Below are 228,722 nucleotides of genomic sequence, written 5' to 3'. Positions count from 1 at the left end.
ACCCCAGCTACCGTTGATCGCGATCAACACCACCGCCGGCACTGCCAGCGAGATGACCCGTTTTTGCATCATCACGGATGAATCGCGCCACGTAAAAATGGCCATCGTCGACCGCAACGTTACGCCGCTGCTGTCAGTCAACGACCCGGAGCTGATGGTCGCCATGCCCAAGGGCCTGACCGCCGCCACCGGCATGGACGCATTGACCCATGCCGTCGAAGCCTACGTCTCCACGGCAGCCAACCCGATTACCGATGCCTGTGCGCTGAAAGCCATCACGTTGATCAGCGACAACCTGCGCCAGGCCGTGCGGGACGGCAGTGACATGATCGCGCGGGAGAACATGGCCTACGCGCAATTTATGGCGGGCATGGCGTTCAACAATGCGTCCCTGGGCTACGTTCACGCGATGGCCCATCAGTTAGGCGGGTTCTACGACTTGCCCCATGGTGTGTGTAACGCGGTGCTGCTACCTCACGTGCAGAGCTTCAACGCGCTGGTGTGCGCCCCTCGCCTGACCGACGTTGCCCACGCGATGGGGGCCGACATTCGCGGGCTCAGTCCGGAAGAGGGCGCGCAGGCGGCGATCGCGGCGATCCGCAGCCTGGCCAGGGATGTGGACATTCCCGCCGGTTTGCGTGAGCTCGGTGCCAGGCTCAATGATATCCCGGTCCTTGCCAGCAATGCCCTGAAAGACGCCTGTGGACTGACCAACCCACGGGCAGCGGATCAGCGGCAGATCGAGGAGATTTTCCGCAGCGCGTTCTAAGCGGTTCGACGGCCGGGCGCGAGCACTACGCAAAGCAGCGCGCCCAAGGCCAGCAAGGTGCATAACAGCGATAACGGCTGGTTTGATCTTCCCTGGATTTCAGCTGTCGATGTCCCGGCCGTGAGCACGTAAAAGCTCGGTGATGAGTCCACAGAAATGGCGGATCAGCGTCGTCCCCATGTCGGCGCGCAGGGTGATTCTGATGGCTGCCTTGCCTTGTGCAACCACCGGGAAAAAGACTGCCGAGGTGAAGAATCCGTGATTGGCCAGTTCAATGGCGATGTGGTTGGCCAGCGATGCCTCACCGCAATTGACCAGTCGAATCGCCATGTTGCTGTTGTGTTGTGCGGTTCGTATGAGGCTGTCAAAGAGGCGGATATTAACCTGAAGCTTTTCCTGCAGCTCGGCGAATTCCAGGGTGTGGTGTAGCTGGATGGATGCCCGGCCCGCGCCAATGGCTGCACTGTTCAGGCTTTGCGACCAGTTGCTGGGGCCGCCGTAACGCGCAATGAGCTTCTTCTGCCGTTCACTGCCCAGCATCACCAGACCGCCGCTGGCGCCGAACGACTTGGCCAGCGAGGCGACGATGAGGCAGTCATCATCCAGGGTATGCAGCCTGGGACGCACAAGACCGGCGCCGAATGTTCCTACAGAGGAAAGCGCGTGGGAGTCGTCCAGATAGAGAAACAGCCCATAGCGGTCCTTCAGATACAAAAGGCTGTCCATGTCCGCAACCCCGCCCATGCTGTAGGCGCCGTCGGCGACATACGCGACCCTGGTGTGCTGTTGACACAGCGTCTCGAGGAAGTCCATGTCGTTATGCGGGCACGTCACGACCTTCGTTTCATCGGCACAGGCGGCTTTGAGGTGGCTCATCGAGTAATGCGCCAACCGGTCGAAAGCCATCACCGGAGGGCTATTTTCCGTGAATACGCCGCTGGCCAGCAGTGGCAGGATCCCGGCACTCGCCGCGCTGCACGACAGAGTGCTCAGGCAACTGGTGCCGAACAACTCGGACAGTTCGGTTTCGTATTGGTCCAGAATCGCCAGCTTGCAGCGGTTCCTGGAATTGGCGATGCGAAGTGTGCCGGTTTCCCACAGCGTGGTCATGGCGCCGTCGAGAATATCGGGATGGTGATCCAGCCCCAGGTATGACGTCGTACAGAAATCATGAAACGCTCTCCCGTACTGATCGAGCATGCGGTTGGCACTTTTTATCTCAACGTTGAGCCCCGCGATTTTTCCGGTTTCGGCGGCCTCCCAATCATGGTCAGCCAATGAAACGAGTTTGCGGTAGTTGGTGAAGGTGTGCGCCGTGTACGGTATCTGGCTCATGTGTAAGTGACATTCCTTGAATGAATCTATCCGTGGGTTTGTTGCAGTTTGTGTGTGTTGCCAGACTTTACAGAGAGTCCCGATGGGCTTTGAATCGGCTGTTTCCGGTAGTACTGAGAGTTGTAAGAGAATTAGTTGTAGGGCGATGCCCTGGGGTGCTGTGGGTAATTGGATGGCGGGCACGAATCGAATCCGGGCTATCCTGCCGACTCAGTCGAACCGAAATCATCGAGCCCTGCCATGCTGCAAAAAAGCCTGATCCGCCGCCTCGACCTGATCACTCTCCAGCTGTTTGTGGCCGTTCACGAAGAGGGCACCTTGACCCGTGCTGCCGCCCGCGAAGCGATCGCGGTGTCGGCGGCCAGCAAGCGGTTGATGGAGCTGGAGGAGGCGCTGGGCATCAGCCTGTTCGTACGCCAGGCCAAGGGCATGACGCTGACACCGGCCGGTGAAACCCTGCTGCACCATGCCCGGCAGATGCTGTTCAACGTCGAGAAAATGGGCCTCGAACTGGGCGAACACAGCCACGGTGTACGCGGTTATGTGCGGATGCTCGCCAACCTGTCGGCGATCATTCAATTCCTGCCCGAAGACCTGCGGGACTTTTCCGCGCGCCATCCGCAGGTCAAGACCGACCTCGAAGAACGCCCCAGCAGCGGGGTGATCCAAGGCGTGCTCGATGGCGTGGCGGACCTCGGGATCTGCTCCAGCGACAGCGACGTCAAGGGGCTGCACAGTGTTGTTTATCGTCAGGACAAACTGGTCGTCCTGATGCCGGCCGATCATCCGCTGGCGAGTCGTTCGGCCTTGGCGTTTGCCGACACGCTGGACAGCGATTACGTCGGTCTGCATTCGGCCAGCTCCATCAACATGCGTACCCATGCGGCCGCGCGCAAGGCCGGCAAGGTGCTGAGGTTGCGGATCCATGTGCCGGGGTTCGACGCCATGTGCCGGATGGTCCAGGCCAACATGGGCATCGGCATCCTGCCGCTAAAGGCCTACGAACTGTTTGGCCGGGCGCTGGGGTTGCACGCGGTGCCGCTGACGGATGACTGGTCGGATCGTGCGTTGATTCTGGTGGTGCGTGATGAAGCGGCGCTGTCGCCGGTGAGCCGGATGTTGTTTGAGCATTTGCGCGGCCAGGCCTGACAGTTCTCGACTACATGGACGGGCCTCTTCTGACTTGAGGTCGCGGTAATCTCCAGCCAGGCATTCGCGTTTCGCGAACGGTCGTTGCCAACAGAAGGTTGGATTCCATGCCACTCGGTCCTCTAGCCTTGGCGCATATTCCAAGAACAAGAGGTACCCCCGCGATGACTGCCCCCTTGAGTGCAATCAAAGTGATCGAGATCGGCACGCTGATCGCCGCGCCGTTTGCCGCGCGCATGCTGGCCGAGTTCGGCGCCGAAGTGATCAAGATCGAAGCCATGGGCCAGGGCGATCCCCTGCGTAAATGGCGCAAGCTGCACGAGGGCACTTCGTTGTGGTGGTACCTGCAATCGCGAAACAAGAAGTCCCTGGCGCTGAATCTGAAATCCCCTGAAGGCATCGAACTGGTCAAGCAACTGGCGAGCGACGCCGATGTGCTGATCGAAAACCTGCGCCCCGGCGCCCTGGAGAAACTCGGCCTGGGCTGGGACGTGTTGCATGCCCTCAATCCCAACCTGACGCTGGTGCGCATTTCCGGTTACGGCCAGACCGGCCCGTACCGTGATCGTCCGGGTTTCGGGGCGATCGGCGAGGCGATGGGCGGGATTCGCTATACCACCGGTACTCCCGGTTCGCCGCCGGCCCGAGTGGGGGTGAGTCTGGGGGATTCCCTGGCTTCGCTGCACGCGGTCATCGGTGCCTTGATGTCGCTGCTGCGGGTCAAGACCGGGCAGGGCGGCGGGCAAGTGGTCGATGTGTCGTTGGCCGAAAGCGTGTTCAACGTCATGGAAAGCCTGGTGCCGGAATACGACATGCTCGGTCATGTGCGTGAGCGCAGCGGCGGGGCGTTACCGGGTATTGCGCCGTCCAATACCTACCTGACTGCCGACGGTGCCTACGTGGTGATCGCCGGCAACAGCGACCCGATCTACAAGCGTCTGATGGCGGTGATTGGCCGGGCCGACCTGGCCGAAGCGCCGGAGTTTGCGCATAACGATGGCCGCGCCGCCAAAAGTAATGTGCTCGACGCAGCCATTACTCACTGGACCAGCAGCCTGCCCATCGATCAGGTGTTGGCGGCTCTGGAAGCTGCCGAAGTCCCGGCCGGGCGCATCTATTCGGTGGCCGACATCGTTGCCGATCCTCACTATCAAGCGCGGGGCATGCTGCTCAACGCCGAACTGCCGGGTGGTGCCTCGGTGAAGATGCCGGGCATCGTTCCGAAAATGTCCGAGACCCCCGGTGGCGTGAACTGGTCGGGGCCGAGTCTGGGTCAGCACACCGACGGCATCCTCGCGGGGCTGGGCCTGACTGACCAGGACATCGAACGGTTGAAAGCTCAAGGGGTGGTGCAATGATCGCTGATTATTCCCAGACGCTGATCGTTCAGGAGGTTTCCCCGCGTGACGGCTTGCAGATCGAGCCGACCTGGGTCGAAACCGCCGACAAGATTGCGTTGATCGATCAGTTGTCGCTGGCGGGTTTCAGCCGCATCGAAGCCGGTTCGTTCGTGTCGCCCAAGGCGATTCCGGCGCTGCGCGATGGCGAGCCAGTGTTCAAGGGCATCGCCCGAAAGCCAGGCGTGATCTATGTCGCGTTGATCCCTAACCTCAAAGGCGCACAACGGGCACTGGACTCGGGGGCTGACGAGCTGAACCTGGTGATGTCCGCCAGCCAGACCCATAACCTGGCAAACATGCGGATGCGTTGCGAGGCGTCATTGGCCGCGTTTGGCGAGATCGTCGAGTTCGTTCGCGGCACGCCGGTGCGGCTCAACGGCAGCATCGCCACGACCTTCGGATGCCCGTTTGAAGGCACGATCGATGAGGATCGCGTGCTGCAGATTGTCGAGGCTTATCAGGAGCTCGGCATTACGGGCATTACCCTGGCCGACACCACCGGCATGGCCAATCCACGCCAGGTCGACCGCTTGGTGCGACGGGTGTTGCAACGGGTTTCACCGGCTGATCTGACCCTGCATTTCCACAACACGCGCGGCCTCGGTCTGTGCAACGTGCTGGCAGCTTACGAGGCCGGAGCCCGGCGCTTTGACGCAGCCCTCGGTGGTCTTGGCGGTTGCCCGTTTGCACCGGGTGCCTCGGGCAATATCTGCACCGAAGATTTGGTCAACTTGTGCGATGAAGTCGGCATTCACACCGGCATCGACTTGCCGTTGTTGCTGCGATTGTCGCGAGGCTTGCCCGCGTTGCTGGGCCATGAAGTGCCCGGGCAGCTCGCCAAGGCCGGACGTAACTGCGACCTGCACCCGACACCGTCCTGAACCCAGCGAACAAACTCCTACAAAAAGCCATAACGAACCAGACAACAAAAACAATCGGACGCCCACGGGACGTCTGCCTGGAGAAACCACGATGAGCCTCAATGTTCTGGAGGCGGGTGTGAGCCCGTCCGTTAGTCACGACGCCGAAAAAGCCCTGGTCCGCAAAGTCGCCTGGCGACTGATGCCGCTGATCATGGTCTGCTACCTGTTCGCGTTTTTCGACCGCATCAACATCAGCTTCGCCAAATTCCAGTTGCAGGCCGACCTGAGCCTGAGCGATACCGCTTACGGCCTCGGCGCCGGGCTGTTTGTAGTCGGTTATGTGATCTTTGAAGTGCCGAGCAACATGATGCTTTACAAGGTGGGTGCCCGGCGCTGGATCGCCCGGATCATGATGTCGTGGGGGCTCGCGACGGCGGCCATGGTTTTCGTCAACAGCGAATGGCAGTTCTACGCCCTGCGTTTCGTGATCGGTGCGATGGAGGCGGGTTTTGCTCCGGGCGTGTTGTATTACCTGACGCTGTGGTTCCCGCAGCACTATCGGGGGCGCATCACCTCGATGCTGTTTCTCGCGTCGGCATTTGCCGGGCTGGTTGGCGCACCGTTCTCCGGGTTGGTGCTGCAACACCTTGATGGCTTCCTCGATATGCGCGGCTGGCACTGGCTGTTTCTGCTCGGTGGCGTGCCTTGCATCGGCCTTGGTTTGTTGGTGCTGACCGTGCTCAAGGACCGCATCGAAGATGCCCATTGGTTGAGCCCGTCGGAGAAGACACTGCTCGCCAGCCGTATCGCGCACCACGAACCCCACAAGAGCGGCGGCTCCTTGCTGGCCGCACTCCGGATTCCGGGTTTCCTGATGCTGGGGCTGATCTACTTTCTGATTCAGGTGGCGTCTTACGGCTTGAATTTCTGGGCGCCGCAACTGATCCGCAGTGCCGGCACCGAGAGCCCGGTGATGATCGGCTTGCTGACCGCCATTCCCTACATCTGCGGCGCCATCAGCATGGTGGTGATCGGGCGGTTATCAGACGCCACCGGTGAGCGGCGCAAGTTTGTCGCGGGTCTGGTGGCGGCAGGTGCGGTGGGTTTCTTCTGCGCAGGAATTTTCGCCAACCACACGACTTTCCTGATTGTTGCCCTGGGCTTGCTCGGTGCCGGGATCATCGCGTCCATCCCGAGCTTCTGGACCCTGCCACCGAAACTGCTGGCCGGTGCCGGGGCAGGCGCCGCTGGCGGGATCGCGGTGATCAATACCCTTGGCCAGTTCGGTGGGATCGTCAGCCCGGTCATGGTCGGGCGGATCAAAGACCTGACCGGCAGCACCACCCCCGCGTTGTACGTCATCGGTGTCGCCGCGCTGATCGCCGCTGCGTTGTTGCTGTGGGGGTTGCCGCAGAAGCTGCGCACGCTCGACAAGTACTAAGTCGATTGTGTGGGCTTTCACGAGCAAACGAACTGCTGGGAATCAGGTGTGAACGGCTTGAGTAGGGGATAGGGCTCGGTTGATGTTCCACCCAGTGCTACAACGTAGTGGGTGGAAGGCGTCGTGTATGGAAGACTCGTAGTACCTGTAAACGCCCTTGGCGAACTCGATAGGGAATCAGATAGGGCCGGTCTGGCAAGACCCATTCCCGAGTGCCAGGTAGTCGGCCTTCGCGGCCTGTAGCCGGGAAGCGAGCAAGGTGATCGACGGTGGTGAGAATGGCCTTGACGAAGTCTGCTGCGGCTTTTGGATTTTCCATTGCTATGTAGGCGGCTTCGTCATCCAGATTCTTTAATGCGGTACGCAACCACTCAACGCGCATTGGTTGTCCACTTGTCGGCGATTGCTTTCACTTCCTCTGGCGTTGCGAAGTCACCCGCGTCGGCTTCTTTCAGAGCTTTCTGAATCTCTTCGATTTGCCAGGCTTCCCGTGCCAGATATTCACGCAGCGCATCCACGGCCAGAAATGACTTACTGCGGCCTGTCGCTTTGGCAAGATGGGCTAGGGTATCGGCGATTTCGTCTGGCAAACGCAGCGACATGATGGACATGACAATCTCGATGTAGTGGTTTGTAATACAACATACTACAACGTAATAAGAGGGTAGAGACCAGCCCGTTCGTCTGTCGTAACAATTGATTGAGCGGTCAAAAGCCGCGTCAGGCTCACTCTGAGCAGGCATCGTTGCAGAAGCACTTATCGAGTATCAAACCCATGCTAACCGGCCTCAACCACCTGACCCTTGCCGTCACTGACCTGGACCGCAGCGTGGGGTTCTATCGCGATCTTTTGCAACTTCAGCTTTCAGCCGCTTGGGACACCGGCGCCTATCTCTCGCTACCCGGGCTGTGGCTGTGCCTTTCTCTCGATCCACTGCGCACCTGCGCGCCAGCCGCCGACTACACCCATTACGCCTTCAGCCTCGAAGCTGTGGACTTCCTGCCGTTCGTCGAACGTCTGCGATCCGCCAACGTGCGGGAATGGCGGGACAACCGCAGCGAAGGTGCGTCGTTCTATTTTCTCGACCCGGACGGGCACAAGCTCGAGGCGCATGTCGGGTCTCTGGCGTCGCGGCTGGCGGCTTGTCGGCAGCGACCCTATGCGGGGATGAAGTTCTTCGACGATCAGTGAGTCGATGTTCGGCGTCCTGAGATAGAATTGCGCCCCTTGTCCAGCCGTGCAGAGTTGCTGCATTGGTCCATGTTGCCCTGGTTGATCATCTTGAGCTTCATTGGTGGCCTTTTGGCCTACGCTATTCTCATTGGCATCGTCGGTGCGCGTCAGGTGCGCACGTTGTATCAGCGTCATGAACTGGCGATTACCCGCTTGTGCGGGGTCATGTTCATCGGTTTCGCCATCAATGCCCTGGTGCATGCGCTGCCGGGGCTGGTGACGAACAAGGCTTGAGGCTGAACGCAGGGAAGCGTCGGCTGCACAGTCATCGCTCGGGCGTATGACCGGTCAGGGAGGGTTCTTCAATGTTGCATTGTCCGGACATGCTCTCTGCATCATGGAAACCAGAAATTCCGCGCCAACGGCGAGTTACATCGATCTCTTGCTGGACGCCGTCTGTGCGGTGGACAAACAAGGTCGCTTCGTATTTGTCAGCGCGGCCTGCGAGCGCATTTTCGGTTACACCCCCGACGAGCTGATCGGCCAGTCGATGATCGACCTGGTTCACCCTGCCGACCGACAGCGTACCCTCGACGCCGCGCGCGAGATCATGGGGGGCGAACCCAAGCTCAACTTTGAAAATCGTTACCTGCGCAAGGACGGCCGGGTGGTGCACATTCTCTGGTCGGCACGCTGGTCGGAGGTCGATCAGTTGCGTATCGCCGTGGCGCGTGACATCACCGAGCGCAAACAGGCCGAGTCCCGACAAGCGGCGCTGTATGCGATCTCCGAAGCGGCCCATGCGGCGGAAGATTTGCTGGCGCTGTTCAAACGCATCCATTCGATCATCGGCGAATGGCTGCCAGCGTTGAATTTCTCCGTGGCACTGTATGACGAGCACTGCGCGCGGCTGAATTTCCCCTATCACGTCGACGACCATGAGCTGCAACCCGAGGATCCCGGGACTGTTACCGGGCGTTTGTGCGCAGAAGTGATTCGCAGTGGCTTGCCGATTCTGCTGACCCCGGATCAGGACAATCTGCCGGAAGGGTTTGCGGCATTGGTCAAGGGCCAGGACTCACCCTGCTGGCTGGGCGTGCCGTTGAGTTCGCAAAACGGCACCATCGGCGCTCTGATCGTCAAAAGCGTGCCGGGCGGCGAGCGCTACACCGAGCAAGACAAGGAGTTGCTGCAGTATGTTTGCGCTCAGGTCGCGACCGCGATCGAGCGTAAGCAATTGCACGCCCGGCTCCAGCGCATGGCCCAGTACGATCAACTGACTCAGCTGCCCAATCGCGAATTGCTGCGCGAACGCCTGAAAGCTTCGCTGGCGCTGGCCCGGGCAGACTCCGGTCGAATGGCGTTGCTCTATGTCGACCTTGACCGCTTCAAGCAAGTCAACGACACCCTCGGTCATGCGGTCGGCGACATGTTGCTGCAAGCGGTCGCCAATCGGCTCAAGGGCTGCGTGCGCGAAACCGACACGGTGGCGCGCATTGGTGGTGATGAATTTGTCGTGTTGTTGCACAACATCCACGCCGCCGAAGATGCCGAGAATGTGGCGGGGAAAATCCGCCAGGTGCTGGTTCAGCCCCTGCGCCTGGACGGGCACAACCTGACGATCCAGCCGAGCATCGGCGTCGCGCGATACCCCGAACATGGCACCGAAGAAAAGCAGCTGTTCAGGCATGCCGATGAGGCAATGTACGCCGCCAAGCGCCAGCACCATTCACGTCTCGGGGTCTGAAAATCCGTCACCGTTCGTCGCGATGCTGCCAGGTTTTCTAAACCTTTTCAGGTATGGAAATTCATATCCTATGCGGGCGTCTGCTCGCTGTGATCATCACCAAGAGGATGAGAACCATGCCTACTTCAAAACATCCGACCCCGGGTAGCGCCATCGATCGAACGAAGGCGTCTGAAGCCGGTCGCAAAGGTGGGAAAACTACCACGACGACTGTTGATAAAGACCCTGCCAAAGGCGGCATGGGCCGCAAAGGCGGTCAGAAAACTCCGTAATAGGTGAAGGTAGTTTTGTTTAATGGACGGGGGCGCAAGCTCCCGTTTGAATTTTCAGGAAGGAGGGCGCGACCATGAGCCGGATGGCCACCCGTTTACGCAATGCCGGTTTTGCCACGTTACTGGGCCTGTGCGCCAGCAGTGCCTTTGCCCAGTCTCCCGCCGAATTCGTCAATGAGGCGTCGGCCCAAGGCATGGCCGACATCGAAGCCAGCCGCCTGGCGCACCAGAAAACCGCATCCAAAGAGGTCAAGGATTACACCATCGTGGTGATCAACGATCGCACCACCGCCAACCAGCATCTGGCGAAAATTGCCAAGCAACTCGATTTACCGGTCGCACCACGCGAAGAGGTGGTCGACAAGGCCAAAGCCTTGATACCGGAGATTAAGGACGATACCTCTTTCGATCAGGCGTACGTCGACAGTCAGGTAAAAACCACCCAGGAAGCCATCGAGCAACTTCAACAACAAGCGCAGACCACGGACGTGCCGCAAATCAAAGCGTTCGCCGAAGAAACCCTGCCCAAGCTGCAAAACCATCTGCAAATGGCCAGGGCGCTGCAAGCCAGTCGTTAGTCAGTCTGTTGCGCGGGTGACGTCGGTCACCCGCTGCCGGGATCAATCCTGATTCGAATCCTTCTTGGTTTCCTCGACGACCGTGCCGTCCAGGGAAATCGTTTCCCCCTCGCCGAGGGTGCGATATTTCTTTCTCAACGCTTCCAGCTGTTTGAGGTCCAGGGACTCGAGCCCCAGCATCGCGTTCTGCGCGTCCTTGGTCACCCGCAATAACTCATCGATCTTCAGGTGCAAAATGTCCGTGTCACGGTTCTGGGTGTTCTGGATCAGGAACACCATCAGGAAGGTGATGATCGTGGTCGAGGTGTTGATGATCAGTTGCCAGGTATCGTTGAAATGAAAAATCGGCCCACTCATGCCCCAAAGGACAATCAGAATGATCGCCCCCATAAATGTCCGGGGTTGGCCCGCCCATAGGGAGAGTTTCTGTGCGATTTTCGCGAATTTCATTGCCGTGCTCCTTACAGGGATGCGCCTGATTTTCAGACCGCACGGGTGTCATGAAAATTCTGTTTGAAAGCCCCGTGGTTGATGAAAAGCCGGGGCTTTGAAAGGCACTTGCTGCGTTTGGAATCTTTAGAGGTATAGAGGCCTGACGTTTGACATGAGAGCCTTGGCCAGGCTTGCCAGAACAGCCTTACGATGGGCGGGTTAGACCTTAGGGACAGGTAGCCAGAGGCCAACCGATGCGCGCGGCACGGAGGAGGCTGGCCTTAACAACCAAGCGGTGAAATGGGGCAATAACGAAGATGTAGGCCCGGCCTAGACGGTTGTGGCACTGGACCACGGTTGAAAAAACGAGTTGGCGACTGCCTTCTGGCTCTGCCTCTCCAGAACATAGGATCGATATCCGGAAGTCGAGGTGTTTGTCGTCCTCTCCCAACACGATTTCAGTCTGGTTCGTGCTGTAGACCTTGAAGATTCCAATCCGATTAGCAAGTGATGCCAGATGTTTGGTGGTTTTGAGACCAAAACAGGCAACGATAGTGTCTCGGACTTTCATGAGCCATCCGATCCAGGATGGCTGGTGGGAAAGGATGAATCGAGCTAGCAAATCTGGATTGCTGGATGTGCCCGCAGGGAGCCGAATCGCAAAAGCGTCCGCCAGGTTCATTGACTTGTAAAGGTGGGTGATGCCGGACCTCGAGGGGACTGGCACGGACATAATGAGCTCAAATTCTCGGGGCATCGGGGATCTCTCCTGAGTTCTAACTACCAATTAGACGACATGCCATGTCGCGTTTCTTGTTGCGATGGTTTGTCGTGTAACGCTCCTTGTCGCCCTGTAAGTGCTTGTCGGATACTGAGCCCGATCAAGGCATCATAGAGCTCTTGCTGCCCGGCTGGCAGAACAGGGAGCAACGTCGCACGGCGCTTGTCGACATCGAACCAGGATTCAACCAACCATCCCACCAGATAGAGCGCCGAAAGGCATCCGCCAGCGGTCGCAACGTTCCCCTGGCATACAAGAGGCTGGTCCAGGGACTCAAGTCCCAGAGCTTGCAAGCTCGATCGTGCATCCGGGTGTGTAGTTGCTTGGCCGCTGAGTAGCCCAAGCCGTTCGAGAATGAAAGCTCCGGCGCATATGGAGCCGATTCGCTGGCGTCTGGAGTCAAGTTCAAACGACGGCAGGAAATCTGGGGCGGCAAGTGCAGCGGGTATCCCTTCCTTGCCGCTGACGAACAATACCGCGTCGGCGCTATTGGCCTCGGAAAGCGGACCGTGCACCGAAACAGGCAGGCCGTGCGCCGATCGCACTATAGAGCTGGAAGCCAATATTCGGACGTGCCAGTCCTCGGTGTTGCGGCCTAAGATGTCCCACATCAGGAATAGGTCGATATCAGTGAATTGGTCGAAAGCAACCAGAACGATTTTCTTCAAGGCGAGCTCCATGAAAAGTGCTGGCGTGCAAAACGCAACGGCCATCTTTGCTGGTGTTCGCAGCGTATCAATCGGTTGCGCACCATACACAGTCTGTATGGCGCTAAACATGGAGCGAAATAACGGGTGAGAAAACTAACTCGTAACCATTGGATCGCGGCTGGTTTTGAGGCTCTCGACCAAATCGGGCACATTGGCGTTTCGGCCGAGAGTCTATCGCGCCGATTGAATGTGACCCGCGGATCGTTTTATCACCATTTCCGCAATCGCGAAGACTTTGTCCGCACCTTGCTGGCCGCTTGGGAAGAAGACTACACGGAGCGCATGCTCGCTTATGCGGCGCAGGGTCGTAGCGCGGGCGAAACCTTGAAACGCTACTTGAGTATTGCCGCTGAGAAACAACCTGGGCGGGAAATTTCCATCCGAGCCTGGTCGCTGCATGATCCGTTGGTAGGCGAGTTTCAGCAGCGTGTTGATACAAGACGACTGGACTTCGCGATACGCACGTGCCGCCGCTTGGTCCATATGCCAGGCCAAGCAGAAGTGATTGGTCAGGTGGCCCATCTGTGCCTGATTGGTGGTCAACAGGCAGGGCTGCGGCGTGATGCTGCTCGCTTCAACGGTTTCCTGCATCGAGCCTTTTCACTTTTCGAAGGGGCTCTTCCACCGTGGCGGGCCTAAGTCATGAGTTAAATGGGGTAACTGAATAAATAGAGTTCGCGTGCCACTGCAAATGCGCGCCACTGGTCTCCTAGGGCTAAAAACAGGACAAATGAGGTGAGGATTGACAGGCGAATGTAATCAGGTGCGCAACTGGAATGCAGTTTCGCACCTGAAAACTATTGGAGGTTGATTGATACTCCAGACCTGACGAAATGCTGGATTAATGCAATAACGAGCGGCGCCTCGCATAGGCAAAGTAGATCACCAGGCCAATGGCCAACCACGCCCCAAATGCCAGCCAGGTCGTCTGCTTGAGGAAGGTCATCAAGGTTACGCAGAACGCGATGGCGAGCAATGGAACAATGGGCACGCCCGGGCATCTGAATGCGCGAGGAAGATCAGGTCGGGTCTTGCGCAATACGATCACTGCCACCGAGATCAGACTGAATGCAGCCAACGTACCGATGTTGATCAGCTCGGCGAGGACGTTCAGCGGAATCAGTGCCGAGATCAGCCCGAAGACTATTCCGACCATCCAGGTGGCGAAAAATGGGGTGCCGAATCGTGTATGAACCCTGGAAAGGCGCTGGGGAAGCAGTCCGTCGCGCGACATCGCGTAGATGATCCTGGTTTGACCGTAAGCCATCACCAGAATGACAGTCGTCATGCCAACGATTGCGCCTAAATCAACGAACCCGGCAACCCAGCTTTCACCGGCATGTTGCAACGCCAATGAAACCGGATGATCAACGCCAAGGAATTGGGCATAGGGCACGATGCCGGTCATGATCATTGAAACGGCAACGTACAACACCGCACAAACGGCCAAGGAACCGATAATACCGATGGGGAGGTCACGCGCCGGTTTTTTCACTTCTTCGGCGGCAGAGGAAACCGCATCGAAACCAATGAAAGCAAAAAAAACCAAGGCAGAAGCACTCAAAATGCCATTGACGCCGAAGGGAGAGAAAGGTTGCCAGTTAGCCGGCTGAACATGTCTCACACCAACGGCGATGAAGAGCAGCACCACGGCGATTTTGATGATCACCATCACGTTGTTTACGCGCGCGGATTCCTTGATGCCTATAGAAAGCATCCAGGTAATCGCCAGCATAATCACCAGCGCGGGTAGGTTGAACCAGGTTTCCACGCCAGGCAAAGAGCCTGGCGCCGCCGTAAGCACAACCGGAAGATTCAGCCCGAATCCGCTCAGCAGGGACTGGAAGTAACCCGACCACCCAACAGACACAGCCGAGCTGGCCAGTCCGTATTCGAGCATCAGATCCCAGCCGATCATCCATGCCACCAACTCTCCCAGCGTCGCGTAGCTGTAGGTGTAAATCGAGCCTGCTACCGGTACAGATGAGGCGAACTCGGCATAACAGAGCGCTGCAAATGCACAGGCCAACGCTGCTAACAGGAATGAAACCGTGAGGGCTGGTCCCGCAGTCAATGCGCCGGTTCCGGTCAATACAAAGATGCCCGTCCCCACGATTGCACCGATACCAATCAGGACCAAATCCATCGGCCCCAGCACTTTTTTCAACCCGGCAGGCGCTCGGGCAGCAGCAATCATTGCGTCCAGGTCTTTTGTTCTGAAAATGCTCAATATTGCCTCCGTTGTTACTTATTTTTATTGTCAGAGCCAGTGGCTTGGGTGTCGGAAACGACAAGAAATTGTATTTCAGCGCCTCGAAAATTAGCTTTCGAAACGGCTCTGTATTTGATTTTTTTTCAGTCGTTAATTATCCAAAACGTGCTCTTTATGTAATTTTCTTTCTAATATTTGTAGTTTCTGGAAATGGATGCTTGATCAAGGACCTGCGGGATGGGGCCAATCGCCCTACCGCGTACGCATTGTTAAAGGGAGAGAACACATGGCGGAAATGGATAAGGTTGATCGTTCAATTCTGGAAATTCTGCAAATGAATGGTCGCCTGACGAACGCCGAGATCGCCGCTCGTGTTTGCCTGTCAGCGCCAGCCTGCTGGAAGCGCCTGAAGCGCCTGGAAGAGGAGGTGATTGTCGGGTATCACGCGCACTTGAACCCGAAGACCATAGGGCTGGGACTTTTCGCTTTCATCAGCGTCACCCTCGATAGTCACTCCGAGCAAGCCATGGAACATTTCGAAGCGGGCGTTCTGGCGCTGCCCAACATTATTGCCTGTCACAAAGTGTCGGGGAAATACGACTACCTCCTGCAGGTAGTCGTCAAAGACATGGAGGCATTCCATGAAGTCGCCATGCATCGCATACGTACGCTCGGCAATATCAAGGAAATGTACACCGGTTTTTCGCTCAAGGAGATCAAGCACTGCAATACCTTGCCACTGTAAATGCCTGGACTTGCTTGTTTCTGTACCTACGGTGGTGTGAGAGGACGACGGCTGTGAAGCCGCCTCCTACTCGATAATCTTTATTCACGCCGACAGCGTCACCTCAGTCTTCCAGCTGAAATACCCGAGCGCTTCGCAGCGCTGGTTGATCAGCATGAAGCTCAGTTCGCAAGTTGCCACGCCCGTGCTCAGTTGCGAGCACTCCCAATAATGATCATCGGCCTTGTGGCTGCCCGGCTGGTTCGGGTTGGCGGGGTCGGGCGCGGGGACGGTCTGGTCGCCGTGGACGATCAGCTTGGGCGGAGAAAGGATCCCGGTATCGTCCACCGTGATGTTGTGGAATACCACGCTGTGTTCGGCCAGCAAACTGACGGTCCTGCCGCGAATATGAAAGACTTTTCCGTTGTGGGTGGTCAGTGTAATTTTGCTGTCATTTTTAACATTTTTCGTTTTTGGTGTAGCGCTGATGCCGAAGATGAAACCATCTTCAATCACGGTCGGCTTTTGCGGGTCAAGGCTGGGTTGCGCATAGCGCGAAAGCAGCGATTCGGCATCGACGACCAGCAGCACGCTATTGGCGGTCAGGGTACTCGCTGAAGGGGGGGTAATCGGTTCGGAAGTCATCATGGATTCCTTTCATGATGTTGACGCAAAACGGTAACCGCTTCGGTTTCAAGCAAGACATCCTGTTCCAGCCGAGGCGGCAACGGACTGGGGTGACCCCTCGTTGCCGAGGGGCCAGGCCATCGTCAATTACGGATGGTAATGAACGGATCCCACGAGCAGCAGCCGACAATCTGGCAGTTGCGATCCACGATCAGGAAGTTGAAGTGATAGGTCACGCTGCCGCAGGCAAGAGTCTCCGAAGACCAATAATAGTTATCGACTTTCTGGCAACTGGGCACCGACGGGTTGCTGGTATTCGGAACGGCGACGCAGGCGGTAGCCTTGCGTGGCGTGGGCGTGGAGATCAACTCGTTGCCGGCGTTACCGATGAACTTGTAGAAAACCACTGCAGTCTCGAAGCTCTGCGACAGGCTGGTTTCACGCCAGCGAATCAAGTCGCCTACCTGGGCTTTCAAGTTGAGCTCGCCACCGGCCTGGCCACTCACCACGTTGTTCTGATTGGTCACCATGTACACATGATTGACGTCGATCATCGTCGGTGAAGCAGGGTTTTTGCTGATGTTCGGGTAGTTTTTCAGAATGGTTTCAGTGTCGATGGAAACAAGTACATCCGTGACTCGAGACATAGTGAAGCTCCTTTTAACATAGTGATTGTCTGGCTACTTACCAGGCACGACAACGCTTGCTTGCCTTGTGGCCGTTGCGAACACACTACTGGGGAACCCACTCGATCACGGGGACGAGCTGGCCTTGCTCCTTGCCTTGAAATGACGGGTTGGGTTCCTTCCAACAGGCCGCGATAGGACTATAGATGCCATTTTTATACTGTCAAAACTGCTTTGCTGGTCGGTCGACGAACGGTCATTTAGGTTATGACTTCCTACGATTTGGCGATAAAAAAGGCTCATCCAGATCCTCTGTGTTTTCCGATCGTCAAGTGATCCGGGTTCAGGCAATAGACAGACAAGACCTGTTAAAAAAGCAGTGAGCCAGGCAGGAGCATGGTGGAAAAGGGGGCGTTTTTTTGCTGGTTCACTCAACTTGGCTTTCAAGCCAGAGGAGGCGGCATGTTGTTACGTTACATGGTGTTGCTGGCAGTGGTGGTTACCGCAGCGGGTTGTGTGCAGGAACGGGTCGTTCATGACCGGCGTCCGGTGGAGCGTGAATATGTTGAGGTCATCGCACCGCAGCCGCCGCCGGAACGCGTTGTCGAGGTAGAGCCCGCGGGGCGACCGGGTTACCTCTGGTCCAGGGGGTACTGGCGTTGGGAAGGCGGGCGTTATGTCGCGGTTCATGGCCATTGGGTCCCGGAGCGACCGGGGTATCGTTATGTGCATCCGCACTGGGAGCAACGTAACGATGGCTGGCATTGGCGGGTGGGGGCGTGGGTTAACTGACGCGGACGATGTATCGTAGCCAACCGGTTGTCTGCCCCTGGCGACAACAATGCACCCGACAGGAGAGCGATATGAGTTGGTCCGCCAAACAATACGTAGCTTTCGAAGATGAGCGCACGCGCCCGGCGCGTGACTTGCTGGCCGCCATCCCTGCGGACGTCCGTTCGGCCATCGATATCGGTTGTGGCCCCGGTAATTCGACCGAGTTGCTGGTCCAGCGTTTTCCCGATGCCGCGGTGCGTGGGTTGGACAGTTCGACCGATATGATCGAGGCCGCCCGCAAGCGTTTGCCTCAGGTACGTTTCGACGTCGCTGACATTGATACCTGGAGCGACACCGGCCCGTTTGACGTGATCTTCGCCAATGCGGTGCTGCAGTGGGTGCCGGATCACGCCAGGCTGCTGCCGTCGCTGGTAAACAGGCTCACACCCGGCGGCAGCCTGGCGATCCAGATGCCCGATAACCTCAACGAACCGTCCCACCGGTTGATGCGCGAGGTCGCAGCGAACGGCCCTTGGGCTGACAAGCTGGCAAGGGCTGCCGGCCTGCGAACGGAAATGGAGGGTGCAAGCGGCTACTACTCAATGCTGCGTGGCCACTGCACTCGCGTCGATGTATGGCGCACCACTTACTATCATCCGCTCGCGGACGGCGCATCGGGCGTGGTCGAGTGGTTCAAAGGTTCCGGTTTGCGGCCTTTTCTCGAACCATTGGATGACGTGGAACGGGCGCACTATCTCAAGCAGTATCAGACGGCAATCGAGCGGGCCTATCCGGCGCTGAGCGATGGTTCGGTGCTGCTGCCGTTTCCGCGGTTGTTCATGGTGGCAACGCGCTGACGAATCAAAGGGGACACATTTGTCCCCTTGATTGACCCGATTTTCAGGCTATCAACTTTGCTGCAAGACCTTGAGCGCCGCCGAGGCCAGAAACCCGGAGCGACTTTTCTCTTCCGGATGGTGCAATACGTACTCATCGATGCGGTTGAGCAGATAGCCGGGCAGGGTGATGTTGAGTTTCTGCGCCTTGCCCAGGTATTTGGTGACATCGATATCCACCACGGCCCACGTGCACCCTGCGTACTGTGGATTAGCCGCATGCAGGGTCACTTTGTTGGCGGGCGGAATCGGTGATCCGTCTTCGGCCAGAATCTCGAAATGACCTTCGATGGCTTCGCGAGCCATGGCCATGGCGTCATCCAGATCTTCCCCGGCGGAGAAGCAACCTGGAATATCCGGAACTTCTACGCCCCAGGCGTGTTCGTCATCACCCGTGGAAATCGCGATGGGGTAAAGCATGTTCGTTATCCTCCGAGGGCGCAGTCCATCGGTTCGTCAGAGCAGCGCCTGTTGCAAAATACTAATGGCCGTTTTCTTGAGCAGGTCCTTTTTCGGGTGAGGAACCGTCACCAGTCCAGGCTTGGTCGGATGCTTGAAGTGGTGATGACTCCCCCTGATTCGTACCAGATACCAGCCGTCCGCGACGATTTGGCTTATCAAAAACCGGCTATTCACATCACCTCCCTGTGGTGTGCTTGTGGTTACTATACCTACTGAAAATCACTAATCAACACTATAACCACCAATACACTCTGGATACGGATGGAAGAGCGGCCTGAAACGAGTCTAGGAGGGTGTGTCGCGATGGTTTGGGTAGAACCCGTTTTCTGTATTGCAGGGTTTTGCCGCAGCGCTGAAGCGCCAGGAATGCTCAAATTTCAGGCATAAAAAACCGGCCGCTACGGACCGGTTTTTTGCGTTCCCGCGCATCATGCGGCGTTTCTAAAGCAACTGATCAATCATAACCGCGTTGGTATAGATCACGCTGCCATCGCTCGCTCGATGCCCGACCAAATGGAACTGACCTCGCTCGTAATCGTGTTCTTTATGTATATAGACGCGCATTTGGCAATCGGACAAGGGGCCGCATCCCTCTGGCAAGACCAAATCCATTGTGCTCATGTCGACGTCGACCATGGCTTCACGCTCATGGGTCTTCTGCAGGCGTTCTTCAGCTTCCTCCAGACGCAGATGGAGGGGGCCGTCGACGTAAAAATGGATCTCACCGACCGGGATGGACTTCTGGTCGGGACTGGGCTTGCACCAGCCTTCGAGCGTCAGGGCACTCATGACAAAACCTCCATCGTGGACTGCTGGGCTACTGGACTCGGTGGCTATTGTCCCTTCTCAATGCCATCACTTGTCTGACTGCTACGCATAGGCAGGGTTCGTTTTTTGGGGTCGCTGCTGGCCGATCCCTGCCGTCCGTAATCTGAAATTGAGTATAGCTGGCAACCGGGCCTCGCTTGCCCGCCTCACGGTACAGCCCGATGGCTCTATACTTCTTACTGGCTTTGCCACCGGGATGGGTGGCAGTTGTCTGCCCTGCTTGGACGTCAGTGGCGATGCTTTGGCATAACCAATGAGCAACAGGAACAGGATGAAGAGAACATGGCAATAGCAATTATCTTGATACTAATCGTTATTGCATCAGTACTCTTCCATATACTCGCGCCTTGGCATGCAACACCGGCAGCTTCCAACTGGGGATCCATAGACACCACCCTGTTTATCACCCTGATCATTAGCGGAATATTTTTCATCGCCATCACGGTTTTTATGGCGGTGGCGGTGATGCGTTATCGTCACAAGGAGGGATCCAGGGCGCACTACCAACCAGAAAGTAAAAAACTGGAACTATGGTTAATTATCGTTACTTCGGTAGGTATTGTCGCCATGTTGGCGCCAGGCCTGGTTGTTTACGATGATTTTATCCGGGTACCGAAAAATGCCTATGAGCTTGAAGTGATCGCCCAGCAGTGGCAGTGGGCCTTTCGCTTCCCTGGCCAAGACGGGAAGTTGGGTAAGTCAGATATCAAATTTGTTGATTCCACCAACCCCCTCGGCCTTGATCCCAATGATCCTGCCGGGCAGGACGATGTACTGATAAAAAGCAATGAAGTTCGTCTTCCGCTCGATAAACCGGTGAAAGTTTTACTGCGATCCAAAGATGTGCTGCACGATTTCTATGTTCCGCAAATCCGCAGCAAGATGGACATGGTGCCGGGGATGGTGTCGTACTTTTGGTTTACTCCGACCAAAACCGGAAAGTATGAAATTCTTTGCGCTGAATATTGTGGTGTCGGTCATTACAACATGCGCGGCCAGATGATCGTGGAAGAGCAGGGCGCCTTCGATCAATGGCTGAAAAGCCAACCGACGTTTGCACAGACATTAGCCGCGGCTGCCAAGCCCAGTCAGGACAGCGTGCTGGAAAAAGGCCGCCAGTTGGTCGAAAAATACGGTTGCGGGGCCTGCCATAGCCAGGATGGCAGTGCCAGTCTCGGCCCGGGATGGAAGGGCTTGTATGGCCGCACTGAACAGCTTGCCGATGGCACCAGCGTGCAGGTCGATGAGGCTTACCTGAAAGAGTCGATCCTCGATCCGAAGGCCCGCCTGGTACAAGGCTACCCGCCGGTCATGGTGACCTATACTCTCAATGACGATGAATTGGGTGCACTCATCGCCCTGATCAAATCACTGGGTGCTGCGCGACAAGGCGACGAATCTGCTGCCGGCCAAGCGCCGGGCCCAGGTGAGGACCTGGCGGCGCAGGGACAGCAGTTGGCCGAATCGCTCGGCTGCCTGGCCTGCCACAGTGTCGATGGCAGCAAGGGCATCGGTCCCAGCTGGCAGGGTCTGTACGGCAAGACCGAAACCCTTGCCGACGGTACGAGCATCAAGGTCGATGAGGGCTATATAAAAGACTCGGTTCTTAATCCCGCTGCCAAAATCGTCAAGGGATATGCACCCGTCATGCCGGTCTTTGCTCCCAGCGATAAGGAGTTGAATGCACTGATCGCTTTTATCAAATCCAAAGCGAATGCCGACGCTGATACGAGCAAGGCGCAGCCAGGGAAATAGCCGTAAGCAGCCAGCAGTACACCGAAACTTCGACAGGAGGATGACGTGATGGCCTATGCGGAGCAAGCCGAAACAGAAGCACTGCACGAGCCTAAAAGTTTCCTGACCAAATACATCTGGAGTCAGGACCACAAGGTCATAGCCATTCAATACTCCTTGACGGCTCTGTTCGTGGGGCTTATCGCCGTGGTGTTGTCCGACTTGATGCGCTTACAGATAGGCTTCCCCGGCAGTTTGGCGTTCATGGACGCCAATACTTACTATCAGGCGATGACCATGCACGGCATGATCATGGTCATTTATTTGCTGACGGCCCTGTTTCTGGGTGGCTTCGGTAACTATCTGATCCCACTGATGGTGGGCGCCCGCGACATGGTCTTCCCCTACGTCAACATGCTGAGCTACTGGTTCTACCTGGTGGCGGTACTGGTATTGCTCGCCGGTTTCTTTGTGCCGGGCGGTCCCACCGGTTCGGGCTGGACGCTCTATCCGCCGCAGTCCATCACCAAGGGGACACCGGGGGTCGAGTGGGGCATTGTCCTGATGCTCATCTCACTGGCGATTTTTATTGTCGCCGCCACCATGGGCGGTTTGAACTACGTCACCACGGTGTTGCAGGCGCGCACGCACGGCATGACCTTGTTTCGCATGCCGCTCTCCGTATGGGGAATCTTCATGGCCTCGATCATGGCCTTGCTGGCCTTCCCGGCGCTGTTTGTCAGCGCGGTCATGATGCTGTTCGACAAACTATTGGGCACCAGCTTCTTTATGCCGGCGATCATCTCGCTGGGGCAGCAGCTCAATCATCAGGGCGGCAGCCCGATATTATTCCAGCACCTGTTCTGGTTCTTCGGCCACCCGGAAGTCTACATCGTGGCTCTTCCCGCATTTGGCCTGGTCTCCGACTTGATCAGCACCCATGCGCGTAAAAATATCTTCGGCTACCGAATGATGGTGTGGGCGATTATCGCGATTGGCGTGCTCAGCTTTGTGGTCTGGGCGCACCATATGTATGTCAGCGGGATGAACCCGTACTTTGGCTTTTTCTTCGCCGTCACCACCTTGATCATCGCGGTACCGACTGCACTGAAAGTCTACAACTGGGTGTTGACCCTGTGGCGGGGCGACATTCATCTGACCGTGCCGATGCTGTTTGCCCTGGCCTTTATTGTCACCTTCCTGGTGGGCGGTCTGACCGGGTTGTTTCTCGGCAATGTGATCGTGGACATTCCGCTCTCGGACACCTATTTCGTCGTCGCCCATTTCCATATGGTCATGGGGGTCGCACCGGTACTGGTGGTGTTCGGCGGCATCTATCATTGGTTCCCGAAAGTCACCGGGCGAATGTTTAACGACACCCTGGGCAAGCTGCATTTCTGGATTACCTTTCTGGGTACCTACGCCATTTTCTTCCCCATGCACTACTTGGGTTTCCAGGGTATGCCGCGCCGTTACTACGCCTATGAAAACTACGCGTTCATCCCGCAGTCGGCGCAAGAGTTGAATGCCTTCATTACGGTGGTCGCATTGACCGTCGGCGTTTCCCAGTTGCTGTTCGTGTTCAACATGGCCTGGAGTGTATTTAAAGGCAAACCCGCGGGCAGTAACCCTTGGGGGGCGGCCAGTCTGGAATGGCAAACGCCGAACACCCCACCGGTACATGGTAACTGGGGAGCGAAACTGCCGGTGGTGCATCGCTGGGCCTATGACTACAGCGTGCCGGGGATAGAGCAGGATTTCGTGCCGCAAACGGTCTCTGCCGAGGAGCTGGAGCAAATGCGGCAACTCAGTGCCGGAACCAAGATAGCGGACGTTAAAACATGAACAGACTGCTATTGAGAAATGCCGACGACGCTGACCCCGGCGGCAGCTGGAATCGCGATCCTGAAGGTATTCAGGCCGACGCCGATAGAAGCCAAACCGCAAGGGTAGGCCTGCGCTTGTTTCTGGCTGTGGTGAGTTCGTTATTCTTTCTCTTCCTGCTCGCCTTCATTGCCCGCTCACAAATGGCCGACTGGCTACCCCTGACAGACCCCTTGGCGCCTTTAGCCAACCCATGGCCGTTGTGGGTGAATTCGGCTTTTCTGGTACTGAGTTGCATCGCACTGCAGTGGTCGCGCATGGCCGCCCGACAGGCTCGACTGGACGCAACGGTCATGGGCTTTGTGGTGGGGGGGGTATTTGCAATTGCTTTTCTGACGGGACAAGTCTGGGTCTGGCAGCAGTTTGTCGCCTGGGGCTACTTTGTCGCCAGCAATCCGGCCAACAGTTTTTTCTACCTGTTGACCGGTGTGCATGGCCTTCACCTGCTGGGCGGGTTGATTGCCTGGGGCATAACCGTCGTTAAATTCCTGCGTCACGTGCCGTTGCCGCAACTGCGCGTCAGCGTAGAGCTCTGTACCACCTATTGGCACTACTTATTGGGTCTTTGGTTCGTGCTCTTCGCACTGCTGACCAGCACGCCGCAAACCTATGAAGCCATCGCCAGATTCTGCGGCCTGAGGTGAAAAGCCATGGCATCGCACCCATTAGCACCGGCCGAGTCAAGTTCATCCAATCCACCAAGCCCGCCGCCTGCCCCGGGATGGCAGGGTATCGCCAGCGACTGGGCCTCGGATAGGGAGGCTTTCAGGCAGGTCCCCTGGGGCAAGGCGATGATGTGGATATTCCTGCTCAGCGACACGTTTATATTCACCTGTTTTTTAACCGGCTACATGTCGGTCCGCATGACCATCACCGCCCCTTGGCCGAACCCCAGTGAAGTGTTCGCATTGACGATCGGCGGCAGAGAAATCCCGCTTATTCTGATTGCCATCATGACCTTTGTGCTGATCAGCAGCAGCGGCACCATGGCCATGGCCGTTAACTTCGCCTATCGCCGTGATCGCGCGAAAACCACGGCCCTGATGCTGGCGACCGCGGCCTTGGGCGTGACCTTCGTCAGCATGCAGGCATTTGAATGGAGCAAGCTTATCGCCGAAGGCGTGCGTCCCTGGGGGAACCCCATGGGCGCGGCGCAATTTGGGGCCAGCTTCTTCATGATTACCGGTTTTCACGGACTGCATGTGTCAATCGGCGCCATCTACCTCAGCATTGTGGCGATGAAAGTCATGCGAGGAGATTATGAGCGCTCCGGAAACTATCAGAACGTCGAAATAGCCGGGCTTTACTGGCACTTCGTGGACTTGGTGTGGGTGTTTATTTTTGCTTTCTTCTATTTATGGTAGAGGAGCACGGGTGATGGCGCATGCTCAGGGTCAGCAACATCCAATCAGTTTGTACCTGAAAATCTGGGGGCTGTTATTCGTCCTCAGCACGATGTCGTATCTGGTCGACTATTTTCACTTCCATGGCTACCTTCGGTGGGCCCTGATTATCACGTTCATGTTGTTGAAGGCAGGTTTAATTGTCTCCATCTTCATGCACATGGCCTGGGAGCGGTTGGCCATGGTCTACGCCATATTGGTGCCACCGTTGTGTTTGCTGGTGCTCGTCGGGCTGATGGCCACCGAGGCGGATTACGTTTTCCTCAGTCGGGTCGTTTTCTTCGGTCAATAAGCAGCCAACGGACGGCTTTGAGCCTCCGGGGTCAACCCGCAATAAATGGCGTTATATCGTTCGCTTGAACTGATGCCATTTGTGCAGCCAGGCGACTGTCCAGTGAGGGGATGCCGTACCCGTGCCGGCGATCTTCAGTTTTGGATGATGTTCAATGACCCGATCCAATACCGGCTCCTGATTCGGATCAACATCCACGAAGAAGATATGTTTGCCGTCTTCCACCATCTGTTTAAAGTTGCGGAAGTGCGCGTTAGGTACCTGAATACCAAAAAAGCCGCCTTCCCAGATGCAGAAGCCAAATATAACAATGGCAAGGAAGATAAAAGGTACCCAGCCTGCGGCGGTTTCGGTCCAGCCCAGCCAATAGGCACCGCCAAGGATCAGCGCTGCGAGTGGCACACCAACCACTGCACCAATCTCGCCAGAGTGAACAACATCCTGTTTCATCAACGAGTTGACCTCGTGGAGATGATGTTCTTCAACATCAGCCACTTGTTCGCTGAGCACATGAATTTGTTCGGTATTGATGCCGTTGGCTTCCAGTTCGGTTTCAAGGGCTTCGAGATCGTCGAGATTGTCACTGATGTAATAGTGTCGGTTCATGCCACACCTCCCATCTCGTGTTGGCCGTAGGCCTCCTCTGTCCCGCAGCCGTAAACTGAGATTTGCAGTCGGTATCTGCGCCCGTGGGGAACGTTGCACACTTCATGCAATCCGTAGGAAGTATAGCATTCGCTAGTATGCGGGGCCGGAGGCGTCAAGGACTGGAGGGCCCCCAAATCCCAGGCACAAAAAAACCGGCCATCAAGGCCGGTTTTTTCTTTACCTGCATCCCCCGTCAAGAAACGACGTGAGACTGAAATCTGATTGGAGCGGGTGAAGGGAATCGAACCCTCGTTATCAGCTTGGGAAGCTGGAGTAATGCCATTATACGACACCCGCTCAGAGCGGCTGACTTTGTACCAGATGTGAGCGCGGATTTGAAGTTTTTCTTTATGCACGATGGCTTTAGCGCCGGGTGAAACACAAACAGGGACCGCTTGGCGGTCATTCGCGGGCAAGCCTCGCGCCTACGGGAGTGCGTTCAACACAGTAGGGCGGGGCTTGCTCGCGATGACTCTGTTTCAGATTGCAAATGCATGGTGGTCCTGGACGTACTGGTAACGCGGTCGGCTTTCGAGTTGCGTCGGTTTCAGGAAGCCCAGCAGTGCGTTACGGCTGTCTTGGCAAGCGGTTTTGTGTTCCATGTCGAGGAAGTGGCCGGTGGCCTGAAGGGTGCTGAAGGTGCTGTGTTGCACATGGCCGGCGAACAGCCTGGCATCGGCGGGGGCGGTGTACTCGTCCCATTCGCCGTTCATGAACAGCACTGGCACATTGATTTTCTTTGCCGCGTTCAGGTAGCAGTTGCGGTCGCTGTTGAGCACGTCGCTGATGTGGAAGTGCATCTGCCCGTATTCGTGTTCGGCCAACGAGCTGACGTGGCGGTGGTTGAAGCGCTTGAACAGCGAAGGCAGGTGTTTGCCGATGGTGCTGTTCACCAGATGGCCGACGCGGTCACCGTCCCGGTTGCCGAGGTAATCGACACCGCGCTGAAGGTAGTCGAGCATGTGCTCGTTGACCACCGGCGAGAACGAACTGATCACAGCCTTTTCGATGCGCCGTGGCCGGTGGGCGAGGGCGACGAGCGTGGCGGCGCCACCAAAGGAGAACGACAGCACGTGTTCGGCGGCGAAGTGGTCGATCAGCTCCAGGAGGATCTGCCCTTCGATTTCCTTGGTCAGCATTTTCTCATGCAGGTTGTGAGCCTTGGACTTGCCCGCGTAGGGCTGGTCGTAGCACACCACATTGAACTGCGGATAAAGGTTTTTCACGGTTTGGGCAAACGACGCAGTCGTGGACATCGAGCCGTTGACCAGAATGATGGTCTTTTCTGCGGCGTCTGCGCGATAGAACTCCGTGTAAACCCGATACTGACCCTGTATATCCAGCACAGCGATTTCTGGCCTCATGACATAAGACTCCTGGCAAGCGGGTATGCGCGCAAATCAGATTGCACGAGCTTTGTGACAGGTAGGCATACGCCTGGAATTTTTGAAGGCCCATGTCGATCCATTGCACGCCGGTCGACGGGTATTGTTATAAGCGGGCAGTTTGCCGGGGGAAGGCGGAACCTGAGGGTTCTCTGCCGGCAAAAAGTTTCTTAGAGTAGTTTTGGTGACTCGCCGGTCACATTTCGCGCCGACGTCCTGATTCAAGCAGGGGTCACGTCATCGCGCAAGTATCTTTCGAAAAATGTTCGACAACTTCTGCTGAGCGGTCGTCGGCTTAGATCAATCGGATCTCTTCGACGCTCAACGGCCGGTATTCGCCGGGCTTCAGCGCGTCGTCGAGCAGCAGCGGCCCCATGCGTTCGCGGTGCAGGCGCAATACCTTGTTGTCGAAGTGGCCGAACATCCGTTTTACCTGATGATAACGGCCCTCGACGATGCTCAGGCGCGCCGATTTTGCCCCGAGCAAGACCAGTTCGGCAGGCTGGGTTGTGAGGTCTTCGAAGGCGAAGTACAGGCCTTTGGCGAACGTGATCGCGTAGTCGGCAGTGATCTCCTGCTCCGTCTCGACGTAGTACACCTTGGGCAGTTTGGTCTGTGGCTGGGTCAGGCGTCGCGACCAGGTGCCGTCGTTGGTGATCAGCATCAGGCCGGTGGTGTTGAAGTCCAGGCGACCGGCGATGTGCAGGTCATCCTTGTCCGCTTCATGGATCAGGTCGAGCACCGTCGGGTGTTGCGGGTCGCGGGTGGCGCTGACGCAGCCGGGCGGTTTGTGCAGCATGAAGTAGCGGGCCGGTTTACCGACCTGCAGCACTTCGTCGTCGACTTCCACGCGGCTGAACTCGAAAACCTCGGCGTGGGGGTCGCTGACGATAGTTCCGTCGACCCTGACGCGCTTTTCCACCAGCAACAGGCGTACCTGCTTGCGGTTGAAGCGGGGCAGGTTGCTGAGGAAACGGTCAACGCGCATGGCCAGGGATTGGTGGGAAAAGGGCTGCGTATGTTACGTGATCGGCCAGGCGGCTGCTTGCAACTGCGCCTCGACCCGGGCGCAGGCCGGGCACAGGCAGGACTTGTCGCGCAGCTCGGCCGGCAGCATTTCGAACACCGCCGGGTCGATGCTGACGCCGTAGCACCAGCAGGCACGATCGACGGTTCGTGGGTCGGCCAGGCTGCAGTCGTTGGAAGCGCCACAGGCCGGGCAGAGGTCTGGCTTAATCATGAAAGGGTCATTTGGTAATGGCCGGTTTGCTTGGCCCGAGCTGCGCATGATCGTCCCGCAAGCCGCCATGTGCAAGCTAACGCTCGCACATTCCTGAAGGAGTCTTGCCGGTGATCAGGCGATCAACCCAGGCTTTTCAAATACGCCCGCCACCCGCCCAAATGACTGATTTCCACCGCCCCGTCCAGCCCATACGGCTCACAGATAAACCCGCTCTCCCAACGCCCATCCGCCAGTTGCACCTTGCCCAGTCCCAGTGGAGCAGGAATCCCGGTGAGGAACGACCCCAGCTCACTGCTCGGCAATTCCCAGACTTCCACCGCAATCGCCACGCCGCCCTCTTTAACGCGGACCATGCCGGGGCGATACGGTGGGCCGCCGGCCAAGGCATACAGCTGATAATCGGGAGAACTCTGAGTTGTTTCTACCAGCCGCGCTCCACGCTGTTTGAGTTGCCAGTTCAGCGCCAGCCCCTCCAGGTGCGCGCCGCAGACCACCAGTCGTGCCCGGTCATTGCGCGCGATGGCGGCCGGTGCGGGTGACGCCAGGCCCTGCTGACGTTGCAGGGCATCTGCCACGCTCAACAGATACTGATCGGTAAACGCGCGACCAAACAAGGTCACGCCCCATGGCAAACCATTGCCCATCAATCCGCTGGGCACGGCGACGGCAGCGTAATCGAGCAGGTTCATGAAGTTGGTGTAGTAGCCCAGTTCCGAGTTGCGCAGTACCGGTTCGGCGGCAAGTTCCGCCAATGTCACCGGACGGCCAATGGTTGGCGTCAGCACGCAGTCGAGGCCCACCAATGCTCTGTCGCACAGCGCCTTCAAGGCTTGCAGTCGGTAGTGGGCGCGGAAGGTTTGCACGCCGGTCACCGCCGGGGCCTTGGCCAGCACGGCACGAATCACTGGCAACACGGCTTGAAGATTTTGCTCCATCAATTTGCCGGCCACGCTGTAACGCTCGGCCACCCATGGCCCTTCGTAGAGCAACCGCGCCGCTTCCAGGAAGGGTGACAAATCCAGTTCGACCGCTTCACCGCCCAGGGCTTTGAGTTGGTCGATGGCGTCGCCAAACAACAACGGGCCTTCAGGGCAGCCGAAGAACGCCAGGTCCTGCGCACGGGGCACACCGAAACGAAACGCGCGCGGCGTGCCGAAGGCCGAGCCGTCATTCCACAGCGGATTGCTGCGGCTGTATTCATCCCGTGGGTCGAGATGAGCGGTCAGTGCCAACAACTGACTGGCTTCCCGAGCCGTGGCCGTAAAGGTCGTGACGCAATCGAGCGTGCGACAGGCCGGAACCACCCCGGCCGTGGAGATCAGCCCTTTGGTGGCTTTCAAACCGACCAGATTGTTCAGCGCCGCCGGTACGCGCCCGGAACCTGCGGTGTCGGTGCCCAGGGCAAAACTCGCCACGCCGAGCGCCACCGCCAGTGAAGAGCCGGCGCTGGAACCGCCCGACGGATATTCCGGCAACACGCTGTTCGGGCAAGCGCCATACGGCGAGCGGCTGCCGTTGAGGCCGGTGGCGAACTGGTCGAGATTGGTCTTGCCCAGCGGGATCGCGCCCAGCGCCAGCAGTTGCTCGACGATGGTCGCCGAACGTTCCGGCACGTAGGCAAACGCCGGGCACGCCGCCGTGGTCGGAATGCCCGCCAGATCGATATTGTCCTTGATCGCGAACGGCACGCCGTACAGCGGCAGGCTGCCTGGGTCACGACCATCGAGGGCGGCGAGGTACGGTTCCAGTTCCTCGGCGCTGAGTAAATGGATGAACAAGTGATAGTCCGGGTTCAGCGCCGCGGCTTTTTCCCGCAGGCTCGGCAGCAGTTGCCGAGGCGTGATGTGGCCGTCACGGTAAGCGTTGCGCAGGGCGTCGAGTTGCAGATTGATGTTCATGGTTCAGATCCTTGTTGAAATGGCTTCAGTCGAGTTCCAGCACCACGACGCGCTGTCCGGCGCGCACTGGCGAGCCTGGTTGCACACGAATCTCGCGCACCACACCGGCCATGGGCGCGAGCAGCGGGATTTCCATCTTCATCGACTCCAGAATCACTAGCACATCTCCGGCGACCACTTGGCTGCCGACCTCCACCTGAACCTGCCAGAGGTTGCCGGCAATGTGGCTGTCGATGCTCTGCTGACCGTCGGCCAACAGTGCCTCTTCGGTCACTTGCGGCGCCGGTTCTTCACTGTCGAAATGCGCCTGACCGCTGGCGATCCAGCGCTCGCGCTCGGCGTTGAACGCACCTTTTTGCTGATCTCGAAACGCCGCAATGCTGTTGGCTTCCTTCGCCAGAAACGCCTGGTAATCCGCCAGGTTCAACTGACTGTGCTCGATGTTCAGCGCGAAGCGCCCGAGCGGGAAATCCCGTCGAATGCGCAGCAGTTCATCGGCGCTTACCGGGTAGAAGCGGATTTGATCGAAGAACCGCAGCAGCCACGGTTTGCCATCGAACGCGGCGACCTCGCGGTAGCGATTCCACATCTGCAAGGTCCGGCCGACGAATTGATAACCACCGGGGCCTTCCATGCCGTATACGCACATATAGGCGCCACCGATGCCCACCGAGTTTTCAGCGGTCCAGGTGCGGGCCGGGTTGTATTTGGTGGTGACCAGACGATGCCGTGGGTCGAGCGGGGTGGCGACCGGAGCGCCGAGGTAGACATCGCCCAGCCCCATCACCAGATAGCGGGCGTCGAACACCGTGCGCTGCACTTCGTCGAGGTTCGGCAGGTCGTTGATGCGCCGGATGAACTCCAGATTGCTCGGGCACCATGGGGCGTCCTTGCGCACGGTGGTCATGTATTTCTCGATGGCCAACTGGCAAGCCGGGTCATCCCAGGACAGCGGCAGGTGCACGATGCGCGAGGGAACCTGCAAGTCTTTGGCGGCGCACACGGCGTCCCACTCACCGGCGACGATGCCCAGCAGATCGGCGAGCGGCAGTTGCTCCGGTTGGTAATGCACCTGCAGCGAACGGATGCCCGGCGTCAGGTCGATCACCCCGTGCAGCTGTTTGCTTTCCAATGCCTGCATCAGCGCGTGGGCGCGGAAGCGCAGGACCAGGTCCAGTTCCGGTGCGCCGATTTCCAGTAACAGGTGAGTATCCCCCGACAACCGGGCGACCAACCGTGTATCTCCCTGGCCGATATCCAGCATCACAGGCGACACAACCCCCTGTGGGAGCTGGCTTGCCTGCGATGAAGTTGATGCGGTGTCTGATCGGGCCTCATCGCAGGCAAGCCAGCTCCCACAGGAATCCCATTTCAAGGCGAGGTTACGGGCGGTCTCGAGATCGACTGGTTGGAACTGCACCTTGTCTCCAGCCTTGAGCTGCCCGAGCTGCCAAAGATCCGCTTCGATCACCGTCACCGGGCAGACGAACCCACCGAGGCTCGGACCATCGGGACCGAGGATCACCGGCATATCACCGGTGAAATCCACCGCGCCAATGGCGTACGGATTGTCGTGAATGTTCGACGGATGCAACCCGGCTTCGCCACCGTCGGCCCGTACCCATTCCGGCTTCGGCCCGATCAGCCGCACACCGGTGCGGCTGGAGTTGAAATGCACTTCCCATTGAGTGGCGAAGAAGGTGCCGATGTAGTGTTCGGTGAAGTATTCCGGCGCGCCATGGGGGCCGTAGATCACCCGAATTTGCCGCACGGCCGGCAACTCGGTGACCTGCTCATCAGGCAATTGAACACCCGCGCTACGGTCGATCAAGGCTGGCACATGCAACACGTCCCCGGCACGCAACGCACGACCGCCATGGCCACCGAACTGACCGAGGGTGAAGGTACTTTTGCTGCCCAGGTAATCCGGCACTTGCAGGCCACCGCGCAGGCACAGATAGCTGCGAGCGCCTGCACCGGCGATTGTGCCGAGATGCACTGTGGCCCCGGCCGGAATCAGCAGCGCGGTGTTCATCGGTGCCGCTTCACCGTTCAGCGTCAATGGAATCTGCGCACCGGTCACTGCCACAACCGCATCACAATTGAAGCGCAGCATCGGCCCGCTCATGGTGATTTCCAGGGCCGCTGCGCCTTCATCGTTACCCAGTAAAAGATTACCCAAACGCAATGCACGACTGTCCATCGGCCCCGACGGCGGCACACCCACCGCCCAGTAACCGAGACGCCCCGGATAGTCCTGAACGCTGGTCTGGGTGCCGGCGCTGATCACCTCGAAGGTGTTGGCCTGGTAGACCAGCGCTTCCAGGCAACGGGTCCATGGCTGGCCGCTGGCAAAGGGCACATCGAGCAGAATCTGTCGCAGGTAATCGCGGTTGGTTTCCACGCCGTACAGCAGGCTGTCGCCCAAGGTTTGGAGCAGATCAGCGCGGGCCTCTTCGCGAGTCGGCGCCCAGCGGATGACCTTGGCAATCATCGGGTCGAAGTACGGCGGGATCTCGCAACCGGCCTTGACCCACGTGTCGATGCGCAGGTGTTTGCCATCGGCGACGGGGAAACTTACCGCCGTCAGCAGGCCGGGGCTCGGTTGAAAATCGCGCCCCGGATCTTCGGCGTAGAGCCTTGCCTGGATCGCGTGGCCGTTAGCTTTCAAGCCTTGGCTCAATGCGTTCAATGGCGGTAAATCCCCGGCCGCCAGTTCCACCATCCAGCGCACCAGATCCACGCCCCACACTTGCTCGGTGACACCGTGCTCCACCTGCAAACGGGTGTTCACTTCAAGAAAATAGAAACGCTGGGCGTCACTGTCGAAGACGAACTCCACGGTGCCGGCGCTGCGGTAATTCACTGCCTTGGCGAGTTTGATCGCGGCAAGGCAGAGCGCTTCGGCCATGCCGTCGGGCAGGTTGGGTGCCGGGGTTTCTTCAAGGACTTTCTGGTTGCGCCGCTGCACCGAACAGTCGCGCACGCCGAGGGCAATCACCTCGCCCTGGCCGTCGCCGAACACCTGCACTTCCAGATGTCGCGCGCGCTGGATGTACTTTTCGATGAACACACCGGCGTCGCTGAAGTTGTTCTGCCCGAGGCGTTTGACCGCTTCGAAGGATTCGCCCAATTCGGCGGCGCTGCGGCACACGCGCATACCGATGCCGCCACCGCCGGCGGTGCTTTTGAGCATCACCGGGTAGCCGACCTGTTCGCCGGCGATCAATGCCGCGTCAAGGCTGTCGAGCAGTTCGGTGCCTTCGAGCATCGGCACACCGTGTTGTTTGGCCAAGGCGCGGGCGGTGTGTTTGAGGCCAAACACGCGCAGTTGCTCAGGCGTGGGGCCGATGAAGGCGATATCGGCTGCTTCGCAGGCCTCGGCGAACGCGGCGTTTTCCGAGAGGAATCCGTAGCCGGGATGGATCGCCGTAGCGCCGGTGGATTTGGCGATGGCGAGGATTTTGTCCACGGCAAGGTAAGTGCCGACCGCGGCGCCTTCACCCAGGCTGTGAGCTTCATCGGCTTGCAGGATATGCAGGCTGGCGGCGTCGGCTTCGGAGTAAACGGCGACGCCCTTGACCTGCAACTCTCGCAGGGTCCGCAGAATGCGGCAGGCAATGGCGCCACGGTTGGCGATGAGGACTTTTTCGAACATGGCATAACCCCTGGAGGCGATAGCGCATCAGCCTCGACCTGGGATGCGGGCCGTCCCGCAGTTTTTCGAGATGCACCCGGGCCGTCCCGGATGAACAAAATTCACGCTTTTTTGTGGCGAGGGAGCTTGTCGGATCGCCGCACCGTCCCGCTCGGCTGTGCAGCAGTCGCAAAACCTGCTGCTGTGGTCCGTCAGACATAGCGCGATAGCAGGGTTTGGGGCCGCTTCGCGACCCAGCGGGAGCAAGCTCCCTCGCCACAGGGATCAGCGTTGTTTGAGGCACTGGCCGGAGCGGGCCTGACACAGGGCAAACAACCACCGCCGCAAACGCGCAAGTTTCAGTTCCATACCAAAAGCTCCGCAGGCGTGGGGTTGTAGGCGTTGCACGGGTTGTTCAGTTGCGGGCAGTTGGAGATCAGCACGATCACGTCCATCTCGGCGCGCAGGTCGACGTATTTGCCGGGCGCTGAAATCCCGTCTTCAAACGTCAGCCCGCCATCGGCCGTCACCGGCACATTCATGAAGAAATTGATGTTCGGCCCGATGTCGCCCTTACCCAGGCGCCCGTCGTGGGCGCAGGCGCGCAGGTAGTTGTCGCGGCAGCTGTGCATGTAGCGTTTTTCCAGGGCGTAACGCACGGTGTTGCTCTCTTGTGCACAGGCACCGCCGAGGGTGTCGTGACGCCCGCAGGTGTCTTCGACGATGGTCAGCATTGGCTTGCCGAGGTTGGAATAGAGCACGCTGCCGGTGCTCAGGTAGACACTGTTCTGCCGACGCAACGTGCGTTGCACGTCATAGCGCTCCTTGGGATTGGCGAGGCTGTAGAACAAGGTGTCGACCGCCTGATTGCCTTCCAGGTCGAGGATACGCAGGGTCTGGCCGGCCTTGACCTCCATCAACCAGGGTTCGCCGGCCGGGATGGTGGCGCGGTAGACCGCTGTTTCTGGTTGCTTGTGAGCGGTGGCGATAGCGAGTGACATGGCAGCGATCCTCAGGCGAACAGACGGTCGGTGTTGATGAAGCCGCGCTCGTTTTCCGGGCGCGAGGTGCGGCAGTGTTCGGCGACGCTGGCATCGGCGTTCATCCAGCTCAGCTTCAGCGGTTTCGGTGCGTATTCCGGCGACGGATCCATCGGGTGTTGCAACGCGGTGAGTACCACCAGGGTGTCCATCGGCGCGTACAACTCGATGTAATCACCGGCCTTGGAATTGCCTTCGACGAAGTGGAAACGGCCGGCCTCATCGACGTTCACACGGCTGAATAGATTGAGCGTCATCAGCAGGTCGGACAGGCCCAGTCCCCACTTGCCCAGCTCCACCAACAAGTTGTCGGTGCCGTTGCGGAAGAAACCGTTGCGCAGTTCCTGATAGCGGCCCTGGCCATATTTTTGTGCGACTTCTTCAGCGCAGAGCACGCCGCCGAGGCTGTCGCTCCAGCCACAGGTGTCGGCGGTGATGGCCGCCAGCACGCGGCCCATGTCCGAGTACAGGCAATGGCCGGTGGTGAGCTTGGCGGTGTGTTGGCATTTGAGGCTGTCGGGCAGATTCAGGCGTTCGGTTTTTTCGTTGGCGTTGAGCAACGTCAGGCTGACGTTGGCACCGCCGCGCAGGTCGGTCAGGCGCAGCAATTGGCCGCGTCTGAGGACGAATGAACGATGGCCGCCGCCGGGGAGCATTTCTTCGGCGAACGGCGGGAACAGTTGGGTCGAATCAGTCATGTGCAGATTCCTCTAAGCGATACGAAGCGTGCCTGCCAACTGAGCTGGCAGGGCGTCGACGGCGGCGCGGTTGGCGCGGCGGTCGCTGTTCAAAGGGATGTCGTAGGTGGTGCGTGCGCCATAGGCGCCGGGGGCGTGCGGGTCGACACGGACCTTGTCGAACACCAGCAAGCGGGTGCCGAGACTGAAACCTTCGGACAGGTCGTGGGTGACCATGAACACCGTCAGTTGCGTCTCGCGCCACAGCTCCAGCAGCAGGCTGTGCATGTCTTTGCGGATGCCCGGATCGAGGGCGCCGAACGGTTCGTCGAGGAGCAACACGCGAGGTTTCATGATCAGCGCCTGGGCAATCGCCAGTCGTTGCTGCATACCACCTGAGAGCTGCGCCGGGTACTTGTCCAGTGAATGTCCAAGGCCGACTTTGTGCAGCAACACCGAGGCGTGATCGCGTGCCTCTTTCTTAGTGCTGCCGAACAACCGCCCCAGTAATGGCGAGCGCGGCAGTTCGAGGCCGAGGGCGACGTTGTCCAGCACGGTCAGGTGCGGGAACACCGAATAGCGCTGGAACACCACGCCACGGCTCGAATCCGGTTCGCCAGCCAATGCCTGACCGTCCAACAGAATCTCGCCACGACTGGCGCGTTCCTGGCCGAGCAATAGCCGCAGGAAGGTCGATTTGCCGCAACCCGACGCGCCGACCAAGGTGCAGAACTCACCTTCGTTGACGCTCAGGTTCAGCCCTTCAAGCACCACCTGATCGGCGTATTGCTGCCAGACGTTTTTCACTGTGATGAAGCTCATGCCCGCGCCCCTTCATAACTCATTTGGAGGCACCTTGGTGCCAGGGAAAGGCCCGTTGGGTCAGGCGCTTGAGGCCCCAGTCCATCAGCCAGGCGAGCAGGGTGATCCACGCCACGTAGGGCAGAATCACGTCCATCGCCAGGTAGCGGCGCACCAGGAAGATCCGGTAACCCAAACCGTCCGTGGAGGCGATGGCTTCGGCGGCGATCAAAAACAACCACGCCGAGCCGAGCATCAGTCGCAACGAGATCAGCAGGCGCGGCAGCAATTGCGGCAGCACCACGCGCAGCATCAGAGTCCAGGTTGAAGCACCGAGGGTCTGCGCCTTGATCAGCAATTCCAGCGGAATTTCCCGGGCGCGCTGTTCCAGATCACGGGCCAGGCATGGGGTGATGCCGATCACGATCAGCATCACTTTCGACAACTCCCCCAACCCGAACACGATGAACAGAATCGGCAGGATCGCCAGCGGCGGCACCATCGACAGCACTGTCAGCACGGGCGATAACGGTGTGCCAAACAGCGGTAGCGTACCGGCGGCGATGCCCAGGCACAGCCCGGCCAACGCACTGATGCCAAGGCCGATGGCCAACCGCCGCAGGCTGGAGGCGGTGTCTTGCCAGAGCAGGTATTCACCAGTGCGGGCGTCGGCGGTGAAGGCCAGGCGTTTCACCGCGTCGGTCATCTGCACGGCACTGGGCAGCAGTTTGTCGTTGGGGTTGTCCATCAGCCGTTCGGTCGAGCCCATGAAGTAGGCGAACAGCACCAGGGCGAACGGCAGGATCACCAACAGCAGGCGACTCGGGCGATCCGGGTGGCGATTGATCAGGCGCATGGCCAGCTCCTCCTGTCTTACAGCTTGGCGTCGGCGGCCATCTGCACGTAAGTCGGGTCGAAGCGCAGCTTGAGGTTGCCTTTATCGCCGCTGGTCACGCCATTGGCGAAGGCCATGCCGATGGCGCTGGTGTCCTTGGCGCCTTCACCCAGCAAGCCGTGCTGGAACGAGAACTCGGCGACCTTGCGCATGGTGTCGGGCAGTTGCTTGCTGGTGGAGAACGCCAGGGCTTCTTTGGGCGTGGCGAACAGTTTGGTGGTGTCGAGTTGCGCCTGGAAACCGGCCAGGTCGGTGCCCGAAGCTTTGGCCATGTGTTCGAGGGCGGCCTGGCTGGTGGCGTTTTTCGCGTTCATCAACGCGACCACTTCGAACCAGGCGCCGGTCAGGGCTTTGCCCAGGGCCGGGTTGTCTTTGAGGGTGGCGCTGTTGACCACCATCATGTCCATGATTTCGCCGGGGATCTGGCTGGAATTGAACACTTCGGTCACCGCAGGCTTGGCCTTGATGTCCGAGAGCATCGGGTTCCAGGTGGTGACGGCGTGAACCTGTTCGGTGTTGAAGGCAGCCGAGATATCGGCATCGGAGGTGTTGATTACTTTCAGGTCTTTCTCGGTAAGGTCTACCGAGTCCAGAGCACGGGCCAACAGATAATGGGAGACGGACAGCTCCACCAGATTGACGTCCATGCCCTTGAGGTCGGTGACTTTCTTGCCTTCGCCTTTGAGCACGATGCCGTCGTTGCCGTTGGAGAAGTCGCTGACGATCAGCGCCGTACTGTCGACGCCACCGGCAGCCGGAATGGTCAGCGCGTCCATGTTGGTCATGGTGCAGCCGTCGAACTGGCCGGCGGTGTATTGGTTGATGGATTCGACGTAGTCGTTGAGCTGCACCACATCGATCTTGATGCCGTACTTTTTCGCCCATTTGTCGACGATGCCCTGGCTGCCGGCATATTCCCAGGGCATCCAGCCGGCATAAATCGTCCAGCAGACGCTGAAATGGTCTTTCTGTGCGGCGTGGGACGAGACGCTCACGAGGGCTGCAAAAGCAGCGGCGAGCAGGGCGGGTAAACGAAGTCGGGACATGGGATGGTTCTCCAGTTGATCAAGGGCGGACAGGAAGGCAGCGGCACCGCGAACGGTGGCTTGTCTCCCGGGCTTTTGTCCCGCCGTGTAACCTCAACTGGAGGTCGCCAACTCTCGGACCAGTCACTCGCGATTGCGAGCCGGAACCCTAGTCAGCCATTGCAAATTGTGGTGCCGCGAACCTGTGATGACTCCTGCACGTCTTTGGTTAAGCGAGAGCCGTGCCAAGTCGGCTTGAGCGCTCTGGCTGGGGGCATGGAAGGGAGGGCGAGACAACCAGGGGAGGGCGCTTTGCCTTGTCATGGTGCGCAGCGCATGGGTATGCACCGTAGAAGGACAGCTAGCCGCTGATCTGAAGGTCGATGCGATCAGGCACTCGGTGCCTGTTTTAAAGTCAAAACAGGTGTGACTCGACTGCCGTTGCAGGTCTTTCAGGAGGCCTCCATGTTCTGTCAGAAAAAGCTCCGCCAAATACTGCTCAGTGTGTTTTTTGGTTTGGGTCTGTCCGGGTGTTACTACTATGTAGGGGGCGCCGATGTTTATCCGGCACCTTATTACTACCCCGGCTATTACTACTCACCTTACTACTACGGTGGCCCACGCTTTTACGGGGGTTATCGTTACTACTATTTCAGTGGGCCTCGCTATTACCATGGTGATCACGATCGCGGGCATCGCTAAACGGCTCATGAGCACAACGGCGCCTGCGGCTTACGCAGGCGCCGTTTTCTTTTGCGCAGGATGAAAAACCTTTCATCGGCTACTTGTATCGGCGTGTTACAGAAACGCACCAGATCCCGATTTCACTGTCTGATCTTTCGACAGTCGCCGAACAATTGACTGTCGCCTGCCAGCGTCGCTGGTGTGGCTCACTCGCGGTCCAGGAGGCCGCCATGCTCTGTCGAAAACAGCTCCGCCATATTCTGCTGATCGTTCTATCGGGATTGTTTCTTGGTGCGTGCGTGCCCTATTCCGATGGCGACAGCTACTACCGCTCGGATGTCTACACGTCCCCAGCGCCGTATTACTCCGATGGTGGTTACTACACAGCTCCGCGCAGGTATTACTCGCCGCCTGCACGGTATTACCAGCCATCGCCACGTTATTACTACCAGCCGCGGGTTTATCAACCGGCACCGCGCTATTACGACTACCGCGGCAACCAGAGTCGCGGATGGGACCGTCATGACCGCGGTGGTTGGGATGGTCGTCGCGACGGTTGGGATGGTCGTAGTCGCGGCAACTGGAACGACGATTCCCGGGGCCACAGTGGACGGGATCACCATGGCGGAAGAGGCGATCATGGCGATAACGATGGCCGAGGCGGCCGTCGCTAACTCCTCAATAAAAAGCGGCGCATGAAGCGCCGCTTTTTTGTGCCCGGATTTCAGTATTCCGACAGATCGGCCAACGGATGCCGACCTTCCCAGACCTTGTGAAAATGCGCTTCCACCGCCGCCTCCGGCACCGTGTTGATATCCGGCCAGTGCCAGTGAGGTTTCTGGTCCTTGTCGATCAACCGCGCGCGCACGCCCTCGCTGAATTCCGGATGACGGCAGCAATTGAGGCTCATGGTGTATTCCATCTGAAAGACTTGAGCCAGCGACAGGTACCGGGCGCGGGCGATCTGTTCCCACACCAGATGAGCGGTCAGGGGCGAGCCTTCAATCATGGTGCAGGCCGCACGACTGAGCAGCGGGTCTTTATGAACGCGTAGCGCACTGATGGCCTTCCAGGCACAACGAACGTCGCTGACATCCAGCAACTCGTCGATCTGCTGGCGTCGCGGCAGCCACTGCGCTTCGGGCATTTTTACGAGCGCTTCTTGTTGCAAGGCCTTGAGCAGGCTGTTGAGCTGCATGGCGGTCTGTTCCTGCCAGTTCAATTGCAGCAAACCTTCGATCAGCTCCGGCTGTTGTTGATCGAGCAAAAAGCGGTCCGCGAGGTCCAGATCGATTGCATCGCGACCGTTCATCCGGGCGCCGGTCAAGCCGAGAAACAACCCGAGCTTGCCGGGCAGCCGCGACAGAAACCAGCTGGCGCCGACGTCCGGGTACAAACCGATACTGATCTCCGGCATCGCCAATCGGCTGCTCGGCGTGACAACCCGAATGCCCGCCCCTTGCAGCAGCCCCATGCCGCCGCCCAGCACGTAACCATGACCCCAGCAGATCAACGGTTTCGGGTAGGTGTGCAACTTGAAGTCGAGGCGATATTCTGCCGCGAAGAAGTGCGCAGCCAAGGGCGGTACTTCCCCGGGATGGGCGCGACACGCTTCCACCAGACTGCGCACTTCACCGCCGGCGCAAAAGGCCTTGTCGCCATTGCCGCGCAGCAGTACACAAACGATCTGTGGTTCCTTGGCCCAGGCGTCCAGTTGATCGCGCAAGGCGTTGATCATCGGCAAGGAGAGGGCGTTGAGGGACTTTTCGGCATCCAGGCTGGCGATGCCGATGCGTGCGCCGTCGGTGCCGGTGAGTTCTTCGAAGTGCAGATTCATCATGACCTCGATCGGGAATTTGAGCGTTCAGTATGATCGCTCTATAGGAAAATGCCGGATCTGCGTCAGATCAATTGACAAGCGTGATGGGCTTTCCTAGGGTTCGCCCCATTGTTTTTGCCGGATGTAACCATGACTGCTGACGACCGTATCAAACTCGAACCGAGCTGGAAGGAGGCCCTGCGTGCCGAATTCGACCAGCCTTACATGGCAGAGTTGCGCACTTTCCTGCAACAGGAACGCGCGGCGGGCAAGGAGATCTATCCGCCGGGACCGTTGATTTTCAATGCGCTCAATTCCACGCCGCTGGACAAGGTCAAGGTGGTCATCCTCGGGCAGGATCCATACCACGGCCCGGGTCAGGCCCATGGGCTGTGCTTCTCGGTGCAACCGGGTGTACCGGCGCCGCCGTCGCTGGTGAACATCTATAAAGAGTTGAAACGCGACCTGAACATCGACATCCCCAACCATGGCTACCTGCAGAGTTGGGCAGAGCAGGGCGTGTTGATGCTCAATACCACCATGACCGTGGAGCGGGCGAATGCCAACGCCCACGCGGGCAAGGGCTGGCAGCACTTTACCGACCGGATTATCGAAGTGGTCAGCGAGCACCAGCCGCATCTGGTGTTTTTGCTGTGGGGCGCGCATGCCCAGAGCAAGCAGAAACTCATCGACGCCACCAAGCATTTGGTATTGACGTCGGTTCACCCGTCACCGCTGTCCGCTTATCGCGGCTTCCTCGGGTGCGGGCATTTCAGCCGGGCGAACAAGTTTCTGGAACAGAATGGCGAGACGCCGATCGAGTGGCGGTTGCCGCCGGTGTGAAGAGTGTGAAGAGTGTGGCGAGGGGGCTCATATCAGACGGAATCCGGCTCCCGGTTCCAATACCTGAACAACGGCTCTGCCAAAAACAACACGAACAACAGCCGCATCACCTGCATCGCCGTCACCAGCGGCACTGACAATTGCAGGGTCTCAGCCGTCAAACTCATCTCGGCAATCCCGCCGGGCATCATGCCCAGCGTCAGCGAACGCAGATCCAGATGGGTCAATACACTCAAACCCAGCGCCGCCAGCGTGGCGATCAACATGGTCAAGACCGTGCCGATCAGGGTCCGGCCCATGAAGGACGGTGCCCGTCGGAAGAATTGTCGATTGAAGTGGCAGCCCAACCCGCTGCCGATCAGCCACTGGCCGATCTGACTGCCGCCGTTGGGCAAGCCGATGTGCAGGTCCCAACCAATGCTCACTGCCGCACTCACCAGCAACGGCCCGAACAGCCAGGGGTTGGGTTGCCGCAGGCGCTCCCAGATCCAGGCGGCCAGGGCGCCCGCCGGGAACAGAAGGGCCAGCCACCACCAGTTGACGGTCGCTGCATGCAAGGCCGGCGCACCGTCGCCCAACAGATACTTGAACGCCGCTGGCACACACAGCACCACCACCAGCACCCGCAAGCTTTGTCCCGCCGCGACACGGCTGAGCACCGCGCCATTGCGGGCGCCGAGGTTGACCATCTCCCCGGAGCCACCGGGCATGCTGGAAAAGAACGCCGTGGCGCGATCTTCGCCGGTACGCCGCATCAACCAGACCCCGACCACCGCGGACAGGCTGGTGACCAACGCACCGAAGAAGATCAGACCGAAGTGGCTCAGCACCTGCTCCATCACCACCGGGGTGAAGTGCAGGCCGATGCCGATGCCGACAACCCACTGGCCGCACTTGCGCCCGCCAGGGATTTCCGCCAGTTGCCAGGGTGTCAGGCAGCGCACGAGGATGATCGCCAGTAACGAGCCGACCATCCACGGCAGTGGCCAGCCGATCTGGCTGGCGAGGTAACCGCCCAGCAGACCGACCAGCGGTGTTCCCCACCAGGCTTTGAAGGGTGTTCGATCAGGCATCGGCGATAGCGCGCCGGGCGACCGAACGTTTGCGCCAGATGCGCAGCAGCGGCATCAGCAACATGATGGCAGTCAGCACCCAGCAACCGAACGTGATCGGGCTCGACCAGAGGATTTCCAGTGCACCGTTGGAAATCGACAGCGCGCGACGCAGGTTCTGTTCCATCAGACCACCGAGGATGAAGCCCAGCAGTACCGGCGACAACGGGAAGTCCAGCTTGCGCAGGATGTAGCCGAAGATGCCGATGCCGATCATCAGGAACAGGTCGAAGGTGGTGGCGTGTACGGCGTAGACGCCGATCCCGGTGATGATCGCGATCACCGGCACCAGTGCCCAGTTCGGCACGGCGAGGATGCGGGTGAAGATGCGGATCATCGGGATGTTGAGGATCACCAGCATCACGTTGGCGACGAACAACGACGCGATCAGGCCCCAGACGATGTCCGGTTGTTGCTGGAACAGCAGCGGGCCCGGGGTGATGTTGTACAGCGACAGTGCGCCGATCATCACCGCCGTGGTACCCGAGCCTGGAACACCGAGGGTCAGCATCGGCACCAGGGCACCGCAGGCTGCGCCACCGATGGCGGTTTCCGGAGCCGCGAGGCCACGCATGTCGCCTTGGCCGAAAGTGCCCTTGGCACCGGCGATACGTTTCTCGGTCATGTAGGCCACCGCGCTGGCCAGCGTCGCGCCGGCACCCGGCAACACGCCCATGATGAAGCCCAGCAAACCGCAACGGACGTTCACCACGAACACCGCCGAAGCTTCCTTGAAGTTGAACATCATGCGCCCGGTGGCTTTCACCGCTTCCTGGCCACGGTGGGTTTTTTCCAGCAGCAAGAGGATTTCGCTGATGGAGAACAGGCCCAATACCAGCACGACGAACTGAATGCCGTCTGTCAGATGAATGTTATCCCCGGTGAAGCGGTATACGCCGCTGTTGGCATCGATGCCGACGCTCGACAGAAACAGACCGATCAGCGCTGCAATGAAGGTCTTCAGCGGTCGATCACCGGCCATGCCGCCGAGACAGACAATCGCAAACACCATCAGCACGAAATACTCCGCCGGTCCGAAGGCAATCGCCCATTTCGCCAGCAGCGGGGCGAACAGCACCATGCCGCAAGTCGCGATGAAGGCACCGATGAACGAACTCCACGCCGACAGCGACAGCGCTACACCGGCCAGACCCTTGCGGGCCATCGGGTAACCGTCGAGGGTGGTCATGACGGTGGAGGCTTCGCCCGGAATGTTCAGCAGGATGGAGCTGATCCGGCCGCCGTATTCGCAACCCAGGTACACCGCCGCCAGCAGGATCAACGCCGACTCCGGTGGCAGGCCGAGGGCGAACGCGATCGGAATCAGCAACGCCACGCCGTTGATCGGCCCCAGCCCCGGCAGCAGCCCGACGACGGTCCCGATCAAGGTGCCGCACAGTGCGGTCACCAGGTTGTACGGGCTCAGCGCAACGCCGAAGCCCTGACCCAAATAGCCAAGAGTATCCATATCAGTTCTCCAGAACGTCGAGCACGCCCAACGGCAGTGGCACGTCCATCAACTTGTCGAACAGCAGATAAAGACCGATGGCCATCAGGCTGATGATCACCGCGCTGGGCAGCCAGCGGCCGCCATACAGGCGTGCCATCGGGACCCCGATCAGAATGCTGGCGACGATGAAACCAAGGGGTTCGAAGGCCCCGGCGAACACCAGCAACAGCGCCACGCAGATGCCGATCTTGATCAGGGTTTCGCGGTCCAGTTTCGGGTCGTCATCGCTGTGCACGATCGGCGCCGGCCGAAACACCATGTACAGCAAAGCCAGGCCCATCAGGCCGAGCATCAGCAGGGGGAAGGCGCGAGGCCCGACCGGTTCGTAGGAAAAAGCCGCTTGATACGGCCACGCCATCAGCGCCAGGCCGACACAGGCCAGCAACAGCACCGAAGCAAAAATGCGTTGTATGAGCATGGGGAACTCCTGGGCCACGCCCCCGAGAACCGGGGCCGCAGCCGCTAGACAGAGGCGATCACTGGATCAGGCCGAACTCTTTGGCCAGCACTTTGTAGTCCGCGACCTGCTTCTTCACGTAGGTGTCGAGCTCCGGGCCGGTCATGGCGAACGGGAACAGTTCACGCTGATCGCGCAGCTTGGCGAAATCCTCGGAGGCCAGCAGTTTGTCGAAGGCGTTTTTCCACCAGGCGTAGTCTTCGTCGCTGACTTTTGGCCCGAGGTAGAAGCCGCGAACCACCGGCCAGACGATGTTGTAGCCTTGCTCTTTAGCGGTCGGAATGTCTTTCATTTCCGGCTCGTCCAGACGCTTCTCGGAGAACACCGCCAGCAGACGCATGTCACCGCTCAGGATGTGTGGCATGGAGTCGGAGATGTCGGTGCTGCCAACCTGGATGTGGCCGCCGAGCAGGGCGGTGGCGATTTCACCGCCGCCTTCGAGGGCGACGTAACGCAGGTCGCGCGGGTTGATCCCGGCTGCCTTGGCGATCAGGGCGGTTTGCATCCAGTCCTGGCTGCCGACGGTGCCGCCGGAACCGATCACCACCGAGCTTGGGTCTTTCTTCAGGGCTTTGACCAGATCGTCCAGGGTCTTGTAGGGCGAATCGCTTTTCACCGCGATGGCGCCATAACTGGTGCCAACCGCCGCCAACCAGCGCACGGCGCTTTCATCGAAACGCCCGAATTTGCCTTGCGCCAGGTTCAGCAGCGAACCGCTGGACCAGGCCACCAGCGTACCGGCATCGGCCGGGCGCTGAGCGACCACAGCGTTGTACGCCACCGCGCCGACACCGCCGGGCATGTAGGTCACGCGCATCGGTTTGGTCAGCAGTTTTTCGTTGACCAGCGCGCTTTGCGCCAGTTTGCAGGTGAGGTCGAAACCGCCGCCCGGCGAGGCCGGGGCGATGCATTCCGGGCGTTTGGGTTCGGCCAGCAATTGGCCGGCGAACAGCATGATGCCGGTGGCCAGAGCAACTTTACGCAGTGACAGGTTCATTCAAGTCTCCTTAAGAGTTTTTGTTATGGACGTACTGAATTACCAAAGGGCAACGCTATAGCTCACCAGCAGACGCACTTCATCGGCATCGCGAGCGGAGTAGTTGGAACGGTAGGTGGCATTACGCAGGCGTACGGCAACGTCCTTGAGGGCGCCGCTTTGTACGACGTATTTGATCTCGGTGTTGCGTTCCCACTCTTTGCCTTCATCACCGTTCTTGAGCTTGATGTTGTCGCCGCTCACGTAACGGCTCATGAAGCTCAGGCCGGGAACGCCGAGTTTGGCGAAATCATAGTCGTAACGTGCCTGCCAGGAGTGTTCTTCGGCGCCGGCAAAGTCATTGATCTGCACGAAGTTGACCAGGTACGGATCGCTGCCATCGACGTAGGGGAAGGCGCTGTCACCGGACATGCGCTGATAGCCGGCGCTGAGTTTATGCCCGCTCAAGGCGTAGCTCACCAGCCCGTTCAGGGACTTGTTGTCGATTTTGCCGCCACGGGCCGCGCCCTCGTCGTCACTGATGGCAAACCGCAGATCGGTACCGAAAGTACCGGGGCCGAACGGTTGCGAAGCGACAACACCGAGGAAGTGCTGGTTGTAGACTTCATCGAGTTGAGCGAAGTGGTAGCTGCCGGTGATCTTGTCGGTGAACTTGTAGTCCACGCCGCCAAAGTCAAAATGCTTGCCTGCCACGGTGCCGGCGAAGCGGCTGTTCTTGTTGTTGAGGGCGATGTCTTCGAAGTCGGTGCTGTCGCGGTCCTTGGCTTTCTCCAGACGCCCGCCGGTGAAGGTCAGGTTCTTGATCTCTTTGGAGGTCAGCATTCCGCCTTCAAAGGTCTGCGGCAGAATGCGACCGTCGTTGGGCTTGAGGATCGGCAGTTCCGGAATCAGGCTGCCGATTTTCAGTTCCGTGGCGGAGATCTTCACTTTGCCGGTCAGGCCGAGCTTGGAATACTCGTTCGCCGCGCGCCCGTCGTCATGGGTTGGCAGCAGGCCGGTACCGGTGCGGTCCGGACTCGAATCGAGTTTGACCCCCAGCATGCCCAGCGCATCGACACCAAACCCCACGGTGCCGTCGGTGTAACCCGATTGCAGATTGAGCATGAACCCCTGGGCCCATTCGTCCCGCTTGGATTGCTGGGCGCTGGTGCCATCGCGAAAGTCGCGGTTGAAATACATGTTGCGGGTTTCGAAGGTTGCCTTACTGTCTTCGAAGAAGGCAGCCTGGCTCAACGGCGAAAAGCCGGCGAGGGCGGCGGCACTGACAAGGGCGGTGTGGTTGAGGCGGGAAAAACGAACAGGCGGGCGAGCCTGAAGCTGCATGGACAGCATGGTGACATACTCCGTTTATTATTCTTATTGGCGAAAACGCTTCGGGGCGTTTTTCGTATCGCTATGTGCTCTGACTACGGCAGTGAAAGCTGTCCGTAGCGGGACTCTAACCGGCCAACCTTTCGCTAACCTTTCAGCTGACTTTCACGGTTTTCGGGCTTCACAGCGACGGATGCGGCTGTAAACTCCGCGCCAAAGAATGGCGTCGACCATCCCTGAATGAGGTAAAGATCCATGCGTGTTCTGCTCGTCGAAGACCATCTGCAGCTTGCCGAAAGTGTCGCTCAGGCGCTCAAGAGCACCGGGCTGACCGTGGATGTGCTGCACGACGGTGTGGCGGCCGACCTGGCCTTGAGCAGCGAGGAATACGCCATGGCGATCCTCGATGTCGGCCTGCCGCGCATGGACGGTTTCGAAGTGCTGGCGCGCTTGCGGGCCCGGGGCAAGAACCTGCCGGTGCTGATGTTGACCGCCCGCAGCGACGTCAAGGATCGGGTCCATGGCCTGAACCTGGGGGCTGACGATTATCTGGCCAAACCTTTCGAACTGACCGAACTCGAAGCCCGGGTCAAAGCCTTGCTGCGCCGGAGTGTGCTCGGCGGTGAACGCCAGCAGCGCTGTGGCGTGCTGGCTTACGATCTGGACACCCGGCGCTTCACCCTCGGCGAAGAATTACTGACCCTGACCTCCCGCGAGCAGGCAGTGCTCGAAGCCCTGATCGCCCGTCCCGGCCGGGTGATGAGCAAGGAGCAATTGGCGGCTCAGGTCTTCGGCCTGGATGAGGAGGCCAGTCCCGATGCCATCGAGATCTACGTCCACCGCTTGCGCAAAAAGCTCGACGGCCAACCGGTGGCCATCGTGACCTTCCGTGGCCTTGGCTATTTGCTGGAAAGCCGCGATGCATAAGCTCAGCAGCCTGCGTTGGCGGTTGCTGTGGAACCTCGCGCTGCTGCTGGTGGTGTTGATGCTTGCCAGTGGTTTGAGTGCGTATTGGAACGGTCGCGAAGCCGCCGACACCGCGTATGACCGGACCTTGCTGGCCTCGGCGCGGACCATCGCCGCCGGCCTGTCCCAGCGCGACGGCAGCCTCAGCGCCAACGTGCCTTACGTGGCCCTCGACACGTTTGCCTACGACAGCGCCGGGCGGATTTTTTACTTGGTCAACGACATCAATCAGAAGCTGATTTCGGGCTACGAAAACCTGCCGCCACCACCACCGGGAACGCCGCGCACCGATGACTATCCGGCGATGGCGCGTTTCTACAATGCTACCTATCAAGGGCAGAACGTGCGGGTGGTCAGCCTGCTCAAAGCGGTCAGCGAACCGAACATGAACGGCATGGCGGAGATCCGCGTGGCGGAAACCGATGAGGCGCGGGTCCGCATGGCGCGCAGCCTGATGGCCGACACCTTGTTGCGGCTGGGCATGCTGGCGATCGGTGCGTTGTTGCTGGTGTGGTTTGCGGTCAGTGCGGCGCTGCGTCCACTGGAGCGCTTGCGTACCGCGGTGGAAGAGCGTCAACCCGATGACTTGCGCCCCTTGCCGCTGGTGGAAGTGCAGCACGAGCTGGGGCCGCTGGTGCGTGCGCTCAATCACTTTACCGAGCGGTTGCGCGGGCAGTTCGAGCGCCAGGCGCAATTCATCGCCGATGCCGCCCATGAACTGCGCACGCCGCTGGCGGCGCTCAAGGCTCGCCTCGAACTGGGCTTGCGCTCGAACGAACCCGAAACCTGGCGCAGTACCCTGGAAGCCGCCGCCCAGAGCACGGATCGCCTGACCCACCTGGCCAATCAATTGCTCTCGCTGGCACGGGTCGAGAATGGCGCCCGGGCCATCGCCGAGGGCGGTGCGCAATTGCTCGACCTCAGTCAGTTGGCCCGTGAACTGGGCATGGCCATGGCGCCGCTGGCCCATGCACGTGGCGTGGCACTGGCGTTGGAAGCTGACGAGCCGGTGTGGATGCGTGGTGAGCCGACGCTGCTGAACGAGCTGTTGAGCAATCTGGTGGACAACGCACTGGCCCACACGCCACCGGGCGGCAATGTGATTCTGCGGGTCACGGCGCCGGCGGTGCTGGAGGTCGAGGACGATGGTCCGGGAATTCCCCTTGAAGAGCGGGAACGGGTGTTCGAGCGCTTTTACCGGCGCAATCAGCAGGTGGCTGGGTCGGGATTGGGGCTGGCGATTGTCGGCGAGATCTGCCGCGCCCATCTGGCGCAGATCAGCCTGCACGATGGCGAGTTTGCGGGGCTGAAAGTGCGGGTAAGTTTTATTGCGGGGGAGTGAACACACTCATACCTGCGGAGAGAGGCTTGTTGTGGCGAGGGAGCTTGCTCCCGTTGGGCTGCGAAGCGGCCCCAAGAAGGGACTGCTGCGCAGTCCAACGGGGGCAAGCCCCCTCGCCACAGAAATCAGTAAAACATCGACCGCGACTCTTCCAGATCCTTGCACATCGCTTCGTTCTCCGGATCGATCCCCAGCTTCTCGAAGGCAGGCACACTGACCGGGTCGATGCGAGCCAGGGGATGATCGGTGTCCTTGTGGCAATACAGGCTGGCCACTTGCACCAGATCGACATAGTCGACCCGCGCCGATTGCCGCTTGAAATCCAGATACAGCCCCGGCAATTGCACCAGCATTTCCGGAAAATCCCAGACCCTGAGCAATTTATCGCCGAGCAGCGGATGGATGCGTTCGATCACATGGTTGAGGCTGACCGGGTCTGACAGCAATTCATAGTGATCTTCGGCGTAGGTCAGGATCGGCAGCACGCCAATCTGATGCACGAGCCCGCCGAGCGCCGCTTGATCAGGCTTGAGTTGTGTGTAGCTGCGGCACAACGCATAGCTGACGCCGGCGATTTCCAGGCTTTTGCGCCAGACCTCGCGCATTTTCTGTTCCACTACTTCGGAACGGGCATTGAAAATCTGTTCCATCACCAGGCCGATGGCCAGGTTGCTGCTGTAATTGACGCCCAGCCGGGTGATGGCCGTGTGCAAGTCAGTCACTTCCTGGGTCGCGCGCAGCAACGGGCTATTGACCACTTTGATCAGGCGCGCCGACAGCGCGGTGTCACGGCCGATCACTTTGCTCAGGGTGCTGACACTGATTTCCGGGTCTTCGGCGGCCTTGCGAATCTGCAGGGCCACTTCCGGTAATGTTGGCAGAACCAGGTCATCATTATCGATGGCCTCAACCAAATCCTGTTGGACCTTATCCGCCAGCTCACTCATTTCTTTTCTCTAGGGTATTGCGACAAGTGCTGCTGTTAACGCTGGATTTCGCGATCACGATCCAGTTGGTAAGGCAGGTCGAGCAAATGCAGGCCCGGACCTTCGAGTGCGCCAAGGTGCAGGTTGCCATCTTCTGCAGCTTCGGCTTGCAGCACGGCCAGGAGTTCAATGTTTTGCTCGGTGCGAGCAGCGATCACCACTTCACCAATCGAACTGCCGTGAGTCGGGGAAAACAGTGGCGTGCCGGGTTCAGGCAGTTCACTACCTTCCAGTTGCAAGCGATACAGACGACGCTTGAGTTTGCCCAGGTATTGCATGCGCGCAACGATTTCCTGGCCAGTGTAGCAACCCTTCTTGAAGCTCACGCCGCCGACGGCTTGCAGATTGAGCATCTGCGGGATGAACAGCTCGCGGGTGCTTGGCATGACCTGGCCGATCCCAGCGCGGATCTGGCCCAGCAGCCATTGATTCAGATCGCCTTCGGTCAGCAGGGCGGACAGCTTGCCCTTGATGGTGTCGGCTTGATCGGCGCCCACCCAGAGTTCAGCGCGCTCAGGCGAGACACGAAGGGCGATCAGGCCGTCATTGCGCACGACGCTGTCGGTGTCGACCGGTAGCGCCAGGCCCAGGCTGGCCAGTGCCGCATCGCCATGCTCAAGGCCAAAACGAACCCAGCCGGCACTTTCGTCGGTCAGTTTCGATTTGGAGAACACCGCGTACTTTTTCAGGTCCGCCAGTTGCGGCTCCAGCAGCTCGCTGGCCATCGCCATGAGCACTCCGTCGCCTTCCAGCAGAATGCGGAAACTCGACTGCATCCGGCCTTTCTGCGTGCAACGCGCGCCAAGGCTGGCCTGGGTGTCGCTCAGGTAATTGAGATTGCAAGTCAATTGGCCTTGCAGGAATTTGCTGGCATCCGAGCCGCGTACCGCGAGAACGCCTTCGTGAGACAGGGTGCAGAAAAAAGCAGAATCGGCCATGGGTCATCGCAGGGTAAAGAGTCTGAGGGACATCATAAGGGGGCGCCCTTGAAATGGGTAGTTCACAAAGGATCGTCAGTGCCGACCAAAGCCGACTGTTCGGCTCGCCTCGGGGCTGTATACTTGCGGCCTATTTGAGGAGCGCTCCATGGTCGATAACGTTGAACTGAACCGCCTCTTTTGGCACAGCCGTCGCGGCATGCTGGAACTTGACGTGCTTCTGGTGCCGTTCGTGAAAGAGGTTTACGCGAATCTGAACGAGGTAGATCGCGCGCTGTATGTCCGCCTGCTGGAGTGCGAGGATCAGGACATGTTCGGCTGGTTCATGGAACGCGCCGAATCGGAAGATCCGGAGCTGCAGCGCATGGTTCGCATGATCCTGGATCGTGTCCAGCCCAAGTAACGCGTTCGAATGCCGCTGGCATGCCTCACGGCAGTTGCTGGCGGCCTATCTTCTCGCCCAGCTGTTCGCGTTGGGTTCGTTGTTTCTTCTCTCGATACCGCTCTGGGCCAACCTGCTCGGCGTAGCGTTGTGCGTGGCTCACAGCATTTGGGTATTGCCGCGACAGATTCTGCTGACACACCCACAGGCTTTTCGCGGCTTGCGTCGCGATGCCGATGGCTGGCAGTTGTGGAGTCAGGCGCAAGGTTGGCAACCCGTACAGCTACGGCCGGACAGCCTGGCGCTGCCGTTGGTTGTGGTGCTGCGCTTTCGCCTGCGGGGCGAGCGAGGTGTCAGGGCGATATGCGTGCCGCGGGATTCGCAGGCGGCGGATGTGCACCGACGCCTGCGGGTTCGGCTCAAGTTCAGTCGGCGTAGGTGGGCGGCACCAGAATAGTGTCCAGGGCGACCGGCAGCAGGTTCGGGTAGTCGAGGGTGTAATGCAGGCCGCGACTTTCCTTGCGTTCCATGGCCGACCGGATCATCAGGTCTGCTACCTGAGCCAGGTTCCTCAGCTCGATCAGGTCTCGGCTCACTTTATAGTTGCTGTAGAACTCGTCGATTTCGTCCAGCAATAACTGCACTCGGTGCTGGGCTCGTTGCAGGCGCTTGTTGGTGCGCACGATGCCCACATAGTCCCACATGAATCGCCGCAGTTCGTCCCAGTTGTGCGCGATGATCACGTCTTCGTCGGAGTCGGTGACCTGGCTGGCATCCCAGACGGGCAGGGCGGTCGGAATCGACACCTCTGGCAACTGCTCAAGAATGTCCGTCGCCGCCGAACGGGCATAAACGAAACATTCCAGCAGCGAGTTGCTGGCCATGCGGTTGGCGCCATGCAGGCCGGTGAAGCTGGTTTCACCAATCGCATACAGGCCCGGCACGTCGGTGCGGCCCCGCTGATCGACCATCACGCCGCCGCAGGTGTAGTGCGCCGCCGGCACCACCGGAATCGGTTGTTTGGTGATGTCGATCGAGAATTCCAGGCAGCGTTCATAGACCGTCGGGAAGTGCGTCTTGATGAAGTCTTCAGGCTTGTGGCTGATGTCCAGGTAAACGCAGTCGATACCCAGGCGCTTCATCTCATGGTCGATGGCGCGGGCGACGATGTCCCGTGGTGCCAGCTCGGCCCGTGGATCGAAGCGCTGCATGAAGCGTTCGCCGTTAGGCAGCTTCAAGTGTCCGCCTTCGCCGCGCAGGGCTTCGGTGATCAGGAAACTCTTGGCTTGCGGGTGATAAAGGCAGGTCGGGTGGAACTGGTTGAACTCCAGGTTCGCCACCCGGCAGCCCGAACGCCAGGCCATGGCGATGCCATCACCGCAGGCGCCATCAGGGTTGCTGGTATAGAGGTAGACCTTCGCCGCGCCGCCCGACGCAAGGATCACGAAGCGCGCACCGTAAGTGTCGACTTCACCCGTGCTGCGGTTGAGGACGTAGGCACCGAGGCAGCGGTCGCCTTCAAGGCCCAGGCGCTTTTCGGTGATCAGATCGATTGCGACCCGCTGTTCCAGCAGCTCGATGTTGGGCCGCTGTATGGCCTGGTCGAGCAGGGTTCTGAAGATCGCCGCACCTGTCGCATCGGCGGCGTGGATGATGCGTCGATGGCTGTGACCGCCTTCGCGGGTCAGGTGAAACTCGAAACCGCCGTCTTCGGTGCCGGACTGTTCGTCACGGGTAAAGGGTACGCCTTGGTCGATCAGCCATTGAATCGCTTCTCTGCTGTGCTCGACGGTAAAGCGCACGGCGTCTTCATGGCACAGGCCACCCCCGGCGTTGAGGGTATCGTCGACGTGGGACTCGACAGTATCGGTGTCATCCAGGACGGCGGCGACACCGCCCTGGGCCCAGAAGGTCGAGCCATTGGCGAGGTCGCCTTTGCTCAATACGGCGATGCGCAAATGACCGGGCAAGGTCAGCGCAAGACTCAAGCCGGCAGCACCGCTGCCAATTACCAGAACATCGTGTTGAAACTGTTGGCTCATTTCAGGATTCCGCTCAAAGCGACCCGGGTCGGGGGTGGCGCAAGACAGCTGGATCGGCGAGTCAGGACAGCCACACAGCCCACTAGTATATAGAGGGGGGGAGCGGCACAATAGCCGGGCCCACATGGCATTGTGAAACTACTGTGACGGAAAAGACTGGACTCTTCGTCGGAAGTTTTTTTGACTGTGTTGGCGACAAGGCGACTGTATCGTGGATTTAACAGTCTTTTTCGTTTCACGGTTGCACAATGTCGGTTTCAGGCGGCTATAAATATGGAACTTTTGCCAAAGGCTCAAGATCAATAGACGGTTGCCTGGAACAAGGGACAGTGTCGGTTTCGGTGCGGGACTTGCGGTTAGGTCCCTGCTGACGAATCCGATGACAAGATTATTCGCGCAGCCTGGGTTTCCCGCGCTGCGCTTTTCGTGCGTGCCAAATCAGAGCCCGCAGGAAACTTGCTTGGAGGGGGAGAACTTTTGCGAAAAGCCCGAGTCTATGTTTGCAAGTCTGGTCGTTCAGTAATGCAAGCCTCCTTCGAGCTTATCGAGGAGTGTTCATGCTAACCCAGGAAGAGGATCAGCAGCTGGTCGAGCGCGTTCAACGCGGCGACAAGCGAGCTTTCGATCTGCTAGTGCTGAAATACCAGCACAAAATTCTCGGGTTGATCGTGCGTTTCGTGCACGACACCCATGAAGCCCAGGATGTCGCACAGGAAGCCTTTATCAAGGCATACCGTGCACTTGGTAATTTTCGCGGAGACAGCGCGTTTTATACGTGGCTTTACCGTATCGCCATCAACACGGCGAAAAACTATCTGGTTTCACGCGGCCGTCGGCCGCCGGATAGCGATGTCAGTTCCGAGGATGCAGAGTTCTACGATGGCGATCATGGCCTCAAGGATCTCGAGTCGCCAGAACGTGCATTGCTGCGGGATGAGATCGAAGGCACCGTCCATCGAACCATTCAGCAACTGCCAGAAGATTTGCGTACGGCTTTAACTTTACGTGAATTCGATGGTCTGAGTTACGAGGACATTGCCAGCGTCATGCAGTGTCCGGTGGGTACCGTGCGCTCCCGGATCTTCCGCGCCCGGGAGGCCATCGATAAAGCCCTGCAGCCGTTGTTGCAGGAAAACTGAGACAGCGGCGACAGCCAAGAGAGGAACGCCATGAGTCGTGAAGCCCTGCAGGAATCGCTGTCCGCAGTGATGGATAACGAAGCGGACGAACTGGAATTGCGTCGGGTGTTGAATGCCTTCGACGATGTTGAAACCCGCGAAACCTGGGCTCGTTACCAGATCGCTCGGGCAGTCATGCACAAGGACCTGCTGCTCCCTCGTCTGGACATCGCTGCTGCAGTTTCTGCTGCACTGGCTGACGAAGCCGTACCGGCAAAAACCTCTCGTGGTCCATGGCGCAGCCTGGGTCGTCTGGCAGTCGCTGCTTCGGTGACCATTGCCGTGCTGGCAGGTGTACGTCTGTACAACCAGGACGAGATCGCAGGTGTCGAACTGGCTCAGCATTCTAATCAGCCAAGTCTGACCACTCCTCAGGTCAAGGGTCCCGCTGTATTGGCAGGCTACAATGAGAGTTCGGACGCCACTGGCCCTATGGCCAACGGTGTATTGCAAGGTCAGCCAGGCTGGCACGATCAGCGTCTGCCAGGTTACTTGCGCCAACATGCTCAACAGGCTGCACTGAAAGGTACTGAGAGCGCTCTGCCTTACGCTCGTGCAGCAAGCCTGGAAAACCGTTAAGGAGGATCATGCGCGCCATACCTCTACTTACGCTTCTGCTCAGTGGCTGGTTTATTGTTCCAGCCCATGCCGATGAAGCCCAGGACTGGCTGAAGCGTCTGGGACAGGCGGAGCAAACGCAGAGCTTTCACGGTACTTTCGTCTACGAGCGTAACGGTAGTTTTTCTACCCATAACATCTGGCATCGCGTCCAGGATGGCAAAGTCCAAGAGCGTTTACTTCAGCTCGACGGTTCGGCCCAGGAAGTCGTGCGCATTGATGGGCATACTCAATGCGTCAGCGGCACCCTGATGGCAGGGCTGGGGGACTCACCCAACTCCGCTGCTCGTGCGCTCGATCCACAAAAGCTAAAGAATTGGTATGACCTTGCCGTCATCGGCAAGTCGCGCGTGGCCGGGCGTTCGGCGGTGATCGTCTCGTTGACACCTCGCGATCAGCACCGCTATGGTTTTGAGCTGCATCTGGACAAGGAAACAGGCTTGCCGTTGAAGTCATTGTTGCTCAATGATAAAGGGCAACTGCTGGAACGGTTCCAGTTCACTCGGCTGGATACTGCCGAGGTGCCTTCCGACAGCGATTTGCAGGCAGGTTCCGAGTGCAAGCCCATTAACCTGGACAGCGACAAGGCGTCCGCCGTCAAGACTGCGCAGGTCTGGCATTCTGACTGGTTGCCGCCAGGTTTCGAACTGACCAGCAGTAACTCTCACAAGGATCCGGATACCAAAGTCCAGGTCAACAGTCTGATGTTCGACGACGGTCTGGCCCGATTCTCGGTGTTCCTTGAGCCATTGAATGGGGCAACAGTCACCGACACCCGTACCCAGCTGGGGCCAACAGTCGCTGTGTCCCGTCGCTTGACCACTCCGCAAGGCGAAATAATGGTGACCGTGGTCGGTGAAATACCGATTGGTACCGCCGAACGGATTGCGCTGTCCATGCGCAACGATGCCGCGGCTACCAACAAGCAGTGAGCTGATCAGTCATGCTCATCAATCGGGGCTGTAGGGTGCGGGAGGTTGGCAATAGCTACCCCGTCGTTGAGGCCTCGAAATGTTTTGCCGAGCATTTTCATTTGCAAATATCCCGAAAATTTTTTATAGGTCAGAGCCCCTCGGCTCTGGCCTTGTTTGTTGTTCCCGGAACAAAAATACCGGCGTATCGTTTCCGGTGTTCCTTGCTCCATATCGCTTAACCATGCTCGTCGTAACGGGAGCCGTATGTCGATACCACGCTTGAAGTCTTATCTCTCCATTTTTGCCACCGTGCTGGTGCTCGGTCAGGCGGTCACTGCGCAAGCGGCCGACTTGCCTGACTTCACGCAACTGGTCGAGCAGGCCTCGCCCGCGGTGGTGAATATCAGTACTACCCAGAAGTTGCCGGAACGCAAAGTGTCCAGCGAGCAAATGCCTGATCTTGAAGGCTTGCCGCCGATGCTGCGCGAGTTCTTTGAGCGTGGTATGCCGCAGCAGCCACGCTCACCTCGTGGCGATCGCCAGCGCGAAGCGCAGTCCCTGGGATCGGGTTTCATCATTTCGCCTGACGGCTACATCCTGACAAACAACCATGTGATCGCCGATGCCGACGAGATTCTCGTGCGCCTCGCCGATCGCAGTGAGTTGAAAGCCAAGCTGATCGGTACCGATCCGCGTTCCGACGTCGCCTTGCTGAAAATCGAAGGCAAGAACCTGCCGGTTCTGAAGCTCGGCAAATCGCAGGACCTGAAAGCCGGTCAGTGGGTCGTGGCCATCGGCTCGCCGTTCGGCTTTGATCACACAGTGACCCAAGGCATCGTCAGTGCCATCGGTCGCAGCCTGCCGAACGAAAACTATGTTCCGTTCATCCAGACCGACGTGCCGATCAACCCGGGTAACTCCGGTGGTCCGCTGTTCAACCTGGCCGGTGAAGTGGTCGGCATCAACTCGCAGATCTACACCCGTTCCGGCGGCTTCATGGGCGTGTCGTTCGCGATCCCTATCGATGTGGCGATGGACGTTTCCAATCAGCTGAAAAGCGGCGGTAAAGTCAGCCGTGGCTGGTTGGGTGTGGTGATCCAGGAAGTGAGCAAAGATCTGGCCGAGTCGTTCGGTCTTGAGAAACCGGCCGGTGCGCTGGTGGCTCAGATCCAGGATGACGGTCCGGCTGCCAAGGGTGGCCTGCAAGTGGGCGACGTGATCCTGAGCATGAACGGTCAACCGATCGTCATGTCCGCCGATCTGCCGCACTTGGTGGGGGCGCTGAAGGCCGGCTCGAAAGCCAATCTTGAGGTGATCCGCGAAGGCAAACGCAAGAATGTCGAGCTGACCGTCGGCGCTATCCCTGAAGAAGGCAAAGAGCTGGACGCCCAGCCTAAATCTGGCGCGGAGCGCAGCAGCAATCGCCTGGGTGTTTCCGTGGCCGAATTGACCGATGAGCAGAAGAAAGCCTACGACCTTAAAGGTGGTGTGGTAATCAAGGACGTGCAGGACGGTCCTGCTGCCCTGATCGGCTTGCAGCCTGGTGATGTGATCACTCACCTGAACAACCAGGCGATCGGCTCCACCAAGGAGTTCACCGAGATTGCCAAGGCGTTGCCGAAGAACCGCTCGGTGTCGATGCGGGTTCTGCGCCAGGGGCGCGCCAGCTTCATCACCTTCAAACTGGCTGAATAAACCGGTTGTCGGCTGAATAAAAAACCGCCTCGAAAGAGGCGGTTTTTTTGTACCTGAATTTTGACCTCGAAGCGGTCAGCCCATCATGTCCTTGACCATGCGTTCCTGCTCCATCAGCTCGCGTTGCCGTGCGTCGATCCGCGATGACAGCGGGAAGTTGCTGCCCGCCTTGCGTTTGGCGAAGTCCAGTTGCTGGATCGCCTGGCGATAATCGCCGATCAGTGCGAAGTACTCTGCACGAGCTTGATGCAGGCCGATGATGTTGCCCGACAGGCCGCGAGTCTCGGCCACCAGGTACCAGACGTCCGGATCTTCGGGGCGGGTCTTGAGCAGGTTCTCCAGCGCTTTTTCCGCATCGGCTGCTCGATTCTGCTTGAGCAGCAGATCGACACGCACCTGATTCAGTGGGTAGTTGCCCGGATACTGAGTCAGCATCCGGTCAACCCGTGACTGAGCATCGGGCAGACGATTATTGGTGATGTCCAGATCGACCTGCGCCAGGTTGTAGATGATCTCGTTCGGCGACTTGGTCAGCAGCTGCTTGAGGTTCTCGCGAGCTTCATTCAGCTGGCCGCCCTTGATCTGGGCGATTGCCAGGCCATAGCGCGCGACGTCGTTTTTCGGGTTTTCATCGAGTTGGGCGCGGAAGCGCTTGGCACCCAAGCCTGGGGTTTCTTCATAAATCAGCTGCACGCGTGCACGAATCAGCTGATAACGCATGCTGTCTTCGATACCGCCCGGTTTGGCCTGTTCGGCACGGTTGCGGGTGTCGGCGATACGCGATTCGGTCACCGGGTGAGTCAGCAGGAATTCCGGCGGCTTGGCATCGTAGCGGTACTGGCGCATCAGCCGTTCGAACATGGTCGGCATCGAGCGCGGATCGTAACCGGCCTTCTCCAGATTCATGATGCCGATACGGTCGGCTTCCTGTTCGTTCTGGCGCGAGAACCGTCGTTGTTCCTGCATCGCCGCCGCCTGGGTGCCGGCAATGGTTGCGATCCCGGCATCGCCTGCGCCGGCAGCGGCAATCACGATCCCGGCCAGCAATGCAGCCATCATAGGAACTTGCATGCGTTGCGAGGCTTCGACGCCACGGGCGAAGTGACGCTGCGACAAGTGGGCCAGTTCGTGGGCCAGGACCGAGGCATATTCGCCTTCGGTCTGGGCGTTGAGGAACAAGCCCCCGTTGACGCCGACGATCCCGCCCGGCGCAGCGAAAGCGTTGAGCTGTGGGCTGTTGATCAGGATGAACTCCAGGCGTCGGTCATTGACCTGGCTGGTCTCCACCAGTCGGTAGACGCTGGACTCGACGTAATCCTTGAGTTGCGGATCGTTGAGTTGCGACACCTGGCTGCGCAGCATCGCCAGCCACGCACGGCCCAGTTGGTATTCCTGTTGCGGCGAGACGATGGCAGAACTGGCGTCACCGAGTGACGGCAAGTCGTCGGCGAAGCCCGGTGAGGCGAGCAGGCAAGCGAGCGTCAGCAGGGTAGGGCGCAAAAAAGTCATGCACAAAGCCTTAGTCGACAAAGACGTTACTGTAGCCGGACACTACGCTTGGGACCAGATATTCTAAGCGACTCAACCCCTGCCCCGGAGTGATTCGATGACTGACGCTGTAACCCACGACGCCGAGCTGGACGCCAGCGGTCTGAATTGTCCGCTGCCGTTGCTCAAGGCCAAGATGGAACTCAACCGACTGGCCAGCGGGGCGGTGCTCAAGGTGATTGCCACCGATGCGGGCTCTCAGCGCGATTTTCGCACCTTTGCCCGATTGGCCGGTCATACGCTGCTTCGTGAAGAAGATGAGGCGGGCGTTTACCGCTATTGGTTGAAAAAAGCCTGAAACTTGCGGCGTTCGTTCCTAAGGATTATTGATGTTCAAAGTGTTACGCGACTGGATTCAGCGCTATTTCTCGGATGAAGAGGCCGTGGTGCTGGCGGTGCTGCTGTTTCTGGCATTTACCGCCGTACTCACCCTGGGTGGAATGCTTGCGCCAGTGCTGGCCGGGATGGTGCTGGCGTATCTGATGCAGGGGTTGGTGGTGATCCTCGAGCGCCTGCGTCTGCCGGGGGCCGCGGCGGTGGGGCTGGTCTTCGCGTTGTTCATGGGGGGGCTGCTGGTATTCATCATCGTCGTGGTGCCATTGCTCTGGCATCAGTTGATCACGCTGTTCAACGAATTGCCCGGCATGCTCGCCAAGTGGCAATCACTGCTATTGCTGCTGCCCGAGCGTTATCCGCATCTGGTGTCGGATGAGCAAGTGCTACAGGCAATCGAAGTGGCGCGGGGCGAGATCGGCAAATTCGGCCAGTGGGCGCTGACGTTCTCGTTGTCGAGCTTGCCGCTGCTGGTGAACATCATGATCTACCTGGTGCTGGTGCCGATCCTGGTGTTCTTCTTCCTCAAGGACCGGGAGATGATCGGCCAGTGGGTGCGTGGTTACCTGCCGCGGGAGCGAGCGCTGATCACTCGAGTCGCCCAGGAAATGAACCGGCAGATTGCCAATTACATTCGTGGCAAGGTCATCGAAATCTTCATTTGTGGGGGCGTGACCTACATCGCTTTCGTGGCGCTGGGGCTCAACTATGCGGCGCTGCTGGCGTTGTTGGTGGGTGTGTCGGTAGTGGTGCCCTATGTCGGGGCGGTGGTGGTGACCGTGCCGGTGCTGCTGATTGCGCTGTTCCAATGGGGGTGGAGCGATCAGTTCATCTATTTGATGGCGGTCTACGGGATCATCCAGACGCTGGACGGTAACGTGCTGGTGCCGCTGCTGTTCTCGGAGGCGGTCAACCTGCACCCGGTGGCGATCATCTGCGCGGTGCTGCTGTTTGGCGGGTTGTGGGGCTTTTGGGGCGTGTTCTTTGCGATTCCCCTGGCGACGTTGTTCAAAGCCGTGCTGGATGCCTGGCCGCGCAAGGAACCGGAGGTATCGCCGCTGCTTTGATCGTCGATTTCAGGGCCTCCTTGCGGGCAAGCCCGCTCCCACAGGGTTCATACCATCCCTATGGGAGCGGGCTTGCCCGCGAAGGCGTCCGAATAGACGCCCAAAAAATCAGGTCTTGTTCAGCGCCTGAGCAGCCGACAAAACCGCATCCACATGCCCCGGCACCTTCACGCCGCGCCATTCCTGACGCAGCACGCCATCCTTGTCGATCAGGAACGTGCTGCGATCAACACCCATATATTCCTTGCCGTAGAGCTTTTTAAGCTTGATCACGTCGAACAGCTGACAGATGGCTTCGTCCTTGTCGCTGATCAGCTCGAAGGGGAACTCCTGCTTGCACTTGAAGTTTTCGTGAGACTTCAGGCTGTCGCGAGATAGGCCGAACACCTCGGTGTTGGCCGCCTTGAACGCCGCGTACTGGTCGCGAAAACCCTGGCCTTCAGTGGTGCAGCCCGGCGTGCTGTCCTTCGGGTAGAAGTAAATCACCACTTGCTTGCCTTTGAGGGCCGCGAGGCTGACGGTCTGCCCGCTGGTGGCGGGTGCTTCGAAGTCGGCAACCGGTTGGTCGATGGCTACGGCCATGAAAGCTTCCTTACATTGGGTTTTGTGGGCGCCACGGTTCAATCAGTGCGTCCAGGTTCATGGCGTCGGCGAAATCCAGGAACTGATCACGCAGCCAGCTGATCTGGGTGCCGGCCGGCAAGGTCACGGTAAACGTGGCGTTGAGCATGGTGCCGCCGGTCTGCGGAGCCTGATAGGTGTCGCAGGTCAGATTCTCCAGCTCGACGTTGTGGTCCATGAAGAACTGGCACAGCTCGTTGATGATGTCCGGGCGGTAGGCCGAGCTGACGTAGGCGACGTACGGCAGGGCCTGGGGGCGGTTCTCCAGGGCTGCGCTGCGCACCACGTTGACAGTGAAAGCGTGTCGTTTGGCCAGTACTGGCAGACTGCCTTCGAGGCGCGCCAGGGCGTCCCAGCTGCCGGAGATCTCAAGGATCAGCGCGCTGCATTCGCCATGACGCGTCAGGCGAGAGGTGACCACGGCGCAGCGGTTTTCATGGCTGGCGCGGCACAGGACGTTAGTCAGCTCCATGGGGTTGGCGCCGAGGGCACTGATGACAAGGAATTGTTCGCGAACTGTGGGGGTGGACATGCAGCATTCCTAAAGCGATGAGCGGTCGATACTGTTTATGGGCTTTTTTGCCGGGACGAGCCTGCGGATGCGAATTCACAAACCCCCAGCCGAAGGTTGCAACGTGCTCCAGTATGGCAAGAGCGAGGGGTGGCAACGCTGGATCGGGGCTTGTGATGCCGAAAATGGAGGCTGGAAACCGGCGTACGAGCTTATCAGTACCGATCAAAGTCTGAAGGGTAGCGAAAAGCAGCGCCAAGGGGAATGGCGGCAGCGCAGTACTTCGCTTGTACAAGCATCTTGGCGCCAGTACCATTACCGCTCTCTTTTTCCGGCAGGAGCGGTTGCATGATTGCGGGCAGTATGGTGGCACTGGTCACACCCATGGATGCACAGGGTCGTCTCGACTGGGACAGCCTGAGCAAACTGGTGGACTTCCACCTGCAAGAGGGCACCAACGCCATCGTGGCGGTCGGCACTACGGGTGAGTCGGCCACGCTTGACGTGAACGAGCACATCGAAGTGATTCGTCGCGTGGTTGCCCAGGTTGCAGGGCGTATTCCGGTGATCGCCGGTACGGGCGCCAATTCGACGCGTGAAGCGATCGAACTGACGACCAACGCGAAGAACGCTGGCGCCGATGCGTGCCTGCTGGTAACCCCTTATTACAACAAGCCGACGCAAGAAGGCCTGTACCTGCACTTCCGCGCCATCGCCGAAGCGGTCGATATCCCGCAGATTCTTTACAATGTGCCGGGTCGTACCGCGTGCGACATGCAGGCCGAGACGGTAATCCGCCTGTCGACCGTGAAGAACATCATCGGCATCAAGGAAGCCACGGGCGACCTGCAGCGCGCCAAGGACATCCTGGCCGGCGTGAGCAGCGACTTCCTGGTCTATTCCGGTGACGATGCGACCGCGGTCGAGCTGATGCTGCTCGGTGGCAAGGGCAACATTTCGGTGACCGCCAACGTTGCGCCGCGCGCCATGAGCGAGTTGTGCGCCGCTGCGATGGCCGGTGATGCCGTCAAAGCCCGGGCGATCCACGAAAAGCTGATGCCACTCAATAAAACCCTGTTTATCGAATCCAACCCTATCCCCGTGAAATGGGCGCTGCATGAAATGGGCCTGATGCCGGACGGTATCCGTCTGCCGCTCACCTGGCTCAGTGCTGCCTGTCACGAACCGCTGCGGCAGGCCATGCGCCAGTCCGGCGTCCTGGTTTAATTGAGGAAGTACTACGCATGAAGCGAATGGCCGGACTTTCCGCACTTGCCTTGATTATCTCCAGCACCAGTGGCTGCGGATGGATCTGGGGCCCGGAAGGTTACTTCCGTGACCGTGGTAGCGATTACCTGGAAGCGCAACAGACTGCACCGATGCAACTGCCACCGAACGTCAGCACCTCCAAGCGTCTGGATCCACTGTTGCCGATCCCGCGCAATGTGGCCGACGATACAGCCAAGGGCGAATATGTCGTGCCTCGTCCGCAGCCGCTGTCGGCGGCGGCTGATATCAGCGCCTACTCCTTGCAGAAGAGCGGCGATTCGCGTTGGATCATGGCTCAGAACCCACCGGCCGAAGTCTGGCCAGTGGCCGTGCAGTTCTTCCAGGACAACGGTTTCCGTCTGGACGAACAGCGCCCGCAAACCGGTGAGTTCACTACCACCTGGCAACATTCCGACGAACTGTCCGCAGCCATGGCCAAGCGCCTGAGCGCGGCCGGTGTCGGCGCCGACAGCGAAACCCGCGTACGGGTGCGTATCGAGCCAGGCGTGCAGCGCAACACTAGTGAAGTCTATGTGGTCAGCGCCGAGCGTCCTGCCGGCAGCACCGCCAACGTCGATTTCACCAATCGTTCGGTCAACACCGGCCTGGACGCAGCATTGGTCGACGACATGCTCGCGAGCATGAGCCGTACTTCGGAGAAGGGCGGTTCGGTCTCCATGCTGGCCTCGCGTGATTTCGATACGCCAAGCCGTGTCAGCCTGACCGAGGATGGCAGCGGCAACCCGGTGCTCAACGTCGGTACCGACCTGGATCGTGCCTGGTCGAGCGTCGGTCGTGCGCTGGAACAGGGCGAATGGCGTGTTGAAGACATCAACCGCAGCCTGGGCCTGTACTACATCAACCTCGCCGAAAAGGCCGAGAAGAAGGATGAGCAGCCAGGTTTCTTCGGCAGCCTGTTCGGCAGCAAGCCGAACAAGGAAGAAGTTGAAGCCCGTGCCGAGCGTTATCAGGTTCGCCTGAGCAAGGTCGGCGAGAACGTACAAGTTACCGTCGAGAAAAACATCAACACCGTGGCGCCAGCAGACGTGGCGCGCAAAGTGTTGACCGTGATTCAGGACAACCTGGGCTGATCGCATGCGTTTTGCCGTTCTCGGCAGCGGTAGCCAAGGGAACGGCACGCTGGTAGCCAGCGATGACACGTATGTGCTGGTGGATTGTGGTTTCTCCTTGCGGGAAACCGAAAAACGCCTGCTGCGCCTTGGGGTGAACCCTGCGCAGTTGAGCGCGATACTTGTGACCCACGAACATGCCGATCACGTGCATGGCGTGGGTTTGCTGTCTCGGCGTTACAATCTGCCTGTCTACCTCAGTCGCGGGACCTTGCGCGGGATGCGCAAACCGATTGAACCCGCAGGCCTTCTGGCTGGCGGCGAGCAACTGCAAATCGGCCCTCTGAGCATCGGCGTCATTGCCGTGGCCCATGATGCACAGGAGCCGACGCAGTATGTTTTCAGCGACGGTCAGCGGCGTTTCGGCCTGTTGACCGACCTGGGCTCATACTGCAACAAGGTGCTGGACGGCTATCGGGACCTCGATGCGTTGATGATCGAGGCCAACCATTGCCGTGACATGCTGGCTCGCGGTCACTACCCGTACTTTCTCAAGCAACGGGTGGGCGGTGAATTGGGACATTTGAACAACCATCAGGCGGCATTCCTGGTGGCCGAGTTGGGCTGGCAAGGCCTGCAACACCTGGTCCTGGCCCATCTGAGCAGCAAGAACAACCTGCCGCAGCTGGCCCGGCAATGTTTTGTCGACACCCTCGGGTGCGACCCGGACTGGCTGCAACTGGCCGATCAAGATTCAGGGCTCGACTGGCGACACATCGCCTAGCCCACCTACTTAGCAAGCGGAGCCCATCATGGAAAAACGTGAAGAACTCTACCGCGGCAAAGCCAAATCGGTTTACAAGACCGACGACGCTGACCGCTTGATCCTGCTGTTTCGCAACGACACCTCGGCGTTCGACGGCAAGCGTATCGAGCAGCTCGACCGCAAAGGCATGGTGAACAACAAGTTCAACGCCTTCATCATGCAGAAACTCGAAGCAGCCGGCGTGCCGACTCAATTCGACAAACTGCTGGGCGACAACGAATGCCTGGTGAAAAAACTCGACATGATCCCGGTCGAATGCGTTGTGCGTAACTACGCCGCCGGCAGCCTGGTCAAGCGCCTGGGTGTTGAAGAGGGTATGAAGCTCAACCCTTACACCTTCGAACTGTTCCTGAAGGACGACGCCAAAGGCGACCCGTTCATCAACGAATCCCACGTCGTGGCATTCGGTTGGGGCACCGCCGAGCAACTGGTTCGCATGAAAGAACTGTCGCTCAAGGTCAACGAAGTACTGAGCAAACTGTTCGACGACGCCGGCCTGCTGCTGGTCGACTTCAAACTCGAATTTGGCGTGTTCTCCGACGGCTCCATCGTTCTGGGCGACGAATTCAGCCCGGACGGCTGCCGTCTGTGGGACAAGGCCACTAAGAAGAAAATGGACAAGGACCGCTTCCGTCAGGGCCTCGGTGATGTCATCGAAGCCTACGAAGAAGTCGCCAACCGTCTGGGCGTACCGCTTTAATCGACGCAAGCATCTGATAGCACGGAAAAAAATCGCTAAAGGGGGTTCGCTTCCGGCGATTGTGCTGTTATGATGCGCGCCGTTGGAGAGATGCCAGAGTGGCCGAATGGGACGGATTCGAAATCCGTTGTACCTTCACCGGTACCTAGGGTTCGAATCCCTATCTCTCCGCCATACATAGAAAAGCCCCGCAGATTAAGGTCTGCGGGGCTTTTTCGTTTCTGCGTTGTACTACTCAGTTGTACTACTCAAGTTCCCTTCTAAAGCCGTCTTCTTGGCTTTTTCTGTCCCGGTCCTGTTGATCGCCGTAGCGTGTCTTGTGACAGGCTGTGATGCGCTCCTGTGCCTATCCAAAGCAGGATACTTTAACTAGGCTTCGATTCAGCGTTACGCTCCCCAAGCAGCGCAGGGGTTGCACGCCAGGACATCGTCAAACTGGTGGAACTGAGTATCGAGGGAGCTATCGGAGCTGAAATCTGAGCATGAGCACGTCAGGTGGCAGCTAAGCTGCTAGCGTATAGCCAATAGGCGGTGAAGCGTCTTAATGCGTATGCCGACGCAGTGGGCGGTACGGAGTTGCTGCCGCATAAGTGGACGCCTGCGTAGTTACGCAAGGTGTGATGGGCGGACGCTTACACCAAGCCAGCAACCCAAGGAGGATGTATGGAAAAAGATGATCTATTCAGAGCAGTGTTGAGGGAAATGGAGCGTGTGTGGGGCGAGGATGGATTTGGCGGTGAGCTAGTGGCCTATGATTGGCTCTATGAGCATTACGGCATATCTGAGCGTGACGATCTTCATTGGCAGGACATTTTGAGCCATTACACTGATGAGCTGCCGGATTCGCTAGGAGACTTAACAGAGGAAGAAATTGCTGAGGTGATGGAATTTGTTGAGGATGACACACGGGTTGTGAGATTTCTAGAGCGCCTCCTAGAGCAATATAGAAGCTCTACTGCTGTATATCCTCAAAAAACAGAAGAAGATTAATCGTTGGTCGAACGTTACGGCTACTCAAACTGCGATTGCTTGACTATGCTTTGATAAGGCAATTAGCCACCTCTTGCAAGGACGGGGCGATGAACGAACAGATATTCGTACTGGTCAGCCAGAAGAGGAGCACCAACCATATTTTACACCTGCTTCTTTGTGTCCCGACGTTCGGATTTTGGCTGATCGTCTGGTTCATTGTTGCGATTAACAACGTGAATCATAACGATAAAATTCAAAGAAGAATTGACAAGCTCTTACAGCCCGAAGCCAGCGGTGTGAATGATGCCGAAATGTATCGACGGAAAACACCCGAAGAAAGCGCCGCATCTCTTCGCAGAGCCTTATGGATTGTGGGGGGCATTGTAATAATGATTTTAATATCTTTCGTGTTTGGGTAGTTGGCATGGTTTAAGTCGAGACATGTGTGAAACTCTTGATGTGTTCCAGATTCGCTTGGGAAGGGAGCGGCCGCAGCGGCGACATTATAGTGGCCTTGTGCAGTCGTGATTGGCATTAAAGCTTGCGAAGGTTACGGTGTGTCAGGTATGAAGCAGGTGGCTAGCGTTGACTCTGCCTGAAATAGATCGATTGGTCCTAAGGTAGATGTACTAATATCCAAACTGTGCCCGTAGTTTCTTTTGTTTAGGTGCGATGTTGGATATAGAAAATTTGTTAAATTGAGTTGTTTAACTAGAAGTGCATAGGAGCAGGGTTTGTGGCAAAAGTCGATTTGACATCAAAGATTGAGCGGATTGAGGCTTTTGAAGAGCGAGTTGGAGTGAGATTTCAGGGGATGTCCGCCTTCCTGGAAGCTGACGACGACTATATTTCACTACAAGTTCACGGAGAGATACATGCTTCTAGTGGTGCAGAGCTAATGGATGACGTAACCGTGGTTATCGCGGTTTATGATCAGTCGGATCGGGTGATTGGTACGGATACTAGCTATTATTATAGTGAGTCATTTTTTGGATTTGAGGCTTTCAGTGAGTCACTGAATCTTTCGGTTAAAAATATTTCTAAGATCAGAGTTTATCCGAAGAAAGGGTGATTAAATGTTACAGGAAGTTCGTTTGCCTTTGCTGGAAGAAGCACAGCGTTCCCCTCATCTGCTTTCTGATTTGGCAGGTCTAGAGAAGTATGTGGCTGAAAGCTATGACTCTCGATCGTTTATAGAGTTGCTTCAGAATGCTGATGATGCAAAGGCTACGAGCTTTCTTGTAAAGAAGATTTGTGGTTGCTTGATAGTTGCAAATAATGGAAATCCATTTACAGTAAGTGATTTTGAGTCTATTTGCAGGAGTGCGTCATCTACAAAGTCTCGTGGGAGTAGTATTGGCTATCGAGGAATAGGGTTTAAGTCGGTAGTTGGCTTGGCTGAGGTGGTTCATATTATTAGTGATGGGCTGGAGACTACTTTCTCTAGAGATTTGACAGCTAGGGCGGTACCTCAAGCTAGTCGAGTTCCGCTTATACGCATACCGCATGAGTTGGACAGTGCGACTCGCCAAGCTATTATTCCTGAAGTTGAGATGCTTCGAAAACAAGGCTATGTGACATTTTTTGTATTTGGTGGCTTTACTGTAAGTGCGATAGATAATGAGTTTCTGAATTTTGATGCTACGTCTCTATTGTTTTTGAGGAATATTCAAAAGTTAAACCTTGTTGCGGGGGCTGTAGAATCCTACGTGGTCGGTAGGGAGGAGTGGGACAGGTCGATGCGACTGGTACAGATCAGTTCAGAGCGTGAGGCATCTAATTGGATTGTTGTGGGTAATCAGGGGGCTTCAGTTGCTTTTTATCAAGACCCCGTTAGTGAGGTGATTGAGCGGGTTCCTGAAAGTGGCGCTGTAGTTCATGCATTTCTGCCAACTAATGAGTCCACTGGTCTTGGCGTTAAGCTCAATAGTGATATTAGTACAGACCCTTCAAGGACTAGGGTTGTTTTTGATGATAGGACAGATCAAGGGATTTCGGATTTAGCAGCGATATTGGCTGGTTTGGTGAATGATATTATATTAGATAAGCCAATGCCTGACTCAATCGGAATGCTAAAGGCACTTCTTCCTCTAGATGACCCTAGAATGCATAAATACCAGAAAAGGTCATTTAAGTCAGAGCTATTTAGGAAGCTCCAAGAAGTATGTAGGTTGGATAGGTTTGTACTGCGTCCGTCGTGGCTTAACTCCTTAGATTTCGAGTTATTGACTAAGTTGAGCGGGCTTGAGCCTATGCCTAGATCTATTGAAGGTGTCGAGGGGGCGTCTGCATTAATGCGATATCTTGGTGCTAAGGATGTTGGTGTTAATGACATATCAAAGTCGTTCGTAAGTGAGAGTATTTCGCAAGGCGGGTGTTCTGAGATAGTTTCTGAGTTGGTTAGGCTGGCTGATACGAAGCAAATAAGTGTTAGTGATATAGATGTTTCTTGGCCCGTTTGGGTGTCTGGAAGTAAAAAGCTTTCCATAGCTCAGATTGAAGAGTTTGAGTCAGTGTTGGATGAGGCTTTCATTGATATGGTGGTTGAAAAGACCGCTGGGGTTGGAGGTATTTCTCGTCTGGTGAGCGCCCTTACTAAACAGGGTGCTGCTTTAAAAATCATTCCTACTGCTGAAAAAAAAGTTGACTCCTTTGAGGGTGAGCTTCAGAAGAACTCAGAATGGTCGGTCGATTCTGTTTTCAATCAGGCATCTTCCTTGAGTCTAAAAAAGTGGAGGGGGGCGGAAGAGCAGGTTAAAAATATATTCATTGCACAAGGATGGAGTGCTAATGATGTAAGTAGGCAAAATCTTGGCTATGATATTGAGTGTGTCGATAAGGAGGGGCGAAAGATTTTTGTTGAAGTCAAGTTGATAGCGTCACCGTCGCAGCCATTTACATTGACAAGTAATGAAGAGGCGGTTGCTAGGCAGAATGGTGATTCGTATTACTTGGCGATAGTTCAGCAGTTGGGCGATTTTCTGGATGTGTGCTTTATACCTAATCCAGTTGGCAAGCTAGAGCTTGTTCGATCTTGTAGGCAGTGGGTGTGGGAATGTAGTCAATATCCATTCACGCCTGTTCGATATGAGCTGTGTTGATGGTTCCTTGGCGAGTGGATTGTCTATGCCATCTACGAAGGACAGAGCTACTACCTTTGCCTCGGTACGCATAAGTCAGGCGACGATGCTCTGAGACAGCAGATCGACTTGATCTGTGTTCCAGAGTTTCCGTTCCTGAATGAAATTCTTGCTCCGGTCGCCTGAGGTGCAGGTAGCCCTAGGTAACATTGCCAGATCACATATCGAGGGCGTCACCATGAAGGCAGGAATAGCGGCAGCGGTCGCACTGGCAGCGACAACGAACGCATGGGCGGCGGAAGACTACCGCTGCACGATTGAAAACACGGTTGCCGCAAAAGAAAAGCCGATAAACCGAATCTTCATCGGCAAGCAGTTCACCGTAGAAAGGCGGACTGGATTGATGACAGGCGCCCTGAAGAACTCTTACGTCACCGATCCACAAGTCATTGACTATGGATCGACTGAGAATAGTTACAAGGCCGTAGCGACCATGCGGAAGGATCAGGGGGCGGGGGTCGGTTCAAGCATTTATGCACTAACAATCAACGAGTACGACGAAAGCGACAGAAAGCCTTTCATCTTCCTGCAAAACGACGAGGCGTTTCTTGGTTGGTGTGAGCATTTCTGATTAGGGTGGATCGCAATCCGTGCCGATCCCTTCTGACTTGCTATGGGTTACTGATGATTTCGACGCAGCATCTCGATTGCAGCGGTGATGCTTTCGGCATTCGTATCAAGCCGATTCAATGCGGTGACGATATTCTGGTGCGTATCGGCAGAGCCGCGTGCCTCGATCCATAGAGCCACTTCCTCAAGACCGGCAGCGATTGCATGTTGGTTCAGCAGGAGCAGTTCCAGTGCATCAGCCATCGTTTCGTTGTTGTTAGTCATTGGTTCGTCCTTGGTTGTGTGGGTCTCATAAGCAACTGTAAGAAACGGTGTGGCCTTCAATACCTTCCTCAGCATCACTCAAGAGGAAGTGGACGATGCTGTCTCTCCCGGCTGAATCGCATACCCGTAGGTTTTTGAATATGCGATCTAGTCGGGTATCCGCACAGCCATAGCCTTCAGTGCAATGGCGAATCGTCAAGAGCGTAGCGCGTGCGTCATCACTCACGAGTGGTTTCATTCCTGCATTCTGAATCAGGCCGTCAGCATTCGCTGTCATGCAAGCCAACAGCAGGGCGATCCTTGCAATCAGTTTTTTCATAAATTTCTCCTTGGTTGGGTTGGGGTGGGTCTGTTCGTACTCGCGGAGAACAAACTACAATCTGCGGATTAACTCACGGTCGAGCGCCAAGGAAGTCCGAATGAAACTGAGCCTTATTGTCTTGAGTTGCGTTGTCGCTGTGGTTCTTAGTGGCTGTGCAAGATCATCCAAAACCTACACCTCTGATGGGCGTGAGGGCTTCAGTATTGATTGCTCTGGGACCGCACTGAGTTGGGGTAAGTGCTTCGAAAAGGCTGGAGATTTATGCGGGGCTCGGGGATACGACTTGCTCGAAAAGTCAGGCGATCAAGGCAGCACTGTCGCAGCTAATCAGTATGGGCTTTACGGTGGGTCAGTCATGAGCAGAAGCATGGTAATTGCGTGCAAGTAGCACCTGAGATGCTGGCGGCTCATTTCCCCTGTTGACTGGTTTCACGCTCAAGAGCCCGATAACATTGGGCCATCACACCCCAAGAGAATCATCATGAAGGCATGGATAGCGGCAGGGATTGCGTTGGTTGGGGCGCTAGTAAGTAGTGGTGCTATGGCTGATGGAAATGAACTGCTTAAGCAGTGTGAGATCGCAGTCAGCAATGCAGACAAAGACAGTCGAGGGGTTAATAACGCATTTGATGCAGGGTACTGCTTCGGGACCGTAAATGGTGTAGTAAGCTCGATGGTTACAATGAACGCATACTTACGTCCTGAAGAAAGGGTGTGCTTCCCAGATGAGCTTAAGCAATCTCAGGGTGCAAGGATTGTAGTTAAGTACTTCCAAGAGCACCCTGCATCGATACACCGTGATGGACCCTTCCTCGTAATGGCGGCATTCCAGAACGCCTATCCATGCAAGAAGTGACTCATTGCTTAAGGTGTGACCAAGAGCCCTTTCTACGCGTAAACCCTAGCCGCCCAAATTTTTTGGACCACTTTTCAGGAAGAGGGGGGGCATTCTGGAAACGGTCGGCGTGGCCCAGGTGCTAAGCAAAATGCACAGGGTCGATATAGAAAGCTGCGGGAAATGGAAATAAGTTGGTCGGCTCTGAAGCTCTCACAGCCTCAGAACGAGCGGTACGCAAGCCCTTGGAGTTAAGGCAATCAGCTACTGACTGAAGCGTATTCACTTTGTTGTAAAGGCAGGCGAGCAGGTGGGGCTGTATGGCCGCTTGATGTGGGTTCACATTCTTCATGCGTTGATCATTAACCCCGAGCGACGTTCGCGTTTCGGTGATGCTATCAAGCCGAATTCGATTTCTATAGTGTTGAAGCGTGCGGCCATTCGCCATCATTCAACACCCGGCTCCAACCCGATATCCTCCGCACCCCAGCAAATGAAATGGATCAGGGAATTTTCGGTATGGCTTTTGGGATTTGTCCTACAGCCAGCGCTTGAGCTTCCCGGTAAGGTCGATGCTGCCCAGCTACAGGCTGGAATTCCCCAAGGACGAACAAGGAAGCTCATGTGAGCGGATACGTACCAAACCCGCCGAAGGGCTACCGCAACAGCGGTGTTGAACCTGTTGATATCCATGCCCAGCGTTGGGCGGAATACAATGACCTCCCTCCGAAAGAAGACGCCAAGCCAAATAGCTTGGGCTGCGTGTTCGCCAAGAGCTGCGATCTTCCAGACGGTGTGATCGACCACAAGAAACCAGCCGGGTTTATCCCTGTCGAGAAGGTAGGCAACTACGGCGAGTTTGCCATTCTCGGTGGCCGTGAAACGGATGCACAGGGAAACATTCCCCTCAAGAAAGTTAGCGGTGCAATACCGGCAACACTGGGCACCCTTCTATTGGGTGGCGCTGCTGCTACGGCTGCTGGTGTGTCCTGTGGCGGCCTGTGCACTGCTGGAGCTGCCGTTGCTGGCGGGAGTGCTGCAACGGGTGCTAGTGCTGGTGCTGCTGGCGGGGTTCTAACTACCGGTGTTGCTGCTGGTGCGTTGGCTGGTTTTGTTGCACTGCTGTGGCCGTCCAGTTTGGGTGATAGCAGCCTGTACACAGAGGAGCAACTTCAATCCCTCAAGAAAGGCCGCACACGGGTTCGGATACATGTCGAACAGCAGGCAGATGGCACCTTGAAGGGATACGGGTACAACACCCAGAAGCGCACCGACTGGGAGATGATTCCGGTGGTGCAATTCAACGAGCAAGGCTCACAGCGAGTGGCGGACTTTGGCGATGGTGTAACACTGATATGGACGCCAGCCTTTGATCCATCCAGCACGTCAGGGATTCCACCGTTAGAGGGTGCGCCTCAAGCGCCTCAGATTTGGATTTATCCGCCTACAGAACAGGCAGATAACATCATCGTCAGCCCGATCTATCCTGACGAATACAAAGACTTCATCCTTGTGTTCCCGGCTGACTCTGGCATTCAGCCGCTGTACATCGTTATCAGTGCTCGCCATTCACCGGGCGTTGTCACTGGTCAAGGGGAGGACGTATCAGGCATCTGGCTTGCTGGAGCCGGCACAGGACTCGGTGCGCCCATACCTACAAGAATTGCTGATCAGTTGCGGGGGCAGAAGTTTAAGAGCTTCGATACTTTCAGGGGTGCGTTCTGGAGGGCAGTAAGCAACGATCCTGAGCTATTTAGCCAACTGAGTGAGGACGATCAGGCGCGTGTTCTAACTGGGAACGCCCCTACTGTTCGATTCAGAGACTCGGTGGGAAAACGAGTCACCTATGAAATACACCACGTCGAGCTAATTAAAGACGGTGGCGCGGTATATGACGTGGATAACTTGAGGGTTAATACCCCACGAAATCACATTGATCTTCACAGAAGGAAATAGGCACAACATGGAAAATATTTCTGATTTTACCGAAGCCGCATTCATTGCCTTCATCAAGAATATACGTGTCGTTAACAAAGGCGGCACGGACGAAGAGCTTGGCGAGTTGCTTGAGAAATTCAGTCTGCTTGCAGGCCATCCTGACGGCTACGATCTGATTTTCCACCCGGAACCCGGTGCAGATAACTCTGCCGAAGGTGTAACACGAACAGTTAAGGAATGGCGCGCTGCTCAAGGACTGCCGGGGTTCAAGGAAGACTGATTTCCAGAACCTAGCCCGCCGTTTTGGAAAGTTGCACAGGGTGGGGTCTGTCTGTGTTTTGGACTGGAAAAATAAGGAGTGGCCCGCCTGTACCTCTGGACTGTCCCCAGAATACTGGTGCGGGCGAGCACTGCGGGATTCTATCAGCAGCTTTCTTTGTGATCCACAGGCTGTGCCGTAGCTCTCTAATCTCTGACCGAGTTGTGCAGCACTCGTGGTAGCTCACCTGTTACACATGACGGGTCGATTCAAATCACAAATATTAGAAACAAACACCCATAGATAGAAAAAGGCCACACGTAGTGGTGGCCCTTGGGGGTTTGACGGTCTATCAGTCAAATTTGGTCAGCTTCTCACGTGCTCTCGCAAGATCGTTCATCACCCGTTCAATCTCACCTTTAAGCTGGTGCTCTTGCTCTTCAAGGTTGGCGATCAGGGTTTCAATACTCTTCTTGTACGCTGCTTCTACGTCGTCCAGCGTGGCGGCAGTGATGATGTTAGATGACTCTGTATGCACTGCTGTGAATGCCTCTGTGCTGCCAGAATTCTTTGCTTTGGGCGGGCTCAACCACCGCTCCAGCCCGCCGTAAGTGATTTCTAGTTCAGTGCCTTTAATGCGTTCGTGAAAGCTTTTACGTGTCTCGCCTTTGGCAGATGCCTCATGCCATGCCGCAATGATTCTTGCCTTTACCTCTGGGGATTTTGCCTGTGCCATCGTGAAAACTCCTGCAAATGTCACACATGAATGTTATGTGAGACGACTGTAACATAGCAAATCACACACACAAATAGAAACCTTCACCAAAACACTCACATCATTCACTCGGAGCAGTAGAGACGGAAGTGGTGAAACCACCGTATCGAATCCCCTTTGCACGTTCGGCACGCCTGATCACTAGCCTAGCCTCTAGAGACGGATGTTTTCGTTCGATGCTCTCTTCATAAATATAGTTGGTGTCCTCCCAGAAAAGACAAATCTTATCCACGAAGTCTTCTAGCATTTCTCTTGGGATTTGCATTGATTGCACTGGGGGCGCTGGCTCTGTGAGTGCTGATAGTAAAAATTTATTCTCAGGATTGTGGTAATCGGGCCACAGATCAGGACGAAGACGCCATAATCTAACACTAGAGTTACCATCGCCATGACGACACACATTGCCTACCAACATAAGCAAATCAAGTGAGTCAAATGATGTGAACGAAGGTAAAGCGATATCCCGCAATCTCTCAAACACAGTATTCAGTTCATCGCCCCAGTACACCGTCTGAACAGAGTTAGCACCTCTGCGATTGGAGACAGGGAATGGATTGATGCCTAACTCCTGTTGGCAACCTGCTAAGTAGGTTCGTATCTGTTGTTCCCAGAGAGACTGGATTGAAAGACAGAACGCCATACGTGTCTTGAAAATCAGCTCGCTGAGGTCAGAGATTATGAATCCGGCAACAGGATCATCAGACTCCCGCCAATGCTTTACCTGAGCATCGAGAGCATCTAGTGAAGGGTTTACAACGAGCGTTAAGAAGTCTCTGGCGATGGCACCACAGCGATAGTTGTAAACATCGGCCATGCAATTCTTCCATGTAAAAATGTCAGACATCATGCCACCCCCGATTACTAGTTTTTATGCTCCAAATAGTAGACTCGACCTTGGGCTGTCAGACGATAGCGTATTCCACGAACGTTGCCGGTCGCGGAAACCAGACCACTTTCTATCAGCACGTCTAAAGCAGCTTGGGTTTTTATCTTCCCGAGTCTCACCAGAGACTCAATATTATCCAACTCAACTCTTATATCACGCTCAGTCAAAGTGGCAATAGCATTCAGCACAGCCAAGGAAGTGTCATCAACATCAATTTCTTTAGACTCAGTTGAGACAGCCATCGTAGCAACTTGCTTTTTCAAGTCTTCATTCTGTTCCACCAAGTCAGAATTTGACAACGTTAGCATCTCAACTGAAGCCAACAACTTTGCATGATTAGACTTTAACTCTATGTGTTGTTTCTCCAATCGATTCTTAGCAGCGTCAGTAGCCACCAAGGTATCATTCTGCGCATTATAGTCATCTACATCAACAAAGTTTTTCCGCAACAACATAACGATCAAAGCACCAAAAATCGCACAGGGAGTTAGAAATATCACGAGAGTTTCCCAGAACGCCCAAGGCACCTCAGTCCGCAAGAAACTTGATAGTCCACTCAGAGCAGTTGATAGCCAAGTTGGCAGCTCCCCATGTTCAACGACATATGCAATCAGTGCCAAGCCAGCAGCACCTAGTGTTCCGACTGACCACTTAGCGACTCTTCCCAAAATTCCCTTCACAGTGCTATCCCATCATGCGAAAAGGCCATTCTATCAGAGCATAGCGGGGCTGAAGGGTAGACTTTTCTGTGCGAAATCGCCGCCCGCCGCCAGACGGTAATCACTTTTAAGGGCACGATCTAACAAGCCAGCCGGAAAATAAGCAGGGATGTTTTTCTACAAAGAAAACCAATTTCCCGCCAAAATTTTCAGCCTCATGTTTTATGAGTTTGGTTTTCTGCACTGGAAAATCAGGAATTATGCGAGAGTTACCAAGCAACAAGTGAGCGCCAAAATAGGAATTGTTCGTAATTTTAAAATAACTCTGAGGCTGTCGATGAGCCTGCCCACGCTGTTTACTTCTTGAACTCCACTCCTAGAGCCAACATCAAGCGACGTACTGTTGTAGGCGACCACAGGCCACCACGTGAAGTGTGTTTACCCTTTGCATTGAGGCAATCAGCGAGAGACTGAAGTGTGTTACAGCCTTGGTAGAGGCAAGCCATTACATGAGGTGCAATCTCAGTGTGGTGGCCGTTCTGCTTAACAACTTCACAACCCTGTGCTGCCCTCTCCTTCTTGGCTGCTCTAGCCACTGAGGCATTATCTGAACGACGCTTAACCTTAGCTTGAGACATCACACAGCCATCATCAGCACGTTGTTGTAGAGCCTTAAGGGCGTCCTTTGTACGCTGGCTAATGAATGCACGTTCCTGTTCAGCAAGCACAGCGAATAGGTGGAGCTGCATAGTGTCTGCATTTGGCATGGTGGCAACCTTGAAGGCTACACGCTTCATCAGGCCAGCAATGTGCTCAACATCACGGCTCAATCGGTCGATCTTGGCAACGATGATGGGCAAACCTGTTGCAATGGCCTTGGAGAACTCAGGACGTGCTGTAGGGGCTACAGAGCCTGAGATTACTTCACTGTAGATGTGTGTGACGTTCCAACCCTGTTGGCGTGCTGCTGTCTGGATGTACTCAACCTGAGCTTCTAGGCCAAGGCCGGAAGCTTCTTGTTTGCCTGTACTCACACGGACATAACCTACAACATCCATTACACACCTCTTTGACATTTCCTGTGTGATTGCATTTTACATGTGACAACCGCAAATGACAATTTCTATACGGGCGTATAGTGAATGTAAAACGACACATCACAGAGATGTCAGCACACACCTAACGGCGCGTGTCAACAAGATTAGTTTTCTTTGTGGGGTGTGCCTTCGATGCTCTCGCATCAATAGGGATATCACTTGAGAGTGTTTACCAATCCAACCAACCAACATATCCAACACCAACCAATCAGCGTACCCGCTGGAGCTGGTAGAGGCTCTAGGGGCTGCTGTGTCGTGCAAAGAATACCAACGCAGGGCTTAGCCTCTCAAAGCGCCTCATAGCGCCATTTAGGATGGTTTCTGCTCTGTGTCGGCAGCTACTACACTCAAGCCCGTCTAAGGCGCACAGGATCAGGGAACGATGACACCGCTCGAAATACCCTTTAGCACTGCCCGTCAGTTGCTCGACTACGTGACGCCTCTCAATCCTGTATGGGACGTAGGCCGCTTTATCTTCAGGGGACAACCTAGCGACAGCTATAAGCTCACCCCATCTGTGTGCAGGCGTGGTGCTGGGTCATTTGCCTATGGCTCACCAAGGAGGATGTTTGATGCCTCGACGGCTGGGCAAGTGGCCTTTGAGCTGGAGATATTGAGGAAATTTTTGATTGGGTGTGATCGGTCAGGGCTAACCGTTCCGGGTTACACAGAACAGTTGAGTAGCACACTTGCCGATGGTTGGGGTTCGTTCCAAAGCCCGCATATCCCTTGGCCATCTACTCTCCTATACGAAATCATGGCCGTAGCTCAACACTACGATGTGCCCACTCGCCTCCTAGATTGGACTGAGAGAAGCTTTGTCGCCTGCTACTTCGCTGCATCCTCAGCAAACCTTGAGATTGATAGCAGAGAGATGCCGAGGCTTGCGATCTGGGCTTTGGATACCACTTATGCGATGTACTGGAAAACAGTGAAGGTAATCAGGACTCCCGGAGGAACAAGCAAAAATCAAGCGGCTCAGTCGGGGTTATTCACCACCCATGAGGTGAAGGGATATAACCCGGACGACTTGTATCTGGTAGAAGCGTTGGAGGATGTTGACGAGATTTACAGCGTTACTGGGAGCCACACGCCACTTGTCAAAATGACTTTACCGATTGAGGAAGCCCCCGCCTTACTAGACCTTTGCTCGCGACTTGGCGTTGATGGCTCGACACTCTTCCCCGGCTTTCATGGTGTAGCAAAGAGCGTAAGGGATTGGGCAAACGTTGAGGTTGGAGTGAGGGCTTCTCAGTCACTCATCGAGGACTACCAGCAAGATGGATACGGTGATTAAACTTTAAAGACAAAGACGACAGAACCCGCCTCAGTAATGTAAAACCAAGGCGAATACTCAATCATGACAGCGTTTCCTATTTAACAAAGATCAAGCGTTGCAGTGCCACTGGAAATGAAAAGCCAAGGATAGCCATTGAAAAGCCACCACGAAGCCCCCAGATAATGTTCACACCGTACCTAACGGTTAACTGAGCAACACGTAGAAAGGAAGCAACGAATGATTCGGGTACTGCTAACCCTCGACCTCATCAAATCAGAGGACGAGCGAACGAAATTCTACATTTTTTTAAGTAAACAAAAATGGCAAAAAACCAAAGATGTTGAGACGGTTTGGACTTTGACCTTCCCGAAACTCGACAGTGAACTTTCGAGTTCGCGCAAAAAGGCGAAAATTAAAATTAGAGACACCTTTTTCGAAGCTGCCAAAGAATTCAAACTAAAGGAGATTTCCTATATTGCTCAAATAGGTAATCATGAAATCATAAGCCGCGTGATCAAAAAGAAAGATGGCGAATATAAGTGCACAGCCAGAGACGTTTACCCCCCTAAAGACTAAGCGAGTAAGAATCCGGCGACATTGATCGCCGGATTTCAAGCCGTTGGCAAAGCAGAAACGCCATTACCCGGCGTTACGCCTGTATGTTTATAGGTGTCAAATGAAACTCCGTTGAATATCCATATTCCGCTGACTGTGGAGAGATTATTGGGTTGCACTCCAATTTGTCAGTTGATAGAACGGTCGTTCTACGAAATGATAATGTTTAAGATACACACTGCAAGGAATTAGCGTAAAATTTTTCAGCTGTTGTGTGTTTCCACAACGAAATCAACTGAGAGCACCTATCATGGATGCATTGAATTTAGTGCTGCCCAAGGTAAACTTTGTAGAGTTGTATTGCTAAGAATTTTTCATTACTGGAGTTATTAGTGAGTCGACGACAAGGTTGCCGGAATAAAAAAAAGCCCGCGTGCTGCGGGCTTGATAAATTCAAGTTAAAGATTCGAATTTTGCCGGCACTAAAAGTCATTGTCTCCTTGCCTACTTTCTCTGCGGCGATGAAGGTCTTCGATAAACATAAAGTTTGCATACATAACGCTCACTACTGCCGATCCCTGTAGGAATGTCAAAAACATAACCACTCCCAAAACCAACGATTTTACGAGTTGTATGTTTTCTTTGTACAGTGGAGTAGATGAGGCAAGAATCTTAATTAAAAAAACAAGACATATGGCGGAAGCTACGAACGCAGACTTCATTATGCATCCAACGATCGACTCTAGCCTTCTGGTGTCCTCCAAGGTTTGAGTGAAGTCGGCATTTTTTATCTTGCTTGGCGCTTGCAGGCGAAGTATGGCGTTCGGATAAATAAATGCTATCCAGATGCCCATAATTGTAAAAACCATACCTGAGATGGCAAGTAAATTGTTTCCGTAGTCTTTGAAATCCGAATACGAGTAGGAAAGCCCATACTTATAGGCTGACCATGTCGTCATCACGGATACGATAAGTGCTACGAAGATTTCTTTCATTTATCAGTGCCTGTTTTTGCCGCTCGCATGTCTTTGAAAATTGGTGCCAGATATCGAGAGCGATTGGCTGAAAGCGTCTGGTATAAATATTTCGCGTCTAATATATCATTTCCGTCATCGTTTATGGAAAAAGTCTCTGAGTGACGGTACTGCTTGGCCCACACGGTCCTCCCATTGTCGAGCACAAATCCAACGTCGTCTCCGTCGGCACTATCACTGGTAGAGCCAAATTTTTCTATGATATCTCTAATTTCTTCAACCGTTGGTCTGGCTTCAACTGTCAGCTCAACCTTCCGACTCTTGGAGTCTTTATTGGAGGCATACGGGAGAATGATCTCGCCGAATGTTTTTACCCACCCTTTACGCTCGTCCTTTACATTGAGAGAAACAGTTTCGCGTCTAATTATGTGCGTAACTTTTTTCCCGAGTTCTTGCAGTGGTGCTGATGAGGTTGAAAGAGTTCTAAGACTCAGATCGAACTGATAATAATATTTGTATGGGTTGCTTTCGTCTTCAGAAAATTGAAGCCTTACAAGCCCGGAATCGGTAGTGACTTTTTTATACTCTGGAAGCTCAACTCGGAAATTCATGCTGCCAGCGACCCAATCTTGGAACATGTTTGAGTCGCATCTTGAATTCTCGAATTTAATTGAAGCGATGCATTGAGCTTTTGGAATAACCCAGTAATAGCATGGTCTCCCCCATACTACTTTTCCTTTTTTTGGCTTGTCCGCTTGTTTTATTGGCTTCTGGTCTGGTTTTCCATCTGCGGCAATGGTCATGCCATATAGCGGGCCATGCTTGTCATTTTCCCCTTTCCATAAAACAAGCAGATAATCACCGGTTGCTTCATCGAAGTGTACTTTGTGGCAGTAGCAGGGTGTTTTATTCTTGTTTTTTTTAGGGTCCCATGGATTCGTCGTTTCAAACGATCTGGCTTTTGCCCATTCAGTTAGTTTTTCAAAAGTGTCTGGAAGTGTCAGAGCGACTGGGTCTTTTCCACTGAAGCTATACAGTCCGCACTTATCGACATTGAAAAAGTTTATATGGCCGCTTTGAAGCATTTCAAAATCCTTTTAGACGAGTAATGGGAAACAGGTAGCTCATGATTGGGTATCACACGCACCTGAATCCTGAATTTAGCACTCGTGATGACAATAAGCCAGTACGGCTGACGGTGGTTGAGCTCGAAAACTTAGCGATCTTGCCGTTGTCAATGCTCGGCCACTGTTGCGGAAATGAATAGCGTTGAGCATGGTTCACTTCTTCCCGCTCCAGCTCCTCGTTCGTGTAAATAGTTGCTTCGGCGATTTAGCAGTCACTACCTTTGATAACCTCTAGCCCCCTGATAGTGACCTCTCAAACTCTTTGATCAGGTCTGTCAGGCTAATCCCCAGAACCTTGCATAAATCACGGAGCTGAACAATATCCAACCTTCGTGTTCCGCTTTCAACATCACTCATAAAGGACTGTGGACGCTCGAGAGCCTTTGAGCACTGGACTTGAGTCAGGCCAGCCGCTTTCCTATGCTTCTTCAGCAACGACAAAAGCACAGTGTGTTCGGGTCTATAGATCGTCTTGGACATGGCTGATTGGCTACGAGTGGACAGCCTTCCAACCTATATCTGGTTTTCAGATATCTGAATTTGGGATAAATTTAATCTCCAAGCGAAGCCATCCAAACCACCAGCCGATTGCGGAAGCACCATGAACGAGCAGATTTTCGTACTGACTACCCAGAAGAAGACCACCAATCACATCTTGCACCTGCTGCTATGCATTCCGACATTTGGGCTGTGGCTCTTGGTATGGGGTGTCACGATGCGGAGCAACGACAGACACAACAGAAAGATTGACTGGCAAATCAGTCAGCTCATGGGAAGTAGGACACAGAACAACAAAAAACCAAGCTGGGTTGAGACTGATAGCAATTCCAAGTGGTGAGCTTAAGTGCTAATGGTTTCACTTAATGCGGAGCTATGAAGAGAGCACTCTCCCGGCTCCGCCAATGTGTTGGCACCCAAAACGTAAGTTTTGATTTGTACCCAGCTGCGGCGTAACCGCCGACATTCCTTCGGATGTACTCCAGTAATAAACAAAATTTACACAAATCCAGCTCTTCGCTTGTGATTTTGATCTTGATCTTGTTTGTTGGTGCAGGCACGAATACGGACGTATTCGGTAATATCCCGTCAGTGGACACTGACAGTTATTGCACGTCACCTTCGGTGGAGCAGATCAAGAGCAAAGAGCTTGGATGTGTGTTGATTTCATTTTATTAATTGGAGTGCTGATCCAGAATCGGGACGATACGATTATTGTCTTCGAAACGGGTATCCCACTCAGACGTCGACGTCTGGAGTAATAATTATTGGACGGTACGTCCACCCACCCACTCACATATATATGGTAGGCGTGGGTGGGTGAATGCCGTTTAGGTGATCAGTAGCCGGCTGCCGTAATGGCTCGCTCCACTTCGGCATAGTGGGCAGGATGCAGCCAGCCTTTCGCTTCGCAATGATCCAAGAAAGCATCGTGTCCACTAGGTTTCGGGAAGAAATCTTTTCGTGTCCGACTTACTGAATTCATCGGGACATCAGGGTGTTGGTCCAACGCATCCGTGAGCGTCAATGAACGTTCGAGCAGGGTTTCGGTTGGTTCGGAGTGATACTCGCGTATCGCCAGCTTGAGAATGTGGCGACGTGCTGCATAAGCTTGTTTAGCCTGTGCCTCGGTCGGTTCAATATCGTCGCTTTCCTGACCTTGATGATACTCGTCCATGTACTCATCAACAATTTCCACGATAGCCTGCTCGATTCTAAGAGCGCATTTTTCGATGGCAATCCTCGACTCGGTAGGGCGACATGTATTGACCCAATCCATCACGAAGAGCGGACTGTCAGCCCTTTCTTCCGCCAAGGTTCTGATTTTGGTGCGAACTCGATTGATGTGGTCAGCGGTGTACAGGCTTTCGAATTTCCCCGTCTCGGTGTTCCACTCAACACCGTAGCATTCGTGAAGAATCTGCCGAAGCTGATAGTCCTTGATGCCGGTGCGACCAATCGCCATCGGGTAACACCGAGCGACTGCACGCTCGAAGGGGGATGTTGGGACTTTCTCGGTTACAGACACACCCTTGATGACTTGACGAACGTAGTGCTCGGTCTCACCTGTTGCTTCAATGATCTTTCGGCGAGACATGCCAGCTGTATGGAGTGCGAGAACTTTTTCTTTGCGAGGATCAAGGAGGGCTGGCGCCTTGGAGGGGGTATCATCATTTGCAGCGTGGGCGGTGGGAATCAAATTTAAAACGAATGGGTGCGACATGGATTGTTCTCCTCTGGTTAGTTCATTCGATAGGCATGAGCCTCGTTAAGTGGTGTTTGCCGCAGGCGAGTGCATGCAGCTATGTTCGGTAAAGCTTTTTAAGCGGAGAATCCAATAGTCTCTCTGCCTGCGGTAGCGTCAGCTCGAAGCCTGTCGGCGTAGTGGATCAACGCTCGTACAACTTCTAAGTGCACCACTCGCTCCTTTATGTATCGACCTAAAGCATTATCAATCACGTCTGCCTTCTTCTCTTGCCAAGCTCTATGAGCTGCCAGAGGGCAATCAAAGCTGCCGAGATGTATCTGTTTTCCACCGGCTCTACACGACGGTAAAAATTTCCCAGACTGTTTGCTTCTGTTTACCCCCAGCGGCCACTTGCCACGGGTGGCTGCGGAGTCAGTCACAATCAGGTTGAGGTATGGTGGAACGTATCGACAGTGTTCTGGTCCGTACACCTTGTTGCCGGGGTGTAAAAGGTCCTTGTCCAAGCACCAGCCTTCAACGTGATTCACATCGAACCAAGTCTTGAAACCGGAAAGCTTGAGCCATTTAGGATGTACAGAACATGCGGAGTAGGACGGGTGTCGCGTATGAATCTTTTCGTCGTAGCTGCGATGTAACATAGAGTTCCACGCCGAGTACGCAGGACGTGCTCGAACCTTCCCTGTCGCGGGGTCACGGTAGGTCGTGGGTTCAAATAGGTCGTTGATACCGACGCCGCAGACGAGATTTCGTCTAACACTGTCGTTGGCAGGGGGCAGTAGCAACTCCGCGCAGGTCAATTCAATCGGTGTTGCTGGGGTGACTGGGGAAGTCAAAGTCGAAGCAAGGTGTGGGGTGAGCATGTTGTTACCTCCATTCAGAAAAAAAGCGGGCGAAAAAAGACCGACTCAAGGTCGGCGTCATCGTCAGCAGTCTCACATTGGAGGAGCAGGGGCTCAGCTATCGAATGTCGTTAACCTCAAGGTTGGTACTACTTTTCTGGCGTTGTTCATGTTCTGTTCTCATGATCTACGTTGACCGTCAGTAGGTGGTCAGCCAAATTTCAGGCGTTAAAAAACCTCCTGCGATCTTATGCGTTTTGGCCGCACTGGACGCGTAGAGGTTCTAAATTGTCTGTCTACCTGCTGGGTAGGTGGCTGATTATACAGATTTATGGCCGTCTGTCAATAACCTCTTGACGGGAGTTGTTTTTCTAAAACCAGTTATCACGGAGGGAAACGCCCAATGCTTAACATCATCGTCCTACACCCCGTGTAAACATTGAGTCGGGTTGGCGAAGCCGTTTGGATAGTGCCGATTCAGAGCAATGTTTACCGAGGTTTACTGTAGGTTTTCGAGGTTACTGAATGTGCATTAACGCAACGGCCATGGCTTCAATTGGCGTCCTACTCCCGTAGATACCAAAAGTGACGGAGCTGTCCTCATGGTCAACCATTCGCTTGATCAGTGAGTCTTGGACGCCAGCGTCACGCAGGTCAGATAATTCGCACTTCAGTATCATGTGCTGACACGCAATAGCACATTTGAATAATGAGATCACACAGCACAATGCTGTTGGTAAGGGAGGCTGATTTTTGATTTGCAAAGAAATGGTGCATCACTACACGACTGAAAACCATCACCTGCCGCTGATCCTAGCATCAGGAGCGTTAATCCCCAGCAACGCAGGTGCTGCACATGAGCCGCCATTATTGTGGTTCTCTAAAGCGCAGCGTTGGGAGAAAACTGCAACCAAGATGGTGCAAGCTGAAGACGGATTACGCCTGCTAACCTTTGCTGAGCAATTGGCCAAATTCGGTTGCGTTCGCTTCTCACTCGCGAGTGATGACCCGCGCTTGATGAATTGGGTGGACGCTTGCAAGTACGCCGGTATTACCAGCACTGCCCGCCGTAAATTGGAAGCCGTAGGTCGAAAGCGTGGTGGTTCACCCATCGAATGGTTTGCCATTGCAGGCAACGTGTCGGTTACTGAACTGCGACTGGAACGTTTCGATGGCACCCACTGGGTAGACCGTCCGCCGTTCTAGGTATTTGCCACCACCTCCCAAGGGCCACCATGCGTGGCCTTTTTCACATCTCGACTAGACATTTGTCGGAGAATTGCGTCTTTCAAATACGGCTACACATACGTTCTACACCCAGATTTCGACATGTCTCATCTGCCTTTGTGATGAGGTCGGTTGATAGACGTTTTCAGGCTGTGAGGGAAGGGAGCTTGGAGATTGCTGCCAGCTTCTGTGCAGTGCTCGCACCTTGTGAGTAAACGTCGAAGGTCACGGTTCCAGTTTCATGACCCACCAGTTCAGCAATCAGTGGCCCTTGCACGCCAGCCCTGTGAAGTTGAGTGATAACCGTTTTGCGGATCGAATGGAACACGTGTTGGGCGCCGTAGCCATGCGCTTCTTTGAGTCTGCCAAATGCCTTTGAGAGCGCGTCAGACCGTATGCCGTACTTGTTCTTGCTGTCAGATGGGATCAGGTAGCCATCCTTGGAGTCGTTCTTCAGGCGCTCGACAATTCGGGTGAGGGCAGGGTGTACAGGCACGACCCGGATACCCGCTGCGGTTTTCGAATCAACAATATCGAAGCTTTCAATGCCGTCCGGCTTAATCACGTGCTCGACTCTCAATTGGCAAAGCTCTTCGATGCGAGCGCCTGTATAAGCCCCCAAGAGGATCAAGTCAGCTAGCGTCGTGTGGTCAGCACCTAAGGCAGCAGCATGAAGCTCCGTAATTTCTATCGGCTGGAAGTCCTTTCGCTGACGGTCTGCACGTTCCTTACCACGGGTTTGCGGCAGTTCATGGTTTTCAAACGGGTTGGCCTTGTCCTTGAAGTCGTCTCGCCAACGAATGTCATGCTTCATCGCCCACTTCCAGAAGACGTTACCTGCCAGCAAGTATTGGGTGAGGGTCTTGCTTGCCAGCTTGAGGGAGTCGAGCCACGCTGACACTGTATCGAAGTCGAGCTGCTTACCTTCTTTAGCCAGGTACGCGGAAAGCTTCTCTAGCTTCGACTGCTGCTGATCTATCGTCTTGGTGGCGACATTCCGCGTTTCACGATACTGGCGGAACGTAGCGATACGCTGCTTGGTGATCGGTGACTTTACTTTGCAGGCGGTGGGATCAGCTAGGATGGCTTGCATCTCTTCGGCCTCTGTTGCCGAAAAATCGTTTTGGTGGGCAATCAACCCGCCCCACATTTCGAGAACCATTTTATGGACGAAGTCGTGGGCAGCGAGTTCACCATCCTTCCCCTGCATGGCGTACACAGCTTCTGCTTCTGCTTGGCGACGTTGCCCGCTTTCGGTATCGCCGAAAACGGCTTGCCGAAACTCTTCTAGGTCTGCTGGATCAATGTCGAGTAACGAAGGTTTCGATTCGCCAAGGGCTGTGTCGATCTTGAGTTGGCGGATGATCTGACTGAAGTCGTGAGCATCCCCCGCAATACGTTCCTTCCATCCATCACCACGGTTGCTTCGCTTGTCACGTGCAGCCTTGATTTGGGTTTTCCATCCAGCAAGAACAGAGAGTCGTCGGTCCATTGCTTCGGATCGAAGACCGGTCTTCAGAGACTGGATTAACGCGGCCTTTCCGCCAAAGGCTTGTCGGACGTCAGAAGGGATTGCCAGCTTCACATACCATGTGGATTCACCTTTCTTCTGAATCAGATTGTGTGCCATTGGAGCGCCGTTTGGAGGGGAGTGGTACAGCGGATAGTACTACTCAATTGTACTACTATGCACGCTGAAAGCCCCGTAGTACGGGCTTTGTTGGTCGAAACTCTTCTTTGTGGTGAGTCCCTATCTCTCCGCCATACATAGAAAAGCCCCGTAGATGAGAATCTACGGGGCTTTTTCGTTTGCGCAGCTTTTTCCATCGGGTCACTTTCGCATCCGTCTGCTTTTTCCCCAAGCTTTTGGTGTCGGAAAAATCAGCACGACAGAGTAAGAAAGATATGTCCATCCACAGGAAAAGTTACTTCGCCAAGTCGTTCTAATTACCGTCCCCCGTATTCATTGATCGTTTCGGCAATCAAGGTTTTTCCTTCGAAATATCCCCTGACATTGAAAGACGTTGCCGCAAAAATTCCTCATCTACTCTGGTTTCGCAGGTCTCTGATCTGTCGTAATCAGCCATCGCAAGGAGCGATCAATGTACTTTGAGATTTACAGGCAAACCCGTGGCACCTCACAGACCGGCAAGGGCCAATGGCGCTGGCGTTTGCGAGCGGGGAATCATGAAACGATTGCCAGTGGGGAGGCTTACGTCAACAAGTCTGATTGCGTGCATGCCATCGATTTGATCAAAGGGACTCAAGAGCAGACACCGGTCAAGGAGATATAGGTTCCAGGCGGTGAAGCTGCTCAATCAGAGCAGCTTCGTTTCAGTCGGGCGCTCCTGAGTGGTGAGTGCCCCCGGATTTTATGGATCGGGTCGTTTGCCAACCTGCATAGACGCCGATCGCGACACCTCCCTAAACTGTCATCCAGTCTTGGGGACCGGGGTGCAACGGATGAATCGCAACGAACTACGCAAGGCCGACATCAACCTGATGGTGGTGTTCGAGACATTGATGCTCGAACGCAACGTCACGCGAGTGGCGGAGAAGCTGTTCCTCGGTCAGCCGACCATCAGTGCGGCGCTGAACCGCTTGCGGACGATGTTCAACGATCCGTTGTTCATTCGGGTTGGTCATCGCATGGAGCCGACAGCGCGGGCCGAGGAGATTATTCAGCACTTGTCGCCGGCACTGGATTCGCTGTCGGTGGCCTTGAGCCTGACCCACGATTTCGATCCGCTCAGCAGCACCATGACGTTTCGCATCGGGCTGTCGGACGATGTCGAGTTCGGCCTGTTGCCACCGTTGCTGCGCGCCTTGCGCCAGGAGGCGCCGAAGGTGGTGTTCGTGGTCCAGCATGTCGACTACTGGCGCATTCCCGACTTGCTGGCGTCTGGCGATATCACCGTTGGTATCAGCCAGACCCGCGGCCTGCCGGCCAACGCCAAACGCAAGTTGTTGCGACATATCCAGCCCAGTATCTTGCGTGCAGATGCGTCGGACACGCCGTTGACCCTCGATGAATATTGCGCGCGACCGCACGTGCTGGTGTCCCACACCGCCAATGTCAGTGGCTACGCCGATGAATGGCTGGCGGAGATTGGCCGAACACGCCACGTCGTGCTGTCCGTTCCGCAATACAGCTCATTGCCGGCGTTGCTCGCCGGCACCGATCTGATCGCCAGCCTGCCTGACTACACGGCGGAGGCGATGGCTGCGTCAGGCCAACTGTTCAAGGAGCCGTTTCCGTTCAAGACGCCGACCCTGGACCTGTCCATGGTCTGGCTCAGCCATGTCGACAGCGACCCGGCTGAACGCTGGCTGCGCTCGCGCCTGGAGGCGTTCATGAGTGAACGTCCGATCCTTCCGCTGACAGAGTGAGCAGGGCGGTGTTATATCTACGACCTTTCTGCCAATCCTCAGGAACCCCGTCATGCCCCACCTGCACATGGAATACACCGCCAACCTGTCTGAACTGAATGCCGATGTGGCGCTGATGAGACTCAACAACGCACTGGTCGCTTCCGGGCAGTTTGAAGAGTTCGACATCAAGGCCCGTGCGGTGAAGGTCGAGACTTTCAGGGTGGGCACTGCACTGGGCGAGCGGGCGTTCGTGCATGTAAAGCTGGCGCTGTTGAGCGGTCGCTCGCCGCAGATCAAGAAGCAGTTGTCTGACAGCCTGCTGGCGGTGGTGCAGGATGTGTGCGAATGGCCGGTCGGGGTTGAGGTTCAACTCTGTGTGGAAATCATCGACATCGATCGAGAGTCCTACACCAAGACTGCCATCGGCCTCTGAGTTTCAGGCCATTTCCTGCTCGGCGCAGGCCTTGATCACTTGCTCGCGCAACCAGGTATTGGCGCTGTCCTGGTCGACGCTTTGACTCCACTGCATGTCCAGGGTGAAGCCCGGTAAACCATTGGGCGCTTCGCAGTGATTGAAGATCGCCTCATTGGCCAGCAATTGCTGGATGCGCCGGGGCAAGGTCAGGATGAAGTCGGTGCCGGTGATCATCTTCAGTGCCGCGCTGTAGCTGTTGGAGCGCGCGACAATCTGGCGTTTGTGGGCCTGTTGAGCCAGCCAGCCGTCAACCATGTTGGTGGTGGACGTCCAGGGCGTCGGGAACACATGCCGACGTTCAGTGAACGCTTGCAGGCTCAAGCGCGGCTCCAGCGGCGTGGCGCGTTTGTCGAAGACGCAGACCAGATCGTCCTCCAGTAGTCGTCTGGAGTTGAAGTCGGTGTGGCTTCGATGAAAGTTCGGGCCGAAACAGATCACCAGGTCGAGGCTGCCGTCGCGCAGTTCTTCGGCCGGGATGTCGGTTTCGAACTTGTGCATGTTGACCATCACCGGCAGGTCGGCGAAATCGAAGCTCTTCAACAGGCGCGGCAGGATCAGTTGCTCGAAGTATTCCGGCGCACAGATATTGAAGGTGACTGGTTGCAAGGTCGGATCGAACGTTGGTGTCCCGGCGTGACACAGGTTGATGCTTTCGAGAATCTTCAGCACATGGGCATACATGGTGCTGGCTTTGTAGGTGGGGCGCATACCCGTGCGGGTATTGATGAATAACTCGTCTTCGAAACTGGTGCGCAGTTTTTTCAAGCAGTAACTCACGGTGGACTGGCTGACGCAAAGTGCCTCCGACACACCGGTGACGCTGCTTTGCTCATACACAGCAACAAATACCATGAGGTCTTGCATATCGAGCTTTCTAAGCAAGTTACTGTTCAGCATCCGTTCTGTCTCGCTGTGCTCCTTGCGCTGACCGTGCGCAAACGTGTGCGAATGATCTTAGCGGAACGATAGTACCAAGAGAATGCCTTGTAGGATATTTCATGGTCAGTTGTGGGACAGATAGTGTTATGAACACGACTTGTGAGTTCAATCACCCGAAACATGGCCAGAGGCCTTTAGCGCTGATTGCTGTGCAGGCATCGCATCGCGGCTGGATATTAACAGCGCCAACATGCCGACGCCCACCAGCAACGCGCCGATGATTTCCAGGGCGCGTGGCGACTGACGTAGCCACAACCAGTGGAACAATGTGATGAACAGGGTGCTCAGGTAGATGTAGGAAATGACCGAGGAAGGGGCAATCACACCAATGGCTCGATGCAGCAGCCAGAAAGTCGCCAGGGTGGCAAACAGGGCCAGGTAGATCAACCACCAGAGATCGCTCGCGCTCAGCAACGACGCCGAACGCCAGCCGCCGCTGAATCCACAAAACGCCAATAGAAACAGTGCGCCGAACAGCATGTTCCAGAAAGTCATGCCCACCGGGCCGCGCCCCTTGAGGCTGTTGGCCTTGAGCCGTTGACTCAGGGGCGAGTAGAGCGCCATTGCCAGGCAACCGACCGCATACACCGATACCGCGTACAGCGACGGCAGTTCGCCGGGGCCTGCGCCTTTCAATACCAGTAGTACGGCGCCGGCCGCGGCAACCAGCATGGGCAACACGCGCTGTTTCAGGCGGCTGTCGGGTGTCAGGATGGCTTCGAACAGCAGCGTCAGCAACGGCACCAGAGTAAACATCGTCCCGGTGTTCACCGCCGAGGTGTAACGCAGTGCTTCGAACAACGAGCCGAAGTACAGTGCCAACAACATGCCGAGCACGGCATGACCGAGCAGGCCGCGGGCGGTCATGGCGGTATCACCCTTGAACAGCAGCAGGGGTAAAAACACCAGAGCGCAACACAACAAGCGCAACCCGGTCAGCAGAATCGGGTCGATGGCCTGGCTGACCTGGGCTGCCGCGGAAAACGAGACGGCAATCAACAGCGCCCAGAGCAACATGCCGACGTGAGCGGCAGCAAAACCTGTGCGTTTCATGGTGGGGGTTCCGGGTTAATGAATGTGTTTGGCGTAATGCCGCGGATCGAAGCGCAGAACCATCAGAATCATCAGTGCCATGACGCCCATCAATGACCACCAGGCCCATTCGAAACTGCCCAGTTGATCGCGAATCATCCCGGCGATCAGCGGCGAGAGGCCGGCGATCAGGTAACCGATGCCTTGCACGAAGGCGGTCAACCCGCCCGCGCGTTGGGGATTGTCCAGATGATCCAGCGACACGATCAGGCTCATCGGGAACAGCCCGCCGATGCCCAGTCCCAGCAGGCACGGCCACAGCAGGCTCAGGTGTTGCGGGCTCAGAATCAGCCCGCAAAAACCGGCCATGATCAGTGCCAGTAACACCACCAGCACCGGGCGCCGGTCACGGCTGCGGTTGGCGATGGCGGGCGTCAGTAGCCCCGACAACACTTCCATGGCCGTCAAAAAGCCCAATAACAAGCCGGCCTGTTGTTCGCTCCAGCCTTTTTCCACGTAGTACGGTGCCAGCCAGGCCAGGACACAGGTGTAGGACGCCGTGCCCAGGCCGAAGAAGATCGCGAGTAACCAGGCACGGGAACTGCGGAAAAAGGATTCTTTGCGGGACGACTTTTCCCCCAATGTCGGCATTCCCGTGCGTTGAACGCACCAGAACAGCAACGCCGCCAGCGCCAGTGCCGCCCAGATCGCCAACCCCACTCGCCAACTGCCGGTGCGGGTCATCACCAACGGCGCGAATGACGCCGCAATTGCCGCGCCGGCCATGATCGACGTCACGTAGAGACCCATGCACACGGAAACGTTGTCGCTGAAACGGGACTTGATCAGGGCGGGCATCAGCGCCTGAATCAGCGCAATGCCGACGCCGGCCAGCACGGCGCTCAGGATCAGTTCCGTCGCCGAATCAAGGAACAACCGCGACACCGTGGCCAGGCCGATGATCAGCAGCGACAGCACGACGGTGCGCTGCTCGCCCAAGCGCTGACTGATGCCGATACCAAAGAACATCGCCAGTCCCATGGCCATGACTGGCAGCATGGTCAACAGCGAGGCCAGGCTGAAACTCAGCGGGATATCACCGCGAATGGCTGACAGCAACGGGCCGACAGCGGCCATGGACGGACGCAGATTCAGGGCGACAAGAATGATGCTGAACATCAGCCAGGGGGCAGGGCGGGAGGTTGCGCGAACGTTTTCCATAATCGGACCTTCAGGAACAAGGAGCCGATTAGGCGCGCGAGCCCTGGAGGCGGCAAATCAGAAAGTCTGGAGCAGTATTTAGAAATTAAATAACTGTACCGCTCGGCTAATCCCCTTTAGCGAATAATCGATTGTTTAGCCAATCCACACCCAAGGTTCTTCAAATCCCGATTTAACGGCTTAACCGCCCGTGTGACGCTGCTGCTCATCTGTTTATCGCGGTCTTCTCTATGGACGGTTGTCCAGTCGCACTCCCTTCCGAACTCGCCTTCTGGGCCTTGTGGCACTGCCGTCACGCGCGCCCGCCGGATTCTTGCATCTCCCGTTGATTGTTCTGACAGGTCCCGCGCCATGCGCCGGGATCAAACCGGCGGCGCCTGTGCGTTTGCCTGACGCGGATAGACGAGAATTCCCATGAGCTGTGCCAAGACATCCTTCGCTACCAAAGAGCAAGCCCTGACCTTTCTTGAGCAGAACCCGGATATCGAGATGTTCGAGCTGTTCATCCTCGACAACAACGGTGTGCCACGAGGCAAATTGCTGCATCGCGATGAGTTGCTGGCGGTGTACGAAAGCGGTCGACCGCTGCCGAGTACCATCCTGGGCCTGACCATCAATGGCGATGACGTGGAAAACTCCGGTCTGGTCTGGGACGTCGGTGATATCGATTGTCGTGCTTATCCCGTCAGCGGCAGTTTGCAGCGCATGCCGTGGCGACTGATTCCCACGGCGGCGGTGCAGGTCAGCATGCATCCGCAAGAGGGCATGCCCGCGACCATCGCCGACCCACGGCACCTGCTGGCCAAGGTCATCGAAGGCTTGCAGGCCGACGGTTATTACCCGGTGATGGCGGCGGAGCTGGAGTTCTATCTGCTGGATCAGCAGCGCGACGGCAACGGTCGGCCGCAACCGGCGCGGGATGTCGATGGCGGGCGGCCACGCGGGACTCAGGTCTACGGCTTGCGTGAACTGGAACAGATCGAGCCATTTCTGGCCGACCTCTACAGCGCCTGCAAGCTCCAGGGCATTCCGGCGCGCACGGCGATTTCCGAATACGCGCCGGGGCAAGTGGAAATCACCCTCGAACACCGCACCGACGCTTTGCAGGCGATGGACGAAGCCGTGCGCTACAAGCGGCTGGTCAAGGGCGTGGCGCACAAGCACGGGATGACGGCTTGTTTCATGGCCAAGCCGTTCGATGACCTAGCCGGCACCGGCATGCACATGCATGTCAGCCTGGCGGACAAGGACGGCAATAACCTGTTCGCCAGCGAGGCCCCGGTCGGCACGCCGCTGCTCAAACACGCGGTCGGCGGGATGCTCGCCACATTGCTCGATGCGTTGCTGTTGTTCTGTCCGAACGCCAACTCGTACCGTCGTTTCCAGACCAACAGCTACGCACCCCTGGCGGCCACTTGGGGCGTGGACAACCGCACCGTGAGTTTGCGAGTGCCCGGCGGGCCGGCATTCTCCCGGCATATCGAGCACCGTATTTGTGGTGCCGACGCCAACCCGTATCTGGCGGCGGCGGCGATCCTGGCCGGTATTCATCGCGGCATCCGCGAGCAACTTGACCCCGGGGCGCCGGTGGAGGGCAACGGTTACGCCCAGGCCGCGCAATTGTTGCCGACCGACTGGTTGACCACGTTGCGAGCGCTGGAAGGCTCGAATTGGGCCGGGGAAGCATTCGGTAGTGAGTTTCTTGGCGTCTATCTGGCAGTGAAACGAGCCGAATACCGGCAATTCATGGGCGAAGTCGGTGAGCAGGACTGGCGCTGGTATCTGCATCAGGCTTGAAACGGGTCGCCAGTGTTGGAAGTTTTGGCCTAATACCAGAAGCCAACTATTCGTTGGCTTCTTTTTCACGAAATATTGATGGTTGACTGATTAAGATTTGTGGCGTCTCGGTCAATGAAATTTTCACATTTGCCGCGGGCACTTCTTTTCAGGAACAGCTGATCACATGTTGAAGTTCAAAGCCGTGCGCCCCGAATGGGTGACGTTGGTTTCCAGTGCCTTTCTATTGGCAGGGTTCAATTTAGTTCTCTGGCAACACCTCTTCGATATCACCGCAGCAGACGGTCAAGGCATCGTCATGCGTGTCGCGTTCGGGCTGATGATCCTGGCGGCCTTCAACATTGTGCTGACCTTGCTGGCATTCCGACCCGTGATGAAACCCGTGTTGACGCTGATCTTTCTGATCAGTGCCGGTGTGGCGTACTTCATGAGCCAATATGGCGTGCTGATCGACGCCGGTATGTTGCGTAACTTCGCCGAAACCAATGCCACGGAAGTACGCGACTTACTCTCGCTAAAACTGTTTGTTTATATCGTGCTGCTCGGCGTCTTGCCGTCGTGGTTGTTGTGGAAAATCCCGGTTAATTATCGTCGCTGGCACCGTGAGTTATTAAGTAAAGTGCTGGTGAGCGTCGCCTCGGTTGCGGTGATCGGCGGTGTCGCATTGGTCAACTATCAAGGCCTGTCGTCGTTGTTTCGCAATCACCATGAATTGCGTCTGATGGTGGTGCCGAGCAACTACATCGGTGCCTCGTTCGGTTATCTGCGTGAGCAAGTGGTGTCTGCACGGCAACCTTTCGCCAAACTGGGTGAAGATGCCCAGAAAAAACCGGCCTGGCAGGCCCACGACCGTAAATCCCTGACGGTACTGGTGGTGGGCGAAAGTGCCCGGGCCGAGAACTTCGGCATCCTGGGTTATGACCGCGACACCACGCCGAAACTGAGTAAGGAATCCGGCCTGATTGCCTTCACCGATGTGCATTCGTGCGGGACGGAAACGGCGGTGTCGGTGCCCTGCATGTTCTCCAACATGGGGCGCAAGGATTACGACGCCAGCAAGGCGAAGAACCAGGAAGGCCTGCTGGACGTGCTCAAGCGTGCCGGTCTCGAGGTGATCTGGCGCGATAACCAGTCGGGCTGCAAAGGCACCTGCGATCGGGTCACTGTCGATGACGTGAGTGACCTGAAAGACCCTGTGCTGTGCGCCAACAGCGAGTGCCGCGATGAAATTCTCCTGCAAGGCATGCAGCACTTCATCGACACGCTGAATAAAGACACCGTGCTGGTCCTGCACCAAATGGGCAGTCACGGTCCGGAATACTTCAAGCGCTACCCGAAAGAATACGAACACTTCACACCTGTGTGTGAAAGCAATGCGCTGAACAATTGCAGCCGCGAAAGCATCGTCAATGGCTACGACAATACGCTGGTGTATACCGACCACGTGCTGTCGACCCTGATCGATCTGTTGCGCAGCAACCAGGGCAAAGTCGATACCGCGATGCTGTATCTGTCGGACCACGGCGAGTCGCTGGGCGAATACAACCTGTTCCTGCATGGCACGCCTTACATGCTCGCACCGGAACAACAGAAACATGTAGCGATGCTGGCGTGGTTCTCCGACAGCTATCAAAAGTCGTTCTCGGTGGACACCCATTGCCTGCAACTGAATCGTGAAAAACCCTTGAGCCAGGACAACCTGTTCCATTCGATGCTCGGTCTGCTGGAGGTCAACAGCACGGTCTACAACCCGGGTCTGGATATGTTCGCCGGATGCCGCGGCGCAATGGGCGACGGTGTGCTGGCCAAAAAATGAGCGACTCGAGCTTTTTTTCACGTAACGACCGCTAATCTGCGGCGCCTGGAACATCCAACAAGAGCCATTACACATGTCCGCGCAGCCCCCATCCGCCTTCGAGCTTGAGTTCGCCCGGCGCTACGATCAGGAACACGCCCGCGTCTGTAAACAGCCGCGACCGCGCGGCCTGGCGGGGCGTTTGACGTTCTGGCGCGAAGAGCAATTGGTGCGTAACGCGCTTCAGGTCGCTGGCGAACCGGGATTGATTCTTGATGTGGCCTGCGGGGTCGGGCGTTTCTGGCCAGTTCTGGCCGAGCATGCGAACCGGGTGATTCTCGCGACCGATCCGTCTCAGGACATGCTCGATCACGCCAGCACCCACCATCCGCAGAACCTGCTGAAACGGATCAAGACCTTTCAGAGTTCTGCCTTCACCATCGGCTTGTCGGCGAATGCGGTTGACTGCATTTTTTGCCTGCAACTGTTTCAACGCATTGCCTGTCCCGAGCATCGATTGGCCATGCTGGGCGAGTTCCACCGGGTCAGTCGCGATACCGTGATTGTGGCGGTGCGGGTTGATGGGCGTTTCAAGCTCGAGCGTTCGGACGTGGAGGGCGCACAGGCCCAGCCACAGGCCAGCAAGGCCGAGCTTGAGGCCGAGTTCAGGCAAGCGGGTTTCTGCTTGCTCAGTCATCAGGACTTGGTACCGGGTTGCACGCGGATGCGGGTCTACGTGTTGCGTAAGGACAGCTAGCCTTTCAGACAATTCTTGCTGTCCGGCAGGTATTTTCGCTAAAGCTCTTGTTCAGTGGATGCGCGGAAATCGCCGGGGGCGATATATACTGCGCGCCATTCTTCAAGGGAGAGCCGTGTGGCCATCGATATTCACTGGATTCGCGACAACGATAGCCTCGGTCAGTTTTGCACCGAGTGGCAGCAGCTGCCATTCGTTGCCCTCGACACCGAATTCATGCGGGTCGACACCTTTTACCCGATCGCAGGCCTGCTGCAGATCGGCGATGGCGTACGCGCTTACCTGATTGACCCACTGACCATCGACAACTGGCAGCCCTTGGCCGCGTTGCTGGAAAACCCGGCCGTGGTCAAGGTCGTGCATGCGTGCAGCGAAGACCTCGAAGTCCTGCTGCGCCTGACCGGCAGTCTGCCGGCGCCGCTGTTCGACACCCAACTGGCCGCTGCTTACCTGAACCTGGGTTTCTCCATGGGCTATTCGCGGCTGGTGCAGGACGTGCTCGGCATCGACCTGCCCAAGGGCGAGACCCGTTCCGACTGGCTGCAACGTCCACTGTCCGAGACTCAGATCAGCTACGCCGCCGAAGATGCCGTGCATCTGGCGGAGGTTTTCGTACAGCTGCGTCCGAAGCTTTCTGACGAAAAATACGCGTGGGTCCTGGAAGACGGTGCCGAGCTGGTCGCCAATCTGCGGCGCGAGGTCGACCCGTACGAGGTCTATCGCGACGCCAAACTGGCCTGGAAGCTGTCCCGCGCCCAACTCGCCGTGTTGCGTGAACTCTGCGCCTGGCGCGAGCGTGAAGCCCGCGCCCGTGATCTGCCGCGCAACCGCATTATCCGTGAACATTCACTGTGGCCGTTGGCACGCACCCAACCGGACAACCTCGGCGCACTGGCGAAAATCGAAGACATGCACCCGCGCACCGTGCGTCAGGACGGCGAATTTCTGCTTGATCTGATCAAGCGCTCTGGCAGTGTGTCGCCTGATCAGTGGCCGCCAGCGGTGCCGGAGCCATTGCCGGTAGAAGCCGCCGCGCTGGTCAAACAGCTGCGTGCCATCGGCCAGGCCGAAGCCGAGCGCCTGAACATCGCGCCGGAGCTGATGCTGCGCAAGAAAACCCTGGAAGCGCTGCTCAAGAGCGGCTTCCCCAATGGTCCTTACCAATTGCCTGATTCGCTGCGTGGCTGGCGCCGCGAATTGATGGGCCAGGCGCTGCTCGACAGCCTGGCCACCGCCGGAGAACAGCCTTGAAACGTATTTGCTCGATTTATCGAAGCTCGAAGAAAAGCGGGATGTACCTCTATGTGCTCAAAAGCGATGCACTGGAGCGCGTGCCTGAACCCCTGATGGCGGCTTTCGGCAAAGCCATCCACGCTTTCGACCTGGTGTTGACCCCCGAGCGCAAGCTGTCGCGCGAAGACATTGCTGTAGTACTGGAGAACCTCGAAAAGCAGGGCTACCACCTGCAAATGCCACCGGCCGAGGATGAATACATCGAACACTTGCCGGAAGAATTGCTGCGCCGCAACGACCCGATGTAATCGGCAGACAGGCTCTATTCAGAGCCTTATGAAACACTGGAATGATTTTGGCGATGGCCGTGACGATGGAGTGATCCTCTGTCGGCGGTCGTCTGCACTGCTTTTGAAAGGTTTGAAACATGCGCGTTCTGATTGCTGAACACGACCACCCTGTGTATGCCCAACTGTTGCGTCAGGTAGCGCCTGATCTGGAAGTATTGACCAGCGGCGACTCCGCCGAACTGGCCCGTCAGGCCGCCGACTGCCAGGTCTGGCTCGGTCAGCCGGACCTGCTGGCGACGCTGTTGCGTCAGGGCCACACGCCTGCATGGTTGCAGTCGACTTGGGCCGGTATCACGCCGCTGCTGGCCGATGGCTTGCCACGGCACTATCGGCTGACTCGCGCGGTAGGGATTTTCGGTCAGGTCATGGCTGAATACGTGCTGACTTACATGCTCGGCCACGAGCGCGAAGTGTTGGCGCGGCTGGTCAGCCAGGTCGAGCGCAAATGGGACAATCGCCAGGGTCAAAGCCTGGCTGGACGAAAGGTGCTGATTGTCGGCACCGGTGATATCGGTCAGACAGTGGCGCAGTTTCTGCTGCCGTTTGGCGTCGAGTTATACGGCATCGCCAGCACTGCCCGGGAGCAGGCGCCCTTTGTCGAAGTCGGCGCGCTGAGCGATTTGCCGCGCCTGGTCGGTGAGGTGGATTACGTGATCAATCTGCTGCCGAATACCCCCAATACGCACGACCTGTATGACGCTGCCCTGTTCAAGCAGTTCAAGGCAACCGGGTTGTTCATCAACGTCGGACGCGGCGTTGCGGTGGTCGATGCGGATCTGGTGGAAGCCTTGAAGGAAGGGCATCTGGCCGGGGCTGTGATCGACGTTTGCCGTCAGGAACCACTGCCGCAACGTCATCCGTTCTGGACCGCGTGGGGCCTGCTGCTGACCGGCCACAGCTCGGCACCGACTTCGCCACCGGCGATGGTGAAGCTGTTTGTCGAGAACCTGCGGGCGTATCAGGCGGGTGAAGCGTTGCGTGGGGAAGTGGATTTCGCGCGCGGGTATTGAGGCGCAGCTGAAAAGGTCGCAGCCTGCGGCAGCTCCTACAGGGCTTTGTGGACACCTGTAGGGAGCTGCCGCAGGCTGCGACCTTTTGTTTTTACAGGGTGAAATTACCTTCAGCCGCCAACTCGCTCAGCGGACGACGCGGGCTTGGCTCTTCACGTGCTTGCAGGTACTCGGCCAGTGTCGCCTTGTCGCCCAGCTTGCCGATCGCCACGGCGGCGTGCAGCGCGTAGCCTTCAGGAATGTTCAGCTCCTTGCGGGTCAGCTCCTGATCGAAACCGGCCATGCCGTGGGTGTGCCAGCCGCTGATGCTCGCTTGCAACGCCAGGTGGCCCCAGGCGGAACCTGTGTCGAAGGTGTGCCACAGCGCCGGGGTTTCTTCGCTGGCGCCAGGTGCCACGAAGGTGGTTTTCGAGATCACGATCACCAGCGCCGAGGCGTGCTGCGCCCAGCTGCGGTTGAACTCGTTCAGCAGGCCCAGGTAACGCTCCCAGTTCGGCGTGTCGCGACGCGCATAGAGAAACCGCCAAGGCTGCGAGTTGTACGCCGATGGTGCCCAGCGGGCGGCTTCGAAGAAGCTCAGCAGGGTCTCTTCGGGAATGGTTTCACCGGTGAAGGCGCGGGGCGACCAGCGATCGGTGAACTGAGGGTGAATGGCGTAATCGGCAACGCGTGGATTAGCACTCATCAAGAGATTCCTTTACGTTTGAAAGTGGGGGTCGTCGAAAAACCGGCGGGTACAGTTGAGCTGAGCGCCAGTTTTTTTGAGCCAGCAGTTCACCTGAATGCAACGCGGTTGAGCGTTAATGGCACTTGGGGAGGGCTCCTTGCGACTGGCAAAGCTACTGGGTGGCGCAAAAACTGACAAGTGCCGTCGTACCGGCAGTCGCCAATGCTTGGCCCGCCGATGCCTTGGCACTAGACTGGCGGCCTTTTCACCACCTGATGTTGATGCTTGAGCCATGGCCGCCAAAGTCGAACCGTTCTGGATACGCAAAACCCTCGATCAACTGGATCAAGAGGAATGGGAATCGCTGTGCGACGGCTGTGGCCTGTGCTGCCTGCAGAAGCTCGAGGATGAAGACGACAACGCCGTCTACTACACGCGCATCGCCTGCAAACTGCTGGACCTCAAAACCTGTCAGTGCACCGATTACCCCAACCGTCGCGACTTTGTCCCCGATTGCATCCAGCTCACGCCGGGCAAGGCCGATGAGTTCAAATGGTTGCCGCCGACCTGCGGTTATCGACTGGTCAGCGAAGGCAAGGACCTGCCGCTCTGGCATCACCTGGTGTGCGGTGATCGTGATGCGGTGCATCACGAACGTATTTCCCAGTCCGGGCGCATGCTCGCCGAAGGCAGCGTGGCCGAAGACGATTGGGAAGATCATCTGATTTTTCGCGCGGGTTAATTCCCGATGCCATTTAGTCTGTGGCGAGGGTGCTTGCTCCCGCTTGACCGGGCTGGCGCTCCAGTGCGCAGCACTCACAAAATCGGCGGTGATCACAAGAATTTTGGGCCGCTACGCAGCCCGGCGCGAGCAATAGGAGTGTGTATGGCGGTGGGAGTGCTCCGGGCGTTGGCTGTCGGGCTGCTGGCCCTGAGTTCGCCCGTGTGGGCGGCGAAGAAAGTCGATCTGGATTATCACGTGCGCCTGTTGCCGCAAAGCGATCAGGCCGAAGTGCGCCTGACCCTGGCCCAAGGCTCGGCAGTGCGCAGTCTGGATTTCGACTTGGGCGACGGCAGTCACTACAGTGATTTCAAGGCCGACGGCCAATGGCAGCTCACACCGGGCACGCAGGTCCGTGGTGTCTGGCGCCCGGCCGCCGACAAGGCCAGCCTGACCTACCGCGTGCGCATCAGCCACGGGCGCAAGAGCGGCAGCTTCGATACACGCATGACGCCAACGTGGGCGCTGATGCGTGGCGATGACCTGGTGCCCGCAGCGAAACTCGATCAGCAGGACGGTATCGAGTTGGTGTCACGCCTGGAATTCGAATTGCCCACCGGTTGGAAAAGCGTCGAAACCGCCTGGCCGCGGATCGGCAAAAACAAGTTCCGCATCGATAACGTCTCGCGCCTGTTCGACCGTCCCACTGGCTGGATGCTCGCCGGTAACCTCGGCAGCCGTCGCACGCGGTTGGGGGAAACCGAAGTCACCGTGGCCTCGCCCCAAGGCCAGGGGATGCGCCGCATGGATGTGCTGACGCTGCTGACGTTCGTGTGGCCGCAAGTGCAGGAAGTTTTTCCGCGTCACCCCAGCAAATTGCTGATCGTCGGCGCCAATGACCCGATGTGGCGTGGCAGCCTGGCCGCGCGGGAATCGATCTATCTCAATAGCCGCCTGCCGCTGGTCAGCGAAAGCGGCACCAGTGCCTTGATGCGTGAATTGGCTCAGGTGTTCGGGCGGATCAACGACAGCCAGCGCAGCGGCTGGATCAGCGAAGGGTTTGCCGATTATTACGCCATCGAACTGGTGCGCCGTGCGGGCGGCATGAGTGATGAGCGGTATGAGAGCCTGCAGAGCAAGTTGGCCAAGGCCAGCCAGAAGGTCACCACCTTGCGCGGGGAGCAGATCAACCCGGCGCAGGTGGCCAAAGCGGTGGTGTTGCTGCAGGAACTGGATCGCGAGATTCGCCTGAAGACCCGCAACAAGCGTTCGCTGGATGATGTATTGCGTGGGGCGATGCGTTTGGAGAGTGTCGATACCAAGGAATTCGTTCAGCTCAGTGAGAGCGTTATTGGCGAGTCTTCCAAGGTGCTTGATACCGGGTTGCTTCAGTAATACCGCCTTCGCGGGCAAGTCGGGTCGCGAAGAGGCCCTGAGCCTCGCCGAAAATTCCGGATCAAACCCCGGCTTTCGGCGACTTCAAAGAATCATTCCCGGTCACGGTGGCGGTTTTGGTCGCCGCCTCGGCATTGGCCTTCAACCGACTCAACTCTTCCCCGGCACGCTCAATCCTGGCCCGAGCGTTAACCATGTCCTGACGGCTCTTTTCCAGAAAGCTTTTCGCCGAACTGTGCCCGGTAATACCCCGCGCCATCGCTACGCCGCCAATGGCCACTTGAATCAACCCGAACACACCACCGCGCCGCAGGCCTTTGCCGACCATCACCACGCCGCCGGCCAGGGAACCGATGCGCTCCCAACCCTGGACGTTCTGCGCGGGCTGAGTCTGGAACGGGGTGGATTCGATGCGCTCTACGCGTTTGAGGTCGCTCATGATCTGTCTCCAGGCTTCAAGAATGGATAATTAAGCTGACTGCCGAGGCGGTCGGCTCGTTCCATCGGATGTGCGGTGATTCAGCGGAATTTCGGGCCTGAGCGGGTGTTGTTGCCCTTGGCCATGCGGTCGTACAGCACCACGTTGACCGTGGCCGCCAGGTTCATGCAGCCGGTGGTCGGGATATAGACCACGTCTTCGCACCAGTCGCGGATCTCTTTATCCAGCGAACCGTCTTCGGGGCCGAAGATGTAGAGGGCGCGATCCGGGTGCGTGTATTCCGGCAGCGAGCGGGCGCCGTCGACCAGTTCTACGGCGACCGGTACACAGCCCAGCGGCAGGATTTTCTTCAGGTCATCGATGCCGATCAGCGGAATGTCGTAGTGGACTTTCTTGGTGTCGGTGACGAAGTCGGCGGCGCGCTCATAGCGCTTGCCGGTGTAAAACACCGACGCCACGCCATAGCAACCGGCGGCGCGCATCACCGAACCGACGTTCTCCGGTGATTTGGGGTTATACAAACCAATGCAGCTGTACCGTTTGTCTGCCACGAGCGGGGTGCCTTCGGGAAAAAAAGCGCGATTATACGGGGATTGGGGGAGGGGTGTTCAGTTTGGAGATGATCGTACCCACGGAGCGTGGGAACGATCAGCAGATCTTCAGTCTTCTTTCTTCATCAGTCCGGCCAACGCCGCAAACGGGTTATGCGTCGCCTTGGCAATCTTTGGCGTACTCAGCGAGCCTTCGTCGAAATACTGCTGATCTGTGTAACGCGAATGCTCGTTGTCATGGCAATACAGGCACAACAGTTCCCAGTTCGAACCGTCCTGCGGGTTGTTGTCGTGGTTGTGGTCACGGTGGTGCACGGTCAGTTCGCTCAGGCGTTTGCCGGAGAACTCACGGGCGCAGCGGCCGCACACGTGCGGGTACATCTTCAGGGCCTTGTCGCGGTAACCCATTTCCTTGTCGCGCTGGTTGTCGGCGAGGATGCGGTCCAACTTTGAGGTGTTGGTTGGAGGCGTTGACGAACTCATGGGTTCACCTTTGTAAAAGACTAATGACGGTTATGTGTTGAAGTTTAGCCTAGCCCTTGAGCTTCTCGGCAATCCAGATGGTGTGGCGGGTGCCTTTGTTGCCGTGGGCGAAGACCTGCACTTCTTCGGCCTTGAAGCCGGCCTTTTTCAGCTTGTCGGAAAACTGCCGGTCAGCGCTGGCCGACCACACCGCCAGCACGCCCTTGGGTCGCAGGGCCTTGGCGCAGGCGCTCAGGCCACCGGCGGAGTAGAGCCAGCTGTTGGCCTTCTGGGTCAGTCCTTCGGGGCCGTTGTCGACGTCGAGCATGATTGCGTCGAAACCCTGCGGCTCGGCTTGCAGCACCTTGGCCACGTCTTCCATGCGGATCACCGTACGCGGGTCGAGCAATGGGTTGCCGGCTTTTTCCCCCAGCGGCCCACGGTTCCACTCCACCACGCCGGACACCAGTTCGGCGACCACCACTTCAGCGGTCTTACCCAAATGCTTGAGCGCCGAGGCGAGGGTGAAGCCCATGCCCAGGCCGCCGATCAATACCCGCGAATTCGGCCGGCCGGCGACCTTGCGGCAGGGGATTTGCGCCAGGGCATCTTCGGAGCCGTGCATGCGGGTGTTCATCAACTGCCCGCCATCGCCGCCCTGAATCTTGATGACGAAGTCCTCGCCGTATTCGAACAGGCACAGGGCACCGCCGTTTTCAGGAATGGGGGTGGTGTCGAGCAGAACGAAACGTTTCATGGGGCTCTCTTGAGGAGAAAATGACAGGCGGAAGAAGGCAAACGAGCGCAGTTGGGAGTAGCCTGCAATAGACCACAAGGCCAACGGAGCCATTGATGAAGCGCATCATTCTAACGGCCATTGCCTTGGCCGCGCTCTCGATAACTGCAGTGCAGGCCCAGGAGCAGCAAACCATCCCCACGGGCCCTACGCCGATACCCGGTTCGCCCGGCACTGCTACGCCGACGCCGTACCCGCAGATTACCCCGACCACAGTGCCCAAGACCGGCAACGGTGGGCCACCATTGTTGCCGCCGATCGAAATGCCCAACCCGCCCAAGGACCAGACCTTGCCGGGCCTTGAGCCGAGCACGACGAAAATCAAAACGCCGGGCGGATAGTGTCTAGATCTGCTGCGAGAGCAGTTGCCCGTCGGCCATGCGCAAGCGTTTGGAGAGGGAGACGGCGAGGGCGCGGATGATCTTGGCGGCGATTTTCGGCGCTTCGTTGAGCATCTTTTCCAGGGAGTCCTTGCCCAGGTTGAGCAACTGGCAGTTGCTCGCGGCCACACAACTGGCTGAGCGCCGTTCGCCGTCGAGCACTGCCATTTCGCCGAACGCCCGACCGCTGCGCAAGGTGGCCATGGTCACCGGTTGCCCTTCGCTGTTGGTCTTCTGCACCGCAACCTGGCCGGTGTGGATGATGCACATGAAACTGCCGGCATCGCCCTCATGGAAGATCTCTTCGCCTTCGGCGATGGTGCTGATGCTGAAGTAACCTGAAGCCGCCACGAAGTCGGCCGGCAGCAGTTGATCGAACAGGCCGCAGTCCATCAGCCAGTCGCGAATTTCTTTGTTCAGTAAGGTCGGTTCTGACATGTCGTCACGGTCTTTTTCTTGTGTCTGTTGCTGTTCCAGGCGCGCCCGGCGTCTGGTGTTAAGACCGGGACGCCGGGCCAAGTTCCTCAGGCAATGCCCAAAACCTTCAAAACAAATGCGTATTCGAGGGCTACGTCACGTAATCCCTGGTAGCGACCGCTCATCCCGCCATGCCCGGCGCCCAATTCAGTCTTGAGCAGCAGGGGATTGGTGTCGGTTTTGGTCGCGCGCAATTTCGCCACCCACTTGGCCGCTTCCCAGTACTGCACGCGACTGTCGTTGTAGCCGGCGATCACCAGCGTTGCCGGATAGGCTTGCGCGGTGACGTTTTCATACGGGGCGTAGGCCTTGATCCGATCATAGACGTCTGGCTCTTGCGGGTTGCCCCATTCGTCGTATTCGGTGACGGTCAGCGGCAACTCCGGGTCGAGCATGGTGTTGAGCACGTCGACGAACGGCACTTCGGCTATTGCCGCACCGAACAGCTCTGGCCGCTGATTGAGCACCGCGCCGATCAGCAGGCCACCGGCGCTGCCGCCACTGATTGCCAGCTGCGATGAGGTGGTGAAACCGTTGGCGATCAGGTGTTCGGCGCAGGCGATGAAGTCGCTGAAAGTGTTGTGCTTGTGTTCCTGCTTGCCGGCGCGATACCAGGCTTCACCCAATTCACCGCCGCCGCGAACATGCGCGATGGCAAACGCCATGCCGCGATCCAGCAGGCTCAGGCGGGCGTGGGAGAACCACGGGTCGAGGCTTTCGCCGTAAGCGCCATATCCGTACAGATAAAGTGGCGTCGGTTTACCGAGGAATTCGCGTTTGACCACCAGGCTGATCGGCACTTGTGTACCGTCCGGCGCCGTGGCCCAAAGCCGCTGGCTGACGTACGCGTCGGCGTCGAACGGGCCGAGCACCGGGGTTTCCTTGAGGACTTTCTGCTCGCCGGTGGCCAGGATCAGTTGACGGATTTGCGCCGGACGGTTCAAGGCCTCGTAGCGCAGACGGATTCTGTCGCTGACAAATTCCAGGCTGTTCTGCACATGCAGGCTGTAGGCCGCATCCGGTAATTGCACGCGATACGGCGCCAGGCCTTGTGGGCGGACTTCAATGATCGGCAGGCCGCCTTCACGCAGGCTTAAGGTCATGGCCTCGGCGTTCAGGCTCATGCCATCGATCATCACCGCGTCGCTGTGGGGGATCAGGTTCTGCCAGTCGGCTTCGGTCGGCGCGACGCCGGTGTCGGCGGCCTGGTACAGGGCAAAGTTGATGCCGTCGCGGTTGGTGCGGATCAGCCATGTCCACTCGCCATCGAGTTTGCCGTGGTCGACATCGTACTCATGGTCTTCGACCCGTGGTGCCAGGCAGGTAAAGGCCTGATGGGGCAGTGAGGCGTCGAGCACCCAGACTTCGCTGGTGGTCTTGCTGCCCAGCGACAGCAGCAATTGCCGTTCGGAACTTGAGCGGTAGCAATGCAGGAAGAATCGGCCATCTGGTTCATGGAACACTTCTTCGGCGGCGGTGCCGTCCAGCCGATAGCGGAACAGTTTGTGCGGGCGATGGGTGTCGTCGAGTTCACCGAAGAACAGCGTCAGGCTGTCATTGGCCCAGGTCATGCTGCCGTCGCAGTCCTGGAATTCCAGTTCGCTGACGCGGCCGCTGGACAACTCCTTCACGAACAGCGTGTAAACCTCCTCGCCACTGGAATCGATGCTGTAGGCCAGGCGCTGGTGGTCCGGGCTGACGCTGAACGCGCCCAGGGAAAAGAAACCGCCCTTGGCCAGCACGTTCGGATCGAGTAGCAGGAGTTCCTGGCTTTCGTCGATGTGCAGGCTGCCATCGGTCGGACGTGGGCAGCGGTAATGACGGGCGTATTCGTCGCCGGCCGTGGTGCGGGTGTAATACAGGTACGGGCCCCAGGGCGAGGGCAGCGACAGATCGGTTTCGAGAATCCGCCCCTTGATCTCTTCGAACAGGATTTCGCGCAGCCCGGCCTGATCGGCGGTTTGCGCCTCCTGATAGCGGTTTTCAGCTTTCAAGTAATCGAGCACTGCGTCGGTGTCGCGCTCCTGCAGCCAGGCATACGGGTCATCGCCGTCGGCCTTGTGGGCAATGGGCGCGTCGGAAACGTTGGCGGATAGGGGCATGAAGGACTCTCGAACGTTGTACGAAATTGGGGGATCGCAGACGGCGGGGCAGCCTGAAGTGCGAAAAGTCGTTACTATAAGCGCCTCTTTGCCTGCCTTGCCATGGACACCATGACCGAGAACGACTATCTGATCGCTTGGGGCCTCTACGCCTTTGCCGCTTTAGGCTGCCTGTTGGTGTGGATGCGCATCACCCGCTGGATGTGGCGTTGGCTGCGTGAGCCGCTGCGGCTGCTGATGGCAGTGTTGCTGTTCAGCCCGACCATCATTGACCCGGTGAAGGAAAAGGTCGCCCCGGCCATTGCCATTACTGTGCTGGATCTGCTGTTCAAGGTCGGCAACAACGCCTGGCGGGCGATTTCCGACCTGTTCATGTACAGCATGATTGCCTTCGGCCTTTACCTGGTTCTCGTGGCGATCCGTTTCCCGATCGAGCGCGCGTCCAAGGCTCGCAAGGAGCGGGCAGAGGCGGCCAAGGCTGCGGCGCGCACCGACGAACCCGAAGGCGATCAACCGTTCGGCGGTGCCGGCGATGATCGTTACGGTCGGCCACCGGTGCCGAGCAACCCGCAGCGACTGCGGGTCGAGCCGCGTCTGTAACTGTGCCCCTGCATTGAATCGAGAGTCCGAGCATGTGTGAGTTATTGGGCATGAGCGCCAATGTCCCGACCGATATCGTGTTCAGCTTCACCGGGCTGATGCAGCGCGGCGGCCGCACCGGACCGCACCGTGACGGTTGGGGCATCGCTTTCTATGAAGGCCGTGGCCTGCGCCTGTTCCAGGACCCGGCGGCGAGCAGCGAGTCGGAAGTGGCGAACCTGGTGCAGCGCTATCCGATCAAGAGCGAAGTGGTGATCGGCCACATCCGCCAGGCCAATGTCGGCAAGGTCTGCCTGTCCAACACCCATCCGTTTGTGCGCGAGTTGTGGGGCCGCAACTGGTGTTTCGCCCACAATGGCCAGTTGGCCGACTTCAACCCGACCGCCAGTTTCTACCGCCCCGTCGGCGATACCGACAGCGAAGCGGCATTCTGCGATTTGCTCAACCGGGTGCGTGCTGCGTTCCCTGAGCCGGTAGAGATCGAAGAACTGCTGCCGGACCTGGTGGCCGCTTGTGCCGAGTACCGCAGCAAAGGCGTGTTCAACTGCTTGCTCAGCGACGGCGACTGGCTGTTCTGCTACTGCTCGACCAAACTGGCGCAAATCACTCGCCGTGCCCCGTTCGGCCCGGCACGCTTGAAGGATGTCGATGTGATCGTCGACTTCCAGGCCGAAACCACGCCCAACGACGTGGTCACGGTGATCGCCACCGAACCCTTGACCGAAAACGAAACCTGGACCCGCTACGAACCGGGCCAATGGAGCCTCTGGCGACGCGGTGAATGCGTCAGCCAGGGCAATACCGAATAAGGATCTCTCCCCCCATGTTGCTCAGTTATCTACGGCTGGTGTTGTTTGCGGCAGGCCTGTTGATCGGCGTCCAGGTGCCTGGGTTCATCAGTGACTATGCCAAGCGGGTCGAAGCGCATCTGATCGAGGCGCAGAGCGGTTTGAGCGGTTTTCAGGGCACTGCCGATCAGTTTTTCAAGGGCGACATGCAGGCGTTGGTGGCCCATTACCGTGCCAGCGAAGACCCGATCTTTCGCAGCGATGCCGACAGCCTGAGCGCCTTGCTCACCCGTCAACTGGCCCTCGACAAGCAATTCCAGGCCATGCAGGGCCCGTGGTACATCCGCTTCCTGCAAGTGGTGCTGGCGGCCGACCCGGATATTCGCAAGGAAACCTGGAACGGCTACAGCTACCAGATCCTGCTGACGCCGGAAGCGATGATCTGGGGCATGAGCGGCGCGTTGCTGCTGTCGTTCGGCATTGAATGCCTGTTCCGACTGATCGACTGGGTGGTGCTGGGCGGCAAGCGCCTGCGCCAGAGCCGGCCGATCGAAGAGCGGGATTTGCGCGGGTTGTAACACTGGAGCCGACTTGCCGGCGATTGCCGCGAGATCGCATCGCTGGCAAGCCGGCTCCTGTTTTTACCAATCGACCGAGTAACTCATGCTCAGCGTGCGGCCTTCGGCATTGGCGTACGGCGCTCTGGCGTTGGCTTGGGTGAACAGGTTCTGGTACGTGCGATTGGTCAGGTTGTACACGCCGCCTTCAAGACGACCGACCGGCAGTTGCACGGAGCCGAGCAGGTCCACCAGCGTATAACCTTCGATGTCGCGTCCATTGTCGTCCTTGGCGGCGGCATCGTAATTGGCCAAACGCATGCCTTGCAGGCGCAGGCTGTAGTCGTCTTCGGTGTAGCCGACGAACAGTGTGGTCTTGGCGGGTGAGATGCGTGTGGCCGGCAGATCGATCCATTTGCCGTTCTGCTCGGTCTCGCCTTTGGCCCAGGCATAAGTGCCACCCACCGACCAGTGATCGGTCGCGCGGTAGGTCAGGCTGTTTTCGATGCCGCGAACTCGCTCTTTCTGGTTGATCAGGCGCAATACGCGATCATTGGCATCGTAGAACTGGGTCACGTCCGAGGTGTTTTCGTACACGGTGACGTCGGCTTGCCACTGGTCCCAGTTGCCACGCCAGCCCAACTCGTAACTGTCGACCTTGATGGCCTGGGCGTTAAGACTCTGGATGTCGAAGGTGCTGCTGACGTCACGCATGAAGCGCTGGATATCCGGCAGCGAAAACCCCTGGCTGTAATTGGCGAAGACGTCCTGGTTTTCACTCAGGTGGTAGACCGCCCCCAGGTTGTACAGCGTGGCGTCGTATTTGAGGGTGTCACCGGGCAGCGTTGCGCGTATGCCGGTCTGGACGATCTGACCATAAGCGATGCTGTCGGAGACGTCGCTTTCGATCCATTCACGGCGCACTCCGCCACGCAAGGTCCAGTCTCCGATGTCCCAGGACATCTGCCCGAACAGCGATTTGGTGGTGGTTTCGATGTCCGGGCCCAGCTCGTAGGTGGTACCGGTCTTTGTGTAGTTCAGGCCATTGAGCGTGTATTGATCACCTCGTTGACGGGAGCGCTCATTGTCATAGTCGGCACCCCAGACCAGATTGCCCGTGGCGCTTCCGATCGCCGGCAGCGGCGTGTCGATGGCCGCGCGCAGGCCGTAGACGTCCTGCACACTGTTGTTGTTGGAGATCCCGGCTCTGCCTCGCGACAGGTCTGGAAAGAACAGTGCATCGGCGCGGCGCCAGTAGCTTTCCAGTTGCAGGCCCTGACCGTAGAAGTCCTTGTCGGTGTAGTTGAGATTGACCGCCTGGTTATGGGTATAGGGTTGGTCGTCGAGTTTCAGCCCTTTGACGGCCACCGCTTGCTGCGAGTTTTTCGGGTCTTTGGTGTAGCCGGTGTCCTGCTGGTCCTTGTAGTCCTGCAGCGACAGGCTGATTTTCTTGTCGGCATCCAGTTCGTAACCGAAACGACCTTGCAGGTCATAGGTTTCGGTGTCCATGTTGCTGCCCTGGGAGGTGTCCTGGGGGATGCGGTTGCCGTTGCCGTCGAACTGGTCGTTGCGCTGGGTCAGGTCGGCGGACACATACCAGTCCAACGCGTCCTTGCGCCCGGTGGCACTCTGGAAAGCTTCGTAGGCGAAGCCTTTTCTGTTGAGGTTGTTACCGCTGGTCAGGCCCAGTTTGCTGCTGTAGGCAATGTCCTGGCCCTGATTGCGCTTGGTGATGATGTTGATGATGCCGCCTGAAGCACCGGCCCCGTAAATGCTGCTGGCGCCGGAGATCACTTCGATGCGTTCGATGCTGGCCGGGGCGATGCTGTTGAGCTGGCGGAAGTTGTCACGGGTGGCGTTCTGCGACACGCCGTCGATCAACACCAGCATGTTGCGCCCGCGCAGGGTCTGGCCGAAGTTGCTCATCCCGCCGCTGGATGGCGCAATACCCGGGACCAATTGCCCGAGGATGTCGGAGACCCGGCGACCCGCGCCGCTCTGCTCACGGACTTGCTGCTCGTCGATCACCTGGACCGAGCCCGGAATCGAAGCGATGCTCGCTTCGCTGCGAGTCGCGGACACGACGGTGGCTTGCATGTTCAAGGTGCCGGGCTGCTGTTCGGTGTCCTCGGCCCAGGCCTGGGCGCTGAAGGTGCCGAGTAGCGGGATCAACAGGGAGAGTTTGGTTCGGGTCATGACGTGGTCTTTTTTAGTTGTGATAAGTGTGGGGCGATAAGGTCGAGCGGTCAGGCGTAGCGTTGAACGACCGCACCCAGCGGATGCCGATGGCGGCTATGGCATAGGTCAGCGCCACCAGCCAGAAACTGTGGGCCAGGCCCACCAGGCCCATGCCGATACCGCCAAGGACGACACCGAGCAGAGCACCAGCCTTTGCCGCACTGTTACCGAGGCCGAGCGCGAAGCCCTGCTGGGTGATGGAAACGGTGTTGGCGATCAGGGCATAGGCGACGGGCAGCAGGGCGCCTTGCCAGATGCCCCAGACGAGTCGGCTGACGAGAAAGCCCAGCCATTCATTGGCCAATGCCGTGGCCGCCAGCGTCAGGGCACATAACCAGGCCACGCCTTCGATGACGCGCAGGGTGTAGGCCGGCTGCCAGCGGTCGAACAGGCGTCCCCACAGCGGGGCGGAAATGGCCAGGGTCGCGGCGCTCGCCGCGTAGGTGGCGCCGATCAGCCAGCTTGGGGCATGCAGAATGTTCGCGACATATAGGGCGTAGAACGACTGCGGCATCATCTTCGCCGCCTGAATCAACACGATCACCAACAGGATTCCACTGAGCCAGCCTTTGGGCAGGGCCACCGGCTCAACAGGTTTTTTCTTCGCGGTTCGCGCCTTGTCGGCCGGCAGGAAAAAACTCCCCAGTGCGCACAGCAGGCAAATCGCCGTCGCGCCATAACACAGCAAGGCAAACCCCGAGACGTCCATCAGCCAGCCACCCAGCACCGGGCCGATCAACGAGCCGACGGCGGTTGCCGATTGCAGGCGGGCCAGGGTGTGACCCCGTCTGGCACCGTCGCAGCAGGCCAAGGCATAGGCTTGCGCGGCCGCGAGAAAACCGGCCAACGCGCCTTGCATCACGCGAATACCCACCAGCAGCCACGGGTCGGGGGTGATGGCTGCCAAGCCTTGGCACAACGCGAGGGCCAGCAACGCCCGAACAATCATCGGTTTGTGCCCGGTGCGATCCCCCAGCCGACCCCACAGGGGGGTCAGCAACATGGCCGCCAGCATCGGGCCGGCATAGACCATCGCCGATAACAGCGCGGTGTAGCCGGCGCCTTCGGGCCCGAGCAGATGCTGGATCTGCAAGGGCCAGAACGGGCCGCTCATCTCCATGGCGCCCATGGAGACAAACTGGATGACGATCAGCAGTCGCAAGGCGCGACCGTCAGCGAGCATGGGTGTTGGGTCGCAGCGGGTTACTCAGGCGTCCGACGATGTCGGCATGACTGTCGAGCAAGCGCATGCGCATGAACGATTTGGCGGGCCAATCCTGTTCCAGCAAGGCCTGGCGTTCGCTTTCCCAGCGTGCCGGTTCAACGCGCTCGCGCAAGGTCTCGAAGCACTGTGCAACGCGCGCTGCCAATCGCTCCCACAGGATATTTTCCGGCACATTCCAGTGGCGGGCACAAAGCAACGTCAGCTCACCGAGGTGGCACATGAAGGTGGTGTGCAGGAGTTTGTCGCGGACAAACCCTGCGTCGTCATACAGGGTCATTTTCGGATCGTGCAGCTGGATATCCAGACCCTTGGCGTGCAGGGTTTTGCGATCGATACGAACGTCGCCGAAATCACGCAACAGCAGCCGATTCAGCTGCCCGTCAGCGCCCATCACCATGAAACTGTTTTGCTGGTGCGCTTCGAACGCCACGCCGTACATCAGATAGATGCCCAGCAGACTTGGTACGGCAATCGACAGGTAATCATCGAAGAACGTCAGCATGGCCTCGCTGTCGTCCCGGCCTTGAGCCAGTCTGACCCAATCACGCAGCAACGGTTGTTCGAATTCGTTGACGGCGAACAGGCTGCCGACCGGCACCGCCAACTCGCCTGCTTGCAGCAGGGTCAGCGGGTTGTCGCGATACAGTACGCCAGCATGCCGGGAGCGTTCGTCATCGGCCGGCAGTGGTGCGTAATGCACGCCGATGCGCTCTGGAACGATGTTCAGCAGGCGCTGAATCTGCGGTTCCTGATCGAGGATATCCAATACCAGTTGGCTGATGCGCGGACCCATCCGGGCCGAGCGCGGCGACACGGTGCGCTGCACGCTGGTCAGGCGCAAAGCCACCGGCAGTTTGACCATCGGTGCCGTGCGACTGGCCTGCGGCAGGACCGTGCGGAAGGACATGGTCGGGTGGCCGGTAAACGCCACGATGTCAGTGACGATCAGCAGGTTGTCGGCGATCTCGTTGGCAAACGAATGTGGCAGCTCTTCATGGGCTTGCCATGGGTGCGACGGCAGCGGGAGGTAGTCCTTTGCGTCCAGGCCCAGCTGCTGCAAATGGCGTTGCAATTGCTCGGCGGCCTGTGGGAAGTGACCTTGCCACCAATCCCAGTAGTCCGTGGTGCCAGCCAGCGCTTCAACATGTGCGTACTGGCGGTGCAGGGCGCACAGCACGATCGGAAAACTCGCTTCGAATTCTGGCGAGAAAGCGATGACCTGAGCGGCGCTCAAGCCCAGTTTGGTCTTGTAGTTCGGGTGCCACGGATGGCCGAGAGTCCCCCACTGTTCGAGCAGCGACGTAGGGTTCTGGTGGCAGGAGCTGGCTTTGAGCCAGGCGAGCAGATTGTCATCGTATCCGGTGTCGATCTGCTCTCTCAGGCGCTCGGTCCATCCGTGGTGAAACGCCAGGCACAGGGTGTCGTTGCTGAAGCTGTCATCCAGCTCCCGGGCCAGACGTTCCAGTACCTGCGGGGAGGCTGGCGGATTGAGCTGAGTGCTGAGGTGAGCGAGCAGTTCGCTGGGCAACTGGATTTTGTGCGGCAGTTTGTCGGGGGTGTGCAGGACGATGCTGCCGCGTACGTCCCAGCTGTTCATTCTGCTGCTGGACAAATGCTCGAAGCAAAGGTGCGCGCCATCGCCAAGCGGCAGCCAGCAGCGGCTAGTGTCGTCGTATTCGCAGGTGTCGGGATCAATCAGCTCTTCACGGAACAGCGCCTGGATCAGGCGTTGGAAACAGCGCTGGGCGGCGGGCTCCAGGGCATTGCTCAAATGATCGAGCGTGATGCGGTGGGACTGGAAAGCCTGAGTACCGAGAGCTTCGCTCCAGTGAGCGAGCAATTGCTGCTGTTGTTGCGTGTAATCGCGCATCAGGTCCGACTCCTTCTGGACAATTGATTCTGAAAGCGCGCAAAGAATACCGTTTTGAAAAATTAATGCAAATGATAGTGGTTCATATTTACACTTCGGAAAATGCCTTTCAGGCTCTGGCCTGCGGTTTGCTCAAGACGATGTAGTGCTCGCCCACTTTCTGCGCATAGCACTCCACGACTTGCTGACACAGCGCCACGATTTCTTCGACCCACTCCACACCCACCCGCCACGACACCACCACCGGCAAATTCGCTGGTCGCTGATCGATGGCCAGCAAGGTCAACTCTCCCCGGGCCAATTCCTCGGCCACCAGCACGGGCGACAGTGCGCCTATACCGAAACCGTCCCGCAGCAATCGGGTAATCGCCGACACCGAGTTCACGCAGTTCAGCCGTGGCGCCATGACCCCGTTGGCCTGCATCAGGCTCAAGATGTCCTGGTGCGGACGGGAGTTTTTCGAATAGGTGATGATCCGCTCCCGTGCCAGGTCGGCGACACCTGAATACTCACGGTTGTAGATGGAATTGCTGGCCACGATCCAGCCCATCGGATGACTGGCCAGCTCCAGGCTGCGCACGCTTTCCTGGCGCAGCAGGTCGGTTTGCAGGATCAGATCGAGAAAGCCTTTTTGCAGCTGATCGCAGAGGTTGAGCGCGGTATCGGCCACCAGCTCGATTTCCACCAGCGGATAGTGATCCATCATCTGTGCCACCAACGGGCTGAGCCAGGTGTGGATCACCGTGTCCATGACGCCGATCCGCACCCGCCCGGCCTTGCTCGAACGCGTTTCGATCGACTGCTTGAGCGACTGCATCGTGTCCATCATCTGCTCGGCATATTCGAGCACTTTCAGGCCTTCGGGGGTCAGGCTCACGCCGCGGGAGTCGCGCAGAAACAGCTTCACCCCAAGTTCGCTTTCGAGCACGGCGATGCGGCTGGAAATCGACGCCTGGGTGGTGAAGAGCTTGTCCGCCGTCAGGCGAAAACTCTTGAGTCGGGCGACCCAGACAAACGTCTCGAGAAACTTCAGGTTCATGGGGTCAGCTCGTGGATAAAGTTTTTCTTATGTCTAGGGCGGGGTTTTATTAGTTGGACGCAGCGGGGCCACCCGCCCAAAAATCAGGCCATCCGGTTCCCACGATAGGCGTCGTCGGGGCTCAGAACAATACCAATAAAATATGCACGGAGATTTTGCCATGAGTGCGCCCGACACCCTCGACATCCCCAAAACCACGGCTCGCCCGGGACCTTTCGACTGGTACCGCAACATCAACAAACAGGAGCGTCGCACGTTCTGGAGCTGCAAGATCGGCTATGGCCTGGACGGCATGGACACCCAGATGCTCAGCTTCGTGGTGCCGACCCTGATTGCCATGTGGGGCATCACCACCGGCCAGGCCGGGCTGATCCACACCAGCACCCTGATCGCCTCGGCTATTGGTGGTTGGGTGGCGGGGATTCTCTCCGACCGCATCGGTCGGGTGCGTACCTTGCAACTGACAGTGCTGTGGTTTGCGTTCTTCACTTTCCTCTGCGGCTTCGCCCAGAACTACGAGCAACTGTTGATCAGCCGCACGTTGATGGGCTTCGGTTTCGGTGGTGAATGGACCGCTGGCGCGGTGCTGATGGGCGAAGTGATTCGCGCCAAGGACCGTGGCAAAGCCGTCGGCATGGTGCAGTCGGGTTGGGCGTTGGGGTGGGGGCTGACAGCCATTCTGTATGCGCTGCTGTTCTCGGTGTTGCCGCCAGAAGACGCCTGGCGTGCGCTGTTCATTCTTGGCATCGTGCCGGCGATTTTCGTGATCTTCGTCCGTCGCCTGGTCAAGGATCCGGAAATCTACCGCGAAGCCAAAGCCAGGCAAGAGCCAGGCAACCCGGCGAAGTTTTACGAGATTTTCGCCCCCGGCATCCTCTTCACCACGATTCGCGCTTCGATATTGACCACCGGCGCCCTCGGCGGTTACTACGCGATCACCTCCTGGCTGCCGACGTTTCTGAAGAACGAGCGGGGCTTGAGCGTACTCGGCACGGGCGGTTATCTGGCGATGGTGATCATCGGGTCTTACGTCGGTTATGTAATCAGCGCGTATCTGACTGACATCCTTGGTCGTAAAAAGAACTTCATTCTGTTTGCCGTCGGCTCGTTCACCATTGTTTTGCTGTACACCCAATTGCCGGTCAGCAACGGCGTGATGCTCTGGCTGGGCTTCCCCTTGGGCTTCTTCGCTTCGGGGATTTTCAGTGGCATGGGGTCGTTTCTGACCGAGTTGTTTCCAACGCGGATTCGCGGCTCGGGCCAGGGTTTTTGCTACAACATCGGTCGGGCACTGGCGGCGTTGTTTCCGCTGCTGATCGGCTTGCTCAGTCAGAAGGTGCCATTGAGCGTGGGAATCGGGGCTTTCGCGGCGGTGTCCTACGGGGTGGTGATCCTGGCGGCGCTCAGCTTGCCGGAAACCCGTGGTAAACAACTCGACGCCGAATAACCGAATGTCCGGTAACTGATAATCTGAGGGGCAGATGCCCTTCAGCTAAAAAGACAAAAGCCTACAGGAGTGTTCACCGTGAACCGCCTGCTATTGAACTGCGACATCGGCGAGAGTTTCGGCAACTGGACCATGGGTCTGGACGCCGAGGTCATGCCCTTCATCGACTGCGCCAACATCGCCTGCGGTTTCCATGCCGGCGACCCGAGCATCATGCGCAAGACCGTCAGCCTGGCCCTGAGCAACGGCGTGCAGATCGGCGCGCATCCGGCCTATCAGGATCTGGTCGGTTTCGGCCGCCGCTCCATGGCGTACACCGCCCAGGAACTGCAGGACCTGTTGCACTACCAGATCGGTGCCCTCGACGGCATTTGCCGGGCTCAGGGCGGGCGGGTGAGTTACGTCAAACCTCACGGCGCGATGTACAACGACATGATGGCCAACCCGGCGCAATTGCGCGCGGTGATCCAGGCCGTGGCGGCCTATGACCGGACGCTGCCGCTGATGCTGATGGCCACCCGCGACAACAGCGCGGCCCAGCAGTTGGGTGACGAATACGGTGTGACCCTGTGGTTTGAAGCCTTCGCCGATCGCGCTTACGACAGCGCCGGAATGCTGGTCTCGCGGCAACTGCCGGGGGCCGTGCATCACGATCCCGAGAAAATCATCGAACAGGCGCTGATCATTGCCCGCGGTGACAACCTCACGGCCAGCGATGGCAGCGCCTTGCACCTGCAGGCCAATACCTTGTGCGTACACGGCGACAACGCCAGTTCGGTGGCCGCCGTGCGGCGCATTCGCGAGGCCTTGAATCAGCAGAGCGCATCATGAAGCCACGGGTGGAAGTGGTGGCGCTCGATTGCCTGATGGTGCGCCTGTTCGATGAAATTGCCGAGGCCAACATGCCGTGGATGCTGGCTGCCAGTGAGCGTTTGCGAGAAGCATTCGCCAGCCATTTGATCGATCTGGTGCCGTCCTACACGACGCTGATGGTGCATTACGATCTGATGGCATTGAACCCGGCCCAGGCCCGGGAGTTGATTGCTCAAGCCCTGATCGATCTGACGCCCAACGCTCGGGCCAAGGGTAAATGCCATGTGCTGCCGGTCTGGTATGACTTGAGCGTTGGGCCGGAGTTGAACCTGTTGGCCCAGCGTAGCGGCTTGGCGGTGAATGAAGTGATCCGCCGTCACAGCGAACACGAGTATCAGGTGTTCGCGTTGGGCTTCGCGCCGGGGTTCGCGTTCATGGGGTTGGTGGAAGACGTGTTGGCCGCACCGCGTCTGAGTACCCCGCGCAAAAAAGTCGCCGCCGGCAGTGTCGGCATCGCCGAACGCCAGACGGCGGCTTATCCGGTAGTGTCCCCCGGCGGCTGGAACCTGATCGGTCGCACACCGGCCAAATTGTTCGACCGTGAACGCGACGGCTACAGCTTGATGCAACCGGGCGACACGGTGCGCTTCGAGGCGGTCAGTCATGCCGAGTTCATCAACCTGGGCGGTGACGACACGCCGTTGGAGACCTTGGCATGAGCCGACTGACGATTGAAGCAAGTACACCGCTTTGCCTGTTGCAGGACGCCGGGCGATTTGGTGTGCGGCATCTGGGCGTGACCCAGGGCGGCGGACTGGATTGGCGATCGATGTCGTGGGCCAATTGGCTGTTGGGCAACGGGCTGGATGCGTCGGTGATCGAAATTACCCTCGGCGGGTTCAGTGTGGTGGCCGAGGACGATTGCTTGCTGGCATTGGCTGGTGCCGATCTTGGGGCGCAGATTGATGGCCAGCCCTTGGCGCCGTGGCGCAGTTTCAAACTGGGCAAAGGTCAACGATTGCAATTCACGCAACCGTTGCTTGGCGCTCGGGCGTACCTCGCGGCACCAGGCGGGTTTGATGCGCCGAAGGTGCTGGGCAGCACTGCGACTGTGGTGCGTGAGGAACTCGGCGGCCTCGACGGCATGGGCCGGGCGTTGGCCAAGGGATCGTCGTTGAAGTACTCCACCGAGGCGCCGCTGCTGGTACGGGAACTGCCTCGCGAGCACGTTCCGGATTTCAACCTCGATACGCCGCTGGACCTGGTGCTTGGTGCGCAAATCGGTGAATTCAGCGGGCAGAGTCTGTTTGACGCATTCAACAGCGTCTGGACCCTCGACAGTCGCGCCGATCGCATGGGTATTCGTCTGTTGGGAGCGGCATTGCAGTATCAGGGCAAGCCGATGATTTCCGAAGGCATCCCGCTGGGGGCGGTCCAGGTGCCGCCGGATGGGCAGCCGATTGTGCTGCTCAATGACCGGCAGACCATTGGCGGTTATCCGCGGTTGGGGGCGTTGACACCGTTGGCGTTGGCGCGGCTGGCGCAGTGTCTGCCGGGGGCGACGGTGCGGTTGAAACCGGTGGTGCAGGACGTCGCGCATCGCGAACAAGTCGAGTATTTGCGCCGGTTTTAACTGTGGCGAGGGGGCGTTCCGACAAGCCCCCCTCGCCATAGATGCAATGCTCTACTTGGAAAGAAACCGCATCCCTTCCTCCAACCCCCGCAACGTCAGCGGATACATTTGATCATCGATCAAATCCCGCACGATGTTGGTCGACGAGGTGTAGCCCCAGGTGTCTTTCGGGTACGGGTTGATCCAGATGAGCTTCTTGTACTTTTCCTTGAAGCGCTGCATCCACACGTAACCGGCTTCTTCGTTCCAGTGCTCGACGCTGCCGCCGGCCTGGGTGATTTCATAGGGCGCCATGGCGGCGTCGCCGATGAAGATCACTTTGTAGTCGGCGCCGTACTTGTGCAGCAAGTCCTGGGTGGCGGTGCGCTCGGAGGTGCGGCGCATGTTGTTCTTCCACACCGATTCATAAATGAAGTTGTGGAAGTAGAAGTACTCCAGATGCTTGAACTCGGTCTTGCAGGCCGAGAACAGCTCTTCGCAGATCTTCACGTGGGCATCCATCGAGCCGCCGATGTCGAACAGCAGCAGCAACTTGACGGTGTTGCGCCGCTCCGGACGCATCTGGATGTTCAACAACCCGGCATCGCGCGCGGTGTGGTCGATGGTGCCGTCGATGTCCAGTTCTTCCGCCGCGCCCTGACGGGCGAATTTACGCAAGCGACGCAGGGCGACCTTGATGTTGCGCGTGCCCAGTTCCACCGAATCGTCGAGGTTCTTGTACTCGCGCTGATCCCAGACTTTCACCGCTTTGCCCTGGCGCTTACCGGCATCGCCGACCCGAATGCCTTCCGGGTTGAAACCACCGGAACCGAACGGGCTGGTGCCGCCGGTGCCGATCCATTTGTTGCCGCCGGCATGGCGTTCTTTCTGTTCTTCCAGGCGTTTCTTGAACTCTTCGATCAGCTTGTCCAGGCCGCCGAGGGACTGGATCGCGGCCCGCTCTTCGTCGGTCAGGGAGCGTTCGAATTCCTTGCGCAGCCAGTCTTCGGGGATCAACGCCTGAAGGTGATCGTCGAGTTTTTCCAGGCCATTGAAGTAGGCACCGAACGCCCGGTCGAACTTGTCGAAATGCCGTTCGTCCTTCACCAGGATCGCCCGCGACAAGTAATAGAACTCGTCCATGTCGGCGAAGGTCACGCGCTGTTTCAGCGCGTTGATCAGGTCCAGCAGCTCACGCACCGAGACCGGCACCTTGGCTGCGCGCATTTCGTTGAACAGATTGAGCAGCATGGCGATCGCCCTTATTGGTACTTAGCGAGTGCCGCGACGGCTCATGAACGCCAGACGTTCAAGCAATTGCACGTCCTGTTCGTTCTTCACCAGGGCGCCTGCCAGCGGCGGAATGGCCTTGGTCGGATCGCGTTCGCGCAATACCGCTTCGCCGATGTTGTCGGCCATCAGCAGTTTCAGCCAGTCCACCAGTTCGGAGGTCGAGGGCTTCTTCTTCAGGCCCGGCACCTTGCGCACGTCGAAGAACACGTCCAGCGCTTCGCTGACCAGGTCTTTCTTGATGTCCGGGTAGTGCACGTCGACGATCTTCTGCAGCGTCACGCGATCCGGGAACGCGATGTAATGGAAGAAGCAGCGGCGCAGGAAGGCGTCCGGCAGTTCTTTTTCATTGTTGGAGGTAATGATGATGATCGGACGTTTCTTGGCCTTGATGGTCTCGTCGATCTCGTAAACGTAGAACTCCATCCTGTCGAGTTCTTGCAGCAAGTCGTTGGGGAACTCGATGTCGGCCTTGTCGATTTCGTCGATCAGCAGAATCACCCGCTCTTCGGACTCGAACGCCTCCCAGAGCTTGCCCTTTTTCAGGTAGTTGCGAACGTCGTGGACCTTGTCCACGCCCAGTTGCGAATCCCGCAGACGGCTGACCGCGTCGTACTCGTACAGGCCTTGATGCGCCTTGGTGGTGGACTTGATGTGCCAGGTAATCAACTTGGCGCCGAAGGACTCGGCCAGTTGCTCGGCGAGCATGGTCTTGCCGGTGCCTGGCTCACCCTTGACCAGCAGTGGCCGCTCCAGGGTGATAGCGGCGTTGACCGCCAGCTTCAGGTCATCGGTGGCGACGTAGGCCTGGGTGCCTTCGAACTTCATCTGCTAATCCTCGAACGGTAACGCCGACCTGAGCGAGGCAGGGCGGGGCGCAATAAATGGTCAGGCTCGACTATAACGCGCAGGTCGGTCGACTGTGAACGCAGACGGGTTATTCAGTCTCTGAATGGGGCGTCACTTCGTGACTCATCCCGCATCCGGTTTGGGTCGTTCGTACTGGGCATTGAACGCCTGGATGAAACCGTTGCGTAAAATCTGCAAAAACGCCTCGAACGCGCTGATATTCCGCTGATGCACGTTGCCCTTGAGTTCGACGCGAGTGGCGAATTGGTTTTTCGCCTGGTTCTTCAATACATTCTGGGTGCCGCCGACGAGTGCTTCCCAAATGGAACGAAAAATCCCTTTGTCTTTGTTCTCCACGTCCTGTTGCCAATTGAACACTTCGACGTCCCGCAACAGTGGCTTGATGTAGCCGGTGAGTTGACCCTTATTGGCTTTGGCCTCGATGACCAGGTCGCCATGGCCGGCATTGAAGTCGAACTTGCCGTAGGCCGACGCGAAGTCGTTCAGGCGTTTGAGTTCAAGGTCCCTGGCGCGCAGGCGGAACTCGAAGTCTTCGAAATTGCTCAGCGGATCGAAGGTTGCCGTTGTTTCCAGCGGTGCATTCCCCGGTAACAGCGCCTTGCCATCGAAACGGGCATCGCGTTTGCCTTTGGTGTCGACTACGTTGGTCAGGTTGTAAATGTTGGCATTGACCTGAGTAGCGCTCAGGTTCACGGGTGGTTTTGAATTGAAGTTGTGAAAGGTGACCCGGCCATCGTTGATCCGCACTTCGTTCAGGGTAATCGGCAGCAATTTTTCCAACTGTGCCCGCCAGTCGGTGCCCTGACCGGTCTGGGAGTTTTTCTTGTTGGCGCCGCCATCGACGAAGTTCACCTCGGGTTTGTCGAACTGCGCCTTGGCCACCACGGCGTGGTCGTACCAAAGTGAGTGCCAGCTGACGGAGAGGTCGATCAATGGCGCGTTGACGAATGGCACCGGGACCTTGCCTTCGACCTTGACGATTTTCAACCCGTTGATTTTGTAGGCGCCACGCCACAGGGCCAGGTCCACGTCGGTAACCTGCCCGCGATAGTCGCCCATGTTGGCCAATCGCTCGTTCAGGTAGTCACGCACGATGTAGGGCAGGGCGATATGCACGGCAACCAGCAACATGAGGAGGCCGGCGAGGGTCAACAGGGGCCAACTGTATCGACGCTTCATGGCGGCAAATCTCTGGCGGTGTAAAGCGGTTGACTGCTATGGCAGCCGGACGTTCGACTGACTGGACGACCACGAGCAACAGGCATACCTTGGAGGGCTAATTCAACGCGGTATAAGGACCCAGCCATGAGCCGTATCTATGCTGACAACGCCCATTCCATCGGCAATACGCCGCTGGTGCAGATCAACCGTATCGCCCCGCGCGGTGTCACCATTCTGGCCAAGATCGAAGGGCGCAACCCTGGATATTCGGTCAAGTGCCGAATCGGCGCGAACATGATCTGGGATGCTGAAAGCAGCGGTAAACTCAAGCCCGGCATGACCATCATCGAACCGACCTCGGGCAATACCGGTATCGGCCTGGCATTCGTTGCCGCCGCCCGTGGTTATCGGTTGATGTTGACCATGCCTGCGTCCATGAGCATCGAACGACGCAAGGTGCTCAAGGCCCTTGGCGCCGAACTGGTGTTGACGGAGCCGGCCAAGGGCATGAAAGGCGCGATCGAGAAAGCTGCCGAAATCCTCGCCAGTGATCCGTCCACCTACTTCATGCCGGGGCAGTTCGAAAACCCGGCCAACCCGGCCATCCACGAAAAAACCACCGGCCCGGAAATCTGGAACGACACCGACGGTGCGGTCGACGTGCTGGTAGCGGGCGTCGGAACGGGTGGAACCATTACCGGGGTTTCGCGGTATATCAAGAATACCCAGGGCAAACCGATTCTCTCGGTGGCGGTGGAGCCAATGGTGTCCCCGGTGATCACCCAGGCGATCGCTGGGGAAGAGATCAAACCGAGCCCCCACAAGATCCAGGGCATCGGCGCTGGTTTTGTGCCCAAGAACCTGGACCTGTCGATGGTCGACCGAGTGGAATTGGTCAGCGACGACGAATCCAAGGCGATGGCCCTGCGCCTGATGCAAGAAGAAGGGATTTTGAGTGGCATCTCTTGCGGCGCCGCCATGGCGGTGGCTGTACGCCTGGCCGAAACCCCGGAAATGCAGGGCAAGACCATCGTGGTGATCCTGCCCGACTCTGGCGAACGCTACCTGTCGAGCATGCTGTTCAGTGACTTGTTTACCGAACAGGAAAATCAGCAATAAGATTTTATGGCTGTTTTGAAGCCGATCAGGGGGTTGATTCAGGTCAGCCCCCGTTCAGGAACCCTATGTTAAGAAGTGCTTTATTGCACAATCCTTAACACTGAATGTTGAGTAATACGGGTTTTTCCCGAGGCCGGTAGTGTTTATCATGGCCGACTGCCACGTCGGGTAAAAGGCGTTGTGCGGAGTTTCCTATTCTCAAGGAGTCGTAGATGAGCTTTTCCTTTGTCGCGAAGGCGTCGGTGTTGCTGCTGTTCCTCGGCAGCACGCTCTATGTGCATTTGCGTGGCAAGGCGCGTTTGCCGGTCCTGCGTCAGTTCGTCAATCACTCGGCCCTGTTCGCGCCCTATAACGCCTTGATGTACCTGTTCTCCGGTGTGCCGTCCAAGCCCTATCTGGACCGCAGCAAGTTCCCGGAGCTCGACGTGCTCAGGGACAACTGGGAAGTTATCCGCGACGAAGCCATGCACCTGTTCGACGAGGGCTACATTCGCGCCGCCGAAAAGAACAACGACGCCGGTTTCGGTTCGTTCTTCAAGAAGGGCTGGAAGCGTTTCTACCTCAAGTGGTACGACAAACCGCTGCCATCGGCTGAATTGCTCTGCCCGAAAACCGTCGAGCTGGTCAGCCGCATCCCCAATGTGAAAGGCGCGATGTTTGCGCTGTTGCCGGGCGGTAGCCACCTCAACCCGCACCGCGACCCGTTCGCCGGTTCCCTGCGTTATCACCTGGGGTTGTCGACGCCGAACTCCGATGATTGCCGCATCTTCGTCGACGGTCAGGTCTACGCCTGGCGTGATGGCGAAGACGTGATGTTCGATGAAACCTACGTGCACTGGGTCAAGAACGAAACCGAGCAAACCCGCGTCATCCTGTTCTGCGACATCGAACGCCCCTTGAGCAACCGCCTGATGACCCGCATCAACCGCTGGATCAGCGGCTGGCTGGGGCGTGCTACTGCGCCGCAGAACCTTGACGATGAGCGCGTTGGCGGGATTAACCAGGCTTATGCCTGGAGCAAGACTTTCAGCGACAAATTCAGCGGTATGGTCAAGCAGTGGAAGCGCCGCAACCCCAAGGCCTATCGCGTGCTGCGACCGGTGCTGGCGGTGGTGGTGTTGACGTTGTTGGGGTATTGGTTGTTCGGTTGAGGCCGACCATGGAATGAAAAAACCGCTCCTTGGGAGCGGTTTTTTTATGCGCGCTTGCTCATGAGCTCCGGGCCTTGTAAGTGATCCGACTTGCCTGCGAAGGCGTTTTATCGGGCAACCACCTCAACCGGCTTCACCACGGCCGGCTTCAACACCAGCCACAACGCCGCCGCAATCAACACTCCGCCATAGAGGTGCGCCATCGACAACGGCTCATCCAGCAACAGTGCGCCCCACAACACCCCGAACGGTGGAATCATGAAGGTCACGGTCATCGACTTCACCGGGCCGATCGAGCTGAGCAAACGGAAGTAAACGATGTAGGCAAACGCGGTGCAGCCCAAGCCCAATCCCAGCAACGACAACCAGACACTCCAGCCGCCCCAGCTTGCCGGTGGCTGGCTGATCACGCTGTAGCCGAACAGCGGCAGCAAAAACAAGGTGGCGCCGAGCATGCTGCCCAGGGCCGACAGGCGACTGTCGAGGCCGCCGGCCTGGTCGAGCCAGCGGCGAGCGAGGAAGCCGGCAAAGCCATAACAGGTGGTAGCCATCAGGCACGCCAGTGCGCCCATCAGCAGTTGCATATCGAACGCCACCGGACCTGCACGGGTGAGGATGCCGACGCCAAACAGTCCGAGAAACACCCCGCAGACCTTCGCTCCGGTGAGTTTTTCACTGAAGAACAACCCGCCGATCAATACGCCCATCAAGGGCGTGGTGGCGTTGAAAATCGCCGAATAGCCAGCCGGCAGCACTTGCGCGGCCACGGAGTAGAGCGTCGCCGGAACCCCGGAGTTGATCACTCCGAGCAGCATCACCGTCTTGAGTTTGCCTTTGAAATCCCAGCTGATACGCAGCAGCCCGACGATCACCAGCAGCCCGACAGCGGCAATCGATACACGGAAAAAGGCAGTGGGGATTGTGCCAATCACTGGGGCGATAATGCGCATGAACAGAAAGCTCGCCCCCCAAATGGCGGCAAGTGACAACAAACGCAGGATATCGACGGGGTTCACAGCACTTTCCTTCCTTGATTGGCGCGCAAGTGTCGCGCCAGTCGGGGTACAAGGCAATGGTTGCGTTGCGTCACACGGGGCCACTAAGCTCAAGCTCCAACGATAAGAACAGCCGCAGAGGTTTCACCATGCCGCAGCAATGGCCAGCCGCCGACATCGCCCGAATGATCCTCGATGGCTTTGACGATTACCGCGAGCATTTCCGTCAGATCACCGACGGTGCCCGAGGCCGCTTCGAGCAAGCCCAGTGGCAGGCGACACAAGTCGCGTCGGCGGCGCGGATCAACCTCTACGAAGAGAAAGTCGGCGAAACGGTCGGGCGCCTGCATCAGTCGTTCGCCGCCGATGTGCTGATGGACGTCAGCAGCTGGCCGTTGGTCAAAAGCGCCTATATCAGCCTGATCGACCTGCGCTTCGACGATGAACTGTCCGAGACCTGGTACAACTCGATTTTCTGCGGGCTGTTCAGCCACGACCTGATCAGCGACGGCTGCATGTTCATCCACACTACACGGCCAAGCTTGCGCCGCGCCCGGGCGGCGCAAACCCGCACGTACAAGCCCCATGGCCAGTTGTCCGGCATGCTCGCGAGTATTTTTACCGACTATCGCTTCAGCGAGGACTACGCCGATTTGCCCGGCGACCTGCGCCGTCTCGAAGTGCAATTGCGCGAGAACCTGCCGGACTGGGTCTGCAAGGACCCGGAGCTGAGTGTCGAGCTGTTTTCCTCGGTGCTTTACCGCAACAAAGGTGCCTATCTGGTGGGGCGCATCTTCACCCAGGACGATCAATGGCCACTGGTGATTCCGCTGCTGCACCGCGAAGGGCGGGGCATCCAGATCGATGCACTGATCACCGACGAGGCGGAGGTGTCGATCATCTTCTCCTTCACCCGTTCGTACTTCATGGTCGATGTGCCGGTACCGGCGGAGTTCATCGGCTTTCTCAAACGCATCCTGCCAGGCAAACACATCGCCGAGCTGTACACCTCGATCGGCTTCTACAAGCATGGCAAGTCCGAGTTCTACCGGGCGCTGATCAATCACCTAGCCAACACCGACGACCAGTTCATCATGGCCCCCGGCGTGCGCGGGATGGTCATGAGCGTGTTTACGCTGCCGGGCTTCAACACCGTATTCAAAATCATCAAGGACCGCTTCTCGCCGTCGAAAAACGTCGACCGCGCCACGGTGATCGAAAAGTATCGCCTGGTAAAAAGCGTCGACCGGGTCGGGCGCATGGCCGACACCCAGGAGTTCGCCGACTTCCGTTTCCCCCTGAGCAAGTTTGAGCCGGCATGCCTGGAAGAACTGCTTGAAGTGGCGCCGTCCACGGTGTCGGTGGAAGGCGATACGGTGCTGATTCGTCACTGCTGGACCGAACGCCGGATGACGCCGTTGAACCTTTATCTGGAACACGCCAACGAAGCGCAGGTGCGCGAGGCGCTGGAAGATTATGGCCTGGCGATCAAGCAACTGGCGGCGGCGAACATTTTCCCCGGCGACATGCTGCTGAAAAACTTTGGCGTCACCCGTCACGGTCGCGTGGTGTTCTATGACTACGACGAAATTTGCTTCCTGACCGAAGCCAACTTCCGCCACATCCCGCAACCGCGCACGCCGGAAGACGAAATGGCCTCCGAACCGTGGTACTCGATCGGGCCACTGGACGTGTTCCCCGAGGAGTTTCCACCGTTCCTGTTTGCCGATTCCGGGCAGCGAAAGTTGTTCGATCAATTGCACGGCGAGCTGTACAACGCCGATTACTGGAAGGGGCTGCAGGAAGCGATTCGGGCGGGGAAGGTGATTGATGTGTTTCCGTATCGGCGCAAGGGGCTGGATAACGAATAGCTCGTCTGAGCGAACACACTGTGGCGAGGGAGCTTGCTCCCGCTGGGTTGCGAAGCGACCCCAAAACCATTCATCGCGCAGATTCAGACAGCCGCGATGACAGGTTTACGACTGCTTCGCAGCCGAACGGGAGCAAGCTCCCTCGCCACAAAAGCGCGTCACTCAGCAGCCCAAATCTGCGACAATCCGCCTCCTGCGCCACTAGACGACTTTTGCGTACCTGATGACTGACGAATCGCCTTCCATCGACAAACTGCTGAAAAACCTCGATCACGCCATGCTCGCCGACCGCCACCGGCTGCGGCGGCAGTTGCTTGAGCTGCGCAAGAAACCTGACGAGGCCAAGCTGGCCCAGTGGGTGACGCGCACACAGGCGTCCTGTGATCAGGTGTTGGCGCGGCGCGCCAGCCTGCCGGTGATTCGCTACGACGACAGCCTGCCGATCGCCGCCAAGCGCGACGAAATCAAAGCGGCGTTGCTCAAACATCAGGTGCTGATCATTGCCGGTGAAACCGGTTCGGGTAAAACCACCCAGTTGCCGAAGATCTGCCTGGAAATCGGTCGCGGCCAGCACGGCCTGATCGGCCATACCCAGCCGCGTCGAATCGCCGCCCGCAGCGTGGCGAGCCGGGTCGCTGAAGAGTTGGCGACACCGTTGGGTGCGCTGGTGGGCTATCAGGTGCGGTTCGAGGACCAGAGCGATGCCAACACCCTGATCAAACTGATGACCGACGGCATCCTGCTGGCGGAAACCCAGAACGACCGCTACCTCGAGCGCTACGACACGATCATCGTCGACGAAGCCCACGAACGCAGCCTGAACATCGACTTCCTGCTCGGTTACCTGAAAACCCTGCTGCCCCGTCGTCCGGACCTGAAAGTCATCATCACCTCGGCCACCATCGACCTGGAGCGCTTCTCCAAGCACTTCGACGATGCGCCGATTGTCGAAGTCTCCGGCCGCACCTTCCCGGTGGAAACCTGGTATCGCCCGCTGACCCTGGAGCAGGACGAGGAGGGCAACCGTGTCGAGGATGACCTGACCGTGGATCAGGCGATCCTCGCCACCCTCGACGAAATCGCCGCGTTCGAACGCAGTGAGCGCAAGAGCCCCGGCGACGTGCTGGTGTTCCTGCCCGGCGAGCGCGAGATTCGCGACGCGGCGGACATGCTGCGCAAGGCACAGCTCAAGCACACCGAGATTCTGCCGTTGTATGCGCGGTTGTCGCCGGCCGAACAGCAGCGGATTTTCCAGTCGCATCCGGGGCGTCGAGTGGTTCTGGCGACCAACGTTGCGGAAACCTCTCTGACGGTGCCGGGCATTCGTTACGTGATCGACAGCGGCACCGCGCGCATCAGTCGTTACAGCTACCGCGCCAAGGTCCAGCGTTTGCCGATCGAAGCGATTTCCCAGGCCAGTGCCAACCAGCGTAAAGGTCGCTGCGGGCGGGTCGAGCCGGGTATTTGCGTGCGCTTGTACAGCGAAGAAGATTTCATCGGCCGGCCGGAATTCACCGACCCGGAAATCCTGCGGACCAACCTCGCGGCGGTGATTTTGCAGATGCTCCATCTGCGCCTCGGCGAGATCACTGATTTCCCGTTTATCGAACCGCCGGATGGCAAGGCCATCAGCGACGGTTTCAACCTGCTGCAAGAACTCTCGGCGGTGGATCGCAACAGCCAGCTGACCCCGCTCGGCCGGCAACTGGCGCGGCTGCCGGTGGACCCGCGCATGGGCCGCATGCTGCTGGAAGCGGCCAAACTCGGCAGCTTGCAGGAAGTGCTGATTGTCGCCAGCGCCATGTCGATCCAGGACCCGCGCGAGCGTCCGCCGGAGCGTCAGCAAGCCGCCGATCAGGCCCACGCCCAGTGGAAAGACGTGGACTCGGACTTCGCCGGGCTGGTCAATCTGTGGCGGGGTTTTGAAGAACAGCGCCAGGCACTGACGGCCAGTCCGCTGCGTAACTGGTGCCGCAAGAACTTCCTCAATTACCTGCGCCTGCGCGAGTGGCGCGATTCCCATCGCCAGTTGAGCCTGATCTGCCGCGACATGCAGCTGAGCCTCAACAAAGAGCCGGCGGATTACCCGAAGCTGCACAAAGCCGTGCTGTCGGGTTTGCTCAGCCAGATCGGCCAGAAAACCGAAGACGGCGATTACCTCGGCGCCCGTCAGCGACGCTTCTGGATTCACCCGTCGTCGGGACTGGGCAAGAAACGCCCGCAATGGCTGATGACCGCCGAACTGGTGGAAACCACCAAGCTGTACGCGCGGATGGTCGCCAAGATCGACGCCGACTGGATCGAGCCGCTGGCCGGGCACCTGATCAAGAAAAACCACTTCGAACCTCATTGGGAGAAGAGGCGTGGGCAGGTCGTGGCCTTCGAGCAAATCACCCTGTTCGGGCTGATCGTAGTCGGACGCCGGCCAGTGCATTACGGGCCGGTCGACCCGGTGGTGTCCCGCGAATTGTTTATTCGCGAAGCCTTGGTGCGTGGCGAGATTCAATCCAAAGCCAAGTGCCTGACGGCCAACAAGCAACTGCTGGAACAGCTCGACGAACTGGAAGCCAAGGCGCGTCGCCGAGACATTCTGGCCGATGAAGAAACCCTGTTCGCCTTCTACGATGCGCGCCTGCCGGCGGAGATCCATCAGACCGCGACCTTCGACAGTTGGTACCGGATCAACAGCCAGAAAGACCCGCAGCTGCTGATCATGCGCGAAGAAGACGTGCTGGCCCGCGAAGCCAGTGAAGTCACCGCCGCGCATTACCCGGACACCCTGCACATCGGCGATCTGGAGCTGGCGCTCAGTTATCATTTCGAACCCAATCACCCACGTGACGGCGTGACCTTGCGCGTACCGGCGCCGTTGTTGCCGATGCTGCCGCCGGAACGTCTGGAATGGCTGGTGCCGGGGGTGATCGAAGCCAAGTGCATTGCGCTGGTGCGCAACCTGCCCAAGGCCCTGCGCAAGAATTTCGTGCCGGTGCCGGATTTCGTCAAAGCCGCGATGCAGCGCATGACTTTCGGCGAGGGCTCATTGCCTCTGGCGCTGGGCCGCGAGTTATTGCGCATGACCGGCGCACGGGTCAGCGATGAGGCCTGGGCCGAAGCGTCGCAGCAGGTCGAAAGCCATTTGCGGATGAACCTGGAAATCGTCGACGGCCAGGGCAAGTTCCTTGGCGAAGGGCGTGATCTGGCGGAGTTGACCGCACGCTTTGCCGAGGCCAGCCAGGCCGCCTTGGCCGTGCCGCAAACCGCGAAAAGCCAGCAACCGGTGGAGGCGAAAGTCTTTGCCGCCGTCGCCGAGAAAACCCAACAGAAGATCGCCGGGCTGTCGATGACGGTGTATCCGGCGCTGGTGGAAGAGGCCGGGACGGTCAAGGAAGGACGTTTCTCGACCCCGGCCGAAGCCGAGTTCCAGCATCGCCGGGCCTTGCAGCGCTTGCTGATGCAACAACTGGCGGAGCCGGCGAAGTTCTTGCGCGGCAAGTTGCCGGGGCTGACCGAGTTGGGCCTGATGTACCGCGAGCTGGGGCGCATCGACAGCCTGGTGGAAGACATTCTGCTGGCCAGTCTGGACAGTTGCATCCTCGACGGCGAAGACCCGTTGCCACGCGATGGTGCCGCACTGGCGTCCCTGGCCGAACGTAAACGCGGTGCCTGGACCGAGCACGCCGAGCGTCTGGCCAGGCTGACCCTGGAGATTCTCAAGCACTGGCACGGCCTGCAAAAACGCTTCAAGGGCAAGATCGACCTGGCGCAAGCCGTGGCCTTGAACGACATCAAGCAGCAGCTCAGCCATCTGGTGTACCCGGGGTTCGTGCGGGAAACGCCGATGCCGTGGCTCAAGGAACTGCCGCGTTACCTGAAAGCAGTCGAGCAGCGTTTCGAGAAACTCGGCGCCCAGGTGCAGAAGGACCGGGTCTGGAGCGGAGAATTGTCTGGCCTCTGGACCCAATACCAGACCCGCGCCAACAAACACGCCCAGGAAGGCAAGCGCGATCCGCAGCTGGAGCTTTATCGCTGGTGGCTGGAGGAATACCGGGTTTCGCTGTTCGCACAGCAATTGGGAACCAAGGTGCCGATCTCCGACAAGCGCTTGAGCAAGCAATGGACACAAGTCGAGCCTTGAACCCTGTGGGAGCGGGTATGAGTTCGACTCAGCAAAAGGCGCCAAAAGCCAGCGTTTATGGCAAACTTCGCGCCTATAAACGCCGGCCCCGCGGTTTTCAGCCTCCACGGGCCCAGGCGGATCGGAATAAAGCGATGCCAGGTTTGCGTCCGGAACCTGGAATAGACCCTTTGTGTGTTGGTACGTCGGTGCCAGCGCTTTCTGCCTGAACGGATTAGAGAAACGACCATGCATAACGTCGTCATCAGCGGCACCGGCTTGTACACCCCGGCCAACAGCATCTCCAACGAAGAGCTGGTGCAGTCTTTCAACGCTTACGTCGCGCAGTTCAACGCCGACAACGCCGAGGCCATTGAGCGCGGCGAAATCCAGGCATTGACCGAATCCAGCGCAGCGTTTATCGAAAAAGCCTCCGGCATCAAAAGCCGCTTTGTCATGGACAAAGAGGGTATCCTCGACCCGCAACGCATGACGCCACGTTTGCCCGAGCGCTCCAACGACGAGTGGTCGGTGCTGTGCCAGATGGCCATTGGCGCGGCCGAGCAAGCCTTGCAGCGTGCCGGCAAGACCGCCGCTGACATCGACGGTGTGATCGTCGCCTGCTCCAACCTGCAACGCGCCTACCCGGCCATCGCCATCGAAGTTCAGGAAGCGCTGGGTATCCAGGGTTTCGGTTACGACATGAACGTGGCGTGCTCCTCGGCTACCTTCGGTATCCAGGCCGCCGCCAACAGTGTGCAACTGGGCCAGGCCCGGGCGATCCTGATGGTCAACCCGGAAGTCTGCACCGGTCACCTGAATTTCCGTGACCGCGACAGCCACTTCATCTTCGGCGACGCCGCCACTGCGGTGATCATCGAGCGCGCCGATCTGGCGACCTCCAAGTACCAGTTCGACGTGGTCAGCACCAAACTGCTGACCAAGTTCTCCAACAACATCCGCAACAACTTCGGCTTCCTCAACCGCGCCGCGGAAGAGGGCATCGGTGCCCCCGACAAGCTGTTCGTCCAGGAAGGCCGCAAGGTGTTCCGCGATGTCTGCCCGATGGTCGCCGAGCTGATCGCCACGCACCTGGAAGAAAACCAGCTCAACGTCAGTGACGTGAAGCGTTTCTGGCTGCACCAGGCCAACCTCAGCATGAACCACCTGATCGTCAAGAAGCTGCTGGGCCGCGAAGCCACTGAAGCAGAAGCCCCGGTGATTCTCGACACCTACGCCAACACCAGCTCCGCCGGTTCGGTGATTTCGTTCCACAAGAATCAGGACGATCTGGTCAGCGGTTCGCTGGCCGTACTCAGCTCGTTCGGCGCTGGTTACTCGATTGGCAGCGTGATTCTGCGCAAACGTTGATCGAAGGGGTTGTTGTTCTTTCCTCTGGCTTGTGATGACTTTTCCTACATTCGAAATAGTCGGAAGGCTGTAATTTTCGGAAATTCCAGCAGGACGATGCCTACAGGCGAAGTCCTGCTGTTTTCATTTTCGAGGTCAGAACAAGGGGGTTGTTAATGGCGGCTGACGACGCGCAACTGCTTGAGCGCTTGCTGGCAGGTGAACAAAAGGCTTTCAAAGAGTTGGTCAGCACTTATCAGAGCGCCATGCGTGCGGTGGCCTACGCTATTGTGGGCAACCGGCATGCCGACGAAATCGTTCAGGATGCCTGGCTATCGGTTGTGCGTAACCTGAGCGGATTCGAGGGACGTTCGAGCCTCAAGACCTGGCTGCTGACTATCACCGCCAACTCGGCCAAGAGCCGCTACAAGCAAAACCGCCGGGAAGTGTTGCTCGATGACCTGCCGTCGCCCCATGGCACGATCGATGATGATCGTTTTTCATCGAGCGATGGTCATTGGCTGGTGGCGCCGTTTGCCTGGCATCAGGACACGCCAGAGGCGCTGTTGACTGAAAACGAACTGCGCGAATGCCTGGAGCACACGCTGCTCAGCCTGTCGGAACTGCAAAGCAGTGTTTTACTGTTGCGCGAGCGACAGGGGCTGGAGTTGGAGGAGATCTGTAATCTTCTGGAAATCTCGCTCTCCAATGTTCGTGTGCTGCTGCATCGGGCACGGTTGAAGGTCTTTGCGACCGTAGAACATTTTGAGGAAACCGGCGAATGCTGACCTGTAAGGAACAAGTGGCGCGCTCCAGTGATTATCTCGATGGCCAGTTGAGTTTTCGCGAGCGTCTGATGATGCGGCATCACTTGATGTTTTGCCCCAATTGTCGGCGATTCATTCGGCAGATGCGGTTGATGCAGGCGACCTTGCGGGTGATGCCGCAGAAGCCGGTCGAGGATGTGGAGGCGCTGGCCGAGCGGCTGGCGGCGCAGCGGCGTAAAGATCGTTCCTGAAGGAAAGCACAGGCCGGCGCGGGTGAAACGAACGGATGATGGGGGTCGTTGCCCCGCGCCAGACTGTTGAACCTCTTCAAACGACACGACCGTATGTAAACCGCATCGTTTGAAGTGTGTGGCTTCGCAGCTTAGAACTTCGCTTCCGCGTCCAGTTGCAGCGTGTTGGTGTTGGCATCACGCTGGGTACGGCTGGAGAAGTCGGCTTTAGTCAGGAAGTAAGTGGCACCGAGGGCGAAGTTCTTGTCGATGTCGTAACCGACTTTGAACTTGTGACCGCGAGAACCGGTGGTGCCGTTGGCGAAGTCCGAGTCGGTGAAGGCGCCGACCACGGCGTTACGCTGCACGTCGCGGTAGTTGTAGTCGAGGTTGAAACCGAAGACTTTCGACTTGGCACCGACTAGCCAGGCAGTGTCCTGATCGGTCACGGCATCGTTGTTCTTCACGTATTGGCCGTAAAACGACAGCGGCATCGGCAGGCCGCCGATATCGATCTGGCTGAAGCCTTCGTACAGGCGGAACTCGTTGTTGGCCGAGTTGCCGTTGACGGCCAGGGCGCACGGTGTGGAGGTGCCGGTGCAACGGCTGTCTTCGTCGTTCTGGTAGGCATAGACGCTGCCGCCGACGGTCAGTTTCAGGTTGTCGGTGATGGCGAAACGGCTGCCCAACTGGCCGGCGGTCAGACGCAGGTCGTGACGAAATTGCACGCCTTCGCCGTCGACGTTGTCCTTGAGGTTGTAGTTGCCCAGGCTACCGAACAGTTCGGCACTGCTGCCCAGCGGGTATTTGTAGGTCACTGCCAGACCTTCCGGATTGATATCACTGTCCCAGATCACATCACCCATGCTGACCCACGGTTGCAGCATCTTGCCGCCGATCACATGCAGGTTTTTGATGGCGTCCGGGTGGTAGTCGATGTAGCCCAGATCCAGCCAGATCTGCTTCTTGTCGAAGTAGTTGTCCATGTCCTGGTTGGTCGAGCGAGCATCGTCACCGCCGCCGGTGGCAATGCGGATGCCGGTGTCCACTTGCGGGTTGATTTCGCTGTAGGCACCCAGACGGGCGCGGATGCGTTGACGATCCTTGTCACGGCCACCGTTGTTGGGTTCGCCGTCGATCTTGACCGTTTCCTGGCGTACGCGAACGTCGCCCTTGAACTGGGTCTTGGCGGCCCAGGCCAGCTTCTGGTCGAAGGCGCTCAACTCGTTGGCTTTCTTCGCGGCGACCGCTATTTGTTCGTTGGTCTCTTGCTGCGCCTGCTGCGCGATTTGCTGGGCCTTCTGATCCTTGGCCAGTTCGGCTTGCAGTTCAACGTACTGCGCCTGGGAAATAGAACCGTTAGCCTTGAGCATGTCGAGCAGTTTGGCGTCGACTGCGGCGCTGGCTGGAACACTCATGGCCAGCAGCAGGCCACCACACAAGGCCGCCGCAGTTTTCGTGGAAGCAAGACGCATAGCAATCTCCGAAGATGAGAGGGATGGCTGAACCATCCTGGACACAACCGACAGTTGAAGGTCGGAAAACAGTGGCCGGGTAGAACCCGACGCTCTAAAAACAGGCGCCAGTATCGCGATGGTTTATGACAGGTCAGTGGCGAAGTGATGGCAGGTCGATGACGATACAAACGTTTCCGAAATGCCCGATTCAGAGCCTTGTATCGGATTGACGCGTGTGGATCGCCCTGCGATCGGCGATACTCGCGGAGCTGTCACGCCAAGATGTGGAGAGGAAAATGCCGCTGCAACGTCTGCATACACTGTCGCAAATCGCAGCCCGTACCTGGGATGCCCTGGTGCCGGAGAATCAGCCGTTTCTGCGCCACGCGTTCCTCGGTTCACTGGAAGACAGCGGCAGCCTGGGCCCGCATTCCGGCTGGCAGCCTGAGCATCTGCTGCATGTCGAAGGCGAGCGCCTGATCGCCGCGCTGCCCAGTTACCGTAAATGGCACTCCTACGGCGAATACGTGTTCGACCATGCCTGGGCCGATGCCTGTGAGCGTGCGGGCATCGACTACTACCCCAAACTGTTGACGGCGGTGCCGTTCAGTCCGGTCAGCGGGCCGCGATTGCTGGCTGCGACGATCGAGGACGGTTTCGAACTCTTGCAGAGCCTGCCGGGCTATCTGGAGATAGAAAAACTTTCCAGCGCCCACATCAATTTCACCGATCCGTTCACCGACGCTGCATTGGCCGAACAGCCAGGCTGGTTGCAGCGCATTGGCTGTCAGTACCACTGGCAGAATCGTGGTTATCGGGATTTTCAGGACTTCCTCGACGCCCTCAGTTCGCGTAAGCGCAAGCAAATGCGCAAGGAGCGTGAGCAAGTGGCGGGGCAGGGCATCGACTTCGAATGGCTGGAAGGCCGGCAGCTGACCCAGGCGCAGTGGGACTTTGTGTACGCCTGCTACGCCAATACCTACGCGGTGCGTCGGCAGACGCCTTATCTGACGCGGGAATTTTTCAGTCTGTTGGCCGAGCGCATGCCGGAGTCGATTCGCGTGGTGCTGGCCAAACAAGGTTCACGGCCGGTGGCCATGGCCTTCAGCCTGGTCGGCGGCGACAGCTTTTATGGCCGTTACTGGGGTTGCCTGGCGGAGTTCGATCGCCTGCACTTCGAGACCTGTTTCTATCAGGGTATGGATTACGCCATTGCCAACGGCTTTCAGCGTTTCGACGCCGGCGCCCAGGGCGAACACAAACTGATTCGTGGCTTTGAACCGGTGATCACCCATTCCTGGCATTACCTGCGCCATCCGGGCTTGAAGTCGGCGGTGAAAGACTTCCTCGAACGCGAACGCGTCGGGGTGCTGGGGTATGCAGAAGAGGCGAAGACCGCCTTGCCTTACCGACAAGGTTGATCTTCGCCGTTGATTGCAGGCTCAGTCGCGCAGATTAACTGTCTTCTTTGCCCAGCCAGCGGTACATCACACCACCGATGACCGCCCCCAGAATCGGCGCGAGCCAGAATAGCCATAGCTGTTGAATCGCCCAGCCCCCGACAATAAGCGCCGGTCCGGTACTGCGGGCCGGGTTGACCGAGGTGTTGGTGACCGGAATCGAGATCAGGTGGATCAGGGTCAGCGCCAGGCCGATGGCGATGGGCGCCAGCCCGGCCGGGGCGCGTTTATCGGTGGCGCCGAGAATGATCAGGATGAACATGGCGGTCATCACCAGTTCACTGACAAACCCCGCCGCCATCGAGTAGCCGCCTGGCGAGTGTTCGCCATAGCCATTGGACGCCAGGCCGCTGGCCAGTTCGAAGCCGGGTTTGCCACTGGCGATGAAGTACAGCAAGGCCGCTGCGATGATCCCGCCAATCACCTGGGCGATGATGTAGGCGGGCAGTTCTTTGGCAGGGAAGCGTCCGCCGACGACCAGTCCGACTGAAACCGCAGGGTTGAGATGACAACCCGAGATGTGGCCGATGGCGAAGGCCATCGTCAGTACCGTCAAACCGAATGCCAGGGACACCCCCAGTAAACCGATCCCCACGTTTGGAAACGCTGCCGCCAGGACCGCACTGCCGCACCCTCCCAATACCAGCCAGAACGTACCTACCAATTCTGTAGCCGAACGTTTGAACAAAGACATAGCGAGTTTCCCTATCGAGATAACACTGTCGTTGTGCATCCAGCAGATGGACTACGGAACCTCCAGTACCTTGGCTGAGTACAGCAGGATTTTTACGGAATTCCAGTGACCATAAAAAACCGCCAGAGCCCGTGGTTAGCGGGCTCTGGCGGTTTCTGGTGTTCTTCCGTGTGGCTGATGGCGCCAAGATCGCGGCTCAATCGATCCCGACAAACCCGCCGGTCTGGTGTTGCCATAACCGTGCATACAAACCGCCATGGGCCAGCAGTTCGGCGTGGCTGCCGGTTTCGGCGATCTTGCCGTTTTCCAGCACCACCAACCGGTCCATCCGGGCAATGGTCGAGAGACGGTGAGCGATGGCGATCACGGTTTTGCCCTGCATCAGGGTTTCGAGGCTTTCCTGGATTGCTGCTTCGACTTCCGAGTCCAGTGCCGAGGTCGCTTCGTCCATGATCAGGATCGGCGCGTCCTTGAGCAGCACCCGGGCGATGGCAATCCGCTGACGCTGGCCACCGGAGAGTTTCACCCCGCGCTCACCGACATGGGCATCGAAACCGGTGCGGCCTTCGGAGTCCGACAGCAGCGGGATGAACTCGTCGGCACGGGCCTTGCGCACCGCTTCCCAGAGTTCGGCGTCGGTGGCGTCGGGTTTGCCATACAGCAGATTGTCGCGGATCGAGCGGTGCAGCAGTGAGGTGTCCTGGGTGATCATGCCGATGCGTTCGCGCAGGCTTTCCTGCCCGACTTCGGCGATGTTCTGGCCGTCGATGAGGATCCGCCCGCCCTGCACGTCATACAGGCGCAGCAGCAGGTTGACCAACGTCGATTTGCCGGCGCCGGAGGGGCCGATCAGGCCGATTTTTTCGCCGGGCTTAATGGTCAGGTTGAGGCCGCCGATGATCCCGCTCTTCTTGCCGTAGTGGAAATCGACGTGTTCGAAACGCACCTCGCCACGGGCCACTGCCAAGGGTTTTGCCTGTTCGCGGTCGGTGACGCTGACCGGTTGGGCGATGGTCTGCAAACCGTCCTGGACCATGCCGATGTTTTCGAAAATGCCGTTGACCACCCACATGATCCAGCCGGACATGTTGACGATGCGGATCACCAGCCCGGTGGCCAAGGCAATCGCGCCCACGCTGATCAGTGACTGCGTCCACAGCCACAGGGCCAGCCCGGTGGTGCCGACGATCAAGAGGCCGTTCATGCTGGTGATGACCACGTCCATGCTGGTGACCACACGGCCGGCCAGTTGGGCTTTTTCGGTCTGTTCCGCAATGGCTTCGCGGGCGTACTGCTGTTCGAAGTTGGTGTGGGCGAACAGCTTGAGGGTAGTGATGTTGGTGTAGCCGTCGACGATCCGCCCCATGAGTTTGGAGCGCGCATCGGAGGACACCACCGAACGCTCTTTCACCCGCGGCACGAAGTAGTAGAGCGCGCCGATGTAGGCGGCGATCCAGATCAGCAGCGGGATCATCAGTCGCCAGTCGGCTTCGGCGAACAGCACCAGCGAGCTGATCGCATAGATCAGCACGTGCCACAGCGCATCCACCGCTTGCACGGCAGAGTCGCGCAGGGAGTTGCCGGTTTGCATGATGCGTTGGGCGATGCGCCCGGCGAAGTCGTTCTGGAAGAAATTCAGGCTCTGTTTGAGCACGTAACTGTGGTTCTGCCAGCGGATCAGGCTGGTCATGCCCGGACTCAAGGTCTGGTGCACCAGCATGTCATGCAGGGCGAGGAACAAGGGGCGCAGGATCAGCGCCACCGCCGCCATCCAGGCCAATTCCACGCCGTGGACCTTGAAGAAGTCGACGTTGGATGTGCTCTGGGTCAGGTCGATGATGCGACTCAGGTAGCTGAACAGCGCCACTTCGATCAGCGCGCCGAACAGGCCGACGACCAACAAAACGGCGAAGATTGGCCAGACCTGCTTGAGGTAGTAGGTATAGAAGGAGAGAACCCGACTCGGTGGAGCTGCCGTCGGGGCGTCGCGGAAAATGTCGATCAGTTTTTCGAAACGGCGATAAAGCATCGGTTCTCCGCCCGTGTACGGGCTCTCCTTTAAACGATATGAGCGGCGCCGGATATCGACCGGCCACCGCTCAAGACTGCCGGTGTACTCAGTCGATGCGCTTGGCCGACTTGATCAGCACCGGGTCGACAGGCACGTTCTGCATGCCTTGTTTGGTGGTGGTCTGAGAGTTGACGATGATGTCCACCACGTCCATGCCCTTGACCACTTTGGCGAAGACGGCGTAACCGGCGTCGCGACCCGGATCGAGGAAGGCGTTATCGGCCACGTTGATGAAGAACTGGCTGGTGGCCGAATCCGGGTTTGAAGTACGCGCCATCGACAGCGTGCCACGCACGTTATGCAGGCCGTTGCTGGCTTCGTTTTTGATCGGTGCCTTGGTTTCCTTCTGTTGCATCTGTGCAGTGAAACCACCGCCCTGAGCCATGAAACCTGGAATCACACGGTGAAAAATCGTGTTGTTGTAGAAGCCACTGTCGACGTACTCAAGGAAGTTCTTGGTACTGATCGGCGCCTTGACCGGGTCCAGTTCGATTTCGATCTGGCCGTTGGTGGTCTCCAGCAGCACGTGGGGTGCCTTGGCCGGCGTAGCGGCCATCAGGTTGGCGGCAAACAGAACGGAGCCGGCGACGAGGGCGATTTTTTTCAGCATGGGTCAGTGATCCTGAGTGGTGGTGTCGACTGCGGTGAGAAACTCGAGCAGCGTTTGGTTGAAGCGTTCGGGTTGATCCAGCGGGGTGGCGTGGCGCGAATCGGCGATCACCACCAGCCGCGCATCGGGCAGCAGTTTTACATAGGTTTCTTTCAGCGCGACCGGGGTGTAGTCACGGTCGGCGCTGACGACGAGGGTTGGACACGAAACCCTGGAAAGTCGTTCCTGAACCCCCCAGCCAACGATGGCATCGAAGCTGGCGAGATAAGCATGTTTGTCGTTTTTTGCCCAGCGCGCCGCTATTTTTTGTCGTAACGAAGCTTGTTCCGGCTTGGGAAACAGTTTGGCGCCCAGGGCCTTGCCGATGGTGCCCATGCTCAGCACGCGCATCAGGCTCCAGCGTTTGAACCACTGCCAATAATCGTTGCGGCTGCGCCGTTTGACCTCGGGCGCGCTGTTGACGATGCACAGGCTCTTGAGCAGTTGCGGCTGGTCCACCGCCAGTTGAAAAGCGATCATGCCACCCATCGAAAGCCCCACAAGATGTGCAGGGCCAAGGTTCAAGTGTTCGATCAGCGCGATCAGGTCGGCGCTGAACCCGGCGATGCTGTAGCGCTCGCGGGGTTTGTCGGAGCGCCCGTGGCCGCGCACATCCGGCACGATCACCCGATGGTGGGCGGCGAGCGCCGGGATCTGCATTTCCCAGTCCTGGGTGCTGGAGCCCAACCCGTGAACCAGCAGCAACGGAGTGCCGTGGCCATATTCCTCATAGTGCAGGTTGCAACCTTCATGTTCGAAATAGGCCATGGGTACACTCCGTGTCAGGCTTGTTCGGGTGCGGCGAAGGGCGCATCCAGCGGCGCGGTGTCAAAGGTGCGCAGCAGTTCGATGAGAATCTGCGTGGCCGGGCCTAAGGGTTTGTCCTTGTTCGAATACAGATAGAAACTCGGGTTGCGGCTTCCGCCCTGATCCAACGGTAGCACTTTGAGCGTGCCTTCTTTGAGTTCGCGCTCGATCATGTGCCGGGGTAGCCAGGCGAAGCCCAGACCGCTGCTGACGAAGGTCGCGGCAGTGGCCAGGCTGCCGACGGTCCAGCGCTGTTCGGCACCGAGCCAGCCGACATCTCGCGGTTGCTGACGGCCGGAGTCGCGGATCACCACTTGCATCTGGCTTTCCAGGTCCTGGAAGCTCAGCTCGCGATTCAGACGATGCAGGGCATGTTCGGGGTGGGCGACCGCGATGAATTCGACATCGCTCAGCTCCGCGCCCAGGTAGCCGGGAATACTGAAACTGGTAATGGCCAGATCGGCCACGCCTTCGAGCAATACTTCTTCCACCCCCGATAACACTTCTTCACGCAGCCGCACCCGGCAACCGCGACTTTGCGGCATGAACGCGGTCAAGGCGCGGACGAGGCGGGCGCTCGGGTACGCGGCGTCGACCACCAGCCGTACTTCCGCTTCCCAGCCTTGTTCCATGTGGTGGGCCAGGTCTTCAAGTTGGCTGGCCTGTTTCACCAGTTGCCGGGAGCGGCGCAGCAGCACGCCGCCGGCCTCGGTGAGCACCGCTTTGCGGCCATCGATGCGCAACAGCGGTACGCCGAGTTGGTCCTGCATGCGCGCTACGGTGTAGCTGACCGACGATTGCGAACGGTGCAGCACTTCGGCGGCCTGGGCGAAACCGCCGTGATCGACCACGGCCTGCAACGTTCGCCATTGATCAAGGGTCACGCGGGGCGCTTTCATGTTGAGCTCCTCTTGTCCTAAGCTGGCAGCTCTTATTGGAGACTGCCGAATGAAAAAAATCTGTTGTGTGATGGCGGGGTGTGCGGTGTTGGCGATGTTGCCTCTGACTGCGTTTGCCTATCCGATCGATGTCAATAAACAGCTCAACGGTTTGAAGGTCGACTACAACGCCTATGACACGGACGCCGACATCGGCTCCATTCAGGTCAACAACTACGGCGACACCGACGTCACTTGCAAAGTGGTTTTCAATAACGGTCCGGAAGCGCCACGCACCCGCAAGATCGACGTACCCGCCGGCAAACACAAAAACGCCACGGCCAAGTTCACCCGCACCATCATCAAGCTTCGTATCGACCTGACTTGCACCCCGAAATGACCTCAAGCGGAGCATGTCGGCTGGGCATGCTTCGCTTATAAACGAATTTATCGATGCTTTATAGCAGTTATTTGCGCTTTTTCATCGATATGACTCTGTTTAACCTTCACTCCATCGACCTACAGCATTCTCAGATGGAGGCTACATCCCATGTCCCGCGTTCTGATCATCGAAAGCAGCGCCCGTCAGCAAGACTCGGTTTCCCGCCAGCTGACCCAGACCTTCATCAGTCAGTGGAAAGCCGCACACCCGGCCGACCAGATCACCGTCCGTGACCTGGCCGTCAACCCGGTGCCGCACCTGGACATCAACCTGCTGGGCGGCTGGATGAAACCTGTCGAACAACGCAACGAGATCGAACAGGCCTCGCTGGAACGCTCCAACCAATTGACCGACGAACTGCTGGCCGCCGACGTGCTGGTGATGGCAGCGCCCATGTACAACTTCGCGATTCCGAGCACCCTGAAAGCCTGGCTCGACCATGTGCTGCGTGCCGGCGTGACCTTCAAATACACCGAAACCGGCCCGCAAGGCTTGCTCAGCGGCAAGCGTGCCTACGTGCTGACCGCTCGCGGCGGGATCTACGCCGGCAGCACCGCGGATCACCAGGAACCCTACCTGCGTCAGGTCATGGGCTTCATCGGCATCCACGACGTCACGTTCATTCACGCCGAAGGCATGAACCTGGGCGGCGACTTCCAGGAGAAAGGCCTGAACCAGGCCAACGCCAAACTGGCCCAGGTCGCCTGAGTCGTTAATCGCCAGATAATCGCTGGATGGTCTAGTGACCTGGCGCGACCCTTCAAGCCTGCACGCGCATCGAACCTCCCTTTGCACTTATTGCTCCTGAGTGCTCTAGCCCGATTGAACGCTTTAGCGAGATCGGGCTTTTTTTTGCCTGGGATTTAGTGGGCGCTGATGATTCTGTGGGACCGGGCTTGTTGTTGGCTGAGCGTTCGCGATAACGGGCAAAAACCGCTATCGTCGCCGCCATTCAAAACGAGGCGAGCATGGGCTATCTACTTTTTGTCACGCTGATCCAGGCGTTTTCCTTCAGTTTGATCGGCGAGTACCTGGCCGGTCATGTCGACAGCTACTTCGCGGTGCTTGTGCGAGTGCTGCTGGCGGGGCTGGTGTTCATTCCGCTGACACGCTGGCGTTCGGTCGAGCCGGCATTCATGCGCGGGATGTTGTTGATCGGCGCGCTGCAGTTCGGTGTGACCTATGTCTGTTTGTATTTGAGCTTCCGCGTGCTGACGGTGCCGGAAGTGCTGCTGTTCACCATCCTCACGCCGCTGCACGTGACCCTGATCGAAGACGCACTGAACCGGCGCTTCAATCCGTGGGCCTTGATCGCGGCATTGGTGGCCGTGGCGGGTGCGGCAGTGATTCGCTACGACCGGATCAATCCGGACTTCTTCATGGGCTTTCTGTTGCTGCAACTGGCCAACTTCACCTACGCCGCCGGGCAGGTGCTCTATAAACATCTGGTGGCCCGCCATCCGAGCGATCTGCCGCATTACCGGCGATTCGGCTACTTCTATCTGGGCGCATTGGCGGTGGCGTTGCCGGCATTTCTGCTGTTCGGCAAACAGAACTTCCTGCCCGAAGCGCCGCTGCAATGGGGCGTGCTGCTGTTCCTCGGCCTGGTCTCGACCGCGCTGGGCTTGTACTGGTGGAACAAGGGCGCGTGCCTGGTGAATGGCGGGACGCTGGCGGTGATGAATAATCTGCATGTGCCGGTGGGGTTGCTGATCAATTTGCTGATCTGGAATCAGCATGAAGAGTTGGGGCGGTTGTTGTTGGGTGGATCGGTCATTCTGGCGGCGGTGTGGATCAGCCGGTTGGGTGTACGCCAACCCGTCATTGCACACTAAACCGGGTTAATTCGGCGCCAACTGCGCCACCATAAACTCAATAAACGCCCGGGTCTTTTGTGGTACGCGACGCGAGGAAGGGTAAACCGCGTTGATGGTAATCGCTGGTGCCTGCCACTCGCACAGCACCGGCACCAGGCGGCCTGCCGCCAACGCGCCTTCCACAATGAAATCAGGCAACAGGGCGATGCCCATCCCGGCTTCGGCGGCCTGAGCGAGCAAGTCGCCGTTGTTGGCGTGCAACGGGCCGGAAACGTTGACCCGTTGCGTCTCCTTGCCATTGCACAACTGCAGGCTCACGCCGCTTTGCAGATACCCGTAATTCAGGCATTGATGCGCGCGCAAGTCTTGCGGGGTCCGCGGTATGCCTGCACGCGCCAGATAGGCGGGGGAGGCCACCATGATCCGCGGTGCCGGTGCCAGTTGCCGGGCGATCATGGTCGAGTCTGGCATGCTGGCGATGCGAATCGTCACATCGAAGCCGCCACGCACTGGATCGACCTGTTGATCGCTGAGCACCAGTTGAAGCTCGATGTTCGGATGCTGCTCATGGAACAGCGGAATCAACCGTCCAAGGCGATGCAGGCCGAACGACATCGGCGCATTCACCCGCAACACCCCACGTAGCTCGCCGATGCCGTCTCGAGCGCGCTGCTCGGCCTCGTCCAGCGCGGACAACACCTCCCGCGCCGCCTCGAAATACTCGGCGCCAGCCTCGGTCAAGTGCAGGCTGCGCGTAGTGCGCTGCAGTAATTGCACGCCGATTGCTTCCTCCAACGCCTGAATCTGTTTACTCACCTTTGATCGCGGCACGTCCATCGCGCGAGCGGCAGCTGCGAAGCCGTTCTCGCCAACCGTCACGACAAAGGCGCGCATGCATTCGATCCGATCCACGATTGTCCCTTTTTTAGAATCAATTATTCTCGATTTTAGGGAATTGTCCCTTTTTTATCTAGCCCGTAAAGTTACTTCCAAGCCAGCAAGCAAACAGCTTGAGGCAAGTGACTCACCCAATACTCATTAAACAAATCGACATCAAAAGGAACGCGCCATGTCTAACCGTGAATTGCTCAACCCAACCAACTCCGCCCTGATCCTGATCGACCACCAGCCGCAAATGGCGTTCGGCGTGCAGTCGATCGACCGTCAGACCCTGAAGAACAACACCGTGGGTCTGGCGAAGGCCGCGAAGATTTTCAACGTGCCGACGATCTACACCTCAGTTGAAACCGAAAGCTTCAGCGGCTTCATCTGGCCGGAGTTGCTGGCTGTTCACCCAGAGCAGAAGCCGATCGAGCGCACCTCGATGAACTCCTGGGAAGACAAGGCGCTGGTTGACGCGGTGAAAGCCACCGGCCGCAAGAAGCTGATCATTGCCGCGCTCTGGACTGAAGTCTGCCTGACCTTCCCGGCGCTGGAAGCCCTGGCTGAGGGCTACGAGGTGTACATCGTGACCGACGCGTCTGGCGGCACCACCAAAGAAGCTCACGACATGTCGGTGCAGCGGATGATTCAGGCAGGCGCGGTGCCGGTCACCTGGCAACAAGTGCTGCTGGAATACCAGCGTGACTGGGCACACAAAGACACTTACGAGGCGGTGATGGAACTGGTGCTGGAGCACAGCGGCGCGTATGGCATGGGCGTGGATTACGCCTACACCATGGTGCACAAGGCGCCGCAGCGTCAGGTCAAATAACACCGTTACCCTTGTAGGAGCATGGCTTGCCCGCGAAGGCGGAGTATCAGTCGATAACTATGTTGACTGACACTCCGCCTTCGCGGGCAAGCCATGCTCCTACAGGGGCGGTGTTTACATGATGTGTTTTTCCGGCTCCGGAATGTGGCTCGCGCCTAACATGGCCGGAAGCAATCCGGCCCTTAAGTCCCCGCCACTCGGCTGCTGATAAAGACTCAATCCGAACTCCGGCAGTACCGCCAGCAGATAATCGAAAATATCCCCCTGAATCCGCTCGTAATCCGCCCACGCCGTGGTGCGGGTGAAACAATAGATTTCCAGCGGAATCCCCTGCGCCGTCGTCTGCATCTGCCGCACCATGCAGGTCATGTTCTGCTGAACCTCCGGGTGACTTTTCAGATACGCCAGCGCATAGGCGCGGAAGGTGCCGATGTTGGTCATCCGCCGACGGTTGGCCGCCATCGCCGCGACGTTGCCCTGGGCTTCGTTCCAGGCCTTGAGCTCGGCTGTCTTGCGGCTCATGTAGTCGGTCAGCAAATGCACCTGGGACAGTTTCTGCTCTTCATCATCGCGAATGAACCGTACGCCGCTGGCGTCGATGAACAGGCTGCGCTTGATCCGGCGCCCGCCGGACTGCTGCATGCCGCGCCAGTTCTTGAACGACTCGGACATCAGGCGCCAGGTCGGGATCGACACAATCGTCTTGTCGAAATTCTGCACCTTGACCGTGTGCAAAGTGATGTCCACCACGTCACCGTCGGCACCGACTTGCGGCATCTCGATCCAGTCGCCGACCCGCAGCATGTCGTTGCTGGTCAGTTGTACGCTGGCGACGAACGACAGCAGGGTGTCCTTGTAGACCAACAGAATCACCGCCGACATGGCGCCCAGACCCGACAGCAGCAACAGTGGCGAACGGTCGATCAACGTGGCGACGATGATGATCGCGCCAAACACGAACAACACCATTTTCGCCAGTTGCACATAGCCTTTGATCGAGCGGGTGCGGGCGTGTTCGGTGCGGGCATAGATGTCCAGCAGGGCATTGAGCAACGCGCTGATGGACAGCACCAGGAACAGGATGGTGAACGCCAGCGCCACGTTGCCGAGGAAGTTCATGCTGGTCTTGCCCAACTCCGGCACCAGGTGCAGGCCGAACTGGATCACCAGCGATGGCGTCATTTGCGCCAGGCGATGAAACACTTTGTTGTGGCGAAAATCGTTGACCCAGTGCAACGCCGGCTGGCGGCCGAGCATTTTGGTGGCATGAAGAATGAGGTAACGCGCCACTCGTCCGAGCACCAGCGCCACCACCAGCAGCAACATCAGCGCGAGTGTGGAATGCAGGAGCGGGTGCTGATCAAGGGCACCCCAGAGGTCTTGGGCGTTGAGCCAGAGCTGTTTGATATCCATGAGTGAAAACGCTTCTTCTGTAGGGCGCGACGGGGCGATTAGAGCATTTAAGAGGTTGCGGATGACGTTTTGAGACAAATCAGGCAACAAAAAAGCCACTGTTTGCAGCCGTTTGTATAAAGAAACTCGGCCTTAGCGCTCGAAACCGTTACCCTATGCAGCTGTTTTTTTGTATTTCTTCGAGGTAGCACCCGTGTTTTCCCAATTCGCCCTGCACGAACGTCTGCTCAAAGCCGTGGCCGAGCTTAAATTTGTCGAGCCAACGCCTGTGCAAGCAGCGGCTATTCCGCTGGCGCTCCAAGGGCGTGATCTGCGGGTGACAGCGCAAACCGGCAGCGGCAAAACCGCAGCCTTCGTTTTGCCGATCCTCAACCGCTTGATCGGCCCGGCCAAAGTCCGCGTCAGCATCAAGACCCTGATCCTGCTGCCGACCCGCGAGCTGGCCCAGCAAACCATCAAGGAAGTCGAGCGCTTCGCGCAGTTCACTTTCATCAAGTCCGGCCTGATCACCGGCGGTGAAGACTTCAAGGTCCAGGCCGCCATGCTGCGCAAGGTGCCGGACATCCTGATCGGTACGCCGGGCCGGATGATCGAGCAACTGAACGCCGGCAACCTCGACCTCAAGGAAGTCGAAGTGCTGGTGCTCGACGAAGCCGACCGCATGCTCGACATGGGTTTTGCCGAAGACGTGCAGCGTCTGGTGGACGAGTGCACCAACCGCCAGCAGACCATGCTGTTCTCCGCCACCACCGGCGGTTCGGGCCTGCGTGAGATGATCGCCAAGGTCCTGAACAACCCTGAGCACTTGCAGCTCAACGCGGTCAGCCAGCTGAACGACACCACGCGTCAGCAAATCATTACCGCTGACCACAACCAGCACAAAGAACAGATCGTGAACTGGCTGCTGGCCAACGAGACCTATCAGAAGGCCATCGTGTTCACCAACACCCGGGCCATGGCCGACCGTATCTACGGCCGCCTGGTGGCACAGGAATACAAAGCGTTCGTCCTGCACGGCGAGAAAGACCAGAAAGACCGCAAACTGGCCATCGACCGCCTGAAGCAGGGCGGGGTGAAAATCCTCGTGGCCACCGACGTCGCCGCCCGCGGTCTGGACGTGGAAGGCCTGGACCTGGTGATCAACTTCGACATGCCGCGCAGCGGCGACGAATACGTTCACCGCATCGGTCGCACCGGCCGCGCCGGCAACGATGGCCTGGCCATCTCGCTGATCTGCCACGGCGACTGGAACCTGATGTCGAGCATCGAGCGCTACCTCAAGCAGAGCTTCGAGCGCCGCACCATCAAGGAAGTCAAAGGCACCTACGGCGGACCGAAAAAGGTCAAGGCCTCGGGCAAAGCCGTTGGTGTGAAGAAGAAAAAGGTCGACGCCAAGGGCGACAAGAAGAAAACCGGCGCCAAGGCCCCGACCAAGCGCAAAATCGCCAACCGCCCGAAGACCGACGCCCTGTCGCTGGTCAGTAAGGACGGCATGGCGCCATTGAAACGCCGTAAGCCGGAAGCGCCGGCGGCTGAATAAAGCGTCGTAGCGATCCAATAAAAACCCGGACAGTGTCCGGGTTTTTTTACGTCAAAAGATCGGAGCTCCTGCACGGAATTGGCGTTCATCCCGGAGCTGCCGAAGGCTCGGGCCGCGATCGGACGATCTTTTGATCTTGCTGTTTAGCTCTCGGCTTTTTTCTCTGCGGACTACAGCGCCTTGGTGTTGTGAGCATTTTTCTACACCACATCAGGAAACGTCCTGCGCTCTCATCGGAAGCGCCCGATTTAGCCATTACAAGTCATCCCTTAACCTCCTCGAATGAATCCATTCATTGACGTCAAAATAGTGGCCATCTAATATCGCGCCACTATTGTGCTATCACTCTCCATTCGAGGGATCGAACATGTATCCACCCGCCCTCGTGGCGAGGTTGTGCCTGGCTTTGCTGTGCCTTTCTCCGCTGAATCTTGCTCACGCTGCCCCCACCCCCGGTGAAACCGATCTGATCCGCGAACGTCAGGATCGCTTGCTCGACGAGCAGCGTCGGCGTCTCGAGGAGCTCAAGGAATTACCCGGCAAGGCAGCCCAACCCGCGCCCGCGACGGCCCCGGCCGACGCCCGTTGTTTCCCCATCAAGGACATCGAGCTCAAAGGCGCCGACAGTCTTTCGGACGGCGAGAAAAATCGCCTGCTCAAGCCTTACATCGGCCAGTGCCTGGGCGTTACACAGCTCAACGAGTTGCTGAAAGTCATCACCGATCACTACATCGAAAAAGGCCTGGTCACCAGCCGTGCCTACTTGCCGCAGCAGGATTTGTCCGGCGGGCATCTGAAGGTGCTGGTGGTCGAGGGCCGGCTCGAAGGGTTGAAGGGCGCGGAGGGCAGCCAGCTGTCGGAGCGCGAACTGGGGATGGCTTTTCCCGGCAGGAGCGGGGAGCTGGTCAATCTGCGGGAAATCGAGCAGATGGTGGATCAGCTCAACCGCTTGCCGTCGAATCAGGCGCAGATGGAGTTGTCCCCGGGCAAGAACGTCGGTGGCAGCGAGGTGCTGGTCAAGAACACCCCGCAGAAGCCGTGGCGTGTCGGTTTGTCGCGCAGTAACGACGGCCAGCGCAGCACCGGCGAGCAGCAGTGGGGCACGACGTTTGACTGGGACAGCCCGCTGGGCCTGGCCGATCAGTTGATGCTGCGCGGCGGTCATGATGCGGTGAGCGATCACCTGCACACCTCCAACAACGCGCTGCTCAATTACAGCGTGCCGTGGGGCTGGTGGAACTTCAGTTACACCTACAGCCAGAGCGAGTACCGCTCGCAAGCCCAGGCCAACGGTTTCAATTTCAAGCAGACCGGCGACAGCGAAAACCATCAGTTGCGCGCCGAGCGGGTGATCCATCGCGACGCCCTGAGCAAGACCTCCCTCAGCACCGGTCTCTCGTACCTGCGCACCAACAACTTCATCGAAGACAGCAAGCTCAAGCTGAGCAGCAACCGCATCAGCGAAGCGCAGTTCGGCATCAACCACGGTCGGCGGGTCGGCAGTGCCTTCGTCAACCTCGACCTGGGCATGCAACAAGGCATCGGCGCGTTCGACGCCCAGGGTAACGGTGATCCGGGCCCCGGCGAGCCGAACGCGCGTTACCGCAAATACACCGCCACCGCGAGTTATCTGCAGCCGTTCAAGCTGTGGGGCGAGTCCTTCAGTTTCAGCAGCCTGATGACCGGCCAGCGCAGTGAAGACGTGCTGTTCAGCCCGCAACGCACCAGCCTCGGAGGGCTGTCTTCGATCCGTGGTTACAAGGACCAGTCCTTGTCCGGCGACAGCGGCGGCTACTGGCGCAACGACCTGCGCTGGAGCCGCCCGGTCACCCTGGAATGGCTGCGCCCGGTGTTCGCCGAATACGGCACCAGCCTCGGTTACGACCAGGGTGTGATCCGTGGCGACCGCTATAACGGCGATCAGCACGGGCGCATGTCCAGCGATTCCGTGGAGTTGTTTGCCCGGGGTCAGCATGTGGCCGCCAGCGTGACTTTTGCCCATTCCCTGGAACGCCCTGACGTGCTGACCGAGCGCGAAGCGCCGATCTATTTCCGCCTGGATTTCTTCCTCTAATTTCGCTGCATCGGGACCTTTCACATGGACGTTCGCCACTACGCTTTTCTCGCTCGCCAACCTTCTGCCGCCGTGAAAACCCGCGAGCACTTCCTGGGCATGCCCAAGCGCGGACTGGCGTTCCTGTTGGCCAACGTCATGTTCTGGCAACCGATGTGGGCTCAGGCCGACGGGATCGTGGTGGCCACGCCCGGCACCAGCCTCGGTCAGGCGGGCAATGGCGTGCCGATCGTCCAGATCGCCACGCCCAACGGCACGGGCCTGTCGCATAACCAGTTCCACGATTACAACGTCGGCAGCCAGGGGGTGATCCTCAACAACGTCGCCGCGCAGACCGGCGCGACGCAACTGGGCGGGATCATTGTCGGCAACCCGAACCTGACCAACGGGATCGCGGCGCAAACCATCCTCAACGAAGTGGTCGGCGGCAGCCCCAGCCAGTTGCGCGGCTACACCGAAGTGGCGGGGCAGTCGGCGCGGGTGATCGTCGCCAACCCCTACGGCATCAGCTGCAACGGCTGCGGCTTCATCAATACCCCGCGCGTGACGTTGACCACCGGCAAGCCGGTGCTCGACGGTAGCGGTCGCCTCGATCGCTTCCAGGTCGATCAGGGCAGCGTCACCATCGACGGCGCCGGGCTCAACGCCAACAACGTCGACCAGTTTGAAATCATCACCCGCAGCGCGAAGATCAACGCCGAGATCCAGGCGAAAAACCTGACCATCGTTGCCGGTCGCAACGACGTCAACGCCGACAGCCTCAACGCCACTGCCCGTGCCGATGACGGCAGTGCCAAGCCGCAACTGGCGATCGACTCCTCTGCGTTGGGCGGCATGTACGCCGGGGCGATCAAACTGGTCGGCACCGAAGCCGGGGTCGGGGTGAAACTCGACGGCAACCTGGCCGCCAGCGGTGGTGATATCCAGCTCGACGCCAACGGTCATCTCAGTCTCGCGCAAACGTCGGCCACGGGCGCCGTGAACGTCAAAGCCGCCAGCCTTGATGCGCGCGGTCCGGTCTATGCCGGTACGGCGCTGAACGTGCAAACCCAAGGCAACCTGACCAACCAGCAAACCCTCGCCGCCCGGGACAGCATCGCGCTGACGGCCGGCGGTGTGCTGACCAACAACGGCATCATCGAAGCCGGGGTCAACGCCGACACCAGCCGCAATGCCAGCGGCGACGTGAGCCTGAATGCGCAGAACCTCAACAACCTCGGCAAAAGCGTGGTGGCCAGCCGCAACCTGACGGTCAACACCGCGCAGGCATTGAATAACCAGGGCGGCACGTTGAGCTCCGCGAAAACTGCCAACATCACCGTCGGGACTCTGGACAACCAGAACAACGGCCGGGTGCTGAGCAGTGGTGCGCTGAACGTCACGGCTAACCAAATTCTCAACACCAAGGGAGTGATCAACAGCACGGGCAATTTGACGGGCACGATCGGTCAGCTGAACAACAGCAACGGTGAAATTTCCAGTGCCAGCATCACTCGGCTTAATGCGACCACACTGATCAACCGCAGCGGCCAGATCCTGGGAGACCTGGGTTTGAATATTGACCTCAGCGGGGCACTGGATAACCGCGACGGTGTATTGGGTTCAGGCAAGAGCATGGATCTCAAAGCCGCCAGCCTCGACAACCGCGACGCTGGTGTGGTGGTCAGCGACGGCAACCTCACCGCACGCATCAGCGGTTTGCTGGATAACCAGAACACCGGTGAAATCAGCGCCAAGGGCGCCATCGATGTACGTAGCGGTAGCCTCGACAACCGCGGTGGCAAAGTCACCGGTAAAGATACGCTGACAGTCAGCAGCGCTTCCGCCGATAACCGTGGCGGGGTGATCCAGGCCGACAAACAGTTGAAACTGCAAATCGGCCAACTGGATAACCGCGACAAAGGCTTGATCAGCGGCAAGGCCGGTATTGCCTATGACGGTATTCGTCTGGACAACAGTGACGGGTTGCTCAGTGCCGTGGGACCGGTGACCCTCAAGGCCGATGAGGTGCAGAACGGAGTGGGGCGAATCTCCAGCCAGGGTGACCTCACTGCCACCATCGGCCTGCTGCAACAACAAGGTGGGGCACTGGTCGCCCAAGGCAACCTGAGCCTCACCGGCACGACCCTTGATAACCGCAATGGCGGACTGGTTGGCACCACTAAAGCGCTGGCACTGAAGGTCGACGACATCGACAATCGGGCCGGCGAACTCTCCAGCAGCCTGCTGCTGAACATCGAAAGCCAGCACCTGGACAACAGCGACGGAGGGAAAATTCTCGCCGCTACCGATCTGAAATTGGCCGTTGCCAAACTGATCAACCAGAACAAAGGCCTGATCGTCACCAAGGGCGCGACGACTCTGACCGGTACCACGCTGGATAATACCGGCGGCACCTTCAACAGCCTCAAGGGGTTGGTGATCACCCTCGACGATGCCTTGCTCAATGGGCAGGGGCTGATCAGCACCGAAGGAACGCTGACCGTCAACGCGGCCAGCCTCGACAACAGCGCCGGTAGCCTGAGCAGTGCCGGTGCGCTGTCCGTGAGCAGTCGTGGCGCCTTGCTCAACGTGGGGGGCTCGATCAGCACCGACGCCACTTTGACCCTTGAAAGCGCCAGCCTGGATAACAGCCAGAAAGGCCTGATATCCGGCAAAGATACTACTCGCGTCGTCACGGGCAACGTGGATAACAGCCAGGGCGGCCGCCTCATCAGCGGCACCACCCTGGACCTCACCGCCAAGCAAGTCAACAACGCCACCGGACGGATTGCCAGCAAGCAAGCGTTGACCGCCTCGGTCACCGGGCTTGATCAACAGGGCGGTGAACTGTTCAGCCAAACCAGACTGAGCCTGGACCTGAACAACGGTCAACTGAACAATCAGGGCGGTCTGATCAACGCGCCGTTGCTGATGTTGAAAAACCTCAAGGACGTCAACAACCAGAGCGGTGAAATCTCCAGCGCTCAAGCCTTCACACTGGCTGCTCAGAACCTCGACAACAGCAACGGCAAATTGCTGAGCAATCAGGGTCTGACCCTGCGCATCGCGCAAGCCCTGAACAACCTCAAAGGCGTGATTTCCGCCGCGTCCATCGATAGCCATAGCGACAGCCTCAACAACAACGAAGGCTTGATCAGCAGCCACGATCGGCTGGAACTCACCACCGACAAAACACTGGAGAACCAGCAAGGCTCGATCATCGCTGACGGTGAACTTCTGCTCACTGCTGACACCCTGGACAACCGTGGCGGCGATATTGCCGGCAAGGCCGACTCCACTGTTCAGGTCAAAACTCTGAATAACCAGCAAGGCAAGTTGATCACCACCGGTGTGCTCAAGCTGACCGCCGACACCCTCGACAACCGCCAGAGCGGTTTGTTGGGGTCCACCAAAGCCATGACCTTGACCGTCGATGACCTCGATAACCGCGGCGGTGAAGTCAGCACCAACGCCGATTTGTCGTTCACCGGCACAAAACTCGACAACAGCGATGGCGGCCGGATTTTCACCGGTCAGGCACTGACCCTCAACGTTGACCAGTTGCTCAACCGTAACAAAGGCCTGCTCAGCGCCACCACCGCGCTTAACCTGCAAGGGCGTCTGCTGGATAACAGCGGCGGCAACCTGCTCAGCGTGCAGAACATGCACTTGAACCTGACTGGCGCATTCGACAACAGCCAGGGCCAGGTCAGCAGTGAAGAGACGTTGACCGTCAACACCACGCAACTGACCAACACCCAGGGCAGTCTTTCCAGCGCGGCCGATATGAAGCTCACCAGCGACGGCAGCGTCAGCAACCAGGGCGGTGCACTGGTCACCGATGGCGCGCTCACGCTCACCAGTGCCAGCCTCGACAACCGCCAGCAAGGCAGCATCAGCGGTAAAGGCGCAGTGACGGTCACCACCGGCGCGTTCGATAACAGCCAGGGCGGCCGACTCAACAGCGCCAGCACCCTGAACCTCGTCGCGGGTCAGGTCACCAACCAGGACGATGGTCGTATCGGCAGCCAGGGTGTCTTGACCGCGTCGGTCACCGGGCTGGATCAGCAGGGTGGCAAGCTGTTCAGCAACAGCAGCCTCAGCCTGGACCTGAATAACGGCCAACTGAACAACCAGAACGGCTTGATCAATGCCCCCGGCACCTTGCTGCTCAAGCAACTCAAGGGTGTCAACAACCAGGGCGGTGAAATCTCCAGCGCCGAAGCCTTCACGCTGACCGCGCAAAGCCTGGACAACAGCAACGGCAAACTGCTGAGCAATCAGGGCCTGATCCTGCGCATCGCCAACGCGCTGGACAACGTCAAGGGCCTGATCGGCGCTGCGTCCCTCGACGCACGCACCGCCAGCCTGAACAATAGCGGCGGTAGCCTGACCAGCCGTGGCGACCTCGAACTGACTGTCGACGGTTTGTTGCGCAACGATGCCAAGGGCCTGATCAACGCAGCTCAATTACTCAAAGTCGGCAGCGCTGACTTCAATAACCAGAGCGGCACCGTGCTCGGCGCCAGTGCCGTCATCCTCAACGCCATGGCACTGAACAACCGCGATAGCGGGTTGATCAACAGCCAGGGCAATCTGACCCTGACGGCCACCAGCCTGGACTCCAGCAACGAGGGCGAAGTCTCGGCCAAGGGCGACATCGACCTGACCCTGACGTCCTTGACCCAGAACGGGGGACGCCTGCTCGGCGAAAAAGCCGTCACCGTGGAGCTGGCCAACGGCGACTTGGATAATCGCAACGGCCTGCTCATGGCCAAGGGGCCACTGACCCTCAAGCACCTGCGCGATCTCAACAACCAGAACGGCGAAATCTCCAGTAACCTCGGTTTCGATGTGATTGCCTGGGCCGTGGATAACAGCGCCGGCAAGCTGATCAGCAGTCAGCTACTGACCGTCAACGGCACCAGCCTGGTCAACCAGAAGGGGTTGATCTCCGGCTGGCAGGGACTGACCGTTAACGGCGACAGCCTCGATAATCGCGACAACGGCACGCTCTCGAGCAGCAACGGTGATGTTGCCGTGGACCTCAAGGGTGTCTTGCTCAACAGCGATGCCGGGGCATTGGTCAGTCAGGGCAGCCTGAGCGTCAAATCAAAGAGCCTGGATAACAGTAACAAAGGCATTCTCAGCAGCGCGGCGGGGCAGACCCTCACCCTGAGCGAATCCCTCAACAACAACCTGGGCGGCCTGATCAACAGTGGCGCCGCACTGGACATCACCACCGGCGTTTTGACCAACGCTGGCGGCACGATCAATGCGCAACAGGCGATCAATGCCACGGCCACCGGCCTGGACAACACCGCCGGGACCATCGCCGGCAATGGCGCAGTGACGCTGGATCTGCTCGGTGCATTGACCAACACCAGCGGCAAACTGGTCGGTGCCGGTCCGGTGCTGATCAAGGGTGTTACCGACCTCGCTAACCAGAACGGCCAACTCGCCAGCCAAAGTACGCTGACCCTCCTGACCGGGTTGCTGGACAACAGCAACAACGGCACCCTCGCCGCCAAGGACGCCTTACAGATCACCGCCAGCGGCGCGGTACGCAACGACGCCAACGGTTTGATCTACAGCCAGAACGCCGGCCTGAACTTGCAAGCCGCCAGCATGGCTAACGGCAAAGGCGTGATTCAGACCCAGAACGGCCTGACCCTCGACGTCAGTGGCGACCTCGATAACCAGAGCGGCAAGGTCATTGCCCAGAACGGTGTCGTGACCGTCAAAGCCGCCAACATCGACAACCGCGGTGGCGTGCTGTCGAGCATCAAAGGCGCCCTTGAAGCGCGAACCGTCGGCGTACTGCGCAACGGTTACGACCTCAACAACAACCGCCAGGGCGGGATCATTCAAGCCCAGGGCCTGACGTTGTCGGCACTGGCCGGTCTGGACAACAACGGCGGACGGATCTCGGCACAAGCCACTGATGCGAGCATCACTACCGCCGCGCTCGACAACCGCAATGGCGTGCTCTACGCCAAGGGCCTGGTCGGTGTGACGGGCACCCGTCTGGATAACAGCGACGGTCAGATTGCGGGTAACCGCATCGACCTCAGCCTCAGCGGCGCCCTGAACAACCGCGACGGTATCGTCGAAAGCGACACCACGCTGACGGTAAAAGCCGCCAGCGTCGATAACCAGACCGGTCGGCTTCGCTCCCTGGGCAGTGCCGACAAGACCAGCTTCCAGATCGGCGGTTTGCTGGACAACCGCAATGGCGTGCTAGAGACCGCCAACACCGACCTGACCTTGGCCGTTGGCAGCTTTTTGAATGCCGGGGGCAAACTCAATCACGTTGGTCGTGGCCGGTTTGATATCTCCACCGCCAACGTCATTGGCGCCGGAGGCGGCATCACCACCGCCGGTACCCTGGATCTGAATGCTGATACCTGGACCAACTCCAGCGTCATCCAGGCCGGGCGCTTGAACGTCAACGTCAACAATTTCAGTCAGACTGCCAGTGGCCAGTTGCTGGCCTCTGACTACCTGCAGGCGCGTGGCGGTAACTGGACCAACAATGGCCTGATCGCCAGTGATGGTGTCATGGATATGCAGTTGGGCGGCAGTTACAGCGGCAACGGGCGGATGTCGAGTCTGGGCGCTCTTACGCTGACCGCTGCGCAACTGAACCTGAACGCAGCCTCAAGCATTGCCGGAGGTGGTGACTCCATCGTCAAGATTGGTGGACAACTGACCAACGCCGGGCGGTTGACTTCCAATGCCAATCTGACCGTCGAAGCCGGTAGCCTGAACAACACCGGAGCACTGGGGGCCGCTCAAAACCTTGACCTTAAAACTCCGTCGCTGCTCAATGATCGCGGGCTGATCTTCAGCGGTGCCGACATGACACTGAGCGTCGGCAACTTCATCAACCAGAACGGCGACCTGTACGGTCTGGGCAATGTCGTCGTCAAAGGATTCGGCGGGGCGGCCCAGGCCAGCCAAGTCTCGAACATCTCCGGCTCCATGGAGAGCGGCCGCACATTCACACTCAGCGCCGGATCCTTCACCAACCGTACTTCGGGCGACGACGGTACGCAGAACTTTGGCCTGACGCGTACCCTGGTTTCCGGTTTCCTGGCGGTGCAATGTGGCGATTGCAGTGGCGACCACTACGACGTCAATTACATTGCCCGGGAAGTTTTCGAAGGTGGGCAGGACAGCGACACAACGGCGTCCGCCTTGCTGACCGCGGGCGGTGACTTTGTCTTCAACGGTGGCGACTTCCTCAACAGCAAAAGCACCGTCAGTGCGACCGGCAACATCACCATCAATGCCAACAACCTGAGGAACATTGGTGCAGTTAGCGGCAGTATCGAGCGCACGCGCATCTATCGGACCGGCTCCGTCACCGACGGAACGGTCAATCGCTTCATGCCGCAGGTGGTGGCATACAACCAGCGCAACAACCCGGATTTCCCGAACCTCTACTACATCGACGGTTCTGGAGGTTTTAGTTTAGGTACCGCTTTCTCTGCCACAGGCCGTGAGCCCGGCCATGATGGCGGCCTGATTGAAAAGGTCGTGGTCAAAGACGCCGTAACGAATCAGGTGGTGACCAATACCCTCTCGGGGTATTCCTACGGCTCTACCAGCCCGCAATCCCTATACGACCGCAACAACCTGGTGGAACTGCCGACCGGCCTGCAGAACTACACCCTGGTCAGTGACATTGAAACGGCACGCGATGGCAGCAGCGTAAGCGCCGGGCGCAATGCCGTCATCCAGGCCGGCGGCAACGTCTCGATCACTGCTGCCCAGGACCTGCAGAACAGTGTCATCCACCAGGACTACGGTTCCACCGGTGGCACCAATAAAGTCGCGGACACCAAGGCGAGCGGTACCGGCACCACGGTCATCAGGCTCAACAGCCAACTGCCACCCGATCTCGCCCAGCAGCAAGTCAACCCGCTGACATTGCCGGGCTTTAGTCTTCCCACCGGGGAGAACGGCCTGTTCCGTCTGAGCACTCAGGACACGAGCGACGTCGTACCGGGTACAGTCACCGCCCAGCCGCCGGGTTGGACGGTGGGCGGTGAAAACGTCAGCACGCAGGGACACGTGGTCGCCGCTAGCAGCGGTGGTGGCCCTCGCAACTTGCTGGTAGACACCCCGGCGATCCTCTCCAGCAATGATCACGCCGTAGACCCGGTCACGCACCTACCGACGGTGACTGCCGGCGTCGCCAGCACACTCGACGCTTCCGTGACGTCGGTCGCTCCTCGCAGAGGCGGACTCGGCAACGACAGCAAGTCCACGACCGTCATTCGTCCCCTGACTCGCGTCACCGGCCTGCCGGACGTCAAAGCGCCGGCCAACGGCCACAAATACCTGATCGAAACCAATCCGATACTCACCAACCTCAAGCAATTCATGAGTTCGGACTACCTGCTGAGCAACCTCGGCTACGACCCGGACACCAGCGCCAAACGCCTGGGCGACGGCCTCTACGAACAGCGCCTGATCCAGCAAGCGGTCGTCGCTCGCACTGGCCAGCGCTACATCGACGGCCAAACCACCGACGAAGGCCTGTTCAAGTACCTGATGAACAACGCCATCGCCAGCAAGGACGCACTCAATCTATCGGTGGGTGTCAGCCTCACGTCTCAGCAAGTCGCGGCGCTGACCCATGACATCGTCTGGCTCGAAGAGCACGAAGTGAACGGCGAAAAAGTCCTGGTGCCGGTGTTGTATCTGGCACAGGCCGAAGGCCGCCTCGGTCCCACCGGGGCGCTGATTGCAGGCAAGGACGTGACGCTGATTGCGGGTCAGAACCTCGATAACGTTGGTACATTGCGCGCCACCGATAACCTGTCGGCGACGGCGGGCAAGGACTTGGTCAACAGCGGTCTGATTCAGGCGGGTAATCGTCTGGATGTGCTAGCCGGTAATGACGTCATCAACAAGTCGGGCGGCATTCTTGCGGGTCGTGACGTGAGCGTGACGGCAACCAGAGGTGATGTGCTCAACGAACGGACCATCACATCGTCGGACAGCAGTACCCGCTTTGGCACCCAGCATCACGACTACGCCGACAACGCCGCGCGCATCGAGGCGGCCAATGACCTCACCGTGAAGGCGGGGCAAGACATCAACATTGTCGGTGGTGTCATGCAAAGCAGTCGGGACATGAGCCTGAATGTAGGACGAGACCTCAATGTGGTCTCGACGCAGGTCACCAACAGTGTGTTCAAGGATAGCAATCACAACAGCAGCGACATCACCCAACTGGGCGCCAGCATCAGCGCCGGACGTGACCTGTCGGCCGATGCAGGGCGTGATATCAACGTCATCGCCAGCCAGATCGATGCCAAGCGCAACATCGCCATGACGGCGACCGACAATCTGACCATCAGATCGGCTGCGGATGAAGAACACTTCCTGTCCAAAAGTAAAAAACTCACGGTTCAGGAAGACCATATAAGCCAAGTCATGAGTGAAATCACAGCGGGCGGCAACGTAGTATTGAATTCTGGTCAGAATCTCACAGCAATCTCCAGCCGCATCACTGCAGGTGATGAGGCGTACCTTGCTGCGGGCGGTAATCTTCAATTACTGGCTGCGCAAGATACCGATTACTCGTTATACGACATGAAGAAGAAGGGTAGTTGGGGGAGTAAAAAAACTCAGCGTGATGAGGTCACTCAGATCACAAATATCGGTACTCAGATCAAGACCGGTGGAAACCTGACACTGTTTAGTGATGGAGATCAACGGTATCAGGGCGCGCGACTTGAAAGTGGAAAGAACCTTACGCTGGAGAGTGGTGGATCCATTCTTTTTGAGGCAGTAAAAGATTTAAGAAAAGAAAGTCATGATAAAAGCAATTCCAATATGGCTTGGTATTCTATGGAAGGAAAAGGGACGACCGACGAAACATTCATGCAAAGTGTTTTGCTCGCGCAAGGTGAGCTGGCAATAAAGGCGGCAGGCAAGATAACCATTGATATAAAGGATATTAATAAGAAAACGGTAAGCGAGACGATTGATGCGATGGTATCTGTCGAGCCCGGGTTGGCATGGATTAAGCAGGCCGATCTGGAAGGGAAGGTTGATTGGCGACTGGTTAAGGAAATACACGAAAGTTGGAAGTATAAGAATGCAGGTTTGGGGGCTGCGTCGGCACTTATCATTGCAATTGTTGCGAGTATGTTTCTTGGGCCATTAGCTGGCGCTATTGCAACCAACTTCACGGTGGGTACAGTCAATAATGGCGGTGATATTGGAGCAGGGCTAAAGGCAACGATTAGTGAAGATGCCATCAAAGGTTATGCGACACAATGGATGACAGGTTATGCCCTAAACGGGATTGATAGCATGGTGAGTGGGTGGAGTACGGACGGCGCATTGATCCTTAATGTTGGCGGTGTCGCAAATCCGGGCTATTCATCAACGATGTTGAATTGGAGTACTGTCACACAGAACATATTGCGGAGCACCACCCACGCGCTTGTTGCTAGTAGTATCGGTACGGCAATTAACGGTGGAAGCTTTAAGGAATCGCTTGTCTCCTCTCTGGTTTCGGAAGGGCTCGATCTTACAGCGGCCTTCGGTAATAAACAGTTGGGCGACCTTGCTAAGTATCTCGACGTTGACCCAGGATCTGCTGAAAAAATATTGATGCATGCCCTCTTGGGAGGAGCGCTTTCTGCTGCGCGGGGAGGTGATTTCAAAACGGGCGCTCTTGCCGCCGCTGCAGTGGAAGGACTGAATGCAATTGCCACCGATACGTTGGGTAAATATCTGGACTCGCGGTTTGCTACAGATGATCAATTCAAGGTAGGTACAGCACAAATTATTGGGGTTTTGGCGGCTACTATAACTGGTGGCGATCTATCGGCCGGAAGCTGGGTTGCGGGAAATGCCGAACGATATAACCAACAACTTCACCGTGAAGCTGCAGCACGCCTGCAACAAGGTTTTGAGATATTGCATGCGGAAGGAAAGTTTCTGGATTTGCAACCGCAAGATGTTCTGAATGACCTGCAAAAAATCGTTGATGGAGAAAAAGACCCTTCCAAACTTAATCCAAAAGTTGTCGCTTTCCTGAACCAGTTTCCTCCCGCGATGTTGCGAGATTTGTTCTTGGAGCCTACACAAACTGAACGGCTCATTCAGTTGGGAATAGAAATCGGGTTTCCATCAGTAACAGGTAAAGGGAAAGCGGCAGTGACCATTGGTGAAAAGATCACCAATGAAGTGATGCAGGCGCTTGAGACAAAGTATGGGGTTGACCTTGCAAAGAATATGGGTAAGGAGTTAGCTACATTCGCTCAACTAAAAACCGCGTTAACGTCGGCTCAGGATGCTTACAAGGGTACCACCGTTGTTGGACACGCTCTGTCCAAGCACGCTGGCAGAAACCCGGATATATGGGGCAAGGTCACGGGCTCAATGAAGACCTGGAATGAGCAGGCAATGATGCACTTACGTGAGATAACACGCGCTCCTGGAAATTTTTTGCCGGTAACGACGGAGAAAGGACAGACCTTTCTTGAAAAAAGGCTGGCGGATGGGCGGGGTGTCAGATTGAATATGGATGGTACATTCAAGGGGTTTATTGATTGACGGAGGCAGTATGGCTGGTTTGCTAGAGATTGTATTTGAGGATGTCACGCAGGAAGTGATGTTGCCCTTCCTGGAGAGAGTGGTATCTGATGCCGAGTCGGTAGTTAGTGCTGAGTGTTCAGAAGATTTTTGGGTCTGGAAAAATGGTCAAATACAACTCGATGCAATCAGCGCGGCGATTGAATTTGATGAGGATCTGAGTGTGCTTGTCAATGTTCGGGGGCTGAGATTTATGGGGGTGATTGTAAATTCGGCACTCATTCGGGTTCTTAAATATCAAGGTAAGTTTGATCTTGATATAAGCTTTGATGAGCATGATTTTTGGTTGTGCGGCGTCGGTGCTGTCAACGCTTTGCTTGCATACTCGAAAGCGGCAGCTAAAAAATTTGAGTTTGTTAGTTGCTACTTTGGAATGGAGCCGGCCTCGGATGAGGCTACACGGTTTTTTACTAATGATATTTTAGGTCCGTTGAAGTGAAATAACAAAACAGGGACGGAAAGGGGGCGGATTTATTATTGTTAATTTTCGAGTAAATAAATCTGTCCCCTTCTTTTGTCGGATAAACCTGGTCTGTCCCAGGTTTCCATTTCATGTGTTGCCGCAAGCTGTAAAATGGCCGCAAATCTGGCAGATACACCTGAGGCTTATATTAGACAGGCAATTTTGATGGAGTCGGATGGTGCATTTCTTTCTAACGTTCCGAATGGTTTGAAGGATCTTGGTTTCACTGGAACTGCCACATATTCCGGTGACATAACGGTACAGGCGATTAAAGCCGCTACCGAAAATGGTGCGTCAGTGATTGTTAATGTGAGAACCGAGTTGGGTGGGCTTCACGCGATTGTCGTCGACTCAGTTGAGAGCGGGGTGGTGGGGATTCGGGATCCTTGGCCACTGGGTGTGGGATCAACATATTCTGTACCTGCAATCGCATTAGAAGGGATTCTTAACGGTGGCGTAATTGTCCATCCATAGGTGAATAAATATTATGCAGAAGAAATGTGATTTATATTTATGTGGTCCGGTGGATGCGTCGCGACTTAAAATGCTACGTTTGTTTGATAATGATTTTGCTTGCGAAGATGGCAAGGTGTTTAGTGGTTATTTATTTGTAAGTGTTAATAGGGTAAAGCTTGTGGCGGTAGTGTCTGCTCTGCGGCAAAAGCAGATATTATGTTTCAGTGTTCCCGTCGAATATCGAGAAGGTGAGATTTCATTTGAGATAGCATTTGAAATAGCAAAAAAATATTCTGCAGAGCAAGGTGTAGTAGTAGGAGTGAGAGATCAATCGCAATGTCCACCTCTTTTTTGGTCTTTTAGTTTGAGCTCTGTCGGTCATGGGGAGAAAAAAGCAGGTGGGATGCTTATGGTTGATCGCTTGGATGGTCATATTTGGGGGCTTGATGAATATGAAGAATATATGTATGACTACAATAATATTTTCTAAGTGGTAATGTGTATAAATACCTAAAGGGATACCTAATGGGCGTCCCCTTTTTCTCAAGCAAGTGGCTGGCTTGGAGAGGAGACGTTAAATGAGCGCGATTTTTGTTCCGAATATAGAAGCTGAATTGGTTTCAGAGATAAGCGCCGCTGGCTTTCAGTTGGGTGATTCTCTTCTGTCTGTGATGAAGTTAATTGGTCCGGTTATTTGGTATGAAGCGGACGCCGGTATACACGATGCATAGGAAAGGGGACGGATTTATTTGTTTGGCTCGTGCGGTGGCTAGGAAATAAATCCGTCCCCTTTTACTCCATAGCAGAATATTCAGTGCCAAATCTTAAGAGGCTTTACTTGCTGAAAAAAACGGGGAGTTTAGAGTGATTGAGGTACGGGAGAAACGGGGACAGACCACGTTTATCCTGAGAATGGCAGAAAATGGGGGCAGACTACGTTTTCTGTGTCGCACTTTAGCGATATGAAATAGTGTGAAATAGATAGGGAGATTATTTTTCGTAGGATTGACTAAGTTATTGGCATCATTAATTGTGAACGGATTCACCATATGCCACGCAGAGCACGTCTCTTGATGCCAGGTGTCCCCTTGCATCTGATTCAACGAGGAAATAATAGATCAGTTTGCTTTTTTTCAGAGGATGATTACCTTTTTTATTTAGAGCTGCTTGCTGAGCAGGCCAACAAAAAATCGTGTGAAATTCACGCATGGTGTCTTATGACTAATCATGTCCATTTGTTGATTAGCCCTCATGAGCACAGCAGTACCAGCTCGCTTATGAAAGGAATAGGGCAACGATATGTGCAATACATAAATCGTACATATGGGCGTAGTGGGACTTTATGGGAAGGACGCTTCCGTTCGTGCCTTGTTCAAAGTGATAATTATGTATTGGCCTGTTATCGCTACATTGAGATGAATCCTGTCAGAGCCAAAATGGTGACGCATCCTGCGGAATATCGTTGGTCGAGTCATCGTGCTAACGCACAATCAGAGTTTTCGGATCTCATTACCCCGCATGCTCAGTACCCATCGCTTGGGGACACAGATGTATCGACTGCTGAAGTCTATCAAGCGAGTTGGAGATAGGATTGGTTGACCAGATTCGGGCTGCCACCAATGGCAACTATGTACTTGGTGATTCGCGATTTGCAGCCGAAATTGAAGCTATGATTGGGCGACGAGCTCGGCGGGGATGCCCGGGCAGACCGAAAAAGCATTCGATTTTTTAGATGGAAAACGTGGTCTGTCCCCGTTTTCCCCCCGTTTTCCCACAGGTGGAACTGGCACAAGAGGAGAGACGCATGTGCCATTACCACCTAATACCGAACCGCCGGCGCGGTAAGAGGATAGTTATGATTAATGAAGCGGATTTGGCGGAGCTGAAGTCAGCAGTGCTAACAGGTGTAACTGTTGGGGTTGGCTCTCAAGTTCTGATTTTTGGCAGCGGCGCTACCGTTATAGTTCAGTGTCCTTTTTTGTGTGAAAGTCTTGGGTGGGAGCAGTGGGGGCACGGAGAAAAAGTTTATACGAGTACACTGTTCTTTGATTTTTTTAATCATCGAGTAGAGGAAGCCTCGCTTGAGGAAGGTGAAGTTCTAGTATTAAAGTTTGAGGGGGTGAAGATATTAAAAATTGTCCCTGAGCGAAATGGACTAGAGTCATATGTAGTTACTACTCGTTTTGGTATTTGTCCTGTCGCAATAATTTAGAGTTTTAAAGGGAGCTGTATGGTGGCTTTTAACCTTGACTCGAGACCGGCTAATGGGCGTCCCCTCTTTTGCGTGGGCAGCGGGCGGTGGCAGACGGTTACATCAGCGCCATGACCAGAGGGATGAACGCCTATAATGGTGAGACGGGAGGGTATCAAGTTCAGGATTTATCTGGACCCGACTACTGGTACGGTTCGTAATTTCCACCCGAGATGAATAAAGGGGTAATGGCGTGAACGAATTGTTTGGGCAGCCCTATGATCGTCGGGATTCGCACTGGGTAATAAAGGCTTACTTTGACAGGATGTACGATGATGGTAGGTTTATCGAGGCGGTAGAGTTTCTTGTTAAAAAATGGGGGTTTAGTACGGATGGTGCGTACTGTGCTTTTCCCGATATGAATAGTTATTTTGAGGAGGATCATTTTGAAGGAGTTAGATTTTCCAGTGGATATATTCTGGAAGAGGATGCATCGGTAATTGTAAGTGATGAAGTGTTTCGTGATTATCTAAAGCTTGCTTGCGATAAGTACCTAAAGTTTCATTCGGGAAATGCAGGGAAGGTACATAAGTTGTTGAGTTGTTTATGTTGAGGTTGGCGTTATGTAAATGCCGTGGGGCCGTTGATTATATTCGGGAAAGAGGAAGTCCAAACTTTTTCTTGCGATAGAAACAGGCGACCCACAGGTCACCCCGAGTAACCGGCAGACCCGAAGGTCTCCCGCGCAAATCTTGAATAATGCGCAATCCCTGTAGGAGCTGCCGGGGAGAAACGGGGACAGACCACGTTTATCCTGAGAATGGCAGAAAATGGGGGCAGACTACGTTTTCTGTGTCGCACTTTAGCGATATGAAATAGCGTTAATACCGCAGAGTACTTGTCTAATTTGACGAAAGGTATGCCGCCTACTCAGGCCGCTGCGAATACTTGGACGGGGCGTCTTGCCGCGAAATATGGCTTTACCAGTGTTCAAGCGCCTGAAACTGGTATGTTTAATGATATAACCACGGTTGTTTTCAAAAAACCATGAAGTGATATTTTGCAGTGGAGGATTTATGCTTGAGGGTATTCTGAGGGGGGAGTTGCCGTGTCAGGTTTTTAGGGACTTGATAGAGGTTGATCCTAAACTTACTAATATACGTCTTAGTGAGATTTTTCATGAGGGATTTATCGGTGTTGATAGTCTTGCTATGCAACTTATCTGGCATTGGAGGGGGCCGGGAAAATCTGAAGGGGTTATTGATGAGTCACTAAGTGCTGAACTGTTGGTAATGTTGAAAAGTGCAGGTTATTTGTAGGGGGGCAGATCACGCTTGTTTAGCGGAGAAAAAAGAAAAGGAAAGAAAAGGGGACGGATTTATTTGTTTGGCTCGTGCGGTGGCTAGAAAATAAATCCGTCCCCTTTTCCTGTCCATTTTCCTATTGATAAAACACAGCTCCGATACCCGAGTCCACTAGGTAACTGAGAAGGGTTATATGGCATTTTATATAGAGATGAATAAGGTTGTAGAAACTGAAGAGTATGTTGAATACACGTTTGGCCGGAATTTGGAGGTTGGGATAATACGGCTGGGGAAAAAGGATGAAACTATTTATGTTTTGAAAGAGTGTCCTCTGGATGTAAATGGAGAGTGGTCGAAAAGAGCTGCTATGAAGCTAATTCGTCTTTCTAGAGGCGGAAGTTTTCCTGGGAAAACTCAGTGGGCTTCTTAATGAAATAGTTTGAAAAAAAGGGCGGATTTATTTGTTTGGTTTTATGCGACGGCCAGAAAATAAATCTGTCTGATTTTGGGATGTGGCAGTCCCCCTATAGCGAACTCAGCGTTTATGACGCGCCGCTTTGACAAATATTTTCTCATCAGCCGAACATACGCTTTCAAGGACATTCAGACGTGAAAAGAACCACACTACTAGCACTGACCCTGATTCTGGCATTACCAGGCTGCCATTCCAACGTCCGGGACTCTTCCCCCAGTCTGCTGAAAGACGGTGTCCAGCTGAGTCAGAACAAGGTGGCCGTCGATGCGCAACACGCCAAGATCATCATGAAAGCATCAGGTAACACTACCCCAGTAGAGTTCTCGATCCGCCGCGCATCGGATCCTGACCAGCGTATGGAGGTGCTTGGAACCGTGGTGGATTCAGGTCGGGGCAAGGTCTTCGGCTGGATCGCCAAACTCAACGAAGCGGCCAACAGTGCCACGCTTAAACGCTTCCCGCAGCTGGAAGTGCTGGCGGATGTCGATCAGCCATTCCAGGCGTCGGGTTATTCGAATGGCGCGGGTGTTGGGAGTATCTATAGCTGCGGTCCGCTCAAAACCACTTTCACACCAGAAAAAAGCAAGGTCTATTTGGTGGAGTTCCAGTTTGTTGATAGCCGCTGTGAGCAGCATGTCTACGATATAACTCAGGCTCAGGAACGCATTCCCGTGGCGAGCGTGCCTTCAATGTAAAGTGGCGGTATGAATAATGAGCGAAGACGATATCTATCTGCAACTCGGACAGATTTTGCTGGACACATCCCCCGCGACGGCAATGAAAGTCATCGTCGAGGCGGAGCTATCTCCAGAGAACGATCATTGCCAGTTTCTATTTGATTATGTGGATGAGGATGGTAAGTAGGATTGGTTTAGCCCCGTCAGCGCTCAAGTGGATGTGGAATTGTTTGAATGTTTTGTTGAACTTCGAAAAATCTATATTCAGAACGGAATGACGAGTGGGTGTCCGATCTGGAGTGGCTGCGTAATTACATTGGATGTTGCTGTCAGTAAGCTGGCGGTTGAATTTAAATATGATTAGCTTGGGTCGGGACATGAAGGAGGCAGATATATTTGTTTGGGGTGGAGTATGGCAAAAACCTTTATTCGTCCTTTGAGTTGTGTATTCCAAACATTGGGCAGGCATTAAAAACGGGCGACTCATAGGTCGCCCGTTTTGTTGAAGTCGGACGTCTGAATGCAATTTACACAACGCCACTTACCTCCTGTGGGATCTTGCTCGCGATAGTGGTGCATCAGTCGAAATCCATGTTGAACGTTAGTCAGTCATCGCGAGCAGGCTCGCTCCGAAAGGGTTGCGATCTACCCACCATGGCAGCAACTAGCTGACACCTTGTCTTCATACCGATCGTGATGCCTCACCCAATCCATGATCTCCTCTTCATTACGCCCCTTAGGCGTTAGGTCGAGGTAGTTGTAGGCGCCGACCAGCAAATCCAGGCCGCGGGCATACGTAGAATAGGTATGGAAAATCTCCCCCGCTTCGTTGCGATAAAACACGCTAAGCCCTGGAAGTTCTTCCTCAACGCCGTCAGTTTTTTCGTAGTTGTAAGTCGCTTTCCCGGCGGTGACGTCTTCGGCCCGGGCGCAGACACCGAAGTCGTAGTTGAAGTCGCAGCTTTCGGACGAGACCCAGTCGAATTTCCAGCCCATGCGCTGTTTGAACGGTTGGAATTCGGCGAACGGTGCGTGGGAAACCGCGACCACGGCGACGTCGTGGTGGGCCAGGTGTTGGTTGGCGCCGTCGATGTGGTCGGAGAGGAACGAGCAGCCTGGGCAGCCTTCGTCCCAGCCAGCGGCGAACATGAAGTGGTAGACGATCAACTGGCTGCGGCCGCCGAACAGGTCGGTCAGGCTCAGTTCGCCGTTGGTGCCCTGAAAGCGGTAGGGTTTGTCGATTTTTACCCAGGGCAGGGCGCGGCGTTCGGCGCTGAGTTTGTCTCGTTCTTTGGTGAAGGCTTTTTCGTGGGCCAAGTGTTGTTTGCGGGCCGCGCCCCATTCTTCCCGGGACACGACCGGATGATTCTGTATGTTCATGCTGATTTCTCCTGCTTGCTGTGGCGAAAGTCGATCCGCGCAGAGGGGTAAACCGTCTTACACAGCCTAGTCGTTTGGCCTGCGCTCAAATCGACAGGCCGCCGGTCGGTTGGGGGAAAGAACTCGGCTGAACGGCTGCACTCCCTGTCGGTCACAACCTATGAAGGCCATTTCACTCGTGGGCACTGGAGGTTGATCAGGATGACGACTTATAACTGGGATTTGATCGAGCATTTACTGCACGAAGTGCAGAACAGTGCTGGCCGCAGTTTCACTCCACGGCCTTATGCCGAGCAGTATGCGGCGGCGAAAGCCTCCGCGGGCGAGCCGTTCGAGAATCTGGATCGCCTGAAAACGGTGGCCGGTGAGTACGAAAAAATACTGCTGTTGCGGGGGTATATCGAGCCTCGGCCGGAGGATCAGGGTGGCAATGGCGAGAATTACATATTGACACCCCGGGGCTCGAGTTTGTTGAGCCTGATCGACAGCAGCATCCCGGGAAATGAGCATCCGCGCCAGGTGCTGGATGAGCAGGAAGATGCGCTGGATGAATTGACGTTTGATGAAGTGGCGTCGAAGGCTCAGATTGCGTGAAGCTTGCAGCTTTAGAACCTATCCTCGTTGCGCCGCTTTCAGGCATTTCAAATCAGTGAAATCCTTGCGCATGTCTTCAATCTTATGCAGCAACCGTTGACGCTGAAACGGCGTGCTCTCGGCCATCAAGTCCACCAGCAATGCCCGAGCCTGGGCTTCGGTGTTGGCATAGGCCACACGGTAAGCGGGGGTCCATAAACTCTCGCGATCAACCAGAAGTGTCCCGATTTGCTGTGGGAATTGCGGACTCTGACGTTGCGCGACCGCCGCGCTGAATTGCTGTTGCCAATGGACGCGGTTGGCAATCCATTCTTTGTTCTGATCCCCCAGGGCGCTCGACCAAGCCATCACCCGTTGCTGTTGGGTTGGGCTGAGTGGTCCGAGCCAGGCATTCAGGCGTTTTTCCATGCGCTTGCTTCGCTCTTTGATCTGTTGCTCTAGAGGTGGCTTGAGGTATTCCTCCTGGCGTTTGCGCAGGTCCTTGGCGAAAGCGTCGTTCATTTCCGCGACTTGCTTGTCATCCAGCCCTTGCAACAGTTCGATGGCCGATGGGGTAATTTCCCGGGCGGTTTCGGCGATGGCTTGTTTGGCTTCCTGGGTACGGGCTTGCAGCTCGGCGTCGGTGATCTGGTTGGTCTCGATCATGGTCTGTAAACGATTCAGCCAGTCGAGGTAGCCGGGTAGTTGCGTGGTGCAGTGCCAGCGCAGGTGTTCCTTGAGCCGCTCGTTCAACCAGTCTTTTTGCTGGCGGTTCATGTCCAGGTAGTCGCTGAGCGTCCAGGGAATGATCACGTCGAGGTTGCGGTAAGCCAGGCCCACGCGGGTGCAGGCGGCGATGGTGAGGCTGAGCGTGAGGATGACGGTGATCTGTTTCAACCAATGCGACATGGCAAGCCCTTGCGAAGACCTGGTTTTTTATTGGGTTCTTTTATGTGAACGCAGGACGAGCCTGGCAGTTCAGCCGATTAATAGAAGGCGCGTACAGCCTTGAGAGTGACCAGACCGTCGCACTCGCTATTGTGGCCGGAATAGGCGGAGCAATCGCTGCCGCTCAGGCTTGAGTCACTGTAGATCAAGTCCAGGTCGATACCCATGAACGGCCGGGACAATTTCACCGACCAGTCGGTAAAACTGCCTACATATCCACCGTCGACGGACACCGGCGTATTGAGTTGATGGGTGGTGTATTTCAGGCTGATCCCGATGCCGAACGGCTGATTGCCACTGAGGTCGGCGAACAGGGTGCTGTTCTGTTTGTCCGGGTCGTTGCTGAAGGCTGCGCCGAAACGGCTATCCAGCAGGGTCAGGCCACCGAAAAGCTCCTGGCTGTCGAGGGTATCCACTTTGGGGTAGCTGTAATGGATCATGCCCACTTCGTAGCCGAGGGATTGATCGAAGGGCTGTTTAAAGCCCATGTAGGAATCGATCTCAAGGTTGCTCGAAGGGCTCAGTCCCATGCTGGGGGACCATTGGCCCACATAGAAGCCGCTGTCGTGGCTCAGGTCGAGGCCACCGTGGAACGAGCCGGTCGTCGAGGGTTTGACCAACCCTTGGGCCATGCTGCGGCTGGGGGTGGTGGCGAGTTTGAGATCGAAATCGCCTAATTCGCGCTGGAAGACTTGCGCATCGGTACCCGAGCACCACAACAGGCTGGCGAGCAGGAAAAGAGAGGGCTTGAGCATGCGTCACTCCATGAACAGCGAGGAACAGGTCCTGAAAACCTGCTGAAACGCTTGATCCAGACACGTGCAAGCATACCGGCGAATGTTCGGCATCGAGGGCCGTTCGTCGATTGTTGAAATATTGATTTGTTTTATGGGGTGTTGCTGGAGGGTTCCAGTCCAAGCGCTTCGAAGCTCAAAGCGCTTAGGGACCAGTTAAAACGGGGGAATTACTTTTTGCCCAGCGTGATCTGCTTGGACGGGCCGAACGTCTGGCCGCTGACGCCTTTGGCAATTTGCTGGATCTCGCCGCCGGACTTGAGGAACGCAGCGATCTGATTGTTGATCGATTCGCTGGTTTCAACGGCTGGAGCTGGCTTTGCTTTGCTGTTGGATGCTTTTACACGCATGGCGGCCATTAACCTGTAGAAATTAACTTGGCCAGGCATCGTACAGGAAATACTTGACAATTGCTTGGTAAATATCCTCCCGAAATACACACGGCAGGCATGCGAATAATCGCAAGTTATTATTTGGAATAGTCCCCTAAGCTGCTGTTTTAACTAAAAACCTCACTCAAGAAATAGCGTTTTTGGGATGGGCTGACCAAGGTGTGAACCACTCGAACGGTCTGACGAGCGGCCAGCCGCATCCGGCAAACCCCAGGAAAATTAAGGTCTCCCACGGATTTTCTCGCGCCACCGGGCCGACCGCCGAACGCCGCCCGCAAAACCGGGTAGAATGCCGCCCACGCAATGAGGGTATTGGACATGGCTTTAGTCGGGCGCTACAACAGTTTGCAAGTGGTTAAACATACTAACTTCGGTTTATATCTGGACGGTGGCGCGGACGGCGAAATCCTTCTGCCTAATCGTTATATTCCCAAAGATATTCCCAGCGAAGATGAAGACTGGCTCAACGTTTTTATTTATCTGGACAGCGATGACAAACTTATCGCTACCACCGAAAAGCCGAAAGTTCAGGTCGGTGAATTCGCCAGTTTGAAAGTCGTTGAAGTCAACAGCATCGGCGTGTTCCTGGATTGGGGGTTGCCGAAGGACCTGCTACTGCCGTATTCCGAAGAGAAACGCCAGATGACGGCCGGCGAGTATGTCGTGGTGCACGTCTACCTCGACAAACACACCCGGCGCATCACCGCGACGGCGCGTCTGGACCGTTACCTGGACAAGACCCCGGCCAACTACACCCCTGGCCAGGAAGTTGATTTGCTGGTGGCCGAAGCGACCGATATGGGCTTCAAGGCAATCATCAACAACAAGCACTGGGGTCTGATCCACAAGAACGAAATCTTCAAGTTCATGCGCGCCGGTAAAGAAGAGAAGGGCTTTATCAAAGAAGTCCGCGCCGACGGCAAGATCAGCCTGAGCCTGCAACCGGTAGGCGAAGAAGCCGCCACCAGTTTGAACTCGAAGATTCTCGCCAAGTTGCGCGACAACAACGGCACCCTGCCGGTCAGCGACAAGAGCGATCCGACGCTGATCAGCAGTATGTTCGGCGTCAGCAAGGGCAACTTCAAAAAGGCCATCGGCGCCTTGTACAAGAACGGCCAGATCGTCATTCACGCTGATCGTATCGAACTCAGCTGACCTGCACCGGCCCCGGTAGGCGCTACCGCAGGTTGTGATCAAAAAAGGATCCAGCCTACGGTAGCCTTCTGCGCAGCATTCACCCATCTCTTTGTATACATAACACTCTGCACCGTTTGTAGGCGCGGACGCCCTGTTCGTGGGCGTTATCACCCCCTACACGTCTTGGACGCTTTGCTCTGAACAGGGTTTAAAGCCAGGTTTGTCACACCTTTTGATCGTATGGCACGCATTCTGCGTAGCAACTCGTATACAAACCATGCCGGCTCCCGTACGCAGTGTGCTCGCCACACCCATCTCGGGGGCCGCGCCTGTACTTTCGAGGAGCCCCGCGATGACCGAACGATTGCCCAATGGCTACAGCCCGCGCCTGTATAACCAGGATCTGGGGCCACTGCCGCAGACATGGAATTGGTACAACATCTTTGCCTTCTGGATGAGCGACGTGCACAGCGTCGGCGGCTATGTGTTCGCCGCCAGCTTGTTTGCGCTTGGGCTGGCCAGTTGGCAGGTGTTGATTGCCTTGCTCGGCGGGATTTGCATCGTGCAGTTGATCGCCAACCTGGTGGCCAGGCCGAGTCAGCAAGCCGCGGTGCCTTACCCGGTGATCTGCCGACTGGCGTTCGGGGTGTTCGGGGCGAATATTCCTGCGGTCATTCGCGGCCTGATTGCGGTGGCCTGGTACGGGATTCAGACGTACCTGGCGTCCAGTGCACTCATCATCGTCGTGCTGCGGTTTTTTCCTGCGATGGCGGCCTACGCCGAACCGCACTTTGCCGGTTTGTCCTACCTCGGCTGGTTCGGTTTCCTCAGCCTGTGGTTCGTCCAGGCGCTGGTGTTCTGGACCGGCATGGAGTCGATCCGTCGCTTCATCGACTGGGCCGGCCCCGTGGTGTATGGCGTGATGTTCCTGCTCGCCGGCTGGATCGTCTGGCAGGCCGGCTGGAGCAATATCAGCTTCACCCTGGCGGAAAAGTCCTTGTCTGGCTGGGAAGCCTTCGGCCAGGTGATCGTGGCAACGGCGTTGGTGGTGTCGTACTTTTCCGGTCCGACCCTGAACTTCGGTGATTTCAGTCGCTACTGCCGCAGCATGAATGACGTGCGTCGCGGCAATTTCTGGGGGCTGCCGGTAAACTTTCTGGCGTTCTCGCTGGTGACCGTGGTGATCGTTTCCGGCACCTTGCCGGTGTTCGGTGAAATGCTTCACGACCCGATCGCCACCGTGGCGCGCATCGACAACAGCGTGGCGGTGCTGCTCGGCGCCTTTGCCTTCGTCACCGCGACCATCGGCATCAACATCGTCGCCAACTTCGTGTCCCCGGCATTCGACTTCGCCAACGTCGCCCCAAGCAAAATCAGTTGGCGTGCGGGTGGCATGATCGCCGCCATGGCGTCGATCTTCATCACCCCGTGGAACCTATTCAACAACCCCGAAGTGATTCACTACACCCTCGACGTGCTGGCGGCGTTCATCGGCCCGCTGTTCGGGATTCTGCTGGTGGATTACTACCTGATCAAAAAGCAGCAGATCGACGTCGATGCGCTGTTCAATGACGGCCCGAGCGGGCGTTATTACTACAGCGGCGGGATCAACTGGACGGCGGTCAAGGCGTTGATTCCAGCCACCCTGATGGGCGTTGCGATCACTTTCATCCCGGTGTTGCAGCCGATGGCCAACTTCGCCTGGTTCACCGGCTGCTTCCTCGGCGGCGTCCTGTACTTCGCACTGGCCAGGCGCGAGCAGGCACAGCAATCGGCGGCGCTGGTCATCGCTGGATGACGTACGTGGCGATTTAAAGGTCTTTTGCAGACACCTTTTTCTGTCCATCTGGTTAATAATCGACAGCATAATTTTTCGCCCCGGCACCCTCTGTTCAGCAGGAAGGCCGGGGCTTTGCTTTTACTGTCGAGTCACTGCCATGGATTGTGTTGTCGAGGTGTTCCGGTGAGCGCCACCCGGCGTAGCGCCGATGGGTTTGCCCTGCAAGTGATGGTCGGGCTGTGCCTGATCTGGGGTGTGCAACAGGTGATGATCAAATGGGCGGCGTCCGACATCGCGCCGGTCATGCAGGCGGCGGGGCGGTCGGGTATTTCCGCGTTGCTTGTAGGATTATTGATCTGCTGGAAGGGCGGTTGGGATCAGGTCGGGACTACCTGGCGCGGCGGCTTGCTGGCCGGCGCGTTGTTTGGCCTGGAGTTCTTCTTCATTGCCGAAGGTCTGCAACTGACCACGGCGGCGCATATGTCGGTATTTCTCTACACCGCGCCGATCTTTACCGCGTTGGGCGTGCATTGGTTGCTGCCGAGTGAGCGTTTAAGACCGGTGCAGTGGCTGGGGATTTTTCTGGCGTTCATTGGCATTGCCATTGCGTTTGCCGGTGGTGTGTCCTGGGACAATCTTGACCACCGCATGTTGATGGGCGATGCCCTGGGTGTGCTGGCCGGCGCGTCGTGGGGCGCGACCACCGTGGTGGTGCGCGCCTCGCGCCTGTCGGAAGCGCCGGTGACACTGACGCTGTTTTATCAACTGATCGTCGGCTTCGTCGGCCTGCTGCTGATTGCGATCCTCAGCGGCCAGGTCACCCATGTCAGCCTGACCACGGTGGCGGTGGCCAGCGTGCTGTTTCAGGGATTGGTGGTGTCGTTCTTCAGCTACCTGACGTGGTTCTGGCTACTGCGCCGTTACCTGGCGGCGAACCTCGCGGTGTTTTCGTTCATGACGCCGTTGTTCGGCGTCACGTTCGGCGTGGTGCTGCTGGGTGAAGAGCTGAGCCTGAACTTTGTGATCGGCGCGGTACTGGTTTTGCTCGGGATCACTTTTGTGAGCGCAGAGCAGTGGGTGCGCCGTCGTTTGCGCAAAGCACTTGGGCAACCCTGATCGGGCGCAGCAGCAAACCTGCGGCAATGATAAAACCGCCGCCGGCGATCACCAGCGCGGGTTGCAAGCCACCGCTGAAATGGCTGCTCAACGCGGCTAGCAACGGCCCGCTGAGCTGACCCACGGCGAAGCACGCGGTCAGCAGCCCGGCGTTGCGCTGGGTGGCGTGGGGCGCCAGTTCCCGGGAGCGCTGCATCACCAGTTGCATGCAGGTCAGAAACGGCCCGCCACACAGGATCACCCCCAGCGCCAGGCCGGCACCGCTGCCCAACAGGCAAGCAAACACCCCGGCGGCCTGTAGCCATAGCGTCGCCATCAGCCAATGACGAGTTGCGTTCGGGTTGTGCCGACGCAGGCTCACCAACACGACCCCGGTCGCCGCCGCCAGACCAAAGCACGGCCAGAACAGATCGGCTTGCCATTGCCCATGGAACTGCGCGCTGGCCATTTGTGAGAGGAAAGTGGCCGGGATGATGTAGCCCAGACCGTACAACCCATAGATTACCGGTAAGCGTCCGACGCCTTGGGCGGCCGACTTGGTGGCAAGCGGTATCACCGTTGAAGTGGCGGCCGGCTGCGGCAGGAACGGCAGAATCGCCAGCAGCATCACCAGGCCGACAGCGGCATACACCAGCCACAAGGTTGCGGACGTCTGCCCCAGCAGGTTCGAGCCCAAGGCCAACAACCCTGTCAGAAAAATCCCCAGACCCGGTCCGGCAAACACCAAGGCGCCGAGTCGCGGACGACCGGCCGCCGCTGCCAGCGGTTGGCTCAACGCGGTAATCATCACCAGCACCCAGGCACTGGCCACGCCCGTGCCGAAACGCAGCGCCAGATGCGCCCAGAACCCGTTGGCCCAGAACGAGGCCAGGGTCAGCAATACACACAACCACAAACCGCCGAGCAGGCGCCTGCGAACCTGATCGGGGCGACGGGCGAACATCGCATCCACCGCGCCGACGAAGTAACCAAGGTAGTTGGCGGCGGCAATCAGACCAGCGGCAGTCAGGTCGATCTGACCTTCGCTGAGCAAGTGCGGCAGTTGTGGGGTGAGGGCGAAACGCCCGATGCCCATGGCCATCATCAGGGCGACAAAGCTGGCGGTTAAGCGAATCAGCGGGGACATGGTCTGAGTTCCGTTTCGAGGATCAATGACCGTCAGGCTAGGACTGATTGACTTTCTTTAAAAATGAATAATAGTGAGAAACTTGTTCTGATTTGGAGAATGGCGTGGAATTCAGCCAATTGCGGATTTTCCAGGCAGTGGCGGAAGAGGGCTCCATTACGCGAGCCGCCGAACGCCTGCATCGCGTGCCCTCCAACCTGTCGACCCGGCTTAAACAGCTCGAAGAGCAACTCGGTGTCGAACTGTTCGTACGCGAGCGTCAGCGTTTGCAGTTATCACCTGCGGGAAAAGTCCTGCTGGACTACACCACCAAGCTGTTCGCCTTGCATGACGAAGCTCACGCGGCGGTGCAGGGCGGGCAACCGGCCGGGGATTTCGTACTGGGCACCATGTACAGCACCGCCGCGATTCACTTGCCAGAGCTGTTGGCGCGTTATCACCGCCGCTACCCGGCGGTGAACCTGCAAGTGCAGTCGGGCCCCAGCGGTGAACTGCTCGAAGGGTTGCTCACCGGGCGCCTCGATGCGGCGCTGGTGGACGGCCCGCTGGAACTGGCCGGGCTCGACGGCGTGCCGTTGTGCGACGAACGGCTGGTGTTGATCAGCGAGGCCGATCATCCGCCGGTGCGCAGTGCGCTGGATGTCGAAGGGCGTTCGGTGTTCACGTTTCGCCAGGGCTGCTCCTACCGGATGCGCCTGGAAGCCTGGTTTGCCCATGACCATGCGGCCATGGGCCGACCCATGGAGATCGAGTCTTATCCGGGAATGCTGGCTTGCGTGATTGCCGGCTCTGGCGTGGCGCTGATGTCGGAGTCGATGCTCGCCAGTCTGCCGGGGCGTGAAAGCGTGGCGGTGCACCCGTTGGCCGAGCCGTTTGCCAGCGCGACCACCTGGCTGATGTGGCGCAAAGGCATGGTCGGGGCCAACCTGAATGCATGGATTGAGCAGCAGCAGGCGGTGTATCCGTCGACCATGGTCCAGGCCCAGTCAATTTCTTGAACTAACGTCCAAGGATTTGGATCAATTCAGTAACAGATCATTGCGATCTTGAGCGAGCATTGCGTAGGACTTCGGACTATTATCAGTGCGAAGGGGCTACAGAACTTCGGCCGCTCGGCACGACCCTGAAGGGGGGCATCATGAAAGAGAAAATCCAAAACTGGCTGCATGACCTGGGTGTCGCACTCGGTTTGATTGAACCGCCTCTGCAACCGGTGCCAATTCGCACTGATGACGAACAACGTCGCCGCCAGCAGCGCCGTCGGTAAGTCTGGCAAATCACCTGTGGCGAGGGAGCTTGCTCCCGCTGGGGCGCGCAGCGGCCCCATTCATCGCCACTCAGGTGGGTCAGCTTGAGCGCGAGTGCAGCGTGCGATTGCTGCGCAATCGAGCGGGAGCAAGCTCCCTCGCCACAGAGGTTCGTTCGGCCCATCGGATGTATTTAGCAATCCGTTTCAATACCGCCCAATCTCAATCAAAAACCGGGTCAAGTCATTCGCCGTCCTGGCAGTCTTGAGAATCCGGTCTTCTTCGGCGGTAAACGCCGTCAACCCCAACTGATCCTCCAGGCGGAAGATCAGCTCTTCAATATCCTCTTTGTCCAAGCCCAACTGCATCAGGTTGGTGTTGTCGTCGAAGTCATCCTGGTTTTCCAGCAGGCGGCGGATGCGACGATGCACGGCGGCACGAACGGCGGCTCTTGTCATGAGGTCCTTCTTCGAGAACGTTATGAGGTCCCTGACGCTGAGTACAGCAGGCTTCAGGCGTGTCGGCGCTGCCACTCGTCAATCATCGAGCGCAGATACTCTCCGGAAGGCTACCGAAATGCGTTCGATCTTGAACCACTGATCGCGGCTGACGATCTTCATGGGCAAATTCCTTCAGGCGAAAAAAAACGGGTGTGGCAACCGACGCCACACCCGCCGAAGAAAGCATCAGGTTGTTATAGAAATCTTAGGCAGCGCTCGCCACTACGGCCGGGCGACGGGATAGCAGGCTGACCACCACGAAACTCACCAGGCCCACGCCGAGGCTGTAGTAGATCGGAGTATTGGCGTCCATACCGTCCTTGATCATGAACAGCAGCGCAGTGGCAAAGCCCAGGCCCATGCTGGCGATGGCGCCGGCGGTGTTTGCGCGTTTCCAGAAGATCGCGCCGATCAGCGGGATCAGCATGCCGCCCACCAACAGGTTGTAAGCCAGGGTCAGCGCGCTGATCACGTCATGTACGACCAGAGCGATGCCGAGTACGACGATGCCGGTCAACAGGGTGAACAGGCGGTTCATGCCCAGGCTCGACTGTTTGCCTCCACGCAGTTTCGGCAGCAGGTCTTCGGTCAGTGTGGTGGCAGCGGCGAGCAGGCCGGCGCTGGCGGTGGACATCATGGCCGCCAGGGCCGCGGCGATCACCAGACCACGGATACCGTCCGGCAGGGACAGTTTGACGATGGCGGCGAAAGCGTTGTTGACGTTGTCCAGGTCCGGGATCAGCACGTGAGCGGCCATGCCGATCAGGGCGCAGGCCAGGCCGTAAAGGATGCAGTAGAAGCCTGCGAAGGTACCGGCGACCTGAGCCACTTTGGCGCTCTTGACGGTGAACACACGCTGCCAGATGTCTTGGCCGATCAGGATCCCGAAGAAGTAGATCATGAAGTAGGTGATGATGGTGTCCCAGCCAATCGTGGTGAAACTGAAGGCAGTGGCCGGCAGTTTCAACACCAATTCATCCCAGCCGCCAACGCGGTACAGGCAGATCGGCAACAGGATGAACATCAGGCCCACGGTCTTGATCACGAACTGGACGATGTCGGTCAAGGTCAGGGACCACATGCCTCCGATCGCAGAGTAGATCACCACCACGCCACCGCCGAGCAATACCGAGACCCAGAACGGCAGGCCGAACAGCACTTGCAGTACGGTGCCGATTGCCAGGATCGAAACTACGCCGATCATCAGCGCATACGCCAGCATGATCACCGCGCTCGCGGAGCGGGCCATCGGGTTGTAGCGTTTTTCCAGCACTTGGGTAACGGTGTAGATTTTCAGTTTCAGCAGCGGTTTGGCGAGGAACAGGTTCAGCGCCACGATCCCGCAGCCGAGTGCCGCGCACAGCCAGAAACCGGAGATGCCATGGACGTAGCCCAGGCGCACGGTGCCGACGGTGGACGCGCCGCCCAGAACGGTGGCGGCCATGGTGCCCATGTACATGCTCGGGCCGAGGTTGCGACCGGCGACCAAAAAGTCTTCGTTGGTCTTGGCCTTGCGCATGCCGTAATAGCCGAGCATCAGCATCGCGGCGGCGTAGATGAGTACGACGAATAAATCCAAAGCCATGATGGCGTGTCTCCGATTGTCTTTTTTATGGTGAGGCTGAATAGCAATATGGCCATGAGACCGCTTTTTGTGGCGAGGGAGCTTGCTCCCTCTGGGCTGCGAAGCATCCCCAAATCCTGCAACCAGGTTTCTTCTGGAGAACGCCCTAACCTGTTTTGCGACTGCTGCGCAGTCGAGCGGGAGCAAGCTCCCTCGCCACGGAAGTTCTGTTGACCACCGTGTTGAATCAGGCGGCTTGTCGCATCGCCGGTTTACCGAGCGAATCCGTGCCCTTGCTGCGTGCATCGTTGGGGCCGAACACCGCAGCCGACTCCGGGAACAGGCTCAGCAGCGTCAGGTACACCAGCGAAGCCAGGCCGAGGGTTACCGGCAGGCTGATGTCGATCCCGCCGGCCAGATTGCCGAGCGGCCCGACAAACTGCCCCGGCAGGTTCACGAAGCACAAACCGACCGCGGCACTCGGGATCCAGGCGCCCAGGCCACGCCAGTTCCAGCCGTGGGTGAACCAGTAGCGGCCACCTTTTTCGCCACGGGTGAACACTTGCAGGTCATCCGGGCAGTAAAAGCCGCGACGCACCAGCAGGCCGATGATCATGATCACCATCCATGGGGTGGTGCAGGTGATGATCAGCACGGCGAAGGTCGACACGCTCTGCACCAGGTTCGCTGCAAAGCGCCCGATGAAGATGAAGGCAATCGACATCACACCGATCAGCAGCGTCGCTTTAACCCGCGACAGGACCCGTGGAAACACACTGGACATGTCCAGCCCGGTGCCATACAGCGACGTGGTGCCGGTGGACATGCCGCCAATCACCGCAATCAGGCACACCGGCAGGAAGAACCAGCTCGGCGATACCGCCAGCAGGCCGCCGACGTAGTTGTTGGCCGCGATGTAGTCCGGTGCCTTGATCGCTACGATGGTGGCGGTGGCCAGGCCGAACAGGAACGGGATGAAGGTCGCGATCTGCGAGATCACCACGGCAGCCATGATCCGGCGCTTGGAGGTGTCACGCGGGATGTAGCGCGACCAGTCGCCGAGGAACGCCCCGAAGGAAATCGGGTTACTCATCGCCACCAGCGCAGCGCCGATGAAAGCCGCCCAGAAACCCGGTTGACCGAGGCTGACGCTGCCGGCGTAGTTCACATCGAAAGGACCGGCGAAGGCGAAGACGCCCAGCAGAAACAGCAGGCTGGCGCTCCACACGGCGATCTTGTTGACCCACAGCAGGAAGCGGAAGCCGTAGATGCACACTGTCAGCACCAGGATCGCGAACAGACCGTAGGCCAGGCCCAGGGTCAGGTCGGTTTCCGGCAGGCCGATCAGGCGTTTCGCACCACCGATCAACGCATCACCCGAACTCCATACCGAGAGCGAGAAGAAGGCGATAGCGGTCAACAGCGACAGGAACGAACCGACGATCCGCCCGTGCACGCCGAAGTGCGCACCGGACGACACGGCGTTGTTGGTGCCATTGAGTGGACCGAACAGGCCCATCGGCGCGAGGATCAGCGAGCCCAGCAACACACCCAGCACAATCGCCCAGACGCCCGCCTGAAAAGACAGGCCGAACAGTACCGGGAAACTGCCGAGCATGGCGGTGGCGAAGGTGTTGGAACCGCCGAAGATCATCCGGAACAAGTCCGTCGGGCCTGCGGTGCGTTCGTTGTCCGGGATCTGCTCGACCCCGTAGGTTTCAATTTGCGTAAGGCTTTGGTCTTTGTTGTTGTTATTCATGATCTGCTCCGATCATAAAGGCGCGCTCATCGTGCGTGAGCGTCACCTGTTTGGCTAAGGGGTTGGCAGCCCTTCCGGCATTGCGGACAAATGTTCGTGGCAGGCCAGCCATAGGCCTTGTTGTTCTTGGCCAGACGCCTGTTTCTTGAAAACAATCGTCTCGCGTTCCTGGCTGAAGTGTTGCTCCCCTTGCATGCGCAGCTCGGTGGCCACGTCATGGATGAAAATCGCCACGTCACCCTGCAGGCTGACGAAGGCGTTGCTCGAGGTGCACGACAGCACTTCGAAGCCGTCCTCGGCACGCCAGCTGTCCCACAACACCTGGTAGGCATCGCGCGACAGCAGGGGCTGTTCGAGGGTGTAGAACACGAAGCTGGCGTCGATGCTGAATGCGCCGAAGTAGGCTTCGCGATCGTTTCGGGCAAAGGCCGACACCAGTTCGGCGGCGGCATTGAGTACCTGATCACGTTCGTTCATGACCGATCCTCAGCGATGGACCACGCCTGGCAGTACGCAGAGCATTTCGTACAACAGGTTGGCGCCCAGCAGCGAGGTGTTGCCGGTGGTGTCGTACGCTGGCGAGACTTCTACCAAATCGCAGCCGACCAGGTCGAGGCCTTGGCAACCGCGCACGATTTCAATCGCCTGAATGGTCGTCAGACCGCCGATTTCCGGGGTGCCGGTGCCAGGAGCCCAGGCCGGATCGATGCCGTCGATATCGAAACTCAGGTACACCGGACCGTCGCCGACTTTCTCGCGAACTTCGGCCATCAGCGGCGCCAGGGATTTGTGCCAGCATTCTTCAGCCTGAACCACACGGAAACCCTGATTGCGGCTCCAGTTGAAGTCATCAGCGGTGTAGCCCTGAGCCCGCAGGCCAATTTGCACTACGCGGTCGCAATCCAGAAGACCTTCTTCTACCGCGCGACGGAAGGTGGTGCCGTGGGCGATTTTCTCGCCGAACATGTGATCGTTCACATCGGCGTGAGCGTCGATGTGCACCAGGCCGACCTTGCCGTGCTTTTTATGGATGGCACGCAGGATCGGCAGGGTGATGGTGTGGTCGCCGCCCAGCGTCAAGGGGATCACATCGTGTTCGAGGATATTGTCGTAGGCCTCTTCGATGATCCGCACGGCGTCCAGCAGGTTGAAGGTGTTGATCGCCACGTCACCGATATCGGCAACCGACAGCGAGTCGAACGGCGCAGCGCCGGTGGCCATGTTGTACGGACGGATCATCACCGATTCAGCGCGGATTTCACGCGGCCCGAAGCGGGTGCCGGGGCGCAGGGACGTGCCGATGTCCAGCGGGATGCCGATAAAGGCAGCGTCCAGGCCGGCAGCGGATGGCAAATGGGGGAGTCGCAGCATGGTGGCGATGCCGCCGAAGCGCGGCATTTCATTGCCGCCCAGTGGTTGGTGAAGAATCTTGTCCACGGGTAAGGCCTCATCGTCGTTGTTTTATTTATGCAGGTAAGCCGCTCGGGGAGAGACGGGCACCGCTGTGGGCCGATTCTGCGAAATGCAGTGGCCGGGAAGAATCGCTACGGGCAAATACTTAGTTCAGATTTTTCTAAACTAATGGCGGGCGGGAAGATAGACTCCCCACCATGCACCGAATCCTTGTGGCGAGGGAGCTTGCTCCCGCTGGGCTGCGAAGCGGCCCCAAAACCATTAAGCCCGGTTGCATCGGGCAGACCGCATGAGTCGGGTTTACGACTGCTTCGCAGCCGAGCGGGAGCAAGCTCCCTCGCCACAAAAGCAACATGCACTACCTTGCAATGGAGCCCCCCCATGGCCAACGCTTTACCCGACCTGAAACTATTGCGCATCTTCGTCAGCGTGGTCCGCCATCAGGGGTTCGCCAACGCCCAGCACGAGCTCAATCTCTCGACGTCGGCCATCAGCACCTACATGAGCCAGCTCGAAGCGGCCCTCGGCCTGGTGCTGTGCCATCGTGGTCGCGGCGGTTTCAGCCTGACCAGCAAGGGCGAGCTGTTCCATCAGGAAACCCTGCGTCTGTTGGCCGAACTCGAAGGTTTCGAACAATACGCCGCCGCCCTCAAAGGCGAATTGCGCGGCACGTTGAACCTGGGGGTGATCGATTCCACCGTCAGCGACAAGGCCTTGCCATTCGCCGAAGCCATCGGCGCCTACAGCCAGGAACACCCGGCGGTGCACTTGCATCTCTCGGTCATGAGCCCATACGAACTGCAACTCGGCGTGCAGGACAACCGCCTCGACCTGGCCATTGGTGCCTTTTCCACGCGCATGAGCGGTCTGGTCTACATGCCGCTCTACCGCGAGCAACACTGGCTGTATTGCAGCAGCCGTCATCCGCTGTTCAACGAGCGGCGCATCCCCGAACAGGTCATCACCCAGCAACGCATGGTCGGTCGCGGCTATTGGAGCCAGGCCGAACTGGCGCGTCATGGTTTCAAGCACAGCGCGGCGACCGTGGAAAGTATGGAGGCCCAATTGATTCTGGTGCTGTCCGGCGCCTACATCGGTTACCTGCCGGAGCACTACGCCCAGGCCTGGGCCGACAAGGGGGATTTGCGCGTACTGCTGCCGGCGACGTTCGGTTATCAGGCGCCATTCTCGATGATCGTGCGCCGTGGCCGTAGCCGCGAGCCGCTGATCCAGACCTTCCGTGATTTGCTCAAAGCACAGCTCAATCAGGCTTAAGAAAATGTCCAGAATCCAGTGCCCGCGCTGCCTGCGCCCGCAAACCCATTGTCTGTGCCCACTGATCCCAAGCCTGGATAGCCGCACGCGGGTGTTGCTGTTGCAGCATCCGAGTGAAGTGAACCATGCATTGAATACCGCACGATTGGCTGCGTTGGGACTCAAGAATGCCGAGTTGATCGTGGGCGAGGTGTTCGAGGATTTGCCGGCGTTGTTGAATCAACCGGGCTATCAGGCGCGGCTGTTGTTTCCCGGTGAAGATGCGCAGCCGATGCAGGCGTACACCGCGAGTGATAAGCCGCTACTGCTGGTGGTTCCGGACGGTACCTGGCGCAAGGCGCGCAAGATGCTGCACCTCAATCCATTGCTGGCGGCGTTGCCGAGAGTGACATTGGCCGAGGGCGGGGTGTCGCGTTATCGCTTGCGCAAGGCACCTGGGCCTGGGGCGTTGTCGACGGTGGAGGCGATTGTGCAGGCGTTGCAGACCCTCGAAGCACCGAGCAGTTTCGAGCCGTTATTAAAGCCGTTCGAGGCGCTGATCGAGGGGCAGATTGCGGCGATGGGGGAGGAGACCTATCAGAAGAATCACGGCCGGTGATGACTTGTGGCGAGGGAGCTTGCTCCCGCTGGGCTGCGCAGCAGCCCCAAAACCATTCAGCCTGTGTGTCAGGGAAATCATGCTGACAGGTTTTGGGAGCGCTTCGCACTCCAGCGGGAGCAAGCTCCCTCGCCACAGGGACAGCGTGAGACTTAGCGTTCGCGCATCGCCTCGGTCCGTGCCTTCAACACCGGTTTAAGCAGGTAATCCAGCACGCTTTTCTCCCCGGTAATAATGTCCACCGTCGCCACCATCCCCGGAATGATCAGCAGCGGTTTCACATCCCCGCCCAAGTGATTCTTGTCGGTCCTGACCTGAATCAGATAAAAGCTGTTGCCCTTGTCATCGGTGATGGTGTCCGCCCCGATCAACTCAAGCCTGGCACTCAACCCGCCATAAATCGTGTAGTCATAAGCGCTGAACTTGACCATGGCTTTCTGGCCCGGGTGCAGGAACGCCACGTCTTGAGGGCGGACCTTGGCCTCGATCAGCAGGTTGTCCTCCACGGGCACGATTTCCACCATGTCGCTGCCCGGCTGGACCACGCCGCCGATGGTATTAACCTTCAGCACTTTGATGATGCCGTGAACCGGCGACACCACGGTGGTGCGCGTTACCCGGTCGTCGATGGCAATGCTCGTGGCGGTGATTTTCGACAGGTCGGTGCGTTTCTCGTTCAGCTCTTTCGCCGCGTCCGAGCGGAAGGATTGTTCGGACTCGTCGATCTTGCTTTTGATCTCATTGATCGCCGATTCCGCCCGGGGAATCGCCAGGGTCGTGGCGTTCAACGAGCCGCGGATTTCCACCGCGCTGCGTTTGAGCCGCAGGATTTCCACCGGTGACACCGCCCCGGTGCCCACCAGCGGCGCCGACATGTTCATCTCTTGTTGCAGCAGCGCCAGGCTGGAGCTGAACTGCCCCTGTTTGGAACGGAATTCCGCCAGTTCCTGGGTTTTTTGCCGAAGTTGTTCAGTCAGCGTGCGCTGTTCGCTGGCCAGTCGGCGCTGGCGTTGTTCATACAGCGAGCGTTCGTCCTCGGCCACTTGCGGCGCCTTGGCGATCACTTCCTGCGACAGTGTGAATGGCCGGCCTTCCGCTTCGGCGGACAATCGTTCGACCTGCGCGATCAAGGCATAGCGGTCCGCTTCGCTTTCACCCTTGTTCGACAGGAATCGCGTGTCATCCAGGCGCAGCAAGGTGTCGCCCTTGTTCACCATTTGCCCTTCGCGAACGAAAATCTCGGTGACGATGCCGCCTTCCAGGTTCTGGATCACCTGTATCTTGCTCGACGGAATCGCCTTGCCTTCGCCCATGGTGACTTCCTGCAACACGGCGAATTTGGCCCAGACCAGCGCGCTGATCAGCAGCGCCGCCGCCAGCCACACGGTGATCCGCGACCAGCGCGGTGAATCCTGCAACGAGGCGCCGGCGGTTTCCGGCATGAACTCGCTCTCGGCACTTTTGCTGAAACTGCCGAAGTAGCTTCGGTCTTGCGCTGTGTCGGATGATGAACGGGCCATGGGGCGCTCCTAAACCGTCGCAGAGCCGACACGGCCCTTGCGCAATGCATCGATCACCGCTTCTTTCGGGCCGTCGGCGACGATCCGCCCGTTGTCCAGCACCACCAGCCGATCCACCAGGCTGAGCATCGAGGAGCGGTGGGTCACCAGCAGCACGGTTTTGCCCTGGACCCAGCCGTGGAGTTTCTGCCGCAGAAGGTCTTCGCTGCTGTTGTCCATGGCGCTGGTGGGTTCGTCGAGCAGCATGATTGGCGGATCGAGCAACAAGGCCCGCGCCAGCAACACCGCTTGCCGTTGCCCACCCGACAGCAACTGACCGCGCTCGCCCACCGGCCGATCAAACCCTTGTGGATGCTGACGCGCCAGTTCAGTCACGCCGGTCAGCTCAGCGACTTCAAGCATCCGGGCATCGCTGACATAACGGGCGCCGAGGGTCAGGTTGTCGCGCAGGCTGCCGGCCAACAAGGGCAGGTCGTGGGCGACATAGCCGATCTGTTGACGCAGGTCGGCGACGTCCAGTTGCCGCAGGTCCAGGCCATCGAGCAGCAACTGGCCTTCTTCCGGCGCGTAGAAACCCATCACCAGCCGCGCCAAGGTGCTTTTGCCCGAGCCGCTACGGCCGATGATGCCGATCCGCTCGCCCGGTTTCATGCTGAAGCTGACGTTGGCCAGGGCCGGCGCGTTCTGGCCGTTGTAGTGGAACGTTACGCCGCAGACGTCCAGGGCGCCTTGCAGTTGCGTGCGCTCCAGCGGCCGCTGCCTGGCGTCGCGCTCTTGCGGCAACGACATCAGCGAATCGGTGCTTTTCATGGTCAGTTGCGCTTGCTGGTAACGGGTGATCAGCCCGGCGATCTGCCCCAGCGGCGCGAGCACGCGGCTGCCGAGCATGTAGCTTGCCACCAGCGCACCTACGCTGAGGTTGCCGGCGATGATGCTATAGACCCCGGCGACGATGGTCGCCATGCCGGAGAACTGCTGAATGAACAGCGTGCCGTTGGTGGCCAGCGCGGAGAGGTTGCGCGCATGGCTGTCGAGGCGGGTGAGGGCGCCGTGGGTGCTTTCCCATTTGTGCTGGCGCTCGCTTTCAGCGCTGCAGGCCTTGAGGGTTTCCAGGCCGCCGAGGGTTTCGATCAGCAGGGCCTGGCGTTCGGCACCGAGGCTCAGACTCTTCTGCACGGTGTCGCGCAGGCGCGCCTGAATCACCATGGCGAAGAGGATCGTGATGGGGAAGGCCAGCAGTGGAATCACCACCAGCCAGCCGCCGAGCAGGCCGATCACCACCAGCATCAGCACAGCGAAGGGCATGTCGATCAGGCTGGTCAGCGTGACGGCGGTGAGAAACTCCCGCAGGCCCTGGAAGTCATGAATGCTCTGGGCGAAACCACCGATGGTTGCGGGTCGCGCTTTCATCGCCATGCCGGTGATGCGTTCGAACAGGGTCGCTGAAAGAATCACGTCGGTTTTCTTCCCGGCAGTGTCCAGCAAGTGCGCACGAACCACCCGCAGCACCAACTCAAAACCGGTGCCGATCAGCAGGCCGATCGACAGCACCCACAAGGTTGAAGTGGCCTGGTTCGGCACCACCCGGTCGTAGGTCTGCATTACGAACAGCGGCACCATCAGGCCCAGCAGGTTGATCAGGAAACTTGCCAGAATCGCATCGCTGTACAGCCATTTCGACAGCTTCAGCGTGTCGCGAAACCACGCCTCGACCCGCGGCACCAGCGGCGCGCGCAAGTCTTCGAGTTCATGCCGTGGCCGGGCGAACAAGGCCTGGCCGCTGTAGTTGGCGGCCAGCTCGTCCGTACTGACCCACTGTTCTCCGCCGTCGGCTTCGCTGGGCAGAATCAGCGCCTGACCATCGTCGCCCCAACGGCGCAAGACCGCGCAGCGGCCATGGTTGAGGATCAGCATCACCGGCAGGTTGAGCGCGGAAATATCCTTCAGTTCACGGCGCAGCACCCGCGCCTGCAAACTGGCCCGGGCCGCTGCGCGGGGCAGCAGGTCCAGGCTCAAGCGTTGGTGTGCCATTGGCAGCCCGGCACTCAGGCTGGCACGACTGACCGTCGCGCCGTGGAGTTTGCAGAGAATCAACAGGCCGTCCAGAAGCGGATCATCGAAACTAAGACGCGGATCGACACCCGTGTTGCCGGTTTCCATGCTGGTCACATTGATCGCTCCTACACGGCGTTACTTCATTTGAGTTCAGGCAAGCGCGCTTCGTTTTTCACTTCGGTGGCGGCGATCGCATCGGCGGGCAGCACCACCCGTTGCTTGCTCAACAACTGGCCCATGTTCGCCAGCACGCGGTACATCGAGAACTCCTCGGTGTAGCGCACTTCGGTGTAGCGGCGGTTGGCGTTGTAGAGCTCGTTTTCACTGTCGAGCAAGTCGAGCAGAGTCCGTTGGCCGAGACCGAACTGATCCTGATACGCCGCCCGTACTCGGGTGGTGGTTTCGGCGTATTCACGGGCGGTCGGGGTTTGTTTCTTGGCGTTTTGCATGGCGTTCCAGGCCAGGTGGATGTTCTCGTTGAGCTGGCGCAATGCGTTGTTGCGGATGTCCATCGCCTGGTTGATCTGATGCGCATCGGAGGCCAACCGGGCCTTGTCGCTGCCGCCACGGAACAGGTTGTAGTTCATCACCACGCCCACTCGCCATTCGTTGTCGTGGCCTTGATCGCCCTGCACATTGTTATTGGCGCCCACCGCTGCTTCGGCGTCGAAGCGTGGGTAGAACGGCGACTTGGCGACTTCGTACTGGCTCTCGGCCGATTGCACATCAGCCTGGGCGGATTTCAGGTAAGGGTTGTTTTCCACCATGCTCTGCTGGGCTTCGGGCAGGGTGGCGGGCAGTTCGCCGCGGGTCGACGGCGGCGCTTCGAGTTCATCGGGCATGCGCCCCACGACGCTGTAGAAATTCGCTTCGGCATCGGCCAGATCGACTTCGGCGGTGTCGAGGTTGTTTTGCGCCAGTGCCCGGCGAGCGGTGGACTGGTCGGCGTCGGCGTTGCTGCCGATCCCACGCTGGGTACGCAGGCCGATCTGATCGTTGACCCGCATGTGCGCTTGCAGATTGTTCTTGGCCAGGGTCACCAGTTCGCGGCGCTTGAGCACTTCGAGGTACACCTCGATGGTGCGCAGGGCCAGGTCCTGGGCGGTGCCTTGAGCGTAATAGGCCCGCGAGTTGGACACGCCTTTGGTGCGCGCGACCTCGTTGGCGGTGTTGAAACCATCAAACAGCATTTGCCGCAGGCGCAGTTCCGACTGGGTGTAGGTGAGGATTTCGGTGTTGTGATTGCCTCGCGACCGGGTGGTGGTGTTATCGCTGTAGCCGCGACCATAGGCGGCGTTCAAATCCACCGATGGATAAAAGCCCCCTTTAGCGACTTTAATCTGCTCGTCGGCCGAGAGCCGGGCATCGACCCGAGACGCCAGTTCCGGGTGGGTCGCAATGGTGCTCTGGATCGCCTCGGTCAATGACATCGCCTGAGCCTGAGAAGCGCAGGCCATGGCCAGCAGAATCGCACTGCAAAGGGGGGTTAAAACGCGCATGGGTGCATCTCCCTGATTCCTGATGGTGCTTAGCGGTCGCCATTTTTTTGACGATATTTTTAGATGAAACCGTTTCATGCCTGTAACAACAGAGCTAAGAACATCCTGAAGCGTAGCTAAGAAAAATTTTTCATAAGGGCTATGCCAAAAAAAACTTATGCGGCCTGAAAAATCCAGCACATTGTTCAATGCGAAAGCCTTTGTTTTATTGGCTTTCTGGAGCATCAACAGGGTTTTGGAAAGTTCCATTCACTTTTCGACACAGGGCGAAGAAGTGCTGGAGGGGAGGAGAGCGAGACGGTTTAGAGGCGACATTTTTTTGTCACTCGAGTGATTCAGAACCGTTACGCATGCGTTTGCAGGCCGGTCGTTTTGGAAGTGGGTCCCGATGCCATTGATTGCAGAGGGTTTTATCCCGATCCCAAGACACCCCCCTCGCGAGCGACACGCCTGGCGAGAGTGTCGGGAGGCAGCGGTTTACTTCAGGTAAACGCTTTCCGGCACGCGGGTCTCGGGCAACCTGCTTGAACCATGAGCACGTTTCTTCGCGCAAACAGGATGCCGACAGCAGTTGGCAGCGGAGGAATGCACATGGCAACGCTCATCGGTATCGTCAGTAAGGTCATCGGTCAGGTGTATGCAGTGGCGGGTGATGGCACTCGACGGGCACTGATCGAGGGCGATCGGCTGTTTGCCGGCGAGCAGCTGGTCACCGGGGCCGAAGGGGCGGTGGCGGTGCATATGCAAAATGGCCAGGAGCTGACGCTGGGGCGTGACAGCAGCCTGCAAATGAGTGCCCAGTTACTGGCGCATCAGGTGCCGCATGTGGAGACCACTGATGCGGTAACGCCGAGCCAGGCGCAACTGACCGATGTCGAGCAACTGCAAAAAGCCATTGCCGCCGGTGCCGACCCGACCCAGACCGCTGAGGCCACCGCCGCCGGACCGGGCGCAACGGGCGCGCCCGGTGGTGCGCTGGGTGGTGGCCACAGTTTTGTGCTGTTGGAGGAAGTGGGCGGGCGGGTCGATCCCACGATTGGTTTCCCCACCGCCGGCTTCAACGGTATTCCCGAATTCCCCCTGGAACGCCGGGACGCTGCGCCGGACAACGGCGATAAAGGCATCGTTACGCCGTTTGCCGCGAACGTGCCGAATCACCCGGTCATCCTCACCGGCCTGTCGGTGGCGGGCGGTGAACTGACCCTCAATGAAGCCAACCTGGCGGACGGGTCGGCCAGCAACCCGGGGGCACTGACCCAGCACAGTACGTTCACAGTGTCTGCGCCCGACGGGCTGAGCAGCCTGAGCATCGGCGGGATCAGCGTGATCAGTGGCGGGGTGCCCATCGGTTTTCCGCAGTCGATCACCACTCAACTGGGCAACACCCTGACGATCACCGGCTACAACCCGGCCACCGGCGTGGTCAGTTACAGCTACACCCTGGTCGGCAACGAAACCCATTCCGCCGGTGATGGCACCAACAATCTCAGTGAACAATTCACTGTGGTTGCGAACGACAGCAACGGCGATACCGCCACCGGTTCGCTGGACGTCAATATCACCGACGATGTGCCCAAGGCCATCGACGACAGCAACGCCCATACCGCGTCGGAAACCCTGCTGACCCTGACCGGCAGCGTGCTGCCCAATGACGTCCAGGGCGCCGACCGCATTACCACCGGCCCCGACAGCGGGCCGATCATCGGCGGCACCTTCACCGGGACGTTCGGCACCCTGGTGTTGAACGCCAACGGCACGTACACCTACACCCTGAACACCAACGATGCCGATTTCAAAGCCCTGCACGGCGGTGGCAACGGCACCGAAAACTTCGTCTACACCCTTACCGATTCCGATGGCGATACCAGCACCGCGACGCTGGTGCTGAACATCCATAACAACGACGACCTGGTGACGCTCAATGGCCTGAACGTCAACGGCGGCGAACTGACCGTCTACGAAAAAAACCTCAGCGACGGCAGCAGCCCTGATGCATCGGCGCTGACCCAGAGCGGCACATTCACCATTACTGCGCTGGATGGCGTGCAAACCCTCAGCGTCGGCGGAATCAATGTGGTGGTTGGCGGTGTATCGGCGGGTTTCCCGCAATCAATCGTCACGCCGCTGGGCAGTACGCTGACCATTAGCGGCTACGACAGCGCGACCGGCGTGGTCAGCTACAGCTACACCCTCGTCGACAACGAAATGCATCCGAATGCCAACGGCGCCAACAGTCTCTCCGAGCAGTTTGCGGTCACCGTGGTGGACGACAACGGCACCACCGCGACTGGCAGTCTTGATGTGAACATCGTCGATGACCTGCCTCATGCCGTGGACGACAGCAACGCCAATACTGCATCGGAAACCCTGCTGACCCTGACCGGCAGCGTGCTGCCCAACGACGTCCAGGGCGCCGACCGCATTGCCACCGGCCCCGACAGCGGGCCGATCGTCGGCGGTACTTTCACCGGGACGTTCGGTACCTTGGTACTCAATGCCAACGGCACGTACACCTACACCCTTAACACCAGCGACGCCGATTTCAAAGCCCTGCACGGCGGTGGCAACGGCACCGAAAACTTCGTCTACACCCTTACCGATTCCGATGGCGATACCAGCACCGCGACGCTGGTGCTGAACATCCATAACAACGACGACCTGGTGACGCTCGATGGCCTGAACGTCAACGGCGGCGAACTGACCGTCTACGAAAAAAACCTCAGCGACGGCAGCAGCCCCAACACACCGGCGCTGACCCAGAGCGGCACCTTCACCGTCACCGCGCTCGACGGTTTGCAAACCCTGACGGTGGGCGGCATCGCGGTGGTCACCGGTGGCGTGGCCGCAGGCTTCCCGCAGTCGATCGTCACTCCGCTTGGCAGCACGCTGACCGTCACCGGTTACGACAGTGCGACTGGCGTGGTCAGCTACAGCTATACCCTGGTGGATAACGAAACCCACCCGAACGCCAACGGCGCCAACGGCATCACCGAGAACCTCAATGTCGTCGCCACTGACGTCGACGGCAGCACGGCGTTGGGCCAGATCAACGTCAACATCGTCGATGACTTGCCCACCGCCAACCCGGATCACGCCTCAGTGGCCGAAGGCGCGACGGTCTCGGGCAACGTGCTGGGCAACGATATCGGCGGCGCCGACGGGCCGGCACTCGGTGGCGCGGTGGTCGGCGTACGCGCCGGCAGCGACACCTCGACTTCAGCCATCGGTGGCTTGAACAGTCAAATCAACGGCACCTATGGCTACCTGACCCTGGATGCCAACGGCGATGCGGTCTATCACAGCAATCCAAATGCCGTGAACGGCCCTGGCGCGACCGATGTGTTCACTTACACCGTGCGCGATGCCGACGGCGATGAAAGCACCACCACCATTACCATTGACGTGGCCAACTGCACCCTCGTAGCTGCCACTGACACCGACGTGACGGTTAATGAAAAAGCGCTGGACCTGACCAAGGACGGGCAGGACCTGGCAGCGGGCACGGTCATCGGCAGCGAGCCTGGCAGCACCGGCGAAACCGCCTCCGGCACGCTGGTGGGTTCAGTCACCGGCACCAGCGACACCATCACGTACAGCCTGGTCGGCAGCGCCAACGGAACCTACGGGCAAATCCTGCTCAACCCGGACGGCAGCTACACCTACACCCTGACCTCGCCCCCCACGACCACCCCTCACGCCAACGACGGTGCGAACACCCTGAGCGAAAGCTTCACCTATCAGGCCACCGATTCTCTGGGCACCAGCGTCACCGGCAGCATCGTGATCAACATCGTCGATGACGTGCCAACCGCTCATGCCGATGTCGTCTCAGTGGCGGAAGGCGGCACGGTTAGTGGCAATGTGTTGGGCAATGATGTGCTCGGTGCTGACGGCCCGGCCTTGGGTGGCGCGGTGGTTGGCGTGCGCGCCGGCGGCGATACCTCGACTTCGGCTATCGGTGGCTTGAACACGCACATTACCGGCACTTACGGCTATCTCACCCTGGATGCCAACGGCAACGCCGTGTACCACAGCAATCCGAACTCGGTCGGTGAACCGGGCGCCACGGACGTGTTCACCTACACCGTGCGCGATGGCGACGGCGATGAAAGCACCACGACCATCACCATCGACATCTCCAACTGTTCCCTCGTGGTGGCCCCCGATAACGACGTGACCGTTTACGAAAAGGCGTTGGATCTGACCAAGGACGGCCAGGACCTGGCGGCGGGCACCGTCATCGGCAGCGAGCCTGACAACACCGGTGAAACCGCCTCCGGCACATTAGTCGGTTCAATCACTGGCGCCACGGGTGCAATTACTTACGCCCTGGTCGGCAGCGCCACCGGCACCTATGGGCAAATCCTGCTCAACCCGGACGGTTCCTACACTTACACCCTGATTTCTGCGCCCACGACCACGCCGCATGGCAACGACGGCGCGAATACCCTGAGCGAAAGTTTCACCTATCAGGCCACCGATTCTCTGGGCAACAGCGTCACCAGTACCATCGTGATCAACATCGTCGATGACGTGCCGACGGCCCATTGCGATTCGGTTTCGGTGGTGGAGGGCGGCACGGTCAGCGGCAATGTGCTGGACAACGATGTGCTCGGCGCTGATGGCCCGGCCTTGGGTGGGGCAGTGGTCGGCGTGCGTGCCGGCAGCGACACCTCGACTTCGGCCATCGGCGGCTTGAACACGCAAATCAACGGCGCTTACGGCTACCTGACCCTGGATGCCAGCGGCAATGCGGTGTACCACAGCAACCCGAATTCGGTCGGCGAAGCGGGCGCCACGGACACCTTCACCTACACCGTGCGCGATGCCGACGGCGATGAAAGCACCGCCACGATCACTGTTGACGTCTCCAACAACTGCCTCGTAGCCGCCACCGATACCGATGTGACCGTCTACGAAAAAGCGTTGGATCTGACCAAGGACGGCCAGGACCTGGCGGCGGGCAGCGTCACCGGCAGCGAGCCCGGCAACACCGGTGAAACCGGCTCAGGTACGTTGGCAGGCTCGGTCTCTGGCGCCACCGGCGCGATCACCTACACCCTGGTCGGCAGCGCCACCGGCACCTACGGGCAGATCCTGCTCAATCCCGACGGTTCCTACACGTACACCTTGACCTCGGCGCCGAAAACTTCGCCCAACGCCAACGACGGCGCGAACACCCTGAACGAAAGCTTCACCTACAAAGCCACCGATGCGCTGGGCAACAGTACCACCGGCACCCTTGTGGTCAGCATCGTCGATGACGTGCCTCACGCCGTCGCCTCGGACCGTTCGGTGCCGGCCGTGCAGATCGACTCCAACCTGATGCTGGTGATCGATGTATCCGGGAGCATGGACGACCCCTCCGGCGTATCGGGCCTGTCGCGGCTGGACCTGGCCAAGCAGGCGATCAGCGCGCTGCTCGACAAGTACGACAATCTGGGTGACGTGAAGGTACAGATCGTCACCTTCAGCAGCAGCGCCACCGACCAGACGTCGATCTGGGTCGATGTGGCGACGGCCAAGTCGATCATCGCTACGCTGACGGCAGGTGGCGGCACCAACTACGACGCGGCCGTGGCAACCATGGAGAGCGCGTTCGACACCTCGGGCAAACTCATCGGGGCGCAGAACGTCGGCTACTTCTTCTCCGATGGCAAACCCAACGAAGGCGACATCGGCACCGCGGACGAGATCGCGCTCAAAGCCTTCCTCGACGCCAATGGCATCAAGAACTACGCCATCGGCCTGGGCAGCGGCGTCAATAACGCCAGCCTTGATCCCGTGGCCTATGACGGCAGCACGCACACCGACACCAACGCTGTGGTGGTGACCGACCTCAATCAACTCAACTCGGTACTTTCGGGCACCGTGCAAGGTGCGCCGGTCACCGGTTCGTTGCTGGGCGAGGGCGGTACGTTCGGCGCCGATGGCGGTTTCATCAAAACCCTCACGGTCGACGGCACCACCTATACCTACGACCCGAAAGCCAACAGCAATCAGGGTTCGCTGAACTTCAGCGGCGGCGCCAACCACGGCACCTTCAACACCGTCGACAACACCCTGAGCATCGCCACCAACAACAGCGGCACGCTGCTGGTGAACCTCGACACCGGCGAGTACACCTACACCTCGCAGAAAACCACGGCCGTGCAGATCACCGAAAACATCGGCTTCACCGCCAGCGACAACGACGGCGACCTCACCAGTTCGACCCTGACGGTCAACGTGATTCCGAATTCGCCGCCGGTGGCGGTCAATGATCACATCATCACCAACGTGCTGTCGGGCAGTATCGTGGTGCCGGGCGAGCTGCTATTGGCCAACGACACCGACCCCAACGGTGATGCGCTCACGGCATCGCCGACTACCTTCAACACGGGTTGGACGGCCAAGGGGGCGGACTTTACCGGCACCAACTCGAGCTTCAGTTTCACCGGCAATAACGTCCAGGCCGTGACTATCGCCCGCAGTGCATTCGTCGCCAACGCTGCCGCCATGACCGCCATGCTGGTGGTCAGCGGGGCCTTGGGGGCGGTCAGCACCAACAATACCAACGATGAGGACCGCATCACCGTCAACCTCAAACAGGGCGAGACCCTCAACCTGGACCACAACCTGGCGGCCGGCCACATCACCATGGAGTACTCGGTCAATGGCGGCGCTTACATGGCTCTCGCCGATGGCCAGACCATCACCGCCACGGCGGACGGCACGTACCAGATCCACATCACCAACATCGACGACGGGGGACCTGGCAACAGCGGGAAGGGGGCGGAAAACTATCAACTGACCATGACCGTCAACTACGCCGGAGCCCAGGACTCCACGACAGACTTCCACGGCACCTACACCGCCAGCGACAACCACGGCGGCAGCGACAGCGCGGCAGTCGACATCACCTATCAGGCCGGCCATACACTGACCGGCACCTCGGGCGATGACGTGTTGATCGCGGGCACCGGCAACAACATTATCAATGCGGGTGACGGCAACGACGTGCTCACCGCAGGTTCAGGCAATAACGAGATGCATGGCGGCGCCGGCAACGATCTGCTGTTCAGCGGGCCGGGCAACGATTGGCTCGACGGCGGCACCGGCAACGACACCGCGAGCTACGCCCATGCCACCGCCGGCGTCACTGTCGACCTCAGCCTGCTCACCGCGCAAAACACCGTTGGCGCAGGCACCGACACCCTGACCGGCATCGAAAACCTCACGGGCTCGAACTTCAACGACAGCCTCACGGGCGACAACAACGGCAACATCATCAATGGCGGTCTGGGTAACGATGTGCTCAACGGCGGGGGCGGCGACGACTTCCTGATCGGCGGCCTGGGCGACAACACCCTCACCGGCGGCAGCGGCGCCGACACCTTCCAGTGGCTTAAAGGCAACAGCGGCCACGACGTCATCACCGACTTCACCCCGGGCACCGACAAACTCGACCTGTCGCAACTGCTGCAAGGCGAGAACGGCACCGCGGCATCGCTGGATGACTACCTGCACTTCAAAGTCACCGGCAGCGGCGCGACCCTGGTCACCAGCATCGACATCAGCGCCATGGCCGGCGCCACGCCGAGCCAGACCATCGACCTGGCCGGTGTGAACCTGGCCAGTCACTACGGCGTCACCCCCGGAGCGAATGGTGTGATTGCCGGCGGTCACGATACCGCGACCATTATCAACGGCATGTTGAACGACCATTCGTTGAAGGTGGATACCGTGTGATCTGAAACGACAAAACCCGCCATTCCCGGTGAAAGGGGATGGCGGGTTTTTTGTTGGTTGAGGATTTATCTACCGGCCCTGTGCCCGGATACACCTCATGTGGCGAGGGGGCTTGCCCCCGTTCGGCTGCGCAGCAGTCGTAAAACCTGTACATGCAGTTTGCCAGACAGACAGTGATTGCAGGTTTTGGGGGCCGCTTCGCAGCCCAACGGGGGCAAGCCCCCTCGCCACAGGGATCAGGTCATAGGGCCGGGTCAGCCTTCAGTTCCAGACTGTCCAGCGCCCGACTCACCGCCAGTTCACCAAACATGATGAGCTGCGCGACGCCCAATATCGTATTGCGCTGCGGCCCCTCCAGAAAACCGGCACAGTCACTGGCGATCACCTTGGCCGAGGCAAAGGACTCGCAGGCATTGGCCAGTAGCTCTTCGATGTCGATGTCCGGGGCAACGGTGTAAATCGTGCTCGGCTTGCGTGGGGGCTTGGGGGCGGACGGTTTGAGGTAGTAATCGAGGGCGCGCTCGGCGGCTTCGTTGAGTTTTTTGGAGTCCGGGGTTTCGTAAGGGGAAACGTCGTCGGTTTCGGGTGGGTTGGGTGTGATTTTGAACATGGTGAAACTCCTACAGGAAATGGAGCCACCAAGACCTGTCGCTAAACAGGTAAGGGTGGCGGCTGCACGCAGGTTAGCGAACCGGGTGTAGGCGCCCGGCAGACCCGAAGGTCTCCCGCGCACAGCCGCCATGACATCAATCGCAGATATAGACAATCTGCAAGAGAGTTTGGAGCGCTGTTGCGCCTACAAAGGTTCGGGTCGCTAAACCCGATCGCTGATTCGTCAGCGACCGGGAAACAATAGAACCCGACCCTTAGGCGCACAAGCCGGCGGATTCTGGCGCAGTCGTAGGCAACGACGCAAGGATGTGTAGCCTGAGTGAGTGTCTGGAGATGTCTTTTAAACATCGTTGTTTATTTCTCATTCAGGCTTAGGAGAGGCAGGGCTGATAAATAATGGCGTGCCTTTTCTCCGAGTCCCTCATTTTTCGTCCTCTGTTTATATTGTTCGCACCAGTGGTCGCGAGTTTCGGATATTTATTTGCGACCCATGGTGAAGTGATCAAAGGTAATTAAATCCCAGACGCTTGTAATGATCTCTACATACCAAATGTCATTGTCTGAAGTAGAGAAGAATACACGGTGGGGGCCGGGACTATTGGCAAGGTACTGATAAGATAGTCTTGTTTTGTCTTTTCTTAAGAAATTAACCAGTATTCCGTTGCTTTGGACGAATCTGTAGTAAAACTCGACAGAGGAGTAGCCCCAGTTGAACTCGAGTTGCATGTATTGGCTCGTGCCACTGGCGTTTGTATGCATCTCTAGAACTTGTGCAGCGCTTTGGTTATGCACGGGAGGGTAAGGGCCGGTGAGAATGGTGTTTATTGAGTTTATACCCATAATGCCATTTCCTCCGAGAAAGCGAATGGTCATGCTAGGCAGTGATATGGTCTGGCCAAGTGATATAAAGCGTGAGTAGTGGCTATCGAAATTTTCCGACAAAATAGGCTGGATGTTCTTGACTGTATAGATTAAAGAACGCGGGAAGATAATCGTTATGGGCTTTTGCCCCTTGAAGTTGGCTTTGACTTCTACATGGAGGGTTGAACCATCCAGCAGCAGTAACAGTTGCGCACGTGACAGTGTTCTGGTGAATCCATTTGTCTCTTCCTCAGGTGTCAAGGAACCTCCTGTCACTACGGGAATAACAAGGGGGGTTCCATTGTTTCCGGTTCCGATGACCGTTATGTCAATAAGATAATTTCCACCCTGAAGCGGCCATGGAGTTTTAGTGATGGTGGCATCACCGTCGAATTCATTGATATCCAAGGCCCGTGCACTATCAGCCTGATCGATGATGGGAGCTCCCAATCGAACATCACCGTCGACGATCCGTTCAATCGTCAGTGCCAACGGCGACGATGTCCCTACCGGCTTCCCATCGCGAATCAACTCCCAATACAATTCGACATCGCGCCCCATCCACTCCAATAGAAGCTCGAAAGTTAATTTGAAGTTTGCCCTTTTGTTTTGATTGAATAGCTGCGCAGGAAACGTTTTGTCGCCTGCGATCGGATTCTTGATCATTAGACGCGCTCGATCATTCAACCCCGCTGTCAGGAATTCAATTCGAACCGTTGCTCCATTTGAGTGAGTCAACACATCAATGGGGCTCTTCGCCGGGGCTACCAAAGTTGGTGGGTTCAGATCGAGACGGCCGAGATGTATGTCCAGGCGCTTCTCCGGGGATTTGACCCGGTTGCCCAACTGGTCGACGACATAGAACTCGGCCACAGTACTCGGGTTGTCGCCCGCCTTCTGGAACATGTCGGTGAACAGTGTATGGGTGATCGGCGCCGTGCCGTCGGGGACGTCGAACCGGTCCTGGGTGTCGCCCAACAGAAATTCGATGCGGTCATAGTTGCGCCGATTGGCATAGGTGAACCCGAACTCCACCCCTTGCGCTGCCCGTGCGGCGCTGACGCCGTCCTTGAGCACGTCGGCCGGGATCACCAGATTCAGGTTGTCCGCAGACCGCAGGTGGTACAGCACCAGCAGATCCCGAGAGGGTTCACTGTTCCCGCTGACACGGGTGACCACGTAATGCAACCGATTGACGCCCTAGATCAGGTACCCGTGCGGCAGGTAAAGACGCTGGCGCAGTTGTTCCTCTCCGGGTTTGACGGTCTGGCCTGCTCCTGGGACGAGATTGCCGTTGCAATACAAATCCACGCGATCATCGACCGCCATGATCCAGGAGCGCAGCTGCAACTCCTCCCAGTAATCAACCAGGCATTCAAGGCCTTGGGCCTGGCCGTCATAAAGGGCTTTGGGAATACCGCCGTCAGCGATGCCGGCGGGTCTTATCGGGGATACCCAGCCCGGGATGATTATGGGAAACAGCGTAAACAGCTTCGTTAGCTCGGCGGACTGGATATCCATCAAATTCTCCGGGGGAGGCGACAAGTTTCAAGTCCACTCGGGACGAGTACTCATCACACCGCAGGGAAAACAGATTGGCTACTATCAGATCTGACAGGTATATGTGGATTTAAGACGAACGGTCATATCAGTCACATCGGCATCGGCTGCCTGACCAACCGTTTACGGGCGGGTGGTTGTGGGGGGCCACGATACAGCGACCATCATCAACGGCATGCGTGAGCCGAAACGACAAAACCTGCCATCCCTGTTGAAGGAATGGCGGTTTTTTTTGCCGGTGAGATCGTTTTCGCGAGCAGGCTCGCTCTCACACATTCGATCTTCAGTGAACACAAAACAGGCGAACAACCCGGAGCGACTGTGGGAACGAGTTTGCTTGCGAAGAGGCCCGAAAGACCACCATAAAACTTGCAGCCTGAAGGGCTTTTGTGGCGAGGGAGCTTGCTCCCGCTGGGCTGCGAAGCGGCCCCAAAACCATTCGACCCAATTGCATCAGGTAGACCGCATGTACAGGGTTTACGACTGCTGCGCAGCCGAGCGGGAGCAAGCTCCCTCGCCACAGGGGGCAGCGTTTGACCTCAGGTTACAGGGCCGGGTCAGCCTTCAGTTCCAGACTGTCCAGCGCCCGACTCACCGCCAGCTCGCCGAACATGATGAGCTGCGCGACGCCCAGTATCGTATTGCGCTGCGGCCCCTCCAGAAACCCCGCACAGTCACTGGCGATCACCTTGGCCGAGGCGAACGACTCGCAGGCATTGGCCGCAGCTCTTCGATGTCGATGTCCGGGGCAACGGTGTAAATCGTGCTCGGCTTGCGTGGGGGCTTGGGGGCGGACGGTTTGAGGTAGTAATCGAGGGCGATAGCAGCGGCGCAAACCTGGCTTCCATGTCTTTGGCGGAAATATAGAAAGGAATGTTTTTCGCGTTGCCTTCGGCATCGAAGTGGGCTTCGGTGACGGAAAATTCAGCGACGGACGCGTTTTTTGTTTCGATGTAAACCTTGATGTAGTCGCCGATGGCCATGTTCAGATAGGCCAGGATGTAAACCAGCAAACCGTCTCGGTCGCCGTGCACCATGTTGATGTTGATCCCCAACGCACCGTCGCTCTGCGGTTTGTAGCCCGGCGGGTAGGGCGGGTCTACGGCCAGCACGCCGATGCCGCGATCGGGCGGGAATACAACGACTTGTCCATTGGAGGCGAGGTCAGCGTTTGTCAGGGGGCTGTTCATGAATGCGTACCTTCCTTAGAGGCGCCCGGCTTCCCGATTGGGCGGCACCGATACGGAAGGATTAGATAATCGGCGTGAGTGTTTGCCTACTGTCAGATCTGACAGGTGCGCACAGGTTTTAGACGAGTGGTCATACCGCTCACATCGGCTCCGGTGGCCCGATCAACCGCCCCATCACCCCAAATAGCCCCAACTCCCGGATCACCTCCAGCTCCCCTTTGGTCTCAACCATTTCCGCAATCAACGGCAGATCAATGCTGTTGGTCGCCCGGTATATCGCATCGATAAACAACCGCTTGTCACTCTGCTGATCGATACCCCGAATGTACGCGCCATCGATTTTCAAGTACGCCAACCCCAGCTGCGTCAGGTTGCCGATCTGGCTGAAGCTGCCGCCGAAATGCTGCAAACCGATGCGGTAACCGGTGTTGAGCAGGCTGTGGCTCAGGCGTTGCAGTTCTTCGGGGGGCGGCAGTTGGCGTTCGTCGATTTCCAGGGTCAGCAGAGGCGCCAGTTCCGGCAATGATTCGAGTATGTCGCAGATCAGTTTCAGCTGGGTCTGGTCGCGCAGGGTGCTGCCGGACAGGCTCAGTGCGAGCGGCCAGCGGTTGGCGGCGAGGTATTCGAGGGTGGTTTCGAGCATCGCCAGATCGAACCGCGCCGACCAGCCGAGGCGTTCGATCCACGGCAGGAAATGCCCGGCGGCAACGGCCTCGCCTTGCGGGTCGAGCAAGCGCGCGAGGACTTTGTGGTGCAGCACCTGACTGGTGTCGGCGCATTGCACCACCGGTTGGAAATACAACTGCATCTTGCCCTCGGTCAGCGCATCGTCGATCCAGTTGCGCCAATCATGCTGAGAATGATTCGGCGCAGTATCGACCTGGGCCTGGTATATCCATGGCCGCTCGGGATGTTGCCGGGCCTGGGTCAGCGCTTGGTCGAGGCGCAGCAGCACATCATTTGCCGGTTCGCCCGGGTGGTAGGCGACGATGCCCAGATGCGCCACGGGCATGCAGTCGCTGGCGCCGGTCAGGCGCAGGTTTTCCAGGGTGGCGCTGATTTCGGAGGCCAGGCGCGCGGCTCCCCTACTGTCCAGACCCGGCGTCAGCAAGCTGAATTCGCCACCGCGATTGCGCGCCGCGAGCCAGGTACGACGTTCTGCAGGTTGCGTCAGGCGCTTGAGCAACTCGCCGACGGCGCTGATCAGGGCATCGGTGCGCTGGCCACCCAGGCGTTGATTGAGGCCGATCAGGTCGTTGATCCGCAGCATCAGCAAATGACCGTCGCGGCTTTGCTCGGAATCCAGTAATTGGTCGGCCAGTTGTTCATCCAGCAAGCGCCGGTTGGCCAGGCCCGTAAGGTTGTCCTGATAGGATTCGGAGCGCAGTTTTTCGCTGCGCGCGGCCTCTTCGGCGAACAGCGCTTTGAGTTTTTCGACCATCTGGTTCATGGCCAGCACCACGCGTTTGAGCTCCGGCGTGCGCGGCAATTTTGGCAAGCTGCGGAACTCGCGTTTACTGATGGCTTCAGCCTGTTTGACCATGTTGTCGAGCGGGCGCAATTGCCGGCGTAATAGCCAGCCTCCGAACACGGCGCTGAGTAATCCGCAAATCAGCAGCCAGATCAGGCTGCCGAGGGAGCTGTCCCAGAGTTTGGCCAGGGCGAACTGCGGGTTGCTCAGCACTTCGACCCGGGCTGCCTGGTCCCAGCCACGCGTGACCAGTGCATCGCCACCTTGTGGGCGCAGGTTCACCAGACTGACGAACCAGCCGGGTACACCCTCGATTTGCGCTGGTACGCTGCGCTCCACCAGCACTTGTTCATTCTCGATGCTGATGACCCGGATGCTGCTGAAATAGCCACTGTCGAAAATCGAGCTGACCATCAATTCGATCATCGCCGGGTCGTCGATCTGCGCGGTCAACGACAGGCCCAGCGCCGTGGCGGCGTCCTGGGCGTGGGAGCGCAACTGACTGAGCATCTGTTCACGGGAGCTTTCCAGGCTGACAAAAAAACTGCCGCTGAAGGCCACCAGCAAGAACAGGCAAATGGCGAGGAACAACTGTTTGCGCAGTGACATGAAAACACTCCTTGCAGTGGCGGCTAGCCTTCGCCCACGGCGAACCCTTCGATTTGCATCTTTTTCAATACGTCTTGCCAGCGCGACAGTTTTTTCGAGTCGCTGCTGCGTTTACCACCATTGGCTCCCGGCAAGTACAGGCCTTCGGCGTTGAAGGCATACACCGGCAGCAAGTCTTTGCGTTGGGAGGCGGGGCGGATCTCGTCGATCAGGTTGTCCAGCACCAGCGGATCGGCCGTGGGGCTGCTGTAGAAGGTCAACACCATGTGCGCCTGGTTCTGGGTCAGGGCCTTGACGTAGGTGATGCGTAGTTTTTCGCTGGGAATCCCGAGGTGACGCAGGCTGAAGTATTTCGCCAGGGCGAAGTCTTCGCAGTCGCCTGCGGCTTTGATCAAGGACTCCACGGGCGTGGCCCAGTAATCGGTCTGATGCCAGATGCGCGTGTCATCCTGAAAACTCAGTTGCCGATTGAAGAAGTGATTGACCGCGTTCAGTTGTTCGCGCTCAGGCTGGTTGCGTTCGCTTTGCAGCATTTGGCTCCAGGCCTCGATCCGTCCCTGTGCCTCGCCAAGGGGGCCGTAGCGTTTTTCGGCCGTTTGCAGAACCTGCGCAAAATCCCAGTCGGCCCAGGCACTGCCCAACCCGGCCAGCAGAAAACTCGCCAGCAGCAGCCATCCGCCGAACCGAAGTCGGAGCGTTGACCATCCTGGACTACGCGGACTGCGGGGCATGTCTGGCTGCTCGGGTGCAGATGTCTGAAGTCTAGGCGGTGTTTACGGGGCGGTCGGGTAGGTCGTCGGACGAAAGGATGTCGGCGGGTTGTTTCCTGTGGCGAGGGAGCTTGCTCCCGTTCGGCTGCGCAGCAATCGCCAAACCGATCAATGAGGTGTGTCAGGAGAAGGCGGGTTGCAGGTTTTGGGGCTGCTTCGCAACCCAGCGGGAGCAAGCTCCCTCGCCACAAAAGCCTCGAGCCATAGATAGGAATCAGGGTTTATGCAGGGTTTTCTGCTTGAGGATATAAACCGTCACCAGCACCGCACTGGTCAGCATGAACCCGCGCGCCCACGGCAGGGGCACCAGGTAGCAGGAGAACAGGATGCTCGTCCACATCAACCCGATGGTGTAGACCTTGCCCTTGAGCGGAATGCCGTTGCCGTCCAGATAGTCGCGAATCCAGGGTCCAAGCCGTGGATGTTCAACCAGCCAGTGATAGAAACGCGGCGAACTGCGGGCGAAGCAGGCTGCCGCCAACAGCAGGAACGGTGTGGTGGGCAGCACCGGCAGGAAAATCCCGATCACCCCCAGCGCTACGCTCAGCCAGCCGATGGCCAGCAGCACGTAGCGCAACATCAGGGGGCGGTTGCCTATGGGGTTGTCCATAGGCAAAACCTTAGTGGTGACGTGGCTTGAGGATCGCCGGTTTTTCGTCTGGCGCGTTGCACAGCAAGTACAGCGCGGTCAGGGCTTCCGGGATTTGCACGATCATGTCGTCCATCAGGTTGGCGTCGGCCGCGATGTCGGAGAACTCAGGCTGTTCGTCGAACAGACCCGAACCGACCATGATCGGCAGCAGCATTTCACTGACTTCGTCTTCGGCGGTTTCGAACCAGGCGGCTTCGCGCAGGAACACACCTTCCATGAAACCGATGCACCAGCCACGCAGGTCGGAATCGTCCGGGTCATCGCCCAGGTCGAGGTCGCATGGCAGCTCGAACTCTTCGTCGGACGCCAGTTGGCGGGCGATGTGAGCCTTGAGCAGCACCAGGGTGGATTCGATCGCTTCACGCTCGGTGTCGTCGGCGTAATGCGGCTCTTCGGCGAACAGCGCGTCGATCCATTCGCGATCGGGAACGCTTTCGGAGCAGATCGACAGCGCAGTGAGGTAGCCGTGGGCGGCCACGTAGTCCAGCGCCTCGTCATGCAGCTCGTCGGCGTCGAGGAAGACTTGCAGGCGGGTTAGTTGCTCAGCGAAGGACATTAAAGGGCTACCTTGGGGAATATACGATGCGGGAATTCTAGGCCTTCTTGAGCGCTCAGGCCAGCCGCGCGGCATATTTGCTCCCGCGGTTGGCTTGTGTGCGTCTTATCAGCGGCGCCCTTTGCAGGGGAGGGCTCGGGTATACTCGCGCGTTTTGTGATGCCCTGCTGGCGTCACGGCTGAAATATGCAGCGTCATGCAATGCGCACTTACGATTTGTTTGTGCAGCTTTCGTGGTTCTGAACCAGCCTTGCAGGGATGTTTCGGTGATTTTTGGAGTTTTTATGCTCGAACAGGCTCAACGCGTCCTCAAGGACATCTTCGGCTACGACAGTTTCCGTGGCCGTCAGGGTGCAATCATTGAGCGCGTGGCCAGTGGCGGCGACGCCCTGGTGCTGATGCCTACCGGGGGCGGCAAGTCCTTGTGCTTCCAGGTGCCGGCGCTGCTGCGCGAAGGCCTGGCGGTGGTGGTGTCGCCGCTGATCGCGCTGATGGACGATCAGGTCGCCACCCTCGAAGAGCTGGGCGTCGCCGCGGCGTCGTTGAACTCCACCCTGAGCGCCGAGCAGCAGCGTGATCTTGCTGCACGGATCAAGCGCGGCGAGGTGAAAATGCTCTACCTGGCGCCCGAACGCCTGGTGCAGCCACGGATGCTGGCCTTCCTGCAAAGCCTCGAAATCGCCCTGTTCGCCATCGACGAAGCGCACTGCGTGTCCCAATGGGGCCACGACTTCCGTCGCGAATACCTGCAACTGGGCCAGTTGGCGGAATTGTTCCCCAACGTCCCGCGCATCGCCCTGACCGCCACCGCCGACAAGCGCACCCGGGAAGAAATCGTCGATCGTCTGCATTTGCAGGATGCCGAGCGTTTCCTGTCGAGTTTCGACCGCCCGAATATTTTCTATCGCATCGTGCCCAAGGAGCAGCCGCGCAAGCAGTTGCTGGCGTTCCTCGCCGAGCGGCGCAGCGATGCCGGTATCGTCTACTGCCTGTCGCGCAAAAAGGTCGACGAAGTGGCGGTGTTCCTCAGTGAGCAAGGCTTCCCGGCGCTGCCGTACCACGCCGGTCTGGCCAACGAAACCCGGGCGCATCACCAGAAGCGCTTCCTCAACGAGGAAGGCCTGATCATGGTCGCCACCGTGGCGTTCGGCATGGGCATCGACAAGCCCAACGTGCGTTTTGTGGCTCACCTCGACTTGCCGAAGTCCCTTGAGGCGTATTACCAGGAAACCGGTCGCGGCGGTCGTGACGGTCTGCCGGCGGATGCCTGGATGGCGTACGGCCTGCAAGACGTGGTGATGCTCAAGCAGATGCTGCAAAACTCCGAAGGCGACGAACGCCACAAGCGTCTGGAGCAGCACAAGCTCGACGCCATGCTCTCGCTCTGTGAAGAAACCCGCTGCCGCCGCCAGACCCTGCTGGCGTACTTCGACGAAGACATGCCCGAGCCCTGCGGCCACTGCGACAACTGTGTCGACGGCGTGCAGACCTGGGACGCCACCGAGCCGGCCCGCCAGGCGCTGTCGGCGATCTACCGCACCGGTCAGCGTTATGGCGTCGGCCATCTGGTGGACGTGTTGCTGGGCAAGGACAACGAAAAGGTCCGCAGTTTCGGTCATCAGCATTTGTCGGTATACGGCGTAGGCAAAGCGCTGGGCGAAAGTGAATGGCGCTCCTTGTTCCGACAACTTGTTGCTCGCGGTCTGGCGGACATCGACCTCGAAGGCTACGGCGGGCTGCGCCTGAGCGATACCTGCCGGCCGCTGCTCAAGGGCGAAGTGACCCTGGAACTGCGCCGCGACCTCAAGCCGCAAACCACCGCCAAAAGCAGTAAGAGCCAGGCGAGCCAACTGGTCCGCTTCGAGGAGCGCGAACAGTGGGAAGCCCTGCGTGCCTTGCGCCGCAAACTGGCCGAAGAACATGGCGTGCCGCCGTATGTCATCTTCCCCGATTCGACGTTGCTGGAAATGCTCCGCAGCCAGCCGACCTCGCTGGCGGAAATGGCCACGGTCAGCGGTGTCGGCGCGCGCAAACTGGAACGTTACGGCGAGGCTTTCCTCGAAGTGCTCGGCGGTCAGGTCGAGGCGCCGAAAGTGGTGGCCGATGTGCGCCACGAGCTGATCACGCTGGCCCGGGCCGGCATGACGCCGCTGCAGATCGCCGGTCAGCTGCAATGCTCGGAAAAGAACGTCTACACGATGCTCGCCGAGGCCATCGGCAAGCAGCAGCTGTCACTGGAACAGGCACTGGACCTGCCCGAAGAGTTGATGGGCGAAGTTCAGGACGCCTTCCTCGACGGCGAAGGCGAGTTGCCGCCGGTGGCGGAGATCGCCGCGTTGTTCGCAGGGCGGGTGCCGGAAGGCGTTTTGTATTGCGTACGTGCCGCGCTGCAATCGGAATTCGAAATTTGAATGACCTGTCGCGCAGATGTAACGATTCAGTACAGAGCAAACCTTGCCTATAGCCAAAGGTCATGCTTAGCTGACTAATAATTAGTTTTTCTCTATTTCAGTCTAACCATGAGTGTTTTATGCCGTTAACCGATCAACACCGCTTTGGCATGCAACTGGCCCAGATGTCTCGGGGCTGGCGTGCCGAACTGGACCGCCGACTGGCGGGCCTGGGCCTGTCCCAGGCGCGCTGGCTGGTGCTGCTGCACCTGGCGCGTTTCGATGATGCTCCCACCCAGCGTGAACTGGCGCAAAGCGTCGGCGTCGAAGGGCCTACCCTGGCTCGACTGCTCGATAGCCTGGAAAGTCAGGGCCTGGTGCAACGCCAATCGGTGCTGGAAGACCGTCGGGCAAAAAAAATCGTCCTCTGTGCCCCGGCCCGGCCCTTGATCGAACAAATTGAAACCATTGCCACGCAACTGCGCCACGAATTGTTCGAAGGCGTCGATGAGGCGGATTTGAAGGTCTGCATGCGTGTCCACGCGCACATCCTGGGCAACCTGGAAAAATCTTGAGGCACAACCACGCGTCGGACTTTTGAGATACCCCGTTGGGCAGACTATAAAGAACTACTAGGCAATATCGTGTTCGTACCGGATGTGCGAATGCATACAGGTTGGTTCTGGTTATCTAAGGGATGCTCATGCTTGAGAGTTGGCACGTTGTATTGCGGTGTTGCACCCGGCTGCTGCTGGTCGGTGGTGCCGTCACTTACTCGGCATTGGCCCCCGCGCTAGGCTTGGGTGAGATCACCCAGCATTCGGCGTTGAATCAGCCATTCAGCGCCGATATCGCCCTGCTGGATGTCGGTGGTCTGGGGGAGGGCGAACTGTCGGTCAGCCTGGCGACGGCGGAAGAATTCAGCCGCGCCGGTATCGAGCGGGTGTTCTTCCTCAATAACCTGAAGTTCACGCCGATCCTGCGGGGCAACCGCAACCTGATCCGGGTGACGTCCAGTAAACCGGTCAAGGAACCCTTTCTGAATTTTCTGGTGCAGCTCAATCAGCCCAACGGGCGTTTGCTGCGCGAGTACACCGTTCTGATCGATCCACCGGGTTCTCCGGGGATTGTTCCCGTCAATGACGCCCCCGCACCTGAGCCTCAGGCATCTGCGTTCCCGTCCGTTGAACCGGCTGTTGCACCGCCACCTGCGGTGAATAGTTCGGCACCCAAGCCTGATGTCGATAAACCAGCCGCCACGCCGGCGAATGATCCTGTTGCCGAACAACTGGCCACCAGCGTGCTGCAAAACCAGCAGCTGCAAAAGACCATCGATGAACTCAATGCGAAGCTGCAGGCGCAGGACGAGCAGATCGCCGTTCAGAAAAAACAGGTGACTGAGCTGCAAACCCAACTGACGGAAGTCAAACAGGCGTCGGCGGCACCTGCCGCACCCGAGGTGCCGGCGCCGGTTCCGGTGGTTATCGAGACGTCCGAAGCATCCCATTGGCCGTTGATCATCGGGTTGCTGTCGTTGGTGGCCCTGGTGTCGCTCGCAGTGTTCATTCGCCGTCAACGACAGCAGGTTCAGGCCTTACCCGAGCCGCTACCCGTGCAGCCGTCACGTCATGAACCGGTGCTCAACCGCACGGCAGAACCAGCCAGGCCAGCCACCCAGGCGCAATCGGTGGCCGGCTTGGTGGATGAGACTGCCGCAGGCGACGTGCTGGAGGGGGTTAGTATCTACCTCGCCTATGGCCGTTTGTCCGAGGCAGCCGGATTGTTGCGAGAGGCATTGGTCAAGGAGCCCCAGCGCACCGACCTGGCCGTGCAGCTGCTGGAGGTTCTTGGTAAACAGGGTGACGCGCAAGCGTATGACGCGCAGGAAAGTAGCTTGCGTGAGGCCGGGTTTGACGCACAGCAACTTCAGGACATCCGCGCCCGCCATCCGAAACTGGTCGGCGCCGCGCCGGTGGTCGCCGCCGTGGCAGTGGCTCCGTCCACGCCTGCAATCCCAGCGGCACCGAGCGATGAATTCCAGTTGAACCTCGACGACCTGTCGATGGATGCGAACTGGGACCTGATCAGCCCCTTCGACAACTCACCGCCCAGCGCCAAACCATCGAATGAGCCATCACCGGCAGACGAGCCCGGGTTCACTTCGAATCTGCATGTGTTGCCCGATGTCTTCGAAATACCCGACGAGCCGACGCTGGATGAGCCCGAGCTTGAATGGGTCGCGGAACCTGAGTCTCAATCTCTGGACGAAACTTTTCTCAACGAATTCAGCGATCCCGGCCAGCCGCTGGAGCTTGAACCGCTGAATGCTGAGTTGATGGATCTTGAACCGGTCGAGCCGAGCAGCGCGGGCAAACTCGAACAGGCCCAGACCTGTATTGACGACGGCGATCTGGACAGCGCCATCGAGCTGCTGAACGAGTTGCTCAAGGAAGGCGACGAACCACTGAAGGAGACGGCCCGAACGCTGTTGGCGGGTATTCGCTGAAGATCAAAAGATCGCAGCCTTTGCGGTTATTATGGCAACCCCTCAGGCAGAGGAGTTTTGCCAATCATGACCGCACGTAAACCGGAAATCGTCATCACCTACTGCACGCAATGCCAATGGCTGTTGCGCGCCGCCTGGCTGGCCCAGGAGCTGCTCAGCACCTTCGGCGACGACCTGGGCAAAGTATCCCTGGTGCCCGGCACTGGTGGGGTATTCCACATTTTCTGCGACGATGTGCAGCTCTGGGAACGCAAGGCCGACGGCGGTTTCCCCGAGGCCAAGGTGCTCAAGCAGCGGGTCCGCGATCAGATCGATCCGGACCGCGACCTGGGCCACAACGACCGCACTCAGTGAGACGGCGCTTGCGCGGCAACGGTCTTGTGGCTTGAACCGCCGGACAACCGGCTGGAGACCACGATGGCCACGATGATCAACGCGCCGCCGATCAGCATGCGCAGCGTCGGGTTTTCATCGAACAACAACCAGGCCAGGGTGATGCCGTAAACCGGCTCCAGGGCAAACACCACTGACGCGGTCCGGGCCTTGATCACCGCCAGGCTGGCGACGAACAGGCTGTGAGCGACGCCGGTGCAGAACACCCCGAGCAGGCCAATCCACAGCCAGTCGATGGCGCGTACTTCGTTCAACTGCGGCATCGCCACCGGCAGCAGGCAGATCGCAACCACTACGTTCTGACACAGCGCCGCCTGCACCGGCGGGATTCGCCCGGAGCTGGCGCGGTTGGTCAGGGACAGCAGGGAGAACAGCAGGCCGGAGGCCACTGCCCACAACAGGCCGGTGGTGGCGCCGCTGGCCAGATCGAAGTCCGGTGTGACCAGTACCAAACCAATGCTGACCAGCACCACCAGCAAGATTTCATTGGCGCGGATGCGCTCGCGGAAAATCAGCCCTTCGAGGATCACGGTAAACGCCGGGAAACTGGCAAAGCCCAGGGTCGCGATCGCCACCCCGGCCACCTTCACCGCAATGAAGAAACTCACCCAGTGTCCGGTCAGCAGCAAGCCGCTGAGCAACAGGCGGCGCCAGTCCACGGCGTCGAGTGCCTGCCAACGGGTATTACTGGCGAACCGGGCGAAAAACGCCAGGGCGAGGACGGCAAACGCGGCACGACCGAACACGATGATCGCCGGTGAGGCGGCGGCAAGTTTGCCGAACACGCCGGTCAGGCCGAACATCAGTGCACCGATATGCAGAGCGCCAAGGGCGGTACGGGGAGTCATTGCAGTCCTTGAATAACGTATCGAATCTGGCCGACGACACCGTCGACCTGTGTAGGAGCAGCCTTCGGCAACTCCTACACAATGAACGATGTGCTTGCGGGTGTCTGTCGCCAGACTCGCGTTATTTGTCGCCAGCCTCGCGGCGCAATTTACCGGGTGAGGCGCCGAATTCACGCAGCACTGCTGCGGCGAATGCGCTCTGGGAGCTGTAGCCGACCCGACACGCGATCTCGCCAATGGGTAGCGCCGAATCGCGTAACAAACGCACGGCGATGTGCAGCCGGCGACTGCGGATGTAGTCCATCGGCGTTTGCCCGCATTCCGCCACGAACCGCGCGTGCAAGCGAGCGCTGGACAGGCCGGCAATGCGCGCCAGGTCGGCGACTTGCAGTGGATAGGCCGCGTATTGATCGATGTGAGCATTGAGCGCCGCATACGGTAGACGCCGACCGCCGACCGTGTCGGGCTTGGCGTTGTTGAGGCTGGCCAGCAGCAACACCGCGCCTTGCTGGGCGATCAGCGGATCGCTGATCGGGCTGCCCGCCAGCCAGCTCACCAATTGGCTTTGCCCGGCGTCCAGCGACAGGCGCCCGGCATTGTCGAGCAAGCGGCGGCTGGCCTCGGCGTGGTCCCCCAGCGACTGAGACACCCACTGATCGCTCGGCACATCCAGCACCAGGCAACGGCTGCCATGGGCACTGTCGCAGGCATGATGCGCCCCGGACGGCACCACCACGAAACTCTGCTGAACCACCTGACTGCCAAGCCCCTCGACCTCGAAATCCAGTGCACCCGACAGTCCGAATACCAGTTGCGCGTGGTCGTGGCTGTGGACGATCAGGTCGTGGGTGTATTGGCGCAGGGTGAGGATCGGTCTCATCGCAGGTCTCGTGGCGATATTGATGAGTGAAGCCGCCAGTCTACACCGAGGCCCTGCGTTCGCGCGTTGTCACAGGACTGACTTGCGATTGTCATGGGCAATTAACCCGACCGGCGCAAGCTTGCCAAAACTTGTCCAGAGGGTTGCCCATGACCAGCGCCGAGCTCGCCAAACCCAGCCGTAAGCAACGTGTGCGGACCTTATGGATTTCCGACGTGCATTTGGGCACACGGGACTGCCAGGCCGAACACCTGTCGCAGTTTCTCAAGGGCTACCATGCCGACAGGATTTACCTGGTCGGTGACATCATCGACGGCTGGAAGCTGCGCAGCGGCATGTATTGGCCCCAGGCGCACACCAATGTGATTCGTCGCCTGTTGACCATGAGCAAGCGCGGCACGGAAGTGATCTACGTCACCGGCAACCATGACGAATTCCTGCGCCGTTATTCGAAACTGATGCTGGGCAATATCCAGCTGGTGGACGAAGCCGTGCACGTGACCGCCGATGGTCGTCATCTGCTGGTGATTCATGGCGATCAGTTCGACGTGATTACTCGCTATCACCGCTGGCTGGCGTTCCTCGGCGACTCGGCCTACGAATTTACCCTGACCCTCAACCGCTGGCTCAACCATTGGCGGGCCCGTTATGGCTACGGCTATTGGTCGTTGTCGGCGTACCTCAAGCACAAGGTCAAGACCGCCGTCAGTTTCATCAGCGATTTTGAGGAAGCCATTGCCCACGAATGCGTCAAACGCGAGTTGCATGGCGTGGTGTGTGGGCACATTCACCATGCCGAAATTCGCAAGGTTGGCGAGGTGGACTACCTCAATTGCGGGGATTGGGTGGAATCGTGCACGGCGCTGATCGAGCATTGGGACGGCTCGATCGAGTTGTACCGGTTGGCCGATGCCCAAGCGCGGGAGGCGGAATTGAAGGCAATTAAAGTCGCAGAGCCGGCTTAAAAGCAAAGTAAAAAGATCTTCAGGCCGGCGCTTGTTCTTCCATCGCCGCCTTGTAGATCGAATGCTTCGGCTGCGCAAACAACCGCTCCATCATCGGTTCGAAAAAGCTCAGCGGCAGCGTGTCGTATGCCGGGTCAAACGCCGCCGCGTCGTACCGGGCGCAAAATTCGATGGTCGCCTGATACTGCGGATGAGCGCTGAATTGCTCGCGCAAATGCCGGTCCATGCCCAGGTGATGGAAGAAGTAATAGCCCTGGAAAATCCCGTGTTTCTCCACCATCCACAGGTTCTCGGCACTGACGAACGGCTTGAGAATCGCCGCGGCGATGTCCGGGTGGTTGTAGGACCCCAGTGTGTCGCCGATGTCATGGAGCAAAGCGCAGACCACGTACTCTTCGTCGCGGCCATCGCGCCAGGCGCGGCTGGCGGTTTGCAGCGAGTGGGTCAGGCGATCCACCGGGAATCCGCCGAAATCACCTTCCAGTAACTTCAAATGCGCCACGATCCTTGTAGGCAATTGCCGGGCATAGGCGCTGAAGTCTGTGGCGATGATCGCCCAGTCTTCCTGCGTGCCGTCCTGCATGTGGGTAAAACGGGCGCGGGCATTCATCGGCTATCCTCTTGTTCTTATCGAAAGGGATGTTTGGAGTGTAGGGCTTGGATCCAGAGCGCTGCACTGGCTGCACAGGACGCTTTTGTGGCCAAAGGAGCCTAGAACGGCACGCGACCTACAATCATGTCGCGGTACATGACGAAATCGCCGAGCAGGCTGTAAAGAGGATGCTGAAAGGTTGCAGGACGATTCTTCTCGAAGAAGAAATGCCCGACCCAGGCGAAGCTGTAACCGGCCAGCGGCAGGGCCAGCAACAGCCACCATGCGCCTTTGGCGATGGTCAGCGCCAGAATGACAATAACCAGCGTGGTGCCGACAAAGTGCAGTCGTCGACAAGTGCTATTGCGGTGTTCGCTGAGGTAATACGGGTAAAACGCAGCGAAGCTGTTGAAACGTTTGATGTTTTCCACGACTGCGATCTCTGTGGTGTGTGCAGGCAACAAGTTGCGCTGCGGGTAGCCTATTTAAGTCTAGAGTGATCATAGGCATCAGCCAGTGACAATAGGCGCCACTTTAGTATCCTTGGGCATTGGGTCGTGGCATGCGGCCATCACGTAGTAAACGCCATGAGCGAACGAACGACTTCTGCAAGCTGGGCGATGGGGATTGTCAAAGCACTGGAAATGGACGGCCTGGATTGCCGGGTTTTGTTCAAGCAGCTAGGGCTCGACTATGCGGCACTGGATGATCCGGATGCGCGCTTCCCGCAAGATTCCATGACGCGGCTCTGGCAGCGCGCGGTCGAGTTGTCCGGCAACCCGGCGATCGGCCTGAACATGGGCAAGGTGGTGCGACCGGCGTCCCTGCACGTTGCCGGTTATGCCTTGATGTCCAGTCGAACCCTGGCCGAAGGCTTTCAACGTCTGGTGCGTTATCAGCGAATCATCGCCGAAAGTGCCGATCTGAGTTTTCGCATACTGGACGAGGGTTATGCGCTGATTCTGACGGTGCATGGCGACCACTTGCCGCCGACCCGACAAAGCGCTGAAGCATCGATGGCCTGTGCCCTGGCGTTTTGCGGGTGGCTGACCGGGAGCGCGCTGCATCCGCGCAAAGTGCTGCTGCAGGGCGATCAACCCGCCGACCTCGAACCGTATAAGCAAGCCTTCCACGCGCCGATGATGTTCAATGCGCCCTATGATGCCTTGATTTTCGAGCGCGCTGACCTGGAGGCACCGTTGCCCACCGCCAACGAGGCCATGGCGTTGCTGCACGATCGCTTTGCCGGTGAATACCTGGCGCGGTTTGCCGAGAGCCGCGTGACCCACAATGCGCGGCAGGTGTTGTGCCGCTTGCTGCCCCAGGGCGAACCCAAGCGCGATGCGGTAGCGCAGGCGCTGCACCTGTCGCAACGCACCTTGCAGCGACGCTTGCAGGAAGAGGGCACGAGTTTTCAGACGTTGCTGGATGACACACGGCGTGAACTGGCCGAGCAATACCTGGCGCGACCGAGCATGACGCTGCTGGAAATTGCCTACCTGCTGGGGTTTGCCGATCCGAGCAACTTCTTCCGCGCTTTCCGACGCTGGTTCGACACCACCCCCGGCGAATACCGGGCGCGGCTGACGGAAGCGCTCAAGCCGGTCAGTGACGCCAGAACGCAGGGATACACAGAACAAACACCGTAATGATCTCCAGCCGACCCAACAGCATGCCGAACGAGAGAATCCACTTCGCGGCATCCGGCAGGCTGGCGAAGTTACCCGCCGGGCCAATGGTTTCGCCCAACCCCGGGCCGACGCCGGACACCGTGCTGGCCGCACCGGTAAGGGCGGTCATCCAGTCCACGCCGAGCAGCGACAGCAGTAGAGCGATCACGCAAATGGTGATGGCGAAAAAGAACGAAAAGGTCAGGATCGAACGTACGATTTCTTCGTCGAGACGGTGGCCGTTGTACTTCTGCTTGATCACCGCGCGTGGGTGAATCAACTGGTTAAGGTTGGCCTTGAGCAGAATGTAGGCCACCTGGAAGCGGAAAATCTTGATCCCGCCAGCGGTCGAACCCGAGCAGCCGCCAACAAACCCCAGGTAAAAGAACAGCATCAGCGAGAAGTTGCCCCAGAGGCTGTAGTCCCCCAGTGCAAAACCTGTCGTCGTCACCACCGAAGTGACGTTCAGCGCCACATGCCGCAAGGCGTCCAGCCAGTGCAACTGGGTGGTCCACCAGTACCAAGTGCCGAGCACCAGCCAGGTCACCAGCAACATGCCGAGCAAGCCTTGCACCTGTTCATCCTTGATCAGCGCCCGACGGTTACCGCGTAACGTGGCGACATACAAGGTGAACGGCAAGGCGCCGAGAATCATGATGACGATCGCGACCCAATGCACCGCAGGCTCCGGCCATTTGGCCAAAGACTGGTCGGAGGTGGAAAACCCGCCGGTGGAAATCGCCGACATCGCGTGGTTGATCGCATCGAACGGGCTCATCCCGGCCCACCAGAACGCCAGGCTGCCGAAAATAGTGATGCCGACGTAGGTCGCAACGATCAAGCGCGCCACCATGTGCGAACGGGGCATGACCTTTTCGGAACGGTCTGACGACTCGGTCTGAAACAGCCGCATGCCACCGATGCGCAGCAATGGCAGAATCGCGACCGCCATGCCGATAAAGCCGATCCCGCCGATCCAGTGCAGCAAGGAGCGCCATATCAGGATGCCGGGGGACATGGTGTCCAGGCCCGTGAGCACCGTCGAGCCGGTGGCGGTGATGCCGGACATGCTTTCGAAGAATGAGTCGGTGTAGCTGATGTTCTGGGTCAGCAGGAACGGCAGGGCGGCGAAGATGCACACCACCAGCCAGCTGCTGACGGTCAGCAGGTACATGTCTCGCGGGCGCAGATGGATGTGTTCGGGACGCCCTGGAATGACCAGGGCCAGGCCGGCGACAAAGGTAATCATGCTGGCCCAGAGGAATGACGGCAGGTCGCTGGTGCGCTCGAAGATCACCAGGGTAGCCATGGGCACGGCCATGGAAATGGCCAGCGTGATCAGGAAGATGCCGATGATGAAACCAATGATCCGTAAGGTCGGCAACGCCATGAAGTCCGCTCGGGCTGAAGTAGGGAAGGGCGCCATTCTACCTGCGGGGCAGGGCATGTAAACCGACAGCCCTGTGCCGGATACCGCTAGAATAGGCAGACATTTTTTTCAGGAGGTGGCCGATGCAGGCTCTCGACGCTTTGCTCAACCGTGTTTCCGTTCCACGACTGCTCGATCCGGCGCCCACTGCCGAGCAACGCGAAGTGCTGTTTGCCGCCGCGATGCGTGCGCCAGACCACGGCCATTTGCAGCCTTGGCGCTTCCTGACAGTCGAAGGCGCGGCGCGCGAGCAAATGGGCGAGTTGCTGGCCGAAGCGGCGAAACTGCAAGACAGCGAGGTGTCAGAAGCCGCGCTGGACAAGGCCCGTAACGGTCCGCTGCGTGCACCGCTGGTGGTTGTGGTGATCGCGCGTTTGCAGGATCACGTCAAATACCCGAAATCCGAACAATTGTTGGCGGCAGGCTGCGCGGCTCACGGGATTTTGCTGGCCGCTTACGCGCAAGGTATTGGCGCGGTATGGCGCACCGGTGAGCTGGCCTATTCGCCGCATGTAGCCAAGGGGTTGGGTTTGGCCGAAGGGGAAGAGGTGATTGCGTTCCTTTATCTCGGTACGCCGCAGAAAGAACCGCGTGTGGCGGAGAAGGTTGATCTGGCCGAGTTTGTCAGCGCCTGGTCCGGTAAGGCCTGAAGATATAGGTCCATGTGGGAACGGGCAAGCCCGCTCCCACAGGGTTCAGGGTTGGACGACAGCCCCCGGCACCAACGGCAATTCCAGGCTGGCAATAAACCCGCCTCCAGGATGATTGGCCAGCACCAGACTGCCGCCATGGCGTTCCGCCGCACGGCGTGCGATGGCCAGCCCCAAGCCATGCCCGGCCGTTGTCTGCCCCGGTGCCCGATAGAACGGCTCCCCCAACTGATTCAAATGATCAGCCTCTACACCGGGGCCGTGATCGCGCACGCTGACCACAATCCTGTCGCCCTGACGCGCCGCTTGCATTTCGATCGGTTGCCCGACCGGGTTAAAGCGTTGGGCATTGCGCAGCAGGTTGTCCACGGCCCGCTCGATCATGGTCGGCCAGCCTCTGAGGTTCAGTTGCGGCTCGGCCTCAAGGCGCACGTTCTGCTCCGGCGAACTTAGCTGAGCATCCTTTTGCAGGGTATTGAGCAGTGCATTGAGATCCACCTCTTCGGCACTGGCGTTGTCGGCATCGACCCGCGCCAACACCAGGATTTCGCTGATCAGTGCTTCCAGTCGATCACATTCACGGGTCAGGCGCGGCCAGAGTTTTTCCCGCTCCTGGGGATTGGCCCGCTCGGCCAGTGCCAGCGCAATGCGCAGTCGGGCCAAGGGCGAGCGCAACTCGTGGGACACATCGCGCAGCAATTGCCGCTGACTGCCGATCAGGCTTTGCAGACGCGCGCCCATGCGATTGAAGTCGTTGGCCAGCACACCGAATTCATCGCGGCGGTTAGCCAGTTGCGCCAGGCTGTTTTGCTGATACGTCGTCTGCCCCAACTCATGCACTGCGCCACGTAAACGGCTCAGCGGTCGGGTGATGGAAAAGGTCACCAGCAGGCTGAACAGGGTCAGTACCACCAGGGCGATACCCAGCGCACTCAACGGCCAGAGCAGGCTCTCACGGTGCCAGGCGTCCAGTTCCGGGTGGGGAATGCGATAGATCAGCAGGTAGGTGTCGCCCGTCTTGGCGCTGGTGTATTCATCGGTCAGGCGTCGCCACGGCAGGCGCCGATCATCGTTTTGCTGCCGTGCTTCGAAGGCGGCTGCACGCCGAGGGAAGGTGCCGCGTACCACCGGGTCTCCTGCCTCGTTGAGCACCTGAACGTCAATGTGATATTGGCGCTTGCGCTGCTCCAGGATGTCCTGGGCGGCTTCTTCGCCCTGGCTTTCGTAAGTTTGCGTCCACTGTTCGGCCAGGGTATTGAGGCCCGGGTGGCGACTGAGAATCCACGCGTCCTGGTTGAGCATGTGCCCCAGCAAAATGGAAAGCCCTGCAACCAGAGCGATGGCCAGCCAGAAGCTGGCCAGGATACGCCAGAACAATGAGCGCACAGAAAATCCTCGAACAAGCTCAAATCAATGTGTGGCGAGGGGGCTTGTCGGAACGCCGCATCGCCCCGTTCGGCTGCGAAGCAGTCGTAAACCCGTTACATACGGTTTAACTTTGAAATACCGGGGCCGCTTCGCGCCCCAACGGGAGCAAGCTCCCTCGCCACAAAGGCTCGCTCCCACAACGAACTGAGAGGCATCAGACCCAACGGTGATTAGCCGTTGGGTCCGGGGTTAACGCATTATTGCGCCTTTTGCGCTTGCTGCGCTTTCCAGGCCTTGAACTCGGCCCATTCGGCGCGACGCTCAGCTTGTTTCTTCTGGATCTCGTCGAATTGCTTCTGTTGATCCGGTTTCAGCAGGGCGCGAACGTCGGCTTCGGCTTTCTTGTGCTTGGCCTCCATCTCGTCTTTCAGGGCTTTCTGGTCGGCTGGCGAGAGTTTTTCCAAGTACTTGTCGACCAGTTGCTGACGCTCGTGCATTTGCTCGCCCATGATTTTGCGGATCTGCTCGCGCTGTTCGCGGCTCAGGTCCAGTTGGCTGTAAGGGCCTCTGCCGTGCATGCCGTGCATCTGACCGCCGTGGCGTGAGCCGTCCATGTGATCACCCATCGGGCCTGTGCCTTCAGGCATGGCCATGGCAACGGTCGGCAGGGCGGCAGCAAACATCAGAGCGATAAGAGTCTTGCGCATGGTGTATCTCCTTGTCTCGTTCCCGGTACGTTCCGGATGTGTGCAGATTACGCAGATCAAGGTCAACGGCGGTCAGCGGAGCGTAAAGCTTGGGTAAAGACGGTTTTCTGTCTCCCTGACAATTCCGACACTTCGCCGAATTCTGTCAGATGAAATCTGGCCTTCGTAGCAGCTGTCGAGCCCCAGCGAGGCTGCGTTCGACTGCGCAGCAGTCGTAAAACCTGTTTGCACGTTCTTCCAGATACACCGCGTCAGGCGGATCACGACTGCTTCGCAGCCGAACGCAGCCTCGCTGGGGCTCGACAGCTGCTACAAGAGTCGAACGCAGACCCGTTGGGTGTCAGAGGCTGTAGTAGTAACCGCGACTGCGCAAGGCCACGATGCGTGGGCGGCCGTCGGGGTGTGGGCCGATTTTTTTGCGCAGGTTGCTGACGTGCATGTCCAGGCTGCGGTCGTACAGGGTCAGTTTGCGACCGAGGGCGATTTGCGCCAGTTCCTGTTTATCCAGCGGTTCGCCGGGCTGCTTGAGCAGGGCTTCGAGCAGGCGGCTTTCGGAAACGGTGAGGGTGAATTCCTGTTCATCGATGCTGACCACCCCGCGCACCGGGCTGAAGCACAGGTCGCCCAGCTCGAGCTGGCTGGAGACCGCCGTCGGATGACTGCGGCGCAACACCGCGCGCAGGCGGGCGGTCAGTTCCCGTGGGTCGCATGGCTTGGCCAGGTAATCGTCGGCACCCAGTTCCAGGCCGAGGATGCGGTCCAGCGGTTCGCCACGGGCCGACAACATCAGCACCGGCAAATCCGGATGGTCGCTGCGCAGTTGCTTTAGCAGTTCCAGGCCGCTGCCGTCCGGCAGCATCACGTCCAGCACCACGGCCGCCGGAGACGTTTCGGCCAACGCGTGACGGGCGCTCTGGCCATCGTGGCAGGCGCGAACCTGAAAGCCTTCCTGGCTTAGCCAACTGCTCAGGAGCTCACACAGCTCCTGGTCATCATCAATTAGTAACAGCTCGCTCATGACTCACTCAATTTAGCCATTGCCTACGTTTTCTGGTGGCACCACTGGCGAAGATACCGCAGAGCAGGGCCAATAGCGCTACTGCCGCCCCAATAACGAACCACTGCTGCTGATCGGTCAGCAGGCGCGGTAGCGGGCTGCTGGCCAAGGTTTCCTTGAGTTGCAGCTTCAGGCGCTGATTCTCCTGGCGCAACCGGCTCAGCTGGGCGCTTTCGCGCTCGCCATCGGTGGTTTGCAATTGTTTGCTCAGTGTTTCTCGTTGCTGCTCGCTCTCTTTCAAGCGCTGCTGCAACTCGGTGATCTGGCTACCGGCGCTCAAGGACAGCGGCGTCGAATTACCGCCATTGGCGCTTTCTTCACCATGGGCTGGCGCCATGATCGACAACGTCACCAACATCAGACACAACGGACCTTTGCGCATCGCAACTCCTGATTCCAATACGAGTATTGGGCAGGTTGTCGGCCGGTAAACGAGAATAATGAGCGATTGAACGTGCGATGAATCGATAAGATTCACCGCACGCGAGAACTTTACGGCAGGACTTGCTTGAACGGCTTGACCAGAACATTGGCGTAGACGCCTGCGGCAACGTACGGGTCGGCGTCGGCCCAGGCCTTGGCGGCGCTCAGGGACTCGAATTCGGCGACGATCAGGCTGCCAGTGAAACCGGCCGCGCCCGGATCATTGCTGTCGACCGCCGGGTGTGGACCGGCCAATACGATACGACCTTCGCCCTTGAGCACTTGCAGACGCTCAAGGTGTGCAGGCCGTGCGGCCAGTCGGGCTTCCAGGGAGTTGGCGACGTCTGTGGCAATGATTGCGTAAAGCATGTCAGTCCTCGGTTTTTGGCGTTGTGGTGTCGGCGTCGTGCAGGTGGCGAGACAGGTAGATGCCCTGGCCGACCAGGAACAGCAAAGTCATGCCCAGGCTGCCGAAGACCTTGAAGTCTACCCAGTAGCTCTGGAACGTGAACGCGACGAACAGGTTGGCGGCACCGCAAAACAGGAAAAAACCGATCCAGGCGATGTTCAGACGGGTCCAGATTGGCTCCGGTAGAGTCAGCGCGTGGCCCATGATGCGTTTGATCAGCAGTTGGTCACCGACGAAATGGCTGCCGATGAACGCGAGGGCGAACAGCCAGTTGACCACCGGGGCTTTCCATTTCAGGAAGGTTTCGCTGTGGAACGCCAGGGTCAGGCTGCCGAAGACCAGGCAGGCAATGAGGGTCAGCCACTGGCTCTTCTCCAGCTTGCGCTGCTTGATGTACAGCGTGCCGTAGACCACCAGGGAACTGATGATCAGCATCGCGGTGGCACTGTAAATACCACCGACAGACAGTTGATGACCGCCAATGTCGACGACCCGCGGGTCGATTTTGAAGACGATGAAAAACAGCAGAAGCGGGATGAAGTCGATGAATTGTTTCACAGTGGCAGCCAGAAGCAGGATGTGGCGGCATAATAACAAACATATTGACGCGCGATAGCGTCAGCTGATTTGAGGTTACATAGTCCTGTGAATGTTGATTTGCACTGCCATAGCACGGCCTCCGATGGCGCCCTGGCGCCTGCGGCACTGGTTGCGCGTGCGTTCGAGAAAGGCGTGCGAGTCCTGGCCTTGACTGATCACGACACCCTTGAAGGCCTCGACGAGGCCCGTAGCGCCGCGACGGCGCTGGGGATGCAACTGGTCAACGGCGTCGAATTGTCCTGCACCTGGGGCGGGGCGACCATTCATGTGCTGGGCTACGGTTTCGACGTCAATGCCGCGCCATTGGTCGAGGCCATCGCCAAATTGCACGATGGCCGCTGGCTACGGTCCGAAGAAATAAGCCGCAAGTTGGCGTTGAAAGGTATGCCGGGGGCGCTTGACGGCGCCCGCGCCATTCAGCAGGAGCTGGGCGACAGCGGCAACGCGCCGGCCCGTCCGCACTTCGCCGACTGGATGGTGCGCGAAGGTTACGTCAAGGATCGCGCCGAAGCGTTCCGCAAATGGCTGGGCGCCGGCAAGTTGGGAGACGTCAAGCTGCACTGGCCGACCCTCGAAGACACCGTCGAGACCCTGCGCGCCGCGGGTGCCTGGGTCAGCCTGGCGCACCCCTGGCACTACGATTTCACTCGTAGCAAGCGTCGCCGCCTGATTTCTGACTATATTCAAGCCGGGGGCCACGCGATTGAAGTGGTCAATGGCCATCAGCCCGCCGAGCAAGTGGGCAGCCTGGCGATTCTTGCCCGTGAGTTTGGTCTGCTGGTCAGCGCCGGCAGTGATTTTCATGGCCCTGGAGGCTGGTCCGAGATCGGTGAATACCGCCCGCTCCCGGAGGATCTGCCACCACTGTGGTGTCGATTCAAACATGACCCAATTATTGCCGCCGTCTGAACAGGTAGAGAATGTGAGTCAATTTTTCCAGATTCATCCGGAAAACCCGCAAGCGCGCCTGATCAAACAGGCTGTCGAGATCATCCGCAACGGCGGGGTGGTGATTTATCCCACAGACTCTTCCTACGCCATTGGTTGCCAGATCGGTGACAAGACCGCCGTGGAGCGTGTGCGTCGGTTGCGTCAACTGGATGAGAAGCACAACTTCGCGCTGATCTGCAGCGACCTGTCGCAGCTGGGGCTGTTCGCCAAGATCGACACCGGTACTTTCCGTCTGCTCAAGGCCCACTTGCCGGGGCCTTACACCTTCATTCTCAACGCCACCCGCGAAGTCCCGCGGCTGTTGCTGCACCCGAAAAAACGCACCATCGGCCTGCGCGTGCCGAGCCATCCGATTGCGTTGGCGCTGCTGGAAGAACTTGGCGAACCGCTGATGAGTGTGACCCTGATCATGCCCGGCGACACTGACCCGCTGACCGATCCCTACGAAATGCGCCAGTTGCTGGAGCATCAGGTGGACCTGATCATTGACGGCGGTTTCGGCGGGATCAAGGCATCCACCGTGATCAACCTCGCCGACGGCGAGCCGGAAGTCATCCGTGTCGGTTGCGGCGACCCTACGCCATTCATGGCCGAGGCGTAGATGTCTGCAGTAGAACCAGAACCCGTCGACAGCCAGGCCGGCGCCCAGCAAGAACTGCCTTTCGCCATGGTCTATGGCCAGGCGGTCATGGAAATGCCGCTGGACCTGTACATCCCGCCGGATGCGCTCGAGGTCTTTCTGGAAGCCTTCGAAGGCCCGCTCGACCTGCTCCTGTACCTGATCCGCAAACAGAACATCAATATTCTCGACATCCCGGTGGCGGAAATCACCCGCCAGTACATGGGCTATGTCGAGTTGATGCAGTCGGTGCGCCTGGAACTGGCCGCCGAGTACCTGGTGATGGCCGCGATGCTCGCCGAGATCAAGTCGCGGATGTTGCTGCCGCGAGCCGAAACCATTGAAGACGAGGAAGACGACCCTCGCGCCGAACTGATCCGCCGCTTGCAGGAATACGAACGCTTCAAGGCCGCCGCCGAAGGCATCGATGGGCTGAGCCGCGTCGGCCGCGATGTCGTGGTGCCCAAGCTCGACGCGCCGGAAGCCCGGGCGCGCAAGCTGCTGCCGGACGTGAGTCTGGAAGAGTTGCTGATGTCCATGGCCGAGGTCTTGCGCCGGGGCGACATGTTCGAAAGCCACCAGGTCAGCCGCGAGGCACTGTCTACCCGCGAACGCATGAGCGATGTACTGGAGCGGCTCAAGGGCGGCGGTTTCGTGCCCTTTGTCGAGCTGTTCACCGCTGAAGAAGGACGTCTGGGGGTAGTGGTGACCTTTATGGCGATCCTCGAACTGGTCAAGGAATCCTTGGTCGAGCTGGTGCAGAATGAGCCGTTCGCGGCGATACATGTGCGAGCCCGAGCCGAATAACGAGTTGAATCATGAACCTGACTGAACCCCGCGAGCTGGCGCCACTGCTTGAAGCCTTTCTGTTGGCCTCGGGAAAACCGCAATCGCTTGAGCGCCTGTTCGAACTCTTCGAAGAAGGCGAGCGGCCCGAACCAGCGGTTTTCAAGAAAGCGCTGACGATTCTGGGCAAATCCTGCGACGGCCGAGCCTTCGAACTGAAGGAAGTCGCCTCCGGGTATCGCCTGCAGATCCGCGAAAAGTTCGCGCCGTGGGTCGGGCGCCTGTGGGAAGAACGGCCGCAGCGTTACTCGCGCGCCATGCTCGAAACCATGGCCCTGATTGCCTATCGCCAACCGATCACCCGGGGCGAGATCGAAGACGTGCGCGGCGTGGCGGTCAATAGCCACATCGTCAAAACCCTGCTGGAGCGAGAGTGGATCCGCATCGTCGGTTACCGTGATGTGCCCGGCAAACCGGCAATGTTCGCCACCACCAAGGCGTTTCTCGATCACTTCAACCTGAAGAACCTCGACGACCTGCCGCCGCTGGCCGAGCTGCGCGAGCTGGAACCCGAGCCGATGCTCGAGTTCGACGACGCACCGGTGCCGGCCGGGTTGCAAGAATTGGCAGATGCCAGCGCCGAGCCGGAAGAGCCCAAGGAAGAAACCAGCTTCCACACGCTGTTGCTGGAGCTGGACACGATGGAGGAGGGGCTCAAGACCGATTTCGACGATTTGTTGCGCGATGGCGAGTTGACCGAGACTGAAGAGGTATCGGAGCAGCCGGAGCCGGAGCCGGAGCCGGAAGTCGAGGTAGAGCTTCAGGTTGAGGCATCAGTTGCTGACGAAGAAGAGCAGGAACCAGAACCTGAGGATGACATTCTTGGCGTTGCCGAGGCTCGCGAGAAACTGCTGGCCGCGGTTGCCGCGCTTGAACAACCCAAGCCCGAACCTGAACTGAGCGACGAAGAAGCCGAAGCCCGGGCCCTGGCCGAAGCGATCGAGGCCGAACGCCGCCAGTTCGAGGATTGAACTCCGTCAGAAGATCGCAGCCACCACCGGCCGGCGGAAAAACCAATAACCGACGGTCGATCAGCTAGTCTCTGATGCGCGAACGCTTCCATGAGCGTATGATTCGCGACCCTTTGGCGATCCCTTCGTCAAACGACCAGATTTCACATCTTCAGGCCAAGGCCTGAACTTGATCACACCGGGAGGTGCCCAGATGAGTATCAACGACCAGAAAGACGACCAGGAAATCGGCCCAGCAGGCGAAAAACTGCAGAAAGTCCTCGCCCGTATCGGCGTCGGCTCGCGCCGTGACGTAGAAGCCTGGATCAGCCACGGCCGCATCAAGGTCAATGGCAAAGACGCCACCCTCGGCCTGCGCGTCGACCTGCATGACGCCATCACCATCGATGGCAAGGTGATCAAGCGCGAAGAAGCTGCCGAGTCGGTACGCCGCGTGATCATGTACAACAAACCCGACGGTGAAATCTG

214 protein-coding genes, 2 tRNA genes, 3 pseudogenes and 1 riboswitch (2 of these 220 running past the window's edge) are annotated in these 228,722 nt (G+C 58.2%); of the genes and pseudogenes, 113 read left to right on the top strand and 106 right to left on the bottom strand.

Going from position 1 to position 228,722, the window contains the following annotated elements; translation table 11 throughout:
- Positions 1 to 769, top strand: the 3' portion of a protein-coding gene (yiaY, locus tag FFH90_RS23975) for an L-threonine dehydrogenase (RefSeq protein WP_138866208.1). 380 nt of this gene lie to the left of the window's left edge; 769 of the gene's 1,149 nt are visible here — the last part of the coding sequence; the start codon falls outside the window, past its left edge; it ends in the stop codon at positions 767 to 769.
- A gap of 99 nt (positions 770 to 868) precedes the next feature.
- Here yiaY and FFH90_RS23970 read toward each other — a convergent pair whose 3' ends face one another.
- The gene (locus tag FFH90_RS23970) at positions 869 to 2,104 is read right to left on the bottom strand and encodes an aminotransferase class I/II-fold pyridoxal phosphate-dependent enzyme (RefSeq protein WP_138866207.1); all 1,236 of its coding nucleotides are present in this window, start codon (positions 2,102 to 2,104) and stop codon (positions 869 to 871) included.
- Positions 2,105 to 2,344: 240 nt separating this feature from the next.
- Between FFH90_RS23970 and FFH90_RS23965 the strand changes: the two genes are divergently transcribed.
- The 4 genes from FFH90_RS23965 (at position 2,345) to FFH90_RS23950 (ending at position 6,957) form a co-directional block, all read left to right on the top strand.
- Positions 2,345 to 3,253, top strand: coding sequence for a LysR substrate-binding domain-containing protein (locus tag FFH90_RS23965; protein WP_111454820.1), 909 nt, complete (start codon positions 2,345 to 2,347; stop codon positions 3,251 to 3,253).
- 164 nt (positions 3,254 to 3,417) lie between these two features.
- Positions 3,418 to 4,611: a CaiB/BaiF CoA-transferase family protein gene (locus FFH90_RS23960; RefSeq protein ID WP_138866206.1), complete on the top strand. Its 1,194-nt coding sequence runs from the start codon at positions 3,418 to 3,420 to the stop codon at positions 4,609 to 4,611.
- Positions 4,608 to 5,534: a hydroxymethylglutaryl-CoA lyase gene (locus FFH90_RS23955; protein ID WP_138866205.1), complete on the top strand. Its 927-nt coding sequence runs from the start codon at positions 4,608 to 4,610 to the stop codon at positions 5,532 to 5,534. The genes FFH90_RS23960 and FFH90_RS23955 overlap by 4 nt, the downstream gene beginning before the upstream one ends.
- 91 nt (positions 5,535 to 5,625) lie before the next feature.
- Positions 5,626 to 6,957: an MFS transporter gene (locus FFH90_RS23950; protein WP_064619812.1), complete on the top strand. Its 1,332-nt coding sequence runs from the start codon at positions 5,626 to 5,628 to the stop codon at positions 6,955 to 6,957.
- Between the two features lie 97 nt (positions 6,958 to 7,054).
- Here FFH90_RS23950 and FFH90_RS23945 read toward each other — a convergent pair whose 3' ends face one another.
- Both FFH90_RS23945 and FFH90_RS23940 read right to left on the bottom strand, forming a co-directional pair.
- Positions 7,055 to 7,339, bottom strand: a complete 285-nt coding sequence (locus FFH90_RS23945) for a type II toxin-antitoxin system RelE/ParE family toxin (RefSeq protein WP_082920901.1) — start codon at positions 7,337 to 7,339, stop codon at positions 7,055 to 7,057.
- Entirely contained in the window at positions 7,329 to 7,568 is a 240-nt protein-coding gene (locus FFH90_RS23940; RefSeq protein WP_019647939.1) for a CopG family ribbon-helix-helix protein, read from the bottom strand. Before FFH90_RS23940 ends, FFH90_RS23945 begins: the two co-directional genes overlap by 11 nt.
- A gap of 164 nt (positions 7,569 to 7,732) precedes the next feature.
- Between FFH90_RS23940 and fos the strand changes: the two genes are divergently transcribed.
- The 5 genes and pseudogenes from fos to FFH90_RS23915 all read left to right on the top strand — a co-directional run bounded on the left by fos (position 7,733) and on the right by FFH90_RS23915 (position 10,728).
- Entirely contained in the window at positions 7,733 to 8,149 is a 417-nt protein-coding gene (fos, locus tag FFH90_RS23935; RefSeq protein ID WP_138866204.1) for a fosfomycin resistance glutathione transferase, read from the top strand.
- 36 nt (positions 8,150 to 8,185) lie between these two features.
- Positions 8,186 to 8,425, top strand: a pseudogene (locus FFH90_RS23930) (LysE family translocator); the annotation flags it as partial.
- Positions 8,426 to 8,528: 103 nt separating this feature from the next.
- Positions 8,529 to 9,878: a diguanylate cyclase domain-containing protein gene (locus tag FFH90_RS23925; RefSeq protein WP_138866203.1), complete on the top strand. Its 1,350-nt coding sequence runs from the start codon at positions 8,529 to 8,531 to the stop codon at positions 9,876 to 9,878.
- 116 nt (positions 9,879 to 9,994) lie between these two features.
- Positions 9,995 to 10,150 carry a stress protein gene (locus FFH90_RS23920; RefSeq protein WP_081791039.1) on the top strand — a complete coding sequence of 52 codons (156 nt, stop codon included), beginning with the start codon at positions 9,995 to 9,997 and terminating at the stop codon, positions 10,148 to 10,150.
- A gap of 74 nt (positions 10,151 to 10,224) precedes the next feature.
- A complete protein-coding gene (locus FFH90_RS23915) occupies positions 10,225 to 10,728 on the top strand; it encodes a DUF4142 domain-containing protein (RefSeq protein WP_086944815.1) in 504 nt (167 codons plus the stop codon).
- A 42-nt stretch (positions 10,729 to 10,770) separates the two neighbouring features.
- Here the strand turns inward: FFH90_RS23915 and FFH90_RS23910 are convergent, their stop codons facing one another.
- From FFH90_RS23910 to FFH90_RS23900, 3 genes are all read right to left on the bottom strand, one after another.
- Positions 10,771 to 11,178 carry a low affinity iron permease family protein gene (locus FFH90_RS23910; protein WP_064619800.1) on the bottom strand — a complete coding sequence of 136 codons (408 nt, stop codon included), beginning with the start codon at positions 11,176 to 11,178 and terminating at the stop codon, positions 10,771 to 10,773.
- Between the two features lie 208 nt (positions 11,179 to 11,386).
- Complete coding sequence (locus FFH90_RS23905; RefSeq protein WP_064619797.1) at positions 11,387 to 11,917, bottom strand: DUF2867 domain-containing protein; 531 nt, start codon at positions 11,915 to 11,917, stop codon at positions 11,387 to 11,389.
- A 23-nt stretch (positions 11,918 to 11,940) separates the two neighbouring features.
- Positions 11,941 to 12,609, bottom strand: a complete 669-nt coding sequence (locus tag FFH90_RS23900) for a DJ-1/PfpI family protein (RefSeq protein ID WP_138866202.1) — start codon at positions 12,607 to 12,609, stop codon at positions 11,941 to 11,943.
- A 126-nt stretch (positions 12,610 to 12,735) separates the two neighbouring features.
- Here FFH90_RS23900 and FFH90_RS23895 point away from each other — a divergent pair, with 126 nt between their 5' ends.
- Positions 12,736 to 13,290, top strand: a complete 555-nt coding sequence (locus FFH90_RS23895; protein WP_081625760.1) for a TetR/AcrR family transcriptional regulator — start codon at positions 12,736 to 12,738, stop codon at positions 13,288 to 13,290.
- A gap of 202 nt (positions 13,291 to 13,492) precedes the next feature.
- On the opposite strand, the gene FFH90_RS23890 is transcribed toward FFH90_RS23895, so the two are convergent.
- Positions 13,493 to 14,881, bottom strand: coding sequence for an amino acid permease (locus FFH90_RS23890; RefSeq protein WP_026286476.1), 1,389 nt, complete (start codon positions 14,879 to 14,881; stop codon positions 13,493 to 13,495).
- Between the two features lie 196 nt (positions 14,882 to 15,077).
- Here FFH90_RS23890 and FFH90_RS23885 point away from each other — a divergent pair, with 196 nt between their 5' ends.
- The gene (locus FFH90_RS23885; RefSeq protein ID WP_225603008.1) at positions 15,078 to 15,608 is read left to right on the top strand and encodes an Lrp/AsnC family transcriptional regulator; all 531 of its coding nucleotides are present in this window, start codon (positions 15,078 to 15,080) and stop codon (positions 15,606 to 15,608) included.
- Positions 15,609 to 15,692: 84 nt separating this feature from the next.
- Here the strand turns inward: FFH90_RS23885 and FFH90_RS23880 are convergent, their stop codons facing one another.
- The gene (locus FFH90_RS23880; RefSeq protein ID WP_111454826.1) at positions 15,693 to 16,232 is read right to left on the bottom strand and encodes an AidA/PixA family protein; all 540 of its coding nucleotides are present in this window, start codon (positions 16,230 to 16,232) and stop codon (positions 15,693 to 15,695) included.
- A gap of 125 nt (positions 16,233 to 16,357) precedes the next feature.
- The gene (locus tag FFH90_RS23875) at positions 16,358 to 16,861 is read right to left on the bottom strand and encodes an inclusion body family protein (RefSeq protein WP_138866201.1); all 504 of its coding nucleotides are present in this window, start codon (positions 16,859 to 16,861) and stop codon (positions 16,358 to 16,360) included.
- Between the two features lie 441 nt (positions 16,862 to 17,302).
- Between FFH90_RS23875 and FFH90_RS23870 the strand changes: the two genes are divergently transcribed.
- Positions 17,303 to 17,632 carry a YXWGXW repeat-containing protein gene (locus tag FFH90_RS23870; RefSeq protein WP_018926816.1) on the top strand — a complete coding sequence of 110 codons (330 nt, stop codon included), beginning with the start codon at positions 17,303 to 17,305 and terminating at the stop codon, positions 17,630 to 17,632.
- Between the two features lie 71 nt (positions 17,633 to 17,703).
- Complete coding sequence (gene tam, locus FFH90_RS23865; RefSeq protein ID WP_111454827.1) at positions 17,704 to 18,471, top strand: trans-aconitate 2-methyltransferase; 768 nt, start codon at positions 17,704 to 17,706, stop codon at positions 18,469 to 18,471.
- Between the two features lie 51 nt (positions 18,472 to 18,522).
- On the opposite strand, the gene FFH90_RS23860 is transcribed toward tam, so the two are convergent.
- The 3 genes from FFH90_RS23860 to FFH90_RS23850 form a co-directional block, all read right to left on the bottom strand.
- Complete coding sequence (locus FFH90_RS23860) at positions 18,523 to 18,930, bottom strand: type II toxin-antitoxin system HicB family antitoxin (protein ID WP_138866200.1); 408 nt, start codon at positions 18,928 to 18,930, stop codon at positions 18,523 to 18,525.
- Between the two features lie 36 nt (positions 18,931 to 18,966).
- Positions 18,967 to 19,146 (bottom strand): type II toxin-antitoxin system HicA family toxin, encoded by a 180-nt coding sequence (locus FFH90_RS23855; protein WP_007984690.1) that lies wholly within the window; start codon positions 19,144 to 19,146, stop codon positions 18,967 to 18,969.
- Between the two features lie 267 nt (positions 19,147 to 19,413).
- Positions 19,414 to 19,761 carry a hypothetical protein gene (locus FFH90_RS23850; RefSeq protein WP_111454828.1) on the bottom strand — a complete coding sequence of 116 codons (348 nt, stop codon included), beginning with the start codon at positions 19,759 to 19,761 and terminating at the stop codon, positions 19,414 to 19,416.
- 321 nt (positions 19,762 to 20,082) lie between these two features.
- Between FFH90_RS23850 and FFH90_RS23845 the strand changes: the two genes are divergently transcribed.
- The 5 genes from FFH90_RS23845 to FFH90_RS23825 are packed head-to-tail and all read left to right on the top strand — an operon-like array spanning position 20,083 to position 25,113.
- Entirely contained in the window at positions 20,083 to 21,555 is a 1,473-nt protein-coding gene (locus FFH90_RS23845) for a cytochrome c oxidase subunit II (protein ID WP_138866812.1), read from the top strand.
- A gap of 48 nt (positions 21,556 to 21,603) precedes the next feature.
- Positions 21,604 to 23,379 carry a cytochrome c oxidase subunit I gene (gene ctaD / locus FFH90_RS23840; protein WP_064619781.1) on the top strand — a complete coding sequence of 592 codons (1,776 nt, stop codon included), beginning with the start codon at positions 21,604 to 21,606 and terminating at the stop codon, positions 23,377 to 23,379.
- The gene (locus FFH90_RS23835; RefSeq protein ID WP_138866199.1) at positions 23,376 to 24,062 is read left to right on the top strand and encodes a cytochrome c oxidase subunit 3; all 687 of its coding nucleotides are present in this window, start codon (positions 23,376 to 23,378) and stop codon (positions 24,060 to 24,062) included. The genes ctaD and FFH90_RS23835 overlap by 4 nt, the downstream gene beginning before the upstream one ends.
- A 6-nt stretch (positions 24,063 to 24,068) precedes the next feature.
- Positions 24,069 to 24,782 carry a heme-copper oxidase subunit III family protein gene (locus FFH90_RS23830; protein WP_026286474.1) on the top strand — a complete coding sequence of 238 codons (714 nt, stop codon included), beginning with the start codon at positions 24,069 to 24,071 and terminating at the stop codon, positions 24,780 to 24,782.
- A gap of 13 nt (positions 24,783 to 24,795) precedes the next feature.
- Positions 24,796 to 25,113 (top strand): cytochrome C oxidase subunit IV family protein, encoded by a 318-nt coding sequence (locus tag FFH90_RS23825; RefSeq protein ID WP_028939289.1) that lies wholly within the window; start codon positions 24,796 to 24,798, stop codon positions 25,111 to 25,113.
- 51 nt (positions 25,114 to 25,164) lie between these two features.
- Here FFH90_RS23825 and FFH90_RS23820 read toward each other — a convergent pair whose 3' ends face one another.
- The 12 genes from FFH90_RS23820 to FFH90_RS23765 form a co-directional block, all read right to left on the bottom strand.
- Positions 25,165 to 25,719 (bottom strand): hypothetical protein, encoded by a 555-nt coding sequence (locus FFH90_RS23820; RefSeq protein WP_018926809.1) that lies wholly within the window; start codon positions 25,717 to 25,719, stop codon positions 25,165 to 25,167.
- 265 nt (positions 25,720 to 25,984) lie between these two features.
- Positions 25,985 to 26,058, bottom strand: a tRNA-Gly gene (locus tag FFH90_RS23815).
- A gap of 182 nt (positions 26,059 to 26,240) precedes the next feature.
- Complete coding sequence (locus tag FFH90_RS23810) at positions 26,241 to 27,125, bottom strand: alpha/beta fold hydrolase (protein ID WP_018926808.1); 885 nt, start codon at positions 27,123 to 27,125, stop codon at positions 26,241 to 26,243.
- 316 nt (positions 27,126 to 27,441) lie between these two features.
- Positions 27,442 to 28,134: a pseudouridine synthase gene (locus tag FFH90_RS23805; RefSeq protein WP_138866198.1), complete on the bottom strand. Its 693-nt coding sequence runs from the start codon at positions 28,132 to 28,134 to the stop codon at positions 27,442 to 27,444.
- Positions 28,135 to 28,167: 33 nt separating this feature from the next.
- Positions 28,168 to 28,386 (bottom strand): cysteine-rich CWC family protein, encoded by a 219-nt coding sequence (locus tag FFH90_RS23800; RefSeq protein WP_138866197.1) that lies wholly within the window; start codon positions 28,384 to 28,386, stop codon positions 28,168 to 28,170.
- A 122-nt stretch (positions 28,387 to 28,508) separates the two neighbouring features.
- Positions 28,509 to 30,287, bottom strand: a complete 1,779-nt coding sequence (gene atzF, locus FFH90_RS23795; RefSeq protein WP_138866196.1) for an allophanate hydrolase — start codon at positions 30,285 to 30,287, stop codon at positions 28,509 to 28,511.
- A gap of 25 nt (positions 30,288 to 30,312) precedes the next feature.
- Positions 30,313 to 33,945, bottom strand: a complete 3,633-nt coding sequence (gene uca, locus FFH90_RS23790) for an urea carboxylase (RefSeq protein WP_138866195.1) — start codon at positions 33,943 to 33,945, stop codon at positions 30,313 to 30,315.
- Between the two features lie 338 nt (positions 33,946 to 34,283).
- Positions 34,284 to 34,925, bottom strand: coding sequence for an urea amidolyase associated protein UAAP2 (locus tag FFH90_RS23785; protein ID WP_138866194.1), 642 nt, complete (start codon positions 34,923 to 34,925; stop codon positions 34,284 to 34,286).
- 11 nt (positions 34,926 to 34,936) lie between these two features.
- A complete protein-coding gene (locus FFH90_RS23780; RefSeq protein WP_064619763.1) occupies positions 34,937 to 35,662 on the bottom strand; it encodes an urea amidolyase associated protein UAAP1 in 726 nt (241 codons plus the stop codon).
- Between the two features lie 12 nt (positions 35,663 to 35,674).
- The gene (locus FFH90_RS23775) at positions 35,675 to 36,463 is read right to left on the bottom strand and encodes an ABC transporter ATP-binding protein (protein ID WP_138866193.1); all 789 of its coding nucleotides are present in this window, start codon (positions 36,461 to 36,463) and stop codon (positions 35,675 to 35,677) included.
- Positions 36,464 to 36,482: 19 nt separating this feature from the next.
- Positions 36,483 to 37,298 (bottom strand): ABC transporter permease, encoded by an 816-nt coding sequence (locus tag FFH90_RS23770; RefSeq protein ID WP_138866192.1) that lies wholly within the window; start codon positions 37,296 to 37,298, stop codon positions 36,483 to 36,485.
- A 17-nt stretch (positions 37,299 to 37,315) separates the two neighbouring features.
- On the bottom strand, positions 37,316 to 38,383 hold the full coding sequence (locus FFH90_RS23765) for a putative urea ABC transporter substrate-binding protein (protein ID WP_018926799.1): 1,068 nt from the start codon (positions 38,381 to 38,383) through the stop codon (positions 37,316 to 37,318).
- Positions 38,384 to 38,445: 62 nt separating this feature from the next.
- Positions 38,446 to 38,546: riboswitch (guanidine-I (ykkC/yxkD leader) on the bottom strand.
- Positions 38,547 to 38,827: 281 nt separating this feature from the next.
- On the opposite strand from FFH90_RS23765, the gene FFH90_RS30475 reads away from it, so the two are divergent.
- Both FFH90_RS30475 and FFH90_RS23755 read left to right on the top strand, forming a co-directional pair.
- Positions 38,828 to 39,064 (top strand): hypothetical protein, encoded by a 237-nt coding sequence (locus FFH90_RS30475; RefSeq protein WP_018926798.1) that lies wholly within the window; start codon positions 38,828 to 38,830, stop codon positions 39,062 to 39,064.
- A 212-nt stretch (positions 39,065 to 39,276) separates the two neighbouring features.
- Positions 39,277 to 39,720, top strand: a complete 444-nt coding sequence (locus tag FFH90_RS23755) for a hypothetical protein (RefSeq protein ID WP_082920899.1) — start codon at positions 39,277 to 39,279, stop codon at positions 39,718 to 39,720.
- Between the two features lie 50 nt (positions 39,721 to 39,770).
- On the opposite strand, the gene FFH90_RS23750 is transcribed toward FFH90_RS23755, so the two are convergent.
- Positions 39,771 to 40,883 carry an enoyl-CoA hydratase/isomerase family protein gene (locus tag FFH90_RS23750; RefSeq protein WP_138866191.1) on the bottom strand — a complete coding sequence of 371 codons (1,113 nt, stop codon included), beginning with the start codon at positions 40,881 to 40,883 and terminating at the stop codon, positions 39,771 to 39,773.
- Between the two features lie 132 nt (positions 40,884 to 41,015).
- Here FFH90_RS23750 and ung point away from each other — a divergent pair, with 132 nt between their 5' ends.
- Entirely contained in the window at positions 41,016 to 41,708 is a 693-nt protein-coding gene (gene ung / locus FFH90_RS23745; RefSeq protein ID WP_019580851.1) for a uracil-DNA glycosylase, read from the top strand.
- A 32-nt stretch (positions 41,709 to 41,740) separates the two neighbouring features.
- Here the strand turns inward: ung and FFH90_RS23740 are convergent, their stop codons facing one another.
- Genes FFH90_RS23740 through FFH90_RS23720 form a run of 5 tightly spaced genes read right to left on the bottom strand, consistent with a single transcriptional unit; the run spans position 41,741 to position 47,116 of the window.
- Positions 41,741 to 42,781, bottom strand: a complete 1,041-nt coding sequence (locus FFH90_RS23740; protein ID WP_018926794.1) for an AbrB family transcriptional regulator — start codon at positions 42,779 to 42,781, stop codon at positions 41,741 to 41,743.
- Positions 42,774 to 44,288, bottom strand: a complete 1,515-nt coding sequence (locus FFH90_RS23735; RefSeq protein WP_064619745.1) for a tripartite tricarboxylate transporter permease — start codon at positions 44,286 to 44,288, stop codon at positions 42,774 to 42,776. Before FFH90_RS23735 ends, FFH90_RS23740 begins: the two co-directional genes overlap by 8 nt.
- A gap of 1 nt (position 44,289) precedes the next feature.
- A complete protein-coding gene (locus FFH90_RS23730; protein WP_018926792.1) occupies positions 44,290 to 44,748 on the bottom strand; it encodes a tripartite tricarboxylate transporter TctB family protein in 459 nt (152 codons plus the stop codon).
- A gap of 58 nt (positions 44,749 to 44,806) precedes the next feature.
- The gene (locus tag FFH90_RS23725; protein WP_018926791.1) at positions 44,807 to 45,784 is read right to left on the bottom strand and encodes a tripartite tricarboxylate transporter substrate binding protein; all 978 of its coding nucleotides are present in this window, start codon (positions 45,782 to 45,784) and stop codon (positions 44,807 to 44,809) included.
- A gap of 39 nt (positions 45,785 to 45,823) precedes the next feature.
- The gene (locus tag FFH90_RS23720; RefSeq protein ID WP_086944829.1) at positions 45,824 to 47,116 is read right to left on the bottom strand and encodes an OprD family porin; all 1,293 of its coding nucleotides are present in this window, start codon (positions 47,114 to 47,116) and stop codon (positions 45,824 to 45,826) included.
- Positions 47,117 to 47,350: 234 nt separating this feature from the next.
- Here FFH90_RS23720 and FFH90_RS23715 point away from each other — a divergent pair, with 234 nt between their 5' ends.
- The gene (locus tag FFH90_RS23715; protein ID WP_007941432.1) at positions 47,351 to 48,022 is read left to right on the top strand and encodes a response regulator; all 672 of its coding nucleotides are present in this window, start codon (positions 47,351 to 47,353) and stop codon (positions 48,020 to 48,022) included.
- The gene (locus FFH90_RS23710) at positions 48,015 to 49,403 is read left to right on the top strand and encodes a sensor histidine kinase (RefSeq protein WP_138866190.1); all 1,389 of its coding nucleotides are present in this window, start codon (positions 48,015 to 48,017) and stop codon (positions 49,401 to 49,403) included. The genes FFH90_RS23715 and FFH90_RS23710 overlap by 8 nt, the downstream gene beginning before the upstream one ends.
- Positions 49,404 to 49,528: 125 nt before the next feature.
- On the opposite strand, the gene FFH90_RS23700 is transcribed toward FFH90_RS23710, so the two are convergent.
- Both FFH90_RS23700 and FFH90_RS23695 read right to left on the bottom strand, forming a co-directional pair.
- A complete protein-coding gene (locus FFH90_RS23700; protein ID WP_086944831.1) occupies positions 49,529 to 50,350 on the bottom strand; it encodes an HDOD domain-containing protein in 822 nt (273 codons plus the stop codon).
- 35 nt (positions 50,351 to 50,385) lie between these two features.
- Positions 50,386 to 51,327 (bottom strand): folate-binding protein YgfZ, encoded by a 942-nt coding sequence (locus tag FFH90_RS23695; RefSeq protein ID WP_111454855.1) that lies wholly within the window; start codon positions 51,325 to 51,327, stop codon positions 50,386 to 50,388.
- A 148-nt stretch (positions 51,328 to 51,475) separates the two neighbouring features.
- On the opposite strand from FFH90_RS23695, the gene FFH90_RS23690 reads away from it, so the two are divergent.
- Both FFH90_RS23690 and FFH90_RS23685 read left to right on the top strand, forming a co-directional pair.
- Entirely contained in the window at positions 51,476 to 51,730 is a 255-nt protein-coding gene (locus tag FFH90_RS23690; RefSeq protein ID WP_007941436.1) for a succinate dehydrogenase assembly factor 2, read from the top strand.
- Positions 51,714 to 52,166 (top strand): protein YgfX, encoded by a 453-nt coding sequence (locus FFH90_RS23685; RefSeq protein WP_086944832.1) that lies wholly within the window; start codon positions 51,714 to 51,716, stop codon positions 52,164 to 52,166. The genes FFH90_RS23690 and FFH90_RS23685 overlap by 17 nt, the downstream gene beginning before the upstream one ends.
- On the opposite strand, the gene nadB is transcribed toward FFH90_RS23685, so the two are convergent.
- Positions 52,135 to 53,751, bottom strand: coding sequence for an L-aspartate oxidase (gene nadB / locus FFH90_RS23680; RefSeq protein ID WP_018926784.1), 1,617 nt, complete (start codon positions 53,749 to 53,751; stop codon positions 52,135 to 52,137). The genes FFH90_RS23685 and nadB overlap by 32 nt on opposite strands.
- 557 nt (positions 53,752 to 54,308) lie before the next feature.
- Here nadB and rpoE point away from each other — a divergent pair.
- The 4 genes from rpoE (at position 54,309) to FFH90_RS23655 (ending at position 58,156) form a co-directional block, all read left to right on the top strand.
- Positions 54,309 to 54,890, top strand: coding sequence for an RNA polymerase sigma factor RpoE (gene rpoE / locus FFH90_RS23675; protein ID WP_003172477.1), 582 nt, complete (start codon positions 54,309 to 54,311; stop codon positions 54,888 to 54,890).
- 30 nt (positions 54,891 to 54,920) lie between these two features.
- Positions 54,921 to 55,508, top strand: a complete 588-nt coding sequence (locus tag FFH90_RS23670) for a sigma-E factor negative regulatory protein (RefSeq protein WP_086944833.1) — start codon at positions 54,921 to 54,923, stop codon at positions 55,506 to 55,508.
- Between the two features lie 8 nt (positions 55,509 to 55,516).
- Complete coding sequence (locus FFH90_RS23665; RefSeq protein WP_064619726.1) at positions 55,517 to 56,479, top strand: MucB/RseB C-terminal domain-containing protein; 963 nt, start codon at positions 55,517 to 55,519, stop codon at positions 56,477 to 56,479.
- Positions 56,480 to 56,725: 246 nt separating this feature from the next.
- Positions 56,726 to 58,156: a DegQ family serine endoprotease gene (locus FFH90_RS23655; RefSeq protein WP_019647985.1), complete on the top strand. Its 1,431-nt coding sequence runs from the start codon at positions 56,726 to 56,728 to the stop codon at positions 58,154 to 58,156.
- A gap of 75 nt (positions 58,157 to 58,231) precedes the next feature.
- On the opposite strand, the gene FFH90_RS23650 is transcribed toward FFH90_RS23655, so the two are convergent.
- The gene (locus FFH90_RS23650; protein WP_018926780.1) at positions 58,232 to 59,665 is read right to left on the bottom strand and encodes a M48 family metalloprotease; all 1,434 of its coding nucleotides are present in this window, start codon (positions 59,663 to 59,665) and stop codon (positions 58,232 to 58,234) included.
- Between the two features lie 97 nt (positions 59,666 to 59,762).
- On the opposite strand from FFH90_RS23650, the gene FFH90_RS23645 reads away from it, so the two are divergent.
- Both FFH90_RS23645 and FFH90_RS23640 read left to right on the top strand, forming a co-directional pair.
- Positions 59,763 to 60,002 (top strand): sulfurtransferase TusA family protein, encoded by a 240-nt coding sequence (locus FFH90_RS23645; protein ID WP_007941445.1) that lies wholly within the window; start codon positions 59,763 to 59,765, stop codon positions 60,000 to 60,002.
- 31 nt (positions 60,003 to 60,033) lie between these two features.
- A complete protein-coding gene (locus FFH90_RS23640) occupies positions 60,034 to 61,104 on the top strand; it encodes an AI-2E family transporter (RefSeq protein WP_019647986.1) in 1,071 nt (356 codons plus the stop codon).
- A 108-nt stretch (positions 61,105 to 61,212) separates the two neighbouring features.
- Here FFH90_RS23640 and FFH90_RS23635 read toward each other — a convergent pair whose 3' ends face one another.
- Both FFH90_RS23635 and FFH90_RS23630 read right to left on the bottom strand, forming a co-directional pair.
- Positions 61,213 to 61,686: a peroxiredoxin gene (locus FFH90_RS23635; RefSeq protein WP_138866188.1), complete on the bottom strand. Its 474-nt coding sequence runs from the start codon at positions 61,684 to 61,686 to the stop codon at positions 61,213 to 61,215.
- A 10-nt stretch (positions 61,687 to 61,696) separates the two neighbouring features.
- A complete protein-coding gene (locus FFH90_RS23630; protein WP_007898662.1) occupies positions 61,697 to 62,257 on the bottom strand; it encodes a glycine cleavage system protein R in 561 nt (186 codons plus the stop codon).
- A gap of 327 nt (positions 62,258 to 62,584) precedes the next feature.
- On the opposite strand from FFH90_RS23630, the gene dapA reads away from it, so the two are divergent.
- The 10 genes from dapA to FFH90_RS23575 all read left to right on the top strand — a co-directional run bounded on the left by dapA (position 62,585) and on the right by FFH90_RS23575 (position 70,784).
- Entirely contained in the window at positions 62,585 to 63,463 is an 879-nt protein-coding gene (gene dapA / locus FFH90_RS23620; RefSeq protein WP_007941448.1) for a 4-hydroxy-tetrahydrodipicolinate synthase, read from the top strand.
- A 17-nt stretch (positions 63,464 to 63,480) separates the two neighbouring features.
- Positions 63,481 to 64,596 (top strand): outer membrane protein assembly factor BamC, encoded by a 1,116-nt coding sequence (gene bamC, locus FFH90_RS23615; protein ID WP_018926776.1) that lies wholly within the window; start codon positions 63,481 to 63,483, stop codon positions 64,594 to 64,596.
- A 4-nt stretch (positions 64,597 to 64,600) separates the two neighbouring features.
- On the top strand, positions 64,601 to 65,359 hold the full coding sequence (locus tag FFH90_RS23610) for an MBL fold metallo-hydrolase (RefSeq protein WP_007941451.1): 759 nt from the start codon (positions 64,601 to 64,603) through the stop codon (positions 65,357 to 65,359).
- Between the two features lie 28 nt (positions 65,360 to 65,387).
- On the top strand, positions 65,388 to 66,101 hold the full coding sequence (purC, locus tag FFH90_RS23605) for a phosphoribosylaminoimidazolesuccinocarboxamide synthase (protein ID WP_018926775.1): 714 nt from the start codon (positions 65,388 to 65,390) through the stop codon (positions 66,099 to 66,101).
- A gap of 84 nt (positions 66,102 to 66,185) precedes the next feature.
- A tRNA-Ser gene (locus FFH90_RS23600) sits at positions 66,186 to 66,275 on the top strand.
- 489 nt (positions 66,276 to 66,764) lie between these two features.
- Entirely contained in the window at positions 66,765 to 67,091 is a 327-nt protein-coding gene (locus tag FFH90_RS23595) for a hypothetical protein (RefSeq protein WP_256663629.1), read from the top strand.
- Between the two features lie 89 nt (positions 67,092 to 67,180).
- Entirely contained in the window at positions 67,181 to 67,492 is a 312-nt protein-coding gene (locus FFH90_RS23590; protein ID WP_138866187.1) for a hypothetical protein, read from the top strand.
- Positions 67,493 to 67,809: 317 nt separating this feature from the next.
- Positions 67,810 to 68,145 (top strand): hypothetical protein, encoded by a 336-nt coding sequence (locus FFH90_RS23585; protein ID WP_138866186.1) that lies wholly within the window; start codon positions 67,810 to 67,812, stop codon positions 68,143 to 68,145.
- Between the two features lie 4 nt (positions 68,146 to 68,149).
- A complete protein-coding gene (locus FFH90_RS23580) occupies positions 68,150 to 70,174 on the top strand; it encodes a DUF3883 domain-containing protein (RefSeq protein WP_138866185.1) in 2,025 nt (674 codons plus the stop codon).
- Between the two features lie 217 nt (positions 70,175 to 70,391).
- A complete protein-coding gene (locus FFH90_RS23575) occupies positions 70,392 to 70,784 on the top strand; it encodes a hypothetical protein (RefSeq protein WP_138866810.1) in 393 nt (130 codons plus the stop codon).
- Positions 70,785 to 70,831: 47 nt separating this feature from the next.
- Here the strand turns inward: FFH90_RS23575 and FFH90_RS23570 are convergent, their stop codons facing one another.
- Both FFH90_RS23570 and FFH90_RS23565 read right to left on the bottom strand, forming a co-directional pair.
- Positions 70,832 to 71,047: a hypothetical protein gene (locus FFH90_RS23570; protein ID WP_138866184.1), complete on the bottom strand. Its 216-nt coding sequence runs from the start codon at positions 71,045 to 71,047 to the stop codon at positions 70,832 to 70,834.
- Between the two features lie 25 nt (positions 71,048 to 71,072).
- Positions 71,073 to 71,366, bottom strand: coding sequence for a hypothetical protein (locus FFH90_RS23565; RefSeq protein WP_138866183.1), 294 nt, complete (start codon positions 71,364 to 71,366; stop codon positions 71,073 to 71,075).
- Between the two features lie 484 nt (positions 71,367 to 71,850).
- Between FFH90_RS23565 and FFH90_RS23555 the strand changes: the two genes are divergently transcribed.
- The 3 genes from FFH90_RS23555 (at position 71,851) to FFH90_RS23545 (ending at position 74,422) form a co-directional block, all read left to right on the top strand.
- On the top strand, positions 71,851 to 72,225 hold the full coding sequence (locus FFH90_RS23555; protein ID WP_138866181.1) for a Rap1a/Tai family immunity protein: 375 nt from the start codon (positions 71,851 to 71,853) through the stop codon (positions 72,223 to 72,225).
- A gap of 603 nt (positions 72,226 to 72,828) precedes the next feature.
- Positions 72,829 to 74,160, top strand: a complete 1,332-nt coding sequence (locus FFH90_RS23550; RefSeq protein ID WP_138866180.1) for an S-type pyocin domain-containing protein — start codon at positions 72,829 to 72,831, stop codon at positions 74,158 to 74,160.
- 7 nt (positions 74,161 to 74,167) lie between these two features.
- On the top strand, positions 74,168 to 74,422 hold the full coding sequence (locus FFH90_RS23545) for a bacteriocin immunity protein (RefSeq protein ID WP_138866179.1): 255 nt from the start codon (positions 74,168 to 74,170) through the stop codon (positions 74,420 to 74,422).
- A gap of 331 nt (positions 74,423 to 74,753) precedes the next feature.
- Here FFH90_RS23545 and FFH90_RS23540 read toward each other — a convergent pair whose 3' ends face one another.
- The 4 genes from FFH90_RS23540 to FFH90_RS23525 all read right to left on the bottom strand — a co-directional run bounded on the left by FFH90_RS23540 (position 74,754) and on the right by FFH90_RS23525 (position 77,779).
- Positions 74,754 to 75,137 (bottom strand): hypothetical protein, encoded by a 384-nt coding sequence (locus tag FFH90_RS23540; RefSeq protein WP_138866178.1) that lies wholly within the window; start codon positions 75,135 to 75,137, stop codon positions 74,754 to 74,756.
- Positions 75,138 to 75,237: 100 nt separating this feature from the next.
- Complete coding sequence (locus tag FFH90_RS23535) at positions 75,238 to 75,990, bottom strand: hypothetical protein (RefSeq protein ID WP_138866177.1); 753 nt, start codon at positions 75,988 to 75,990, stop codon at positions 75,238 to 75,240.
- A gap of 47 nt (positions 75,991 to 76,037) precedes the next feature.
- Positions 76,038 to 76,682 carry a hypothetical protein gene (locus FFH90_RS23530; RefSeq protein WP_138866176.1) on the bottom strand — a complete coding sequence of 215 codons (645 nt, stop codon included), beginning with the start codon at positions 76,680 to 76,682 and terminating at the stop codon, positions 76,038 to 76,040.
- 395 nt (positions 76,683 to 77,077) lie between these two features.
- Positions 77,078 to 77,779 carry a recombinase family protein gene (locus FFH90_RS23525; RefSeq protein ID WP_138866175.1) on the bottom strand — a complete coding sequence of 234 codons (702 nt, stop codon included), beginning with the start codon at positions 77,777 to 77,779 and terminating at the stop codon, positions 77,078 to 77,080.
- A gap of 421 nt (positions 77,780 to 78,200) precedes the next feature.
- Here FFH90_RS23525 and FFH90_RS23520 point away from each other — a divergent pair, with 421 nt between their 5' ends.
- Positions 78,201 to 79,115, top strand: a complete 915-nt coding sequence (locus FFH90_RS23520; protein WP_256663628.1) for an FRG domain-containing protein — start codon at positions 78,201 to 78,203, stop codon at positions 79,113 to 79,115.
- 219 nt (positions 79,116 to 79,334) lie between these two features.
- Positions 79,335 to 79,673, top strand: coding sequence for a hypothetical protein (locus FFH90_RS23515; protein ID WP_138866174.1), 339 nt, complete (start codon positions 79,335 to 79,337; stop codon positions 79,671 to 79,673).
- A gap of 461 nt (positions 79,674 to 80,134) precedes the next feature.
- Here FFH90_RS23515 and FFH90_RS23510 read toward each other — a convergent pair whose 3' ends face one another.
- The 5 genes and pseudogenes from FFH90_RS23510 to FFH90_RS30470 form a co-directional block, all read right to left on the bottom strand.
- Positions 80,135 to 80,647 (bottom strand): hypothetical protein, encoded by a 513-nt coding sequence (locus FFH90_RS23510; protein ID WP_138866173.1) that lies wholly within the window; start codon positions 80,645 to 80,647, stop codon positions 80,135 to 80,137.
- Entirely contained in the window at positions 80,644 to 81,711 is a 1,068-nt protein-coding gene (locus FFH90_RS23505) for a hypothetical protein (RefSeq protein WP_138866172.1), read from the bottom strand. The genes FFH90_RS23510 and FFH90_RS23505 overlap by 4 nt, the downstream gene beginning before the upstream one ends.
- Positions 81,712 to 81,984: 273 nt before the next feature.
- Entirely contained in the window at positions 81,985 to 82,233 is a 249-nt protein-coding gene (locus tag FFH90_RS23500; RefSeq protein ID WP_138866171.1) for a helix-turn-helix transcriptional regulator, read from the bottom strand.
- 856 nt (positions 82,234 to 83,089) lie between these two features.
- Positions 83,090 to 83,974, bottom strand: a complete 885-nt coding sequence (locus FFH90_RS23495) for a hypothetical protein (RefSeq protein WP_138866170.1) — start codon at positions 83,972 to 83,974, stop codon at positions 83,090 to 83,092.
- A gap of 1,342 nt (positions 83,975 to 85,316) precedes the next feature.
- Positions 85,317 to 85,460: pseudogene (locus tag FFH90_RS30470) on the bottom strand (integrase); the annotation flags it as partial.
- Positions 85,461 to 85,551: 91 nt separating this feature from the next.
- On the opposite strand from FFH90_RS30470, the gene FFH90_RS23485 reads away from it, so the two are divergent.
- On the top strand, positions 85,552 to 86,004 hold the full coding sequence (locus FFH90_RS23485; RefSeq protein WP_138866169.1) for a hypothetical protein: 453 nt from the start codon (positions 85,552 to 85,554) through the stop codon (positions 86,002 to 86,004).
- Between the two features lie 166 nt (positions 86,005 to 86,170).
- Here FFH90_RS23485 and FFH90_RS23480 read toward each other — a convergent pair whose 3' ends face one another.
- Positions 86,171 to 87,655, bottom strand: coding sequence for a site-specific integrase (locus FFH90_RS23480; protein ID WP_138866168.1), 1,485 nt, complete (start codon positions 87,653 to 87,655; stop codon positions 86,171 to 86,173).
- A gap of 472 nt (positions 87,656 to 88,127) precedes the next feature.
- On the opposite strand from FFH90_RS23480, the gene FFH90_RS23475 reads away from it, so the two are divergent.
- From FFH90_RS23475 to FFH90_RS23465, 3 genes are all read left to right on the top strand, one after another.
- A complete protein-coding gene (locus FFH90_RS23475; protein WP_018926774.1) occupies positions 88,128 to 88,319 on the top strand; it encodes a DUF1508 domain-containing protein in 192 nt (63 codons plus the stop codon).
- 169 nt (positions 88,320 to 88,488) lie between these two features.
- A complete protein-coding gene (locus FFH90_RS23470; protein ID WP_033064228.1) occupies positions 88,489 to 89,415 on the top strand; it encodes a LysR substrate-binding domain-containing protein in 927 nt (308 codons plus the stop codon).
- A 52-nt stretch (positions 89,416 to 89,467) separates the two neighbouring features.
- Positions 89,468 to 89,830: a 5-carboxymethyl-2-hydroxymuconate Delta-isomerase gene (locus FFH90_RS23465; protein WP_138866167.1), complete on the top strand. Its 363-nt coding sequence runs from the start codon at positions 89,468 to 89,470 to the stop codon at positions 89,828 to 89,830.
- Positions 89,831 to 89,833: 3 nt separating this feature from the next.
- On the opposite strand, the gene FFH90_RS23460 is transcribed toward FFH90_RS23465, so the two are convergent.
- The 3 genes from FFH90_RS23460 to FFH90_RS23450 form a co-directional block, all read right to left on the bottom strand.
- Entirely contained in the window at positions 89,834 to 90,769 is a 936-nt protein-coding gene (locus tag FFH90_RS23460; protein ID WP_086944837.1) for a LysR family transcriptional regulator, read from the bottom strand.
- A 147-nt stretch (positions 90,770 to 90,916) separates the two neighbouring features.
- A complete protein-coding gene (locus FFH90_RS23455; protein WP_138866166.1) occupies positions 90,917 to 91,864 on the bottom strand; it encodes a DMT family transporter in 948 nt (315 codons plus the stop codon).
- A 15-nt stretch (positions 91,865 to 91,879) separates the two neighbouring features.
- Positions 91,880 to 93,064 carry a cyanate transporter gene (locus FFH90_RS23450; protein ID WP_138866165.1) on the bottom strand — a complete coding sequence of 395 codons (1,185 nt, stop codon included), beginning with the start codon at positions 93,062 to 93,064 and terminating at the stop codon, positions 91,880 to 91,882.
- A gap of 414 nt (positions 93,065 to 93,478) precedes the next feature.
- On the opposite strand from FFH90_RS23450, the gene FFH90_RS23445 reads away from it, so the two are divergent.
- The 6 genes from FFH90_RS23445 (at position 93,479) to FFH90_RS23420 (ending at position 100,006) form a co-directional block, all read left to right on the top strand.
- A complete protein-coding gene (locus FFH90_RS23445; RefSeq protein WP_138866164.1) occupies positions 93,479 to 94,861 on the top strand; it encodes a glutamine synthetase family protein in 1,383 nt (460 codons plus the stop codon).
- A 166-nt stretch (positions 94,862 to 95,027) separates the two neighbouring features.
- Positions 95,028 to 96,677, top strand: coding sequence for a phosphoethanolamine transferase (locus tag FFH90_RS23440; RefSeq protein WP_018926767.1), 1,650 nt, complete (start codon positions 95,028 to 95,030; stop codon positions 96,675 to 96,677).
- Positions 96,678 to 96,750: 73 nt separating this feature from the next.
- Positions 96,751 to 97,413 (top strand): class I SAM-dependent methyltransferase, encoded by a 663-nt coding sequence (locus FFH90_RS23435; protein ID WP_086944842.1) that lies wholly within the window; start codon positions 96,751 to 96,753, stop codon positions 97,411 to 97,413.
- Positions 97,414 to 97,530: 117 nt separating this feature from the next.
- A complete protein-coding gene (gene rnd, locus FFH90_RS23430) occupies positions 97,531 to 98,664 on the top strand; it encodes a ribonuclease D (protein ID WP_064619698.1) in 1,134 nt (377 codons plus the stop codon).
- Entirely contained in the window at positions 98,661 to 98,954 is a 294-nt protein-coding gene (locus FFH90_RS23425; RefSeq protein WP_064619695.1) for a YcgL domain-containing protein, read from the top strand. The genes rnd and FFH90_RS23425 overlap by 4 nt, the downstream gene beginning before the upstream one ends.
- A gap of 119 nt (positions 98,955 to 99,073) precedes the next feature.
- Positions 99,074 to 100,006 carry a D-2-hydroxyacid dehydrogenase gene (locus tag FFH90_RS23420; RefSeq protein WP_064619692.1) on the top strand — a complete coding sequence of 311 codons (933 nt, stop codon included), beginning with the start codon at positions 99,074 to 99,076 and terminating at the stop codon, positions 100,004 to 100,006.
- Positions 100,007 to 100,097: 91 nt separating this feature from the next.
- On the opposite strand, the gene FFH90_RS23415 is transcribed toward FFH90_RS23420, so the two are convergent.
- Positions 100,098 to 100,691 (bottom strand): nitroreductase family protein, encoded by a 594-nt coding sequence (locus tag FFH90_RS23415; protein ID WP_007942200.1) that lies wholly within the window; start codon positions 100,689 to 100,691, stop codon positions 100,098 to 100,100.
- Positions 100,692 to 100,965: 274 nt separating this feature from the next.
- Between FFH90_RS23415 and FFH90_RS23410 the strand changes: the two genes are divergently transcribed.
- A complete protein-coding gene (locus FFH90_RS23410; RefSeq protein ID WP_007942199.1) occupies positions 100,966 to 101,415 on the top strand; it encodes a YcgN family cysteine cluster protein in 450 nt (149 codons plus the stop codon).
- A gap of 144 nt (positions 101,416 to 101,559) precedes the next feature.
- The gene (locus tag FFH90_RS23405; RefSeq protein ID WP_138866163.1) at positions 101,560 to 102,789 is read left to right on the top strand and encodes a hypothetical protein; all 1,230 of its coding nucleotides are present in this window, start codon (positions 101,560 to 101,562) and stop codon (positions 102,787 to 102,789) included.
- A 61-nt stretch (positions 102,790 to 102,850) separates the two neighbouring features.
- On the opposite strand, the gene FFH90_RS23400 is transcribed toward FFH90_RS23405, so the two are convergent.
- The 4 genes from FFH90_RS23400 to FFH90_RS23385 all read right to left on the bottom strand — a co-directional run bounded on the left by FFH90_RS23400 (position 102,851) and on the right by FFH90_RS23385 (position 104,998).
- Positions 102,851 to 103,228 carry a DUF2892 domain-containing protein gene (locus FFH90_RS23400; RefSeq protein ID WP_018926761.1) on the bottom strand — a complete coding sequence of 126 codons (378 nt, stop codon included), beginning with the start codon at positions 103,226 to 103,228 and terminating at the stop codon, positions 102,851 to 102,853.
- Between the two features lie 80 nt (positions 103,229 to 103,308).
- Positions 103,309 to 103,779, bottom strand: a complete 471-nt coding sequence (locus FFH90_RS23395) for an RNA methyltransferase (protein WP_007942196.1) — start codon at positions 103,777 to 103,779, stop codon at positions 103,309 to 103,311.
- Between the two features lie 108 nt (positions 103,780 to 103,887).
- A complete protein-coding gene (locus FFH90_RS23390) occupies positions 103,888 to 104,262 on the bottom strand; it encodes a YajD family HNH nuclease (protein ID WP_007942195.1) in 375 nt (124 codons plus the stop codon).
- A gap of 49 nt (positions 104,263 to 104,311) precedes the next feature.
- Positions 104,312 to 104,998 carry a spermidine synthase gene (locus FFH90_RS23385; protein WP_138866162.1) on the bottom strand — a complete coding sequence of 229 codons (687 nt, stop codon included), beginning with the start codon at positions 104,996 to 104,998 and terminating at the stop codon, positions 104,312 to 104,314.
- A gap of 95 nt (positions 104,999 to 105,093) precedes the next feature.
- On the opposite strand from FFH90_RS23385, the gene FFH90_RS23380 reads away from it, so the two are divergent.
- The gene (locus FFH90_RS23380; RefSeq protein WP_018926759.1) at positions 105,094 to 105,378 is read left to right on the top strand and encodes a hypothetical protein; all 285 of its coding nucleotides are present in this window, start codon (positions 105,094 to 105,096) and stop codon (positions 105,376 to 105,378) included.
- 3 nt (positions 105,379 to 105,381) lie between these two features.
- Here the strand turns inward: FFH90_RS23380 and FFH90_RS23375 are convergent, their stop codons facing one another.
- Positions 105,382 to 105,855, bottom strand: a complete 474-nt coding sequence (locus tag FFH90_RS23375) for a cyclic nucleotide-binding domain-containing protein (RefSeq protein ID WP_018926758.1) — start codon at positions 105,853 to 105,855, stop codon at positions 105,382 to 105,384.
- An 86-nt stretch (positions 105,856 to 105,941) separates the two neighbouring features.
- Complete coding sequence (locus FFH90_RS23370; RefSeq protein ID WP_138866161.1) at positions 105,942 to 107,996, bottom strand: S9 family peptidase; 2,055 nt, start codon at positions 107,994 to 107,996, stop codon at positions 105,942 to 105,944.
- 102 nt (positions 107,997 to 108,098) lie between these two features.
- Between FFH90_RS23370 and FFH90_RS23365 the strand changes: the two genes are divergently transcribed.
- Genes FFH90_RS23365 through FFH90_RS23355 form a run of 3 tightly spaced genes read left to right on the top strand, consistent with a single transcriptional unit; the run spans position 108,099 to position 109,962 of the window.
- The gene (locus FFH90_RS23365; protein WP_026286473.1) at positions 108,099 to 108,596 is read left to right on the top strand and encodes a hypothetical protein; all 498 of its coding nucleotides are present in this window, start codon (positions 108,099 to 108,101) and stop codon (positions 108,594 to 108,596) included.
- A gap of 32 nt (positions 108,597 to 108,628) precedes the next feature.
- A complete protein-coding gene (locus FFH90_RS23360) occupies positions 108,629 to 109,405 on the top strand; it encodes a class II glutamine amidotransferase (RefSeq protein WP_018926755.1) in 777 nt (258 codons plus the stop codon).
- A 14-nt stretch (positions 109,406 to 109,419) separates the two neighbouring features.
- Positions 109,420 to 109,962 carry a DUF2937 family protein gene (locus FFH90_RS23355; protein WP_138866160.1) on the top strand — a complete coding sequence of 181 codons (543 nt, stop codon included), beginning with the start codon at positions 109,420 to 109,422 and terminating at the stop codon, positions 109,960 to 109,962.
- 63 nt (positions 109,963 to 110,025) lie between these two features.
- Here the strand turns inward: FFH90_RS23355 and FFH90_RS23350 are convergent, their stop codons facing one another.
- The 4 genes from FFH90_RS23350 to FFH90_RS23335 all read right to left on the bottom strand — a co-directional run bounded on the left by FFH90_RS23350 (position 110,026) and on the right by FFH90_RS23335 (position 116,313).
- Positions 110,026 to 112,137, bottom strand: coding sequence for a TonB-dependent receptor (locus tag FFH90_RS23350; RefSeq protein ID WP_018926753.1), 2,112 nt, complete (start codon positions 112,135 to 112,137; stop codon positions 110,026 to 110,028).
- A 13-nt stretch (positions 112,138 to 112,150) separates the two neighbouring features.
- On the bottom strand, positions 112,151 to 113,362 hold the full coding sequence (locus tag FFH90_RS23345; protein ID WP_138866159.1) for an MFS transporter: 1,212 nt from the start codon (positions 113,360 to 113,362) through the stop codon (positions 112,151 to 112,153).
- Positions 113,352 to 115,274, bottom strand: a complete 1,923-nt coding sequence (locus tag FFH90_RS23340; RefSeq protein ID WP_138866158.1) for an IucA/IucC family siderophore biosynthesis protein — start codon at positions 115,272 to 115,274, stop codon at positions 113,352 to 113,354. The genes FFH90_RS23345 and FFH90_RS23340 overlap by 11 nt, the downstream gene beginning before the upstream one ends.
- A gap of 109 nt (positions 115,275 to 115,383) precedes the next feature.
- On the bottom strand, positions 115,384 to 116,313 hold the full coding sequence (locus FFH90_RS23335) for a LysR family transcriptional regulator (RefSeq protein WP_086944846.1): 930 nt from the start codon (positions 116,311 to 116,313) through the stop codon (positions 115,384 to 115,386).
- Between the two features lie 160 nt (positions 116,314 to 116,473).
- Here FFH90_RS23335 and FFH90_RS23330 point away from each other — a divergent pair, with 160 nt between their 5' ends.
- From FFH90_RS23330 to FFH90_RS23315, 4 genes are all read left to right on the top strand, one after another.
- Entirely contained in the window at positions 116,474 to 117,760 is a 1,287-nt protein-coding gene (locus FFH90_RS23330) for an MFS transporter (RefSeq protein ID WP_138866157.1), read from the top strand.
- A 78-nt stretch (positions 117,761 to 117,838) separates the two neighbouring features.
- On the top strand, positions 117,839 to 118,591 hold the full coding sequence (locus FFH90_RS23325; RefSeq protein WP_064619663.1) for a 5-oxoprolinase subunit PxpA: 753 nt from the start codon (positions 117,839 to 117,841) through the stop codon (positions 118,589 to 118,591).
- The gene (pxpB, locus tag FFH90_RS23320; protein ID WP_138866156.1) at positions 118,588 to 119,292 is read left to right on the top strand and encodes a 5-oxoprolinase subunit PxpB; all 705 of its coding nucleotides are present in this window, start codon (positions 118,588 to 118,590) and stop codon (positions 119,290 to 119,292) included. Before FFH90_RS23325 ends, pxpB begins: the two co-directional genes overlap by 4 nt.
- Positions 119,289 to 120,206, top strand: a complete 918-nt coding sequence (locus FFH90_RS23315) for a biotin-dependent carboxyltransferase family protein (protein ID WP_138866155.1) — start codon at positions 119,289 to 119,291, stop codon at positions 120,204 to 120,206. The genes pxpB and FFH90_RS23315 overlap by 4 nt, the downstream gene beginning before the upstream one ends.
- A gap of 51 nt (positions 120,207 to 120,257) precedes the next feature.
- Here the strand turns inward: FFH90_RS23315 and FFH90_RS23310 are convergent, their stop codons facing one another.
- The 3 genes from FFH90_RS23310 to FFH90_RS23300 all read right to left on the bottom strand — a co-directional run bounded on the left by FFH90_RS23310 (position 120,258) and on the right by FFH90_RS23300 (position 123,524).
- Positions 120,258 to 121,436 carry a VWA domain-containing protein gene (locus FFH90_RS23310; protein ID WP_007934103.1) on the bottom strand — a complete coding sequence of 393 codons (1,179 nt, stop codon included), beginning with the start codon at positions 121,434 to 121,436 and terminating at the stop codon, positions 120,258 to 120,260.
- Positions 121,437 to 121,457: 21 nt separating this feature from the next.
- Positions 121,458 to 122,303, bottom strand: coding sequence for a MoxR family ATPase (locus FFH90_RS23305; protein WP_018926745.1), 846 nt, complete (start codon positions 122,301 to 122,303; stop codon positions 121,458 to 121,460).
- Between the two features lie 144 nt (positions 122,304 to 122,447).
- Positions 122,448 to 123,524 (bottom strand): DUF748 domain-containing protein, encoded by a 1,077-nt coding sequence (locus FFH90_RS23300; protein ID WP_111454871.1) that lies wholly within the window; start codon positions 123,522 to 123,524, stop codon positions 122,448 to 122,450.
- Between the two features lie 126 nt (positions 123,525 to 123,650).
- Between FFH90_RS23300 and cysK the strand changes: the two genes are divergently transcribed.
- Together cysK and FFH90_RS23290 are read left to right on the top strand one after the other, a co-directional pair.
- Positions 123,651 to 124,625 (top strand): cysteine synthase A, encoded by a 975-nt coding sequence (gene cysK / locus FFH90_RS23295; protein ID WP_018926743.1) that lies wholly within the window; start codon positions 123,651 to 123,653, stop codon positions 124,623 to 124,625.
- A gap of 212 nt (positions 124,626 to 124,837) precedes the next feature.
- The gene (locus tag FFH90_RS23290; protein ID WP_018926742.1) at positions 124,838 to 125,776 is read left to right on the top strand and encodes an aspartyl/asparaginyl beta-hydroxylase domain-containing protein; all 939 of its coding nucleotides are present in this window, start codon (positions 124,838 to 124,840) and stop codon (positions 125,774 to 125,776) included.
- A 107-nt stretch (positions 125,777 to 125,883) separates the two neighbouring features.
- On the opposite strand, the gene FFH90_RS23285 is transcribed toward FFH90_RS23290, so the two are convergent.
- Complete coding sequence (locus FFH90_RS23285; protein WP_018926741.1) at positions 125,884 to 126,792, bottom strand: DMT family transporter; 909 nt, start codon at positions 126,790 to 126,792, stop codon at positions 125,884 to 125,886.
- Positions 126,793 to 126,920: 128 nt separating this feature from the next.
- Here FFH90_RS23285 and aceK point away from each other — a divergent pair, with 128 nt between their 5' ends.
- From aceK to FFH90_RS23260, 5 genes are all read left to right on the top strand, one after another.
- Entirely contained in the window at positions 126,921 to 128,642 is a 1,722-nt protein-coding gene (gene aceK, locus FFH90_RS23280; RefSeq protein ID WP_018926740.1) for a bifunctional isocitrate dehydrogenase kinase/phosphatase, read from the top strand.
- A 223-nt stretch (positions 128,643 to 128,865) separates the two neighbouring features.
- Positions 128,866 to 132,777: an ATP-dependent RNA helicase HrpA gene (hrpA, locus tag FFH90_RS23275; protein ID WP_018926739.1), complete on the top strand. Its 3,912-nt coding sequence runs from the start codon at positions 128,866 to 128,868 to the stop codon at positions 132,775 to 132,777.
- A 228-nt stretch (positions 132,778 to 133,005) separates the two neighbouring features.
- Positions 133,006 to 134,127: a beta-ketoacyl-ACP synthase III gene (locus FFH90_RS23270; RefSeq protein WP_018926738.1), complete on the top strand. Its 1,122-nt coding sequence runs from the start codon at positions 133,006 to 133,008 to the stop codon at positions 134,125 to 134,127.
- A gap of 155 nt (positions 134,128 to 134,282) precedes the next feature.
- Positions 134,283 to 134,894, top strand: a complete 612-nt coding sequence (locus FFH90_RS23265) for an RNA polymerase sigma factor (RefSeq protein ID WP_018926737.1) — start codon at positions 134,283 to 134,285, stop codon at positions 134,892 to 134,894.
- On the top strand, positions 134,888 to 135,124 hold the full coding sequence (locus FFH90_RS23260) for an anti-sigma factor (protein ID WP_007934080.1): 237 nt from the start codon (positions 134,888 to 134,890) through the stop codon (positions 135,122 to 135,124). Before FFH90_RS23265 ends, FFH90_RS23260 begins: the two co-directional genes overlap by 7 nt.
- Before the next feature lie 131 nt (positions 135,125 to 135,255).
- Here the strand turns inward: FFH90_RS23260 and FFH90_RS23255 are convergent, their stop codons facing one another.
- On the bottom strand, positions 135,256 to 136,578 hold the full coding sequence (locus tag FFH90_RS23255) for a putative porin (RefSeq protein WP_018926736.1): 1,323 nt from the start codon (positions 136,576 to 136,578) through the stop codon (positions 135,256 to 135,258).
- 278 nt (positions 136,579 to 136,856) lie between these two features.
- Between FFH90_RS23255 and FFH90_RS23250 the strand changes: the two genes are divergently transcribed.
- Complete coding sequence (locus FFH90_RS23250) at positions 136,857 to 137,981, top strand: GNAT family N-acetyltransferase (RefSeq protein WP_019648024.1); 1,125 nt, start codon at positions 136,857 to 136,859, stop codon at positions 137,979 to 137,981.
- Between the two features lie 34 nt (positions 137,982 to 138,015).
- Here FFH90_RS23250 and aqpZ read toward each other — a convergent pair whose 3' ends face one another.
- From aqpZ to FFH90_RS23225, 5 genes are all read right to left on the bottom strand, one after another.
- Positions 138,016 to 138,714 carry an aquaporin Z gene (gene aqpZ, locus FFH90_RS23245; protein WP_018926734.1) on the bottom strand — a complete coding sequence of 233 codons (699 nt, stop codon included), beginning with the start codon at positions 138,712 to 138,714 and terminating at the stop codon, positions 138,016 to 138,018.
- 196 nt (positions 138,715 to 138,910) lie between these two features.
- Complete coding sequence (locus FFH90_RS23240; RefSeq protein WP_018926733.1) at positions 138,911 to 140,743, bottom strand: ABC transporter ATP-binding protein; 1,833 nt, start codon at positions 140,741 to 140,743, stop codon at positions 138,911 to 138,913.
- A gap of 88 nt (positions 140,744 to 140,831) precedes the next feature.
- Positions 140,832 to 141,395 (bottom strand): peptidylprolyl isomerase A, encoded by a 564-nt coding sequence (locus tag FFH90_RS23235; RefSeq protein WP_007934039.1) that lies wholly within the window; start codon positions 141,393 to 141,395, stop codon positions 140,832 to 140,834.
- A gap of 3 nt (positions 141,396 to 141,398) precedes the next feature.
- Positions 141,399 to 142,202, bottom strand: coding sequence for an alpha/beta fold hydrolase (locus tag FFH90_RS23230; protein ID WP_064619649.1), 804 nt, complete (start codon positions 142,200 to 142,202; stop codon positions 141,399 to 141,401).
- A 14-nt stretch (positions 142,203 to 142,216) separates the two neighbouring features.
- Complete coding sequence (locus FFH90_RS23225) at positions 142,217 to 143,140, bottom strand: LysR family transcriptional regulator (protein ID WP_018926731.1); 924 nt, start codon at positions 143,138 to 143,140, stop codon at positions 142,217 to 142,219.
- Positions 143,141 to 143,189: 49 nt separating this feature from the next.
- Here FFH90_RS23225 and FFH90_RS23220 point away from each other — a divergent pair, with 49 nt between their 5' ends.
- The 3 genes from FFH90_RS23220 (at position 143,190) to FFH90_RS23210 (ending at position 145,396) form a co-directional block, all read left to right on the top strand.
- Positions 143,190 to 143,519 (top strand): hypothetical protein, encoded by a 330-nt coding sequence (locus tag FFH90_RS23220; RefSeq protein WP_007934049.1) that lies wholly within the window; start codon positions 143,190 to 143,192, stop codon positions 143,517 to 143,519.
- A gap of 150 nt (positions 143,520 to 143,669) precedes the next feature.
- A complete protein-coding gene (locus FFH90_RS23215) occupies positions 143,670 to 144,269 on the top strand; it encodes an FMN-dependent NADH-azoreductase (protein WP_019580787.1) in 600 nt (199 codons plus the stop codon).
- 260 nt (positions 144,270 to 144,529) lie between these two features.
- Positions 144,530 to 145,396, top strand: a complete 867-nt coding sequence (locus tag FFH90_RS23210) for a carboxylate/amino acid/amine transporter (protein WP_019580786.1) — start codon at positions 144,530 to 144,532, stop codon at positions 145,394 to 145,396.
- Between the two features lie 6 nt (positions 145,397 to 145,402).
- Here the strand turns inward: FFH90_RS23210 and FFH90_RS23205 are convergent, their stop codons facing one another.
- On the bottom strand, positions 145,403 to 146,290 hold the full coding sequence (locus FFH90_RS23205) for a LysR family transcriptional regulator (protein ID WP_026286472.1): 888 nt from the start codon (positions 146,288 to 146,290) through the stop codon (positions 145,403 to 145,405).
- Positions 146,291 to 146,447: 157 nt separating this feature from the next.
- Here FFH90_RS23205 and FFH90_RS23200 point away from each other — a divergent pair, with 157 nt between their 5' ends.
- Complete coding sequence (locus tag FFH90_RS23200) at positions 146,448 to 147,092, top strand: hydrolase (RefSeq protein WP_007934054.1); 645 nt, start codon at positions 146,448 to 146,450, stop codon at positions 147,090 to 147,092.
- A gap of 114 nt (positions 147,093 to 147,206) precedes the next feature.
- On the opposite strand, the gene FFH90_RS23195 is transcribed toward FFH90_RS23200, so the two are convergent.
- The gene (locus tag FFH90_RS23195) at positions 147,207 to 148,505 is read right to left on the bottom strand and encodes a mechanosensitive ion channel family protein (protein WP_018926727.1); all 1,299 of its coding nucleotides are present in this window, start codon (positions 148,503 to 148,505) and stop codon (positions 147,207 to 147,209) included.
- Positions 148,506 to 148,698: 193 nt separating this feature from the next.
- Between FFH90_RS23195 and FFH90_RS23190 the strand changes: the two genes are divergently transcribed.
- The 13 genes from FFH90_RS23190 (at position 148,699) to FFH90_RS30465 (ending at position 169,479) form a co-directional block, all read left to right on the top strand.
- Positions 148,699 to 150,045: a DEAD/DEAH box helicase gene (locus FFH90_RS23190; RefSeq protein WP_007934066.1), complete on the top strand. Its 1,347-nt coding sequence runs from the start codon at positions 148,699 to 148,701 to the stop codon at positions 150,043 to 150,045.
- Positions 150,046 to 150,412: 367 nt separating this feature from the next.
- Entirely contained in the window at positions 150,413 to 152,119 is a 1,707-nt protein-coding gene (locus FFH90_RS23185; RefSeq protein WP_138866154.1) for a ShlB/FhaC/HecB family hemolysin secretion/activation protein, read from the top strand.
- Positions 152,120 to 152,143: 24 nt separating this feature from the next.
- A complete protein-coding gene (locus FFH90_RS23180; RefSeq protein WP_138866153.1) occupies positions 152,144 to 163,687 on the top strand; it encodes a filamentous hemagglutinin N-terminal domain-containing protein in 11,544 nt (3,847 codons plus the stop codon).
- A 10-nt stretch (positions 163,688 to 163,697) separates the two neighbouring features.
- Positions 163,698 to 164,165 (top strand): hypothetical protein, encoded by a 468-nt coding sequence (locus FFH90_RS23175; protein ID WP_138866152.1) that lies wholly within the window; start codon positions 163,698 to 163,700, stop codon positions 164,163 to 164,165.
- A 135-nt stretch (positions 164,166 to 164,300) separates the two neighbouring features.
- Positions 164,301 to 164,663: a hypothetical protein gene (locus tag FFH90_RS23170; protein ID WP_138866151.1), complete on the top strand. Its 363-nt coding sequence runs from the start codon at positions 164,301 to 164,303 to the stop codon at positions 164,661 to 164,663.
- Between the two features lie 13 nt (positions 164,664 to 164,676).
- Entirely contained in the window at positions 164,677 to 165,135 is a 459-nt protein-coding gene (locus tag FFH90_RS23165) for a hypothetical protein (protein WP_138866150.1), read from the top strand.
- Between the two features lie 88 nt (positions 165,136 to 165,223).
- Positions 165,224 to 165,376 (top strand): hypothetical protein, encoded by a 153-nt coding sequence (locus FFH90_RS30060; RefSeq protein ID WP_168206182.1) that lies wholly within the window; start codon positions 165,224 to 165,226, stop codon positions 165,374 to 165,376.
- A 318-nt stretch (positions 165,377 to 165,694) separates the two neighbouring features.
- A complete protein-coding gene (locus tag FFH90_RS23160; RefSeq protein WP_306108679.1) occupies positions 165,695 to 166,234 on the top strand; it encodes a transposase in 540 nt (179 codons plus the stop codon).
- Positions 166,235 to 166,500: 266 nt separating this feature from the next.
- Entirely contained in the window at positions 166,501 to 166,857 is a 357-nt protein-coding gene (locus FFH90_RS23155; protein WP_086946459.1) for a hypothetical protein, read from the top strand.
- A 232-nt stretch (positions 166,858 to 167,089) separates the two neighbouring features.
- Positions 167,090 to 167,449, top strand: coding sequence for a ribonuclease toxin immunity protein CdiI (cdiI, locus tag FFH90_RS23150; protein ID WP_086946458.1), 360 nt, complete (start codon positions 167,090 to 167,092; stop codon positions 167,447 to 167,449).
- A gap of 884 nt (positions 167,450 to 168,333) precedes the next feature.
- Positions 168,334 to 168,570: a hypothetical protein gene (locus FFH90_RS23145; protein WP_138866149.1), complete on the top strand. Its 237-nt coding sequence runs from the start codon at positions 168,334 to 168,336 to the stop codon at positions 168,568 to 168,570.
- Positions 168,571 to 168,749: 179 nt separating this feature from the next.
- On the top strand, positions 168,750 to 169,310 hold the full coding sequence (locus FFH90_RS23140; RefSeq protein ID WP_138866148.1) for a hypothetical protein: 561 nt from the start codon (positions 168,750 to 168,752) through the stop codon (positions 169,308 to 169,310).
- A gap of 16 nt (positions 169,311 to 169,326) precedes the next feature.
- On the top strand, positions 169,327 to 169,479 hold the full coding sequence (locus tag FFH90_RS30465; protein WP_225602906.1) for a hypothetical protein: 153 nt from the start codon (positions 169,327 to 169,329) through the stop codon (positions 169,477 to 169,479).
- Positions 169,480 to 169,937: 458 nt separating this feature from the next.
- Here the strand turns inward: FFH90_RS30465 and FFH90_RS23130 are convergent, their stop codons facing one another.
- Complete coding sequence (locus FFH90_RS23130) at positions 169,938 to 170,672, bottom strand: thioredoxin family protein (RefSeq protein WP_138866147.1); 735 nt, start codon at positions 170,670 to 170,672, stop codon at positions 169,938 to 169,940.
- Positions 170,673 to 170,873: 201 nt separating this feature from the next.
- Between FFH90_RS23130 and FFH90_RS23125 the strand changes: the two genes are divergently transcribed.
- Positions 170,874 to 171,266, top strand: coding sequence for a transcriptional regulator (locus FFH90_RS23125; protein WP_138866146.1), 393 nt, complete (start codon positions 170,874 to 170,876; stop codon positions 171,264 to 171,266).
- A gap of 18 nt (positions 171,267 to 171,284) precedes the next feature.
- Here FFH90_RS23125 and FFH90_RS23120 read toward each other — a convergent pair whose 3' ends face one another.
- The 3 genes from FFH90_RS23120 to FFH90_RS23110 form a co-directional block, all read right to left on the bottom strand.
- Entirely contained in the window at positions 171,285 to 172,154 is an 870-nt protein-coding gene (locus tag FFH90_RS23120; RefSeq protein ID WP_138866145.1) for a DUF6279 family lipoprotein, read from the bottom strand.
- A 77-nt stretch (positions 172,155 to 172,231) separates the two neighbouring features.
- Complete coding sequence (locus tag FFH90_RS23115; RefSeq protein WP_138866144.1) at positions 172,232 to 172,948, bottom strand: TorF family putative porin; 717 nt, start codon at positions 172,946 to 172,948, stop codon at positions 172,232 to 172,234.
- Between the two features lie 209 nt (positions 172,949 to 173,157).
- Positions 173,158 to 173,346, bottom strand: coding sequence for a hypothetical protein (locus FFH90_RS23110; protein WP_017337097.1), 189 nt, complete (start codon positions 173,344 to 173,346; stop codon positions 173,158 to 173,160).
- A gap of 351 nt (positions 173,347 to 173,697) precedes the next feature.
- On the opposite strand from FFH90_RS23110, the gene FFH90_RS23105 reads away from it, so the two are divergent.
- The 3 genes from FFH90_RS23105 (at position 173,698) to FFH90_RS23095 (ending at position 177,412) form a co-directional block, all read left to right on the top strand.
- A complete protein-coding gene (locus FFH90_RS23105) occupies positions 173,698 to 174,534 on the top strand; it encodes a S1 RNA-binding domain-containing protein (RefSeq protein WP_030131899.1) in 837 nt (278 codons plus the stop codon).
- Between the two features lie 334 nt (positions 174,535 to 174,868).
- Positions 174,869 to 176,314 (top strand): NCS1 family nucleobase:cation symporter-1, encoded by a 1,446-nt coding sequence (locus FFH90_RS23100; protein ID WP_138866143.1) that lies wholly within the window; start codon positions 174,869 to 174,871, stop codon positions 176,312 to 176,314.
- Between the two features lie 165 nt (positions 176,315 to 176,479).
- Positions 176,480 to 177,412 (top strand): DMT family transporter, encoded by a 933-nt coding sequence (locus tag FFH90_RS23095; RefSeq protein WP_064619614.1) that lies wholly within the window; start codon positions 176,480 to 176,482, stop codon positions 177,410 to 177,412.
- Here the strand turns inward: FFH90_RS23095 and FFH90_RS23090 are convergent.
- Positions 177,348 to 178,538 (bottom strand): MFS transporter, encoded by a 1,191-nt coding sequence (locus FFH90_RS23090; RefSeq protein ID WP_138866142.1) that lies wholly within the window; start codon positions 178,536 to 178,538, stop codon positions 177,348 to 177,350. The two genes, FFH90_RS23095 and FFH90_RS23090, sit on opposite strands and share 65 nt — an antisense overlap.
- A 104-nt stretch (positions 178,539 to 178,642) precedes the next feature.
- On the opposite strand from FFH90_RS23090, the gene FFH90_RS23085 reads away from it, so the two are divergent.
- Positions 178,643 to 179,536, top strand: a complete 894-nt coding sequence (locus FFH90_RS23085; RefSeq protein ID WP_138866141.1) for a LysR family transcriptional regulator — start codon at positions 178,643 to 178,645, stop codon at positions 179,534 to 179,536.
- Positions 179,537 to 179,676: 140 nt separating this feature from the next.
- Complete coding sequence (locus tag FFH90_RS30460; protein ID WP_007914492.1) at positions 179,677 to 179,805, top strand: PA1414 family protein; 129 nt, start codon at positions 179,677 to 179,679, stop codon at positions 179,803 to 179,805.
- Positions 179,806 to 179,991: 186 nt separating this feature from the next.
- Here the strand turns inward: FFH90_RS30460 and FFH90_RS23080 are convergent, their stop codons facing one another.
- From FFH90_RS23080 to speB, 5 genes are all read right to left on the bottom strand, one after another.
- Complete coding sequence (locus FFH90_RS23080; protein ID WP_026345692.1) at positions 179,992 to 180,243, bottom strand: phosphopantetheine-containing protein; 252 nt, start codon at positions 180,241 to 180,243, stop codon at positions 179,992 to 179,994.
- 247 nt (positions 180,244 to 180,490) lie between these two features.
- A complete protein-coding gene (locus FFH90_RS23075; RefSeq protein ID WP_018929904.1) occupies positions 180,491 to 181,870 on the bottom strand; it encodes a sodium:solute symporter in 1,380 nt (459 codons plus the stop codon).
- A 226-nt stretch (positions 181,871 to 182,096) separates the two neighbouring features.
- On the bottom strand, positions 182,097 to 183,608 hold the full coding sequence (locus FFH90_RS23065; protein ID WP_138866140.1) for a cytosine permease: 1,512 nt from the start codon (positions 183,606 to 183,608) through the stop codon (positions 182,097 to 182,099).
- A gap of 54 nt (positions 183,609 to 183,662) precedes the next feature.
- Positions 183,663 to 184,085 (bottom strand): nuclear transport factor 2 family protein, encoded by a 423-nt coding sequence (locus FFH90_RS23060; RefSeq protein WP_111454427.1) that lies wholly within the window; start codon positions 184,083 to 184,085, stop codon positions 183,663 to 183,665.
- A gap of 9 nt (positions 184,086 to 184,094) precedes the next feature.
- Positions 184,095 to 185,045, bottom strand: a complete 951-nt coding sequence (speB, locus tag FFH90_RS23055; protein ID WP_007942156.1) for an agmatinase — start codon at positions 185,043 to 185,045, stop codon at positions 184,095 to 184,097.
- Between the two features lie 357 nt (positions 185,046 to 185,402).
- On the opposite strand from speB, the gene FFH90_RS23050 reads away from it, so the two are divergent.
- Complete coding sequence (locus FFH90_RS23050) at positions 185,403 to 186,296, top strand: LysR family transcriptional regulator (protein ID WP_007938472.1); 894 nt, start codon at positions 185,403 to 185,405, stop codon at positions 186,294 to 186,296.
- Between the two features lie 4 nt (positions 186,297 to 186,300).
- Positions 186,301 to 186,894 (top strand): tRNA-uridine aminocarboxypropyltransferase, encoded by a 594-nt coding sequence (locus FFH90_RS23045; RefSeq protein ID WP_064619603.1) that lies wholly within the window; start codon positions 186,301 to 186,303, stop codon positions 186,892 to 186,894.
- Positions 186,895 to 187,046: 152 nt separating this feature from the next.
- On the opposite strand, the gene FFH90_RS23035 is transcribed toward FFH90_RS23045, so the two are convergent.
- The 3 genes from FFH90_RS23035 to FFH90_RS23025 are packed head-to-tail and all read right to left on the bottom strand — an operon-like array spanning position 187,047 to position 191,968.
- Positions 187,047 to 188,414: an HlyD family type I secretion periplasmic adaptor subunit gene (locus FFH90_RS23035; RefSeq protein ID WP_064619601.1), complete on the bottom strand. Its 1,368-nt coding sequence runs from the start codon at positions 188,412 to 188,414 to the stop codon at positions 187,047 to 187,049.
- Between the two features lie 9 nt (positions 188,415 to 188,423).
- On the bottom strand, positions 188,424 to 190,583 hold the full coding sequence (locus FFH90_RS23030) for a type I secretion system permease/ATPase (protein WP_138866139.1): 2,160 nt from the start codon (positions 190,581 to 190,583) through the stop codon (positions 188,424 to 188,426).
- Between the two features lie 26 nt (positions 190,584 to 190,609).
- Positions 190,610 to 191,968, bottom strand: a complete 1,359-nt coding sequence (locus FFH90_RS23025; RefSeq protein WP_019648053.1) for a TolC family outer membrane protein — start codon at positions 191,966 to 191,968, stop codon at positions 190,610 to 190,612.
- Positions 191,969 to 192,559: 591 nt separating this feature from the next.
- Between FFH90_RS23025 and FFH90_RS23020 the strand changes: the two genes are divergently transcribed.
- Positions 192,560 to 199,699 (top strand): retention module-containing protein, encoded by a 7,140-nt coding sequence (locus FFH90_RS23020; RefSeq protein WP_138866138.1) that lies wholly within the window; start codon positions 192,560 to 192,562, stop codon positions 199,697 to 199,699.
- Between the two features lie 241 nt (positions 199,700 to 199,940).
- On the opposite strand, the gene FFH90_RS23015 is transcribed toward FFH90_RS23020, so the two are convergent.
- From FFH90_RS23015 to FFH90_RS22970, 8 genes and pseudogenes are all read right to left on the bottom strand, one after another.
- On the bottom strand, positions 199,941 to 200,309 hold the full coding sequence (locus FFH90_RS23015) for a DUF6124 family protein (RefSeq protein ID WP_018929914.1): 369 nt from the start codon (positions 200,307 to 200,309) through the stop codon (positions 199,941 to 199,943).
- 479 nt (positions 200,310 to 200,788) lie between these two features.
- The gene (locus FFH90_RS23010; RefSeq protein ID WP_178114257.1) at positions 200,789 to 202,360 is read right to left on the bottom strand and encodes a hypothetical protein; all 1,572 of its coding nucleotides are present in this window, start codon (positions 202,358 to 202,360) and stop codon (positions 200,789 to 200,791) included.
- A 12-nt stretch (positions 202,361 to 202,372) separates the two neighbouring features.
- Positions 202,373 to 202,693: a hypothetical protein gene (locus FFH90_RS30165; RefSeq protein ID WP_178114256.1), complete on the bottom strand. Its 321-nt coding sequence runs from the start codon at positions 202,691 to 202,693 to the stop codon at positions 202,373 to 202,375.
- 583 nt (positions 202,694 to 203,276) lie between these two features.
- Positions 203,277 to 203,563, bottom strand: a pseudogene (locus FFH90_RS30455) (DUF6124 family protein); the annotation flags it as partial.
- 498 nt (positions 203,564 to 204,061) lie between these two features.
- Complete coding sequence (lapD, locus tag FFH90_RS22990) at positions 204,062 to 206,002, bottom strand: cyclic di-GMP receptor LapD (protein ID WP_018929916.1); 1,941 nt, start codon at positions 206,000 to 206,002, stop codon at positions 204,062 to 204,064.
- A gap of 23 nt (positions 206,003 to 206,025) precedes the next feature.
- Entirely contained in the window at positions 206,026 to 206,733 is a 708-nt protein-coding gene (gene lapG, locus FFH90_RS22985) for a cysteine protease LapG (RefSeq protein WP_138866137.1), read from the bottom strand.
- A gap of 253 nt (positions 206,734 to 206,986) precedes the next feature.
- A complete protein-coding gene (locus tag FFH90_RS22975) occupies positions 206,987 to 207,382 on the bottom strand; it encodes a YbaN family protein (protein ID WP_018929918.1) in 396 nt (131 codons plus the stop codon).
- A 10-nt stretch (positions 207,383 to 207,392) separates the two neighbouring features.
- Positions 207,393 to 207,980 carry a YecA family protein gene (locus FFH90_RS22970; protein ID WP_007938492.1) on the bottom strand — a complete coding sequence of 196 codons (588 nt, stop codon included), beginning with the start codon at positions 207,978 to 207,980 and terminating at the stop codon, positions 207,393 to 207,395.
- Positions 207,981 to 208,264: 284 nt separating this feature from the next.
- Between FFH90_RS22970 and recQ the strand changes: the two genes are divergently transcribed.
- The 4 genes from recQ (at position 208,265) to FFH90_RS22950 (ending at position 213,230) form a co-directional block, all read left to right on the top strand.
- Positions 208,265 to 210,391: a DNA helicase RecQ gene (gene recQ, locus FFH90_RS22965; protein WP_028939960.1), complete on the top strand. Its 2,127-nt coding sequence runs from the start codon at positions 208,265 to 208,267 to the stop codon at positions 210,389 to 210,391.
- Between the two features lie 119 nt (positions 210,392 to 210,510).
- Complete coding sequence (locus FFH90_RS22960) at positions 210,511 to 210,945, top strand: MarR family transcriptional regulator (protein WP_018929920.1); 435 nt, start codon at positions 210,511 to 210,513, stop codon at positions 210,943 to 210,945.
- Between the two features lie 128 nt (positions 210,946 to 211,073).
- Positions 211,074 to 212,876 carry a FimV/HubP family polar landmark protein gene (locus FFH90_RS22955; protein ID WP_138866136.1) on the top strand — a complete coding sequence of 601 codons (1,803 nt, stop codon included), beginning with the start codon at positions 211,074 to 211,076 and terminating at the stop codon, positions 212,874 to 212,876.
- 66 nt (positions 212,877 to 212,942) lie between these two features.
- Positions 212,943 to 213,230 (top strand): SelT/SelW/SelH family protein, encoded by a 288-nt coding sequence (locus FFH90_RS22950; protein WP_007895010.1) that lies wholly within the window; start codon positions 212,943 to 212,945, stop codon positions 213,228 to 213,230.
- Here the strand turns inward: FFH90_RS22950 and FFH90_RS22945 are convergent.
- Both FFH90_RS22945 and FFH90_RS22940 read right to left on the bottom strand, forming a co-directional pair.
- On the bottom strand, positions 213,224 to 214,117 hold the full coding sequence (locus FFH90_RS22945; protein WP_138866135.1) for a DMT family transporter: 894 nt from the start codon (positions 214,115 to 214,117) through the stop codon (positions 213,224 to 213,226). The genes FFH90_RS22950 and FFH90_RS22945 overlap by 7 nt on opposite strands.
- A 121-nt stretch (positions 214,118 to 214,238) precedes the next feature.
- Positions 214,239 to 214,997, bottom strand: coding sequence for an AraC family transcriptional regulator (locus tag FFH90_RS22940; protein ID WP_018929923.1), 759 nt, complete (start codon positions 214,995 to 214,997; stop codon positions 214,239 to 214,241).
- 149 nt (positions 214,998 to 215,146) lie between these two features.
- Between FFH90_RS22940 and FFH90_RS22935 the strand changes: the two genes are divergently transcribed.
- Positions 215,147 to 215,962, top strand: coding sequence for a UDP-2,3-diacylglucosamine diphosphatase (locus FFH90_RS22935; protein ID WP_018929924.1), 816 nt, complete (start codon positions 215,147 to 215,149; stop codon positions 215,960 to 215,962).
- Positions 215,963 to 215,981: 19 nt separating this feature from the next.
- Here FFH90_RS22935 and FFH90_RS22930 read toward each other — a convergent pair whose 3' ends face one another.
- Entirely contained in the window at positions 215,982 to 216,572 is a 591-nt protein-coding gene (locus FFH90_RS22930; protein WP_086946377.1) for an HD domain-containing protein, read from the bottom strand.
- Between the two features lie 101 nt (positions 216,573 to 216,673).
- Positions 216,674 to 216,985, bottom strand: a complete 312-nt coding sequence (locus FFH90_RS22925) for an Mpo1-like protein (protein ID WP_086946376.1) — start codon at positions 216,983 to 216,985, stop codon at positions 216,674 to 216,676.
- Positions 216,986 to 217,141: 156 nt separating this feature from the next.
- Here FFH90_RS22925 and FFH90_RS22920 point away from each other — a divergent pair, with 156 nt between their 5' ends.
- Positions 217,142 to 218,203, top strand: coding sequence for an AraC family transcriptional regulator (locus FFH90_RS22920; RefSeq protein ID WP_207238835.1), 1,062 nt, complete (start codon positions 217,142 to 217,144; stop codon positions 218,201 to 218,203).
- Here FFH90_RS22920 and FFH90_RS22915 read toward each other — a convergent pair.
- Positions 218,160 to 219,614, bottom strand: coding sequence for a TrkH family potassium uptake protein (locus FFH90_RS22915; RefSeq protein ID WP_018929928.1), 1,455 nt, complete (start codon positions 219,612 to 219,614; stop codon positions 218,160 to 218,162). The two genes, FFH90_RS22920 and FFH90_RS22915, sit on opposite strands and share 44 nt — an antisense overlap.
- Positions 219,615 to 219,736: 122 nt before the next feature.
- Between FFH90_RS22915 and FFH90_RS22910 the strand changes: the two genes are divergently transcribed.
- Positions 219,737 to 220,303, top strand: coding sequence for an NAD(P)H nitroreductase (locus FFH90_RS22910; RefSeq protein WP_086946375.1), 567 nt, complete (start codon positions 219,737 to 219,739; stop codon positions 220,301 to 220,303).
- A gap of 45 nt (positions 220,304 to 220,348) precedes the next feature.
- Here FFH90_RS22910 and FFH90_RS22905 read toward each other — a convergent pair whose 3' ends face one another.
- The 6 genes from FFH90_RS22905 to FFH90_RS22880 form a co-directional block, all read right to left on the bottom strand.
- Positions 220,349 to 221,689 (bottom strand): cell wall metabolism sensor histidine kinase WalK, encoded by a 1,341-nt coding sequence (locus tag FFH90_RS22905; RefSeq protein ID WP_138866134.1) that lies wholly within the window; start codon positions 221,687 to 221,689, stop codon positions 220,349 to 220,351.
- 239 nt (positions 221,690 to 221,928) lie between these two features.
- Complete coding sequence (locus FFH90_RS22900) at positions 221,929 to 222,378, bottom strand: Spy/CpxP family protein refolding chaperone (protein WP_111454417.1); 450 nt, start codon at positions 222,376 to 222,378, stop codon at positions 221,929 to 221,931.
- Between the two features lie 340 nt (positions 222,379 to 222,718).
- On the bottom strand, positions 222,719 to 223,396 hold the full coding sequence (locus tag FFH90_RS22895) for a response regulator transcription factor (protein WP_086946374.1): 678 nt from the start codon (positions 223,394 to 223,396) through the stop codon (positions 222,719 to 222,721).
- A gap of 7 nt (positions 223,397 to 223,403) precedes the next feature.
- On the bottom strand, positions 223,404 to 223,817 hold the full coding sequence (locus tag FFH90_RS22890; protein WP_064619574.1) for a hypothetical protein: 414 nt from the start codon (positions 223,815 to 223,817) through the stop codon (positions 223,404 to 223,406).
- Between the two features lie 110 nt (positions 223,818 to 223,927).
- Positions 223,928 to 224,227 (bottom strand): YciI family protein, encoded by a 300-nt coding sequence (locus FFH90_RS22885; RefSeq protein ID WP_019579534.1) that lies wholly within the window; start codon positions 224,225 to 224,227, stop codon positions 223,928 to 223,930.
- 1 nt (position 224,228) lies between these two features.
- A complete protein-coding gene (locus tag FFH90_RS22880; protein ID WP_064619571.1) occupies positions 224,229 to 224,825 on the bottom strand; it encodes a septation protein A in 597 nt (198 codons plus the stop codon).
- A gap of 87 nt (positions 224,826 to 224,912) precedes the next feature.
- Between FFH90_RS22880 and FFH90_RS22875 the strand changes: the two genes are divergently transcribed.
- The 5 genes from FFH90_RS22875 to rluB all read left to right on the top strand — a co-directional run.
- Entirely contained in the window at positions 224,913 to 225,776 is an 864-nt protein-coding gene (locus tag FFH90_RS22875) for a PHP domain-containing protein (RefSeq protein ID WP_138866133.1), read from the top strand.
- A 13-nt stretch (positions 225,777 to 225,789) separates the two neighbouring features.
- The gene (locus FFH90_RS22870; RefSeq protein ID WP_007938530.1) at positions 225,790 to 226,419 is read left to right on the top strand and encodes an L-threonylcarbamoyladenylate synthase; all 630 of its coding nucleotides are present in this window, start codon (positions 225,790 to 225,792) and stop codon (positions 226,417 to 226,419) included.
- A gap of 66 nt (positions 226,420 to 226,485) precedes the next feature.
- Positions 226,486 to 227,244, top strand: coding sequence for a ScpA family protein (locus tag FFH90_RS22865; protein WP_253548957.1), 759 nt, complete (start codon positions 226,486 to 226,488; stop codon positions 227,242 to 227,244).
- A gap of 11 nt (positions 227,245 to 227,255) precedes the next feature.
- Positions 227,256 to 228,254 (top strand): SMC-Scp complex subunit ScpB, encoded by a 999-nt coding sequence (gene scpB, locus FFH90_RS22860; RefSeq protein WP_138866132.1) that lies wholly within the window; start codon positions 227,256 to 227,258, stop codon positions 228,252 to 228,254.
- Positions 228,255 to 228,447: 193 nt separating this feature from the next.
- On the top strand, positions 228,448 to 228,722 hold the start of the coding sequence (rluB, locus tag FFH90_RS22855) for a 23S rRNA pseudouridine(2605) synthase RluB (RefSeq protein ID WP_138866131.1). It continues 991 nt past the right edge of the window; the window shows 275 of its 1,266 coding nt (coding positions 1-275); it begins with the start codon at positions 228,448 to 228,450; its stop codon lies beyond the right edge, outside the window.

The sequence above is a fragment of the Pseudomonas sp. ATCC 43928 genome (assembly GCF_005938665.2).
Classification (GTDB): domain Bacteria; phylum Pseudomonadota; class Gammaproteobacteria; order Pseudomonadales; family Pseudomonadaceae; genus Aquipseudomonas.
Note: the sequence above shows the minus strand (reverse complement) of the source record. Positions and strands in the feature narration are given on the sequence as shown.

Coding starts and splice junctions, on each gene's coding strand:
- FFH90_RS23690 (WP_007941436.1), top strand. CDS start 51,476: ATGGTCGATAACGTTGAACTGAACCGCCTCTTTTGGCACAGCCGTCGC.
- FFH90_RS22945 (WP_138866135.1), bottom strand. CDS start 214,117: ATGACTCCCCGTACCGCCCTTGGCGCTCTGCATATCGGTGCACTGATG.
- aceK (WP_018926740.1), top strand. CDS start 126,921: ATGCCGCAGCAATGGCCAGCCGCCGACATCGCCCGAATGATCCTCGAT.
- FFH90_RS23185 (WP_138866154.1), top strand. CDS start 150,413: ATGTATCCACCCGCCCTCGTGGCGAGGTTGTGCCTGGCTTTGCTGTGC.
- fos (WP_138866204.1), top strand. CDS start 7,733: ATGCTAACCGGCCTCAACCACCTGACCCTTGCCGTCACTGACCTGGAC.
- FFH90_RS23700 (WP_086944831.1), bottom strand. CDS start 50,350: ATGAGTGAGCTGGCGGATAAGGTCCAACAGGATTTGGTTGAGGCCATC.
- FFH90_RS23515 (WP_138866174.1), top strand. CDS start 79,335: ATGATTCGGGTACTGCTAACCCTCGACCTCATCAAATCAGAGGACGAG.
- cysK (WP_018926743.1), top strand. CDS start 123,651: ATGAGCCGTATCTATGCTGACAACGCCCATTCCATCGGCAATACGCCG.
- FFH90_RS22895 (WP_086946374.1), bottom strand. CDS start 223,396: ATGAGCGAGCTGTTACTAATTGATGATGACCAGGAGCTGTGTGAGCTC.
- FFH90_RS22915 (WP_018929928.1), bottom strand. CDS start 219,614: ATGGCGTTGCCGACCTTACGGATCATTGGTTTCATCATCGGCATCTTC.
- FFH90_RS23590 (WP_138866187.1), top strand. CDS start 67,181: ATGAACGAACAGATATTCGTACTGGTCAGCCAGAAGAGGAGCACCAAC.
- FFH90_RS23565 (WP_138866183.1), bottom strand. CDS start 71,366: ATGAAAAAACTGATTGCAAGGATCGCCCTGCTGTTGGCTTGCATGACA.
- FFH90_RS23820 (WP_018926809.1), bottom strand. CDS start 25,719: ATGAACCGACACTATTACATCAGTGACAATCTCGACGATCTCGAAGCC.
- FFH90_RS23770 (WP_138866192.1), bottom strand. CDS start 37,298: ATGCGCCTGATCAATCGCCACCCGGATCGCCCGAGTCGCCTGCTGTTG.
- FFH90_RS23805 (WP_138866198.1), bottom strand. CDS start 28,134: ATGCGCGTTGACCGTTTCCTCAGCAACCTGCCCCGCTTCAACCGCAAG.
- FFH90_RS23960 (WP_138866206.1), top strand. CDS start 3,418: ATGACTGCCCCCTTGAGTGCAATCAAAGTGATCGAGATCGGCACGCTG.
- FFH90_RS23535 (WP_138866177.1), bottom strand. CDS start 75,990: ATGGCCGATGTTTACAACTATCGCTGTGGTGCCATCGCCAGAGACTTC.
- FFH90_RS23050 (WP_007938472.1), top strand. CDS start 185,403: ATGGCCAACGCTTTACCCGACCTGAAACTATTGCGCATCTTCGTCAGC.
- FFH90_RS23575 (WP_138866810.1), top strand. CDS start 70,392: ATGAAGGCAGGAATAGCGGCAGCGGTCGCACTGGCAGCGACAACGAAC.
- FFH90_RS23105 (WP_030131899.1), top strand. CDS start 173,698: ATGGCTTTAGTCGGGCGCTACAACAGTTTGCAAGTGGTTAAACATACT.
- FFH90_RS23410 (WP_007942199.1), top strand. CDS start 100,966: ATGGCCGCCAAAGTCGAACCGTTCTGGATACGCAAAACCCTCGATCAA.
- FFH90_RS23465 (WP_138866167.1), top strand. CDS start 89,468: ATGCCCCACCTGCACATGGAATACACCGCCAACCTGTCTGAACTGAAT.
- FFH90_RS23750 (WP_138866191.1), bottom strand. CDS start 40,883: ATGAATCTGCACTTCGAAGAACTCACCGGCACCGACGGCGCACGCATC.
- FFH90_RS23645 (WP_007941445.1), top strand. CDS start 59,763: ATGACTGACGCTGTAACCCACGACGCCGAGCTGGACGCCAGCGGTCTG.
- FFH90_RS23115 (WP_138866144.1), bottom strand. CDS start 172,948: ATGCTCAAGCCCTCTCTTTTCCTGCTCGCCAGCCTGTTGTGGTGCTCG.
- FFH90_RS23130 (WP_138866147.1), bottom strand. CDS start 170,672: ATGAACATACAGAATCATCCGGTCGTGTCCCGGGAAGAATGGGGCGCG.
- FFH90_RS23175 (WP_138866152.1), top strand. CDS start 163,698: ATGGCTGGTTTGCTAGAGATTGTATTTGAGGATGTCACGCAGGAAGTG.
- FFH90_RS23755 (WP_082920899.1), top strand. CDS start 39,277: ATGCTCTGTCGAAAACAGCTCCGCCATATTCTGCTGATCGTTCTATCG.
- FFH90_RS23715 (WP_007941432.1), top strand. CDS start 47,351: ATGCGTGTTCTGCTCGTCGAAGACCATCTGCAGCTTGCCGAAAGTGTC.
- FFH90_RS23945 (WP_082920901.1), bottom strand. CDS start 7,339: ATGCGCGTTGAGTGGTTGCGTACCGCATTAAAGAATCTGGATGACGAA.
- FFH90_RS23165 (WP_138866150.1), top strand. CDS start 164,677: ATGCAGAAGAAATGTGATTTATATTTATGTGGTCCGGTGGATGCGTCG.
- FFH90_RS23970 (WP_138866207.1), bottom strand. CDS start 2,104: ATGAGCCAGATACCGTACACGGCGCACACCTTCACCAACTACCGCAAA.
- FFH90_RS23350 (WP_018926753.1), bottom strand. CDS start 112,137: ATGACCCGAACCAAACTCTCCCTGTTGATCCCGCTACTCGGCACCTTC.
- FFH90_RS23455 (WP_138866166.1), bottom strand. CDS start 91,864: ATGAAACGCACAGGTTTTGCTGCCGCTCACGTCGGCATGTTGCTCTGG.
- FFH90_RS23735 (WP_064619745.1), bottom strand. CDS start 44,288: ATGGATACTCTTGGCTATTTGGGTCAGGGCTTCGGCGTTGCGCTGAGC.
- FFH90_RS23825 (WP_028939289.1), top strand. CDS start 24,796: ATGGCGCATGCTCAGGGTCAGCAACATCCAATCAGTTTGTACCTGAAA.
- pxpB (WP_138866156.1), top strand. CDS start 118,588: ATGAAGCCACGGGTGGAAGTGGTGGCGCTCGATTGCCTGATGGTGCGC.
- FFH90_RS23610 (WP_007941451.1), top strand. CDS start 64,601: ATGCGTTTTGCCGTTCTCGGCAGCGGTAGCCAAGGGAACGGCACGCTG.
- FFH90_RS23505 (WP_138866172.1), bottom strand. CDS start 81,711: ATGCTTCAAAGCGGCCATATAAACTTTTTCAATGTCGATAAGTGCGGA.
- FFH90_RS23035 (WP_064619601.1), bottom strand. CDS start 188,414: ATGGCCCGTTCATCATCCGACACAGCGCAAGACCGAAGCTACTTCGGC.
- FFH90_RS23230 (WP_064619649.1), bottom strand. CDS start 142,202: ATGGCCTATTTCGAACATGAAGGTTGCAACCTGCACTATGAGGAATAT.
- FFH90_RS23045 (WP_064619603.1), top strand. CDS start 186,301: ATGTCCAGAATCCAGTGCCCGCGCTGCCTGCGCCCGCAAACCCATTGT.
- FFH90_RS23830 (WP_026286474.1), top strand. CDS start 24,069: ATGGCATCGCACCCATTAGCACCGGCCGAGTCAAGTTCATCCAATCCA.
- FFH90_RS23730 (WP_018926792.1), bottom strand. CDS start 44,748: ATGCTCATACAACGCATTTTTGCTTCGGTGCTGTTGCTGGCCTGTGTC.
- FFH90_RS23155 (WP_086946459.1), top strand. CDS start 166,501: ATGATTAATGAAGCGGATTTGGCGGAGCTGAAGTCAGCAGTGCTAACA.
- FFH90_RS23385 (WP_138866162.1), bottom strand. CDS start 104,998: ATGAAACGTTTCGTTCTGCTCGACACCACCCCCATTCCTGAAAACGGC.
- FFH90_RS23220 (WP_007934049.1), top strand. CDS start 143,190: ATGAAAAAAATCTGTTGTGTGATGGCGGGGTGTGCGGTGTTGGCGATG.
- FFH90_RS22885 (WP_019579534.1), bottom strand. CDS start 224,227: ATGCTTTACGCAATCATTGCCACAGACGTCGCCAACTCCCTGGAAGCC.
- FFH90_RS23655 (WP_019647985.1), top strand. CDS start 56,726: ATGTCGATACCACGCTTGAAGTCTTATCTCTCCATTTTTGCCACCGTG.
- FFH90_RS23405 (WP_138866163.1), top strand. CDS start 101,560: ATGGCGGTGGGAGTGCTCCGGGCGTTGGCTGTCGGGCTGCTGGCCCTG.
- FFH90_RS22955 (WP_138866136.1), top strand. CDS start 211,074: ATGCTTGAGAGTTGGCACGTTGTATTGCGGTGTTGCACCCGGCTGCTG.
- FFH90_RS30460 (WP_007914492.1), top strand. CDS start 179,677: ATGAAAGAGAAAATCCAAAACTGGCTGCATGACCTGGGTGTCGCACTC.
- FFH90_RS23845 (WP_138866812.1), top strand. CDS start 20,083: ATGGCAATAGCAATTATCTTGATACTAATCGTTATTGCATCAGTACTC.
- FFH90_RS30465 (WP_225602906.1), top strand. CDS start 169,327: ATGAGCGAAGACGATATCTATCTGCAACTCGGACAGATTTTGCTGGAC.
- FFH90_RS23545 (WP_138866179.1), top strand. CDS start 74,168: ATGGAAAATATTTCTGATTTTACCGAAGCCGCATTCATTGCCTTCATC.
- FFH90_RS23635 (WP_138866188.1), bottom strand. CDS start 61,686: ATGGCCGTAGCCATCGACCAACCGGTTGCCGACTTCGAAGCACCCGCC.
- scpB (WP_138866132.1), top strand. CDS start 227,256: ATGAACCTGACTGAACCCCGCGAGCTGGCGCCACTGCTTGAAGCCTTT.
- FFH90_RS23290 (WP_018926742.1), top strand. CDS start 124,838: ATGAGCTTTTCCTTTGTCGCGAAGGCGTCGGTGTTGCTGCTGTTCCTC.
- FFH90_RS23200 (WP_007934054.1), top strand. CDS start 146,448: ATGTCTAACCGTGAATTGCTCAACCCAACCAACTCCGCCCTGATCCTG.
- FFH90_RS22890 (WP_064619574.1), bottom strand. CDS start 223,817: ATGCGCAAAGGTCCGTTGTGTCTGATGTTGGTGACGTTGTCGATCATG.
- FFH90_RS23400 (WP_018926761.1), bottom strand. CDS start 103,228: ATGAGCGACCTCAAACGCGTAGAGCGCATCGAATCCACCCCGTTCCAG.
- FFH90_RS23870 (WP_018926816.1), top strand. CDS start 17,303: ATGTTGTTACGTTACATGGTGTTGCTGGCAGTGGTGGTTACCGCAGCG.
- FFH90_RS23720 (WP_086944829.1), bottom strand. CDS start 47,116: ATGCTGTCCATGCAGCTTCAGGCTCGCCCGCCTGTTCGTTTTTCCCGC.
- FFH90_RS23835 (WP_138866199.1), top strand. CDS start 23,376: ATGAACAGACTGCTATTGAGAAATGCCGACGACGCTGACCCCGGCGGC.
- FFH90_RS23910 (WP_064619800.1), bottom strand. CDS start 11,178: ATGAAATTCGCGAAAATCGCACAGAAACTCTCCCTATGGGCGGGCCAA.
- FFH90_RS23255 (WP_018926736.1), bottom strand. CDS start 136,578: ATGCGTCTTGCTTCCACGAAAACTGCGGCGGCCTTGTGTGGTGGCCTG.
- FFH90_RS23355 (WP_138866160.1), top strand. CDS start 109,420: ATGTTGCTCAGTTATCTACGGCTGGTGTTGTTTGCGGCAGGCCTGTTG.
- FFH90_RS23630 (WP_007898662.1), bottom strand. CDS start 62,257: ATGTCCACCCCCACAGTTCGCGAACAATTCCTTGTCATCAGTGCCCTC.
- FFH90_RS23440 (WP_018926767.1), top strand. CDS start 95,028: ATGTTGAAGTTCAAAGCCGTGCGCCCCGAATGGGTGACGTTGGTTTCC.
- FFH90_RS23460 (WP_086944837.1), bottom strand. CDS start 90,769: ATGCTGAACAGTAACTTGCTTAGAAAGCTCGATATGCAAGACCTCATG.
- FFH90_RS23250 (WP_019648024.1), top strand. CDS start 136,857: ATGCCGCTGCAACGTCTGCATACACTGTCGCAAATCGCAGCCCGTACC.
- FFH90_RS30060 (WP_168206182.1), top strand. CDS start 165,224: ATGAGCGCGATTTTTGTTCCGAATATAGAAGCTGAATTGGTTTCAGAG.
- FFH90_RS23500 (WP_138866171.1), bottom strand. CDS start 82,233: ATGTCCAAGACGATCTATAGACCCGAACACACTGTGCTTTTGTCGTTG.
- FFH90_RS23555 (WP_138866181.1), top strand. CDS start 71,851: ATGAAGGCATGGATAGCGGCAGGGATTGCGTTGGTTGGGGCGCTAGTA.
- FFH90_RS22920 (WP_207238835.1), top strand. CDS start 217,142: ATGAGCGAACGAACGACTTCTGCAAGCTGGGCGATGGGGATTGTCAAA.
- FFH90_RS23740 (WP_018926794.1), bottom strand. CDS start 42,781: ATGCCTGATCGAACACCCTTCAAAGCCTGGTGGGGAACACCGCTGGTC.
- FFH90_RS23125 (WP_138866146.1), top strand. CDS start 170,874: ATGACGACTTATAACTGGGATTTGATCGAGCATTTACTGCACGAAGTG.
- FFH90_RS22975 (WP_018929918.1), bottom strand. CDS start 207,382: ATGGACAACCCCATAGGCAACCGCCCCCTGATGTTGCGCTACGTGCTG.
- bamC (WP_018926776.1), top strand. CDS start 63,481: ATGAAGCGAATGGCCGGACTTTCCGCACTTGCCTTGATTATCTCCAGC.
- FFH90_RS23925 (WP_138866203.1), top strand. CDS start 8,529: ATGGAAACCAGAAATTCCGCGCCAACGGCGAGTTACATCGATCTCTTG.
- FFH90_RS23195 (WP_018926727.1), bottom strand. CDS start 148,505: ATGGATATCAAACAGCTCTGGCTCAACGCCCAAGACCTCTGGGGTGCC.
- FFH90_RS23060 (WP_111454427.1), bottom strand. CDS start 184,085: ATGAACGAACGTGATCAGGTACTCAATGCCGCCGCCGAACTGGTGTCG.
- nadB (WP_018926784.1), bottom strand. CDS start 53,751: ATGAGCCAACAGTTTCAACACGATGTTCTGGTAATTGGCAGCGGTGCT.
- FFH90_RS23370 (WP_138866161.1), bottom strand. CDS start 107,996: ATGCCCCTATCCGCCAACGTTTCCGACGCGCCCATTGCCCACAAGGCC.
- FFH90_RS23445 (WP_138866164.1), top strand. CDS start 93,479: ATGAGCTGTGCCAAGACATCCTTCGCTACCAAAGAGCAAGCCCTGACC.
- FFH90_RS22970 (WP_007938492.1), bottom strand. CDS start 207,980: ATGTCCTTCGCTGAGCAACTAACCCGCCTGCAAGTCTTCCTCGACGCC.
- FFH90_RS23780 (WP_064619763.1), bottom strand. CDS start 35,662: ATGACTGATTCGACCCAACTGTTCCCGCCGTTCGCCGAAGAAATGCTC.
- FFH90_RS23905 (WP_064619797.1), bottom strand. CDS start 11,917: ATGCCCCGAGAATTTGAGCTCATTATGTCCGTGCCAGTCCCCTCGAGG.
- FFH90_RS23300 (WP_111454871.1), bottom strand. CDS start 123,524: ATGAAGCGTCGATACAGTTGGCCCCTGTTGACCCTCGCCGGCCTCCTC.
- FFH90_RS22910 (WP_086946375.1), top strand. CDS start 219,737: ATGCAGGCTCTCGACGCTTTGCTCAACCGTGTTTCCGTTCCACGACTG.
- FFH90_RS23785 (WP_138866194.1), bottom strand. CDS start 34,925: ATGTCACTCGCTATCGCCACCGCTCACAAGCAACCAGAAACAGCGGTC.
- tam (WP_111454827.1), top strand. CDS start 17,704: ATGAGTTGGTCCGCCAAACAATACGTAGCTTTCGAAGATGAGCGCACG.
- FFH90_RS23330 (WP_138866157.1), top strand. CDS start 116,474: ATGAGTGCGCCCGACACCCTCGACATCCCCAAAACCACGGCTCGCCCG.
- FFH90_RS23695 (WP_111454855.1), bottom strand. CDS start 51,327: ATGGCCGATTCTGCTTTTTTCTGCACCCTGTCTCACGAAGGCGTTCTC.
- dapA (WP_007941448.1), top strand. CDS start 62,585: ATGATTGCGGGCAGTATGGTGGCACTGGTCACACCCATGGATGCACAG.
- FFH90_RS23765 (WP_018926799.1), bottom strand. CDS start 38,383: ATGTCCCGACTTCGTTTACCCGCCCTGCTCGCCGCTGCTTTTGCAGCC.
- FFH90_RS23470 (WP_033064228.1), top strand. CDS start 88,489: ATGAATCGCAACGAACTACGCAAGGCCGACATCAACCTGATGGTGGTG.
- FFH90_RS30475 (WP_018926798.1), top strand. CDS start 38,828: ATGTTCTGTCAGAAAAAGCTCCGCCAAATACTGCTCAGTGTGTTTTTT.
- rpoE (WP_003172477.1), top strand. CDS start 54,309: ATGCTAACCCAGGAAGAGGATCAGCAGCTGGTCGAGCGCGTTCAACGC.
- FFH90_RS23860 (WP_138866200.1), bottom strand. CDS start 18,930: ATGCTTTACCCCATCGCGATTTCCACGGGTGATGACGAACACGCCTGG.
- FFH90_RS23800 (WP_138866197.1), bottom strand. CDS start 28,386: ATGATTAAGCCAGACCTCTGCCCGGCCTGTGGCGCTTCCAACGACTGC.
- FFH90_RS23090 (WP_138866142.1), bottom strand. CDS start 178,538: ATGTCCCCGCTGATTCGCTTAACCGCCAGCTTTGTCGCCCTGATGATG.
- FFH90_RS23020 (WP_138866138.1), top strand. CDS start 192,560: ATGGCAACGCTCATCGGTATCGTCAGTAAGGTCATCGGTCAGGTGTAT.
- FFH90_RS23015 (WP_018929914.1), bottom strand. CDS start 200,309: ATGTTCAAAATCACACCCAACCCACCCGAAACCGACGACGTTTCCCCT.
- FFH90_RS23160 (WP_306108679.1), top strand. CDS start 165,695: ATGCCACGCAGAGCACGTCTCTTGATGCCAGGTGTCCCCTTGCATCTG.
- FFH90_RS23965 (WP_111454820.1), top strand. CDS start 2,345: ATGCTGCAAAAAAGCCTGATCCGCCGCCTCGACCTGATCACTCTCCAG.
- FFH90_RS23375 (WP_018926758.1), bottom strand. CDS start 105,855: ATGTCAGAACCGACCTTACTGAACAAAGAAATTCGCGACTGGCTGATG.
- FFH90_RS23725 (WP_018926791.1), bottom strand. CDS start 45,784: ATGAACCTGTCACTGCGTAAAGTTGCTCTGGCCACCGGCATCATGCTG.
- FFH90_RS23650 (WP_018926780.1), bottom strand. CDS start 59,665: ATGACTTTTTTGCGCCCTACCCTGCTGACGCTCGCTTGCCTGCTCGCC.
- FFH90_RS23495 (WP_138866170.1), bottom strand. CDS start 83,974: ATGTCGCACCCATTCGTTTTAAATTTGATTCCCACCGCCCACGCTGCA.
- FFH90_RS23540 (WP_138866178.1), bottom strand. CDS start 75,137: ATGGCACAGGCAAAATCCCCAGAGGTAAAGGCAAGAATCATTGCGGCA.
- purC (WP_018926775.1), top strand. CDS start 65,388: ATGGAAAAACGTGAAGAACTCTACCGCGGCAAAGCCAAATCGGTTTAC.
- FFH90_RS23310 (WP_007934103.1), bottom strand. CDS start 121,436: ATGCTGCTCAATCTGTTCAACGAAATGCGCGCAGCCAAGGTGCCGGTC.
- FFH90_RS23670 (WP_086944833.1), top strand. CDS start 54,921: ATGAGTCGTGAAGCCCTGCAGGAATCGCTGTCCGCAGTGATGGATAAC.
- FFH90_RS23580 (WP_138866185.1), top strand. CDS start 68,150: ATGTTACAGGAAGTTCGTTTGCCTTTGCTGGAAGAAGCACAGCGTTCC.
- FFH90_RS23210 (WP_019580786.1), top strand. CDS start 144,530: ATGGGCTATCTACTTTTTGTCACGCTGATCCAGGCGTTTTCCTTCAGT.
- FFH90_RS23080 (WP_026345692.1), bottom strand. CDS start 180,243: ATGACAAGAGCCGCCGTTCGTGCCGCCGTGCATCGTCGCATCCGCCGC.
- FFH90_RS23640 (WP_019647986.1), top strand. CDS start 60,034: ATGTTCAAAGTGTTACGCGACTGGATTCAGCGCTATTTCTCGGATGAA.
- FFH90_RS23665 (WP_064619726.1), top strand. CDS start 55,517: ATGCGCGCCATACCTCTACTTACGCTTCTGCTCAGTGGCTGGTTTATT.
- FFH90_RS23415 (WP_007942200.1), bottom strand. CDS start 100,691: ATGAGTGCTAATCCACGCGTTGCCGATTACGCCATTCACCCTCAGTTC.
- FFH90_RS23940 (WP_019647939.1), bottom strand. CDS start 7,568: ATGTCCATCATGTCGCTGCGTTTGCCAGACGAAATCGCCGATACCCTA.
- FFH90_RS23145 (WP_138866149.1), top strand. CDS start 168,334: ATGGCATTTTATATAGAGATGAATAAGGTTGTAGAAACTGAAGAGTAT.
- FFH90_RS23345 (WP_138866159.1), bottom strand. CDS start 113,362: ATGCTCGCTGACGGTCGCGCCTTGCGACTGCTGATCGTCATCCAGTTT.
- FFH90_RS23880 (WP_111454826.1), bottom strand. CDS start 16,232: ATGACTTCCGAACCGATTACCCCCCCTTCAGCGAGTACCCTGACCGCC.
- FFH90_RS23520 (WP_256663628.1), top strand. CDS start 78,201: ATGACACCGCTCGAAATACCCTTTAGCACTGCCCGTCAGTTGCTCGAC.
- FFH90_RS23360 (WP_018926755.1), top strand. CDS start 108,629: ATGTGTGAGTTATTGGGCATGAGCGCCAATGTCCCGACCGATATCGTG.
- ung (WP_019580851.1), top strand. CDS start 41,016: ATGACTGCTGACGACCGTATCAAACTCGAACCGAGCTGGAAGGAGGCC.
- uca (WP_138866195.1), bottom strand. CDS start 33,945: ATGTTCGAAAAAGTCCTCATCGCCAACCGTGGCGCCATTGCCTGCCGC.
- FFH90_RS22900 (WP_111454417.1), bottom strand. CDS start 222,378: ATGCGCAAGACTCTTATCGCTCTGATGTTTGCTGCCGCCCTGCCGACC.
- FFH90_RS23710 (WP_138866190.1), top strand. CDS start 48,015: ATGCATAAGCTCAGCAGCCTGCGTTGGCGGTTGCTGTGGAACCTCGCG.
- FFH90_RS23365 (WP_026286473.1), top strand. CDS start 108,099: ATGGACACCATGACCGAGAACGACTATCTGATCGCTTGGGGCCTCTAC.
- hrpA (WP_018926739.1), top strand. CDS start 128,866: ATGACTGACGAATCGCCTTCCATCGACAAACTGCTGAAAAACCTCGAT.
- FFH90_RS22930 (WP_086946377.1), bottom strand. CDS start 216,572: ATGAATGCCCGCGCCCGTTTTACCCACATGCAGGACGGCACGCAGGAA.
- atzF (WP_138866196.1), bottom strand. CDS start 30,287: ATGAACATCAATCTGCAACTCGACGCCCTGCGCAACGCTTACCGTGAC.
- FFH90_RS23340 (WP_138866158.1), bottom strand. CDS start 115,274: ATGCGCGATTACACGCAACAACAGCAGCAATTGCTCGCTCACTGGAGC.
- FFH90_RS23100 (WP_138866143.1), top strand. CDS start 174,869: ATGACCGAACGATTGCCCAATGGCTACAGCCCGCGCCTGTATAACCAG.
- FFH90_RS23240 (WP_018926733.1), bottom strand. CDS start 140,743: ATGCTTTATCGCCGTTTCGAAAAACTGATCGACATTTTCCGCGACGCC.
- FFH90_RS23025 (WP_019648053.1), bottom strand. CDS start 191,968: ATGCGCGTTTTAACCCCCCTTTGCAGTGCGATTCTGCTGGCCATGGCC.
- FFH90_RS23265 (WP_018926737.1), top strand. CDS start 134,283: ATGGCGGCTGACGACGCGCAACTGCTTGAGCGCTTGCTGGCAGGTGAA.
- FFH90_RS23075 (WP_018929904.1), bottom strand. CDS start 181,870: ATGGCTTTGGATTTATTCGTCGTACTCATCTACGCCGCCGCGATGCTG.
- aqpZ (WP_018926734.1), bottom strand. CDS start 138,714: ATGTCTTTGTTCAAACGTTCGGCTACAGAATTGGTAGGTACGTTCTGG.
- FFH90_RS23915 (WP_086944815.1), top strand. CDS start 10,225: ATGAGCCGGATGGCCACCCGTTTACGCAATGCCGGTTTTGCCACGTTA.
- FFH90_RS23420 (WP_064619692.1), top strand. CDS start 99,074: ATGCGCGTTCTGATTGCTGAACACGACCACCCTGTGTATGCCCAACTG.
- FFH90_RS23595 (WP_256663629.1), top strand. CDS start 66,765: ATGGAAAAAGATGATCTATTCAGAGCAGTGTTGAGGGAAATGGAGCGT.
- FFH90_RS23270 (WP_018926738.1), top strand. CDS start 133,006: ATGCATAACGTCGTCATCAGCGGCACCGGCTTGTACACCCCGGCCAAC.
- FFH90_RS22950 (WP_007895010.1), top strand. CDS start 212,943: ATGACCGCACGTAAACCGGAAATCGTCATCACCTACTGCACGCAATGC.
- FFH90_RS23110 (WP_017337097.1), bottom strand. CDS start 173,346: ATGGCCGCCATGCGTGTAAAAGCATCCAACAGCAAAGCAAAGCCAGCT.
- FFH90_RS23475 (WP_018926774.1), top strand. CDS start 88,128: ATGTACTTTGAGATTTACAGGCAAACCCGTGGCACCTCACAGACCGGC.
- FFH90_RS23225 (WP_018926731.1), bottom strand. CDS start 143,140: ATGAAAGCGCCCCGCGTGACCCTTGATCAATGGCGAACGTTGCAGGCC.
- FFH90_RS23435 (WP_086944842.1), top strand. CDS start 96,751: ATGTCCGCGCAGCCCCCATCCGCCTTCGAGCTTGAGTTCGCCCGGCGC.
- FFH90_RS23260 (WP_007934080.1), top strand. CDS start 134,888: ATGCTGACCTGTAAGGAACAAGTGGCGCGCTCCAGTGATTATCTCGAT.
- lapD (WP_018929916.1), bottom strand. CDS start 206,002: ATGTCACTGCGCAAACAGTTGTTCCTCGCCATTTGCCTGTTCTTGCTG.
- FFH90_RS23065 (WP_138866140.1), bottom strand. CDS start 183,608: ATGAATAACAACAACAAAGACCAAAGCCTTACGCAAATTGAAACCTAC.
- FFH90_RS22940 (WP_018929923.1), bottom strand. CDS start 214,997: ATGAGACCGATCCTCACCCTGCGCCAATACACCCACGACCTGATCGTC.
- FFH90_RS22960 (WP_018929920.1), top strand. CDS start 210,511: ATGCCGTTAACCGATCAACACCGCTTTGGCATGCAACTGGCCCAGATG.
- FFH90_RS23180 (WP_138866153.1), top strand. CDS start 152,144: ATGGACGTTCGCCACTACGCTTTTCTCGCTCGCCAACCTTCTGCCGCC.
- FFH90_RS30165 (WP_178114256.1), bottom strand. CDS start 202,693: ATGGATATCCAGTCCGCCGAGCTAACGAAGCTGTTTACGCTGTTTCCC.
- FFH90_RS23450 (WP_138866165.1), bottom strand. CDS start 93,064: ATGGAAAACGTTCGCGCAACCTCCCGCCCTGCCCCCTGGCTGATGTTC.
- recQ (WP_028939960.1), top strand. CDS start 208,265: ATGCTCGAACAGGCTCAACGCGTCCTCAAGGACATCTTCGGCTACGAC.
- FFH90_RS23885 (WP_225603008.1), top strand. CDS start 15,078: ATGCTTGATCAAGGACCTGCGGGATGGGGCCAATCGCCCTACCGCGTA.
- FFH90_RS23305 (WP_018926745.1), bottom strand. CDS start 122,303: ATGAAGTTCGAAGGCACCCAGGCCTACGTCGCCACCGATGACCTGAAG.
- FFH90_RS23570 (WP_138866184.1), bottom strand. CDS start 71,047: ATGACTAACAACAACGAAACGATGGCTGATGCACTGGAACTGCTCCTG.
- FFH90_RS23170 (WP_138866151.1), top strand. CDS start 164,301: ATGGCCGCAAATCTGGCAGATACACCTGAGGCTTATATTAGACAGGCA.
- FFH90_RS23775 (WP_138866193.1), bottom strand. CDS start 36,463: ATGAGCTTCATCACAGTGAAAAACGTCTGGCAGCAATACGCCGATCAG.
- FFH90_RS23525 (WP_138866175.1), bottom strand. CDS start 77,779: ATGGATGTTGTAGGTTATGTCCGTGTGAGTACAGGCAAACAAGAAGCT.
- FFH90_RS23235 (WP_007934039.1), bottom strand. CDS start 141,395: ATGCTGAAAAAAATCGCCCTCGTCGCCGGCTCCGTTCTGTTTGCCGCC.
- FFH90_RS22935 (WP_018929924.1), top strand. CDS start 215,147: ATGACCAGCGCCGAGCTCGCCAAACCCAGCCGTAAGCAACGTGTGCGG.
- FFH90_RS23955 (WP_138866205.1), top strand. CDS start 4,608: ATGATCGCTGATTATTCCCAGACGCTGATCGTTCAGGAGGTTTCCCCG.
- lapG (WP_138866137.1), bottom strand. CDS start 206,733: ATGCCCCGCAGTCCGCGTAGTCCAGGATGGTCAACGCTCCGACTTCGG.
- FFH90_RS23380 (WP_018926759.1), top strand. CDS start 105,094: ATGAAGCGCATCATTCTAACGGCCATTGCCTTGGCCGCGCTCTCGATA.
- FFH90_RS23335 (WP_086944846.1), bottom strand. CDS start 116,313: ATGAACCTGAAGTTTCTCGAGACGTTTGTCTGGGTCGCCCGACTCAAG.
- FFH90_RS23510 (WP_138866173.1), bottom strand. CDS start 80,647: ATGAAAGAAATCTTCGTAGCACTTATCGTATCCGTGATGACGACATGG.
- FFH90_RS23390 (WP_007942195.1), bottom strand. CDS start 104,262: ATGAGTTCGTCAACGCCTCCAACCAACACCTCAAAGTTGGACCGCATC.
- ctaD (WP_064619781.1), top strand. CDS start 21,604: ATGGCCTATGCGGAGCAAGCCGAAACAGAAGCACTGCACGAGCCTAAA.
- FFH90_RS23920 (WP_081791039.1), top strand. CDS start 9,995: ATGCCTACTTCAAAACATCCGACCCCGGGTAGCGCCATCGATCGAACG.
- FFH90_RS23215 (WP_019580787.1), top strand. CDS start 143,670: ATGTCCCGCGTTCTGATCATCGAAAGCAGCGCCCGTCAGCAAGACTCG.
- FFH90_RS23315 (WP_138866155.1), top strand. CDS start 119,289: ATGAGCCGACTGACGATTGAAGCAAGTACACCGCTTTGCCTGTTGCAG.
- FFH90_RS23120 (WP_138866145.1), bottom strand. CDS start 172,154: ATGTCGCATTGGTTGAAACAGATCACCGTCATCCTCACGCTCAGCCTC.
- FFH90_RS23480 (WP_138866168.1), bottom strand. CDS start 87,655: ATGGCACACAATCTGATTCAGAAGAAAGGTGAATCCACATGGTATGTG.
- FFH90_RS23850 (WP_111454828.1), bottom strand. CDS start 19,761: ATGAGTGCCCTGACGCTCGAAGGCTGGTGCAAGCCCAGTCCCGACCAG.
- FFH90_RS23810 (WP_018926808.1), bottom strand. CDS start 27,125: ATGAGGCCAGAAATCGCTGTGCTGGATATACAGGGTCAGTATCGGGTT.
- FFH90_RS23875 (WP_138866201.1), bottom strand. CDS start 16,861: ATGTCTCGAGTCACGGATGTACTTGTTTCCATCGACACTGAAACCATT.
- FFH90_RS23950 (WP_064619812.1), top strand. CDS start 5,626: ATGAGCCTCAATGTTCTGGAGGCGGGTGTGAGCCCGTCCGTTAGTCAC.
- FFH90_RS22865 (WP_253548957.1), top strand. CDS start 226,486: ATGGTCTATGGCCAGGCGGTCATGGAAATGCCGCTGGACCTGTACATC.